The 181,554-nt window shown below is 35.2% G+C and carries 160 protein-coding genes, 5 tRNA genes and 3 pseudogenes (1 of these 168 cut by a window edge); 116 read left to right on the top strand and 52 right to left on the bottom strand.

The annotated features are described in order from the left end of the window. The 13 genes from secY to ctlX all read left to right on the top strand — a co-directional run. A protein-coding gene (gene secY, locus EKL98_RS04270; protein ID WP_126451844.1) for a preprotein translocase subunit SecY crosses the window boundary here: on the top strand, positions 1-496 show its end. It extends 851 nt beyond the left edge of the window; only the last 496 of its 1,347 coding nucleotides appear in the window; its start codon lies beyond the left edge, outside the window; the stop codon is at positions 494-496. 4 nt (positions 497-500) lie between these two features. Then, positions 501-716: a translation initiation factor IF-1 gene (infA, locus tag EKL98_RS04275; RefSeq protein WP_007136545.1), complete on the top strand. Its 216-nt coding sequence runs from the start codon at positions 501-503 to the stop codon at positions 714-716. A gap of 12 nt (positions 717-728) precedes the next feature. Then, positions 729-845 carry a type B 50S ribosomal protein L36 gene (gene ykgO / locus EKL98_RS04280; RefSeq protein WP_008992256.1) on the top strand — a complete coding sequence of 39 codons (117 nt, stop codon included), beginning with the start codon at positions 729-731 and terminating at the stop codon, positions 843-845. A 2-nt stretch (positions 846-847) separates the two neighbouring features. Continuing rightward, a complete protein-coding gene (gene rpsM / locus EKL98_RS04285; RefSeq protein ID WP_091173715.1) occupies positions 848-1,222 on the top strand; it encodes a 30S ribosomal protein S13 in 375 nt (124 codons plus the stop codon). An 8-nt stretch (positions 1,223-1,230) separates the two neighbouring features. Further along, positions 1,231-1,614, top strand: a complete 384-nt coding sequence (gene rpsK, locus EKL98_RS04290) for a 30S ribosomal protein S11 (RefSeq protein ID WP_024981527.1) — start codon at positions 1,231-1,233, stop codon at positions 1,612-1,614. A gap of 87 nt (positions 1,615-1,701) precedes the next feature. Then, positions 1,702-2,307, top strand: coding sequence for a 30S ribosomal protein S4 (rpsD, locus tag EKL98_RS04295; RefSeq protein WP_073210389.1), 606 nt, complete (start codon positions 1,702-1,704; stop codon positions 2,305-2,307). Between the two features lie 21 nt (positions 2,308-2,328). Next, the gene (locus EKL98_RS04300) at positions 2,329-3,321 is read left to right on the top strand and encodes a DNA-directed RNA polymerase subunit alpha (protein WP_126451845.1); all 993 of its coding nucleotides are present in this window, start codon (positions 2,329-2,331) and stop codon (positions 3,319-3,321) included. A 63-nt stretch (positions 3,322-3,384) separates the two neighbouring features. Continuing rightward, entirely contained in the window at positions 3,385-3,876 is a 492-nt protein-coding gene (gene rplQ / locus EKL98_RS04305; protein WP_126458909.1) for a 50S ribosomal protein L17, read from the top strand. A gap of 328 nt (positions 3,877-4,204) precedes the next feature. Next, positions 4,205-5,305 (top strand): glutamine-hydrolyzing carbamoyl-phosphate synthase small subunit, encoded by a 1,101-nt coding sequence (carA, locus tag EKL98_RS04310; protein WP_126561628.1) that lies wholly within the window; start codon positions 4,205-4,207, stop codon positions 5,303-5,305. 378 nt (positions 5,306-5,683) lie between these two features. Then, complete coding sequence (eno, locus tag EKL98_RS04315; protein ID WP_126458915.1) at positions 5,684-6,976, top strand: phosphopyruvate hydratase; 1,293 nt, start codon at positions 5,684-5,686, stop codon at positions 6,974-6,976. A 154-nt stretch (positions 6,977-7,130) separates the two neighbouring features. Continuing rightward, positions 7,131-8,414, top strand: coding sequence for a citrate synthase (locus EKL98_RS04320; RefSeq protein ID WP_126458918.1), 1,284 nt, complete (start codon positions 7,131-7,133; stop codon positions 8,412-8,414). A 61-nt stretch (positions 8,415-8,475) separates the two neighbouring features. Then, positions 8,476-9,390 (top strand): dimethylarginine dimethylaminohydrolase family protein, encoded by a 915-nt coding sequence (locus EKL98_RS04325; protein WP_126561629.1) that lies wholly within the window; start codon positions 8,476-8,478, stop codon positions 9,388-9,390. A 75-nt stretch (positions 9,391-9,465) separates the two neighbouring features. Next, the gene (ctlX, locus tag EKL98_RS04330) at positions 9,466-10,401 is read left to right on the top strand and encodes a citrulline utilization hydrolase CtlX (RefSeq protein WP_126458924.1); all 936 of its coding nucleotides are present in this window, start codon (positions 9,466-9,468) and stop codon (positions 10,399-10,401) included. Between the two features lie 45 nt (positions 10,402-10,446). Here ctlX and EKL98_RS04335 read toward each other — a convergent pair whose 3' ends face one another. Next, positions 10,447-11,076 carry a MarC family NAAT transporter gene (locus EKL98_RS04335; RefSeq protein WP_126451852.1) on the bottom strand — a complete coding sequence of 210 codons (630 nt, stop codon included), beginning with the start codon at positions 11,074-11,076 and terminating at the stop codon, positions 10,447-10,449. A gap of 142 nt (positions 11,077-11,218) precedes the next feature. On the opposite strand from EKL98_RS04335, the gene EKL98_RS04340 reads away from it, so the two are divergent. Beyond that, a complete protein-coding gene (locus tag EKL98_RS04340; RefSeq protein WP_126458928.1) occupies positions 11,219-11,587 on the top strand; it encodes a CoA-binding protein in 369 nt (122 codons plus the stop codon). Between the two features lie 99 nt (positions 11,588-11,686). Here the strand turns inward: EKL98_RS04340 and EKL98_RS04345 are convergent, their stop codons facing one another. Beyond that, entirely contained in the window at positions 11,687-13,195 is a 1,509-nt protein-coding gene (locus EKL98_RS04345) for a sodium:solute symporter (protein WP_126458931.1), read from the bottom strand. Positions 13,196-13,772: 577 nt separating this feature from the next. Between EKL98_RS04345 and recR the strand changes: the two genes are divergently transcribed. From recR to EKL98_RS04435, 18 genes are all read left to right on the top strand, one after another. Next, complete coding sequence (gene recR / locus EKL98_RS04350) at positions 13,773-14,393, top strand: recombination mediator RecR (RefSeq protein WP_126451855.1); 621 nt, start codon at positions 13,773-13,775, stop codon at positions 14,391-14,393. A 72-nt stretch (positions 14,394-14,465) separates the two neighbouring features. Further along, positions 14,466-15,257 carry a polysaccharide biosynthesis/export family protein gene (locus EKL98_RS04355; protein WP_126561630.1) on the top strand — a complete coding sequence of 264 codons (792 nt, stop codon included), beginning with the start codon at positions 14,466-14,468 and terminating at the stop codon, positions 15,255-15,257. A 15-nt stretch (positions 15,258-15,272) separates the two neighbouring features. After that, positions 15,273-17,723 carry a polysaccharide biosynthesis tyrosine autokinase gene (locus EKL98_RS04360; protein WP_126561631.1) on the top strand — a complete coding sequence of 817 codons (2,451 nt, stop codon included), beginning with the start codon at positions 15,273-15,275 and terminating at the stop codon, positions 17,721-17,723. A 228-nt stretch (positions 17,724-17,951) separates the two neighbouring features. Further along, complete coding sequence (locus EKL98_RS04365) at positions 17,952-18,935, top strand: SDR family oxidoreductase (RefSeq protein WP_126458940.1); 984 nt, start codon at positions 17,952-17,954, stop codon at positions 18,933-18,935. Between the two features lie 69 nt (positions 18,936-19,004). After that, on the top strand, positions 19,005-20,396 hold the full coding sequence (locus EKL98_RS04370) for a nucleotide sugar dehydrogenase (protein ID WP_126458943.1): 1,392 nt from the start codon (positions 19,005-19,007) through the stop codon (positions 20,394-20,396). A 212-nt stretch (positions 20,397-20,608) separates the two neighbouring features. After that, a complete protein-coding gene (locus EKL98_RS04375; RefSeq protein WP_126561632.1) occupies positions 20,609-21,070 on the top strand; it encodes a UpxY family transcription antiterminator in 462 nt (153 codons plus the stop codon). Between the two features lie 317 nt (positions 21,071-21,387). Further along, the gene (locus EKL98_RS04380) at positions 21,388-22,644 is read left to right on the top strand and encodes an ABC transporter ATP-binding protein (RefSeq protein ID WP_126561633.1); all 1,257 of its coding nucleotides are present in this window, start codon (positions 21,388-21,390) and stop codon (positions 22,642-22,644) included. Positions 22,645-22,707: 63 nt separating this feature from the next. Continuing rightward, entirely contained in the window at positions 22,708-23,496 is a 789-nt protein-coding gene (locus tag EKL98_RS04385; protein ID WP_126561634.1) for an FkbM family methyltransferase, read from the top strand. A 25-nt stretch (positions 23,497-23,521) separates the two neighbouring features. Beyond that, positions 23,522-24,316 carry a methyltransferase domain-containing protein gene (locus EKL98_RS04390; RefSeq protein WP_158614911.1) on the top strand — a complete coding sequence of 265 codons (795 nt, stop codon included), beginning with the start codon at positions 23,522-23,524 and terminating at the stop codon, positions 24,314-24,316. Beyond that, positions 24,313-25,152, top strand: a complete 840-nt coding sequence (locus EKL98_RS04395; RefSeq protein WP_126516607.1) for a glycosyltransferase — start codon at positions 24,313-24,315, stop codon at positions 25,150-25,152. The genes EKL98_RS04390 and EKL98_RS04395 overlap by 4 nt, the downstream gene beginning before the upstream one ends. After that, entirely contained in the window at positions 25,153-26,067 is a 915-nt protein-coding gene (locus EKL98_RS04400; protein ID WP_126554507.1) for a glycosyltransferase family 2 protein, read from the top strand. Continuing rightward, the gene (locus EKL98_RS04405) at positions 26,060-27,205 is read left to right on the top strand and encodes a glycosyltransferase (protein WP_126516605.1); all 1,146 of its coding nucleotides are present in this window, start codon (positions 26,060-26,062) and stop codon (positions 27,203-27,205) included. Before EKL98_RS04400 ends, EKL98_RS04405 begins: the two co-directional genes overlap by 8 nt. Beyond that, entirely contained in the window at positions 27,206-28,042 is an 837-nt protein-coding gene (locus EKL98_RS04410) for a glycosyltransferase family 2 protein (protein WP_126561635.1), read from the top strand. Then, complete coding sequence (locus tag EKL98_RS04415) at positions 28,039-28,983, top strand: glycosyltransferase family 2 protein (RefSeq protein WP_126561636.1); 945 nt, start codon at positions 28,039-28,041, stop codon at positions 28,981-28,983. The genes EKL98_RS04410 and EKL98_RS04415 overlap by 4 nt, the downstream gene beginning before the upstream one ends. A gap of 22 nt (positions 28,984-29,005) precedes the next feature. Then, the gene (locus EKL98_RS04420) at positions 29,006-29,956 is read left to right on the top strand and encodes a glycosyltransferase family 2 protein (protein WP_126561637.1); all 951 of its coding nucleotides are present in this window, start codon (positions 29,006-29,008) and stop codon (positions 29,954-29,956) included. Between the two features lie 2 nt (positions 29,957-29,958). Beyond that, positions 29,959-31,065 (top strand): non-hydrolyzing UDP-N-acetylglucosamine 2-epimerase, encoded by a 1,107-nt coding sequence (wecB, locus tag EKL98_RS04425; protein WP_126561638.1) that lies wholly within the window; start codon positions 29,959-29,961, stop codon positions 31,063-31,065. Between the two features lies 1 nt (position 31,066). Then, positions 31,067-32,299 carry a glycosyltransferase family protein gene (locus EKL98_RS04430; protein WP_126561639.1) on the top strand — a complete coding sequence of 411 codons (1,233 nt, stop codon included), beginning with the start codon at positions 31,067-31,069 and terminating at the stop codon, positions 32,297-32,299. A gap of 53 nt (positions 32,300-32,352) precedes the next feature. After that, positions 32,353-33,666 carry a glycosyltransferase family protein gene (locus EKL98_RS04435; protein ID WP_126561640.1) on the top strand — a complete coding sequence of 438 codons (1,314 nt, stop codon included), beginning with the start codon at positions 32,353-32,355 and terminating at the stop codon, positions 33,664-33,666. A 992-nt stretch (positions 33,667-34,658) separates the two neighbouring features. Here EKL98_RS04435 and EKL98_RS04440 read toward each other — a convergent pair. Further along, positions 34,659-35,042, bottom strand: coding sequence for an HU family DNA-binding protein (locus EKL98_RS04440; RefSeq protein WP_126561641.1), 384 nt, complete (start codon positions 35,040-35,042; stop codon positions 34,659-34,661). 547 nt (positions 35,043-35,589) lie between these two features. Between EKL98_RS04440 and EKL98_RS04445 the strand changes: the two genes are divergently transcribed. From EKL98_RS04445 to EKL98_RS04545, 21 genes are all read left to right on the top strand, one after another. Beyond that, on the top strand, positions 35,590-36,276 hold the full coding sequence (locus tag EKL98_RS04445) for an acylneuraminate cytidylyltransferase family protein (protein WP_126561642.1): 687 nt from the start codon (positions 35,590-35,592) through the stop codon (positions 36,274-36,276). A gap of 228 nt (positions 36,277-36,504) precedes the next feature. Continuing rightward, positions 36,505-37,545, top strand: coding sequence for an N-acetylneuraminate synthase family protein (locus EKL98_RS04450; protein ID WP_126561643.1), 1,041 nt, complete (start codon positions 36,505-36,507; stop codon positions 37,543-37,545). Between the two features lie 43 nt (positions 37,546-37,588). After that, positions 37,589-38,575: a glycosyltransferase family A protein gene (locus EKL98_RS04455; RefSeq protein ID WP_126561644.1), complete on the top strand. Its 987-nt coding sequence runs from the start codon at positions 37,589-37,591 to the stop codon at positions 38,573-38,575. Continuing rightward, the gene (gene neuC, locus EKL98_RS04460) at positions 38,572-39,693 is read left to right on the top strand and encodes a UDP-N-acetylglucosamine 2-epimerase (protein WP_126561645.1); all 1,122 of its coding nucleotides are present in this window, start codon (positions 38,572-38,574) and stop codon (positions 39,691-39,693) included. Before EKL98_RS04455 ends, neuC begins: the two co-directional genes overlap by 4 nt. After that, positions 39,693-41,096 (top strand): hypothetical protein, encoded by a 1,404-nt coding sequence (locus EKL98_RS04465; protein ID WP_126561646.1) that lies wholly within the window; start codon positions 39,693-39,695, stop codon positions 41,094-41,096. The genes neuC and EKL98_RS04465 overlap by 1 nt, the downstream gene beginning before the upstream one ends. Then, a complete protein-coding gene (locus tag EKL98_RS04470) occupies positions 41,083-42,174 on the top strand; it encodes a glycosyltransferase family 4 protein (RefSeq protein WP_233589359.1) in 1,092 nt (363 codons plus the stop codon). The genes EKL98_RS04465 and EKL98_RS04470 overlap by 14 nt, the downstream gene beginning before the upstream one ends. Positions 42,175-42,204: 30 nt before the next feature. Continuing rightward, complete coding sequence (locus EKL98_RS04475; protein WP_126561647.1) at positions 42,205-43,638, top strand: MBOAT family O-acyltransferase; 1,434 nt, start codon at positions 42,205-42,207, stop codon at positions 43,636-43,638. A gap of 150 nt (positions 43,639-43,788) precedes the next feature. After that, positions 43,789-44,121: a GIY-YIG nuclease family protein gene (locus EKL98_RS04480; RefSeq protein WP_126463101.1), complete on the top strand. Its 333-nt coding sequence runs from the start codon at positions 43,789-43,791 to the stop codon at positions 44,119-44,121. A gap of 273 nt (positions 44,122-44,394) precedes the next feature. After that, complete coding sequence (locus EKL98_RS04485; protein ID WP_126561648.1) at positions 44,395-45,270, top strand: hypothetical protein; 876 nt, start codon at positions 44,395-44,397, stop codon at positions 45,268-45,270. Position 45,271: 1 nt separating this feature from the next. Beyond that, on the top strand, positions 45,272-46,489 hold the full coding sequence (locus EKL98_RS04490) for a glycosyltransferase family 4 protein (RefSeq protein ID WP_126561649.1): 1,218 nt from the start codon (positions 45,272-45,274) through the stop codon (positions 46,487-46,489). A 192-nt stretch (positions 46,490-46,681) separates the two neighbouring features. Further along, positions 46,682-48,229 carry a glycosyltransferase family 2 protein gene (locus EKL98_RS04495; RefSeq protein ID WP_199740679.1) on the top strand — a complete coding sequence of 516 codons (1,548 nt, stop codon included), beginning with the start codon at positions 46,682-46,684 and terminating at the stop codon, positions 48,227-48,229. A gap of 2 nt (positions 48,230-48,231) precedes the next feature. Next, a complete protein-coding gene (locus EKL98_RS04500) occupies positions 48,232-49,224 on the top strand; it encodes a glycosyltransferase family 2 protein (RefSeq protein WP_126561650.1) in 993 nt (330 codons plus the stop codon). Between the two features lie 21 nt (positions 49,225-49,245). Beyond that, positions 49,246-50,364, top strand: a complete 1,119-nt coding sequence (locus EKL98_RS04505) for a glycosyltransferase (RefSeq protein WP_126463108.1) — start codon at positions 49,246-49,248, stop codon at positions 50,362-50,364. Positions 50,365-50,445: 81 nt separating this feature from the next. After that, entirely contained in the window at positions 50,446-51,531 is a 1,086-nt protein-coding gene (locus EKL98_RS04510) for a glycosyltransferase (protein ID WP_126561651.1), read from the top strand. Between the two features lie 6 nt (positions 51,532-51,537). Beyond that, the gene (locus tag EKL98_RS04515) at positions 51,538-52,890 is read left to right on the top strand and encodes an O-antigen ligase family protein (protein ID WP_126561652.1); all 1,353 of its coding nucleotides are present in this window, start codon (positions 51,538-51,540) and stop codon (positions 52,888-52,890) included. Positions 52,891-53,074: 184 nt separating this feature from the next. Next, complete coding sequence (locus EKL98_RS04520) at positions 53,075-54,469, top strand: exopolysaccharide biosynthesis polyprenyl glycosylphosphotransferase (RefSeq protein ID WP_126561653.1); 1,395 nt, start codon at positions 53,075-53,077, stop codon at positions 54,467-54,469. Between the two features lie 258 nt (positions 54,470-54,727). Then, positions 54,728-56,686, top strand: coding sequence for a putative porin (locus tag EKL98_RS04525; protein ID WP_126561654.1), 1,959 nt, complete (start codon positions 54,728-54,730; stop codon positions 56,684-56,686). A 208-nt stretch (positions 56,687-56,894) separates the two neighbouring features. Beyond that, positions 56,895-58,256 (top strand): pyridoxal-phosphate dependent enzyme, encoded by a 1,362-nt coding sequence (locus EKL98_RS04530; RefSeq protein WP_126561655.1) that lies wholly within the window; start codon positions 56,895-56,897, stop codon positions 58,254-58,256. A gap of 218 nt (positions 58,257-58,474) precedes the next feature. Continuing rightward, positions 58,475-58,957, top strand: a complete 483-nt coding sequence (locus EKL98_RS04535; protein WP_126451891.1) for a 3'-5' exonuclease — start codon at positions 58,475-58,477, stop codon at positions 58,955-58,957. 118 nt (positions 58,958-59,075) lie between these two features. Then, positions 59,076-60,347, top strand: coding sequence for a DUF2851 family protein (locus EKL98_RS04540; RefSeq protein ID WP_126561656.1), 1,272 nt, complete (start codon positions 59,076-59,078; stop codon positions 60,345-60,347). 89 nt (positions 60,348-60,436) lie between these two features. Then, positions 60,437-60,664: a PspC domain-containing protein gene (locus tag EKL98_RS04545; RefSeq protein WP_126451893.1), complete on the top strand. Its 228-nt coding sequence runs from the start codon at positions 60,437-60,439 to the stop codon at positions 60,662-60,664. 73 nt (positions 60,665-60,737) lie between these two features. On the opposite strand, the gene EKL98_RS04550 is transcribed toward EKL98_RS04545, so the two are convergent. Beyond that, the gene (locus EKL98_RS04550) at positions 60,738-62,216 is read right to left on the bottom strand and encodes an amino acid permease (RefSeq protein WP_126554471.1); all 1,479 of its coding nucleotides are present in this window, start codon (positions 62,214-62,216) and stop codon (positions 60,738-60,740) included. Positions 62,217-62,385: 169 nt separating this feature from the next. On the opposite strand from EKL98_RS04550, the gene EKL98_RS04555 reads away from it, so the two are divergent. The 20 genes from EKL98_RS04555 to EKL98_RS04650 all read left to right on the top strand — a co-directional run bounded on the left by EKL98_RS04555 (position 62,386) and on the right by EKL98_RS04650 (position 80,977). After that, positions 62,386-63,372 (top strand): ComEA family DNA-binding protein, encoded by a 987-nt coding sequence (locus EKL98_RS04555; RefSeq protein ID WP_394343471.1) that lies wholly within the window; start codon positions 62,386-62,388, stop codon positions 63,370-63,372. A 165-nt stretch (positions 63,373-63,537) separates the two neighbouring features. Further along, on the top strand, positions 63,538-64,707 hold the full coding sequence (locus EKL98_RS04560; protein WP_126561657.1) for an acyl-CoA dehydrogenase family protein: 1,170 nt from the start codon (positions 63,538-63,540) through the stop codon (positions 64,705-64,707). A 322-nt stretch (positions 64,708-65,029) separates the two neighbouring features. Then, on the top strand, positions 65,030-65,224 hold the full coding sequence (rpsU, locus tag EKL98_RS04565) for a 30S ribosomal protein S21 (RefSeq protein WP_035670421.1): 195 nt from the start codon (positions 65,030-65,032) through the stop codon (positions 65,222-65,224). Positions 65,225-65,292: 68 nt separating this feature from the next. Continuing rightward, positions 65,293-66,189: a tyrosine-type recombinase/integrase gene (locus tag EKL98_RS04570; protein WP_126561658.1), complete on the top strand. Its 897-nt coding sequence runs from the start codon at positions 65,293-65,295 to the stop codon at positions 66,187-66,189. A gap of 31 nt (positions 66,190-66,220) precedes the next feature. Further along, positions 66,221-66,523 (top strand): ribosome hibernation-promoting factor, HPF/YfiA family, encoded by a 303-nt coding sequence (gene hpf, locus EKL98_RS04575; RefSeq protein WP_126455885.1) that lies wholly within the window; start codon positions 66,221-66,223, stop codon positions 66,521-66,523. A gap of 90 nt (positions 66,524-66,613) precedes the next feature. Further along, a tRNA-Thr gene (locus EKL98_RS04580) sits at positions 66,614-66,687 on the top strand. 33 nt (positions 66,688-66,720) lie between these two features. Next, positions 66,721-66,801: transfer RNA gene (locus EKL98_RS04585), tRNA-Tyr, on the top strand. A gap of 51 nt (positions 66,802-66,852) precedes the next feature. Further along, positions 66,853-66,924 (top strand) — tRNA-Thr (locus EKL98_RS04590). Between the two features lie 53 nt (positions 66,925-66,977). Next, entirely contained in the window at positions 66,978-68,165 is a 1,188-nt protein-coding gene (tuf, locus tag EKL98_RS04595) for an elongation factor Tu (protein WP_126455883.1), read from the top strand. A 66-nt stretch (positions 68,166-68,231) separates the two neighbouring features. After that, positions 68,232-68,302 (top strand) — tRNA-Trp (locus EKL98_RS04600). A 17-nt stretch (positions 68,303-68,319) separates the two neighbouring features. Beyond that, the gene (gene secE / locus EKL98_RS04605) at positions 68,320-68,517 is read left to right on the top strand and encodes a preprotein translocase subunit SecE (protein ID WP_126455881.1); all 198 of its coding nucleotides are present in this window, start codon (positions 68,320-68,322) and stop codon (positions 68,515-68,517) included. A 10-nt stretch (positions 68,518-68,527) separates the two neighbouring features. Continuing rightward, positions 68,528-69,079 (top strand): transcription termination/antitermination protein NusG, encoded by a 552-nt coding sequence (nusG, locus tag EKL98_RS04610; RefSeq protein ID WP_126455879.1) that lies wholly within the window; start codon positions 68,528-68,530, stop codon positions 69,077-69,079. Between the two features lie 65 nt (positions 69,080-69,144). Next, the gene (gene rplK / locus EKL98_RS04615; protein WP_126455877.1) at positions 69,145-69,591 is read left to right on the top strand and encodes a 50S ribosomal protein L11; all 447 of its coding nucleotides are present in this window, start codon (positions 69,145-69,147) and stop codon (positions 69,589-69,591) included. Between the two features lie 3 nt (positions 69,592-69,594). Beyond that, positions 69,595-70,284 (top strand): 50S ribosomal protein L1, encoded by a 690-nt coding sequence (rplA, locus tag EKL98_RS04620; protein ID WP_126455876.1) that lies wholly within the window; start codon positions 69,595-69,597, stop codon positions 70,282-70,284. Between the two features lie 22 nt (positions 70,285-70,306). Continuing rightward, positions 70,307-70,819: a 50S ribosomal protein L10 gene (gene rplJ / locus EKL98_RS04625; RefSeq protein WP_126455874.1), complete on the top strand. Its 513-nt coding sequence runs from the start codon at positions 70,307-70,309 to the stop codon at positions 70,817-70,819. 92 nt (positions 70,820-70,911) lie between these two features. Continuing rightward, entirely contained in the window at positions 70,912-71,280 is a 369-nt protein-coding gene (rplL, locus tag EKL98_RS04630) for a 50S ribosomal protein L7/L12 (RefSeq protein ID WP_126561659.1), read from the top strand. A 273-nt stretch (positions 71,281-71,553) separates the two neighbouring features. Next, positions 71,554-75,366, top strand: a complete 3,813-nt coding sequence (gene rpoB / locus EKL98_RS04635; RefSeq protein WP_126463126.1) for a DNA-directed RNA polymerase subunit beta — start codon at positions 71,554-71,556, stop codon at positions 75,364-75,366. 326 nt (positions 75,367-75,692) lie between these two features. Beyond that, on the top strand, positions 75,693-80,006 hold the full coding sequence (gene rpoC, locus EKL98_RS04640; protein WP_126561660.1) for a DNA-directed RNA polymerase subunit beta': 4,314 nt from the start codon (positions 75,693-75,695) through the stop codon (positions 80,004-80,006). Positions 80,007-80,008: 2 nt separating this feature from the next. Further along, a complete protein-coding gene (locus EKL98_RS04645) occupies positions 80,009-80,320 on the top strand; it encodes a DUF3467 domain-containing protein (RefSeq protein WP_126561661.1) in 312 nt (103 codons plus the stop codon). A gap of 291 nt (positions 80,321-80,611) precedes the next feature. Continuing rightward, entirely contained in the window at positions 80,612-80,977 is a 366-nt protein-coding gene (locus EKL98_RS04650; protein WP_126561662.1) for a hypothetical protein, read from the top strand. A 137-nt stretch (positions 80,978-81,114) separates the two neighbouring features. Here EKL98_RS04650 and EKL98_RS04655 read toward each other — a convergent pair whose 3' ends face one another. After that, entirely contained in the window at positions 81,115-82,704 is a 1,590-nt protein-coding gene (locus tag EKL98_RS04655) for a peptide chain release factor 3 (RefSeq protein ID WP_126463130.1), read from the bottom strand. A 186-nt stretch (positions 82,705-82,890) separates the two neighbouring features. After that, positions 82,891-84,333 (bottom strand): alpha-amylase, encoded by a 1,443-nt coding sequence (locus EKL98_RS04660; RefSeq protein ID WP_126561663.1) that lies wholly within the window; start codon positions 84,331-84,333, stop codon positions 82,891-82,893. 794 nt (positions 84,334-85,127) lie between these two features. Between EKL98_RS04660 and EKL98_RS04665 the strand changes: the two genes are divergently transcribed. From EKL98_RS04665 to EKL98_RS04685, 5 genes are all read left to right on the top strand, one after another. Further along, a complete protein-coding gene (locus tag EKL98_RS04665) occupies positions 85,128-86,534 on the top strand; it encodes a peptidylprolyl isomerase (protein WP_370272947.1) in 1,407 nt (468 codons plus the stop codon). A gap of 250 nt (positions 86,535-86,784) precedes the next feature. Continuing rightward, positions 86,785-87,738: an AAA family ATPase gene (locus EKL98_RS04670; protein ID WP_126561665.1), complete on the top strand. Its 954-nt coding sequence runs from the start codon at positions 86,785-86,787 to the stop codon at positions 87,736-87,738. A gap of 328 nt (positions 87,739-88,066) precedes the next feature. Beyond that, positions 88,067-90,838, top strand: coding sequence for a bifunctional aconitate hydratase 2/2-methylisocitrate dehydratase (locus EKL98_RS04675; protein WP_126555933.1), 2,772 nt, complete (start codon positions 88,067-88,069; stop codon positions 90,836-90,838). Positions 90,839-90,968: 130 nt separating this feature from the next. Further along, the gene (locus tag EKL98_RS04680) at positions 90,969-93,236 is read left to right on the top strand and encodes an aconitate hydratase (protein WP_126561666.1); all 2,268 of its coding nucleotides are present in this window, start codon (positions 90,969-90,971) and stop codon (positions 93,234-93,236) included. A 660-nt stretch (positions 93,237-93,896) separates the two neighbouring features. After that, on the top strand, positions 93,897-95,357 hold the full coding sequence (locus EKL98_RS04685) for a peptidoglycan endopeptidase (protein WP_126561667.1): 1,461 nt from the start codon (positions 93,897-93,899) through the stop codon (positions 95,355-95,357). Between the two features lie 77 nt (positions 95,358-95,434). On the opposite strand, the gene EKL98_RS04690 is transcribed toward EKL98_RS04685, so the two are convergent. Together EKL98_RS04690 and EKL98_RS04695 are read right to left on the bottom strand one after the other, a co-directional pair. Next, positions 95,435-95,902 (bottom strand): VOC family protein, encoded by a 468-nt coding sequence (locus EKL98_RS04690; RefSeq protein ID WP_126561668.1) that lies wholly within the window; start codon positions 95,900-95,902, stop codon positions 95,435-95,437. Between the two features lie 135 nt (positions 95,903-96,037). Beyond that, positions 96,038-97,114, bottom strand: coding sequence for a glycosyltransferase family 9 protein (locus EKL98_RS04695; RefSeq protein WP_126561669.1), 1,077 nt, complete (start codon positions 97,112-97,114; stop codon positions 96,038-96,040). A gap of 685 nt (positions 97,115-97,799) precedes the next feature. On the opposite strand from EKL98_RS04695, the gene EKL98_RS04700 reads away from it, so the two are divergent. Both EKL98_RS04700 and EKL98_RS04705 read left to right on the top strand, forming a co-directional pair. Further along, complete coding sequence (locus EKL98_RS04700; protein WP_126463148.1) at positions 97,800-99,212, top strand: carbon starvation CstA family protein; 1,413 nt, start codon at positions 97,800-97,802, stop codon at positions 99,210-99,212. A 305-nt stretch (positions 99,213-99,517) separates the two neighbouring features. After that, positions 99,518-99,745: a CDGSH iron-sulfur domain-containing protein gene (locus EKL98_RS04705; protein WP_126463150.1), complete on the top strand. Its 228-nt coding sequence runs from the start codon at positions 99,518-99,520 to the stop codon at positions 99,743-99,745. A gap of 110 nt (positions 99,746-99,855) precedes the next feature. Here the strand turns inward: EKL98_RS04705 and EKL98_RS04710 are convergent, their stop codons facing one another. Beyond that, entirely contained in the window at positions 99,856-100,722 is an 867-nt protein-coding gene (locus EKL98_RS04710) for an NAD(P)-dependent oxidoreductase (RefSeq protein ID WP_126555915.1), read from the bottom strand. Positions 100,723-100,980: 258 nt separating this feature from the next. On the opposite strand from EKL98_RS04710, the pseudogene rhuM reads away from it, so the two are divergent. Beyond that, positions 100,981-101,210 (top strand): annotated as a pseudogene (gene rhuM / locus EKL98_RS04715) (RhuM family protein); the annotation flags it as partial. 416 nt (positions 101,211-101,626) lie between these two features. Here the strand turns inward: rhuM and EKL98_RS18470 are convergent. The 3 genes from EKL98_RS18470 to EKL98_RS04725 all read right to left on the bottom strand — a co-directional run bounded on the left by EKL98_RS18470 (position 101,627) and on the right by EKL98_RS04725 (position 102,225). Next, entirely contained in the window at positions 101,627-101,800 is a 174-nt protein-coding gene (locus EKL98_RS18470; RefSeq protein WP_317125376.1) for a DUF6804 family protein, read from the bottom strand. Then, positions 101,772-101,873, bottom strand: a complete 102-nt coding sequence (locus EKL98_RS18475; protein ID WP_317125377.1) for a hypothetical protein — start codon at positions 101,871-101,873, stop codon at positions 101,772-101,774. The genes EKL98_RS18470 and EKL98_RS18475 overlap by 29 nt, the downstream gene beginning before the upstream one ends. A 275-nt stretch (positions 101,874-102,148) precedes the next feature. Then, a tRNA-Met gene (locus EKL98_RS04725) sits at positions 102,149-102,225 on the bottom strand. 152 nt (positions 102,226-102,377) lie between these two features. On the opposite strand from EKL98_RS04725, the gene EKL98_RS04730 reads away from it, so the two are divergent. Continuing rightward, positions 102,378-102,770 carry an START-like domain-containing protein gene (locus EKL98_RS04730; protein ID WP_126463160.1) on the top strand — a complete coding sequence of 131 codons (393 nt, stop codon included), beginning with the start codon at positions 102,378-102,380 and terminating at the stop codon, positions 102,768-102,770. A gap of 54 nt (positions 102,771-102,824) precedes the next feature. Then, positions 102,825-103,664 (top strand): aminotransferase class IV, encoded by an 840-nt coding sequence (locus EKL98_RS04735; protein WP_126463162.1) that lies wholly within the window; start codon positions 102,825-102,827, stop codon positions 103,662-103,664. Here EKL98_RS04735 and EKL98_RS04740 read toward each other — a convergent pair. From EKL98_RS04740 to EKL98_RS04760, 5 genes are all read right to left on the bottom strand, one after another. After that, positions 103,661-104,221 carry a YqgE/AlgH family protein gene (locus EKL98_RS04740; protein ID WP_126454436.1) on the bottom strand — a complete coding sequence of 187 codons (561 nt, stop codon included), beginning with the start codon at positions 104,219-104,221 and terminating at the stop codon, positions 103,661-103,663. The genes EKL98_RS04735 and EKL98_RS04740 overlap by 4 nt on opposite strands. Positions 104,222-104,340: 119 nt before the next feature. Continuing rightward, a complete protein-coding gene (locus tag EKL98_RS04745) occupies positions 104,341-104,613 on the bottom strand; it encodes an HU family DNA-binding protein (protein ID WP_073017033.1) in 273 nt (90 codons plus the stop codon). 179 nt (positions 104,614-104,792) lie between these two features. Continuing rightward, positions 104,793-105,740, bottom strand: a complete 948-nt coding sequence (gene fmt / locus EKL98_RS04750) for a methionyl-tRNA formyltransferase (protein ID WP_126561670.1) — start codon at positions 105,738-105,740, stop codon at positions 104,793-104,795. Continuing rightward, complete coding sequence (locus tag EKL98_RS04755; protein ID WP_126463167.1) at positions 105,740-107,635, bottom strand: RecQ family ATP-dependent DNA helicase; 1,896 nt, start codon at positions 107,633-107,635, stop codon at positions 105,740-105,742. Before EKL98_RS04755 ends, fmt begins: the two co-directional genes overlap by 1 nt. Positions 107,636-107,694: 59 nt before the next feature. Beyond that, positions 107,695-108,234: an AAA family ATPase gene (locus tag EKL98_RS04760; protein ID WP_126463169.1), complete on the bottom strand. Its 540-nt coding sequence runs from the start codon at positions 108,232-108,234 to the stop codon at positions 107,695-107,697. Positions 108,235-108,381: 147 nt separating this feature from the next. Here EKL98_RS04760 and EKL98_RS04765 point away from each other — a divergent pair, with 147 nt between their 5' ends. From EKL98_RS04765 to EKL98_RS04780, 4 genes are all read left to right on the top strand, one after another. Then, the gene (locus EKL98_RS04765) at positions 108,382-108,666 is read left to right on the top strand and encodes a DUF493 family protein (protein ID WP_126463171.1); all 285 of its coding nucleotides are present in this window, start codon (positions 108,382-108,384) and stop codon (positions 108,664-108,666) included. Between the two features lie 84 nt (positions 108,667-108,750). Beyond that, on the top strand, positions 108,751-109,476 hold the full coding sequence (locus EKL98_RS04770; RefSeq protein ID WP_126463173.1) for a DUF4290 domain-containing protein: 726 nt from the start codon (positions 108,751-108,753) through the stop codon (positions 109,474-109,476). A gap of 104 nt (positions 109,477-109,580) precedes the next feature. Further along, a complete protein-coding gene (murA, locus tag EKL98_RS04775; RefSeq protein WP_126463175.1) occupies positions 109,581-110,891 on the top strand; it encodes a UDP-N-acetylglucosamine 1-carboxyvinyltransferase in 1,311 nt (436 codons plus the stop codon). Between the two features lie 113 nt (positions 110,892-111,004). Further along, entirely contained in the window at positions 111,005-111,874 is an 870-nt protein-coding gene (locus EKL98_RS04780) for a cation diffusion facilitator family transporter (protein ID WP_126555878.1), read from the top strand. Between the two features lie 146 nt (positions 111,875-112,020). On the opposite strand, the gene EKL98_RS04785 is transcribed toward EKL98_RS04780, so the two are convergent. The 3 genes from EKL98_RS04785 to EKL98_RS04795 form a co-directional block, all read right to left on the bottom strand. Further along, positions 112,021-114,507: a DUF5686 and carboxypeptidase regulatory-like domain-containing protein gene (locus tag EKL98_RS04785; RefSeq protein WP_126561671.1), complete on the bottom strand. Its 2,487-nt coding sequence runs from the start codon at positions 114,505-114,507 to the stop codon at positions 112,021-112,023. A 94-nt stretch (positions 114,508-114,601) separates the two neighbouring features. Further along, positions 114,602-115,015: a type II 3-dehydroquinate dehydratase gene (gene aroQ / locus EKL98_RS04790; RefSeq protein WP_126561672.1), complete on the bottom strand. Its 414-nt coding sequence runs from the start codon at positions 115,013-115,015 to the stop codon at positions 114,602-114,604. Positions 115,016-115,179: 164 nt separating this feature from the next. After that, positions 115,180-115,743 carry a porin family protein gene (locus EKL98_RS04795; RefSeq protein ID WP_126561673.1) on the bottom strand — a complete coding sequence of 188 codons (564 nt, stop codon included), beginning with the start codon at positions 115,741-115,743 and terminating at the stop codon, positions 115,180-115,182. Positions 115,744-116,055: 312 nt separating this feature from the next. Between EKL98_RS04795 and EKL98_RS04800 the strand changes: the two genes are divergently transcribed. The 3 genes from EKL98_RS04800 to EKL98_RS04810 all read left to right on the top strand — a co-directional run bounded on the left by EKL98_RS04800 (position 116,056) and on the right by EKL98_RS04810 (position 117,563). Then, the gene (locus tag EKL98_RS04800) at positions 116,056-116,280 is read left to right on the top strand and encodes a hypothetical protein (protein ID WP_126561674.1); all 225 of its coding nucleotides are present in this window, start codon (positions 116,056-116,058) and stop codon (positions 116,278-116,280) included. Between the two features lie 84 nt (positions 116,281-116,364). After that, the gene (locus EKL98_RS04805; RefSeq protein WP_126561675.1) at positions 116,365-116,592 is read left to right on the top strand and encodes a hypothetical protein; all 228 of its coding nucleotides are present in this window, start codon (positions 116,365-116,367) and stop codon (positions 116,590-116,592) included. Positions 116,593-116,666: 74 nt separating this feature from the next. Then, complete coding sequence (locus EKL98_RS04810; RefSeq protein ID WP_126561676.1) at positions 116,667-117,563, top strand: site-specific tyrosine recombinase; 897 nt, start codon at positions 116,667-116,669, stop codon at positions 117,561-117,563. A 459-nt stretch (positions 117,564-118,022) separates the two neighbouring features. Here the strand turns inward: EKL98_RS04810 and rny are convergent, their stop codons facing one another. The 3 genes from rny to EKL98_RS04825 form a co-directional block, all read right to left on the bottom strand. Beyond that, entirely contained in the window at positions 118,023-119,588 is a 1,566-nt protein-coding gene (gene rny / locus EKL98_RS04815) for a ribonuclease Y (RefSeq protein WP_126561677.1), read from the bottom strand. Positions 119,589-119,796: 208 nt separating this feature from the next. Next, complete coding sequence (locus EKL98_RS04820) at positions 119,797-120,090, bottom strand: cell division protein ZapA (protein WP_126463188.1); 294 nt, start codon at positions 120,088-120,090, stop codon at positions 119,797-119,799. An 8-nt stretch (positions 120,091-120,098) separates the two neighbouring features. Further along, positions 120,099-120,389, bottom strand: coding sequence for a hypothetical protein (locus tag EKL98_RS04825; protein ID WP_126463190.1), 291 nt, complete (start codon positions 120,387-120,389; stop codon positions 120,099-120,101). 179 nt (positions 120,390-120,568) lie between these two features. On the opposite strand from EKL98_RS04825, the gene EKL98_RS04830 reads away from it, so the two are divergent. From EKL98_RS04830 to EKL98_RS04840, 3 genes are all read left to right on the top strand, one after another. Then, a complete protein-coding gene (locus tag EKL98_RS04830; RefSeq protein ID WP_126561678.1) occupies positions 120,569-122,263 on the top strand; it encodes a M23 family metallopeptidase in 1,695 nt (564 codons plus the stop codon). 15 nt (positions 122,264-122,278) lie between these two features. After that, positions 122,279-124,747, top strand: coding sequence for a TonB-dependent receptor (locus EKL98_RS04835; protein ID WP_233589361.1), 2,469 nt, complete (start codon positions 122,279-122,281; stop codon positions 124,745-124,747). 122 nt (positions 124,748-124,869) lie between these two features. Further along, entirely contained in the window at positions 124,870-125,592 is a 723-nt protein-coding gene (locus EKL98_RS04840; RefSeq protein ID WP_126463194.1) for a hypothetical protein, read from the top strand. Positions 125,593-125,603: 11 nt separating this feature from the next. Here the strand turns inward: EKL98_RS04840 and EKL98_RS04845 are convergent, their stop codons facing one another. From EKL98_RS04845 to EKL98_RS04865, 5 genes are all read right to left on the bottom strand, one after another. Next, positions 125,604-126,305 (bottom strand): hypothetical protein, encoded by a 702-nt coding sequence (locus EKL98_RS04845; RefSeq protein ID WP_126555863.1) that lies wholly within the window; start codon positions 126,303-126,305, stop codon positions 125,604-125,606. Between the two features lie 86 nt (positions 126,306-126,391). Then, positions 126,392-128,221, bottom strand: coding sequence for an ABC transporter ATP-binding protein (locus tag EKL98_RS04850; RefSeq protein ID WP_126561679.1), 1,830 nt, complete (start codon positions 128,219-128,221; stop codon positions 126,392-126,394). Continuing rightward, entirely contained in the window at positions 128,221-129,948 is a 1,728-nt protein-coding gene (locus tag EKL98_RS04855) for a phospho-sugar mutase (RefSeq protein WP_126561680.1), read from the bottom strand. Before EKL98_RS04855 ends, EKL98_RS04850 begins: the two co-directional genes overlap by 1 nt. A 611-nt stretch (positions 129,949-130,559) precedes the next feature. Next, positions 130,560-131,513 carry a glycosyltransferase family 2 protein gene (locus tag EKL98_RS04860; protein ID WP_126463202.1) on the bottom strand — a complete coding sequence of 318 codons (954 nt, stop codon included), beginning with the start codon at positions 131,511-131,513 and terminating at the stop codon, positions 130,560-130,562. 5 nt (positions 131,514-131,518) lie between these two features. After that, on the bottom strand, positions 131,519-132,049 hold the full coding sequence (locus EKL98_RS04865) for a DUF4199 domain-containing protein (RefSeq protein WP_126463204.1): 531 nt from the start codon (positions 132,047-132,049) through the stop codon (positions 131,519-131,521). 243 nt (positions 132,050-132,292) lie between these two features. Between EKL98_RS04865 and EKL98_RS04870 the strand changes: the two genes are divergently transcribed. From EKL98_RS04870 to EKL98_RS04880, 3 genes are all read left to right on the top strand, one after another. Continuing rightward, a complete protein-coding gene (locus tag EKL98_RS04870; RefSeq protein WP_126454388.1) occupies positions 132,293-132,544 on the top strand; it encodes a type B 50S ribosomal protein L31 in 252 nt (83 codons plus the stop codon). Between the two features lie 161 nt (positions 132,545-132,705). Continuing rightward, positions 132,706-133,881: a GlmU family protein gene (locus tag EKL98_RS04875; RefSeq protein ID WP_126561681.1), complete on the top strand. Its 1,176-nt coding sequence runs from the start codon at positions 132,706-132,708 to the stop codon at positions 133,879-133,881. 284 nt (positions 133,882-134,165) lie between these two features. After that, complete coding sequence (locus EKL98_RS04880; protein ID WP_126463208.1) at positions 134,166-135,800, top strand: ABC-F family ATP-binding cassette domain-containing protein; 1,635 nt, start codon at positions 134,166-134,168, stop codon at positions 135,798-135,800. A gap of 57 nt (positions 135,801-135,857) precedes the next feature. On the opposite strand, the gene EKL98_RS04885 is transcribed toward EKL98_RS04880, so the two are convergent. Further along, positions 135,858-136,142, bottom strand: a complete 285-nt coding sequence (locus tag EKL98_RS04885; RefSeq protein WP_126463288.1) for a GNAT family N-acetyltransferase — start codon at positions 136,140-136,142, stop codon at positions 135,858-135,860. A 29-nt stretch (positions 136,143-136,171) separates the two neighbouring features. Then, positions 136,172-136,888, bottom strand: coding sequence for a pirin family protein (locus EKL98_RS04890; protein WP_126561682.1), 717 nt, complete (start codon positions 136,886-136,888; stop codon positions 136,172-136,174). A gap of 240 nt (positions 136,889-137,128) precedes the next feature. Here EKL98_RS04890 and EKL98_RS04895 point away from each other — a divergent pair, with 240 nt between their 5' ends. Further along, complete coding sequence (locus EKL98_RS04895) at positions 137,129-137,821, top strand: alpha/beta hydrolase (RefSeq protein ID WP_126561683.1); 693 nt, start codon at positions 137,129-137,131, stop codon at positions 137,819-137,821. Between the two features lie 19 nt (positions 137,822-137,840). Further along, complete coding sequence (locus tag EKL98_RS04900) at positions 137,841-138,734, top strand: lytic transglycosylase domain-containing protein (protein WP_126561684.1); 894 nt, start codon at positions 137,841-137,843, stop codon at positions 138,732-138,734. A 284-nt stretch (positions 138,735-139,018) separates the two neighbouring features. Here EKL98_RS04900 and EKL98_RS04905 read toward each other — a convergent pair whose 3' ends face one another. Next, positions 139,019-139,534, bottom strand: a complete 516-nt coding sequence (locus tag EKL98_RS04905; RefSeq protein ID WP_126561685.1) for a DUF2892 domain-containing protein — start codon at positions 139,532-139,534, stop codon at positions 139,019-139,021. Positions 139,535-139,698: 164 nt separating this feature from the next. Here EKL98_RS04905 and rpmH point away from each other — a divergent pair, with 164 nt between their 5' ends. Next, positions 139,699-139,860 (top strand): 50S ribosomal protein L34, encoded by a 162-nt coding sequence (rpmH, locus tag EKL98_RS04910; RefSeq protein ID WP_007136275.1) that lies wholly within the window; start codon positions 139,699-139,701, stop codon positions 139,858-139,860. Between the two features lie 157 nt (positions 139,861-140,017). Next, complete coding sequence (gene carB / locus EKL98_RS04915) at positions 140,018-142,870, top strand: carbamoyl-phosphate synthase large subunit (RefSeq protein ID WP_126561686.1); 2,853 nt, start codon at positions 140,018-140,020, stop codon at positions 142,868-142,870. 235 nt (positions 142,871-143,105) lie between these two features. Here the strand turns inward: carB and EKL98_RS04920 are convergent, their stop codons facing one another. The 4 genes from EKL98_RS04920 to EKL98_RS04935 form a co-directional block, all read right to left on the bottom strand. Then, positions 143,106-144,272, bottom strand: coding sequence for an ATP-grasp domain-containing protein (locus tag EKL98_RS04920; protein WP_126561687.1), 1,167 nt, complete (start codon positions 144,270-144,272; stop codon positions 143,106-143,108). A gap of 16 nt (positions 144,273-144,288) precedes the next feature. Continuing rightward, positions 144,289-145,746 (bottom strand): M28 family peptidase, encoded by a 1,458-nt coding sequence (locus EKL98_RS04925; RefSeq protein WP_126561688.1) that lies wholly within the window; start codon positions 145,744-145,746, stop codon positions 144,289-144,291. A 550-nt stretch (positions 145,747-146,296) separates the two neighbouring features. Next, positions 146,297-146,653, bottom strand: coding sequence for a helix-turn-helix domain-containing protein (locus tag EKL98_RS04930; protein ID WP_126456257.1), 357 nt, complete (start codon positions 146,651-146,653; stop codon positions 146,297-146,299). A 5-nt stretch (positions 146,654-146,658) separates the two neighbouring features. Next, positions 146,659-146,952, bottom strand: coding sequence for a type II toxin-antitoxin system HigB family toxin (locus EKL98_RS04935; RefSeq protein WP_126463225.1), 294 nt, complete (start codon positions 146,950-146,952; stop codon positions 146,659-146,661). Positions 146,953-147,491: 539 nt separating this feature from the next. Here EKL98_RS04935 and EKL98_RS18665 point away from each other — a divergent pair. Beyond that, positions 147,492-147,656 (top strand): annotated as a pseudogene (locus EKL98_RS18665) (IS91 family transposase); the annotation flags it as partial. A gap of 293 nt (positions 147,657-147,949) precedes the next feature. On the opposite strand, the gene EKL98_RS17830 reads toward EKL98_RS18665, so the two are convergent. The 7 genes and pseudogenes from EKL98_RS17830 to EKL98_RS04970 form a co-directional block, all read right to left on the bottom strand. Then, positions 147,950-148,096, bottom strand: coding sequence for a hypothetical protein (locus EKL98_RS17830; protein ID WP_197037221.1), 147 nt, complete (start codon positions 148,094-148,096; stop codon positions 147,950-147,952). Further along, positions 148,083-148,667 carry a zeta toxin family protein gene (locus EKL98_RS04945; protein ID WP_197037222.1) on the bottom strand — a complete coding sequence of 195 codons (585 nt, stop codon included), beginning with the start codon at positions 148,665-148,667 and terminating at the stop codon, positions 148,083-148,085. Before EKL98_RS04945 ends, EKL98_RS17830 begins: the two co-directional genes overlap by 14 nt. Before the next feature lie 574 nt (positions 148,668-149,241). Further along, positions 149,242-149,931 (bottom strand): hypothetical protein, encoded by a 690-nt coding sequence (locus EKL98_RS04950; RefSeq protein WP_158614829.1) that lies wholly within the window; start codon positions 149,929-149,931, stop codon positions 149,242-149,244. 183 nt (positions 149,932-150,114) lie between these two features. Beyond that, complete coding sequence (locus EKL98_RS04955) at positions 150,115-152,751, bottom strand: carboxypeptidase-like regulatory domain-containing protein (RefSeq protein WP_126463229.1); 2,637 nt, start codon at positions 152,749-152,751, stop codon at positions 150,115-150,117. 26 nt (positions 152,752-152,777) lie between these two features. Beyond that, a complete protein-coding gene (locus EKL98_RS04960; protein ID WP_126463231.1) occupies positions 152,778-153,548 on the bottom strand; it encodes a GLPGLI family protein in 771 nt (256 codons plus the stop codon). Positions 153,549-153,885: 337 nt separating this feature from the next. Continuing rightward, positions 153,886-154,065, bottom strand: coding sequence for a hypothetical protein (locus EKL98_RS04965; protein ID WP_126463233.1), 180 nt, complete (start codon positions 154,063-154,065; stop codon positions 153,886-153,888). A gap of 311 nt (positions 154,066-154,376) precedes the next feature. Further along, positions 154,377-155,462 (bottom strand): annotated as a pseudogene (locus EKL98_RS04970) (tyrosine-type recombinase/integrase). Positions 155,463-156,035: 573 nt separating this feature from the next. Here EKL98_RS04970 and EKL98_RS04975 point away from each other — a divergent pair. Beyond that, a complete protein-coding gene (locus tag EKL98_RS04975; RefSeq protein WP_126463235.1) occupies positions 156,036-156,476 on the top strand; it encodes a hypothetical protein in 441 nt (146 codons plus the stop codon). 199 nt (positions 156,477-156,675) lie between these two features. On the opposite strand, the gene EKL98_RS04980 is transcribed toward EKL98_RS04975, so the two are convergent. The 6 genes from EKL98_RS04980 to EKL98_RS05005 form a co-directional block, all read right to left on the bottom strand. Continuing rightward, positions 156,676-157,950, bottom strand: coding sequence for a peptidylprolyl isomerase (locus EKL98_RS04980; RefSeq protein WP_126463237.1), 1,275 nt, complete (start codon positions 157,948-157,950; stop codon positions 156,676-156,678). Positions 157,951-157,983: 33 nt separating this feature from the next. Next, on the bottom strand, positions 157,984-159,108 hold the full coding sequence (locus EKL98_RS04985) for a peptidylprolyl isomerase (RefSeq protein ID WP_126561689.1): 1,125 nt from the start codon (positions 159,106-159,108) through the stop codon (positions 157,984-157,986). A 14-nt stretch (positions 159,109-159,122) separates the two neighbouring features. Further along, on the bottom strand, positions 159,123-159,782 hold the full coding sequence (gene gldI, locus EKL98_RS04990; RefSeq protein WP_126561690.1) for a gliding motility-associated peptidyl-prolyl isomerase GldI: 660 nt from the start codon (positions 159,780-159,782) through the stop codon (positions 159,123-159,125). A 3-nt stretch (positions 159,783-159,785) separates the two neighbouring features. After that, positions 159,786-160,790 (bottom strand): DHH family phosphoesterase, encoded by a 1,005-nt coding sequence (locus EKL98_RS04995; RefSeq protein WP_126561691.1) that lies wholly within the window; start codon positions 160,788-160,790, stop codon positions 159,786-159,788. A 69-nt stretch (positions 160,791-160,859) separates the two neighbouring features. Continuing rightward, positions 160,860-162,116 carry a voltage-gated chloride channel family protein gene (locus EKL98_RS05000; RefSeq protein WP_126561692.1) on the bottom strand — a complete coding sequence of 419 codons (1,257 nt, stop codon included), beginning with the start codon at positions 162,114-162,116 and terminating at the stop codon, positions 160,860-160,862. 35 nt (positions 162,117-162,151) lie between these two features. Continuing rightward, complete coding sequence (locus EKL98_RS05005) at positions 162,152-162,562, bottom strand: RidA family protein (protein WP_126463247.1); 411 nt, start codon at positions 162,560-162,562, stop codon at positions 162,152-162,154. Positions 162,563-162,845: 283 nt separating this feature from the next. Between EKL98_RS05005 and EKL98_RS05010 the strand changes: the two genes are divergently transcribed. Next, positions 162,846-163,514, top strand: coding sequence for a hypothetical protein (locus tag EKL98_RS05010; protein WP_126561693.1), 669 nt, complete (start codon positions 162,846-162,848; stop codon positions 163,512-163,514). A 132-nt stretch (positions 163,515-163,646) separates the two neighbouring features. On the opposite strand, the gene EKL98_RS05015 is transcribed toward EKL98_RS05010, so the two are convergent. Further along, a complete protein-coding gene (locus EKL98_RS05015) occupies positions 163,647-164,174 on the bottom strand; it encodes a hypothetical protein (RefSeq protein ID WP_126561694.1) in 528 nt (175 codons plus the stop codon). A gap of 198 nt (positions 164,175-164,372) precedes the next feature. Between EKL98_RS05015 and guaA the strand changes: the two genes are divergently transcribed. From guaA to EKL98_RS05070, 11 genes are all read left to right on the top strand, one after another. Further along, complete coding sequence (gene guaA / locus EKL98_RS05020) at positions 164,373-165,902, top strand: glutamine-hydrolyzing GMP synthase (RefSeq protein ID WP_126456084.1); 1,530 nt, start codon at positions 164,373-164,375, stop codon at positions 165,900-165,902. A 130-nt stretch (positions 165,903-166,032) separates the two neighbouring features. After that, the gene (locus EKL98_RS05025) at positions 166,033-167,985 is read left to right on the top strand and encodes a PBP1 and LysM peptidoglycan-binding domain-containing protein (RefSeq protein ID WP_126561695.1); all 1,953 of its coding nucleotides are present in this window, start codon (positions 166,033-166,035) and stop codon (positions 167,983-167,985) included. Then, positions 167,985-168,386, top strand: a complete 402-nt coding sequence (locus EKL98_RS05030; RefSeq protein WP_126561696.1) for an OsmC family protein — start codon at positions 167,985-167,987, stop codon at positions 168,384-168,386. The genes EKL98_RS05025 and EKL98_RS05030 overlap by 1 nt, the downstream gene beginning before the upstream one ends. Before the next feature lie 83 nt (positions 168,387-168,469). Next, positions 168,470-168,703, top strand: coding sequence for a DUF3820 family protein (locus EKL98_RS05035; RefSeq protein WP_066082415.1), 234 nt, complete (start codon positions 168,470-168,472; stop codon positions 168,701-168,703). Between the two features lie 72 nt (positions 168,704-168,775). Beyond that, positions 168,776-170,389 carry a CTP synthase gene (locus EKL98_RS05040; protein WP_126561697.1) on the top strand — a complete coding sequence of 538 codons (1,614 nt, stop codon included), beginning with the start codon at positions 168,776-168,778 and terminating at the stop codon, positions 170,387-170,389. Between the two features lie 54 nt (positions 170,390-170,443). Continuing rightward, complete coding sequence (yidC, locus tag EKL98_RS05045; protein WP_126463262.1) at positions 170,444-172,348, top strand: membrane protein insertase YidC; 1,905 nt, start codon at positions 170,444-170,446, stop codon at positions 172,346-172,348. Positions 172,349-172,432: 84 nt separating this feature from the next. Continuing rightward, a complete protein-coding gene (locus tag EKL98_RS05050; protein ID WP_233589363.1) occupies positions 172,433-173,146 on the top strand; it encodes a toxin-antitoxin system YwqK family antitoxin in 714 nt (237 codons plus the stop codon). A gap of 73 nt (positions 173,147-173,219) precedes the next feature. Then, the gene (gene mnmA, locus EKL98_RS05055; protein ID WP_126561698.1) at positions 173,220-174,407 is read left to right on the top strand and encodes a tRNA 2-thiouridine(34) synthase MnmA; all 1,188 of its coding nucleotides are present in this window, start codon (positions 173,220-173,222) and stop codon (positions 174,405-174,407) included. 103 nt (positions 174,408-174,510) lie between these two features. Next, entirely contained in the window at positions 174,511-176,124 is a 1,614-nt protein-coding gene (locus tag EKL98_RS05060; protein WP_126561699.1) for a S8 family peptidase, read from the top strand. A gap of 14 nt (positions 176,125-176,138) precedes the next feature. Further along, positions 176,139-177,083 (top strand): NAD(P)H-dependent flavin oxidoreductase, encoded by a 945-nt coding sequence (locus EKL98_RS05065; RefSeq protein ID WP_126561700.1) that lies wholly within the window; start codon positions 176,139-176,141, stop codon positions 177,081-177,083. A 3-nt stretch (positions 177,084-177,086) separates the two neighbouring features. Then, a complete protein-coding gene (locus EKL98_RS05070) occupies positions 177,087-177,491 on the top strand; it encodes a hypothetical protein (protein ID WP_126556195.1) in 405 nt (134 codons plus the stop codon). A gap of 31 nt (positions 177,492-177,522) precedes the next feature. Here the strand turns inward: EKL98_RS05070 and EKL98_RS05075 are convergent, their stop codons facing one another. Beyond that, on the bottom strand, positions 177,523-177,963 hold the full coding sequence (locus tag EKL98_RS05075; protein ID WP_126456341.1) for a DUF4268 domain-containing protein: 441 nt from the start codon (positions 177,961-177,963) through the stop codon (positions 177,523-177,525). Positions 177,964-178,056: 93 nt separating this feature from the next. Here EKL98_RS05075 and EKL98_RS05080 point away from each other — a divergent pair, with 93 nt between their 5' ends. Further along, entirely contained in the window at positions 178,057-178,698 is a 642-nt protein-coding gene (locus EKL98_RS05080; protein WP_126463272.1) for an NUDIX hydrolase, read from the top strand. 139 nt (positions 178,699-178,837) lie between these two features. Further along, positions 178,838-179,647, top strand: a complete 810-nt coding sequence (locus tag EKL98_RS05085; RefSeq protein WP_126463274.1) for a lysophospholipid acyltransferase family protein — start codon at positions 178,838-178,840, stop codon at positions 179,645-179,647. 24 nt (positions 179,648-179,671) lie between these two features. Here the strand turns inward: EKL98_RS05085 and EKL98_RS05090 are convergent, their stop codons facing one another. Together EKL98_RS05090 and EKL98_RS05095 are read right to left on the bottom strand one after the other, a co-directional pair. Then, positions 179,672-180,277 (bottom strand): hypothetical protein, encoded by a 606-nt coding sequence (locus EKL98_RS05090; protein WP_126463276.1) that lies wholly within the window; start codon positions 180,275-180,277, stop codon positions 179,672-179,674. A gap of 5 nt (positions 180,278-180,282) precedes the next feature. Then, positions 180,283-180,777, bottom strand: coding sequence for an RNA polymerase sigma factor (locus EKL98_RS05095; RefSeq protein ID WP_126463278.1), 495 nt, complete (start codon positions 180,775-180,777; stop codon positions 180,283-180,285). Between the last annotated feature and the right edge of the window lie 777 nt (positions 180,778-181,554).

Below are 181,554 nucleotides of genomic sequence, written 5' to 3' on the forward strand. Positions count from 1 at the left end.
TCAAGCAATTATGTTCATTCCAGCTGCTTTGGCAGGGCTGTCTAAATCAGATGCTTCGCAGTCAATCGTTGGCGCTTTTAGTAATATGTTTGGTTTCTGGTATAATTTAGTTTTTGCAACGTTAATAATTGTATTTACTTTCTTTTATACTGCAATCACAGTTCCTACTAACAAGATGTCTGATGATTTAAAGAGAAGCGGTGGTTTTATACCGGGTATCAGACCAGGAGTTGAAACTTCTGATTATCTTGATAAGGTGATGTCTTTAATAACTTTTCCAGGATCTTTATTTCTTGCTTTGATTGCCGTGTTCCCGGCGATAATTGTAAGTGTTATGGATGTTCAACAATCCTGGGCAATGTTTTTCGGAGGTACTTCATTGATAATTATGGTAGGTGTTGCCATTGACACAATGCAGCAAATCAATTCATATTTGCTAAATAAGCATTATGATGGTTTAATGAAAAGTGGTAAAAATAGAAAAGCAGTAGCTTAACTTTATGGCAAAACAATCAGCAATAGAACAAGACGGATCGATCATTGAAGCATTATCAAATGCAATGTTTCGTGTAGAGTTAGAGAATGGACATATAGTAATTGCACATATATCTGGAAAAATGCGTATGCATTATATCAAATTATTACCTGGTGATAAAGTGAAACTAGAAATGAGCCCTTACGATTTGTCAAAAGCAAGAATTACTTATAGATATTAAAGGATATTCAAAATGAAAGTTAGAGCTTCAGTAAAAAAGAGAAGTCCCGAGTGCAAAATTGTGCGAAGAAAAGGGAGATTGTACGTAATAAACAAAAAGAATCCTAGATTTAAACAAAGACAAGGATAATTATGGCAAGAATAGCAGGGGTAGATATCCCAAAAAATAAGAGAGGTGTTATAGCACTTACCTACATCTTCGGATTAGGAAATAGTAGAGCTATTGAGATTTTAGAAAAAGCTCAAGTAAGCCAAGATAAAAAGGTTCAAGACTGGAATGATGATGAGATCGGAGCGATTCGTGAAGCAGTGTCCACTTTCAAAATTGAAGGAGAATTGCGTTCAGAAGTTTCTTTAAACATCAAACGTCTAATGGATATTGGGTGTTACAGAGGTATTCGTCACAGAACTGGTCTTCCATTAAGAGGACAAAGAACTAAGAATAACTCCAGAACAAGAAAAGGTAAAAGAAAAACTGTTGCCAACAAGAAAAAAGCAACTAAATAATAAGTAATATGGCTAAAGCAACTGCAAAAAAACGTAAAGTTATCGTTGAATCAACGGGAGAAGCTCATATTTCTGCTACCTTCAATAATATCATCATTTCTTTGACTAACAAAAAAGGTGAAGTTATTTCTTGGTCTTCAGCTGGTAAAATGGGTTTTAGAGGTTCTAAAAAGAATACTCCATACGCAGCCCAAATGGCAGCAGAAGATTGTAGTAAAGTAGCTCTTGAAGCAGGACTTAAAAAAGTTAAAGTGTATGTTAAAGGACCAGGAAACGGACGTGAGTCTGCGATCCGTTCTTTGCATAACGGTGGAATTGAAGTGACTGAGATTATCGATGTTACTCCAATGCCTCACAACGGATGTCGTCCTCCAAAAAGACGTAGAGTTTAATAATATTTTTTTAGTATAACCTAGATAGAATACCGATTATCGAAGGATAAGACCTGAATTCATAATCTCTATCTTAAACAATTTAAAATGGCAAGATATACTGGTCCAAGTACAAGAATCGCCCGTAAATTCGGCGAGGCAATTTTCGGAGACGATAAAGCGTTCGAAAAAAGAAATTATCCACCCGGACAACACGGGATGGCTAAAAAAAGAGGAAAAAAATCTGAATTTGCTATCCAGTTAATGGAAAAACAAAAAGCTAAATATTCTTACGGAATTTTAGAAAAACAATTCAGAGGTTTATTCAAAAAAGCATCAGCAACTAAAGGTGTTACTGGTGAAGTTCTTTTACAATTATGTGAAGCACGATTAGATAACGTTGTTTTTAGAATGGGTATTGCCCCTTCAAGAAGAGGAGCTAGACAACTTGTTTCTCATAGACATGTCACTGTTAATGGTGACGTTGTAAATATAGCTTCTTACCACCTTAAACCTGGTGATAAAGTTGCAGTTCGTGAAAAATCTAAATCTTTAGAAGCAATCGAACGTTCTTTGTCTAATTCAAGTCATGTTTATGAATGGATTACTTGGAATAATGATATCAAAGAAGGTACTTTCGTTTCTGTACCAGCTAGACTTCAAATCCCAGAAAACATTAAAGAACAATTAATCGTAGAGTTGTACAACAAATAATAATTGACTTAGTCGAAATTTATGGCAATATTTAATTTTCAGAAGCCCGATAAAGTTATCATGATCGATTCAACCGATTTTGAAGGTAAATTTGAATTTAGACCTTTAGAACCGGGTTACGGATTGACCGTTGGTAATGCACTTAGAAGAGTTTTGCTTTCAGCATTAGAAGGTTATGCTATTACATCTGTTCGTATTGAAGGTGTAGATCATGAGTTTTCTACTATTTCAGGAGTTGTTGAGGACGTTACCGAAATTATCCTTAATCTTAAACAAGTACGTTTCAAACGACAAATTGAAGATATTGATAATGAATCAGTTACTATTTCTGTTTCCGGTAAAGATCAATTAACAGCTGGTGATTTTCAAAAATTTATTTCAGGTTTCCAAGTTTTGAATCCAGAACTAGTTATCTGTAATTTAGATCCTAAAATTAAACTTAATTTCGATTTAACGATCGAAAAAGGTAGAGGATATGTTCCTGCTGAAGAGAACAAAAAACAGAATGCTGCAATTGGAACTATTTTTACAGATTCAATTTTTACTCCGGTAAAAAATGTAAAGTATGCAATTGAAAACTTCCGTGTAGAGCAAAAAACAGATTATGAAAAATTAGTTTTTGAAATTAAAACTGATGGTTCTATCAATCCAAAAGATGCCCTTACTGAAGCTGCTAAAGTTTTGATTCACCATTTCATGTTGTTCTCTGACGAAAGAATTACACTCGAGGCTGACGAAATTGCACAAACAGAATCGTATGATGAAGAGTCATTACACATGAGACAATTGCTTAAAACTAAGCTTGTTGATATGGATCTTTCTGTAAGAGCATTAAATTGTTTGAAAGCGGCTGAAGTTGATACACTTGGTGATTTAGTATCGTTCAACAAAAATGACCTAATGAAATTCCGTAATTTTGGTAAAAAATCTTTAACTGAACTTGATGAACTTGTTGCAGTTAAAAATTTGAACTTCGGTATGGATTTAGCAAAATACAAACTAGATAAAGAATAAATTACTTCATATTTTGATCTCCAAAATGGATAGCATCAAGATGAAAGTATAAAAAAACACGTCATGAGACACGGAAAAAAATTCAATCACTTAAGCAGACAGACTGCACATAGAAAATCTATGTTAGCTAATATGGCTTGTTCTCTTATAGAGCACAAACGTATTAACACTACTGTTGCTAAAGCAAAAGCGCTTAAACAATTCGTTGAGCCTTTAATAACAAAATCAAAACAAGATACGACTCACAATCGTCGTATCGTTTTTGCTTACTTACGTAGCAAATATGCGGTAACTGACTTGTTCAGAGACGTAGCTGCTAAAGTAGGAGACCGTCCAGGTGGATACACGCGTATCATTAAAGTTGGGAATCGTTTAGGAGATAATGCTGATATGGCAATGATCGAGTTAGTAGATTTCAATGAACTTTACAATGGGGGTAAAAAAGAAGTTAAAAAAGCAAAAAGCCGTCGTGGTGGGAAAGCTAAAAAAGCAGATGAGGCTACTGAAGCTCCAGCTGCTGAAAGTGAACCAACTGCAGAGACAGCTGCTGAGTAATTATGAAAATAATCATTCAATAAAAATTAAGGATAAGCTATTTATAGTTTATCCTTTTTTTTTGATTTTTTCGGAACAAAAAACGTATTATTTAATAGTGAATTGTCTTGCTGTTCACTGTATCTTTTGCTTTTAAAGAAAAATCAAAAAGATGCCTCCAGACGCTCCAAGATCATCAGGGCTCTAGGGTAGAATTTTTATTATACAATAAATTTCAAAAACTTGCATCCATTGCTTTAAACAATTAAATTTGCACAATATTTAACTATATATGAAACCCGCTTTGCGAGTTCCATGAGACTATTAAAATAACATTAGATAGCAACGAATGAAATATACAACAAGACAAAGCGCCATTCTTTTATTGAGTGACGGAACCATATTCCATGGTAAATCTATTGGAATCAGCGGAACTACCTTTGGGGAAGTTTGTTTTAACACCGGAATGACAGGTTATCAGGAAATATTCACTGACCCTTCTTATTTTGGACAATTAATGGTTGCCACGAACGCTCATATTGGAAATTATGGAGTAAACGATTCAGAAATAGAATCAGGTAGTGTCAAAATTGCCGGGTTGGTTTGTAAAAATTTTAGCTTTAATTATTCTCGTTCCGATGCTTCAGGGAGTCTAGAAGATTATTTTATTAAACAAAACTTGATCTGTATATCTGATGTAGATACGCGTGCCCTGGTTAGTTATATTCGTGACAACGGTGCTATGAATGCTGTAATTTGTACAGATGATACCTCAGTAGAAGAACTAAAAATGGCTTTATCAAAAGTCCCTGATATGAAGGGTTTAGAATTAGCATCTAAAGTTTCTACTACGGAACCTTATTTTTTTGGCGAGGAGAAGGCAACGTATAAAATCGCAGCACTTGATTTAGGAATAAAAATGAATATCCTTCGTAATCTGGCTAAAAGAGATTGTTATATCAAAGTATTTCCTTTTGATTCTTCGTATCAAGATTTAGCTGCATTTAATCCGGATGGATACTTCTTATCTAATGGTCCCGGGGATCCTGAGCCTCTTTCGGGTGCGATTCAAGTGGCTAAAGAAATTCTTGACAATGATAAACCTTTATTTGGAATCTGTCTTGGACACCAAATAATTGGTCTTGCTAATGGAATTTCTACTTATAAAATGTTTAATGGGCACAGAGGAATAAATCATCCTGTAAAAAATATCATCACTGGAAAAGGGGAAATAACTTCTCAAAATCATGGTTTTGCGGTTAATAAAGAGGAATTGGACAATCATCCAAATCTTGAAATTACGCATCTTCATCTTAATGATGGAACTGTTGCAGGGATGCGCATGAAAAACAAAAATTGTTTTTCTGTTCAATACCACCCTGAAGCAAGTCCTGGGCCCCATGATTCGTCGTATTTATTTGATCAGTTTATTGAAAATATTAAAGGATAAAGACAGTTATTTAATTGTCAAAATTTTAAAACAGAAGGGTTTGACTTTAATCATAAAGTCAGGCCTTTTTTTATGCGAAAAATAATTTTTATACTACTATCTATGATATTTTAGTCCTATTTTGCGCTGTCTCGATGCAATACGCATCTTGACTGTAAATTTTAAAGAAAAAAAGCACTTTCAAAAGTGAATATAATTTCACGAATATATAATGAAAAAAGTAAAATTAATTTGATACTGCAAAATAAAATTTTAATAAAGTAGAAAAGTGTTATTTCTAAAATAATTATAACGTTTTCGTTAATAACATTCATTATTTTCATAATGTCATTACAAAAGATAGAATATATTTGTATTACTAAATAAAAATTAGAAAATATGAGTATAATTATCAAAATTCACGCAAGACAAATTTTTGATTCAAGAGGAAATCCTACAATTGAAGTAGATGTAATTACAGACAATGGTGTTTTAGGAAGAGCAGCAGTTCCATCTGGAGCTTCTACCGGTAAACATGAAGCAGTGGAGTTACGTGACGGAGGAAAAGCTTTTCTTGGTAAAGGAGTTTTGAATGCGGTGAAAAATGTGAATACCCTTATTTCGGAAGAACTTCTTGGAGTTTCCGTTTTTGAACAAAATGTTATTGATCAAATGATGATTGATTTAGATGGCACGCCTAATAAATCAAACTTGGGAGCAAATGCAATTTTGGGTGTGTCTTTGGCTGTTGCCAAAGCGGCAGCAAATGAATTAGGATTGCCTTTGTATAGATATGTAGGCGGTGTTTCTGCGAATACATTGCCCGTTCCTATGATGAATATCATCAATGGAGGTTCACATTCTGATGCGCCAATTTCGTTTCAGGAATTCATGATCATACCAGTTAAAGCAACTTCTTTTACGCATGCAATGCAAATGGGGACTGAGATTTTTCATAGCCTTAAAAAAGTATTACATGATAGAGGTTTAAGTACAGCTGTTGGTGATGAAGGTGGTTTTGCGCCAAACCTTGCCGGTGGTACAGAGGATGCATTGGACACGATCAAAAAAGCAGTTGAGGCTGCTGGTTATACTTTTGGTGACGAAATCATGGTGGCTTTAGACTGTGCGGCTTCTGAATTTTTTGTAAACGGAAAATACGATTATACGAAATTTGAAGGCGAAACGGGTAAAATTAGAACTTCAGAGGAGCAAGCTGATTATTTAGCTGAATTAGCAGCTAATTACCCTATTATCTCTATCGAAGACGGAATGGATGAAAATGACTGGGATGGTTGGAAATACCTGACGGATAAAATTGGTAATAAAGTACAATTAGTAGGGGATGATTTATTTGTTACTAATGTGGAACGATTGTCAACAGGAATCGAAAAAGGAATTGCAAATTCAATTTTGGTTAAAGTAAACCAAATAGGTACTTTGACTGAAACTATTGCAGCGGTCAATATGGCTAAAAACGCAGGCTTTACCTCGGTAATGTCGCACCGTTCCGGAGAGACGGAGGACAATACTATTGCAGATCTAGCAGTAGCATTGAATTGTGGACAAATCAAGACCGGTTCTGCTTCTCGTTCAGACCGTATGGCTAAATACAATCAATTATTGCGAATTGAAGAAGAATTAGGCGATACCGCTTATTTTCCGGGAAAAAACGCTTTTAAAATAAAATAAGTTCTAACACTATCTTTTTTAGCCATTCACTTCGTGTGAATGGCTTTTTTTTGGTAATATTTAACATTTTCATTGTATTATTCTCTTTTTAATTAGTGTTTAATTCCCTAGATTTGATAAATTATTATTTTAAAAGTTTATTTTCAAATATATTATGTCAAAAACAGCAACATTAGAAATCGACGGAAAAAAAATTGAACTGCCTATAGTAGTAGGTAGCGAAAATGAAGTTGCCATCGATATTAACAAATTACGTGATTTATCCGGTATAATTACTCTTGATCCGGGCTATAAAAATTCAGGTTCTTGTAAGAGTGATATTACTTTTCTGGACGGAGAATTAGGAATTCTTCGCTACAGAGGATACGCTATTGAAGATTTAGCAGAAAAAGCTGATTTTCTTGAAGTGTCTTATCTTTTAATTTTTGGAGAATTGCCTACTACTAAACAGTTGGCGCAATTTGAAACGGATATCAGAAAATACACGCTGGTCAATGAAGAAATGAAAAACATCATTGATGGTTTTCCAAAAACAGCCCATCCAATGGGTGTTTTAGCTGCTTTGACGAGTGCATTGACTGCGTTCAACCCTAAATCGGTTAATGTAGAGAATGAAAAAGAAATGTATGAAGCAGTTTGTAAAACCATGGGGAAATTCCTGGTTATTGCCACTTGGACCTACAGAAAAAGTATGGGTTATCCTTTGAATTATTATGATAACACTAAAGGGTATGTGGAGAATTTCATGCATTTGATGTTTGAATTGCCTACAGAGCCGTATACGCCAAACCCTGTGGTAGTAGATGCATTAGACAAGTTGTTTATACTTCATGGCGATCATGAGCAAAACTGTTCCACTTCTACCGTTAGAATGGTGGGTTCCTCACATGCGGGATTGTTTGCATCAATATCTGCCGGAGTTTCAGCTCTTTGGGGTCCTTTGCACGGAGGTGCCAATCAGGCAGTTCTTGAAATGCTGGAAGAAATCCATAGAAATGGCGGTGATGCAGATAAATATATGGCTAAAGCCAAAGATAAAAATGATCCTTTTAGATTGATGGGTTTTGGACATAGAGTCTATAAAAACTTTGATCCAAGAGCAAAAATCATCAAAAAAGCAGCAAATGAAGTTTTAGCAACTTTAGGAGTTGAAGACCCAATTCTTGCTATTGCTAAAAAGTTAGAAGCAGCGGCTTTGGAAGATGAGTATTTCAAATCAAGAAATTTATATCCTAATGTAGACTTCTACTCTGGAATTATTTACAGAGCGCTAGGAATTCCTACCGATATGTTTACGGTTATGTTTGCCATAGGGCGTTTGCCGGGTTGGATTGCACAATGGAAAGAAATGCGAGAAAATAAAGAGCCTATCGGAAGACCAAGACAAATTTACACAGGACATCCTTTGCGAGAATTCAAGACCTCTGATAAAAGATAAAAGATAAAAAGCTTCACAAATTTGTGAAGCTTTTTTTATATTTGCTAAAAGTTAAAGATACATGTTAGAATTAAATGTAAATAATGAAACTTCAAGACTAAGGGCAGTTGTTTTGGGTTCTGCAGTACATAACGGGCCAACGCCAAAACGAGAAGAGGCCTATGATCCAAAATCGTTAGAGCATATATTGGCAGGGACTTATCCGATCGAGATAGATATGGTTCGAGAAATGGAAGCCTTCAATCGGGTTTTTGAAAAATATGATGTAACGGTGTTTCGTCCTGAAATGATTGAAAATTACAATCAAATATTTACCAGAGATATTGGCTTTGTAATTGGAGATGTTTTTGTAAAATCGAATATATTGCCGGATCGCGAGCGGGAATTAGACGCGATTCAGTACGTAATAGACCAAATTGATTCTCAAAAAGTAGTGCGCCCCCCAGAAGAAGTACACATAGAAGGAGGGGATGTGATGTTGTGGAATGACTATATCTTCGTTGGTACATATAAAGGAAGTGATTACCAGGATTATATTACAGCACGGACGAATCTTCAGGGTGTGCAGTACATCAAAGACCTGTTTCCTACTAAAATTGTAAAGGGGTTTGACCTAGTAAAGTCTAAAATTGAAGCGAGGGATAATGCCTTGCATTTAGACTGTTGTTTTCAGCCTGTTGGAATTAATAAAGGGATTATATACAAAAATGGATTTCGAGAAGAAGCCGATTATTTATTTCTGGTTAATCTTTTTGGGAAAGAAAATTTATTTCACGTCACTAGAGACGAAATGTATCACATGAATTCTAATATTTTTTCTATCGATACCACTGTTGTGGTTTCCGAAAGAAATTTCACCCGACTGAACAATTGGTTGCGAGCAAACGGTTTTCTGGTAGAAGAAATTCCTTATGCCGAAATTGCAAAACAAGAAGGGCTATTGCGCTGTTCGACCTTGCCTTTGATTCGAGATTAATTCAATTTTAAAAACGTATTGTGGTAGAGACGCACTGCAGTGCGTCTCTACTATAAAAATAAAACACAAAAAACCATGAAACAAACAACAAATTCGATATTGATGATTCGCCCAGTAGCGTTTAGAATGAACGAACAAACGGCAGTAAATAATTATTACCAAAAAGTAGTAGACGGTCTTTTGCCTGCAACGGTAAACGCTAAAGCACAACAAGAATTTGATGCTTTTGTCGAAAAACTAACAGCAGTCGGGGTTGATGTTACGGTTGTTGATGATACCCTGAATCCAGATACACCAGATAGTGTTTTTCCAAACAACTGGATTTCTTTTCACGAGAATGGAGATGTGGCTTTATATCCTATGTTTGCTGAAAATCGCCGTCACGAGCGCCGCGAAGATATTTTAGATGTTCTGGAAGACAAAGGATTTGTGATTCATAATATTGTTGATTATACATCGGCAGAGGAAGATGGATTCTATTTGGAAGGAACAGGAAGTTTGCTTTTGGATAGAACTAATGCTAAAGCATATTGCGCTTTGTCACCAAGGGCTGATGAAGAGTTGTTTATCGAATTCTGTGAGGATTTTGACTATGCTCCAGTTATTTTTGAAGCATTTCAAACCGTCGGTTCGGAACGAAAATTGATCTACCATACCAATGTGATGATGTGTCTGGGGGACACTTTTGCTGTGATTTGTTCGGAGTGTATTGATGATAAAAAAGAACGTAAAATGGTCCTGGATAGCCTAAAAGAAAACGGGAAAGAAATCATTTTAATTACGGAAGCCCAAATGAATACTTTTGCAGGAAACATGCTTGAAATTCGTGGGGCAAAGGACAAACGATATTTAGTGATGAGTGCTGCTGCACATCAGAGTTTGACTTCAAAACAAATTGAACAACTGGAGCGACATGCTGAAATTTTGAGTTCGAGCCTGGATACTATTGAAGCATGTGGGGGTGGCAGTGCCAGATGTATGATGGCTGAGATCTTTTTGCCAAGAAAATAATTGTACAATTCAGGCAAATACACTGCGTTTTGCCTGAATTTAATCTTAGATCAAATTGCCTTTAATAATATTGATAATCGCACTTACAATATATTGGATTCCTATAGCAATTACAATAAAACCAATGATTCTGGAGATCGCTACAATTCCGGATTCTCCAAGTATTTTTGCTAAATAATGAGCACTTTTCAAGATGATGAAAATAGCAACTGCGATAGCAAGAATGGCAAAGGATGAAATGATAATTTCGCTAGTTGTATTGTGTTCCTGATAAAAAGCAATCAGCAGCGAAATAGATCCAGGTCCGGCTAGCATAGGGATAGCTAGTGGAGTCAGAGCGATGTCATTTCTTTTTTGAGCATCGTTTTCTGCTTTTTTGGTGATCCCCCTCTTTTTGTTAAATTGTCCCGAGAGCAATGAAAATCCCGAGTTTACTATGATAAGTCCTCCGGCAATTCGAAGCGCATCGATGCTAATGCCAAAAAAAATCAGCATATATTGCCCAATAAAAAAAGAGACAATTAAGATGATAAACACATTTATCGCTGTCCACAATGAAATCCTGGAACGTTCTTTTTTTGTGTCATGTTGTGTAAGTCCTACAAAAATAGGAACAGTACCAATAGGGTTCAACACGGAGAAAAGTGCGACAAACAGATAAATAAAAAGATCCATATTTTATATTTAAGGGTGTAAAAATACTCTTTTTTTACTTTTTAATGTTAGGGAAATGTTTTTATTGCATTGATAACTAAACTTGAAAATTCCGAAACGGACAAACCTTTTTGATTACTTTTGCTGCATATACTTATAGAAAATGACAAAGAATAAAAAAACACTAGTTCTGGGAGCAACTACTAAACCAGAGAAATACGCCTTCAAAGCGATCACTATGTTGGTAGACAAAGGACATTCGGTGCTTGCTTTAGGACAAAATGCTGGTGAAGTGGCCGGTGTGAAAATCCAGACCAAAGCCATTCCCATAAAAAATATAGATACCGTTACCCTTTATTTGAACCCTGCACGTCAGCGCGATTATTACAATTATATCGTCGAGGCTAAACCTAAACGTGTTATTTTTAATCCGGGAACTGAAAATCCAGAATTGTACCAATTGCTGAAGCTGAATGATATCAAAGTAGAAATAGCCTGTACCTTAGTATTATTGACTACTAACCAGTATTAATATTTTTTTTGGAGCTACCTCCAGCTGTTCGCTATATCTTTTCTTGTCCCGTTTTTAAAACGGGACAAGAAAAGGATGCCGCTGCCATCTGGGCTAAAACTAAAATCGTGTTTCTGAAGCCGCTTTTTTGCTAATCAACCACAATCCAAGAAAAGTAATAAGCCCGTTTACAATGATCAGCTCATTGTCAAAGACGTATCCAAAAAACAATGTTTTTGAATGTTCGCTGATAAGGTATGTGAGTGCAGGAGACAACAAACAAATTATCGGGACCAGTTTGTCTTTGACCGTTTTTGACTGTGCAAACAGCCCGAAACAATACAATCCTAAAAGTGGTCCATACGTGTAGGAGGCCACCCTGAAAATCATTCCTACTACGGAACTGTCATTTATGGAATTAAAGAAAATAATGACCAGAAACATCAAAAAGGAAAACGCAACATGAACCAGATGTCTGTCTCGGACTACATTAGGTTTGTTCAGATTCTCCGCTTTGTCCATTCCTAAAAAATCCACACAAAACGAAGTCGTAAGCGCTGTTAATGCAGAGTCAGTCGTAGCAAAAGTTGCGGCCGTCAATCCCAATAAGAATATAACTGAAGGTATCAGAGCCAGGTGATTAAAAGCAATTTCCGGGAAAAGCAAATCGGTTCTGGGCTTTCCGGTGTTTAAATCGGTGGGGATTTCAACCCCGTTTTTAGCGGCATAAACATACAGTAGCGCACCTACGCTCAGGAAAAATATATTGATAAGTACAAATATTCCGGTAAATGTGAACATGTTTTTTTGAGCTTCACCAATGGTGGCACAACTCAGGTTTTTTTGCATTAAATCCTGATCCAGACCTACCATGGCAATGGTTACAAAAATCCCTCCCAGAATTTGTTTGATAAAATGGAACTTACTCGACACGAAATCCTCAAAGAAAAATACTTTCGAATAGTTACTGTTTTTTACGGTTTCAAAAGCTTCAAAAGCATTTAAATTCAAGCTTCTGCAAATAAAGAAAAGAGTCATAAAAACAGAGGTCACTAAGAAAAAAGTTTGTAAGGTATCCGTAATGATAATGGTTTTGAGTCCGCCACGATAGGTATATGCAAAAATTAAAGCCAGCGAAATCAGCACGGTAAAGGCAAAGGGAATGTTGTAAAAGTCAAAAACGTAGCGTTGTAAAACGATCACCACAAGATACAATCGAAACGCAGAGCCTATTGTTCGGCTGATCAGGAAAATTGTTGCGGCAGTTTTATAGGAATACAACCCCAATCGCTGCTCGATATAGCCGTAAATCGAAGTCAGATTCATCCGGTAGTACAGAGGCAACAGCACTTTTGCAATAACTATAAAGCCAATGGCATTTCCCAGAACAAACTGAAAATACTTGAATTGTTCTCCGTTTGGCGCACCCACTTCTCCCGGCACCGAAATAAAAGTTACCCCGGAAAGCGCAGTCCCAATCATCCCGAAAGCCACTAAATACCATTTTGAGTTTTTATTGGCTTTGAAAAAAGCCTCATTGCCACTGTCTTTTCTACTTACAAAATGGGAAATCAAAAATAAAATCCCGAAGTAGATTACAATTAACGATAGAATGGTGAATGGTGTCATTTTTTTGAGTTTACAGGCAGCAAAATACGATTTTTTGTTTAATGAGTCATTTCTGGATCCGGATTCCCTTTGGCATATCACGAATAGCTACTGCTTAATTGGTTTGTATGCAACATTATAAACGATTTTATTTTAATATCGCCTACTAAAAGTATTGCTTTACGTCCAAAGCATTTCTGTTGAAAAAGGATTCTTTTTTATATAATGGCTTTTGCAAGCGACTCCATTTGTCAGTTTGGGTGTAGCCGAGAACCCTTGTTGCCTATCGACTGCACTCGATAAAAAGGGCATTAAGTTTTTTTCATCAGTTCGAGGTGAGAAAAATTTGTGACAGGAAAAATTTCTACCGGGCATCAAGAATCCTAACGTTTTGATAGCTTCTCGACACAATTTTAATCAGTAACGCTTTCGCATTACTATTCAAAAGTACTCGAAGTGAGGGCGGAAACAGCGCAGCCTTAATGACATTGCGCCCAATAGTAGAAAAAACGGCGGACTAAAATCGAATAACTAAAGTATACAATCGATTCAAGAAATAACCGATTAAACAAATAAACAAATTGCTACATTTGCAGTTATGGAATTTTCTTCAAAATTAATAGAAAGGGCAGTCAATGAAATGTCTCAGTTGCCAGGAATTGGTAAGCGAACTGCACTGCGACTGGTGTTGCATTTATTAAAACAGCCCAAAGAGCAAACAGGATTTCTAGCGCAAGCCTTGGTGGCAATGCGGGAGGATATAAAGTATTGTGCGAGTTGCCATAATATATCGGACAGTGCGTTGTGTGAAATTTGTGCCAACAAAAACAGAAATCATCAAATTGTTTGTATTGTGGAGGATATCCGGGATGTTATGGCGATCGAGAATACAGGACAATTCAGAGGAATTTATCATGTTTTGGGCGGTAAAATTTCACCTATTGACGGCGTGGGCCCCAGTCAGTTGAACATCAATACTGTAGTTGAAAAAGTAAAATCCGGTAGTGTCAATGAGATTATATTTGCGTTAAGCTCCACAATGGAGGGAGATACTACCAATTTTTATATTTACAAACAAATTGGGGATTGCGGGATTATTATATCAACAATCGCCAGAGGAATTTCAGTAGGTGATGAGCTGGAATATGCGGATGAAGTTACCCTGGGCAGGAGTATTTTGCAAAGAGTTCCTTTTGAAAAGACTTTTAAAAATAATTAATTTGTTTAATGAATAATGTTGCTTTTTAAATCGTAAATGAAAAGTTATATTTGTCGCTTAAAAATATTGTAAATGAGCAAGTCGGTACTCTGTTTGTTGTTAGTTATAAGTGTGTTGCTTTTTTCCTGCATCCCTACTAAAGATTTAATTTATCTTCAGAAAAAGGATACCTCAGTACAAGAATCTACTATTGCTGTGGTAGGATCTAAGCCTTATCGGTTGCAAACAAATGATGTGTTGAGTATTACTATAAAAGCGATAGATCCTAAATTAGTTGCTATTTTTAGTCCTACAAGCGAAGTCGGTTCGGTAGGAAAATCAGAATCCGCATTGTATTTTGATGGATTTACAGTAGACGATCATGGAAATATAAGGGTTCCGGTCTTAGGAGAATTAAATGTTATTGGTTACACGCTGGATGAAATCAGAGTGAGAATCGAAAAGCAATTGTTAGCGGAGTATTTTAATGCCGAAGCTAATATTTTTGTAACCGTAAAATTATCGGGGTTTAGATATACGATCAACGGGGAAATTGGCAGCACGGGAACAAAAACATTATTTCAAGAGCAAGTAAATATAATGGAAGCCATAGCAAATGCCGGAGATATCTCTATAATAGGAGACCGAAAAGCAGTTACCATCATACGAAAAACACCAACAGGAGTTCAAATGCATGATCTGGACTTGACGGACATCAATGTGATGCAATCTCCTTATTATTACTTACAACCTAATGATTATGTTTATATCAAACCGCTCAAGCAAAAAACCTGGGGAACCGGGAAAACAGGAATTGAATCCTTAGGGACTATTATTACGTTGCTGTCTTTGGCCACAACGACCTTTCTACTATTAAGAAATTAAAACAGCATTCAGAAAATGTTAGATATAAAAGATTTTTCGATTTTTGAAAATCAAGTCAGTTTTGATTTTAAGGGATTTTTAATGAAAATCGGAAGTTATTGGAAGTGGTTTTTACTGAGTTTAATAATCACTTTTACTATTGCCTATCAGGTCAACATCCGTAAAGAAAAAATATATGGCATGGAGACCCTCATTGCCGTAAAGGAGGAAAGTAACCCTCTTTTTACTTCTAATACCAGTTTGGTTTTTAATTGGGGCGGTACCTCTGATCAGGTTCAATCCATCTCTACAACACTGCAATCCAGATCACACAATGAGTTAGTGGTAGATAAACTGCAGTATTATATTGATTACTTAGTTCAGGGCGAATACAATATGGTAGATGCCTACGGAGCAGTTCCATTCTATGTAAATATTGATAAATCGAAAGGGCAGTTAGCAGGAAATTTAATTGGAATTACGTTTCTAAGCGAAAATGAATATGAAATCAGAATTCCATTTGGGAATCAAAACGTCTCGGTCGTCACGTACTCCAATAATTCCTATGGCAATACAGCAGTCGAAATTGGTGATTTTGTAAAAAGATACAAAGTAGGAGAGTCTGTTTCATTACCCTTTTTGAATTGGAAATTACAAATAAAAGACAATCCCGGTTTTTACAAAGGAAATGAATATTTTGTGCGTTTTAATGATTTTGACGGAACAGTAGCCGAATATAAAGGGATCAGTTTGCGCTCAGATGATAAAGGCGGTTCTATAATTACCCTGGGAATGCAGGGTACTAATAAAGCCAGAATGGTCGAATATTTGAATTCGACTGTTGAAATGCTGATCAAAAGACAGTTAGATAGTAAAAACCAGTTTGCTACCAATACGATTGCTTTTATAGACAGTACACTTATTGCCATGGAATCCCAGCTCAAAGAAACCGGGAATGAGCTAAAAACATTTAGAAAAGATAAAAATATTTATGATATTGAAGCGGGTGGTGCTAAATTCTCGGATAAGATTCTGGAATTTGATGTAGTCAAAGATGAAGTGACCCGTAAACTGTCCTATTACAATTCGTTAAAGACTTATTTGAAAAACAGCACCAACTATGCAAAACTTCCAGCGCCATCTGTAGCGGGAATAGAAGATCCTAATATTGTAGTTAATGTTTCAAAATTGATCGCCTTGTCTACCCAAAGATCCGAAATGGCCTATGCCGTAAAAAGCGAGAAGATATTTAAGGATTTTGACAATCAAATGGAGGCGGTCAAAAATGTACTGTTAGAAAATATAGCTACTGCAAAAGCTTCGCTGCAATATGATTTAGCGATGGTGATCAGTAAAATTAATGAAGCCGAAAGTACCATAAAACAACTCCCGGAAGACCAGCAAGAGCTCGTTAAAATCAAAAGAAAATATGATTTGAGTGATAATATTTACAGCACCTTTCTTCAAAAAAGAAGTGAAGCAGATATTGTCAAAGCAGCGAATCTATCGGATGTTCAGTTTATAGATCCCGCAAAGGATATTGGCGGCGGATTAATAGGCCCTAAAACATCCGTCAATTATATATTGGCCTTATTTCTGGGAATACTTGTTCCGTTGATTTTTGTATTTGGCATTTTTTTTGTCAATAATTCGATTCAAAATACGGAGGACATCAGTAAGTTGACAAAAATTCCTTTGATAGGCGTAGTCGGTGTCAATAAAGAAAATACAAATTTAGCAGTGTTTGACAGGCCTAAATCATCGTTGTCGGAATCTTTTAGAGCCATTCGGTCCTCGCTCCAGTTTTTGTACAAACAACAAAATGTAGACGGTGCCAAAACACTGATGATAACCTCCTCCGTTAGTGGTGAAGGAAAAACATTTTGTTCCATAAATATCGCTACTGTATTTGCCCTGAGCGAGAAAAAAACAGTTGTTATTGGCCTTGATTTAAGAAAACCAAAACTGGCTACTGAATTTAATTTATCTAATGAAGCCGGGATTGTAAATTACCTGATCAAGCAAAAAACGGTTGACGAAATTATAAATCACACCCACATTCCTTTTCTGGATGTGATTCTCTCCGGACCGGTTCCTCCCAATCCATCGGAGATGATCATGAGTGACGGAATGGGAGAGCTGATTGAAGAATTAAAGAAAAAATACGATTATATAATATTAGATACACCTCCGGTAGGGTTAGTGTCAGATGCACTAGAATTAGCACAATATTGTGATGTTACCCTTTATATTGTGAGGCAGAATTTCACTAAAAAAGACATGATTACCTTGTTGAATAATCGTATAAAACGAGGGGAATTAAATAATGCCAGTATAATTTTGAATGGTCTGGAGAATAAAGCTAAATACGGAACGGGGTATGGCTACGGATATGGTACCTATACTAATGACTATTACGAAGAAGACAAACCCAAAAGTATGTATGAAAGAGTGGCTCAGAAAATACTTAATAGACCCAGAAAGTAATTTATTGATTACAGATATAGTTAAAAAGATGCATTTTAGGGCATTTACTTTTTAGATTCAAAAACTTTTACCACGAATTTCACAAATTTTCACAAATTAATTCGTGATAATTTGTGAAATTCGTGGCAAATAAATAAGGGATACCACCGTGTAGACTTTAAGTCTGCCAACAAAAACTATGAACTTTTAATTTATAGTGGTTTATTTTTTTTAATACAGAAAAATCAAATGAAAGAAGATATAAAAAAAACAGTGTTAATCACTGGAGGAGCGGGATTTATAGGCTCTAATCTGTGTGCCCATTTTTTGTCTAAAGGCTATAAGGTGGTTTGCCTGGATAATTTTGCCACCGGGCACCTGCATAATTTAAAAGACTGCATAAACCATCCTGATTTTCGTTTGATAGAAGGCGATATTCGGAATCCGGAAGAGTGTCAAAAAGCAGTCAAAGGCGCAGATTATGTGTTGCACCAGGCGGCTTTGGGATCTGTTCCCCGTTCTATCAATGATCCGGTGACCACGAATGACGTGAATGTATCCGGATTTTTGAATATGCTGGTGGCAGCAAGAGACGAAAAAGTGAAGCGATTTGTGTATGCGGCAAGTTCCTCTACCTACGGCGATTCAGAAGCGTTGCCCAAAGTAGAAAATACTATTGGGAAGCCTCTTTCTCCGTATGCAATAACAAAATATGTAAATGAATTGTATGCCGAAATTTTTAGCACAACCTATGGTTTAGAGACCATAGGACTGCGTTATTTCAATGTTTTTGGACGGAAGCAAGATCCCAATGGCGCTTATGCAGCCGTTATCCCGAAATTTGTGATGCAATTCATGCAACACGAAAGCCCAAAAATAAATGGTGACGGGAATTATTCCCGCGATTTTACTTATATTGACAATGTTATTCAAATGAATGAGTTGGCGATGTTAACTCAAAATCCAGAAGCGATCAATACGGTGTATAACACGGCGTGTGGCGATAGGAATACGTTGAATGATTTAGTGGGCTATTTGAAAGATTTTTTAACAAAATACGATTCTGAAATTGCAAACGTTACTGTAGTGTATGGTCCTAACAGAGCGGGTGATATTCCACATTCCCTGGCTAGTATTGATAAAGCAAAAGCCCTACTGGGATACAATCCAAAATTTGGCATGCAAGAAGGATTGAAAGAGGCGGTGCACTGGTATTGGGATAATTTATCGTAATACCGTATGCCGTAGAGAGGCGATAAATCGCGTTTGTACTGGGATTAAAAAAAATAAAAAAATATATAGATGAAAATCACAAAAATTTGTTGCATTGGAGCTGGCTATGTTGGTGGTCCGACGATGGCGGTTATTGCTCAAAAATGTCCGGAGATACAAGTTACAGTAGTCGATTTGAACGAAGAGCGCATTGCGGCTTGGAATGATACCGACACGGCCAATATTCCTATATATGAACCCGGATTGGACGTTATTGTTGCCGAGGCCCGGGGAAGGAATTTGTTTTTTTCTACGAATGTTGATAAAGCCATAGACGAAGCCCAGATTATATTTATCTCCGTGAATACCCCCACTAAAACGTATGGTAAGGGAAAAGGGATGGCGGCTGATTTAAAATACATAGAGCTTTGTGCCAGACAAATTGCACGTGTAGCCAAAGATAATAAAATAGTAGTTGAGAAATCGACACTACCGGTGCGAACTGCAGAAGCAATAAAGAGTATACTTGATAATACCGGGAATGGAGTACAGTTTCAAATCCTGTCAAATCCTGAGTTTTTAGCAGAGGGAACAGCTGTTACTGATTTGTTGCATCCGGATCGGATTCTTATTGGAGGCGATCCTTCGGAGGAAGGTAAAAAAGCGATTCAGGCCTTAGTCGATGTCTATTCGAATTGGGTGCCTGCCGCTAAAATATTGACCACTAATGTTTGGTCTTCTGAATTGTCTAAGCTTACCGCCAATGCTTTTTTGGCACAACGTATTTCTTCCATCAATGCCATGTCAGAACTGTGTGAAAAAACGGGAGCCGATGTCAATGAAGTCGCTAAAGCGATTGGAATGGACAGCAGGATTGGATCTAAATTTCTAAAAGCCTCCGTTGGTTTTGGAGGTTCTTGCTTTCAAAAGGACATTTTAAATTTAGTGTACATTGCAAAATCCTATGGTTTGAATGCCGTTGCAGATTATTGGGAGCAAGTTATTATCATGAATGACCATCAAAAAAGACGTTTCTCCAATTCTATTGTTCAAACGCTTTACAATACGGTTTCCGATAAGAAAATTACTTTTTTGGGTTGGGCATTCAAGAAAGATACGAATGATACCAGAGAATCAGCAGCAATTTATGTAGCTGATGATTTGATCAATGAACACGCAAAAATTGCGGTGTATGATCCTAAAGTTTCTAACAAGAAGATCTTGGGGGATTTAAATTATTTGGAAACCAGAAATGCAGAGGCGAATGCGAACAGTGTGCGTTCCTTTTTGGACCCGTACGAAGCCTGTCAGCAGGCACACGCTATTGCGATACTGACAGAGTGGGATGAATTTATCCACTACGACTGGCAAAAAATATATGATTCGATGCAAAAACCCGCTTTTATTTTTGATGGTAGAAATTTGCTGAACGGCCCGGAATTAAAAGCGATTGGTTTTGTGTATCAGGCGATAGGTTCGTAAGCGGTTAAACAATTAAACGGTTAAACATTTAAAAGCTAATTGTGCTCAGCGGGTTGCTAGTAGTTTTCAAGTAATGAAATAGAACAAAACGTCTCGCTACGCTTCGCACTCGAAGTGTCGTGTATTGAGAACCGTTTTTAAATAAATAATTCAAAAAGTGTATTCTGAATTCGGATAGGGAGAATTAATTTTATGGCAATACAAGATAAAAGATGAATTGGTATGTAGTGTATACAAAACCCAAATGGGAAAAAAAAGTGGCAGAACAATTACAAAAGATAGGTGTGGAATGCTACTGTCCTTTGGTAACCCAAATGCGACAATGGTCTGACCGCAAGAAAAAAGTGGAAGTACCTCTTTTTAATTCCTATGTTTTTGTACAATTAGAAGATTCGAAACGGAATTTGGTGTTTCAATCCGTTGGCGCAGTCCGCTATTTGTATTGGTTAGGAAAACCAGCAATTGTGCGTGATGAAGAAATTGAAGTCATCAAGAAATGGCTCAACACTTCGGATTGTGTTGATCTCACTGTGGCCTCATATCAAATTGGGGAAAAGATTCAATTAGAATCGGGACCTTTTGCCGACCAAAAAGCCACAGTTCAGGAAATGACCAATACCCATTATGTGCTGGTTTTGGAATCTTTAGGATGTGTGTTGAAAATGAAACGATGAGTTTTTAGTGTGCGAAGTGAGGAGAAGAAAATAGAGAAAAGGGGATAGCGAATAGAAAAGAATAAGCTGTTTCGTCCGTCACTTCGAGTAATTTAGAATAGTAATGCGAATGCTTTACTATTCTAAATTGTATCGAGAAGCCTGAAAAACGGAAGAGTTCTCGATACTTCGCCGCAATTTCTATCGCAAATTGCTGCTCCACTCGAACTGACGAATCTTTATAGTAATTAATTGCGGCAATTAGTGAGTGGTGAAGTTCGTTTATAGTACAACCTAATGCTCATTAAAAGGCCCATTTAAAAAAAAGATTCCAAAAAATGAAAGACATTATATTAAAAGCCGAAAACATCTCCAAGCAATACCGACTGGGCCAGGTAGGAACGGGTACTATGGCGCATGATTTGAACCGCTGGTGGCATCAAGTGCGTGGTAAGGAAAATCCGTATCTCAAAATTGGCGACACCAATGACCGCAGTACCAAAGGTACGAGTGATTATGTCTGGGCATTGCAGGATATTAATTTTGAAGTAGAACGGGGAGAGATTCTTGGGATTATTGGCAAGAATGGCGCAGGAAAGTCTACTTTGCTCAAAATATTATCCCGTGTTACAGCACCTACAACGGGAAGCATTAAGTTTGGAGGCCGTGTGGCTTCCTTGCTTGAAGTAGGAACCGGATTTAATGGCGAAATGACCGGCAGGGAAAATATTTATCTCAATGGGGCTATTTTAGGGATGACCAAAAAAGAAATAACCTCCAAGATTGATGAAATTATTGATTTCTCCGGTTGCGAACGCTACATTGATACCCCCGTAAAACGCTATAGCAGCGGAATGTATGTGCGACTGGCTTTTGCCGTAGCCGCATTTCTGGAGCCTGAAATTTTGATTGTAGATGAGGTTTTGGCCGTAGGCGATGCCGAGTTCCAAAAGAAAGCGATTGGCAAGATGCAGGATATTTCCAGAACTGGAGGCAGAACAGTTTTGTTTGTGAGCCATAATATGGCGGCGGTGCGGAGCTTGTGTACTAGGGGAATTGTGTTAGAGAATGGGAAGGTAGTGTTTGATGGGGGGATTGAGGAGAGTGTTGATTTATATCATAATGCTTCTTCAAATTTTGAATCTTTTTATAAAAGAGATATTTCGAAAGACTTTAGCGAAATTGTAATAGATGAAATAAATATCAATAATGAGGGAGGAAACTTAGAAAGCCGTTTTTATTATGATCAAAATATTGTAATTGATTTTAAATTGAATTCAAAATTTGAAATAAAAGATAATAATCGTTACAAAATGTTTTGTACAATTGTCAGCAAGAATGGTCAAAGAGTATGTTCATATGAAACCAATCTGATTAAATCTGAAAAAATACGATTAACTATTGAAGCAGAATTTTTGGTAAGAGGTGAGTATTTTTTAAATGCGTTTATACATGTCCCTCAACAATTAAGAATTGATGAAGTAAATGAAGTTTGTCTGTTTGAGATTTTAGATGAAAAATCTAGTTTGAGCATTCATGGATTATACAATTACGGACAAGTATTTGGAAAAGGGAAATGGGATTCTATTTTTTAGATGAAAAATTTTTATAAATTGTAATTGTATTTTTTGTAATAAACATTTAGTAATATTAGATAAATGATTAAAATTTTAAAAAAATATTTTAAACCACCTTATTATTTCTTAATTGGAAAAAAACAGGGTACAAATGCAATAGCGCGATTTGTGCCTACTGAAAAAGAATTTTTAGGAAAAAAATTATATATCCATGATATCGCATCATTTAATTTGTGTAACGAGGAATTGTTTCAACTTGAAATGTATAAGTTTAAGGCTAGTCGTCCTAATCCTTGTATAATAGATTGTGGGGCAAATTTAGGGATGAGTATCATTTATTTTAAGCAATTATATCCCAATGCTTCTATAATTGCTTTTGAAGCAGATGAGCATATTTTTGGTTTTTTGGAAAAAAACGTTGAATCATTTGGATATAATGATGTAGAGTTAATCAATAAGGCAGTTTGGAATTGCGATGACACCTTGTCATTTATTGTTGAAGGAGGTGCAGGAGGAAGAATAGAAGAAGAAACTTCAAAAGGGAAATACAAAAAAGTAGTTTGTACCAGTTTAAAAAAATATTTGAAAGGACGAAAGGTTGATTTTTTAAAAATTGACATAGAAGGAGCGGAATTCGAAGTGATAAAAGACTGTGAGGATGAATTGAAAAATATTGATTATCTCTTTATTGAATACCACAGCATGCCAGATCGAGAGCAAAATTTGCATAAAATTTTGAAAATTGTACAAAAAGCAGGTTTTAGTTATCATATTAAAGAAGCTTATACTGCAAAATACCCATTTATAGAAAGAAATTTAAACTTCGGAATGGATTTACAGCTAAATATTTTTTGCTACAAAACAAAATAATTGCAATTCAATGTATACTATTATAATGTCAAAAATTCAAACATTACTGAAAACATATGTAACAACTGGGTATTATGGTATAAAGTGTCTTGTTAAAGATAAATTTTTTCCATACAAAGGGAGGACTATTAAAAGAATGGATCTTTTTTTAAAATATTTTAATGGAAAAATAGGGATAGAAATAGGAGGGCCTAGTGCTATTTTTTCAAAAGAAATTCCAATTTATCAGGTTATAGATAGTTTAGACGGATGTAATTTCAGTTCTCAAACCATTTGGGAAGGTACTATTGTTGAAGGCCAAAATTTTAATTATTTAGGAAGTAAAAAAGGACACCAATACATTTGTGAAGCGAGTAACCTTAAAGAAATACCTGATAACAAATATGATTTCCTTATTGCAAGCCATTGTTTAGAACATTGTGCCAACACGTTAAAAACAGTTAAAGAATGGGTGAGAGTTATTAAAAAAGGCGGTGCTATTTTACTTATTTTACCGGATAAAAGATATACATTTGATCATAATCGTCCTATCTCTACTTTTGGTCATTTTGAAAATGATTTAAATAATGGGATTAATGAAACCGATTTGACACACCTAACCGAAATTTTAGAGTTACATGATTTGAATATGGATTTAGCTGCCGGAACTAAAGAACAATTTAAAAAAAGGTCTTTTGCTAATCACGAAAATAGATGCTTGCACCATCATGTTTTTGACTTCAAATTACTGCAAAATGTCTATAAGTATTTTGATATTAAGGTAGTTAATTTGACTTTTGTAAAACCTTATCATCAAATAATTTTAGGTATTAAGCGATGATTTCAATAATTATTTGTTCTCGAACCCAAAACATTTCTTTTAATTTATCTGAGAATATAAAAAACACGATTGGTTGTGATTATGAATTAATTGTCATTGATAATTCAAACAATAAATATTCTATTTTTGAGGCCTATAATTTAGGGATAGAAAAAAGTAGGAATGATTATTTGTGCTTTATGCATGATGATGTCTTATTGCATACTCAAAATTGGGGTCTACTAGTGAAGAATTTATTCGACCAAAATGAAGAATTTGGGTTGCTGGGGGTTGCCGGTGCTAAATCCAAAACAAAGATGCCATCGGCTTGGTGGGATTGTCCAGAAGAGGATAAATTTCTTTATTTAAAACAACATTTAAGAAATGGCAATGTTGAAGATTGGGACCAAGGTTTTAAGAATAAAAATATAGAAAAAGTGGTTGCAATAGATGGATTTTTTATGATTGCTCGAAGAGATAAACAGTTTCGTTTTCAGGAATCTACCAAGGGTTTTCATTGTTATGATTTGAACATATCATTCGAGTACATCAAGCTGGGTTATAGTATTATAGTGGTTAATTCAATAGTAGTGGAACATTTTTCTTTGGGAAAGTTAGATAAAAATTGGTATTTGACCTCTATAATAATGCACAAAATATACTCGAATTTGCTCCCTTTAAAAGTTGAAGAAGGAATAGTCTGCAAGGATTTTGAGTTTAAAAACGGAACAAATTTCATAAAAGGTTTGCTTTACTACAGGTTAAAAAAACAAGCCTTCTTACTTTGGATACAATTAATTATTTTAAAGCCTATTACAGGATACCATTTTAAATTTTTGAAACAAATGCTAAAATAAATGCTAGCAATAGTCATTCCATATTATAAAATTACTTTTTTTGAGGCAACCATTGAGTCTTTAGCCGATCAAACAGACAAACGATTCAAAGTTTATATTGGTGATGATGCCAGTACTGAAAATCCAGGTGATTTATTAGAAAAGTACAAAGGTAAATTTGAATTTGTTTATCATCGATTTGAACGTAATCTTGGAGGAACATCATTGGTTCTTCAATGGGAACGCTGCATTGCTTTGTCTAATAAAGAGGAATGGATTATGATATTGGGGGACGATGATTATTTGAGTAAAAATGTTGTATTTGAATTTTATGAGAACTATAATTTATTTCACGAAAACTGTAATGTTCTGAGGTATTCTACTAGGGTAATTGATCAGATTAATGGTGAAGAGTCTAAGTTATGTACAAATCTATTATTTGAAACAGGAATTCAATACATTTCAAGAAAAATTAAAGGTAAAGCAAGAGGCTCTTTGTCAGAATTTGTTTTTAACAAAAATGAATTTTTAAAACATAAATTTACAAATTATCCATCCGCTTTTTATAGTGATGATAAAATAGTTTTAGACTTAACAAAAGTGAAAAATATTTTCAGTACAAATTCCGCTGTTGTATTTGTTAGAATTTCATCTGAAAGTTTATCCGGTAAAGCTGAGATACATAAAAATGATTTGTTTTTAGCACGGTTTGAATTTTTCGAATATTTAATAAAAATAAAGTATTATTTATTTGATGTTTATACAAGAAAAATTATTGTTGAGAGGTTCTTAAGTTATACCTACCAACATAAAAAGCAAAATGTGTTTCTGTTTTTAAATTTGTATTTGAAGAGTGTATTGTTTTTAGATTTTAATTTTTTTATGAAGATAAATAAGAAGTTTATCAAGATAATTTTAGGACAATCAATTGATTAAGAAAAGTAAGAATATTATTGTATGTACCCCGTTTTTAGATAATATTGGAGGGACAGAAATTGAAGCTGTTTTAACGGCAATACATTTTTATGATTCGAATCAATATAAAAGAGTTGCGATTTTTTCTCCTAGAAAAAGTAGTTCCAGTTTTTTTAAAGAAATAATTGAAGAACGAAATATCAGCTTTGTACATTATCCTACTTTTTTTGATTTCAAGACTATCCTTTTTCTTAATAAAATACTTAAGAAGTTTGGTTTAGAAAAACCAATATTAGAATCTGCATATTGGTTTTTAATTTCTTTACAATACACTAGTTTTTTTATATTAACTTATCCAGGATGTACTTATTTTTTTTCAGTATTTCAATTTCAATTTCAAAACAAAAAATATATTGCCAAGATTACCATGTGGCATTTTAATTTGTTATCAAAGCTTCATCAAATTGTTTACAATAAGTTTACTAATATTATAGTTTTTAATGAAGAACAAAAAATGTTTTGGGAACGAAATAATTTTTTAAAAAATACAGTAGCTTTAGATATTGCAATCTTAAACGAGACTAATCTTCTTAGTTTGTCACAAAGAACTTATGAACAGGATGTTCTTGTTTTTGGCTATTTGGGAAGAATATCAAGAGAAAAAAATCTCGAAGACATGATACTTTTACTCGATTTTTTAAATAACAAAAATCAAAAAAAATGTAAATTAGTCATTCAAGGAAAAGGAGATTTACTATATCTACAGGAGCTTGAATTATTGGTTGTAAAATGTAACCTATTCAATTTCGTGACTTTTAAAAAAGAATTTATTAGTCCGCTACAAACTCATACTTTTTATCAATATATTGATGTTTTTCTAGTTACTTCAAAAATCGAAGGTGGTCCAATGACATCTCTGGAGGCGGCAGCTGCAGGATGTTATGTAATGGGATATAAAATTGGCGCCATGCAAGATCGTTTTGGGCAATTCCCTAACGTAGTAAATCAAAATTACAAATCCTTGTGCGATTCTGCCTTAGCTTTTTTGAATTTGACTACTTTTGAAAAAAATACTATTTTAAACAAGTTTAGGAAATTTTATGTTTCTAAATTAAGTAATTCAACCAAAGGCCGCAAATTCAACCAATTTTTTAAATAAATGCATTCTGATACTCTAGTTTCTATTATAATTCCTTGCTACAACGATGCACAATACATTCTGCAATCGGTAAATTCGGCATTAAATCAAACCTACCCAAATAAAGAAGTAATTGTTGTAGATGATGGTTCTAATGCTGAAACTAAAGCGGTATTAAAAAAGTTAGCGCCAAAAATCACAAAATTAATTACCCAAGAGAATCAAGGACAAAGTACGGCGCGTAATGTTGGAATTAAAGAAGCAAAAGGGGAGTATATATTGGTTTTAGACAGCGATGATTATTTTGAACCCACTTTTTGTGAAAAGGCAGTCGCCATTTTTGAAAGTAGAAAAGAAGTTAAAATAATATCGTCGTTTGTAAATAGAGTAATCGACGATAAAATTGCTCATGTTTTTAAGCCTTATGGAGGAAATATAAAGCCATTTCTTTCTAATAATCAAGCAACAGGAAGTTGCATGATTTTAAAATCGGATTTCTTAAACGTAAATGGTTATGATGAAAAAATGAGAAAAGGTTTTGAAGATTGGGAGTTTTATATCCGATTGTTGAAAGACGGAGGAGAGGCATTTGTGATACAAGAGCCATTGTTCAATTACAGATTAAGAAATGACTCAACAACTTCAAAAGCAAATAAAATTAAATATGATTTGTTAAAATATATTTATATGAAACACCAAGATTTATATAAGGCAAATTACGAATTATTTATTTCACATCTTTTAAATAGAATTGAAAGGGAAGAAACAGAAAAGATTAAAAACACGCATCGCTTAGAATTTAAAATTGGAAAGACAATTTTGAAACCTTTCCGATGGGTTAAATCAGTAGTAAAATGAGTGTATTTCCAAAAGTAACGATCATTATGGCTACCTACAATCGGGCACATTTTATTTTAGAAACATTGCAATCGATACAAACGCAAACTTTTGATAATTGGGAATGCTTGATTATAGATGATGGAGGATCTGACAATACCAGAGAAGTAATTGCGCCAATATTGGTGCAGGATGACAGGTTTCAATTTTTAAAACGCCCTGAACCCTATGAAAAAGGACTGCCGGGCTGCCGTAATTATGGATTAGATATTGCGAAAGGGGCTTTTATTCAGTTTTTTGATGATGATGATTTAATGCACCCCAGAAAATTAGAATTGCAATTAGCGCCTTTTTTTAAAAATGATAAATTGAATTTTACGGCATGTAAATTTGAAACATTATTTGAAAGTGAAAGTGGTAGTAAAAAAATAATGAGACCTGATTTTAATTTTGAACATCCTCATTTAGGAGATGCCATTTTATTAGGTGATTTAAGGATTAATAGTTTAAGTACTCTTTGGAATATAAAAATTTTAAATCAATTTAGATTTGATGAAACGTTGATGTATGCTGAAGAGTGGGAACTTTTCACAAGGATTGGGTATCAATATCCAAATAATTATTGTGCGGTGGATGAGTATCTGTTTTCTTATAGAAAACATTCAACTACACTAACACAGGGTGAAGATTTATATTTTGAAAAGAGGAAGACGTCTTCAATTATTAGAATAAAAATTCTTAATTATTTATCGGAAAACAAATTGCACACAAAAAAAAGCATCTTGTTTCTTGCAAAAACTTTTTTCGTAATCACCTATAATCCAATCTATATTCATCAGCTTATTGACTATATAGAGGTGAATAAAGGATTTACATTCAAATTACTATGGTTCTTAAAATCAGGTTTGATTTTCGCAAAGTTTTATAGTAAATTTATAGGTAAATTGGCCAGTTGGGTTTAAATATGGTTAATAAAATAAATTTATGAATAATTTACCTTCTGTTTCTGTAATAATCCCGACTTATAATAGAAGTAAACTATTGTTAGAAACATTGTATTCAGTTAAAAATCAAACATTAAAAAATTGGGAATGTATTATAGTTGATGACGGCAGCAATGATAATACTGAGGATATAATTAATAATTTTATTAGAGATGATATTCGCTTTAAATTTTTTAAAAGACCGGTTTATTATCCTAAAGGTGCCTGCAGTTGCAGAAATTATGGCTTTGAAATTAGCAAAGGAAAGTTCATTCAATGGTTAGATGATGATGATTTACTCTCGACAAATAAATTGGAATTACAAGTTAAAAAACTAGAAATTTTAGATAATCCTAAAATTTTTACGACTTGTGATTGGGATTTGTTTTGGCCAAATAAAAAATTTCAAAATAATAATTTATTGCAATTTAAAAAAGTAATAAAAGCTGATAGTTTTTTTCATGAACTAAAAAATCAATTAACTTTTTGTCCAGTACATACTTTCCTTATACATAGAGATTTGGTAATAAAGGCAGGAAATTGGAATATTCAATTAACAGTAAATGATGATGCAGAGTTTATTGCAAGAATTTTATTAGAAAGTGAAATATTAATAAACACCGATGGATGTTATGTTTTATATTGTGATCACAAAGAATCTAGAATAAGTAAAAAAAATAACATTAAGGGTTTAGTGTCCTTTCTTTTGAGTTTGAGGTTAATGCACGCAAATTTGAAAGCTTATGATATTACATGTAAACCATATTTTAAGTGGAAACTCTTTAATATTTTTTATAATAATTGGAAAACTAATAAGGATGTTTTAATAAACCATAAATTTTTTTTTAAAGAAAATGGTATTGACTTTAGATACTCAAGATATTATATGATAAAATATTCAATCTATAAAATAGTGTATCCTTGGTATAAAAATAAATTTAAAAACAAATAAAATTGAAAATCTTACTTTGTTTTGGAACCCGTCCTGAAGCCATAAAAATGGCTCCACTTTTTCATGAGCTACAAAAAAATAATGTCGATGTACAAGTCTGTGTAACGGCACAACATCGGGAAATGCTGGATCAGGTTTTGGATTTTTTTGCCATTGTTCCCGATTATGATTTAGATTTGATGCAACCCAATCAAAGCTTGAACGGATTAAGTGCCACTATTTTGTCAAAGATGGATGGTGTATTTGCTGTTGCAAAACCTGATTTGATATTGGTACACGGAGATACTACCACCTCATCGATGGTGGCGTTGGCAGCCTTTCATAACGGTATAACTGTAGGGCATATAGAAGCTGGCTTGCGTACGTATAATAAAAACGCTCCCTTTCCGGAGGAAGTGAACCGGCAGTTGACCAGCAGAATAGCTGATATTCATTTTACCCCTACTGCTGCTGCAACCCAAAATCTATTGAATGAAGGCATCCTTCCGGCAGCTATCATACAAACCGGAAATACAGTTATTGATGCACTATTATTGGCCCTTGTAAAAATTGGAAAGGTAGATTATCAGCATCCTGAAATTGAGCAATTGAAGCGTCTTATCCCAACCCATAAAAAAATGGTTCTGGTCACAGGGCATCGCAGAGAAAATTTTGGTGCCGGTTTTGAGCACCTTTGTGAGGCACTTTTATCAGTTTCAGAACGGGAGGATGTTACGATAGTTTATCCCGTACATTTAAATCCCAATGTAAAATATATTGTATATGAGAAATTGTCCCATAACGAAAATATTTATTTGATTCCACCGGTTTCCTATCCTGTTTTTGTGTGGTTGATGCAACAATCCTTTTTGATTGTGACCGATTCCGGAGGCATTCAGGAAGAGGCTCCATCCTTAGGGAAGCCTGTTTTGGTTACCCGAACGGTTTCAGAGCGACCTGAGGGTGTTACTGCCGGATTTTCTATTTTGGTAGGTACCGATCAGCAAAAAATCAGTACCACCATTTGTTCTTTTTTAGACGGATTCTCAGGATTTGGACCTTCCATCAATCCTTACGGAACGGGTGATGCTTCTCGAAAAATTGCCGATTATTTATTAAAACACTATTAAAATGAAAATCCTTGTTGTAGTAGATTCCATTAATATTGAAGACAGCAGTGGTTCAAAAGCTAATGTGGCGCTCATCGCTAATTTGGCAGCAGCGGGATTTGATGTTTTAGTATATCATTATACCCAAAAGTTCATTTCGTTGGAAGGTGTTTCCTGTTATGCGATTCCTGAAATAAAATACAGTCCCCTGTATTTTTTAAGTCGGATGCAACGAATTATAAGTCGGAATTTCAAGGTTAATCCGGCTCCTTTTCTGGAGCAATTGTTTGGTTTTTCTTTTACTTTTTATAATGATACCCGCAGTATTACTGCCGCGTTGAAGCAGCAAAAGTTTCAGCCTGATTTAGTGTTGACTCTAAGTAAGGGAGGTAGTTTTAGGCCTCATTATTCCGTTCTTCAACTTCCAGAATTATACGATAAATGGATGGCGTATGTACATGATCCGTATCCGGCGCATTATTATCCACGACCATATAATTGGGTAGAATCCAGTCATAAAGCCAGAGAAGCCTTTTTTTTGGCAGTTTCTACAAAAGCCAAATATAGCGCTTTTCCGAGCTTATTGTTGCATGAATGGATGTCGAGCTATTTCCCTGATTTCATCAAAACAGGAGTTGTTATACCACATCAAAACGCGCAATACGTCGTTCAGGATACTTCTTTCCCTTCCTATTTTGATGTGTCAAAATTCAACGTCATGCATGCCGGTAATTTGATGAGACAACGTTCTCCGGAAGGTTTGATTGCAGGGTTTGAACTATTTTTGCTACACAATCCAGAAGCTTTAAAAGAATCGCGGTTACTGTTGCTTGGGCCTGCTAGCTATCATGCCGAATTATTGGAGAAACACCAAAAAATTTGTCCAGAACTCTATTTTTACAATGGCATGATTCCTTTTGACACGGTTTATTTTCTTCAGCAAAACGTATCGGTTAATGTTATTTTGGAGTCAAAAGCGGAAATTAGTCCGTTTTTGCCCGCTAAGTTTCCGCACTGTGTTGAAGCTAATAAACCTATTTTAGCTTTAGCGCCTTATTACAGTGAAACAAAGCGGTTGTTAGGAATAGACTATGCCTATTGGGCTGAAGTGGATGATGTACCACGAATAGCTGTATTACTGGGACAATTGTATCGCTTGTGGAAACAAAACCCAGAGCAACTACTTTTAAGCAGAAGTGATTTAGCAGAATATCTTTCAGTAGGATATTTAAAGAAAAGAATTAATGAGTTGTAAATAATTAAGTAACGATCAGGCTTGAAAGAGCCATAAATCAGACAAATTTATAAATGGGAAACGTAAATAAAATTATTGTTTGTGCTCATTGTGTTTATCCACAAATTATATCAAGTGAGGGGATTGTTAATAGGAATTGGTTTGATATTTTAAATCAAAGATATTCTAATTTAGAGCTTTTGTCTTCAGAAAAAAGCGTCAAGATTATCAAGAACAAATACTTTATTAGTGTTGATGATAATAGATTAAAAGCACTTTATTATTGGTCAAAATTACCCAAAAGAAGTCCCCTTGGTTTATTATACCGAATATTGAATAAGTTATATTTAAAGATTTTTAATTTCTCAAAAGAAAGGTCATTATATCAAACAATTTGGGTTAAAATACAGACGAAGAATATTTTAAAAATCAGTGATGCTAGTTTAGAAAATATAGTCTATTGGTCAAGAATTTTACCAACTTTTTCCGTTTTACCAATACTTTATGTTTGGAAAGAAAAACGAATACCTTTTGTCGTAAACATTAATGATCCATTTCAAAATAATTTAGATGGTGGATTAAATTATGATGAGAACATATTGATAGAAACCGTTGAGAAAGCACAGTGTTGGACCTTTCCTTCTCAAAGATTAGCCGCTTCTATGGCTAATAAATACAATTTGGATATAACTAGGTGCTTTGTTATTCCACATGCTATGAGAAAGCAAGAAAAAATATATGATTGCAAAAAAAATATTAAGAGGAAACTGAAATTTGTTTATACAGGGACATTTTACAAAAGTGCTTTTACAAATACTTTTGGAAACGAATTGAGAAAATTTTCAATGACCGAGGAAATGAAAAAAGTTGAATTCATATTTATACTTTCTCAATATGATGATTTTGCACTGCAATGGATTAATGAAAATATTCCAAATGTGACTATTCATTTAAAACTAGATCGAGATCGAGTATTGAAAATAACTTCTAATGCAGATTGTATGCTTGTTATAGATTCTATTACGCATCAAGAACTTTTAAAAGGGAAGTTAGTTGAAGCTATTTCACAAGGATTACCAATTTTAGCAATTACATATGAAAATTCAGTTATGGATAGTGTTGTCAAAGAGTATGGCGGTATTTCTTCTTATCAAAATATAGAAAGTGATATTTCAGTAAAATTAAATAATATGGTACGAAATTTAGAAGATTATATATGGCGTTTTGATTTTTGTAAAAAAAGGAGGGTGGTGATGGAAAAAATATCTGAGGAAAATATTATAAAAGCTACAATAGAAATTACTCAATTTGCATTGGAAAGGTTTTTATGGAAGGAAGGGAGAATTATAAAGGAACCGAAGGCCCCCACTAATTATAACTGGCCATAAGGCTGATCAAATTTGAAGTAGTGAGTGATAGTGTTAGTGAAAAAATAAGTTTTTTTATAAAAACATGAAATCAATAACGGTGTAAACAAAAATATCTCCACAGGTTATTTCCGAAATTGGCTAGGTACTCGAAGGTGGTTTGAGTATTTATATTCGAGTAGTAATGCAATTATATTTTGGGGAGTTGCTCTCGTCAAGTTTCAGCTGTAACAAATGCCAATATTTTTTTTCTTAAGTATTTTGGTTTTCGGGGTATTCCTAAAATATTACTGTATAGAAAATTAGTGAAAGTACTTGTGCTTGATAAAATGATAAGACCAAAAGGGTTGCGATTTTGCAACCCAAAAGGATTGTTTCCTTTTATAGTGAGAATATTTTTTATCAGTATGTTTTTATGATTTTTCACGTTTTACTTGGAATTACAGTAGAAAAGTCAGGCTTTCTATTAAAAAAATGATTTCTGACGTAATTTAATTAATTGTAGTAAAGGAGAGGGACTAAAAATAGCAGTAAATCGATATTTTTCAAAGAAATAGTTATCAACAATACCACAACATATTTAAAGATTTTACTACTTTTGATTTATAATACGACGAATAACTGGAATTATTCGAGGTCTTACACTAATTAATTTGCTCAAAAAAACGGGGTTCTAGCCGGTATTTTTGAGCTTTTTTTATGTAAAAAAAGCACTAAAGGAGATTTATAGGACCAGAGAAACTACTTTTTTGAATTAAAATAATTGAATTTTTTAGCTTTTATGGCGGTAAGAAGAGATGGTTTTAAGGGAAATTATTTTAAATCCAATGTAATTTGTTTTTCAAGAAGCTATTTTAATCTTGGCCTGATGTTGTTTTTGTAGCGCCTTGACGAAACAAAAATCCAGTCAAGACGAAATAAACCAAATTTTTGATTCGAATAAGCCCAAAAAAACCTCGAGTACTGGAATACTCGAGGTCTTACACTAATCAGGTGCTTCTGATTACGGGGTTCTAGCCGGCTTTTCTAAATGATAAATCATTCAGCATACTGCGTAATTTTTTTCCGGGTCGGAAAAGAATACGACTTTTTTTAATCGCGGCAGCGGATACATCAGAGGCCATTTCCTTGCCTTCGGAACTGATACCTACTTGGAAATTACCCAGTCTGCCCAGTTTAACAATTCGGCCTTGCCCTAATTCTCCGATGATGTTGTGTTCTAAAGACAACAGAACGGCATAACAGTCTGAGGCCGTAACCGTACATTGGTAAGAGATCAACTCCGCTAGTCGGTCTAAATCTACATCGCCGTCTGCAATCGCAGCAGCATAAAATTTTTCAGGCGCCAATAGGTCCCGTGGGTTCTTTCTTGGAAGAACTTTGTATTTAATAGCCATTGTTTATTGGTATTAAATGAATAAAAATATTTGGTCTTAGTATACTTGTTAATTGTATCTAACTGACATTTCAAAGATACAGTAGTCTTCCGTGTAATAAAAGCCAAAGTTATTCACAATCGGTTATGGTTTTTAACAAATAAAAAAATTAAGACTTTTTTCTTACATTAAATAATGTGCTTATAGTCAGTAAATTATGTTTCTTGAGCAACGTTAAATGCCGTAAAATATAGGATTTTTACAAGTAAAAAATAGAGAAATACACAAGTAATTGTATAGTGTTATTTAGTCATTAGATTTTAGTTGAGAAAGGAGTATTGTAGCCTATTTTTTTACCATTATCAATTGAATTTGAAACACTATTTTATAAGATTTAAAGGATTATATGCCCTTTTGAGTGTCCTGTATATTCGAAATTGAGGTCTGTTTTAATTGTTTAACGCTAAAAAGCAAATTGATAAGACTTTATATCTAGAAGAGTAATAAATCTCAGAGCGCATTTGAAATTCAAAAAAATAAGTATTTTTACAAGGATATAATTTTACTAATGAAAACGATTGCTATTATTCCTGCTCGTGGAAACTCTAAACGGTTGCCAAATAAGAATTTATTACTTTTAGGAGGAATTCCTTTATTGGTGCACAGTATTTTATTTGCCCAAAAAAATCCATCTATTATTGATGAAATCTATGTAACGACCGATAACGCAGCCATAAAAAACATTGCGCTGCAGTATGGAGTTACAGTAATTGACAGACCAGATGCCTTTTCAGGAGACTTGGAACCAACGATTAGTAGTGTCCAACATGTTTTAGAGACTATTACTCATGCAGTTGACACGGTTGTTTTGTTACAACCCACTAATCCGTTGCGACCAGAAAATTTGCTTCAGGAAGCCTATGTACGGTTTTGCATGAATGATGCTGACAGTCTTGTCACCGTAACCAGGAATCATCAAAAATTGGGAAAAATAATCAACAACAGTTTTGAACCTTATAATTACACAATAGGGCAACGCAGTCAGGATTTAGAGCCTCTTTATTTTGAAAATGGGTTGTTGTACATTACCAAAGCTAAAGTGATACTGGAGGGTAAAATAGTTTCTGAAAATAGTATTCCTTATGAAGTAAATCATATTTTTGCCAATGTTGATATCGATACGCTGGATGATTTTGATTATGCGGAGTATTTAATCAATAAAGCGTCTCGACTGCGCTCGACGAGACAGTTGTAATGATTTGATTATTTAGTTGTACTATGAATTTGAAATAAATCGTCTCGGCTTTACTCCGACTACGCTCAGTACAAACTTTCGACGTGACAGTTGTAGTGACTTCAGGATTTTATTGTCAAATCGAGCGCAGTCGAGATTGTCTTCATTGACTCTCGCTCAACGCAGGCTCGGTCGAGATTGAGTCTTGGAGTTATTATAAAATTTAATTTGTAACCATTCATTAAAAAAATGAACCCATATATTGAAATTGCAGGAAGAAAAATAGGTCTTGATTATCCCCCTTTGGTTATTGCTGAAATCGGTATTAATCATGAAGGTTCTTTGCAAATAGCCAAAGAGATGGTAGATGCTGCTCACAGAGCCGGTGCTGAGGTGGTCAAGCATCAAACGCATATTGTGGAAGACGAGATGAGTGGGGCAGCCAAAAAAGTAATTCCGGGCAATGCTACAGTTTCGATTTATGAAATTATGGAACGTTGTTCTTTGAACGAAGTCGATGAATTAGAACTAAAAAATTATGTAGAAAGCAAAGGAATGATTTTCATTTCTACCCCTTTTTCTCGTGCTGCTGCTGATCGGTTGGAGAAATTCAATGTGTCCGCCTATAAAATAGGATCTGGAGAATGTAATAATTATCCTTTGCTGGAGCATATTGCAGCTTTTGGTAAGCCCGTTATTTTGAGTACCGGAATGAATACTATTGAAAGCATTACTAAAGCGGTGGCAATTTTTGATAAGTACAACGTACCCGTAGCGCTATTGCATACTACAAATTTATATCCAACTCCAATTCATCTCGTGCGTTTCGGCGCAATGATGGAAATGCATCAAGCTTTTCCGGATAAAGTTTTCGGCTTGTCCGATCATACTTTGAATAACAATGCGTGTTTAGGAGCTGTAGCTTTAGGAGCCAGTATTTTGGAACGTCATTTTACGGATCATACACATCGTACCGGTCCAGATATTGTGTGCAGCATGGATGAGCAGACATGTGGGGAACTTATCGTTTCTTCTCATGAAATGTGGCACATGCGTGGTGGAAAAAAAGAGCCAACTAAAGAAGAACAAATAACTATTGATTTTGCATTTGCAACGGTTTGTACGATTGCTCCAATAAAAAAAGGAGCGTTATTTACTACGGATAATATATGGGTAAAACGTCCGGGAACTGGAGCTATATTGGCTGAACATTTTAATGATTTGATTGGGAAAATCGCTACTCGAGATATTGGGAATGATAGACAGTTAACTTGTGCCGATTGTGAATAAAGGCATTATGTAATTAATTCTAAAGGTTAAATAATTATTAAAAATGAGAGAAGGACAAAATCCTGAAAAAAGTAAGGGAGTAAGAATTTCTTTAAAGAAACATAGAGTTATTATGGTTTTTTATATTCCACATGACTATACTTTAAATGATTACTATGAACAAGCGATAGAAATATTAGACATAAGTTTAAACTCATTAATAAATACAGTTAATTTAGAATGTACAGCTATTACTTTAATAAATAATAATAGTAGTAAGGATTCAGAAGTAATAGTTTCAAAACATATGAAATATATAGATAAATATATTTATTATTCATGTAACAAAGGAAAAGTTAATCCTGTGTTAAACGAGGCTAGGTCCGCATATGAAGAATTTATTACTATTACAGATGCTGATATATTATTTTATCCTGGCTGGGAAATTGCGACATTTAATTTGTTCAAAAACTTTAAAAATGTAGGAGCTGTTTCCCCTTATCCATCTCCTTACACCTCTTTTTATGTTAATAAATCATCATTTGGTTTTAATTACCTTTTTAGGAGAGTTAAATATTGTAGTATGGTTGCTGAAAAGGATATAGATTTTTATTGTAAAGGTGTTGATTTGCCTTTTTTATACAGAAGAGAGGAAAGTGAGTTTAACTGGAAAGAAAAACAATACATATTAAAATCTAATAATGAATTTGCTGTGATAGGTTCGTTCCATGTAGTAGGTACATATAGAACGCAAATTTTTAGAAATGAATATGAAGTTCCAGATTTAGTGTTTAAGAATTCTTACGAAGAAAAATTTATAGACTTTATGTCAGATAAAAGTGGTTTAATTAAATTATCAACCCTAAAGTCGTATATATATCATATTGGTAATAAATTAGATTATGTGGTTAAAGATTATAAAGATGACATGACTTTAAATAAGATAGATTTAAATTTTTTTAATGAAATAAAACCGCAAAAAAGGAAAAGTAAGATTTATATTTTTATTAATAGACTTCTAGGATTTATCATCATTAAATACATTAAATGAAAAAAATCGTATTCCTGACGGGTACCCGAGCTGATTTTGGGAAAATAAAATCGTTGATTGCTGTTCTGGATCGTCATCCGGATTTTGAAATTTTTGTTTTTGTTACCGGGATGCACATGCTGGAACTATACGGCTATACGATATTGGAGATTGAACGCTGTGGCTTCAAAAACATCCATACTTTTATCAATCATACCCATGAAACAACGATGGATTTGACCTTGGCCAAAACCATAGAAGGGCTCTCTGCCTTTATCAAGACCGTACCTCCTGATATGATTATAGTTCATGGAGATCGCGTAGAAACACTTGCCGGTGCTATAGTAGGATCGCTTAATAATATTTTAGTGGCGCATATCGAGGGAGGCGAGTTATCCGGAACGGTAGATGAATTAATTCGGCATAGCGTCAGTAAATTAAGTCATATCCATTTTGTTTCTAATGTTGATGCGGCCAAACGATTGATTCAAATGGGAGAAAAAAAGTCTTCTATATTTACCATTGGATCTCCTGATATTGATGTTATGTTTTCAGATGCGTTACCAAATTTGAGCGTTGCCCAATCTTATTATCAAATTCCTTTTGATACGTATGCCATTGCCATGTTTCATCCTGTTACCACAGAAGCTGCCGAAATGCAGCATCATGCGAATCATTTTGTTGCCGCTTTACTGGAAGATACACATAATTATGTTGTTGTTTTCCCTAATAATGATTTGGGAACTAACACTATTTTGGAAGTCTATAAAAGACTGGAAAACAATACCCGTTTTCGAATATTTCCTTCTTTGCGATTTGAATATTTTCTGACCTTGCTCAAAAACGCACAATACATCATAGGGAATAGTAGTGCTGGAATTCGGGAAGCGCCTTGCTATGGTATTCCTATTATTAATATTGGAACACGACAGCAAAACAGAGCGGTTCACGCGCACATTATTAACGTGGATTATGAACAAAAAAATATAACAGCCGCACTAGCGCTAATAGATATTCAAAAAACCATTCCAACGGCTACTGATTTTGGGAAAGGGAACAGTGTGCAGTTGTTTCTGGAGTCTATAGAAATGGATGCAATTTGGGCAATCAATCATCAAAAACAATTTAGAGATATTTAATGAAGAAACTAGGTATAGTAATCACTGATGGCGTTGGATTCCGGAATTTTGTAATGAGTGACTTTTTAACAGAAGCCAGACTCCAATTTGATGCTATTATCATTTATTCGGGGTTGCCTATCAGTGCTTATCCTGCGGATTTACAGTCTACAAGTACTATAAAAGAATTGGACGTTTTTGTAGAAGACAAATGGACCTGGTTTTTCAGGAAATGGAAAGAGCTAGCTCATCTACAACACTATAAGTCTTTTTATGGTATGAAAGACAACCTGAAATCTGGGTATCCCAAAACAATCTCTGCCCGGTCTCTTTTAGTCAAAATTATTTATTTTTTTACGCAGAGAGTGCACTCTTCTGCCAGTATTCTGTTTGTAGAAAAATTACAGTTTTTGTCTTTTTCTAAACATAGAATAGCAAAAGGGTATCTTCGATTATTGCAAGAAGACCAACCGACTCATGTTTTTTTTACCCATCAAAGACCCTCGTATTTAGCCCCTTTTTTATATGCAGCTATCCAATCTCAAATACCAGTCAGCAGTTTTATTTTCAGTTGGGATAATTTAGCCTCCAAAGGAAGGATGTTAGGGACTTTTGATTATTTTTTGGTTTGGAGTGATTTAATGAAAAAGGAGCTGTTGTATTTTTATCCGAATGTAAAAGAGGAACAGGTAAGAGTGGTGGGGACACCTCAATTTGAGCCTTATGTGATGGACAAATACAAAACAGAAAAACAAGATTTTTATGCTAAATTTAATTTAAAGGAGAGTCAGAAAATAATTTGTTTCAGTTGTGCTGATGCCAGTATCGGAGCGAATGATCCTGTTGTGATTCGGACTATTGCCAATGCCATGCGAGAAAATAAAATAGGAATTCCATGTCAACTTGTTGTACGGACTTCTCCAGCAGAAGAATCAGAGCGTTTTGCTGCGATACAAAAAGAGTTTCCTGAAATTATCTGGAATACGCCCAAATGGATTTTGACTCGGGAGAATCATGCTGAAAGCTGGTCGCAACGCATTCCTAGTGAGGAGGATATCATGGATTTACGTTCTTTGTTGGAATATGTTGATTTGAATATTAACATGTGCTCTACAATGAGTTTAGATTTTATGTTATTTGACAAACCGGTAATTAATACTGTTTTTGGAAATCCTGAAAATGGTTTGTATGATGACCAACGTTTTTTAGGATATGATCATTTCAAAAAAGTAGTCGAGAGCCAATCCGTGACCATCGCCAAAAATCCAACCGAATTAATTGACCAAATCAAGGAGGCTTTAATCAATCCTTTGGCACGAACTAAAGAAAGAAAGGCTATGATTGACTTACAAATAAGCAAAAAATTAAACAGAACCAGTCAGCGTATTGCCACAACTTTATCACAATGGAATGACCGAAAATAAAAAAATAGCAGTGCTTTGTAATTATGAACTATTACCCGAAAGAGTAGGCGGAATGGATTACTTTTTTTGGGCGTTTGACAAGAAATGTGCAGCAAATAATATTCAGGTGGATTGGTTTTTTCCGAATCAGTCCGATCATGGCGAATATGTTACTTTAACGATTTTTGAGAGTGGATATCAATCCGTAGAAAATCATTTTCTTAGTTTTTGTACCACCAATGCAACAGCGTACACGCATATCATTACCCATTTTGTCGAATTATGTACTCCTTTTTTTTATAAAATAAAGCAGTTGAGCGTCGCTAAAATAATTGCCGTGGATCATAATCCAAGACCTCTTTCCGGCTATCCTTTAAAAAAGAGAATCGAGAAAAGAATCAAAGGAGTTTTATTTTCCAGATATATTGCTGTTTTTGTAGGGGTTTCTGATTATACCGTCAAAGAAATTATTCATGATTTTGGTTCTCATTTGAAAAAGAAGACATTGACTATTTATAACGGGGTTGTGCTAGAAAATATTTTACAAAGAATGAATCGAAACACATTGCATCCGATCTTTTTGACAGCATCTCACCTACGTGAATCTAAAGGGATTCAGGATTTAATTGCTGCTGTCGCACTGCTTCCTACGTCGATACAGAAGGAAATTAAAATTGATCTTTACGGAGATGGGCCTTATAAAAGTATTTTGGTTGAAAAGATGAAATACTATGATGTAGCCCATTGTTTTGCTTTTATGGGCAGCATTTCTAACCTGAAAGCGTTATTTTCGGAATATGATTATATGCTGCAACCTACCCACATGGAGTGTTTCAGTTTATCGATATTAGAGAGTTTAGCTGCCAATGTTCCTGTAATCACAACAAATGTTGGTGGTAATGAGGAGGTTATTGTTTCCGGGAAAAATGGGTTTATTTATAAAGCAAAAGATGTTATGGCTCTAAAGAATATTCTTGAAGCCGTTTATTTGGGTCATAAAAGAATTGAAACGAATACCAGAACCCTCATTGAAAACCGTTTTTCACTGGCAAGAATGGTCGAGTACCATTTAGCATTGGTATTAGAGAATAAATCTTAATTTTACACCGTCAAATCCGTTCCCGTACGTATGTTTTTTAATTCCTTATCCTTTGCCGTTTTCCTACCTATTGTATTTGTGTTGTATTGGTTTGTTTGTAATAAAACCAAAAGTGCTCAAAATGCAGTGCTCATTATAGCCAGCTATTATTTTTACTCCTGTTGGGATTGGCGTTTTCTGTTCCTGTTGGTGTTCTCGACGTTTTTAGATTATTATACCGGTATTCGGATAGAAAAGGCCAAGACGGTACGGAGTCGAAAATTTTGGTTTTGGCTGAGTATCAGTGTGAATCTGGGCTTCCTGGGGATTTTTAAATACTATAATTTTTTTGCAGATTCTTTCTCGGAGTTGTTGAATGGGTTTGGGTTACAAACGAGTCCTTTACTGCTCAACGTGATCTTGCCGGTGGGTATTTCCTTCTATACGTTTCACGGATTATCATACGTCATTGATATTTATTTAAAAAGAATAAAGGCAGAATATAATTTTGTGGATTACTCGTTGTTTGTCAGTTATTTTCCACTGCTTGTGGCGGGACCCATTGAAAGAGCCACACATTTATTACCACAAGTGAAAGTGAAACGCAGTTTTGACTATCAAAAAGCCAAAGAAGGAATCTTTCAGTTTGTCTGGGGATTGGTCAAAAAAGTGGTAATTGCGGATACCTGCGCTACATACGCCAATGCGATTTTTGATAATTATGAATCCATGAATTCTTTGTCGTTGGTTCTTGGTGCCGTTTATTTTGCTTTCCAGATTTATGGGGATTTTTCGGGTTATTCTGACATGGCTTTGGGAATGTCAAAATTGTTTGGAATCGATTTGCTGCGCAATTTTAACTACCCCTATTTTTCTCGTGATATCGCCGAGTTCTGGCGGCGCTGGCACATTTCTCTTTCGTCGTGGTTTCGGGATTACGTATATATTCCTTTGGGAGGCAGCAGTGGAGGTATGGGAATGAAAATCCGCAATACCTTTATTATTTTTTTAATCAGTGGTTTTTGGCATGGTGCCAATTGGACTTTTATTGCCTGGGGTTTTATTAATGCCCTGTATTTTTTGCCATTGTTGCTCTTGAAGCGGAATCGATCTAATATGGAAACAGTGTCCTTGCATTGGGATTTTGCCTCCGTCACAGTTTTCTTTAGCATTATCAGTACATTCGCATTAACTTGCCTGGCATGGATTTTCTTCCGGGTAAAATCGATAGGAGATGCTTTTGAATATATTGGGCGTATTTTTACCAATGGAAATTTTGCATCACAGTATTTGGATAACGAGCGATACAATTATGAAATCATCATTTTAATACTTGCTTTTATTGTTGTGGAATGGAATAGCCGAACGCAAGTGGAACCTATTTCTGGGCGCTACAGTTATTTAAAGTTGGGATTATGCCTTGCAGCAATTGTGGCATTAGGAACGTATTCCGATTATAAAGAATTTATTTATTTTCAGTTTTGATATAAATAAGGAAATTGATTGTAATTTTTTTCTGCTTAGTATAAACGTTTGAGGTGATAAAAAGAGTAGTTTAATTGTCAAATCGAGTCCTTCGTCTACGCTCAGGACAAGCTATAGTCGAGATTCGTTTAATTTAAAATAAAACAGTATATGAAATTCTACTATGTGTATATTCTTCGTTGTATTGACGATTCACTATACGTAGGTGTGACTTCTGATATTGAGAGAAGAGTTATGGAACATAATATGGGTAAATATTCGGAAGCCTACACGCACAGTAGAAGACCGGTTTTGTTAGTTTTTTATCAAGATTTTACAGATCCTAATCAGGCTATCGAATTTGAAAAAAAAATAAAAAAATGGAGTAGGATAAAAAAACAAGCGCTAATTGATGGGAATTTCGAAAAATTACAAGATTTATCAGAATGTAGAAATGCAACGCATCATAAATACAAATCGGATGTTGAAGATATAGAAGAATAGTTTGACTAAGCGTCTCGACTGTACTTCGACTCCGCTCAGTATAAACTTTCGACGTGACAAAGAGAGTAGTTTAATTGTCAAATCGAGCGCAGTCGAGATTCATTAAGACATAAAAGCGTCTCGACTGCGCTCGACGTGACAAAGAGAGTAGTTTAATTGTCAAATCGAGTATCCGTCTAAGCTCAGTTTTAAACTTATGACATTACAAAATATCGAGCTGTCAAATATTATACATTTGAATACTAGAATAATACTATACAATACAAAACAACCATGAAACGTTTTTTAATTTTTGCAGTCAAAACCCTCGTGCTACTATTTTTACTGTTAGTAGTATTGGATTTTCTATACACAACAGTTTATGTACAGTCGTCGAATAGAGGGAAAATTGATTATGTTTACAATTCAGCAGCGCGCGAGTATGATGTGGTAATTTTAGGATCTTCCAGAGCCAACAATCATTTTGTGGCTCCCATGTTTGAAGAAAAAGGATTGAAAACATTTAATTTTGGGATGAGCGGAGGACATTTGTTTGAAGCATCCCTACTGTTAAAATTAATGGTGGAACGAAAGTATACTATAAAAAATGTGATACTCGAGGCCGATTTGAATTTATCAAATGAAAAGCGAGATGAGGGTGTTTCTTCTCGTTTTCTTCCCTTTATCCATGATTCTAAAACAATCAGAAATCATTTTTTAAAAGAGGCCGATTTTAAAGAATTGTATTACATTCCTTTTTACAGGTATGTTGCATTTGATTCCAAGATTGGGTTTAGAGAACTCTATAAAACGGTATCGAAAGAGCCTACTACAAATTTGGCTCATTTAGGATATTATCCGTTAGTCAAAAAAAAGGGTAACATGAAAAACAATCTGACTAATTTAAAACCGTTACGGAACAAATATTATGAAGAAATTAAACAGCTTTGCAAGGACAACAACATCAATTTGATAGCTGTCATGACCCCGATGTGCACCAATACTAAAGGATTAAATTATTTTGAAAAAGTGCAACAATGCTATCCTGAAATTTACAATTATGAAAAAGCGGTAGAAGGAGATCAGTATTTTTCGTCTTGCGGGCATCTGAATGATACCGGAGCACGACGGTTTACCAGTGTAATTATAAAAGATTTTTTTAATAGATAAGATGGGAAACGAATATTCAGCAGTGGCTCCCTTTATTTTGGAGAAGGTTGAGGTGAGGAAAATAGCTTTTTTAAGCCCGGAATATCCACACCCAAAAACAGGAAGCTCCGGCGGGATAGGTACCAGTATTAAAAATCTGGCAATGGGACTTTTGGCAGAAGGCTGTTCCGTACGCGTTTTAGTGTATGCCCAAAAAGAAGAAGCTGTTTTTTATGACAATGGTATTTGTATTCAGCAAATCAGGAATGTCAAATTTAAGGGATTGTCGTGGTATTTGACCCGGAAAAAACTGCAGAATATTATTGATACTTTATACGAGGATAAAAAAATTGATGTGCTAGAAGCTTCGGATTGGACGGGAATCACCTCTTTTATCTCTCCTAAAAAATGTCCGGTTGTGATTCGGTTGCATGGCTCGGATACTTATTTTTGTCACTTGGATCAGCGGCCTGTAAAGTGGATTAATAAATTTCATGAAAAAAGAGCATTGAAAAAGGCAGATGGCTTGCTTTCCGTAAGTCAGTTTACGGCCGATACTACGAATGCGGTCTTTGGTTTAAACAAGCAATTTACGATTATTCCGAATGGTATTGATCTTGATGCGTTTAGTCCGGATGATAAAAACAAAGAAAATACGAACACGATTCTATATTTTGGTAGTTTAATTCGTAAAAAAGGATTGTTAGAGTTGCCGTTTATTTTTAATGCAGTGGTCGCTAAAAATCCAAATGCTAAATTGATTTTATTAGGGAAAGATGTTCCCGATATTATTTCAGGCGATTCTTCCACTTGGCAGATGATGCAAGGAATATTTTCTCCAGCTGCGCTGCTCAATGTGACTTATTATGGGGCTGTGCCATATCAGGATATGAAGCAGCATATTAGTACGGCAACAATTTGCGTGTTTCCTGCTTTTGCAGAGGCTTTGCCCGTGTCTTGGATTGAGGCCATGGCGCTGCAAAAACCTATTGTAGCCTCAAATATTGGCTGGGCACAAGAAGTGATTGATGCCGGTGTCAATGGGTTTTTAGTACATCCTAAAAATCATTTGGAATACGCAACAAAAATTATTCAACTGTTAGATGATGCTGTTTTGCAAAAAGCGTTTGGTTTAGCGGCAGAAAAGAAAGTGAAAGAAAAATTTAGTAAGGAGAAAGTGGCACAACAGAGTGTAGTGTTTTATAAAAAAGTTTGTGTTAGGTTAGAATCAGATAGCTAAGTTAAAAAAGCATGACTTCGACTACAATTCGTCTACGCTCAATATGTACTTCCGACCTGATAGAAAGGATTATTAAAACGTAGGATGCTAACAGAGATTAACGGGTGGAAGTGTGGTTCAATTTTTTTATTTAAGATTAATTGAAATTTTTATTAATTACACCCAACGGGTAGATTTAAGTTTAAACGATAAATGGGAAGAATACAATTAAAAGAATATACAACGACGTCAGGTGAAGTACTATTGTATGCCGGTACTCCTGATTTTTCACAATTGGAGCTATTGTCTACTGGAGCAGGCGATATTTGGCATAGTTCTTTTGAGCAGGGCTATAAAAATGCTTTCCCTGAATTGGTCTATCAGACTGCTGTATTCTTTTGGTATTTGAATGATTTTGATGGATTAGATCAATGTGTCAGTTGGAGGATTAATCCCAATGCTTTTGCAGTTCGTAAATCAGTTTGGGACCTCACAAAAGGTTTTGATACCGATTTTGAAAATATTCAAATGCAGGCTTTAGATTTTGGATTTCGATGCAACCGTTTTTTGGGAGGAGTTCCATTATATGTAAAAAATTTATTTACAAATGCGGCTATAGAAAAGGTGATAGTTTCAAGAAGAGATCGTCATCTTTTTTTTAGGAAAAATTATAAAATAAGCCATGCCATTTTTATGATTTACAGATTAGGTTTCTTGAAAATTTCAGAATGGATTACTTTGTTCAGAGTCAAGAATACCTATAAAAAAAGGGACATAACGGCTAGAATTCCTTCTCGGGTGCTTCTTGCTATTCAAGGTAATCCTACAGTAAGTTATATTATACCTACGATGTTCCGTCAAGAATACACTTTACAACTGTTAGATGATTTGTCTAATCAAAACTATAAACCGACCCAGGTTATTGTTGTAGATGCCACTCCCTTGAGCGACAGAGATGAAACGGCCTACGAACAAAAGCAGTATCCCTTTGAATTAAAAGTGATTTGGCAACAGACAAAGGGTAGTTGTAGGGCCAGAAATGAGGGGATTGCTCTATGCACGGGGGATTATATTGTTTTTGGGGATGATGATATTCGGATCCCTGCGGATTTCATCGAAAACCACATTCGGTTCTTACAAACCTATTCGGTTGGAGCCTGCAACGGACTGGATATCCGTGCGGATCACCACCAACAGAATTTAGAGGATTTGGCTCTTAAGTTGGAACAATTGAGTCGACCCCCATTTATTGCGGGCTGTACTCAAATGTTTAGCAATGCGAATTCTTCTGTCAAACGGGAGTTTGTAAATCAGTTGGTCGGTAATGATGTCAATTTTGATGGCGGTTATGGCGAAGACAGTGATTTTGGAATGTCGTTAAGTAAAATCGGAGTAACTGTTTTAGCTAATCCATTTGCTGCTAATTTACATTTAAAACCACCCAGCGGAGGCTATCGTTTTTGGGGAACTCAAGCTAAGATTGTTGGAAAAAAAAGGAAAGCACAGCCCTGGGAACTGGATGCTCCTGTGAAAAACATAAAACCGGTTCCTAGTCCAACAATTATGTATGGGATAATGAAGCATTACAGTCCTAAACAATTGAGAGAGTATAAGTATAAACATTTTACCTATTATCTATTTACGGGTTCTAAAGTTGCTTTTTTGTATCGTTTATTTCGATTTCCTTACAAGAATATTCAATTTAAGAAGTCGGTTTTTTATGCACAAAAATTGCAGAATTTAGGAATTAGACACCAATAACAATGAAATTTTCATTACTAATTTGTACCTACATGCGTGCCGAAGCTTTATTACAGCTATTAGAGTCTGTGAAAGAGCAAACAAAGTATCCTGATGAAATTATGATCATCGATGGGTCAACTAATCAAGATACATCGGTAATGATAAAGAATAATCGATTTGATCATTTAAAATATTTCGCCGTTCCACCACAACATCGTGGTCTGACTAAGCAACGCAACTACGGAATTGAAAGAGTAGCAGTTGATATAGAAATAATCTGTTTTTTAGACGATGACATTGTTTTGACGGCTACTTATTTTGAAGAACTGTTACAAACGTATAAGGTTTATCCGCAGGCTTTAGGTGTTGGCGGGTACATTATTGATGAAACTAAAACGGAATTTGTTGGTGAAAAGTATCACTCCAAAAGTGATGAATTTTATTTTGATGGATGGAAAAGAAAAGATGGCAGCCGATTCGTGTTAAGAAAAAAATTAGGATTAGACAGTGATTGTCCACCGGGTTATTCTTCCTTATATTCACACGGTCGTAGTGTGGGATTTTTGCCTCCGAGTGGTAAAACGTATGAAGTTGAAATGTTGATGGGAGGTGTTTCCTCTTTCAGAAAAAAGGTGTTTGATACGTTGCATTTTTCTACTTATTTTGAAGGTTATGGATTGTATGAGGATGCCGATTTTTCTTTACGAGTGTCTAAGATAGGGGCATTGTACTTGAACACTGCTGCAAGATTGTATCATTATCACGATACCGCAGGAAGACCCAATCAATATCAATATGGTAAAATGGTCGTGCGAAATGGTTGGTATGTCTGGAGAACGAAAAATCCTAAGCCAACATTAGAACATCAATTAAAATGGCACACAATTACATTACTTTTGACTGGTATTCGGTTTAGCAATACCTTTACCAGCAGTAGTAAAAAAGAAGCTTTTACAGAGGCAGTAGGCAGAACCGTTGGTTGGTGGAGTTTGTGGATAAGAAAACCAAAATAAGATATAAACAGTATTTTAAATATGAAGTTCGTAATCATTACCCATGTGCCGCATTCGAAAGTGAATAATTTATATTATGCGTACGCTCCCTACGTAAGAGAAATGAATGTTTGGGGCAACCATGTAACACAAGTAGTGATTGTGGCTCCCTTTTTTTCAGGGAAAGCAACAGCCATTGACAGTTCTTACCAACATCAAAACATACACTTTATTCCTGTTCCAAGTTTTGATTTATTATCGATACAAGCTATTTTACTTACTTTATTTAAACTTCCCGGCTTGCTTTGGGTTTTATTTAAAGCCATGAAATCTGCTGATCACATTCATTTACGGTGTCCCGGAAATATTGGATTATTGGGTTGTTTTGTTCAAATTTTATTTCCGAATACTCCAAAAACAGCTAAATATGCCGGAAATTGGGATCCTGAATCCAAGCACCCTTGGACCTACGAACTGCAACGATGGATTTTAAGCAACACTTTTTTGACCCGAAACATGCAGGTTTTAGTGTATGGCGAGTGGAAGGGCAGTTCTGGAAATATTAAACCTTTTTTTACGGCTACCTATTCTGAAAAAGATAAATTGGCAGTGGTTCCAAAAGTGTTACAGGGTGTGGTCGATTTTGTTTTTGCAGGTACATTAGTCCATGGGAAGCATCCGCTGTATGCTGTTCAATTGATCGAAAATTTGCATCAAAAAGGGTATTTAGTGCGTTTGCGGCTGTATGGAGAAGGAGTACAACGTAAAGTCTTAGAGGAGTATGTTGTAGCGCATCAGCTCGAGTCCATTGTTTTTTTGAAAGGAAATCAATCCAAAGAAACCCTGCAAAAAGCCTATCAGGACAGTCATTTTATAGTGTTGCCTTCAGAGAGTGAAGGGTGGCCAAAAGTGATTGCCGAGGGTCTGTTTTGGGGTTGTGTTCCTCTGGCAACAGCTGTTTCATGTGTGCCTTTTATGCTAGATTATGGGGACAGAGGGATTTTGCTGGAAATGGATCTTGAAAAAGATATTTTGCAAATCGAATCGGTTTTGAGTAACCAAAGCCTTTTTGATTACAAACAAACCAGAGGAGCAGAATGGTCCAGGGGCTATACGATGGATTTTTTCGAAGCGGAAATCAAAAAATTACTGGCACGTTGATGCTGAGTTTAACTCGTCTCTTTGAGTGGGTTTGCTACTATTGGGCGTAGATTAATATGTAACATAAGTGATAACAACAACATGAGAATCATTCAAATTATAGATTCACTCGAGGCAGGTGGAGCGGAGCGTATGGCGATCAGTTATGCCAATGCGCTAGCGAAAAAAATTGAATTTGCAGGTTTGATCGTCACCCGAAATGAAGGGCCACTGCTCCATCAAATTGATGCGGATGTTTCTTATTTGTATTTAAATAAAAAACACACTTTCGACTTAAGGTCAGTTTTAAAGTTGAAATCATTTGTAAAACAGAATAAAATTACAATCGCACATGCACACGGGACATCATTTTTTACTGCGGTATTACTTAAATTGACGTATCCTAAGATTAAGTTAATTTGGCACGATCATTATGGAGCAAGGGCAAATGAATCAATATGGAATAATTTGATATTATCTTTTTGTTCCTGTTTTTTCTCTTGCACATTTGTAGTAAATCATCAATTAGAAGTTTGGGCTAATAAAAATCTATTAACTAAAAAAAATTATTTTTTACCAAATTTCGCTACGTTTGATGACAACGTTTTAAAAGAAACTATTCTGAAAAGTGAAGAAGGGAAGCGAATAGTATGTATCGCAAATCTAAAACAACCTAAAAATCACATAACAATATTGCGTGCTTTTGCGGAAATGAATTTAATGGAATTGGGTTGGAGTTTGCATTTAATCGGAAAAGATTACAAGGACGACTATTCAGCTATTTTAAAGGAATTTATAAGTAAAAATAATTTAGAAAATTATGTTTTTATTTATGGTTCTAAGACTGACATCAAATACATACTATCTCAAGCAACAATTGGTGTTTTAGCCTCTACAGCAGAGGGGTTTCCTGTAACATTATTAGAATATGGTTTGGCAAAATTATCAGTAATATCAACAAATACCGGGCATTGTCCAATGATTATCCAAGATAATTTTAGCGGTTTGTTGTTTACTCCACTAGATAGTTTTCAGCTTCAAGTTCAATTAGACAAAATGATTTCTAAGGAATCTTTAAGAATTAGTTTTGCACTACATTTGCATCAATTAGTTGTAGATAATTATTCAAAAGAAAAAGTGATCGATATTTTAATTAAGAACTATGAAAAACTATCCGATTCTAAATAGTTACAAATGAAAAACGAAGATCGATCCTATCTCTATTTAATTCTTTTCCATGTGGTGGTGGGTGCATTGGGGTATTTGTTGCCTTTTACAGCAAAAATATACGGCTATTCTATTTTTATTTTTGGAATTTATTATATCGTAAAAAAACAAAACAGAAATAACGAAGCACTGATTGCTGCGGCTTATGTGGTAGGGAGCGAAGTCTTTTTGCGAATGACCGGTGGAAATCCACTCTATGAAATTTCCAAATACGGGGTTGTACTCTTTGTTCTTATCGGGATGTATTACAGCGGTTTTTCTAAAGGAGCCATTCCGTATTGGATCTTTCTATTGTTACTAATCCCCGGTGTTATTATTTCGACTTTTGTATTGAATTTTGACACGAATTTTCGCAAAGCGATTGCCTTTAATCTTTCTGGTCCCGTTTGTTTGGGACTGGCTTCTTTGTACACCTTTCGGCGAAAGATTGGATTGGATCAGATGAATACAATCTTGCTGAGCATGGGTCTTCCTATTATTAGTTGTGTGGCATATCTGATTTTTTATACACCAGATTTACAGGAAGTCATAACGGGAACCGAATCTAATTTTCAAACTTCTGGAGGGTATGGCCCCAATCAGGTGGCTACGGTTTTAGGACTGGGGATGTTTATTTTTTTTTCCAGAGTAATATTGGATTCTAAAACAAAATTCCAAATTATAATCAACCTGATCCTTGCGTTAAATATCACTTATCGAGGAATCATTACTTTCTCCCGAGGAGGAATGATTACCGGATTCTTGATGATTGTTTTGTTGCTGGCGTTCTTGTATTTTAAATCTAATTTTGGCGGAAGGGCAAAATTGAATTATATTATCGTATTCTTAGTGTTTGCAATGTTTGTCACTTGGACCTTCACCTCCTTTCAGACGGGCGGCCTTATTGACAAGCGCTATGCCAATCAAGATGCCGCAGGAAGGGCTAAAGAGAGCCAGTTTACCGGCAGGGAGGATGTGGCACTAAATGAGATCAATACGTTTTTGAAGAACCCTATTTTTGGAGTAGGGGTTGGGAAAGGGGTGGAAGTCCGGGAGGATGAAACGGGGATCAAAGTGTTGTCCCACGACGAAATTACCCGGATGCTGGCCGAGCATGGGTCTTTAGGGATAATAGCATTGCTGATTTTGTTTTTTACACCCTTGGTTTTGTACTTGGAAAACAAGTTCAATATGTTTTTATTGTGTTTTGTTGCCTTCTGGTTTTTAACCATTAATCATGCCGCCATGCGTACCGCCGCACCGGCCTTTGTATACTCGTTGTCCTTACTCAATGTGCAGTTGGGATCGCCCAGAAGAACGAGTGTTGTAAAAGAAGAGTAGAGAAGAACCATAAAGAAAGTGGTGCGTATTCGTTTCAATATTTTTCATGGTTTTTTTAGGGAATTCGCAGCTCTTAAAAAAATCACTTTGTTAAAAGTGGATGTTCTTAAAAAAAAGAGGTGCTACTATAAGTTTAATTTGGAACAAAAAAATTAAATTTGCACCCGTACCATAAATACCTATCATGTTTTCAGTTGACAAAATGCATTTTGAAATATCAGAACGAAAGATGATTCTTCGACTTTTTGATGTTCTCTTTGTTTTGACGGCTTTATATGCAACTGGAAAGGTATTTGCTTTTGATTATTTTGAAGTTTCAGCTACTAATTATTACTGGACAATCGTTTTGGCAGTTTACCTAAATGTATTTGGAGCTATTTTTGAAATGTATAATCTTCAGGTGGCTAGCAACGAGTTTCAGGTGTTAAAAAGTACTCTTATTACCGTTTCAACAACTGTTTTAGTCTATTTACTGACGCCGTTTTTTTCTCCGGAACTGCCCTCAAACCGCCTTCAAATTCTATTGTTTTTTCTGGTCGTATTCTTATCGTTGTTTTTCTGGAGGATGTTGTATGTAACCTTTTTGGCCTCTAATCGATTTTTTCAGAAAGCAATCTTGATTTGTGATCAGGAGCAGGTACAGGAGTTGATTTTAGGACTTGAAAATATTGATCCGCATTATAAAATAATTGGGTTTGTTAATCTAGATTCCAGTGAACAACAAATGGAAGAATACCATTATGTGCAGCACATCAAAAGAGAGGATTTGTTCTCTTTTGTGAATGAAAACGGAGTTTCTGAAATTGTGATTGCTTCCCAAAAAACGGGAGGTATTACAGCAGATTTGTACCAACAATTGCTTCATTTATTAGAGGCTGGGAATATTATACGGGAATATACACAGGTATATGAAAGTAAAACCCAGCGCATACCAGTGCAGTACATGTCACGGGATTTTTATCGTTTTTTTCCTTTTAGCCGAAGCAATCAGAATAAATTGTATTTGATTGTTATGCGAATATTTGAAATAACCGTTTCCTTGTCTGGACTTGTTGTAGGCGTGTTCTTGTGTCCGCTTATTTTGTTTGGAAATGCAATAGGAAATAAAGGGTCGTTGTTTTATTCACAAGAACGGATAGGCAAAGATGGGGCGGTATTTAAAATTTTAAAGTTCCGGACAATGGTTAAAAATGCCGAATCGAACGGTGCCGTTTTTACCGCTACGAATGACTCCCGAGTGACGCTTTTTGGGAAATTTCTGCGTAAAACCAGAATCGATGAGTTTCCTCAGGTTATCAATATACTAAAAGGAGATATGGCTGTTATAGGTCCGCGTCCCGAGCGTCCTATTTTTGTAAAAGAAATTGCAGAAATAATGCCTTTTTATGAAACCAGACACATCATCAAGCCGGGGCTTACTGGCTGGGCACAGGTCAATTATACGTATGGGGAAACCATTGATGATAGTCTGATCAAGCTGCAGTATGACTTGTATTATATCAAGCACCGCAGCATTTACCTAGATTTGAACATTGCTTTCAAGACCATCACTACGGTGTTGTTTTATAGAGGACAGTAGCTATTATTATTATTATTATTATTAGACAGTTGTTTAATGTATCGTTTTGTAGTGCAAAATGCTACGAAAAAGGAGTGTTTCCTGAAAATTTGTTGCTTGCAGGTCCCTTTAAAACTGTCCCGAAAGAGTAAATTGACAGCGAGTAATTTTCTTGTATAACACATACTTCCGTCAGATGTTTTTTTATTTATAGGTTTTTATCATTTATCTTTGCCGAGTTAAAACTGTATACGTAACCGACTAATTAGATCCTGTCAAATGAGAATATTATTTTTATTTTGTTTTTTAGCAGTGCCCATGCTGCTGTTTTCTCAAAAAAATATTACTAATACAGATACTGCCAGTAAATACCAAAGTGCGTCAGATACGGTCAATAAACAAAAAGAACAAAAAGTGGCTACTGTTGATATGTATCGGTTCATCACTTTAGAACGGGATACCACTTACATTGACACGTCTCTCAATATTCAAAAAGAATACAGCCACAACTATTTGCGAAAAGACATTTTTGGACTTTTACCTTTTGCAAATGATGGACAAACATACAATACCTTACAATACGGTTTGACGGATGTAGTTGTATTTCCGGAATTTGGTTTTAAAGCAAAGCATTTTAATTTTTTGGAGGCAAACCAAATCCGTTACAGCTCTGTAGCAACTCCTGTTACCGAATTATATTTTAAAACAACCGTACAAAAGGGGCAGTCAGTAGATGCCTTTATTACCCTGAACACCTCAAAAAATTTAAATTTTTCGATCGCCTACAGAGGACTACGTTCAGAAGGAGAATACATCAATCAGCTCTCAAGTACAGGAAATTTCAGGTTTACCACCAGTTACAACACTAAAAATAAACGGTATTTTGCTAATGCACATTATACCTATCAAGATATTTTAAATGAAGAAAACGGTGGAATTACGACTATTAATGATTTTGAAAGTGGTGATCCAAACTACGATAACAGACAAAGATTTGAAGTGTATCTTAATGACGCCAAATCATTTCTGAAAGGAAAAAGAATTTTTGTGGATCACAATTTTAGAATTAACACAAAAAAAGGAGACAATAACGCGTATCTCGCGCATCAGTTTAATTACGAAAATAAGTTCTTTGAATACAATCAGGCCACAGTGCCATCTGCCGTAGGAGGGGCAATAGTAGACCGGTTTGGGGACTCTTTTGCAAACAGCGGGATCAATGATCAAACGCGTTACAACAAGATGTACAATAGAATTGGTTTGATTTATGAAAATACAACATTGGGTAAATTTCAGTTTTTTGCTGACGATTTCAGATCTAATTATTATTACAATCAGATCCTAATATTTGATGCGAAAACAGTCCCAAGTTTCTTGAGCCAGAACATTAATAGTGCCGGAGGTCAATATGAATACCGAAAAAACAATTGGAACGGTATTTTTTCTTATTCCAGATCCATTACCAACCAGTCGCTTTCAAATTTAGATGCTAAATTGAAGTATGAGCTCACTGATGAAATTCAATTTGCATTTCAGTATCAAAACATAAACAAACTACCCAATAACAATTACAATCTGCACCAGAGCAGTTACGTGCAGTACAACTGGTCTAATGATTTTAAGAATGAAAAAATAAACACAATAAAAGCTAATGCCATTTCTCCTTGGCTAGATGCAGAATTGCAGTTTTCAGTGTTGAATGATCATTTGTATTTTACCGAAGCATCAACTGCGCAGCAAAAAACAGTTAACACACAAATTGTTGCGCCGGCACAATACAATAGCACAATAAATTATGTATCGATCAAAATCAGCAGAGAATTAAAACTTGGAAAATTTGCGTTAGATAATACAGTTTTATATCAAAAAACAGAACAACAAGATGCCATCTTGAACGTGCCTGAAATTGTAACGCGAAATACGTTTTACTACTCGAATTTTTTGTTTAAAAAAGCCTTATTTCTGCAAACAGGGATTTCTCTCAATTACTTTTCCAGTTATTATGCCAATGAATACAATCCGGTCATAGGAGAGTTTTTTGTGCAAAAAGACAAACAAATTGGCAATCATCCTAACCTTGATTTTTTTATCAATGCAAAAATTCAAAGAACAAGGATCTATTTGAAAGCGGAACATTTTAATTCGGCACTCACCGGCAATGATTTTTATGCCTCCCCCAATAATCCATCGCGTGATTTTACGATCCGATTTGGTTTAATTTGGAACTTCTTTAATTAATAGCTCTTTAAAATTTCAATTTTTTAAGTCATTTTTTTTGGGCGTTTTATCGCGCTATCCGCTATATCTTTCCTTGCTTGGCGGCAAGCAAGGAAAGGATGTCGCTATTATCACGAACGCAAAATTCCGTAAACAAGATTAATTTATAACAAAATACTATCTTTGTAGCAGTATTTACAACAAATTACAATCTTAAATTTATTATACAATGCGCTACGCAGAAAATATATTAGGTACCATAGGCAACACCCCATTAGTGAAACTCAATAAAGTAACTGCCGAAGTAGAGGCCTTAGTACTTGCTAAGGTGGAAACGTTCAATCCAGGAAATTCCGTAAAAGACAGAATGGCTGTAAAAATGATTGCAGATGCGGAGGCTGATGGCCGTTTACAGCCAGGCGGAACTATTATTGAAGGAACTTCCGGGAATACAGGAATGGGATTGGCATTAGTCGCCATTATAAAAGGATACAAACTAATTTGTGTAATTTCAGACAAACAGTCCAAAGAAAAAATGGATATTCTTCGTGCCGTAGGCGCTAAAGTTGTGGTGTGTCCTACGGATGTAGAACCTACGGATCCAAGGTCGTATTATTCGGTTTCTAAACGATTGGCCAAAGAAACGCCTAATTCCTGGTATGTGAATCAATACGACAACCCTTCAAACGCTATCGCGCATTACGAGCAAACGGGACCGGAAATTTGGGAGCAAACAAGTGGTAAAATTACTCATTTTGTATCGGGGGTAGGCACTGGAGGAACTATTTCCGGAGTTGGGAAATATTTGAAAGAGAAAAATCCAAACATTAAAATTTGGGGAATCGATACCTATGGTTCTGTATTTAAAAAATACCATGAAACAGGAATTTTTGACGAAAATGAAATCTATTCGTATATCACAGAAGGGATTGGTGAGGACATATTACCCATGAATGTAGACTTTTCTTTGATTGACGGATTTACAAAAGTAACGGATAAAGATGCGGCGGTTTATACCCGTAAAATTGCACTTGAAGAAGGAATATTTGTAGGGAATTCTGCTGGTGCGGCGATCAAAGGATTGTTGCAACTCAAAGAACATTTTAAACCGGAAGATGTAGTTGTGGTTCTTTTTCATGATTCAGGAAGCCGTTATGTAGGTAAAATGTTCAATGACGACTGGATGCGGGAACGCGGTTTTCTAGAAGAAGAAATCACTAAGGCGGAGGATGTAATCAAAGATCATATCGACAAACCATTGATTGTGGTGCGTACCGAAGAATTAGTTTCGCACGCCATAGAAAGAATGCGTAAATACAAGATATCTCAAATTCCTGTCATTGATATCACCGGATTTGTAGGTTCTGTTGATGAAAGTGATTTGTTTCAAAGTTACGTAGCCGACAAAAATGTAGCTGATAAACCGATTAAAGATGTAATGGGAAAACCTTTTCCAATAGTGAAACACGGAACTCCTATTGAAGAAGTTTCTCGATTATTCACGAAAGAGAATGAAGCCGTTTTGATTGAATTAGAGAATGGAAATCACCATATTATAACTAAATATGATATTATTGGGTCGATAAAATAAGATTAAAACTGGATTTTATTTCCTAATTATACTCCAACAAGAATCAAAAAACCTGCAAGGTTTTTTGGTTTAATTACTTTGTTGCTGTAAAATTTTTGGAATCTAAAAGTTTGCAAGAACATCTAAAAAAAAGGTAACAAATACATTGAACTTCTATAATTGACAGTATTTTTGTAAATCTGAAATCAAATATCGTTAACCCTAAATCTGAAATCAAATTGACCTTCACCGCTATAGACTTTGAAACAGCAACCGCATACCATCCGTGTTCTGTAGGAATTGTAACCGTAGAAAATGGAATAATTACAGATGAGTTTGTTAGTTTAATCAAACCACCAAATAATTTATATTCTCCTTTTACCATTCAAGTGCATGGGATTTATCCGCGGGATACCATGAATGCTAAGTCATTTGCCCAGGTATATCCTGAAATTAAAAAACGGTTGCAAAACAGGATGGTTGTAGCTCACAATGAAAGTTTTGACCGGAATGTTTTGGCAAAATCAATGGCTCTTTATAATTTAGAGTATGCGGATTTGAATATTGCCTCTCGTTGGGAATGTACCGTAAAAATATACAAAGCCAAAGGATTAAAACCAACTAAATTGAGCGATTGTTGCCGGGAAATGAATATCGCTTTGAATCATCACGAAGCGTTATCTGATGCTCGGGCTTGTGCCAAATTGTATTTGTTGAAATAAAAACATCCTATTTTACTAAAATAGCATTCGGTATTTTAGGGAAATTTCTGATTTTTTTTGTTTTAGATAATTTGCTATTTTTTTTTACTACATTAGTCTTCAATCTAATATTTTCAATATGAAAGAAGATTTCCTCCATTACCTGTGGAAATTCAAGAAATTTGATACTTTGAATTTGAAAACTTTCAATGGAGAGGAAATCACAATTGTTACTGTGGGCCAATATCTTGAACTGGCCGGTCCTGATTTTTTTAATGCACAAATAACGATTGCAAATCAAAAATGGGCAGGAAATGTCGAAATTCATCTTAAATCGTCAGACTGGTATGTGCATCATCATGAACAGGATTCAGGATATGAAAACGTTATTTTACATGTGGTTTGGGAGCATGATACGGAAGTGTTTAGAAGCAATAACAGCGAAATTCCGGTTTTGGAACTCAAAAAATATGTAGATAAGGCCACCCTTGAAAATTACCAATCTTTAATGGCACCCAAATCATGGATTTTTTGCGAAAAGCAAATTAATAAAATTGATGGGTTTGTCTTTAAAAATTGGCAGGAACGTCTGTTTTTTGAACGTCTGGAAAGAAAAGCAAAATCTATATTTGATTTGTTAGAACAAACTAATCACGATTGGGAAGCAGTGTTGTTTTGCCTTTTGGCTAAAAATTTTGGATTAAATACCAATGGAGAACTCTTTTTTAAAATGGCAGTAAACATTCCTTTTTCGGTGCTTAGAAAGGAAAGTTTTGAAATTGAGAATCTGGAAGCATTAATTTTTGGAACCGCAGGGTTATTGGATTCTGATAAGGAGGATACTTATTTCAAAGATTTAAAGTTTAGGTATTTTTACTTGATACATAAATACCAATTGGAGCAAGGTGGCCAGGCACCAGTCCAGTTTTTTAAGCATCGCCCGGATAATTTTCCTACGATACGTCTTTCTCAATTGGCGAATTTATACCACAGTCAGGTACATTTATTTTCAAAAATAAGTGTTTTAAATTCATTAAAAAGTAGTTACGACCTGTTTCAGGTTTCGGCTTCTGAATATTGGTTGAATCATTACCAATTTGATAAAGAAAGTCCAAAGAAAAGGAAATCGCTTTCAAAATCTTTCATTGACTTAATTGTCATAAATACCATACTTCCGCTACAATTTGCTTTTGCTAAAAGTAAGGGAGAAGAAATTTCAGAGGATTTAATTCGTCTGTTAGAAGAAGTTTCTCCGGAGAAAAATGCCATTATAGATAAATTCAAGTCTTTTGGGGTTCTCGCTGCAAGTGCTTTTGATACCCAATCATTACTGCAACTAAAAATGGAGTATTGCAACGCAGGTAAATGCTTAGAATGTGCCGTGGGAATGGAATTGTTGAAAAAAAATTAATTCAATTATTTTTGGATTTGTTTACTGGAGAATGTTGTAAATTTGTTTTTTAAATATGCGATTGACGAATTTAATACACTAACTGAAAAATGTCAGCAGTAATTAAGCTTAAGTTCTTTTTTGAGAAACACGGTTTTCATGTTTCCTCCCGCTTAGCAGATACCTTAGGAATGCGTGCCAGTAGCGTCCGACTATTTTTTATTTACTTGTCATTTGTTACAGCTGGCTTGTGGTTTGCCGTGTATTTAACTTTGGCTTTTTGGATGCGGTTGAAAGATTTAATTCGTGCAAAACGCACTTCGGTTTTTGATTTGTAAAAAGAGTTAAATAAAAAAAGGGATTCTAAAATAGTTAAACTATTCTAGAATCCCTTTTTTGTATGCTGTAAATTTATTTATCCGGATTGTTTAGTTTACTTTTTTTCTTACCGTAGGCAAAATAGATAGCAACTCCAATAATCATCCAAATGGCAAGTCTTTCCCAACTTTCAATAGGTAATCCAGCCATCAAGATTAGACAGATGATAACTCCTAGAATTGGAAATACTGGTACAAATGGCACTCTAAAACCTCTTACTGCATCGGGATTAGTTTTTCTCATTACAACAACTCCAATACATACAAGAGCAAACGCAAATAATGTTCCTATACTTACCATATGACCTAAGTCTGACACAGGAACAAATCCTGCAAACATACTAACAAAAACCATGAAAAGTAGGTTTGTTTTGTATGGTGTTCTATTTGTAGCATGTAATGTACTAAAAAATTTAGGTAATAATCCGTCGATACTCATACTGTAGAAAACCCTACTTTGCCCCATCAACATCACTAACATTACAGAGGTATATCCTGCAATAATCGCAATTGTTAATGCTGAATTTAAGAATGTATAACCTGTCTTAGCAAACGCTGTAGTGACAGGGCTTGCGTCACCTTTAAAGTTAAGGTAGTTTTCTAAACCAGTTAAAACAAAAGCAAATAGAACATATAAAACGGTACAAATTATGAGCGACCCTAATATACCAATTGGCATACCTTTTTGTGGATCTTTTGCCTCTTGTGCAGCTGTAGAAACAGCGTCAAATCCTATAAATGCAAAAAACACAACTCCTGCACCTCTTAGAATACCACTCCAACCGTAATGACCAAAGTAATCGCTACTAAAGAAATTTAAAAATGTCATCTTTCCTGAGCTTAAAAGGGCTTCGCCTTCATTTACAGGGATAAATGGAGTATGATTCGCTCCGTCAATAAAACCCCATCCGATACCTATGAATACAATAACAACAGTTACTTTTAAAATAACCAAAATATTGTTTAATAAAGCTGATTCTTTTGTACCTCTAATCAATAGTAGAGAAAGGGCACATATAATTAATATGGCGGGTAAATTAATGAATCCTGGTTTCTCATCCCATGGTCCATGGAGTATCTCTTGGGGAATATTGAGTCCATAATTGGCGAGGAATTTATCTACGTATTGAGACCAACTCACTGCTACTGTTGCGGCTCCAAGAGCATATTCAAGCACTAAATCCCATCCAATAATCCAAGCAACAAATTCTCCCATTGTGGCATAAGAATAGGTGTAAGCACTTCCTGCGACTGGGATCATAGAGGCAAATTCAGCGTAGCACAATCCAGCAAAGGCACAGCCTATCCCTGCTAAGACGAAGGATAGCGTTACTGCGGGTCCTGCATTATCTGCGGCTGCGATTCCTGTTAAAGAAAATAATCCTGCTCCGATAATTGCTCCAACTCCTAGCGCTACTAATGAACGTGAAGACAAAGTTCTTTTTAATCCTTTTTCAGATTCTGATGCTTCATTTAGCAATACCGAAAGGGGTTTAGTTTTCCAAATTGACATGGGTTATATGGTTTTGTTTGTTATTAAGCTCCAAATGTATTGTTTTTTATAAAAAATAAAAACAATAATTGAATTTTAAGTTGTAAAAAATGATTTGTCGTCTTTTTTAATATTGATTCCCGGTGAAATTATTTTGTCAAATAGGCTTGTAGCGGGTATTAATTTGTTTTTGAAAAAAAATCTACAGAAAGCGAACGGTCTTGATTTAATTTATAAATTTAGAATTATTTTTAATGCTAGCAAATCGATACGTACCCCCATGAGTTTTAAAACGATTCTAACTTATTTTAAGTTCACTAAGGAGCAACGAACCGGTATTTTCTTTTTGTTTGTAATTAGTGTAGTCCTGCAGCTGGTTTATTTTTTTGTTGATTTTAGAGCGGTATCTAAAGTGTATCCTGAAAAACAAAAATGGCTTTCTCTTCAAACTGCAATGGATTCCCTTACTATGGAAGCTGCAAATAAAAAGCCCAATGTGTATCTTTTTAATCCCAATTTTATCACAGATTATAAAGGATATAGATTAGGAATGTCTCTTCAGGAAATTGATCGTTTGCTCGCTTTTAGAAAACAAAACAAATATGTAAATTCTCCTGAGGAGTTTCAAAACGTGACTAAAGTTTCAGACTCATTGTTAAATGTGCTAGCGCCTTATTTTAAATTCCCGGATTGGGTGCTTTCTAAAAGCCAGAAAACTAAATTTATAACTTATAAAAAGTATTCAAATCCAGCTTTCGCCAAAAAAGAAAAAATAGTAGTCATTGATATCAATAGGGCAACAAAAGAAGATTTGGTAAAAATTTATGGAATAGGTGAGGCCATTTCTATTCGCATTTTAAAACAAAAAGAAACGTTGGGCGGATTTGTTTCTATGGATCAAATGCAGGATATTTGGGGGTTGTCACCAGAAGTAATTGAGAATTTGAATACTCATTTTGAAGTTTTGGCGCTGCCTCAATTTAAAAAAATCAAGGTCAATACTGCTTCTTTAAAGGAGCTTTCTCAGTTTTATTATTTTAGGTATGCACTGGCCAGAGAAATTATAACCTATAGAAGCATGAAGGGGGATTTTAATAATATTGAGGATTTAATAAAAATTAAGGGATTTCCTGTTGATAAAGCAAAAATAATTGACTTATATTTGGACTTTAATTAGAAGTGTCAGATTTTAAGCCCCGGACAAGAGAATTGTATTGCCTTTTAAAATAGAGGTGTTACTTTTTTATTAGCGGATTATTTTTAATCGTTTAAAAACGAAATTTGAAATAGTACTGCTTTATTATGCTTCAATTAATACTATTTGTTAAGAAAAATATACTATATGAATTCAATTTATTTTACGGAAGAACACCATGCATTTAGAGAAAGTTTAAAAGATTTTCTGCAGAAAGAAGTTGTTCCGCATATCGAAAAGTGGGAAAAAACGGGTACAATAGAACGTTTTATTTGGGAAAAATTTGGCGAGATGGGGTACTTTGGTATTGCCTACCCAGAGGCTTATGGCGGTCTGAATCTCGATTTATTTTATACTGTTATTTTTCTCGAAGAATTGCAAAAAATTAAGTCATCAGGTTTTGCTGCTGCCATGTGGGCTCATGGGTATTTAGCGATGACCCATTTGAATGCTGAGGGTGACGAAAGGATAAAGCAAGATTACTTAGTGCCAAGTATCGCCGGAAAGAAAATAGGAGCTTTATGTATTTCAGAGCCTTTTGGGGGTAGTGATGTTGCGGGGATGCGCACTAATGCCGTAAAAAAAGGAGATAAATATATTATTAATGGTTCCAAAACATTTATTACAAACGGTGTTTATGCAGACTATTATATTGTTGCAGCAAAAACTAATCCTGAACTTGGAAACAAAGGGATTAGCATCTTTTTGATGGATACTGGTTTAAAAGGGATATCGGCTGTCAAACTAGATAAATTAGGTTGGAGAGCATCTGATACTGCTGAAATCGCCTTTGACAACGTAGAGATCCCAGCAGAAAACTTAATGGGTGAAGAAGGGAAAGGATTTCCTTACATCATGCAGCATTTTGCTTTGGAGCGTTTAATCATGGCGGTAAATGCACATGCTAGAGCTGAATATGCAATAGATTATACAATAGATTATATGTCGCATAGAGAGGCATTTGGAAAAAAAATAAGTAAGTTTCAAGCATTAAGACATACGCTTGTTGAGCATGCAACAGAGGTAGAACACTGTAAGGTGTTTAACTATGCTGCTGTCGCTCGTTTAGACAAAGGGGAATACGTCGTAAAAGAGTCCACTATGGCTAAGCTGAAATCTACAAAAGTTGCAGATGATACTATTTATAGTTGTTTACAAATGTTAGGTGGTTATGGGTATATGGAGGAGTATCCATTGGCACGTTTGTTTAGGGACAGTCGTTTAGGGCCAATAGGCGGAGGAACTTCAGAAATTCTTAAAGAGATTTTAGGAAAATTAATTATTGATAATCAAAATTATGTGCCAGCGGTAAAGTAGTTTAGACTTTGATTAGGTAGTTTCTGGAGCGAATAAGTTTTGCTTAACGGGATGCTTTAGATTCAATAAAGTGAGTATTTTGTAAAAAGAAGAGTCAATTTGTGTATTGACTCTTCTTTTTATGTCAAGGATAGTACTGCGAATTTTACCCCGATACCTCGCAATGAATAAGATTATAGCGAATAGCTGGCAGCACATGATAGCCTATTCGTGAAACGGAATTTGTTTTTTGCAAGCATGCTCAAATAAATTCACAATTAATGACTTCCAATTCAAAATAATGTTTACTTTTGCACACTTAAAGAAAGGGGGTGTCTATATTATGTTAATTATACCAATTAAAGACGGAGAAAATATCGATAGAGCATTAAAACGCTACAAAAGAAAATTTGATAAAACAGGAACTGTTCGTCAACTAAGAGCACGTACTGCTTTTATTAAGCCTTCAGTTACAAATAGAATCAAAATTCAAAAAGCGGCTTATATCCAAAATATGAGAGATAACTTAGAGAGTTAGTCAATATCTATTAAATAAAATACCGTTAGTCATCAAAATTGTATAACTTTGATGCTAACGGTTTTTTTATGACTACTAATAAAGACGCTTTTCGGGATTATCTACAGTTGGAGAAAAAATATTCTCCTCATACCCTAACGGCATATTGTGCGGATATTGTTTCTTTTGAATCATTCAACAAAATTCACTTTGAGGAGCAAGGCATAGAGCAGGCAGGGTATAGTCAAATCAGGAGTTGGATTGTAGTACTTGTGGATGATGGGGTCTCAAATGGCTCCGTTAATAGAAAAATAGCGTCTTTAAAAGCATTTTACAAATTCCTGTTGAAAACAAAGCAAATTCGGGTTAGTCCATTGTCAGGGCATAAAGCATTGAAGGCTTCGAGGGTTTTGCAGGTTCCTTTTTCTGAAAAGGAAGTTTTGAATGTTTTAGATCAAATGCAAAATACAATTGGATTTGAAGAAGTGAGGAATAAACTCATAATCGATTTGTTGTATACTACCGGAATGCGACGCGCAGAGCTGATTCAGCTTCAAATAGCAAATATTGACTTATCCAATAGTACAATTAAAGTATTGGGCAAGCGAAGTAAAGAACGAATCCTTCCTGTTTTGCCGGTACTGGCGGCTCAGTTTTGTTTGTACCTAAAGGAAAGAGCTTTGTTGGCAATAGTCGTTGATAATGCTTATTTTTTTCTCACAAAAAAAGGATTAAAATTAAATGATTCTTTTGTGTATCGGCTAATAAATTCTTACTTTAGTGGTGTGTCTGAGAAAGTAAAAAAAAGTCCACATATCCTGCGGCATACTTTTGCAACACATCTATTAAATAATGGTGCGGATTTAAATTCAGTAAAGGAATTGTTAGGGCATTCTAGTTTGGCTTCAACTCAAATTTATACCCATAGCAGTTTGTCAGAAATTAAAAATATTTATAAAGAGGCGCATCCTCGAGGACGTAAATGATTCGTAAAATGTTTAACTAAAAAAAATGATTATGAAGGTAAGTGTTCATGCAGTTAACTTTACTGTTGACAAAAAGCTAGTAGATTTTGTTCAAGAAAGAATGGACAAGTTAGAGAAATATTATGACAAGGTGGTGTCCGCCGATGTTTTTTTGAAAGTGGAGAAGACTAGTGATAAAGAAAATAAAATTGCTGAGGTAAAAATGAATGTTCCTGGGGATGATTTTTTAGTTAAAAAGCAATGTAAAACTTTTGAAGAAGCCTTAGAACTTTCTGCTGAATCTTTAGAACGATTATTGGTAAAAAGGAAAGAAAAAATAAGTTCGCATATTTAATATGATTTTTTTTTAAAAAAAGTTTTGATTGAGAGATAAAATCTATACATTTGCAGTCCGTTAGAAATAGCGGACTTTTTTTATTGATTCGCCAGCGTAGCTCAGTTGGCTAGAGCAGCTGATTTGTAATCAGCAGGTCGTGGGTTCGAGTCCCTCCGCCGGCTCAAGACTGTAAAGGTCTGGCAATATAAAAAGTAGGGGAGATACTCAAGCGGCCAACGAGGGCAGACTGTAAATCTGCTGTGTAAACTTCGCAGGTTCGAATCCTGCTCTCCCCACGATGAAAGTTTTAAATTAATTTAAAATGCAACATTTAAAATTAATTCTCTGCCGGTGTAGCTCAGGGGTAGAGTGCTTCCTTGGTAAGGAAGAGGTCTCGGGTTCAATTCCCGACATTGGCTCAAGTAAGTAGGAAATAGAAATTAATATATAACAAGATTTAAAATTAAGTAAAATGGCAAAGGAAAATTTTAACCGTAACAAGCCCCATTTAAACATTGGAACAATTGGGCATGTGGATCACGGAAAAACGACATTAACTGCGGCAATTACAAAAGTATTGTCTGATGCAGGGTATTGTCAAGCAAAATCATTTGATCAAATTGATAATGCTCCAGAAGAAAAAGAAAGAGGTATTACAATTAATACATCTCACGTTGAGTATGAAACTGCTAATCGTCACTACGCTCACGTTGACTGTCCAGGTCACGCGGATTACGTAAAGAACATGGTTACAGGTGCTGCTCAAATGGATGGTGCTATTCTTGTTGTAGCTGCTACTGATGGGCCAATGCCACAAACACGTGAGCATATCCTTTTAGGTCGCCAGGTAGGTATTCCTAGAATGGTTGTATTCATGAATAAAGTGGATATGGTTGATGATGAGGAATTACTTGAATTAGTTGAGATGGAAATCAGAGACTTGTTATCTTTCTATGAATATGATGGAGATAATGGTCCTGTTGTTCAGGGTTCAGCTTTAGGTGGATTGAATAATGATCCAGCTTGGGTACCAAAAATTCTTGAATTGATGGCAGCTGTAGATTCTTGGATCGAAGAGCCGGTAAGAGATGTTGCAAAACCTTTCTTGATGCCTGTTGAAGATGTGTTCTCAATCACTGGTCGTGGAACTGTTGCTACAGGTCGTATCGAAACAGGTGTTGCTAATACAGGAGATCCAGTTGAAATCATTGGTATGGGAGCTGAAAAATTGACTTCTACTATTACAGGAGTTGAGATGTTCCGTAAAATCCTTGATAGAGGTGAAGCTGGAGACAACGTAGGTATTCTTTTAAGAGGTATTCAAAAAGAAGACATCAAAAGAGGAATGGTTATCTGTAAGCCAGGTTCAGTTAAACCACATGCTACTTTTAAAGCTGAGGTTTATATCTTGAAAAAAGAAGAAGGTGGTCGTCACACACCATTTCACAATAACTACCGTCCACAGTTTTATGTACGTACAACGGATGTAACAGGGATCATTACTTTGCCTACAGGTGTAGAAATGGTTATGCCTGGGGATAACTTAACTATTGATGTTGTGTTGCTTAGTGCAATTGCATTAAGTGTTGGTTTACGTTTTGCTATCCGTGAAGGTGGTAGAACTGTAGGTGCAGGTCAGGTAACTGAAATTGTAGCATAATCCAAATAGGATAAAAAAGTATAAAGCCAGTAACTCCGTAAAGTTGTTACTGGCTTTTATTAACGAACGGGCGTAGTTCAAGGGTAGAATAGCGGTCTCCAAAACCGTTGATGGGGGTTCGAATCCCTCCGCCCGTGCAAAAAAATAAATCATAATGACAAAAGTTGTTAATTACATATCAGAGGCATTTGAGGAATTAAAGTCAAATGTAACTTGGCCGGTTTGGGCTGAGGTTCAGCGTCTAACGATTGTTGTGGCTGTTTTTTCAGTATTATTCGCTTTGGCAACTTGGGGAGTAGATGAAATTTTCGCAAAAGCTTTGGCTGGTTTTTTTAACTGGATAAAAGCATAATTTTTTTGTTATGGCAGATAATAATATTAAAAAGTGGTATGTCGTTAGGGCGGTAAGTGGTCAAGAAAATAAAGTGAAAGCTTATATCGAAACCGAAATCGCACGACTTGGGATGGGTGATTATGTGTCACAGGTTTTGGTTCCTACTGAAAAAGTAGTTACTGTAAAAGAGGGAAAAAAGATAATTAAAGATAAGGTTTATTTTCCAGGATACGTCATGATAGAGGCTAATCTGATTGGTGAAATACCTCATATTATTAAATCAATAACAAGTGTTATTGGTTTTTTAGGAGAGATTAAAGGAGGGGAACCTGTTCCTTTGAGAATTTCCGAAGTGAATCGAATGTTAGGTAAAGTAGATGAATTAGCGGTTAATACCGATACACGTTCTATTCCTTTCAATATTGGTGAGACGATTAAGGTTGTTGATGGTCCTTTTAATGGTTTTAACGGAACTGTGGAGAAAATTAATGAAGAAAAGCGTAAACTGGAAGTAATGGTGAAAATTTTCGGAAGAAAAACACCATTAGAATTGAGTTTTATGCAAGTTGAAAAAGTATAATTTTGTTACATCTATAATATCCATTGCAATCGCTTCCAAAGATTGTAGTGTTAAATTTTTAAAAAATGGCTAAAGAAATTAGTAAAGTAGTTAAACTACAAGTTAAGGGAGGTGCTGCGAATCCATCGCCACCGGTTGGACCTGCTTTAGGTGCTGCTGGTGTTAATATCATGGAGTTCTGTAAGCAATTTAATGCAAGAACTCAAGATAAAGCCGGCAAAGTTTGCCCTGTGCAAATTACAGTGTATAAAGACAAATCTTTTGATTTTGTTGTAAAAACACCACCTGCTGCTGTCCAATTATTGGAAGCTGCAAAGCTAAAATCTGGTTCAGGTGAACCTAATCGTAAAAAAGTAGCTAACGTTACTTGGGACGTAATTAGAACAATCGCCGAAGATAAAATGGTGGATTTGAATGCATTTACTATCGAATCTGCTATGAGCATGATCGCAGGAACGGCTAGATCTATGGGTATAACTGTAACTGGAGATTCTCCTCTAAAACAAGGGTAAGACATGGCAAAATTGACAAAAAAGCAAAAAGAGGCTGCTTCAAAAATTGAAAAGAACAAATTATATTCTCTTAAAGATGCTGCGGCATTAATAAAAGTTGTTGCTTCTGCAAAATTTGATGAGTCTATTGATATCGCAGTTCGTTTGGGTGTAGATCCAAGAAAAGCGAATCAAATGGTAAGAGGTGTAGTAACATTGCCTCATGGTACTGGTAAAGATGTTAAAGTATTAGCATTGGTTACTCCGGACAAAGAAGCGGAAGCTTTGGCAGCTGGTGCTGACTATGTAGGTCTTGATGACTATTTACAAAAGATAAAAGACGGTTGGACAGATGTTGATGTAATTATCACAATGCCTTCTGTTATGGGTAAATTAGGTCCATTAGGTCGTATTTTAGGACCTAGAGGTTTAATGCCTAACCCTAAAACAGGTACTGTAACTATGGATGTTGCAAAAGCTGTTCAAGAGGTAAAAGCTGGTAAAATTGACTTTAAAGTTGACAAAACTGGTATAGTGCATGCAGGAATTGGTAAAGTCTCTTTTGGAGCTGAACAAATTGTTGACAATGCTCACGAAATTATTCAAACATTAATCAAACTTAAACCAACTGCGGCTAAAGGAACTTACATCAAAAGTATTTACCTAACTAGCACTATGAGTCCTGCAATTGCATTGGATCCTAAGGCAGTATAATTGGTAGTTAAAAATTTTTAGTATGACTAGAGAAGAAAAATCAATCGCGATTGAAGTTTTAACTGCACAGTTAGCTGGTACAAATATTATTTATGTATCTGATATTTCTGGAATGAATGCAGAAGCAACTACGAACTTAAGAAGAGCTTGTTATAAAGCAGGTATAAAATTAGAAGTAGTTAAAAATACATTGCTTGCAAAAGCAATGGAAGCATCAGCTAATGATTATGGAGATTTACCTTCAGTTTTGACTGGTAATAGTGCTATATTCATTTCTGAGATAGCAAACGCTCCGGGTAAGATAATAAAAGATTTCAGAAAAAAATCAGCTAAACCGGTATTAAAGGGAGCTTATATCAACTCTGAAATTTATATTGGAGACGATCAATTAGATGCATTAGCAACTATTAAATCTAAAGAAGAGCTTATCGGCGAACTTATTGGATTATTGCAGTCACCAGCACAAAGAGTTATTTCTGCTCTTCAAAACCAATTTGCCAAAAGCGAAGAGGCAACAGAGGAAGTGGAGGCATAATGAAAGAAGAGTTTTACTCTAATTTTATTACATAAAACGCGCACAATAAATAAATTATATTTTTTACAAATCATTTTAAAACGATAGAAAAAATGGCAGATTTGAAACAATTCGCAGAACAATTGGTTAGCCTAACGGTAAAAGAAGTTAACGAATTAGCAACAATATTAAAAGATGAGTACGGAATCGAACCAGCTGCTGCAGCTGTAGTAGTTTCAGGTGGTGGCGAAGCTGCTGCTGAAGATGTTCAAACAGAATTTACAGTGGTTTTGAAAGCAGCAGGTGCTTCTAAATTAGCAGTTGTAAAATTAGTTAAAGAACTTACTGGTTTAGGTTTGAAAGAAGCTAAAGATGTAGTAGACAGCGCACCAAGCAATGTTAAAGAAGGTGTAACTAAAGATGAAGCAGAAGCGCTTAAAAAATCTTTGGAAGAAGCTGGAGCTGAGGTTGAACTTAAATAGTTCACTCTAGTTTTGAAAATAAGGTTTAGGTCTTGGAGTCATCCAAAGACCTAAACCATTTTTCGTATAACAAAAGGCTACGTTGTATTAGTACATACTAGTCTTTTAAAATAGATTCATTTTATCCATTACGAGGAAAAAAAATTAACAGATAATAAGAAAGTAGTTATCTTAAATTGGTTTTTAAAGATGTAATGGTTTAAAAAAAAAAGGTATAAATAAATTACTATTTATACAAAAAAATTACTTTTCTAATCAAAATTTTGTCCATTGATGATAACAAATCAAACTGAAAGATTGAATTTTGCCTCTACAAAAAATATTCCTGATTATCCAGATTTTCTAGATGTTCAGGTTAAATCGTTTAAGGATTTTTTTCAATTAGAAACTAAATCTGACGAAAGAGGCGACGAAGGGCTTTACAATACCTTCATGGAAAACTTCCCAATTACTGATACAAGAAATAACTTTGTATTAGAATTCCTTGATTATTTTGTAGATCCGCCACGTTACACAATTCAAGAATGTATAGAAAGAGGTCTTACGCATAGTGTACCCCTAAAAGCTAGGTTAAAACTATATTGTACAGATCCAGAACATGAAGATTTTGAGACTATTGTTCAGGATGTTTATCTTGGGACAATTCCATATATGACGCCAAGCGGTACTTTTGTTATTAATGGTGCTGAGCGTGTAGTTGTTTCTCAATTACACCGTTCTCCTGGTGTTTTCTTCGGGCAGTCATTTCATGCAAATGGAACAAAATTGTACTCTGCCAGAGTAATTCCTTTTAAGGGTTCTTGGATAGAATTTTCTACAGATATAAACAGCGTAATGTATGCTTATATTGACAGAAAGAAAAAATTACCTGTAACGACTTTATTCCGTGCAATTGGATTCGAAAGAGATAAGGATATCCTAGAGATTTTCGATCTTGCTGAGGAAATTAAAGTTTCTAAAACAGGACTTAAAAAATATATCGGTAGAAAATTAGCTGCTCGTGTATTGAATACATGGCATGAGGATTTTGTAGATGAGGATACTGGTGAAGTAGTTTCTATTGAACGTAACGAAATAATTCTTGATAGAGACACTATTATCGACAAAGATAATGTGGAAGAAATCATTGATTCTAACGTTAAATCTATTTTGCTTCACAAAGAAGATGCTAATCAAGGAGATTATGCGATTATTCATAACACGTTGCAAAAAGATCCAACAAACTCTGAAAAAGAGGCTGTTGAGCATATCTATAGACAATTGCGTAATGCTGAACCGCCTGATGAAGAAACGGCTCGTGGTATTATCGATAAATTATTCTTTTCTGATCAACGGTACAACTTAGGTGAAGTAGGTCGTTATAGAATAAATAAAAAATTAGGGTTGGATACTCCAATGGAAAAGCAAGTCTTGACCAAAGAAGATATCATAACGATTGTTAAATATTTGATTGAATTAATTAACTCTAAAGCAGAGATTGATGATATTGATCACTTATCAAACCGTCGTGTACGAACAGTTGGAGAACAAATGTCACAACAGTTTGGTGTTGGTTTGGCGCGTATGGCCAGAACCATTAGAGAGCGAATGAACGTTAGGGATAACGAGGTGTTTACACCGATAGATTTGATTAATGCTAAAACATTATCCTCTGTTATCAACTCTTTCTTTGGTACAAACCAGTTGTCTCAGTTTATGGATCAAACGAATCCATTAGCCGAGATTACGCACAAAAGAAGATTATCTGCACTTGGACCAGGTGGACTTTCGAGAGAAAGAGCCGGATTTGAGGTACGTGATGTTCACTATACGCATTATGGACGTTTATGTCCAATTGAAACTCCTGAGGGACCAAACATTGGTTTGATATCTTCTCTTGGTGTTTATGCTAAAGTAAACGGAATGGGTTTCATTGAGACTCCATACCGTAAAGTAACTAACGGAGTCGTAGATCTAGTGTCTACTCCTGTTTACTTGAGTGCAGAAGAAGAAGAAGGAATGATGATTGCTCAGGCAAACATAGAAATGGATGCAGTAGGTAAGATTATCGCTGAAAATGTAATTGCCCGTCAGGAAGGTGATTTTCCAGTAATTGAGCCTTCAAAAGTGGATTATACGGATGTTGCTCCAAATCAAATTGCTTCTATTTCAGCCTCTTTGATTCCTTTCTTAGAACATGATGATGCGAATAGAGCCTTGATGGGATCTAACATGATGCGTCAGGCCGTACCATTAATTCGTCCTGAAGCTCCTATTGTTGGAACTGGTTTAGAGCGTCAAGTTGCTTCGGATTCCAGAGTTTTAATTAACGCTGAAGGAGATGGAACTGTTGAATATGTGGATGCTAATATTATCACAATCAAATACGATCGTTCTGAAGAAGAAAGAATGGTGAGTTTTGAGTCAGATGAGAAAACATACAATCTAATTAAATTTAGAAAAACCAATCAAGGTACTAGTATCAACTTGAAACCTATCGTAAGAAGAGGCGACAGAGTTGTTCTTGGTCAAGTATTGTCAGAAGGTTATGCCACTCAAAATGGAGAACTTGCTTTAGGTCGTAACCTAAAAGTAGCGTTTATGCCATGGAAAGGGTACAACTTTGAGGATGCGATTGTAATTTCTGAAAAAGTAGTTCGTGACGATATTTTTACCTCTATTCACGTGGATGATTATTCATTAGAAGTTAGAGATACTAAATTAGGTAACGAAGAATTGACGAACGATATACCGAACGTTTCTGAAGAAGCTACTAAAGATTTAGATGAAAATGGTATGATCAGAATTGGAGCCGAGGTTAAACCTGGTGACATTCTTATCGGAAAAATTACTCCAAAAGGAGAATCAGATCCTACTCCGGAAGAGAAATTGCTTCGTGCAATCTTTGGGGATAAAGCAGGGGATGTAAAAGATGCTTCATTAAAAGCCTCTCCTTCTTTACATGGTGTTGTTTTAGACAAAAAACTGTTTGCAAGAGCAGTAAAAGATAAACGTAAACGTACGCAAGATAAAGATGCTTTAGGAGCACTTGAAATGGAGTTTGAAGTTAAATTTGTTGAATTAAAAGACAAATTAGTGGAAAAACTTTTCTTGATCGTAAACGGAAAAACATCTCAAGGGGTAATGAATGATTTGGGTGAAGAAGTTTTACCAAAAGGTAAAAAATACACTCAAAAAATGCTTTATGCTGTTGAAGATTTTGCTCACTTAAGTAAAGGTCAATGGGTTGCTGATGATGCAACTAATAAAATGGTGAATGATTTAATTCATAACTATAAAATTAAGTTGAACGATTTACAAGGTGCTTTACGTAGAGAGAAATTTACTATTACTGTTGGAGATGAATTGCCAGCAGGAATCTTGAAATTAGCGAAAGTATATATTGCCAAAAAACGTAAGTTGAAAGTTGGGGATAAAATGGCGGGACGTCACGGTAACAAAGGTATTGTTGCTCGTATCGTTCGTCATGAAGACATGCCTTTCCTTGAAGATGGAACGCCAGTTGATATCGTGTTGAACCCACTTGGTGTACCTTCACGTATGAACATTGGTCAAATTTATGAAACAGTTCTTGGTTGGGCGGGACAAAACTTGGGTAGAAAATTTGCTACACCAATTTTTGACGGAGCAACCCTTGATCAAATCAATGAATTGACGGATGAAGCTGGAATACCACGTTTTGGACATACATATTTATATGATGGTGGTACAGGAGAACGTTTCCATCAAGCTGCAACAGTAGGAGTTATCTACATGTTGAAACTTGGACACATGGTTGACGATAAAATGCACGCACGTTCTATAGGTCCGTACTCATTGATTACGCAACAACCACTTGGAGGTAAAGCTCAATTTGGAGGACAGCGTTTTGGAGAGATGGAAGTTTGGGCACTTGAGGCTTATGGAGCATCAAGTACACTTAGAGAAATCTTGACTGTGAAGTCTGATGATGTTATCGGTAGAGCAAAAACGTATGAAGCAATCGTAAAAGGTGAATCTATGCCAGAACCAGGATTACCGGAATCATTCAATGTATTGATGCATGAATTGAAAGGTCTTGGACTTGACATTCGTCTAGAAGAATAGAAGTTTAGTATTCAGTGTTCAGTATTTAGTAATCAGTGATAAACTGAACACTAAATTCTGAATACTGAACACTTTTTTAAAAGAGTTTTTAGGATTTATACCCGTAACCCGTTCCGATTTTTTATTTAAACCCAATTGGTTTTATAAATAGCACTTCAAAATTTTTATTTGAAGTTTAGAGAAGTAATTCGAGGTAATGTTTAAGTCTAAAGTTTGAAAGTCTAAAAGTCTAAAGTCATCCGTGGCTTTAAAAACTTTATGACATTTGACTTTAAGACTGAAATAAAATTAATTTTTTAATTGCAAATAAATCAATAGTAAAAACTATGATGAATAATAGAAATAATAACAATAAAGATAAAAACCCTGTAAAAAGGTTTAATAAAATCTCCATAGGACTTGCTTCTCCTGAATCGATCTTGAAAGAATCAAGAGGTGAAGTATTGAAACCTGAAACTATCAATTATAGAACGCACAAACCGGAGCGTGATGGTCTTTTCTGTGAACGTATTTTTGGACCAGTAAAAGATTTTGAATGTGCTTGTGGTAAGTATAAAAGAATTCGCTACAAAGGAATCATCTGTGACCGTTGTGGTGTAGAAGTAACGGAGAAAAAAGTACGTAGAGACAGAGTAGGTCACATCAATCTGGTTGTGCCTATTGCTCATATCTGGTATTTCCGTTCTCTTCCAAACAAAATTGGTTATATCCTTGGACTTCCATCTAAGAAATTAGATATGATTATTTACTACGAAAGATACGTAGTAATCCAAGCAGGTATCGCTAAAAATGCAGAAGGTGAATCAGTACAAAGATTAGACTTTTTGACAGAAGAAGAATATTTAAATATTTTAGATACGCTTCCTGCTGACAACCAATATCTTGATGATTTTGATCCTAATAAATTTGTTGCCAAAATGGGAGCAGAATGTATTATGGACTTATTGGCAAGAATTGATTTAGATCAATTGTCTTACCAATTAAGACACAATGCTAACAATGAAACGTCTAAACAACGTAAAACAGAAGCATTAAAAAGATTACAAGTTGTGGAATCTTTCCGTGAGTCTAACTTGAACCGTGAGAACCGTCCGGAATGGATGATTATGAAAGTGGTACCCGTTATTCCACCAGAATTACGTCCGCTTGTGCCACTTGATGGAGGTCGTTTTGCAACTTCAGATTTGAATGATTTATACCGTCGTGTAATTATACGTAACAACCGTTTGAAAAGATTAATGGAGATTAAAGCTCCAGAAGTTATTTTAAGAAACGAGAAACGTATGTTGCAGGAATCGGTAGATTCACTTTTTGACAATACGCGTAAAGCATCTGCAGTAAAAACAGAATCAAACCGTCCATTGAAATCACTTTCGGATTCCCTAAAAGGAAAACAAGGTCGTTTCCGTCAAAACTTACTAGGTAAACGTGTGGATTATTCTGCTCGTTCTGTAATTGTTGTTGGACCAGAATTGAAATTGTCTGAATGTGGTATCCCTAAAGATATGGCAGCTGAATTATACAAACCTTTCGTTATCCGTAAATTGATAGAAAGAGGAATTGTAAAAACGGTTAAATCAGCTAAGAAAATAATAGATAAGAAAGAGCCTGTAGTTTGGGATATCCTTGAAAATGTGATCAAAGGGCACCCAATATTACTGAATCGTGCTCCTACTTTGCACCGTTTAGGTATCCAAGCATTCCAACCAAAATTAATTGAAGGAAAAGCAATCCAATTGCACCCTTTAGTATGTACTGCATTTAATGCGGATTTTGATGGGGATCAAATGGCAGTTCACTTGCCATTAGGACCTGAAGCTATTTTGGAAGCGCAACTATTAATGTTGGGTTCTCACAATATCTTGAATCCTGCAAATGGTGCTCCAATTACGGTACCTTCTCAGGATATGGTTTTGGGTCTGTATTATATGACCAAAGAACGTTTATCTACTCCTGAGCTTAAAATTTTAGGTGAAGGGATCACTTTTTATTCTGCGGAAGAAGTAAATATTGCTTTGAATGAAGGCAGATTAGAATTGAATGCTTCAGTGAAAATTAGAGCAAAACATTTTAATGAAGCAGGAGAATTAGTTTTCCAAATTATTAAAACTACTGCAGGCCGTGTATTATTTAATGAAGTAGTACCAGAAGCTGCAGGATATATCAATGATGTATTGACTAAGAAAAACCTTAGAGATATTATCGGACACGTTTTAAGCGCTACCGATGTACCTACAACTGCGGTCTTCTTAGATAATATGAAAGACATGGGATACAAATTTGCCTTCAAAGGTGGTTTGTCATTCTCTCTTGGTGATATTAGAATTCCGGATCAAAAACCTAAATTAATTGCAGATGCCAGAGAACAAGTTCAAGGTATTTCTGCTAATTATAATATGGGTTTGATTACTAATAACGAACGGTACAACCAAGTTATTGATGTATGGACTTCTGCGAATGCACAATTGACAGAGCTTGCAATGAAAAACATTAGAGAAGACCAACAAGGTTTCAACTCGGTGTATATGATGCTTGATTCTGGAGCAAGGGGTTCCAAAGAACAAATTCGTCAGTTAACCGGTATGCGTGGTTTGATGGCTAAGCCAAAAAAATCTACTGCTGGTGGTGGTGAAATTATTGAAAACCCTATTCTTTCTAACTTTAAAGAAGGTCTTTCGATCCTTGAGTATTTTATTTCTACTCACGGTGCGCGTAAAGGTCTTGCGGATACGGCTTTGAAAACAGCCGATGCAGGATATTTAACAAGAAGATTGCATGATGTATCCCAAGATGTTATTGTAAACATCGAAGACTGTGGTACATTAAGAGGTGTTGAAGTTTCAGCATTGAAGAAAAATGAAGAAATTGTAGAATCACTTGGAGAAAGAATTTTAGGGCGTGTCGCTTTACAAGACTTAATCAACCCTTTGACCAGTGAGATTTTAGTTCATTCTGGGGAGCAAATCACAGAGGTTATCATGAAAGCAATTGATGCTTCTCCTATCGAGAAAGTAGAAGTGCGTTCTCCGTTAACTTGTGAAGCGCTAAAAGGTATTTGTGCCAAATGTTACGGTAGAAATCTTGCTACCGGAAAAATGACACAAAGAGGGGAAGCTGTTGGTGTAATTGCAGCACAATCTATTGGAGAACCTGGAACACAGTTAACATTACGTACTTTCCACGTTGGAGGGGTTGCGGGTGGTATTTCTGAAGAGTCTAGTATCGTTACTAAATTTAACGGTAAACTGGAAATTGAAGATTTAAAAACTGTTAAAGGAGAAGATAGTGAAGGTAATGCAGTGGATATTGTAGTATCTCGTTCTTCTGAATTGAAATTAATCGATGAAAGAACAGGTATTTTATTAAGTACAAATAATATTCCTTACGGTTCAAGTATTTTCGTTAAAGACGGCCAGTCTGTTGTTAAAGGAGATGTGATCTGTAAATGGGATCCTTATAATGGGGTTATCGTATCTGAGTTTACCGGTAAGATTGCTTATGAAGAATTAGAGCAAGGTCAATCATTTATGGTTGAAATTGATGAGCAAACTGGTTTCCAAGAAAAGGTAATTTCTGAATCCAGAGCTAAAAAATTAATTCCTACTTTATTGGTTTACGGTAAAGACAATGAATTGATTCGTTCGTATAACTTACCTGTTGGAGCCCACTTGATGGTTGAAAATGGTGAGAAAATTAAAGCCGGTAAAGTGTTGGTGAAAATTCCGCGTCGTTCTTCTAAATCAGGAGATATTACAGGAGGTTTGCCTAGAATTACTGAGTTGTTAGAAGCTCGTAATCCTTCAAACCCAGCAGTTGTTTCTGAAATTGATGGTGTTGTTTCTTTTGGAAAAATCAAAAGAGGAAACCGTGAGGTAGTTATCGAATCTAAATTTGGTGACATTAGAAAATACTTGGTTAAATTATCAAGCCAAATTCTAGTTCAGGAAAATGACTTTGTAAGAGCAGGTGTACCGTTGTCAGATGGTGCTATTACTCCGGATGATATTTTAAGAATCCAAGGGCCAGCCGCTGTTCAACAGTATTTGGTTAACGAAATTCAAGAAGTATACCGTTTGCAAGGGGTGAAAATTAACGACAAGCACTTTGAAGTAGTAATACGTCAGATGATGCGTAAGGTAAGAGTGCAAGATCCAGGTGACACGTTGTTCTTAGAAGATCAATTAATTCATACAAAAGACTTTATCTTTCAAAATGATAAATTATATGGTATGAAAGTCGTGGAAGATGCTGGCGATTCTGGCGCTTTGAAAGAAGGACAAATTATTACGCCTCGTGAGTTGCGCGATGAAAATTCTCTTTTGAAACGTACCGATAAAAATCTTGTTGTGGCTCGTGATGTCGTTACTGCAACTGCAACACCAGTCTTACAAGGTATTACAAGAGCCTCTCTTCAAACCAAATCATTTATATCAGCGGCTTCTTTCCAAGAAACGACTAAAGTATTGAACGAAGCTGCTGTTGCAGGTAAAATCGATTACTTAGAAGGATTGAAAGAAAATGTAATTGTTGGACATAGAATCCCTGCCGGAACGGGTATGAGAGAATATGACAATACAATTGTAGGTTCAAAAGAAGATTACAACGATATGATGGCTAATAAAGAAGAATATATTTATTAAGTATGAGTAATTCAAATCAACAACAAGAACAAATCAACATTGAGTTGGATGAGAAAATTGCCGAAGGAATTTATTCCAATTTGGCTATAATCAATCATTCGTCTTCTGAATTTGTTTTAGATTTTGTAAGCATCATGCCCGGCATACCTAAGGCTAAGGTAAAAGCAAGAATTGTCTTGACACCACAGCATACTAAAAGATTGTTGAAAGCAATCGGAGAAAACATTCATCGTTTTGAAGTCGCTCATGGCGAAATAAAAGATACTGAACAAGCCCCGATTCCGCTTAATTTTGGTCCTGCGGGACAAGCATAATATCTTTAAAGGCTCCAGAAATGGAGCCTTTTTTATTTAAGGCTATTTTCTCAGTCTAGAATTATTGATTTCATTTCTGATTCGTGGTGTTAATTAGCTGTTTTTGTATGTAGGTTTTATGAATAAATTAGTATATCCAACCATCAAATCTTTGTTATACAGAACCTATTTGTACTTTGAACGGGTATAATGGCACTTCATCGAAAATATTTCCGACTCATTTATAAATGATATACTTTCGTGTTCGAGATGGAAAAAACACATTCTGTCTATTGTAAAATTGTAAGAGATATGAACTATTTATCTTTAAAAACAACTAAAAATGCAGGAAGTAATCGTTTCCTTTTGCTTGTTTTTATTCTAGTAACAAATATTTCTGTTTTTGCACAAACTGAGAAAAATTTAGTTGATGTGAATACAGTAGTAGTTGGTACAACTACAAAACAAGAGAATGTTTCAACAGTTTCTGCTTCAAATTCTAACAGTATGCATTTTATATTGTGGTTTATGGGTTCAAAACAAGATCCTAATAGCACAATTTCTATAGAAGGAATAAACGCTAAAAAACAAATAATCACATCAGGAGTTGCTCCAAATAGGCTGCTAATCAAGGCTTTCTTGAAAAAAGCGGTAAATTTAGAAAACATGATTGCTTGAGTATAATGCGATTTTAAAACATAAAAAAAACGCTAATTTCTAAAATTAGCGTTTTTTTATGCCTTTATTTTTTATGTCTGTGCTATTCAAGACCACCATTTAATTCCAGTAGGCAGGTGTTTACTTTATATTAAGAATTACTCAAATTCAGAAGTAAAGAATAACTTAACATTTGGATATTTATTTTGTGTCATTTGAATTGTGAAATCAGAATCAGCCAGAAATACTAATTGTCCGTATTTATCATGTGCCAAGAATTTTTGTTTGATTCTTCTGAATTCTTTGAACTCTTCGCTTTTTGGATCGTTTGGTTTTACCCAACATGCTTTGTGTACGGGGAAATTTTCATAGGTACATTTTGCTCCATATTCGTGTTCTAAACGGTATTGGATCACCTCGTATTGTAGGGCTCCAACCGTTCCAATGATTTTTCTGTTGTTCATTTCCAAAGTAAATAACTGCGCCACACCTTCATCCATTAACTGATCGATTCCTTTGTCCAGTTGTTTGGCTTTCATAGGATCAGCATTATTAATATATCGGAAATGTTCCGGGGAGAAACTCGGTATTCCTTTGAAACTCATAATTTCTCCTTCGGTCAATGTATCTCCAATTTTGAAATTTCCTGTATCATGTAAGCCAACAATATCACCTGGATAGGAAATGTCTACAATTTCTTTCTTTTCGGCAAAAAAAGCATTTGGACTCGAAAATTTTAAGTTTTTCTTCTGACGCACGTGGTAATACGGTTTGTTTCTTTCGAAAGTTCCGGATACTATTTTTATAAAGGCCAGACGATCTCTGTGTTTTGGATCCATATTGGCATGGATTTTAAACACAAATCCTGTCATTTTTTCCTCTTTGGGATCTACTAATCGGGTTTCCGAATCTTTTGGTCTTGGTGATGGGGCAATTTGAACAAAACAGTCCAATAATTCTCTAACTCCAAAATTATTCAATGCCGAACCAAAAAATACAGGTTGTAGTTTTCCGTCTAAATAATCCTGACGATCAAATTTAGGATAAACTTCATCAATCAACTCTAGTTCTTCCCGCAAGCTGTCAGCTGGTTTTTGACCGATAATTTTCTCTAATTCCGGATTTTTAACATCGGAAAAAGCAATTGTTTCTTCAATATTTTTACGGCTGTCACCGCTAAATAAGTTGATGTTTTGTTCCCAAAGGTTGTAGATTCCTTGAAAATCATAGCCCATTCCTATTGGGAAACTTAATGGCGTAACTGTTAAACCTAGCTTTTGTTCCACTTCATCCATCAAGTCAAAAGCGTCTTTTCCTTCTCGGTCTAATTTATTGATGAATACGATAATTGGAATTTTTCGCATTCTACAAACGGCCACTAATTTCTCTGTTTGTTCTTCAACACCTTTGGCAACATCAATTACAACAATAACGCTGTCAACAGCTGTTAAGGTTCTAAAAGTGTCCTCCGCAAAATCCTTGTGACCTGGCGTATCGAGAATGTTTATCTTTTTGTCTTTATAATTGAAAGCCAAAACCGAAGTAGAAACCGAAATTCCTCTCTGGCGTTCAATTTCCATAAAGTCACTGGTAGCTCCTTTTTTGATTTTATTGTTTTTTACAGCACCAGCCTCTTGAATCGCACCACCAAAAAGGAGGAGTTTTTCTGTAAGTGTTGTTTTTCCGGCATCAGGATGTGAGATAATCCCAAAAGTTCTTCTGCGTTGTATTTCTTCTAAAAAGCCCATATTTATATCAATAGTGTGCAAAAGTACTATTTATAAATGCCAATTAAAAAAATGTATCCTCTTAATTAATGATGTGGGTTTTGAAAATGGATTTCAGTCGATTTTTTTAAATTTTATTAGATAGCTTATGACGCTATTAGGTATAAAAAAGGCTGTCAAAATAGACAGCCTTTAAAATAGTTTGGGTTACATGTTTGTCGACCAGATGGAATATCCATTTGGGGGACACTGTATTTTGACCCATTTGTCTGCTTGAGTAGTCGGCTGCCAAGTTGAATTACCTGTAAAATCTTTGATTTGAGCATTAGTCCAGTTGGTCTGAATCCATCGTTCTTGCCAAGTGGATGAATTATTGATGTAAACCACTAATCCGGGATTGCCGTTATATCCGTTTCTACGGGCGATGTATTCATCAGTATCAGTATATAAAATAGAGGTGTTGCCAGTAGCTTTATTGTTATGAATCCAAATTAAGTTATTCATTTTCGTTTTATTAAGCCATTCTTCGTAATCTCGGTAAAAAATAGTTGGGTATCCTTCATGCGTTAAGATGTAGGCATACGCTAGCTCTTTTTTCCAAATTTCATCAGTGTCATGGTTGGTGACAAAAGTAACCGCTTTGTGCGGGTTTCTTTTCCACATCATGTCGTCATTCAAAATATTTAGGTTGTTTCCGTCGAAAGCATCGTTCATTTTATAATAGCACGCAAAATCAAAAACGGAACTGTTGGCATTATTCGCCCAATCATTCAGTATGTTTACGTTAGAATCCCATAATTCACCAACGGAGAAACCACCAACGTTTGCATTCCAATCTTTTATGACCCACGGAGCAAAACCTTTTACGTAATCAAATCTCCATCCATCAAATTTCATTGTGTTTTTATAGTATTTCCCTACTCCGTCTGCTCTTTTCCAAAGCCAGTCTTGTACATTTGGTACTACATGGGCTAAATCTGGAAATCCCCCAAAGGAACCTTCGTCATTATTACCGTACGCATTTTTATAGAAATCAGCACTGGTTCTTGGAAATTTTCCAGAAGCAACACCGGTAAAGTTTGTGTAGGTTTGTGTTCCTGTAAAAGGGTTGTTTTCTAATTGTCCGCCACTGTTGTGATTCAGTACCATATCCGCATAAACCTGCATGTTTTCAGAATGTACTTTTGTAATCAGGCTTTCTAATTCAGCACGGGAACCAAATCTGGTTTCTACCGTACCATTTTGATTGAAATTCCCAAAATCAAAATAGTCAGTAGGATCGTAGCCCATAGAAAACGGTCCGTTTTGAGCTTTTGATACCGGAGGAAGCCAGATAGAGCCAATGCCGGCATTTGACCAATCTGTTATTTTTGTATTTACAGTATTCCACCAGTTTCCACCGGCAGGTACATCCCAGTAGAAAGCTTGTATCATTACACCACCTCCGGGATTTGCAACATATCTTCCAGTTGGTATATTAGTTGATGCTCCAGTGCTGAATGGCCGTCCGTCGTGATTAGTGACATTAACCACTTTGAATTGTGTTGCCGTTTCAGTTGGATTGTCTGCCAGATCATCATTTGAATTACAGGAGTACAAGCCAGCAAGTAAAGCGGTCAATAAATAAATTTTGAAATTTGGTTTTTTCATAAAACGATAAATTAAGGTAGTTAATAAATTTGGGACATTTTAATTAAAATCGATTAGGATGCGTATTAAGTCTATAAGATTCATTATGAAAGAATAGATTGCGATTTAAATCATAATTTTATTTAAATCAAAACAAAAAGCATTAAATAATAGTGATAATATATTTTTTAAGTTTATTTTTTAAATAAATATCATTTTTAGCTAATTTATAAAAATTATCAAAGGACTCGTAAAGCAGTGCTTTTAATTTGTAGCGATAACGTTGTAGTGTTGAGAACTTTTTAAATAAGGATCCTTATAATGAGGTTTTTAAAGCTGGATTTTTGTTTTTGAAGTAAAAAGGTTAAAGTTTTATCTTTTAGATTGTTTGAACGGAACAGCAGATGCGCGAGTAAAGAGGTTTCATAATTAGTAAGAGCTGGGAAAAAGAAGAAAATAATTGATTGCCGTTTCGATAGCATAAATGTAAGGAATAGGGAGTCCTTTATTTAGGTCTTTAAAAGTCTCTTTTTTAGGATTTAGAAGCGGAAACAAACAGGGAATAATTGGGTGTATAAATTTTTGTTAATAGTAGTACGGAAACTTGTATTATATAATTGAATTGTTATTTTTGTCTCTTTTAAATTTAAAAAAAAGGAAGTAATTTGGAATGCAAATGCAATTCATTTCCTGAAGCTTAAAAGTGTATATTTGGCAAAAATTAATATTGCTTTTACAAGCCATACTTTAAAGTCGGGAATATAAATCCTTCATTATAAAAATAAACTAGAAAAATGCCAATAAAACACATACAAATGAAATTTATTAATAAAATTGTTCTTCCTTTTTTTCTTTTGCTATTTTCCAGTGGCCTTTTACAGGCACAAGAAATCATTAAGGATACTGTAATCGTTCCTATTAAAAAAACGCAATCTACTGGGAAGCAAAAAATTGATGGGGTTATTGGTACCGTAGGAGATTATATTATATTAGATTCGGATATTGACAAGTCATATCTTGAAATTTCTAGTCAGGGAGGTTCTGTAAAAGACATTACAAGATGCCAAATGTTAGGGAAGTTATTAGAAGATAAATTGTATGCGCACCAAGCCATTCAGGATAGTATCGTAGTGACTGATGCCGAAGTAAAAGGTATGATGGAAGAACGATTGAGCTATATGACAGAGCAAATCGGGTCGCTGGAAAAAGTGGTGGAGTATTATAAAAAAGATTCGGAAGAAGAATTCAGAACCTATTTCTCAGATATTCTAAAAGAGAATAAGCTCACGTCAGAAATGCAGAAGAAAATTATTGAAGCAGTAGAAATTACACCGGAAGAAGTTCGTAATTTCTTTAAAAAGATACCTGCCGCTGATCTTCCTTTTTTTGGAGCAGAAATGGAAGTGTCACAAATTATAATTACTCCCAAAGTTTCAGCTGCCGATAAACAAAAGGTAATTGATCGATTGAATTTGTTTAAAAAAGAAATATTAGAAGGATCTAGCTTTTCAACTAAAGCCGTATTGTATTCTCAAGATCCCGGTTCAAGAGCAAATGGAGGCTATTATAAAATGAACAGGAAGACCCCTTTTGTAAAAGAGTTTAAAGAAGTAGCTTTCAGTCTGGCTGAGGGAGAGATATCCGCTCCTTTTGAAACTGATTTTGGGTTTCACATTATTTACATAGAAAAGATAAAAGGACAAGAAGTAGAATTGCGTCACATATTATTGAGTCCAACTGTAACAGAGGAAGCTTTGAATGAAGCTAAAGAAAAAATCACTTTGATCAGAAAAAGAATCGAAGATAAAGAAATTACTTTTGAGGAAGCAGCAAGAACTTTATCTGACGAGAAAGAAACAAGAGCTAATGGAGGCGCATTGATTAATCCAAAAACGCAGGATACCCGTTTTGAATTGACGAAAATGGACCCCGCTTTTTACAGTCAAGTGTCAAATTTGAAAGAAGGCGAGATTTCACTTCCCATTTTAGACCAAGGTGAAGAAGGTAAAAAGAAATTCAAATTGATTACCGTGACCAATAGAATAGAAGAGCATACTGCTGATTACGCAAATGATTACATCAAAATTAAAGATTTAGCTTTGAAAGACAAGCAAATTACAGCTATTGGAAAATGGTTTGGAGATAAAATTAAAGAAACGTATATCAAAATCATTGGAGAATACAGAGATTGTGCTTTTACAAACAACTGGATAAAGAAATAATTTACCACAAGAACACATTAAGTAATAACCATGGTATAATGTCGTATTTTAAAATCAGGATAAAATCATGTAAAAATCTGATTTAAAGCTGTTTTTCTTAAAGTTAATTCTTTTGACTTTACGACTTTTAAACTTTCGACTTACTTATGTGAGAGGAATCGCAAACATTTTTTTTTCAATAAAATAAATAAAAAGAGTTAGTTTTATGATTTCATAACGCTAACTCTTTTTTAATTTTAAATTTTTATAAATGTCAGACGTAGCAGCAATACACAACCTAGTTCAAAAAAGGAATGAGCTGAAAAAGGAAATCGCAAAAATCATAGTGGGACAGGATGCTGTAGTAGATCAAATTTTGCTTTGTATTTTTTCTGGGGGACATGCTTTGTTAGTAGGAGTGCCTGGATTAGCTAAAACATTAATGGTAAATACGCTGGCACAAGCATTAGGTCTTGATTTTAAAAGAATTCAGTTTACACCGGATTTGATGCCCTCTGATATTTTGGGCAGTGAAATATTAGAGGAGAACCGCCAATTTAAATTTATAAAAGGGCCTATTTTTTCTAATATTGTTCTGGCAGATGAGATAAACCGAACACCACCCAAAACGCAGGCAGCCTTGCTGGAAGCCATGCAGGAGCGCGCTGTTACTATTGCTGGGGAGAATTACAAGTTAGCCTTGCCTTATTTTGTTTTGGCCACGCAAAACCCAATAGAACAAGAAGGAACATATCCTTTGCCTGAAGCTCAATTGGATCGGTTTATGTTTGCTATAAAGCTGGAATATCCTTCTTTTGCAGAGGAAGTTCAAGTAGTAAAACGCACGACATCAGACATGAAAAACACGATCAATCCATTATTTACTGCACAAGAAATTATTGATTTTCAACATTTGATTCGCAGAATTCCCGTGGCTGATAATGTAATTGAATATGCCGTGACATTAGTGAGTAAAACTCGTCCTGAAAATCCATTATCAAATGAGTTTGTAAAAAACTATCTCGATTGGGGAGCGGGGCCCCGAGCATCTCAAAATTTGATTTTGGCAGCCAAAGCCAACGCTGCTTTCAATGGAAAATTTTCGCCGGATATTGAAGATGTGAAAGCGGTAGCCACCGGGATTTTACGCCATCGAATTATTAAAAATTACAAAGCAGATGCCGAAGGAATTACCGAAGAAATGATAATTGCTAAGTTGGTTTGACTTTTTTTTGGTACTCGGTTCTTATTTTTAGACAGGAACTACAACGTTTTCTTAGTTATAATGGTTTTTATGATCTGATACTAGTTAGAATGTAATTAATTCTTTAGGGATTAATCAGTTTATAGTTAAATTTTTTAAAATTATTTAATTATAAAGGGTAAAAATCAGTATTTAGTAATAATATCATTTGAAAAAACCACATCTATTAATTTTTTTTAAATATCATCTTAAAGAGCTAAATTTGCGACGCGAATAAAAACTACGCATCATGGCTTTTAATTTTGAGTACATTAAAATAAATAGCTTTTAACATTGAAAACAATTTACTATGAACATTTATAACGATTATCTGAAAGAAATCGAAGACAGAAAAACTCAGGGACTTAATCCAAAGCCAATTGATAGCGCTGATTTAGTAAGCGAAATCATTATGCAAATTAAAGATTCAAATAACGCAAATCGCAAGGATTCAATTTCGTTTTTTATTTATAATACGGTTCCTGGGACAACACCTGCAGCTGGCGTAAAAGCGTCTTTTTTGAAGGAGATTGTTCTTGGTGAATCAGTAGTGGATGAAATAACACCAGCTTTTGCATTAGAGTTATTATCACAGATGAAAGGTGGTCCTTCAATCAAAGTTTTGCTTGACTTAGCTTTAGGAAATGAAATCACAATTGCAAAAGTGGCGGCAGAAGTTCTAAAGACACAAGTATTTCTTTATGAAGCTGATACCGATCGCTTAGAGGCGGCATTTAAAAACGGTAGTGCGTTTGCAAAGGAAATTTTAGTGAGTTACGCTAAGGCGGAATTCTTTACGAAGCTGCCAGAGGTGGTTGAGGAAATTCAGGTTGTTACCTATGTTGCTGGTGAAGGAGATATTTCGACAGATTTACTTTCTCCGGGTAACCAAGCACATTCACGCTCTGATCGTGAGCTACATGGGAAATGTTTGATTTCGCCTGAAGCTCAAGGTGAAATTAAAGCGCTTCAAGCGCAACACCCAGACAAAAGTGTTATGTTGATTGCCGAAAAAGGAACTATGGGTGTAGGCTCTTCAAGGATGTCAGGAGTGAATAATGTGGCTCTTTGGACAGGTAAAAAAGCAAGTCCTTATGTCCCATTCATAAACATAGCTCCAATTGTTGCTGGAACTAACGGTATTTCCCCAATTTTCCTTACTACTGTTGATGTGACGGGTGGTATTGGTCTGGATCTTCAAAACTGGGTTAAGAAAACAGATGCAAATGGAACGGTAGTCCGCAATGAAAATGGTGAGCCTATTTTGGAAGAAGTTTATTCTGTTGCAACAGGAACAGTGCTGACCATAAATACAAAAACTAAGAAGCTCTATAACGGCGATAAAGAATTAATTGATATTTCTAAGGCATTTACGCCTCAGAAAATGGAATTTATTAAAGCGGGTGGATCTTACGCTATTGTATTTGGAAAAAAACTACAAACTTTTGCATCAAAGACTTTAGGAATTGATATCGTATCGGTATTTGCTCCGTCAAAAGAAATTTCTATTGAAGGACAAGGTCTTACCGCTGTAGAAAAAATATTTAATAAAAATGCAGTTGGTTCAACACCAGGTAAAGTTTTACATGCAGGTTCTGATGTGCGCGTTACAGTAAACATAGTAGGTTCGCAAGATACTACAGGCTTAATGACTTCTCAGGAATTAGAGTCTATGGCTGCTACTGTGATTTCTCCAATTGTTGATGGTGCATACCAATCCGGTTGTCATACAGCATCAGTTTGGGATAATAAATCCAAAGCAAACATTCCAAGATTGATGAAGTTTATGAATGATTTTGGTTTGATTACAGCTCGTGACCCTAAAGGGAACTATCACGCAATGACTGATGTGATTCACAAGGTTCTTAATGACATTACTGTTGATGAGTGGGCGATTATTATTGGGGGTGACTCTCATACGAGAATGTCTAAAGGGGTTGCCTTTGGAGCTGATTCAGGAACAGTTGCACTCGCGCTAGCTACGGGTGAGGCTTCAATGCCAATTCCGGAATCAGTAAAAGTTACCTTTAAAGGGGATATGAAAGAATATATGGATTTCCGTGATGTTGTTCATGCTACCCAATCTCAAATGCTGAAGCAATTTGGTGGAGAGAATGTATTTCAAGGACGAATTATTGAGGTTCATTTAGGAACACTCACTGCCGATCAGGCCTTTACTTTTACAGATTGGACTGCAGAAATGAAGGCGAAAGCTTCTATTTGTATTTCTGAGGATGATACTTTGATCGAATCATTAGAGATTGCCAAAGGCAGAATCCAGATCATGATTGACAAAGGAATGGATAACGAGAACCAAGTTCTTAAAGGATTAATTGCTATCGCTAATAATAGAATCGCAGCCATCAGATCAGGTGATAAACCAGCTTTGATACCGGATGCTAATGCAAAATATTTTGCGGAAGTTGTAATCGATTTAGATATCGTTGCTGAGCCTATGATTGCAGATCCAGACGTAAATAACGCGGATGTTTCTAAGCGTTATACGCACGATACCATTAGGCCACTTTCTTTTTACGGTGGTGTAAAAAAAGTAGATCTTGGTTTTGTAGGATCTTGTATGGTACACAAAGGCGATTTAAAGATTCTTTCTCAAATGCTAAAAAATATAGATGAGCAACACGGTAAAGTAGAGTTTAAAGCACCGCTTGTTGTTGCGCCTCCTACTTATAATATTGTAGATGAACTTAAAGCTGAAGGAGACTGGGAAGTTTTACAAAAGTATTCTGGTTTTGAATTTGATGATAATGCTCCTAAAGGCGAGGCACGTACAGGATATGAAAATATTCTATACCTAGAGCGTCCAGGCTGTAATTTATGTATGGGTAACCAAGAAAAAGCAGCAAAAGGAGATACTGTAATGGCAACATCTACTCGCCTTTTCCAAGGAAGAGTTGTTGAAGATACGGAAGGTAAAAAAGGAGAATCGTTACTTTCATCAACACCGGTTGTTGTGTTGTCTACAATTTTAGGCAGAACCCCAACTCTTGAGGAATACAAAGCTGCAGTAAAAGGTATAAATCTAACGCAGTTTGCACCATCTCATAAGTTATTGGTTAGGTAATAATTAATTTTTGTTAATACTATTAAAAAGCTTGGGTCTTTCGACAGACTCAGGCTTTTTTTATTTTAATAGGTCTTCATTTTTTTTGTACCTTGTGGTTCTAAAATATAATAACAGAAAATAATTAGATATGGCTTTTGATATTGAAATGATTAAAAAAGTGTATGACAACATGACTACTCGTGTTGATAAAGCACGCGAAATAGTTGGCCATCCGCTTACATTAACGGAGAAAATATTGTACAATCACCTTTGGGATGGAATGCCTTCACAAGCTTTTACCCGAGGTGCTGATTATGTTGATTTTGCTCCAGACAGAGTAGCTTGTCAAGATGCAACCGCTCAAATGGCATTATTGCAGTTCATGCATGCCGGTAAAACTAAAGTAGCGGTTCCTACAACAGTGCATTGTGATCACTTGATCCAGGCAAAAGTGGATGCAGTAACTGATTTGGCCAGAGCAAAAACACAAAGTAATGAAGTGTTTGAATTTCTTTCTTCAGTATCTAATAAATACGGAATTGGTTTCTGGAAACCAGGAGCCGGAATTATTCACCAGGTAGTGCTTGAAAATTATGCATTCCCAGGCGGAATGATGATTGGTACCGATTCACACACTGTTAATGCAGGCGGTTTAGGAATGGTAGCCATTGGTGTTGGTGGTGCTGATGCGGTTGATGTGATGTCAGGAATGGCTTGGGAATTAAAATTTCCTAAATTAATTGGAGTAAAATTAACTGGAAAACTTTCCGGTTGGACAGCGCCAAAAGACGTAATCCTTAAAGTAGCCGGTATTCTTACTGTAAAAGGTGGGACAGGTGCTATCGTGGAGTATTTTGGTGAAGGTGCTACTTCTATGTCTTGTACTGGAAAAGGAACTATCTGTAATATGGGTGCCGAAATTGGTGCTACTACTTCTACATTTGGTTATGACGCTTCCATGGGGCGTTATTTGCGTTCTACTAATAGAGCTGATGTAGCAGATGCAGCGGATAAAATTGCACCGTACTTAACAGGTGATGCTGAAGTTTATGCAAATCCAGAATTGTATTTTGACCAAGTAATCGAAATCAACTTAGACGAATTAGAACCCCATTTAAACGGTCCTTATACCCCTGATTTAGCTACTCCAATTTCTAAAATGAAAGAAGAAGCAATCAAAAATAACTGGCCTTTGAAAATTGAAGTAGGTTTGATAGGTTCTTGTACCAACTCTTCCTACGAAGATATCGCTCGTGCTGCTTCATTGGCAAAACAAGTTACAGATAAAAATTTAAAAATAAAATCTGAATTTACCATTACTCCAGGATCTGAAGTAGTTCGTTATACCATAGAACGTGACGGATTTATCGATATTTTCGATAAAATGGGAGCAACAGTTTTTGCGAACGCTTGCGGACCGTGTATCGGAATGTGGGATAGAGAAGGAGCTGAAAAAGAAGAGCGCAACACAATTGTTCACTCTTTCAATCGTAACTTCTCCAAACGTGCCGATGGAAATCCAAACACTTTGGCATTTGTAGGCTCTCCTGAATTGGTAACCGCTTTGGCGATTGCCGGAGATCTGGGTTTCAACCCATTGACGGATACCTTAATTAATGAAAATGGGGAAGAAGTAATGCTGGATGCGCCAACAGGAAATGAATTACCTCCAAAAGGCTTTGATGCCGAAGATCCAGGTTTTCAAGCGCCAGCTGTTGATGGTTCAGGAGTTCAGGTTTCTGTTAGTGAAACTTCAGAGCGCTTGCAATTGTTAGCTCCGTTTTTGCCTTGGGATGGAAAAAATATTACAGGGGCTAAATTATTGATCAAAGCTTTCGGAAAATGTACTACAGATCACATTTCTATGGCTGGGCCATGGTTGCGTTTCCGTGGGCATTTAGATAACATCTCTAATAATATGTTGATTGGTGCCATCAATGCATTCAACCAAAAACCCAATACCGTTAAAAATCAGTTGACTGGTACTTACGATGCAGTTCCGGCTGTAGCGCGTGCTTACAAAGCGGCAGGTGTTCCTTCGATTGTTGTGGGCGATCACAACTATGGGGAAGGATCTTCTCGTGAACATGCAGCAATGGAGCCGCGTTTCTTAGGTGTGAAAGCTGTATTGGTAAAATCATTTGCTCGTATTCATGAAACAAACCTTAAAAAACAAGGCCTTTTAGGATTGACATTTGCTACTGAAGCGGATTACGATAAAATCCAGGAAGATGACACCATCAACTTCACAGACTTAATTGATTTTGCTCCGGGAAAACCATTAACATTAGAATTTGTTCACGCTGATGGAACTAAAGATATTATCTTGGCAAACCACACGTACAACGCAGGACAAATTGGTTGGTTCATTGCAGGTTCAGCCTTAAACTTGATTGCTGCTGCCGGAAAAGCATAAGCATTCAAATAATTTATTTCAAAACTCTCAAGGAAACTTGGGAGTTTTTTTTTGGAGCTATTTCCTGCTCTCCGTTTCAAGCTTTTTCGTGAAATTACATTTTTTTTAGATAAAAAGGAGCTTCCTTTGGTCGCTCTTTTTTATCTAAAAAAAATGTAATTTCACTTCAAAAGGCTTTCCACTTCCATCAGGGCTATGACAAACTAACAGTGTTATTATTTTGAATAAAGAATAGATTTTACTCAAAAAAATATTAAAAAATTACAAAAAAGGTATGAAATGTTCTTTTTGGACGTTAAAAGTTAAAAAAAAGAGAAGTCCTTAAGTTATAAGACTTATATTAGCTTTTTTGTAAAATAAAATTCATCGATTTTTTTCGGCTAGTAATACTGATTCGCACTCCATTAAGTGGCTTGTTTTTTAGATCAGTAGTACCATAGTATTGTAAGATTCCTTTTTGAGTTCTTGCGATGAATTAGAATAAGATCATTCAAAATTTTACAAACACAGAATCAGGTTTTTTTATAAAAAAGGTGTTTTTCCACCCTTTTTTTATAAATAGAAAAAATATAAGCAAATAAACCAAAGCGAAATTTAATAATTATATCCCGAAATCGCTTTTGAGGAATACATAGGATAAGTAATTTGAAAGAGAAGAGTATGAGTGTAAGAGTAATTGTAGCGTTTTTTTTATTTAATAGTATAGTTCTTTTTTCACAGGAAAAAATTATAAAACATACCATCGTAAAAGGGGAAACAATATCGAGTATTGCTGAGCGCTATGAAGTGAAACAAAACGCCATTTACAAACTAAATCCTAAAGCCAAAAATCTTTTAAAGCTTAATTCAGTATTGTTAATTCCAATTATAGATCTGAAAAAAACCACTACAAAAACGAATACTCCCTTAAAATATGCTACTAAAGAGCACGAAGTACTCGCTAAACAGACTCCGTACGGAATTGCAAAGGAATACGGAATATCTCTGGCAGAATTAAACCAATCCAATCCTGAACTAGAAGCTAAAGGACTCCAAATAGGACAAAAAATCACCATTCCGGGAACCGCAGTTACAACCTCAAAAGTGGTTGTTTCTCCATCTAAAAAAGCAACTTTTACACCAGAAATAGTCCTAGACACTGAAGCAACTAATAAACAAATTTCTGAAATTTTGATACGGGAAGTTTTATCAAAAGAAACCAAATATTCCATTGCAAAACAGTACGGAATCACCATTGGTGAATTAGACAAAGCCAATCCTGCAATAGGCGTTAAACCACTTCGGGTAGGACAAAAAATCAATATTCCCGGGACTCAGTTACCCGTTACTCAAACAGCTGTAGTATTGCAGGAAGAGATTAAGGTACAAACAGCAGCACCTAAAGCCAGTTTATCTGTTGATCCTGTTGGGCCGGAAATCACAACAACCGTAGTTTTACAGTCAAAAAATGATGTACCCGTACTATCAACGGAGGGCGAAGAGAAGGAAGATTTTCAACGTATTGTGCGGGAAGTAATGCCTAAAGAGACTAAGTATTCCATTGCAAAACAGTATGGGATTACGGTTAAGGAATTAGAGAAACAAAATCCAGATGTGAAAAGAAAACTTCCCATAGGGTACAAGTTAATGATTCAGTCTCCTCGTGTACTATTAGAGAATAATAATGCTGAGGGTAATGGTATTATTGCGCAAACTAAACCGGAATTACACCCGTTTACCAAGCCTGTTTTTAATCATGATTTTCTAGATCAATTGATTGAGCATGCCTCCGAAAATATAGGAACCAGATACCGGATGGGCGGAACCACAAAATCTGGGTTTGACTGTTCTGGCTTGATGTGTACTACTTTTGAGGCATTTGATATTAAGTTGCCAAGAACATCAATAGCTCAATCCAGTTTTGGAACAAAGATTAATACGGAAGAAGCTAAAAAAGGGGATTTGATTTTCTTTAAGACAAATGGAAGGCGCCAAATTAATCATGTAGGGATGGTTGTAGAAGTTTGTGAAGGAGAGATAAAATTTATTCACGCCTCAGTGAGCAGTGGTGTTATCATTTCCTCTACAAAAGAAAAATATTATGAAAAAAACTTTACTCAAATAAATCGAGTGTTGCAGTAAAGCGCTTTTTAAAAAAATTATAAAATACCAAAGCTTTTTCAGGTAACTGAAAAGGCTTTGGTGTTTTTAGGGCTTAATTATTTAGGAAGTGCTTCACTATTTATTTCAATCCAATATCCATCAGGATCCTGAATGTAGATTTGTCTGATACCATCAGCTCGAACAGTAATTTTATCAAGTGTGCCCGGCCAATCTGAATAGGTAATGTTTAGGGTTTTTAATGCCGAAATCAATGCGTCAAAGTTGGCAGATTTAAAGGCTAAGTGGACTGCTTTATTGATTTTTACAGGTTCTTTAATCGTAGATACGAGATGTAATTCTTTTCCGTCACCTAAAGAAACCCAACGAATGCCTTCTTTTTTTGTAAGGTTTGTGATTTCTGAAAGATGTAAAATATTCTTGTAGAAATCAACCGATCGGTCTAGGTCTTTTACGGAAAGGGCAATATGATCTAATTTCAGGGAAAAGGAATTAGTGTTTTGCGCATAAATACTTGATGTACAGGCAAAAGTGAATAATAGTGTGGCTAAAAATGTGGTTTTCATAGTGTTAAATAGAATTAAGCGGTTTTAGTTTTAGGTGACTGTCCACAAAGTAGACTAAGTTTACTGCCTGCAATGGCTTCAAAAAAGGGAATCAGGCCGTTTTATATTCAATTGATGTATCTTGAAGCAATTGTTTTATAATTTTGATTTTGTGGAATAATTTGGTTTAAGCAAGATACTATTTATCACGTTGATTAATTCCTGCGTGCTGCTGGTATTCGTATTTACTGCACTACTGTTAGTACCATAAGGCGCATATATGTTTTGATTTTCTCGTGAAAAAAGTCCAATTGTTGGTGTTAGGGCTGAACTGGCTAAATGCATGATCCCACTATCAGCTCCAATAAAAAGTTTAGTATTTGCAATTACGGAGGCAATTTCTCGAATGTCTTTACTGTAAAATGTAGTTGCTTTAAAACCTATTTGGGAAATATTCTCAACGGGTAAAACCTCAATGATGTTATACTCTTGGTATTCTGTTTTTAACCTTTCATAGCATTCTTCCCACCAGGTTTCTGAATAGCATTTGTCATCTGTTGCATAGGTAAAGATGCAAATCGTCTCTTTGTCATTTTTGACTAGTTCTTGGACTATTTTTTGACCTTCAGCATGCTCAGCAAGACTCAATTTAAGATCTAACGGTGGTACTGTATTTTTATTTTCCGGGAATCCCAGAGTGGTCAAAAAGTTTCTGAATTCATATACCGGGTATTTTGCAATATGCTTGTAATCGGGATGATTTAACGATATGTCTTTATCAAGCGCTCCAAAAAATTTATATTTGGCATCTGCAAATTGAGCGGATAATCGTCCAGAAGAGGAGTTTTTATCCACATTGATGACAATGTCATATTTTTGTTTTTTAATTCGTATCCAAACCTTAAAATATTCAACAAGATTTTTGAATGGTTTTTTGGGAAGTTCAATTACGGTATCGATATTGGTATATTTTTCAAATACAATTGGTGCTAAACCACCTTTTACAAACAAATCAATCTTGCAGTCCGGAAAAGTAGCTATTACATCTTGAACAAGTGGGGTAATGAGCAACAGATTTCCCAATCTGTGGTTGGGTCTGGAAATTAAAACTCTTTTGATCTCTACTTTTTGAGTCCAATCAACTTTTTGATTCTTTTGTGAATTACCAATATTTTTAGTTAGGCCTTGTGTTGCAATTCTTCGGAATGCATTTATTTTTTTTAAGATACTCATGCGTTTAAAATAGAATTTAGAATTGAACTTTACTATTATTTATCAAAGGAATCAAGTGGTGCATAGTACGGTTCCGGAATGTAAACAATCGGAACACCTCAAAAGGTACTCGGTACGCAACAAATGTACAATTTAGATCGAAACAATGCTGTTTCTAGTCTTTATTATAATAGATTGGTTCAGTGAATTTATGAGCTATGAGCCAAGTGTATGTGTGAAGCGGTACTCAAATGAGTTTTGAATTCAAAAGTATTTTTATATATGGGTTCCAGCAGAAATACAGATTGGCCAAAGTCTGCCAGCTAAACTATATTACACACGATTTTTGTCTGGGTTCTGTTGTAATGAAGATTGTTGTAAAAATAGAACAATAAGTATCACCTCGGTATTTTATAAATTGGCACACCACATCAATTCGTACAAAGAGTGGCAAGTGTATTTTAATTTTGTGAAATGGTAGGGATATATGTAGGATATAGAAAGTCCTTATTTCTCTTTTGAATAAAAATAATTGAGCTATTCTTAAAAAAGCGTAATAAGAGCTATTATAATTGCATTTTTCGTAAAAAAACTGAATAAGTATGTAAATAGGTTTGTTTTAGTTAAAAAAATCTAAATTATTGGTGCGTTACCTTGGATACCAAGTTTGATGTCATATATTTAAAAGATCTAAACTATTTAAACTATGATTACTTTTATTATTGCAATTTTTTTATTGATTTTTGGTTACATCATCTACGGTAAATTTGTAGAGAGAAATTTCAAGATCGACGAGAACAAAACGACGCCGGCAAATGCACTTACTGATGGGGTCGATTTTGTTCCCATGAGTAGTAACAAAAACTCATTCATACAAATATTAAATATTGCGGGAGTGGGGCCTATTTTCGGTCCTATTTTAGGAGCTCTATATGGACCATCAGCTTTTATCTGGATCGTTTTAGGATCCATTTTTGCAGGGGGTGTGCATGATTACTTGACGGGAATGATTTCTATGCGGTACGGTGGTGCACATTTACCGGAATTAGCGTCTCGGTTTTTGGGCAAGTATTTTAGTCACGTTGTTAACTTTTTTGCCCTTCTTTTACTGGTTTTAGTTGGTACCGTATTTGTTTCGGCACCTGCCAAAATGATTAATGAATTAGTGGGAAATGATGCAGACATTTATCTAATTATTGTGTTCTTAATCTTCCTGTACTATATTATTGCGACCGTTTTGCCTATTGATAAAGTGATCGGTAAGATATATCCGATTTTAGGTTTTTTGCTATTGATAAGTGCCTTGGGTATTTGTATCGGGATGTTTATGTTTGGGAATCCAATCCCTGAACTAACCTTAGAAAATCTGCATCCAAAAGGAATTCCTTACTATCCGGTAATATTTTTGACTATATCCTGTGGTGCTTTATCCGGATTTCATGCCACGCAGTCCCCTATAATTTCTAGGACGATAAACAACGAAAAAGACGGTAGAAAAATTTTCTACGGAATGATGATTGTTGAGGCGGTTATTGCAATGATTTGGGCTGCAGCAGCAATGAGTTTGTTTCATGGAAACGATCTTAGTTTGTTGCTTGAAAACGGTGGTCCAGCTGCTGTTGTAAATAAAATTTCGGTAACGTTCTTAGGGACTATTGCTGGGACAATCGCAGTTTTAGGGGTGATTGTTTTACCAATTACTTCCGGTGATACATCGTTTAGAGCCGCAAGAATGATTATTGCTGATTATTTCAAAATTGATCAAAAGCTGTTGAAAAACCGTTTTATGGTTGCTACTCCACTTTTTGTAATCTCCTTTATTTTAACCAAAATGGATTTTGAATTGTTGTGGAGGTATTTTTCTTGGGCCAATCAAGTAACTGCAGGGATTGCTCTATGGATTGGTGCGGTGTATTTGTACCAAAGAAAAACTAACTATATGGTAGCTCTAGTGCCTGCTTTTTTCATCAGCTCTGTCATTGGTTCTTACCTTTGTTATGATCCTACTATAGGTTTTGGATTAGATATCAGTATTTCTAACACAGTAGGAATTTTATTCTCAATTGCTTTGACGGTATTGTTTTTTAGTGTGTTGACAAAAAGGAAATCAACATTATAGTTGCCTTAAAGTCTGCTGTATGATGTATGAAAGCAGTGTAAATCCAGGCATGATGCTAATTATAACAGGATAGGTATAATTTAATATTGAATGGGTATGGACAGAGAGCGAGTTATACTAAGCAAATGCTGTTTGTGTAGCAGTAAAACGATTTTTATACCTTTCAGTTAGCACGTATTGGACCTTAGATTTTTATAATATAGAACTAATGTAAATTAGTCTTTTGGTTGAGAAAAGAGAGATAATTTGTACTCCGTTAGCATATATTTTGCAATCTTTGGCCTCAAAAAAAATCAAACTGCATTATGAGCAAGACAAAATTAACAATCAATCGCAATGGTTCTATAAAAATAGAAGGCGATTTTGAAATAACAGACTGCGAAGGAAAAACATACGGATTAGAGGGAAGAACGGCGTTGAGTCTTTGCCGTTGCGGACTATCGGTAAACAAGCCTTTTTGTGATGGTTCTCACCGCAATGGTTTTGAACATGAATCAGCTGCATTCGACTTGCCTCCGGTGAAGATTAAGTAATATCATTTTTACAATTAAATAATAAAAGCTACATCTTATGGGTGTAGCTTTTTTTGGTTTTATTTAAACGAATTATACACAATGATTTATTCGCTGAGTTTACTACTGTTTTAAAATGATTTACTTTTTAAACTACTGATAATTGCCATCACATCTAAATCACCTAATCCTTCTTGCTCTGCGGCGGCATAACTGTCGTACAAAGGATGAATCAACGGAGAATCGAGTCCGGCTTCTTTGGCAAGTCTTAAATCTTTGACCAGATGTTTCAACGCAAATGCAGCAGGATAGGAATCGTTCAGAATGGAAGGTGTTTTAATATTCGTAATTCCGTTGCCGCAAGCACCTTGATTGATGATGTTGAGCATGTCTTCTTTGCTTACGCCGTTTTTCTCGGCAAATAAAACCGTTTCGGCTACTCCTTGAAGATTTAATCCTAATAGGTAATTGATGGCTAATTTAGCAGAACTTGCTACGCCAGGTTCCCCTACGTGAATCGCAATTTTACCCAAAACCTCAAATATGGGTTTGGCTATTTCGAAATCTTCAGCCGAAGCCCCAACAAGAATGACTAACGTTCCGTCTTGTGCTGGTTTCACACTGCCAGAAACGGGAGCATCTATAAAATGTACCTGATGTTGGTTGCAAATGGTGTTCAAATAACGCGAGGTTTCTGGGGCAACCGTACTCATATTGATGATGGTTTTGCCAGGATGTGCTTTAGATAATAAACCTGTTGGTCCTTCAAAAACTTCTTTTACCGCCGCGTCGTTGGACAGCATTGTCAAAACTACGTCGCATGTTTGCAGTAGTTCGTGCAAACTGCTTGCTGATTTTGCTCCTGAGGCCAGTAACGGTGCTTCTTTCTCTTTGGTACGATTGAAAACGGATACTTCAAAACCGGCTTTGAGTAGGTTCATAACCATTGGATTTCCCATGTTGCCAAGGCCTATCCATCCTAATTGTATTTTATTCATGTTTATTAGTGCTAAATGATATCTTTCTTTATAGATGTGACTTTATTGTTGGGTGTATACGCTTAGAAAAGTGACCCTAAAGTACCGTTTATTTTTGGAAAGAAACATAAAATAACAGTTGGAACGGTAATAATTATAAACATTCAAGTGAACGGGTTTTATAAATTCAGGTACTCCAATGTAAAAATCAGTAGTTTATAGCGTGTAATTCCGGATGTTGCTTTGGTTAGCGTCCAAAAAAGTTTTTGTTTTTTATTTGTTTTTAAAGAAGGGGAACTAGGCGAAAAAGTGGTATGTCGGAATTTCCGACTAACCATTTTACATGGTGCTATTGAAGGAAAACACAAGAAAACAGCGTCAAACATTACAACCTTGATATTATCATATCAGTTGGTTACCGTGTGAAATTGTTGCAAGGAATCCAATTTCGTATTTGGATAACCCAACGTTTAAAAGATTATCTTGTTAAAGGATGCATCTTAAACGAAAACGATTAAACGAACTCAATTATAAATATTCAGAAATACAAAATGCAATTAAACTAGCTTCAACTGCTGGAAATATTAAAAATTTATCATCGCATTCATTTAAATGGTACACTTTATACCGGAATAGGTGGTACAGTTTCACTGGAATACTTACTAACTTCTGCTTCCAAAAACAGGAAAAATCTTTGTGCTTTCCATAAGCGAATACATTAATACAAGGAAAACATCCTTACTTTTTTATTCCATGAAGGAGTGCCTCCAGACAAGAATGCTTACGAAAGAGTTATCCGAAATGTGAAAGTAAAACAAAAGTATCCGGACAATTCAAAAATGAAAATTTGGCGCAATACTTTGTAGTCATTCGTTCGGTAATGGATACTTTTATTAAAAACTGATAAAATGTTTCACTTGTTTTTTTAACTATTGCTATGTATCAACCTGAATAGTTGTGAAATTAGTAACCCTAAGGTAACAATAAAACCCACAATATTCCAAATTGTTCTGCCCAAAGCTATTTTGAAAAAGAACTGAAATAAAATAAAAAGACTAATACGATATAGGTTAATACTTCGTTCTTGTTGCTTTTTCATTGGTAGAAAAAGCTAAATAGGCAAAACCAACTATTGCAGCAAAAACGCACGAACTGTAATATCCGTATGGCATATTAATAACGCATAATAACAATGAATAATAATATTGCGAAACCTTTCATCTGTGATCGCAAAAGGGACTTTGGAAATTAAGATATTTGGCTAAACAGAAAAGGTACACATGAAAACTACATTGCATGTTTGCCGTGTCTGTATCATACTTAAAGAATTATCAGCTCAATTCATAAAATTCGTCACTTCGGTGCTCACTGGAGTAATCAGAGGGCGATGTTTTTTGAATTATTTCCAATAAAAAACCCTAACATATTGATGTTAGGGTTTTTGCTTTGGTAGCGAGACCGAGATTTGAACTCGGGACCTCAGGGTTATGAATCCTGCGCTCTAACCGACTGAGCTATCTCGCCATAATTAGGGAAAAACCTTCCCTGAATGCGGGTGCAAATATAAAAATAAAAATATTGGATGCAACTATATTTTTAATAAAAAAATATATTTTTAAAAACACTTTTTTTATGTAGTTATATTCTATATATTTCCGAAAAATTAAATGTAGGTCATGGATCAAAAAGTACGTTACGAAATCGAGTTTCCCATAAATTCTTCTCCACAATTATTGTATCAGTATATCTCTACTCCATCAGGTTTGTCTGAATGGTTTGCAGATAATGTAAACTCTCGTGGTGAATTTTTTACTTTTATTTGGAAGGATTCCGAAGAAAAAGCAAGGCTTGCCTCTAAGAAAGCAGGTGAGAAAGTAAAATTCAAGTGGGTCGACGAGAATAGTAAAGACACGGAGTACTTTTTTGAATTGCATATTTTAGTAGATGAACTCACTAAAGACGTTTCTTTAATGGTAGTAGATTTTGCTGAAAAAGACGAGGTAGACGAGGCCACATTACTGTGGGAAAATCAAATATCGGATCTTAAACATCTAATAGGATCTGTATAGTAAAATCATATTTTATGACTTATATTTGCCTTGAATAAAATTTAGGGCTTCTTTATGATTAATTTTAATGGAACTATTGTGTCTCAGGACACCAATGTATTGTTTCAAAACCGTGCTTTTCTATATGGTGACGGTGTTTTTGAAACAGTTAAAATAGTAAATAATACAATTCTTTTTCTAGAAGATCATTATTTCAGGTTAATGTCTTCTATGCGGGTGGTGCGTATGGAAATCCCAATGAATTTCACCATGGAATACCTGGAGGAACAAATTCTCTCTTTAGTAAAAAAAACGGGTCTCTCTCTTTCCTCCCGAGCCAGAATTACAGTATATAGAAACGATGGCGGGTATTATTTGCCGCAAAATAATACGGTTTCTTTTTTGATCCATTCAATAGCGCTTGAGAACACTTTGTATTCAATTGAAAAGAAAGAATATGAAGTAGATTTATACAAAGACTTCTATATCACAAAACAATTGCTGTCGTCTATCAAAACGACTAATAAAATTATCAATATAACAGGAAGTATTTTCGCTAATGAAAATGGCTTGGACAATTGCTTAGTACTCAATGATAGCAAGAATGTAGTAGAAGCATTGCAGGGGAATATCTTTATGCTAATGGGTGATAAATTGATTACGCCTCCGGTTTCTGAGGGGTGTTTAAACGGCGTCATGAGAAAACAGATTTTAAGTCTGGCTAAAAAAATAGAAACTTTAGAGGTTGTCGAGGAAGTGATCTCTCCGTTTGACCTGCAAAAAGCGGATGAATTATTTATAACGAACGTAATAAAAGGCATTCAACCCGTAACGCGATACCGCAAAAAAATATTTACAACTCACGTATCGACTCAATTATTAGAAAAACTCAACGAAATAGTCCGAAATGCTTAATTTAGGTATGGATTTTCTGGAGCATTAGACCAGATGAGGTATTCGCCGCCTAATTCCATAATCTGTTCTTTCCAGAAATGAGTGGCTGATGTTCCAATTATTTTGTTTTCATAACTGTTTGCCGTTATAATCCACGAGCGACTTTCCATTTCGCTCTCTAGTTGGTTTTCATGCCAGCCGGTATATCCTAAAAAGAATCGGATATTGTCTTTGCTTATTTCTCCTTTATTGATGAGCTCTTTAGTTGCTTCAAAGTCACCACCCCAATATATTCCGTTAGATATTTCAATGCTATTTGGAATTAATTCAGGGATATTATGAATGAAATACAAGTTGTCTTGTTCTACTGGACCACCATTATAAATCTTAAATCGTGCCGCTATCTCCGGAATTAAATCGTGGATAGTGTACTTTAAAGGTTTATTAATTATGAACCCTACGGATCCTTCTTCATTATAATCAGCTAATAAAATTACCGATCTATTGAATGATAAATCCCCAATTATCTTAGGCTCTGCTATAAGCAAATATCCTTTTTTTATCTTATCTGTTATCATCGGATTAGATTTTTCATTAAATTTAGGTTTTTTATTTTAAGGGCGCCATATAAAATCGTTGAAACGTATAAAAAAACCTTCCAGATGGAAGGTTTTATTATATTTAGGAAGGATAAAAATTAGTTTACTGCACCTTCTAATTCTGCTCCAGCTTTAAATTTCACTACATTCTTAGCAGCGATTTGAATAGTTTTTCCTGTTTGAGGATTTCTACCGTCTCTTGCAGCTCTGGCAGATACTGACCATGATCCGAAACCTACTAAAGATACTCTTCCACCTTTTTTCAAAGTTCCGCCTACGTTACCTAAAAATGACTCTAAAGCTAATTTTGCTGCAGCTTTTGTAATTCCTGCATCAGCAGCGATAGCATCGATTAATTCTGATTTGTTCATAATAATTAGTTATTAATTGTTGGTTAAAAAAAATTGTTAATACACAAATTTAGTAGGAAATACGTTCCTTGCAAGCGTTTTGTGTTAATTTAGAGTATTTTGTTGATAACTTATTTTTTTTGTTGATAAAGTAAAGATTGTTTCTTGTTAAAGTGTATGAGGTGCCCTTTTTGTTGGTGTTAATAGACTTTTGCGTCAACAGAAAATACAATCCCGTTCAGAAATTCAGAAGTATTCATTTTCTTTTTGCCTGGAAACTGTAGAGTAAGTATTTGGATAAATCCTTTTTTTACAGCTACCCTCATTTCTTTTTTGGTGCAAATTAAACTCCCGACAGCATAATTATGTTCCTCAGTGATTATTTTGGCTTCGTATAGCTTTACATTCCACTCTTCACTCTTGTCGCCAAAGTAACTCCAAGCCGCTGGGTACGGACTCAAACCTCGGATCAGATTGTTTATTTCCTGCGCTGATTTTGTCCAGTCTATTTTGCAATTCTCTTTGTTGAGTTTGTAGGCTGTTTTGATATCGTTGGTGTCTTTTTGAATCACTGTCGATACACTTCCTTTTTCGATCAGTGCCAAAGTGTCAATAACGGCCTTGCTTCCTAATTCCATTAATCGGTCATGCAAATGTCCCGCATTTTCGGTTTCATCAATTGGAATTTCCGAACTTAAAATCATTGCGCCTGTATCAATTTTATCATCGATAAAAAAAGTGGTGACACCAGTTTTAGTTTCTCCATTAATGATTGCCCAGTTTATGGGTGCCGCGCCGCGATAATTCGGTAGGAGCGAAGCATGAAGATTAAAAGTGCCTAAAGAGGGCATTTCCCAAACTACTTTTGGCAGCATTCTAAACGCAACTACAGTTTGCAAATTAGCATTCAACGCTTTTAATTCAGCTAAAAAAGTTTCGTCTTTTAAGTTTAAAGGCTGCAATAAAGTTAGATTATTGGCTAGTGCGTATTCCTTTACTGCTGAGTATTTTAATTTTTGTCCGCGACCTGCAGGTTTGTCTGCAGCAGTAATGACACCTACGACTTCGTAGTTGTTTTTAAGTATCGTGTCTAATATTCCCACGGCAAATTCAGGCGTACCCATAAAAACTATTCGTAATTTTTCCATTATGATCGTAAAGTATATTTATTATTTGGTTTAACCAAAATTGTGTTGTTTTCTAGTAAATCCTGAAGTACAAAGATAACTTCGTCTGGACTATTTTTAGTTTTATTTTGAATGTCTCTTGAGTTTAAATCTTCTGCTTGTAATAACGCAATTATTTCTTTGGAAAGCACCGATACCTCTTTTTTCTTTATTTTTTTAGTAATGCAAAAGGAGCAAACACCGCAATCAACGGTTGTTTTTTCGCCAAAATAATTTAGAATCAACTTATTTTTGCATACTTTTTTCTCACTTATATACTGAATTACGGATTGAAGCTGTTCTTTTTTTAATTGATTTTGATTTTCTAAATGCTTCGAAACTCGATTGATGGTTCTGTCATCTTCCCGAACTTCATTGAAAATTAATGTGGCGTCATTATTTTTCGAATGGTACTCTATAATTTTCTTTTCTTTTAATTTATGTAAAACAGCCTGAATTTCAGTTTCCTTATGGTTTGATTTTTTAGCAATCAGTTGCAGGTTGAATGCCGTTTGCATTTCGTAAATTCCCGGATACGTGCGCAAAATGGCTAAAATAATTTCCTCGTCATTTGGATTTAAACTCATATACCGAATCACTTCTTTGGAGGGAATAAGAAACTGCAGGGTGATTTTTTCTGAAAATTCTTGAGACAGGCTAATAATTCCTTGTCGGTCCAGGAATTGCATTGCATGGTACGTTTTTAAGGTTGGGAATTCATATTTTAAACAAAAATGATGCAAATTGAAGGTAAACTGTTCATTGATTCCTTCTCCGTAAGCGATTTGAAAATAGTTGCAAAGCTTGACATACATGAGATTCAAAAACTTTTTATCAGGAAGAATAGTGATAAATTGGCTTTGAGCCTGAATGATGTCAGAGGGACTGGTTAATAAAACCGCAAAAGCTCTTTCTCCGTTTCTACCCGCACGTCCGGCTTCCTGATAATAATTTTCCATATTTTCCGGAAGCTGAATGTGAATGACCGTTTTTACATTGGCTTTGTCAATTCCCATTCCAAAAGCATTGGTTGCCACAATTACCTGTACATCCTCATTCATCCAGGATTCCATGTTTTTATCTTTTTCTTTGGACGAAAGTCCGCCGTGATAATACGTAGCTTTAAATCCTAATGAATTCAATTGAGAGGAAATATCCAGACACGATTTCCTGTTTCGTACATATATTATGGAAGGTTGTGGATTTTTCTTCAGGATTTGTTCGATTCGGAACAGTTTATCCTCGACCTCAAAAATCATATAAGCAATATTTTCTCTGGCAAATGATTTTTCAAAAATCTGTGGTTTATGTAGTCCCAGTTCTGCGATGATATCTTTTTTGACTCTTGGCGTTGCAGTAGCGGTTAAGGCTAAAAATGGGACTGTTGGAAAATGCTTTTTTAGTTCTGAAATTTTTAAATAAGCTGGTCGGAAATCATGTCCCCATTGGGAAACGCAATGCGCTTCATCGATTGTGATTAAATGGATGGGAAGATTTTTTATTCGTTCTAAAATCCAATCGGATTGAAGACGCTCTGGCGATAAATAAAGGAATTTGTAATTTCCGAATTGGCAATTGTCCAATAAATCAATCATTTCTTCGGATCGAATTCCGCCTGTCAGGGCTATGGCTTTGATGTTTCGCTGTTGCAAATTGGCGACTTGATCTTTCATGAGCGCTACCAATGGCGAGATAACCAGGCAAATGCCTTCTTTCATCATTGCCGGAATCTGGAAACAAATTGATTTTCCACCGCCGGTTGGCATCAATGCAAAAGTATCTTGACCACTTAAAACGGAATCGATGATTTCCTTTTGCAGTGACCTGAATTTGTTGTGCTTCCAATATTTTTGAAGAATAGCTTCTGCTTCTTGCATAGAGTATAGATTTCATTTCATTGAAAAACAGTCCAAAGCATAGATCCTAAACCTGCAGACTATCTGGAAATTTCATCTAAGATAAAAAGAATTCGGTTATCCATCGTATCTTTTGGAACTTCTATGAGTTTGTACCCATAATTTTCATAGGTTTCAGTGAGATGATTGTAGATGAGTTTCGCTTGTTCGAAGTTTTCATAACGTTCGTGGTCGCTGATATAAATTTCTTCCCAAGGTGGGAGTATGAATATTTTTGAGTAGGTGTGTTCGCGGCAAGCCGTATCAAAAGTAGCAGGATAACTATCGCCTATGTAATGCATATAGGCCAAAACATCCGGAATTCCTCTGTCTATAAATACAATATCGTGGATTTCTTTAGAAGCATTTTGAAATTGTTTTTTTCTTCCTTCAAGAAGCAATTCGCTGAATAACAGTGGTTTTTCTAGGAATAATTGCTCGATTCCTTGTTTTTTTGCTTCCAATGTTACTTCCCGGGAAATTTCGGGATAACAACAATGTCCCTGAGCTATCAATCCATCGATGATAGTAGTTTTACCGGTTCCTGGACCGCCAATGATAACTATAATTTCTTTCTGCACTTTTAAAAAATAAGGGGCAAATTTACTTAAACTTATTGGGATTTGAAAAAATCATTGCGGTTAAAGTGCGATTAGACAAAAAATCATATTTCAAAATTCATAATTCACGTTTGAAACCGTATATTTGCCTTTATTTTTAAATAAAAAATGGATAAGAAGACGGAAGAATTTTACGATAGATTAAAAGTAGAGTTGGATATGAGCAATACATGGCCAGCAGAATATTTATTTAAATTTATTGTGCCAACAGAAAGTGATAATGTAGAACGCGTTGAGTTGGCTTTTGATTGCATGGGAGCGGTTATCAAAACCACAAAATCCAAGACTGGCAAATTTACCAGTATATCTGTTGATGTGACTGTGAAAGATGCACAAGAAATAGTAGATAAATACCTAGAAGTCTCTACAATAAAAGGCATTGTTTCTCTTTAGATATAAAAAAATTGGGATGGGTGTTCGAATGATTCCACTATTCGAAAAAGAAAACACGTAAATCAAAAAAATATACATTCAAATATGAATTCAAAATATAGTAAAGAAAATGCGAACGATGTAGTGCATCATTTGGAATACAATGCAGAGCGATCGCATTTGATTATTCCGGAGTACGGGCGTCATTTGCAAAAATTAATTGATCAGGCAACTAAAATTGAAGATGATGTAGAACGCAATAAAGCGGCAAAATACATTATTCAGGTCATGGGTAGCTTGAATCCGCATTTGCGTGATGTTCCTGATTTTCAGCACAAATTATGGGATCAAATTTTCATAATGTCTGATTTTAAACTAGTGGCGGATTCGCCCTACCCAACTCCATCTCGCGAAGTCTTGCAGCTGAAACCGGATGTGTTGAGTTATCCTCAGAATTTTCCTAAATACAGGTATTACGGCAACAACATAAAATACATGATTGACGTGGCCAATAAATGGGAAGATGGCGATATGAAAAGTGCCTTGGTGAAAGTAATTGCCAATCACATGAAAAAATCATATTTGAGTTGGAACAAAGACACAGTAAAAGATGATGTCATTTTTGAACATTTATTTGAACTCTCCGATGGCAAGTTGAATTTGATTCAAAGTTCAGAGGAATTATTAAATACCACTGATTTATTACGAACCAATAAGCGGGTTTCGAATAAAATATTGCCGGTAGGACAACCCAAAATTCTTAGCAATAAGAATACAAAAACAGGAAAACCAAATCCGATTCACAAGAACCAAAATAGGAAACCTTTGTAAGTCAGTTATAAATTGGAGTTATAAGTTTTGAATTTTGTTCTATTACTTTTAGCTCGTAACTTTTTAACTCATAACTAATAATTTATAACTCATAACTGTAAAAAATGGGAATTTTCAAAATAGAAGGTGGCATCAGTCTAAAAGGAGAAATCACGCCACAAGGGGCAAAAAATGAAGCGTTGCAAATTTTATGTGCCGTTCTTTTAACACCTGAAAAAGTAATTATCAATAATATTCCTGATATTATTGACATCAATAAACTAATTACGCTTCTAGGAAATTTAGGAGTAAAAATTCAAAAAAATGGATCAGGCTCGTATACTTTTCAAGCTGATGAAGTGAATATAGAGTATCTGGAAACCGAAGCATTCAAGAAAGAAGGCGGTTCTTTAAGAGGTTCTATTATGATTGTTGGACCACTTTTGGCACGATTTGGAAAAGGATATATCCCAAAACCAGGTGGTGATAAAATAGGCCGCCGAAGATTGGATACGCATTTTGAAGGATTCATCAATCTGGGCGCTAAATTTCGTTACAACAGAGAAGATCATTTTTATGGCGTTGAAGCACCAAAAGGATTAAAAGGGGCCGATATGTTATTAGACGAAGCCTCCGTAACCGGAACCGCAAATATTGTTATGGCTGCCGTTTTGGCCAAAGGAAAAACAACAGTGTATAATGCAGCTTGTGAACCTTACTTGCAACAATTGTGTAAGATGTTGAACTCTATGGGAGCTAAAATAACTGGAGTTGGGTCTAACTTATTGACTATTGAAGGAGTTGAAAGTTTAGGTGGTTGCGAGCATAGAATTCTTCCAGATATGATTGAAATTGGGAGCTGGATTGGCCTGGCTGCAATGACAAAATCAGAGATTACAATAAAAAATGTCAGCTGGGACAACCTTGGTGTTATTCCTACGACCTTTAGAAAACTTGGAATTACGCTGGAACGTCGTGGCGATGATATATACATTCCTGCTCACGTAGATGGATATGAAGTAAAAACAGATATTGACGGTTCTATTTTGACAATTGCTGATGCACCTTGGCCCGGATTTACTCCGGATTTATTGAGTATCGTGCTTGTAGTTGCCACTCAGGCAAGAGGTGATGTTTTGATTCACCAAAAAATGTTTGAAAGCAGATTGTTCTTTGTGGATAAACTGATTGATATGGGAGCAAAAATTATGTTGTGCGATCCGCATAGAGCAGTTGTGATGGGACATGATTTCAAATCGCAGCTCAAAGCCACCACAATGTCATCACCGGATATTCGTGCGGGAATTTCATTATTGATTGCTGCGCTTTCCGCAAAAGGAACGAGTACAATTCAAAACATTGAACAAATCGACAGAGGATACGAACGTATTGACGAACGATTGAGAGCTATTGGTGCAAATATTGTACGTGCATAAATAACATAAATCATAAAAATTTTCGTTTAAGTAAGCCAGAAAGAATTTAAATCTAAAATTCAATTCGGTTTACTTAAACGATTTTACTTTTATTTCATCTTTAAACAAAGCGCATGTCAAGCGAACAAACAGCGATCAAGGCGACTTATTTTAGCATTATAGGGAATACTTGCCTGGCTATTATTAAAGGGTTGGCCGGTTTTTTCGGAAATTCGTATGCACTAATTGCAGACGCAATTGAATCAACGACTGATATTTTTGCTTCTTTTTTGGTGTTGTTCGGAATTAAATATTCCAACAGGCCAGCGGATAAAAATCATCCGTACGGACATGGTAGAGCAGAACCTTTGATTACTTTTCTGGTGGTAGGTTTTTTGATTACTTCGGCCACAATTATTGCCTATGAAAGTATTGTAAATATTGGAACGCCACATCAATTACCAAAACCATGGACATTACTCGTTCTGGCTGCAATTATTATTTGGAAAGAATATTCGTTTCGACTGGTGATGAAAAGAAGCATTCAAACCAATAGTTCCTCACTACGAGCTGATGCTTGGCACCATCGCAGTGATGCCATAACTTCTGTGGCGGCATTTGTTGGAATTTCGATTGCCTTGATTTTAGGGGATGGTTACGAATCTGCGGATGATTGGGCTGCACTTTTTGCTTCGGGATTCATACTTTATAACAGTTACCTTATTTTTAGACCCGCTTTGGGCGAAATAATGGACGAACATTTATACGACGATTTAATAGCTCAAATCCGAATGGTTTCCATTCAGGTTGACGGAATTATCGATACCGAGAAATGTTTTATTCGAAAAGCCGGCATGCAATATCATGTAGATTTGCATGCTACTGTCGATTCAAATATTACCGTGAAAGAAGGACACGATCTGGCTCATAAACTAAAGGATACTTTGCTAGAGGAAATTCCGGAATTGGGACAGGTGTTGATTCATGTGGAACCAAATGATTAATATTGTGGTGTATGATAAAACTAAAAAAGACACCAAAACTATTTTCGAGTGCCTTTTTTTAATTCGTTATGTTTTTGTCACATCGAGCGCAGTCGAGATGCCGTTATATTTTCCGACTGTACTGCAACTGACAAATAGATTCTTTTTTACTCCAATATATTCAAAAATTTGAGCCCAAATACTACGCCGTCTCCTTGAAATCCATTTTGGTACGAACGAACATAATCGATACGGAGCATTTTAAATTTACCAAAACCTAAATTGTCTAACCCAACTGTAATTTCAGTATAAGGTTTGTTGTTTGGCGTAGACAGCGCGTGAGCACCCAGTGTCAAAGTTGATTTTAGTTTGTTCAATAAAGGTATTTTATTCATGATATAGCCTTTGTCGTTGTATTCCGTATGCACTTCAAAATAGCTGTCATTCGTACTGTTAGAGTAATACGGCAGTAAGTTAAATACATTCAAATAGCGCGCTGACTGCCCAATGTGGGTTTGATTGCCATTAAAATGCTTGTAATCTATAAAAGCAATGTTATCTGCATTCAGAAACTTTCCCGCTTTTAGATTCAACCCTAAAACACCTTTATTTTTCAATGTCAAATCATACGTTAATCGGCTATTGAAATGGTCAAACTCATACTTCTTTTCATTAGCCGCAATTGCTTTTTCATAGCCTAAATAAAGAGTTGGATATTTTTCATTTCGGATGTTAAATTTTCCATCGGGACGGGAGGAATATTTGTTTCCAAAATTGATTTTTGCAAGTAAATTAATTTTCGTTAAATGATGTTTTTCAAAATTGGGAGTGGTGAAATCATTTGGTGCCAACGGATTATTCGAAGTGTATAAATCGTCCTTGTTAAAAAAAGAAAAATCCGTATTGTTGAATACTGGTTTGCGTTGCTGGTATTCTATCTTTCCATTGAGATTCACGCCATTTGCAACATCTTGGCTGTAGCCAATTGCCGCTGATTCCAGATTATACAACTTCATAAAATTGTTCTTGAATGCTAGGGAACTGATCGTGTTTATTATTTTACTGATGGGTTCATTCGGATTAAATTGCTTTACAGAACTGCCTCCTGTCATATATAAAGTGGCATAATTCTGATTGTTGAACCGGTGGATAAATTGTCCAGTGACACGCAAACGATCTTCGGCAAAACCGTAATTGAGTTTTGTACTTATGGAAGTATAGATTCCTTTACTTTCCTGATTTTTCCAGTTGGTGTATTTAAATCCTGAGTCAAAATTATATCCTTGCACCGTATTGAAACTCAATGAACCAAGATTTAATAATCCTTCATAACTAAAACTGTGTTTTTTGCCACTGTTTTTATAGGTGTAGCCGCTCAGTAGCTTCAAGATTTTGAACTTGTTCTCTTTTGTGTCTACTGAATCCAGGTATTTTTCGGAATTTCGGACCTTGTAAATGCTGTCTTTTCTAAAATAATCCATGCTTTCTTCATTTGTTAACGGAATGGGTCTGTTGGTATTCCAGAATAAGCTGTCTTTTTTATTGGCATTTATTTCGATTCTCGTAATTTCATTTGTAAATGTTTTGGGTGCAAAAGCATTTATGAATTCATAATTGCTATACACGTAATTGTATTTTCCGGTAAATTTTATCCCAAAAGCACCTGCTGTGATTTCGAGACTTTGGGTATTTTTGGCCCAGATTTTATTGCTGTTGTTGTAACTGAAATTTTGTTTTAAGGTCATCACATCCAGAAATTCTTCTTTTATTCGGTAGCCTTTTATATCCAGATCAACGGCGTAAATCGCCCAGGAGTCTTCCACTATATAAATGTACCCTTCAAAAACGGGTTCACTGTCGCGCTTTGCAATCACTTTTATTTTGTTGATCATGTTTGTATTCTCGTCAAAAAAAGTGCTTTCTAAGGTGTAATTATAGTAGTTGAACGCGTTGTTCGCTATTGGAGAAATCATTTGGACACTAAAATCGATGGTGTTGTCATAAAAATCGTAGAATGAAGATGTAGCCGTATTGTAGCTGTAGCCATTGTCTCTGCCACTTACTTTTGAGGCAGTAACTACTTCTTTTAAGTTATTGGGTTTCTCAAATGCTATTTTTGAAAACGTTTCAGATAAGGAAATAATTCCGGTTCCGGTAGAATCCAGTGCGCCATCAAGATCACCAATTTTTTGGCCTAATATTTTTTTTGGGGCATTTTTCAGTTTAAAAATACCGCGAGAATAAAAATCAGCATTGAATCGATTTGTTTTTTTGGTGTTTTGTTTTCTGCTGGCAATGGCACTTTTTATTATCGCTAAAGCTGGATTGTTTTTTTTGTTGATGATTACTTCGTTCAGCGAGAAACTTTCTTCGATCATTTTGATGTGCAACGAATAAGGGAGTTTGTCTGTTTGTATAAGTACTTTCTGGGTTTTAAAACCTAAAAATTGAAAGACAACTGTTTGTTTTTCCTTTTTCTTTAAGTTGAATTCATAGTTTCCTTGCTCGTTTGAAGTGGTTCCATTATAGGTGTCCTCCTGAAAAATAGTCACAAAAGGCAAGGGATTTCCTTTTTCGTCCGAAACGGTTCCTTTAATTTGTGCAGTACTGACAAATGAAACTAATAAAAGCAGTAGAAAGTAGTATTTTTTCATGAAGGTTTTTTCTTTCACAAAAATAGAAGAAGTTACAAAAGAGCGTATTAATTATTTGTTAAAGATTTATCTAATGGCTTATTTTATTTTGATACTACAAAAATGACTGAATCGCCAGCTCATAACTCTTTAAACCAAAACCCAGAATAACACCTTTGGCATTTCCAGAAATATAGGATTGATGTCTAAAACTTTCACGGGAAAACGTATTCGAAATATGAACTTCAACCACTGGAGTGGTAACGGCTTTTACAGCATCGCCAATTCCTATAGAAGTATGCGTATACGCTCCGGCATTTAGGATTATGCCATCAAATGAAAAACCAAATTCCTGAATTTTATCAATTAATTCCCCTTCAATGTTACTTTGGAAATAAGTAAATGCTATTGCTGGGTATTTAATTTGTAAAGTAGTGAAATATTCTTCAAAAGTTTGATTTCCGTAAACTGAAGGCTCGCGTTGACCCAGAAGATTGAGGTTCGGTCCATTGATGATACTAATTTTCATAAGTAGTTGCTATTTGTTTTTTATTTGAATATCGAATTCCCATGTGGCTTATCTGGTTTTCATTACATTTCCGATACGCTCATTTTATAATTCCTGATTCTGTAAAAATAAAAAAACCGTTCCACTTTATAGAACGGTTTTAATAAATTTAATTTTTTATTTTTTTAGAATGTGAATCCTGCGGAAATTTGAAGAACAGAGTTCTTAACTTCTGCTTGTTTTGAAGCTTCAGTTAATCCTAACACATAACGACCTTGAAGGAAAATGTGTTTAGTGACATTTAGAGTTAAACCACCGGCTACTCCAAATTCAAAAGTTTCTGCATTTTTTACATCAAATTCATTTCTTTCACTCAATAGGAATGAAGCTTGTGGTCCAAGATCTAAACTTACTGTTTTGTTGAAATGAAATTTAGCCATGACAGGAATAGATAAATACCCTAATTCATTTTTGAACTCATCGACAGCATTTTTATACGTTGCTCCCTGAGTGGAATACAATAATTCGGGTTGTATCGAAAAACCATCTGTCAATTTAAGTTCAGCTACTAAACCCCCATGATAACTGGTAATCGCATCAGTGTTGTAATTATTACTGTTTACTGTGATATCAGTTCCTGATTGATTGGCGTAATTTAAACCCCCTTTAAACCCAAACTTGATCAATTGTGCTTGCATGTCTACTGACGCGGCAAGAAGAACTACTGCAACTAGAATTATTTTTTTCATAATTTTTTTTTAAATTAATTTAATGAGAGCATGTATTATAAACTGTTTTGTTTGATTATTATTGTTGTCTTATCTCTAATCAAAAATTAGTCCACATTTTGTTAATAGGAATAATAGTTATTTTTTTTTAATTATTATTCTTGGTTAGTTTGGATTAAAATGTTACAATTGAGTGCGTTGTGTATTTATAAATTTATAATTATATTTTTTATGTGAAGAAAAATACTGTCAATTTTAAAAGTTAATTTTTTCATAAAAATCGTACAAATTATTTAGCGTTATCTACTTTCGTTCCAATAAAAACAAATCAACATGAAAAAAAATATGCTGTGCGGTATTGTCTTTTTTGCTTTTTTAGTTGCTCAAGCTCAAGAAAATGAAGTACAAATACAAGGAAATCAAGTTTCTAAAGGAAAATGGTTAATTGAAGCAAATACAGGTTTTGGGCAAAATGTAGGCAATACTTCTTTGTACTTTAAAACATCTGATGGTGTTACCGCCTATAATATAGGGGTTGAAGGGGGGTTATTTTATTAAAGATAACTTAGCAATTAAAGTGGGATAGGCTATGGCGACGATGGTGTCAGTACTCTCACGGACCCAATTGCGTATAAATTAGGATTGAAGTATTATTTTAAAAGTAAAATTCCGGTCGAGATTTCCTATAATGGTGTAGGCTTTGGCGATACAGATGCAAATCCTGCCTACATTGGTTTTCAAGCAGGATACGCTTTTTTTCTTGGCAAAAATGTAAGTATGGAACCAGGTATTCGCTACAATAATGCGGTTAACAAGTCGTTTTATGATTCAAATTTTCAATTTAATATGGGTTTTGCATTGCATTTCTAAAGTTTGCATAGTTACATTCAAAAGCCTCTCAATTTGGAAGGTTTTTTAATGAATAAAAGTGTTACTTTGTGTTTATGAATTGGACTGCTTACATAAAAAGGTATCAATCGTACTTAAAAATTGAGCGCGGTTTGTCTCACAACACAATAGAAAATTATTCGTTTGATGTACAACGATTGTGTCTTTTTTTGACTGAAAATAAAATGGAAGTTTCACCCATTCAAATTGATGAAGAAATACTTCAACAGTTTATTTACAGTGTTTCAAAAGAAGTGAATCCCCGTTCACAAGCCCGAATTATCTCTGGTCTTAAAAGTTTTTTTGGTTATTTAATGTTTGAGGACTATCGAACAGATAATCCATTAGAACTTATAGAAACACCCAAAACGGGCAGGAAACTTCCAGATATTTTATCTGTTGATGAGATCGATACTCTTATTGCAGCCATTGATTTGACCTCTAATGAAGGGGAACGCAATCGCGCTTTGATGGAAACCCTTTATGGTTGTGGGCTTCGGGTTTCGGAATTAGTGGCATTAAAAATGTCCGACTTGTTTTTTGAAGAGGGTTTTATAAAAGTTACCGGAAAAGGAAACAAACAGCGCTTTGTACCTGTAGGGGATTATACTCAAAAATTCATCATTATCTACAGGGATACAAAACGAAATCAACTGAATATAAAAAAAGGTTTTGAAGATACGTTGTTTTTAAATAGAAGGGGAAGCCAATTGACAAGAGCCATGATTTTTACGATAATCAAAAATTTAGCGTCAGTCATAGCGTTGCACAAAACAATTAGTCCACATACCCTGCGGCATTCTTTTGCCACACACCTTTTAGAAAACGGGGCTGATTTGCGTGCAATACAATTGATGCTTGGTCATGAATCAATCACCACAACGGAAATATACGTACACCTTGAAAGAACATTTCTTACTCAGGTTCTAAATACTTTTCACCCAAGAAAGTAATATTTTTATTAGCTTAACCTGTTGGTTGTAATTAGATTTTGATGAAAATTTTCGTCAGTTCGAGTGATCCCGCTTTTAGGCGGGATTATATCGAGAACTAGAAAATTAGTATTAATAACGATTCTCGATACACGTCACTTCGAGTGCGAAGCGTATCGAGAAGTTTTGTTCCGTTTTACTCTACAAAAAACACTCGAACTGACGTTTTGAACAATTGTACCCAACGGGTTAGTTTAGTTTAGTTGAAATTTTATAAAATTGATACTTTTTTTATGTTTGAATAAAAATAAAATCTAAATTATAATCGCATTTAAATGATATAAAAAGTAATTATGGTTTTTGATGTTCCCTAAAACGAAAATTACCAAGAGATAAATAATTTTTAAAAACCGTATTTTCAGTGCAAAAAAAAACTTCTCCATACGGAGAAGTTTTTTTGTTTCTTATAATGGGAATAAATTATTTAGCAATATTCACAGCTCTTGTTTCCCGTATTACGGTTACTTTAACTTGGCCCGGATAGGTCATTTCTGTTTGAATTTTTTGTGAAATATCAAAAGATAAGGTAGCCGCATTTTCATCCGAAACCTTTTCGCTCTCTACGATAACCCGAAGTTCTCTACCAGCTTGAATGGCATAAGCATTTTTCACACCGCTAAAGCCGTACGCTACTTCCTCAAGATCTTTTAGACGTTGTATATAAGAATCCAAGACTTGTCTTCTTGCTCCTGGTCTTGCACCTGAAATAGCATCACAAACCTGAATGATCGGGGATAGTAATGATTTCATCTCTATCTCGTCATGGTGAGCACCAATCGCATTACAAACCTCTTCTTTTTCACCGTATTTTTCAGCCCATTGCATTCCTAATAAAGCGTGTGGTAAATCACTTTCAGCATCTGGAACTTTACCAATATCGTGCAATAAACCAGCTCTTTTAGCCAGTTTTACGTTTAAGCCAAGTTCAGCTGCCATGATTCCACATAGTTTAGAAACTTCCCGGGAGTGTTGCAATAAATTTTGTCCGTAAGAAGAACGGTATTTCATGCGTCCTACTACTTTAATCAATTCAGGATGTAATCCGTGAATTCCTAAATCTATAACGGTACGTTTACCCACTTCTATAATTTCATCGTCAATTTGTTTGGCAGTTTTTGCTACTACTTCTTCAATACGAGCGGGGTGAATTCTTCCGTCAGTCACTAATTTATGTAGTGCCAAACGTGCAATTTCTCTTCGAACCGGATCAAAACAGGAAAGGATAATCGCCTCCGGGGTGTCATCTACAATGATTTCTACTCCTGTAGCTGCTTCCAGTGCACGGATATTTCTACCTTCACGGCCTATGATTCGTCCTTTTACATCATCAGATTCAATGTTGAATACTGAAACGCAATTTTCTACTGCTTCTTCGGTTCCAACTCTTTGAATGGTGTTGATGATTATTTTCTTAGCCTCTTGTTGTGCTGTAAGTTTCGCCTCTTCAATCGTGTCTTGTATGTGAGACATTGCTTTGCTTTTAGCCTCGGCTTTAAGTCCTTCAATCAATTGATTTTTTGCTTCCTCTGCGGATAAGCCGGAGATTACTTCCAATTGTTGCAATTGACTCTTATGAAGTTTGTCCACTTCAGCCTGTCTTTTGTCTAAAACGTCTATTTTAGAGTTGTATTCTACCGTTTTTGCTTCAAAATCATCATTTACTTTTTTAGCTTTTGATAATTCATTTGAAATTTGAGATTCTTTGTCCCGAACTCTTTTTTCTATTTCAGCGACTTTTTTATCACGAGAAAGGATCACTTGCTCATGTTCTGATTTTAATTCAATAAATTTTTCTTTCGCTTGAAGAATTTTATCCTTCTTTATATTTTCAGCTTCAAGATTGGCATCTTTAAGAATCGATGCGGCTTCTTTTTTTGAATTCTTAATCAAGTTAGAGATATTGCTTTTTTCTATCATTTTTGCGATGGCAAAACCGCCTGCAATACCTATAATTCCCGTAATAATAATCGTTAATATGTTGTCCATGTTTGTTAAAATTTATAAATAAAAAAGCCTACATTAGTTGTGTTGAATAAACTCGGAAAGACAAGTTTTGAGCTAACTCACTGTTCAAGTTTCCTCGCCGGGGCGTGGCATGCTTTAGTAGTGATGATTTGCTCATTCTAAATTGTTAGTGTTGAGTTTACCAAATGTGAACTAATGTAGGCAGTATCTTAGTTTTTGTAAAGAACGTTTATTTGTCGAGATATTGATCTAAAACCGCATTGATTTTTTTAATTCTTTCAATGGTTTCTTCTCCATCAATTGCATTATCAATTTGTTTTTGTTCCGTTTGTGAGGCAAATTGCAGGGCACACATTGCTAAAACATCCTGCTTATCACGAACGGCATAGTTTTCTTCAAATTGCTTTATCATTTTATCAATTTTTTTTGAAGCACTTCTCAGTCCTTCTTCCTGTGAAAGATCAACCGTTAACGGGTAGACTCTGTCTGCAATTGATATTTTAATTTTAAGCTTTTCGTCCATATCTTTTATTAGTCTGATAGCTGGGCTATACAATAATCAATTTCGCGAATTAATGAATTTATTTTAAACTTGGTATCTCTTTTATTATCGTCACTGCCTAGTAATGCATTCGCTACTTTGAGTGTTTCATACTGCGTTTTTAAGGCCTCAATCTGTTGTGATTGAGTTAGTATTATAGATGCAGTTTTTGTTAATTCGTTTCTTAAATCTTGATTGTTTTGTTCCAAACTTTTCATTTTTATGAAAAGTTTTTCAACTTTATTTTCAAGAGTATCAATAATTTCTGCAATTGCACTCATTATATATTCTAATTCATTACATAATCATACAAAGTTAGTATTCCTTTTTAATTTTGCAATATTTTATTATTTTTTTTGCATTTATTTAGTTAAATAACAGTTAAACAATTGATTAGGAACTGTTTTTTTTTAGAACTGTTTTTGCATACTTTTTTTTTACCTTAGCAAAAATGTAAACAATGAAATTTTCTCTTTATTTAGTATTTTTTTGCAACTTTGTTTTTGCGCAAGCGGAGTATCCAAAAGATTATTTTAGGTCTCCATTAGACATCCCGATGCAATTGTCAGGGAATTTTGGAGAATTGCGACCCAACCATTTTCATGCAGGATTTGATTTAAGAACCCAGCAAAAGGAGGGTTTCAAGGTGTATGCAGTAGCCGATGGGTATGTGTCCAGAATAAAAATTTCTACTTTTGGTAATGGAAAAACAATTTATATCAATCATCCTAATGGTTTTACATCCGTTTATGGGCATTTAAAAATGGCCAATGGTGCTATTGAAAGCTACATCAAAAACAGCCATTATAAAGAGGAATCCTTTGAAATTGAAATGTTTTTTAAACCCGATGAAATGCAGGTTCAAAACGGGGATGTTATCGCTTTTTCTGGTAATACAGGATCTTCTCAAGGTCCTCATCTGCATTTTGAATTTCGAGATTCCAAAACGGAGTTCATAATCAATCCCATGCTTTTTGGCTACGATACATATTTAAAAGACACTAAAAAACCAATTGTTTCAGCCGTTTACGTGTACCCTTTAGATTCAAAAACAACAGTTAACCATTCCAAACGACCAATAGCTCTCAATGTTTCGTTACAAAAAGATGGGACTTACCTGTCTGATAAAGTAACCGCAAATGGCGTGATTGGTTTTGGTATTTCCGCTTCTGATAGTGATGATGTCTCGTTTAATGTTAACGGAGTGTACAAGGTGCACTCCTTTTATAATGGGAAGCCAAATTTTGGGTATGAATTCAATACCTATTCCTTTGATGAGATGCGTTACATTAATGCTTTGATTGATTATCCCAGATATAAAAAAACGCAACAACGGGTTCAGAAACTTTTTATGAAAACTCCGTATAATTTGAGCATTATTCAAGCCGATGAAAATAAAGGTGTGTTGCAAATAACGCCAAATTTAGCTTCGTTGTATCGCATTGAAGTGTCGGATTTCTTTGGAAACAAAAAAATAATAGCGATTCCTATTCAATATGATTTATTGCCAACGGTTATAAGCCCGGAACCTGCGGTGTCAAATTATTTTGTGAACGCTAACGTAGATAGCAATTTTGCTTTAGAGAACATGTCAGTTTTCTTTCCTGCGGGAACATTTTACGATGATTTTAATATGAATTTTGATGTAAAAAACGACATTTTATGGTTGCATGATGACACCGTTCCTGCCCATAGTAATTTTACTGTTTCTATTGAAGACACAAAAGCTACGGAACTGCAAAGAGAGAAAATGTTTATTGGCAGAATCGACGGAAAAGCTACAAATTACAATCCAACATACATAAAAGACAACGTATTTAGCACCAAAGTCAAAATTTTGGGCAAATATGCTTTGGTTTCTGATACCGTTGCTCCTAAAATCACCATGAATGCACCTGTAGAAGGAAAATGGATCAGTGCACAAAAAACGATTCAGCTTTCTATATCCGATGATTTGTCAGGCATCAAATCATACAATGGGTATTTGAACGGAAAATGGGTATTGTTTGAATATGATAATAAAACCAGAAAAATTACTCATTATTTTAGTGATGGGATTGTTGCTGAAGGCGCCAATGATTTAAAAGTGGTAGTGACGGATAATGTAGGAAATTCAACTACCTTTGAAACGCATTTTTTTAGAAGTCAAAAATAATAAAAGCCAAACCATTTGAGCACGAATCGATTATTACCTGTATTCTTTTTTTTTCTTCTGAGCCTTACTGCAGCAGCCCAAACGGCTAGGATCAAAGGGGTGATTTTGGATGAAAACAACCAGCCTGTGGCAAGCGTAAATGTTTCGTATTCCGGTAGTGGAACAAGCTCCAATCAAAATGGATTTTATGTGCTAAAAGTTCCTGCGAATAAACAAGTTACGCTTGTTTTTACACATGTTTCGCTGAAGAAAATAACGGTAACTTTTGTATTGGAACCAAAAGAGGAAAGGGAGTTCAACCCTGTAATGACGAATCGGAAGGAGCAAATGGGAGAAGTTATTATAAAGGCAAATAACAGAAAACAGATCCAGGGAATTAGTACAATTGAACCAGAAATGATCCGAAAAATTCCTGGGACTAACGCCGGTGTCGAGAATATTTTGAAAACATTGCCGGGAGTAAACTCAAATAACGAATTGAGTACGCAATACGCCGTGCGTGGGGGAAATTACGATGAGAATTTAGTTTATGTGAATGAAATTGAAGTCTATCGTCCGTTTCTAATTCGGTCGGGGCAACAAGAAGGGTTGAGTTTTACCAATACGGATTTAGTGCAAAATGTTGATTTTTCAGCGGGTGGTTTTCAAGCGAAGTTTGGAGATAAATTATCCTCGGTTTTAGATATTACGTATCGAAAACCGATTAAATTTGGCGCAAGCCTTGAAGCGAGTCTTCTTGGCGGAAGCCTTTCTGTAGATTTGGTTTCCAAAGATAAAAAATGGTCTGCGGTTACGGGAGTCCGCTACCGCAACAACAGTCTTCTGGTGAATAGCCAGGAAACACAAACAAATTTCACGCCTTCCTTTGCAGATATTCAAACCAATATAAATTATAATGCTTCGGCGAAATGGCAATGGAGTTTTTTAGGTAATATTTCCCAAAACAAATACCAGTATCAACCATTAACCAGACAAACTAATTTTGGAACTATAGATAATCCAATGCGTCTTTCTGTTTTCTATGAAGGACAGGAAAAGGATCAGTACGACACGTATTTTGGCGCGGTGAAAACAACCTTTAACGTTTCGGATAATTTTACGTTGAAATTTATTGGTTCTGTTTTTCATACTTTAGAACAAGAATATTTTGATATTTTTGCCCAATATCGCTTAGGCGAAGTGGATTCCAGTATTGGTTCTGAAACCTATGGCGAAGTCGCTTTTACAAGAGGAATTGGCTCCCAGCTCAATCATGCCAGAAATGACTTAGATGCACTGATTGTTAATACGGAAATAAAAGGATTTCAGGATTGGAAAGAAAGCCAATTTGAATGGGGAATAAAGTATACACGAGAATCCATCCGGGATCGAATTATAGAGTGGGAGGTAATCGATTCAGCCGGTTTCTCGTTGAATCCACCTGTTATTGATTTGCCTAAAAACGACCAGCCCTACTCGCCTTACAAAGGACCGTTAGTGCCCTACCAAGACATTCGTGCGACTAATTTTAATTCGATCAATAGATTTTCAGGCTATGGCCAATGGAGTTTGAAAAGTACTATTGGCAGGAGTGAAGTTTGGTATAATGCCGGAGTCCGGATGCATCAATGGGAAGTATCAGGTGCTACTATAATTGGTAAATCCCAAATAACGATTAGTCCCAGAGCACAATTTGCCATAAAGCCGGATTGGCAGCTCGATATGATCTTTAGACTTTCCGGAGGTTTATACCATCAACCTCCGTTTTACAGGGAACTGAGAAATGCAGATGCACTGGTGCAGCCCAATACCAAGGCGCAACAATCCATTCATTTTGTGATTGGGAATGATTTTAGTTTCACGATGTGGAATCGCCCTTTCAAACTAATATCTGAGTTGTATTACAAATCACTGTCGGATGTAAATACCTATACGATTGACAATGTGCGCATTAGGTATGCCACTAATAATAATGCTACAGCGTACGCGCAAGGAGTAGACATTCGGTTAAACGGGGAATTTGTTCCCGGAACCGAATCATGGTTTAGTTTTGGGTATTTGAAAACAGAGGAAAATAGCAATAACCAGGGTTTTATCGCAAGACCAACAGACCAGAGATTAAAATTTGGTCTGTTGTTTCAGGATTATATGCCCAATATTCCAAGTATTAAATTGTATTTGAATTTAGTGTATAATACGGGACTGCCGGGAGGTTCGCCGTCTTATGCAGATCCTTATGCATACCAAAACCGATTGAATGATTACCGCCGTGTGGATGTAGGTTTTTCTAAAGTTTTTATAGATAACACAACAGTAAAAAAGAATACGGGTTGGTTTAAAGATTTTAAAGAGTTGGCGGTAGGATTGGAAATTTTTAATCTTTTTGACAATCAAAATGCCATTACGAATACTTGGGTTCGCGATGTATATTCTAAAAATCAGTATGCAATTCCTAATTACATGACTACCAGAGTTTTTAACGTGAAATTGAGTGCTAAATTATAGTAGTATGCGATATGTCGTATTTTAGATAAAAGTCGGACTCTATTTTAATTAGATAAATCGACAACGGAATACGATTGTCATTTTTTAAAAATGATTATATTTGAATTTTAAAGCACAGCATCATGAAAAAAATACAGATCACTCTTATAGGAATAGCCGTTCTGCTTTTGACCAGTTGTAAAGAAGAGGTTGAAAAACCTAAAGTAACTTACGATGGAACGAGCAAAGCAAAGGTAATTGCCCGAGTGGATTCTACTCAAATACAAATTGCTGACTTACCATTGCAAATGGAAGGGACGGATTATTTGATTCATCCTGTGGCCGATTTAAGTATCCGTGAAAGAGGAACTAAAGCGCGATATGGATCTTCGAGTGTAAATGATTTAAGTTTTACGATTTCTAATTATGGTGAATTTGAAATCACCGGTTTTTTGCAAAATTTAAAATTTCAAAAAGTAGATTCGGATTCCATCAGGAAATTGACAGACAAACCTGTTTTGATTCAAACAGCGACGTATTTGAAGTCCGTTGCTGACAAAACCAATAACCAGATTATGGTCTATACGATGGTCGATGTGGATACTAATAAAGATGGAAAACTAGACACAAGCGATATTAAGGCCTTGTATTTAAGTGAGATTAGCGGCAAGAAGTTCACAAAGATGTCACCTGATTTTCAGGAATTGATCGATTGGAAATTGATCGGTTCCAAAAATCGTTTGTATTTTAGGACCGTTGAAGACACTAATAAAAATGGTGAATTTGATAAAAAAGATGTCGTGAATTATTACTATATCGATTTGTCCAATAAAGAGTGGAAAATAATTGGGTATGAGCCCGTTTAGAAGCACTGATTTTAGATCAAAATATCACTTTCCAAGTCTGATTTTTCAATGGTAAAATTAAATCCCAGTTGTTTCACTAACTGAATGACCAGGTTTTTATACCAGTTTTCGGATTTGGGATGGATGTATATTTTTTCAATTAACTGATTGATGTCTACATTGATTTTTAAACCATCATTAATTTTTATATCGCTTTCTCCAATGTCCGTGATGATGCGCACTTCACCTTCATATTGAAAACTTTTTCGCTTGAACAAAAAAGGAAAAAATAGATCATCAAACGGGATGTGTTCTTTTTTGTAATCAATATAATTTACTTCCCCAATGTATTGATTAAAATTTGTTTCCGGACCAAGTGCTTGCTGTAAACGCCCAATCGTAGATTGAATGGCTAAACCTTCACTGTTTTGCGTGAAAATTTGCCACATAGCAAATGATTCATATTCGTTGATGTGCCAGCTGCTAATCGCTACTTTTTCCCGATGTGTTTTATAGTAGTTTAAAAAGTCAGGATTGTCAATAGAAAGTTTTTTTATTTCCTCAAAAGTAGGCTCGCTAAAAGTGCCTTCGTATTGATCTTCAAATTTATCGGATCGGGACATAAATAGCTTTTGTGACAACAACAAGTCCAGAAACTTAGACAAATCGAGGTATTTCCAAACAACAGTATTGGGGTCCTCGGGAAGATTTATGTTTGGATTATTAATGTACATTTTTAATTTAAAGATTTAAAAATCTGTCAAAATCATGTTTTTACTGTCGCAAATTCATTTCATCAGCGTATCATAAGACGCAAGTGTTATTCGAATGACTGCATCGTCACTAATTTATGATAGGTTCCATCAAGAGTAATTAATTCGTCATGTGTTCCTTGTTCTACTATTTTTCCTTTTTGCATCACCACAATTTTATCCGCTTTTTGAATGGTTGATAGTCGGTGCGCAATCACAATCGAAGTTCGGTTTTGCATCATGTTCTCTAAAGCGACTTGAACGAATTTTTCGCTTTCGGTGTCCAATGCTGATGTGGCCTCATCCAGAATCATAATTGGTGGATTTTTCAAAACGGCTCTGGCAATCGATAAACGTTGTTTTTGACCTCCGGAAAGTTTGTTTCCGCTGTCGCCAATGTTCGTGTGAATCCCTAACGGTAAATCTTTTACAAATTCATAGGCATTGGCAATTTTCAACGCTTCGATAATTTCCTCATCGGTTGCGTCTAATTTTCCCAGGGCAACATTGGCTTTGATCGTATCATTAAACAAGATGCTGTCCTGCGTAACCAAGCCCATCAAGTCCCGAAGCGATTTTAAACTAAAATCTTTTATGTTAACTCCATCAATGGTGATTTCGCCTTCACTGGTGTCATAAAAACGGGTGAGCAAATTGGCAATGGTGCTTTTTCCGCTTCCAGATTGCCCAACAAGAGCCACCGTTTGTCCCTTTTTTACTTCAAGAGTAAAGTCTTTCAACACATTCTCTTTTTCGTATTTAAAGTTAATGTTTTTGATTGTGATATTGGAATCGAAAGTGTTTTTTTCGATTGCATTTTCTTTTGAAGTGATTTCGTTTTCGACTTCTAAAACTTCAAAAACTCGTTCTGCAGCGGCTAAACCATTTTTCACGGCATACGATGCTTTCGAAATAGCTTTGGCAGGAGTAAGAATGTTGAAGGCCAGCGTAAGAAAAACAATAAAAGCGGCACCTTCAAGGGTTTTGTCAATTAAGACTAAGTTTCCACCATACCATAGCAAGGCAGCAATAGTCGTAATTCCTAAAAATTCGCTCAATGGCGTTGCCAAATTATTTTTGTCGCCTATACTATTGGATAAATTCAATAATCGGGTTACCGAATCGTTGAATCGGTTTTTAAAATTAGGTTCGGCATTATAGCTTTTAATCACTTTTAAACCACCTAGGCTTTCATCAACTATTGAAATCAGAAAACCACTTTCTTTTTGTGCCTGTAAAGATTGTGCTCTCAAGTTTTTAGCGATTTTTGAAATGATAAATCCCGAAATCGGAATAAAGATCAAAACGAAAAACGTTAGTTCAACGCTTATGAAAAACATGGTGACTATTGCAAAAACAATCGTTAATGGTTCTTTTACGATAAGTTCCAGTATTGAGAAAAAAGAGTTTTGAACCTCATTGACATCGCCCAGCATTCGCGCCATAATATCTCCTTTTCTTTTCTCTGAATAGTAGGATATGGGCAATTCAACTATTTTGTCATACATTGTTTTTCGTAAATCGCGTAACACACCATTTTTCAGGTGCATGATGTGATGCGAAGCGAGGTAATTGAATAGATTTTTGAATAAAAATGTAATAATTACTAATGAAACGACTAATAAAAGCGCAAACTGAGCACTATTGTCTTTTGTTAATTCGGTTATTTTAAAATACAAAAGATCAGTCCCGTAGTCTTTTATATTCCCTATTCCGGTATATATTGGCTCTTTTTCTACTGTTTTGACTTTGCCAAAAAGCACCTGAAGTACTGGAAGCAGCGTCAACATTGAAATGGTACTAAATAAAGCATACAAAATATTGTACACCACATTCCAGATAATATGTGTTTTGTATGGTTTTGTAAAGGGAATTAATTTGATTAAATTTTTGTCCATTAGTTCAATTGCATTGCAATAATAATATTTTTAATTTTCTCGTTCAATACGGTTTCTACTTCCTGAAAATCTTCTACTGAATATAGTTCAGCATTTACACTGATGTAGAATTTTATTTTTGGTTCCGTACCGCTTGGTCTGGCACAAATTTTAGACCCGTCTTCCGTGTAATAAATCAACACGTTCGATTTTGGAATGGTCATTGTAGACTCGGATCCGTCCAAAAGGTTTTTAGCGATTGATGATTGGTAATCTTCCAGAATAATCACGCGTTGTCCGTTGATCTCTTTCAGTGGGTTCTCCCTCATGTCAACCATCATCTGATTGATTTCCTGTAAACCATCCATTCCTTTTTTAGTCAACGAGACCAAGTGTTCTTTATAAAATCCGTTATCAACATAGAGTGTTAATAATTCTTTGTACACCGCACTTCCTTTGGCTTTAGCCTGAGCTGCAAGTTCGCAAATCAATAAAGTAGCTGCAACAGCATCTTTATCCCGTACCGCATCGCCCACCATATAGCCAAAACTTTCTTCACCACCACCTATGAATTCCAATTCAGGAAAGTCTTTAATCATTTTGGCAATCCATTTAAAACCAGTCAAACCCACTTTGCATTCTACATCGTAGTTTGTCGCTAATTCCATCATCATAGGTGTGGAAACGATCGTAGAGCCCACAAATTGTTTGCCGTTAATTTTACCTGCTTTTTTCCATTGTTCCAATAAAAATGCAGTCATCAAAATCATGGTTTGATTCCCGTTTAGCAACGTCATTTTACCTTCATTGTCTCTAACAGCAACTCCCAAACGATCACAATCAGGATCCGTCCCAATAACAATATCCGCATTTACTTTATCGGCAAGTGCTAACGCCATGGTCAAGGCTTCCGGTTCCTCCGGATTTGGCGATTTCACAGTAGGGAAATCACCATTGGGTACTCGTTGTTCTTCCACGATATTCACATTTGGATACCCCGCTTGCGCCAAAGTATCAGGAACTAGTTTTATAGAGGTTCCGTGCAAGGAAGTAAATACAATATTCAGCTTTTCTTTGGCTACAGCCGAAGTTCCAAAACTAGCATTTTCGATCGTCGATTGAATAAAAGCCGTATCAATTTCCGTATCTATATAATGAATCAAATCTTCATTGGCAGTAAACTTGATCTGATTGTAATTTAAATTTTCAATGACAGTAATAATTCCTTCATCTTCCGGTGGCACAATTTGTCCACCATCTTGCCAGTACACTTTGTATCCGTTATATTCCGGCGGATTGTGTGATGCCGTAAGCACAATGCCACACTGGCAACCTAAATGTTTCACCGCAAAGGACAATTCTGGTGTAGGTCTCATCTCCGAGAACAAGTACACTTCAATCCCATTGGCACTGAAAACATCCGCAACTAACTTAGCCAACGTATCGCTATTATGACGGCAATCATAAGCAATAACCGCTTTCAAAGGCTGGTTTGGAAAGACAGTGTGCATATAATCCGAAAGACCTTGCGTGCTTTTCCCAAGCGTATATTTATTGATCCGATTGTTTCCTACGCCCATGACACCGCGCATTCCGCCGGTTCCAAATTCCAGGTTTTTATAAAAACTTTCCTCCAGCTCTTTTGGTGATGTAGTCATCAATTCAGTAATTGCTTCCTGAGTCGCAGCATCAAATGTTGGCGTAAGCCATTCATTTACGGCGTCTAAAATGTGTCGTTTAATTTCCATTTTTATAAATTTTTCGGAGCTTTTTCCTGCTATTCATTTCAATCTTTTTTTCGGTAAAAACCTCAAAAAAGGATTTCCATTGCTATCAGGGCTAGTACTCGTTTTTTCAAAAATTATTTTTTGTACCCAATTCTATTTCGTTCAGAATCCTTTTGAGCCGCATTACCTTTATTTACCAAATAATTTAATACGTTGTAAATATCCAGACTCGAGCCTGAAAGACGAACAGGCGAAAGCAAATTGATTTTCTATTGCTTTTTTTAGACAATCAAGAGCATTGCGATCCCTTGTTCTGTAAACGCAAAAGGCAAAGCAACACTAATATTGCTTTTTTAGGGTGTCACAGCTTGTGATACCAGTTAGTTTGTCTCAGTTGCGGTCAGCATAAACATAAAATTTTTGGGGAATCGAGAGCGGTTTCTTCGTACGACTTGCTATAAAATGCGTGTTTCAACATTGTATAACAAGGCTAAACCAAAATCAAGCATCACGTTGAATTCTCTTATCTCCACTATTTTTTTGTGTATAATTTTTAATTCTATAACTTCTAAATGTTTGAGGTCACAATTTGGGACCTTAAAAAAAATAATTATACAAAAAGATTGATCTCGTTAATTCAGTTCTTTCGAAATTTTATAGCGTTCCTCATTGTTTTTTGTTCGCAAAATAATTTCGCCCAGAAAGCCAGCTAAAAACAATTGTGTTCCCAAAACCATTGTCGTTAGCGCAATATAAAACCAAGGATTATTCGTTACCAGGCTATAGCGCATGTCATTGTACATGTGGTATAATTTGGAAACACCAATATATCCGGCAAGCATAAACCCAATGATAAACATCAACGATCCCATGGCGCCAAATAAATGCATCGGTCTTTTTCCAAAACGAGAAAGAAACCAAATGGTAATTAAATCCAGGAAACCATTGATGAAACGTTCCATTCCAAATTTTGTTTGTCCGTATTTTCTAGCTTGATGTTGCACTACTTTTTCACCAATTTTTCCAAAACCGGCATTTTTTGCCAAAACCGGAATGTAGCGGTGCATTTCACCCGAAACTTCGATATTTTTTACCACAACATTTTTATAAGCTTTCAATCCGCAATTGAAATCATTCAATGCTACACCAGAGGTTTTTCTGGCAGCCCAATTGAATAATTTAGACGGAAGGTTTTTTGCCACTACGGAGTCGTAGCGTTTCTTTTTCCATCCGGAAACCAAATCATATTTGCCATTGGTGATCATATCGTACAAACCTGGAATTTCCTCCGGGCTATCTTGTAAATCGGCGTCCATGGTGATAATTACATCACCCTGCGCTTTTGCAAAACCAGCATGCAACGCTTGTGATTTTCCAAAATTTTTCATGAAACGAACTCCCTTTACATGAGGGTTCTCTTGGGCAAATCCTTCGATAAGTGTCCAGGAATTATCCGTGCTTCCATCATCCAGAAAAAGGATTTCATAAGAATAATTATGAGATTGCATCACTTTGATAATCCAGCGGTAGAGTTCATTAAGGGATTCCTCTTCATTAAGAAGCGGTATGAGTATAGATAAATTCATTACTTTTATTCTTGTGTAGTGTTACTTTTAAAGAATGCTGCCATGATTAATCCTAATATGGCACAAAAAAAGAGTACGAAAACAGATCCTTTTAATTGTTCAACGATCGAATACGGATCCGTTTCTCTTAATTTTGAAACGGTTTCATTCAATGAGGATGCCGGAACCCCAAACTGTTCAGACGTACTAATTAAATATTTTATGGTTAAGTCTAAAAGAGTCTCCTTTACGGAAGGATCAATAAAATTAAATAAAATGATTTTAAAAACAACAGAAATAAGAACGGCAACCACTGCTGATATAAAATAGGTAGTAAAGGCCTCTTTAAAAGAAAGAATGCCATTTAATTCCTTTTTTGTTTTTGACAGCATTATGATAGGAACGATTATAAAAACAGAGAAGCTTAAAAGGGTAGTCCACCATGCGATGAATAATTTGATATCTATAGCGTACATAACAGCAGTTATCAATGATAATAGTACTCCTGCAATTACACCGTAGGTTACACCGTTTTTTTTAATTATTTCGTTGATCATTATGTGTTGTTTTAGAATTAATCTACAAATATAGCAATTCCCAATATATTCGGGACTAAAAATCACTTTTTACGATTATATAAAAAAAGTGAGACAAAGATTTGTTTATTGGAAAAAAATTGTAAATTTGCAGACTCAAAATAATAGTGTAAAAACAAAAAGTTATAATACATTTATACCTTTTCTGTCAGAAGAAAAGCTTCAAAATGACTTATAGCCAAACAAATAAAAAAGAATAACAAGATGAAAAAAGGTGTACACCCAGAAAATTACAGATTAGTTGCTTTTAAAGACATGTCAAATGAAGATGTTTTTATCACTAAATCTACTGCAGATACAAGAGAAACGTTAACAGTTGACGGAGTTGAATATCCAGTTGTAAAAATGGAGATCTCCAGAACTTCTCACCCTTTTTACACCGGTAAATCTAAACTTATCGATACTGCAGGACGTATTGATAAATTTAAAACGAAATATGCTAAACACGCTAAATAATAAAAGCTTGTTTTTAATTATAGTAAAGCCTTCCTCCCGATACTTCGAGATGGAAGGCTTTTTTTATTTTTATCTATTTGAAAACTTTGTAACTTTGGCACTGCTTAAAAGTACGGACAAGTCACGACTTGTCCGTACGGATACATTTTAAAAAAAAATATATGAATTACATACTTTTTGACGGTCCCGCTCGAAACGCCTTACTGCCTTTTACGTTTACACGTCCTGTTGCGGATATTCTTATTGGGATTATGACCATTCGTCAAAAATGGGAAATGCATTTAGGCTCTACCACAACTACTTTGACGGAGGACTATTTGTCTGAAAAATTCCCTATGGTGGAACTAGAAGAAAATGTGATGATCAATGCTTCTTTTCTGCCCAATGCTATTTTGGTAGAGATGATTAGTAATCTGGAACCCAATCAGGCTATTTTTAGAGCAGATGAAGTGATTGCTTTTTACACCACTGAAGAACAAGAAGAAGTAGATTTTGATTCCTATGAAATTATAGAATTTCAGGACGATTGTTTGACGGTTCAAAATACATGGGATATTTTTTCGAAAAATGATGCCGCCATTCGGGAAGATTTCGAAATCTTAACCGAAGACCGCAGGTCACAGCCCATCCCAAAAAGTGTCAACGTCATCGCTTCCGAAAATATATTTATCGAGGAAGGCGCAAAGTTAGAGTTTGTTACTTTAAATGCTTCAACAGGTCCAATATATATAGGTAAGGATTCTGAAATTATGGAAGGTTCTGTCATCAGAGGTCCTTTTGCCTTGTGCGAAAACGCAACCGTAAAAATGGCTGCCAAAGTCTACGGAGCTACAACCGTAGGTCCGCATTCCAGAATTGGAGGCGAAGTTAATAATTCGGTATTGTTTGGGTATTCGAATAAAGGACATGATGGTTTTTTAGGGAATTCTGTTCTTGGCGAATGGTGTAATATTGGCGCGGATAGTAACAATTCAAACTTAAAAAATAATTATGAAGAAGTAAAATTATGGAGTTACGAAACCGAAGGTTTTGCTAAAACCGGACTTCAGTTTTGTGGATTGATGATGGGAGATCATAGTAAATGCGGAATTAATACGATGTTTAATACCGGAACGGTAGTAGGCGTAAGTGCTAATATTTTTGGCAGCGGCTTTCCACGCAATTTTGTACCGAGTTTTTCTTGGGGCGGGGCTTCCGGTTTTACGACCTATATTACCAAGAAAGCATTTGAAACAGCTCGACTGGTAATGAGTCGCCGAAACGTAGCTTTTGATGAAAGAGAAGCGGCTATTCTTGAACATGTTTTTGAAGAAACTAAAAAGTGGAGGAAGGAGTGATGGGATTAGTTAAATAGGTAGATTTTTAGACTTCTTAGATTGAATCTATATTTTAAAAATTCGATAATTCACATAGTAATCTATGTGAATTATCGAATTTTTAATTTTAAACAAAATGTATTTTTTTTTGGATTGTCTAACCGTTAAAAATTTGCAATAGATTCTAAAAATCTAATTGTGTTGTCCAATTCTTTAATTAATCTATCTTTGCAACTTCAAAAAAAAAGGTTTAATCGGGAAATGACAACTTTAAATTTTTGAACATTAAACTTTAAACAAAAATAATGATTACAGTTAACGATATTTCCGTACAATTTGGTGGAACGACACTTTTTAGTGATGTTTCTTTTGCCATAAATGAAAATGATAAAATTGCCCTAATGGGTAAAAATGGAGCAGGAAAATCGACACTGCTTAAAATTATTGCGGGTCAAAGTAAGCCTTCAACTGGGAATATTTCAGCGCCAAAAGACGCCGTAGTAGCGTATTTGCCTCAGCATTTATTGACTACAGATGGCGCAACAGTGATGGAAGAAACTTCGAAAGCCTTTGGTGAAATCTTTGGTATGAAAGCCGAAATCGATGAAATCAATGAACAATTGACGATTCGCACCGATTATGAAAGTGATGCTTATATGAAATTGATCGAAAGAGTTTCTGACTTAAGCGAGAAATTTTATGCTATTGAAGAAGTAAATTATGAAGCCGAAGTGGAGAAAATTCTACTTGGTCTGGGATTTGTTCGCGAAGATTTTAACCGTCAAACTACGGAATTTTCTGGTGGTTGGAGAATGCGAATTGAACTTGCCAAAATCCTTTTGCAAAAACCAGATTTAATTTTGCTGGATGAGCCTACCAATCATATGGATATTGAAAGTATTCAATGGTTAGAGGATTTTTTGATTAATTCCGCCAAAGCGGTTGTGGTTATTTCGCACGATAAAGCTTTTGTCGATAATATTACGAATCGCACCATCGAAGTTACAATGGGACGTATTTATGATTATAAAGCCAAATATTCTCATTATTTAGAACTCAGAAAAGACAGACGTGTGCATCAGCAAAAAGCGTATGACGAGCAACAGCGCATGATTGCGGATAACAGGACTTTTATTGATCGTTTTAAAGGAACTTTTTCTAAAACGGATGCTGTACAGTCCCGTGTAAAAATGTTAGAGAAACTCGTTATCGTTCAGGTAGATGAGGTAGATACTTCTGCTTTGAAACTAAAATTTCCACCAGCTGCTCGCTCCGGTCAATATCCCGTAATTGTAAAAGATTTATCAAAATCGTATGGAGAGCATGTGGTTTTTTCGAATGCAAATATGGTGATCGAAAGAGGCGAAAAAGTGGCTTTTGTAGGGAAAAATGGAGAAGGAAAATCGACGATGATCAAAGCCATTATGAAACAAATCGAAATCAATGGTGGTAGTTTAGAAATTGGCCATAACGCCCAAATTGGTTATTTTGCTCAAAATCAAGCCTCTTTATTAAATGAAAATGCGACTATTTTTGAAACCATCGATGACATTGCCGTGGGGGATGTTCGAACTAAAATAAAAGATATTTTGGGGGCTTTTATGTTTCAGGGCGATGATGTAACCAAAAAAGTGAAAGTGCTTTCCGGAGGAGAGAAAACCCGTTTGGCAATGATTAAATTATTATTGGAACCGGTGAATTTATTGATTCTGGATGAGCCATCGAATCATTTGGACATGAAAACCAAAGACATCATCAAAGAGGCTTTGCGCGATTTTGATGGTACATTGATTATCGTTTCTCACGATAGGGATTTCTTAGACGGATTAGCCACTAAGGTTTTTGAGTTTGGAAACAAAAGAGTAGTGGAACATTTTGAGGATATTGCGGGTTTCCTAGCGCACAAAAAAATGGACAGTATGCGAGAGATAGAGAAGTAATCGCTTGAAAATCTACATAAAAAAAGAGGCTGTATTCAAGAATATAGCCTCTTTTTTTTAGAGTCTGATTCCCGGAGGAAGCAACTCTTTGTAAATAGGGTTCTTTTTAAAAAAAACAACTATTTTTGGAAGGATAGGAACAACTTTAAATTTTCGTTCTATCGCAATTTCCATAATGTTTTTTAGAAATTTAGAAATGAATTCCTCATCTTCAAAGGATTCCGGTACATTTATTTTTGTCAAAAATATTTTTTTCTCCTGAAACGAATATTCAACAGAAACTAATCCTTCGTCGACCATAGTTTCAAATTGTCTTGCAAAAGTGTTGTCTTTGATTTCCATAGTGATTGCTGCCTCCATAATAATTAACGCTAATTCATTGGTACCTCTACCAAAAGTATTTTTGATTTGGTAATAATCTTGATTTCAAATGCCTCAAAATCGGTTATTCCCATGGCATCTCTTGCCTTCAAAACATGGTTGTTAACTTCTATTTCGCCTTCGATTAAAAATAAGTATACACCGTTATTAGGAATTCGAACCTGATAGGTCGAACGAGTGTTGCTGTCAAAAATTCCTAAATAAAAAAAGGTTTTCTGGTAAACCCAAAGTGCATTGCCATCATTCATATCATTTGGCGAAACGATATTTACAAAGGTATTAATTTGATTCTCAATATCAAATGATTTTTGGTCGTATCTTGGTGTAACTTCTTCTTTGTCAGGAAAGACCCAAAGCTGTAGCGTTTTGGCTTCGTCTATGTGGCTTGCGTTCATTTCAGAATGTTCTACTCCAGTCCCGGCACTCATTACCTGAACTTCTCCAAAACCAATGACACCTATGTTTCCCATGCTGTCACGATGTTTCAAGCCGCCTTCAAGAGGAATGGTGATAATTTCCATGTTGGCATGACCGTGAGTCCCAAAACCCATTCCGCCCTTGATGATATCATCATTTAAAACACGTAACATTCCAAATTGCAAACGTTCCGGATTGAAATAATTTCCAAAAGAAAAAGAAAAATTGGCTTTTAGCCAGCCAAAATCAGCTTTGCCCCTAGTGTTTGATTCAAATAGTTGTGTAGTCATAAATTATTAATAATATAAGATGATAAGTAATAACCATGGTATAATGTCATATTTTAAAATCAGGATAAAATTATGTAACAATCTGATTTAAAGCTATTTTGCTTAAAGTTAATTCTTTTGACTTTACGACTTTTAAACTTTCGACTTACTTAGTTACAGCAGGTTCCAATAAAAAAATTAATTTTATACAAAATTCGCTATAAAAAAGGGGAATGTTGTTATAAAATCGTTAAAACAATTATGAGTAAAATTCCAGTTTATTTAATGCCAGGATTAGCGGCAAGTACCGCTATTTTTGAACGAATTGCACTTCCGGAAGATCGTTTTGAGATCCATTTATTAGAGTGGGAGATTCCGTTGGAAAATGAAGCGCTGATGGATTATGCCAATAGGATAGCTAAGAAAATCAAGCATAAAAATCCCGTTTTGATAGGCGTTTCATTTGGAGGTATTTTGGTTCAGGAAATCGCCAGATGTATAGCTGTCTCAAAAGTGATTATCATTTCGAGTGTCAAAAGTAATTTAGAATTTCCACGCCGATTAAAAATTGCTAAAACAACGAAGGCTTATAAGCTGATTCCTATGAGTTTGATTTTGAATCTGGAAAACCTGGCTAAATTTTCGTTTGGAGAAAAAGTGAATCAAAGATTAAAATTGTATAAAAAATTCCTTTCGGTTCGGGATATTCGCTATTTGAATTGGGCAGTAGAGCAGGTTGTTCTTTGGGACAGAACAGTTGCAGACCCAGACGTGATTCATATTCATGGAGATATGGATGATGTGTTTCCTATAAAATATATTAAGAATTGTATCGTTGTAAAAGGAGGAACACATATTATGATTTTGAATAAATACAAATGGTTGAATGAAAATTTGCCTTCCATTATATTGGAAACCAAAAAAGAAACAAACGCACTTTCGCAACTACTCTAAAGGTATAAAAAAAGAAAAGATGAAAGTAATGAATAAAGTGATTCTAGTGCTTACCGTAGTTTTTGCGAGTGGGATATTAGTTTTTGCCACTACAAATCCGGACGTTGAAAAAGTGTTAAAAAGAGAATCGGCATCTTTTTTTTCTGAAAAACTGAATTTTTCAGGGGAAGCAACTCCGTTGAAAATAGCAGATGTCAAGGAACGATTTGACCGGGAATTACAGGTGAATGTCAATTTACATGCTTCTACAATTTTGGCAATAAAAAGAGCCAGTCGTGCTTTTTTAGTAATTGAGCCTATTCTAAAAAAGAACGGTATTCCGGATGATTTCAAATATTTGGCCGTTATTGAAAGTGGATTAGTGAATGTAGTTTCTCCGGCAGGGGCAAGGGGAATCTGGCAATTTATGCCGGAAACGGCCAAAGAACGCGGCATGGAAGTCAATGAAAATGTGGATGAGCGTTATGATCTTGAGAAATCAACCCAGGCAGCGTGCAGTTATTTTTTGAGTGCCAAAGGTAAATTTGGCAGTTGGACTTTGGCAGCAGCCTCGTATAATGGCGGAATGACAGGAGTAAACAAACAAATTGAGATTCAAAAAGTATCGAATTATTATGATTTGTTGCTTACCGAAGAAACGTCCCGCTATGTTTTCAGAATTTTAGCCTTGAAAGAAATTATGGAAAATCCAGAAAAATACAATTTTAGGATTGCTCCCGAAGAATTATACGCAACGCTGCCCACTCGGAAAATAGAAATTGACAGTTCGATTGCAGATTTAGCTGATTTTGCAAAAGGCCAAGGGATTAACTATAAGATTTTGAAAATTCATAATCCTTGGCTTAGAGAAACAAAATTAATAAATGATACCGGTAAGAAATACCAAATCGAAATTCCGTTAAAAGGATATTAACTGATTTTTTTGAACTATATAAGGCATTTAAGAAAATAGGAATGTCCGCAAAGTGTGCCAAGCATTTTTTTGACACGGATTTCAAAGATTCGCACAGATTTTATTTTGTATTTAAGAAATCAGTTGAATCTTTTTAATCTGTGGCTAATTTTATCAATTTAGTATTAATAACGGATATTGATATAAGAAAACATGAAGCAGTTTTATTCCAAAAATTAGGATATATACCAAAGAAAAAGGGTCAAATGTGTATCATTTGACCCTTTTTTCGATAATTATAAAAACTATATTTTCTTCATTTGTTGTTTCATCATAGTAATCTGCTCTTTCAGCATATTCTGTTTGTCTAATTTTTTGGCTTCGTTCAATAGGGAAGTGGCTTCAAGTTTACGACGACGTGTCATGGCAACTCCGGCCAGATTCAATTTGGCTACAGCCAAGTCCATGTCCATTGATAATCCGAGTTCAATGGCTTTCTTAAAATATTTCTCTGCTTGATTGATATTCGTTTGCGAAAGCATGATCCCGTGCAGGTAATTAAAATAGCCTTGCTGTTTTTGTATCAAAGCCGTTTCCGGATTTTTGATGTACGCCAACCATTTTTTGGCACCTTCAAAATCTTGTTTTCGTAGTTTTAAGAAGGCTAATAGGATGAATTCGTTTTTGAAGTAAAGGAAAATAGGGATTACAGTTAATAATATAAGGAATATTCCATTCCCAATATTACTTTCTTTAAATTGCCAAATGCCAGTAGCTATAATAAGTCCGGCGATAATAAGTTTAATATTTCTGTGAAACATAGTGTGATTATTTTAAGATGACAAATATAGTAAAATGAATTGAAAATATTTTTACAAAACTACTTGTGAGAAAAAAAAGTCTTTGTATATTTGCACTCGGTTTTAGAATAACAGTTATTCAAAAATAGGAAGACATATAAATAAGATTTTAAAGATACAAAGCAATGAGCAAAAGAACGTTTCAACCATCGAAAAGAAAAAGAAGAAATAAGCACGGATTTATGGACAGAATGGCTTCTGCTAATGGAAGAAAAGTTCTTGCGCGTAGAAGAGCTAAAGGAAGACATAAATTGACTGTTTCTTGCGAACCAAGACACAAGAAATAATGTTTGTATAAACATAAATAAGGCGTTACTTTTTTTAGTATCGCCTTTTTTTATACCTAATCGTTAAAAAATGTTTAAGATTTACAGTTAAAAGATTTGAGTTCAGTAATTTTAATCTTTTCAAAACAACAACTACACAACACTATAATTACACACAATGCCAAAAGATACATCCATAAAATCAGTTTTAATAATAGGTTCAGGTCCTATTGTTATTGGTCAAGCATGCGAATTTGATTATGCGGGATCGCAATCTGCACGTTCTATTCGTGAAGAAGGAATCGAAGTTATTTTGATCAACTCGAATCCGGCAACAATCATGACCGATCCTTCAATGGCGGATCACATTTATTTATTGCCTTTAACGACAAAATCGATTATTCAAATTTTAAAAGAACATCCTCAGATTGATGCAGTCCTACCTACAATGGGAGGGCAAACGGCTTTAAATCTCTGTTTAGAAGCCGATGAAAAAGGGATTTGGCAGGATTTTGGCGTGAAATTAATTGGGGTGGATGTTAACGCCATTAACATTACTGAAGACAGAGAACAGTTCAAACAGCTTTTGAAAAAAATCGGAGTGCCATCTGCTCCCGCAGAAATATGTACGTCTTATCTTAGAGGAAAAGAAATTGCGCAAGAATTTGGTTTTCCATTAGTAATTCGTCCTTCGTTTACTTTAGGTGGAACAGGAGCGGCTATTGTTTATAAAAAAGAAGATTTTAACGAACTTCTAACCCGAGGTTTAGAAGCATCTCCTATTCATGAAGTCTTAATTGACAAGGCTTTAATGGGTTGGAAAGAATACGAATTGGAGCTTTTGAGAGATAAAAACGATAATGTTGTGATTATCTGTTCGATCGAAAATATGGATCCAATGGGAATCCACACCGGTGATTCCATCACTGTGGCGCCAGCAATGACATTATCTGACACGACTTTTCAAAGAATGCGTGATTATGCAATCTTGATGATGAGAAGTATCGGAAACTTTGCCGGAGGTTGTAACGTGCAGTTTGCCGTTTCTCCTGACGATAAGGAAGACATCGTAGCGATTGAAATCAATCCTCGTGTATCTCGTTCCTCTGCTTTGGCATCAAAAGCAACGGGATATCCTATTGCAAAAATCGCTTCCAAACTAGCTTTGGGGTACAACTTAGATGAACTGCAAAATCAAATTACCAAATCGACTTCGGCATTATTCGAACCAACTTTGGATTATGTGATTGTAAAAATTCCACGTTGGAACTTTGATAAATTCGAAGGAGCTGACAGAACGTTAGGACTTCAAATGAAATCTGTTGGGGAAGTAATGGGAATTGGACGTTCGTTCCAAGAAGCATTGCACAAAGCGACTCAATCATTAGAAATCAAAAGAAATGGTCTGGGTGCTGACGGAAAAGGATATACTAACTACGAACAGATTATCGAGAAACTGACTTTTGCGAGTTGGGATCGTGTTTTTGTGATTTATGATGCTATCGCGATGGGAATTCCATTGAGCCGCATTCATGAAATCACTAAAATCGATATGTGGTTCTTGAAACAATACGAAGAGCTTTATACGTTAGAGAAAGAAGTCTCTACTTATAAAGTGGATTCTTTACCCAGAGAATTGCTATTAGAAGCCAAACAAAAAGGTTTCGCCGACAGACAAATTGCTCACATGGTAGGTTGCTTGGAAAGCCAGGTACATACGCTGCGAACTACAATGAACATCAATCGTGTATTCAAATTGGTGGATACGTGTGCGGCGGAATTCAAAGCAAAAACGCCTTATTATTACTCGACTTTTGAAGCCGAAATAGAAAAAGCGGACGGAACCCGTTACGTTGACAATGAAAGTATTGTTACCGATAAAAAGAAAATAATCGTTCTTGGGTCAGGCCCAAATAGAATTGGACAAGGAATCGAATTTGATTATTCTTGTGTGCATGGTGTGTTAGCGGCTAAAGAATGTGGCTACGAAACGATTATGATCAACTGTAATCCGGAAACAGTTTCGACGGATTTTGATACAGCAGATAAATTGTATTTTGAACCGGTTTTCTGGGAGCATATTTACGATATTATTCAACATGAGAAACCAGAAGGGGTAATTGTGCAGTTAGGAGGTCAAACGGCCCTGAAACTAGCCGAAAAACTGTCTAAATACGGTATTAAAATTATAGGAACGAGTTTTGATGCATTGGATTTAGCCGAAGACAGAGGTCGTTTCTCAGAATTGTTGACCGATTTAAAAATTCCTTTTCCACAATTTGGAATCGCTGAAACAGCGGATGAAGCTTCAGCTTTGGCGGATACTTTAGATTTTCCATTATTGATTCGTCCTTCGTATGTGTTGGGTGGTCAAGGAATGAAAATTGTAATCAACAAACAAGAACTGGAAGAGCACGTAATCAATTTATTGAAAACGATTCCAGGAAATAAATTGCTTTTAGACCATTATTTAGATGGTGCAATTGAAGCGGAAGCTGATGCGATTTGCGATGGCGAAAATGTGTACATCATAGGAATTATGGAGCACATCGAACCTTGCGGAGTGCACTCTGGAGATAGTAACGCGACTTTGCCACCGTTTAACTTAGGTGAATTTGTAATGCAACAAATAAAAGACCACACTAAAAATATTGCGTTGGCTTTGAGAACCGTTGGTTTAATCAACATTCAGTTTGCAATCAAAGATGATATCGTTTACATCATTGAAGCAAATCCTAGAGCGTCTCGTACGGTGCCGTTTATTGCAAAAGCTTACGGAGAACCGTATGTGAACTATGCGACCAAAGTAATGTTAGGGCATAATAAAGTAACCGATTTTAAATTTAATCCGCAATTGAAAGGATATGCCATCAAGCAACCGGTTTTCTCTTTCAGCAAGTTCCATAATGTGAACAAAGCATTAGGACCAGAAATGAAATCAACAGGAGAAAGCATCTTGTTTATTGATGACTTGAAAGACGATCAATTCTACGAATTGTACTCCAGAAGAAAAATGTATTTGAGTAAGTAGAAACTTGAATTTATTATATGTAAAAAGCCCCGATTGGGGCTTTTTTAGTAGAATTTGCTGAAAGGTAAAATAGCGCAGATGCTTTTATTGTGCCACGCAACCAAGTCTAGCTTTGGATAGCTTTTTCTTTGAAAGCTTTTTCGTAAATTTTGCGCACTTGTTTCATAGATTAAAATTAAGATTATTTCTTAACTTTCTATGATGGCTAAGTTAGCATGTTACTTTAAAATTTTCCTTATTTCGATACTATATATTTTCTTAAATCAGAGGTTAGGATGTCATTTAATTCCTTTTGATTACTGGCAGCACTTTCAATAAAGGCAAATCCAAAAACAGGATATTTATTTATATCTAATTCTCTAATTACTATCGGTTTTTCAAAATCTTTAGCAAGACCTGAATAGTTAAATCCTAAAATATCCGAAGGGATTATTCCCGAATTATTATCCAAAATAATGACACTAAATGTTTTATTCTCTTTTCCTTTAAATATAGTATCCCAGTCTGGTTTTTTGTTTTCACAAAAGCATTTGTATTCATTAAATCCTAAAGTTACTCCTAGAAGATCGGCCGTGGTGCAAAATCCACCAAAGCGTAAAGGGTTTACTTCGATGGGGATTATTTTTCCATTTTCATCTATGCGGACTTCTGCATGAGCCGGGAAATTTTTTAAATGTAACTCTTTACCAATTTTACTTAAAAAATATTCAAGATCAATTTTATACTTTTCAATGATTGCTTTGGATGTTGAATAAACCCGATCACTTGTGTCTGTACCGGATGAAAAGAGGTGGTGTAAAACGTTTAACAAAACAGCATCTCCATTATTGTCGTAATAATAATCGATTGCATATTCTTCTCCACGAATAAATTCTTCAATAATAAAATTACTTGTGTTTAATACATTTTCAGGAAATATACTTTTAAGTTTATCAGGTTGTAACTCACTTTTAGCTTTTACCCAGTCTTTCTCATTTTCTACTATATGAACTCCTATGCTAAAGAAACCAACAGCAGGTTTAATTACAAATGGGAACCGAATCTCATCATCGGACAATCGTTGGATTTCTTCAATACTTATTTGCTTGAAATAAAAGTCGGGAAACAACTCTTTTATAAGTTCTCTAAACTTTACTTTATTTTTTAAAACTTGTAATTGACTTGATAATTCACTTTCTCCATAGTATTGGTCGATCCAAGCTAATGCGTTCTCTGAATTGCTATAAAGAGAAATTTCTGGATTATTTTTTAGTAAAGTGATTGCTTCCTCTTCGGCTATCCATGCCAAAGAATCATCTTTTACCAATTCTTTTGCTACTTTGGTTGCAATTATTTTATAATTATTATCTTTTATTGTTTTGATAAGAAAATCGGAAACAAATGGCTTGTCTATTAAGAACATAATAAGTAGTTATTTTTTATTTTTTTATTTCAATAGTTAAAGCAGGACGTTTGGCACTTTCAGCAACTCTCCATCCGGTTTCATAGATCCACTTTGCCATCTTAGTAAGTTTTACGTAGTCAATTTTATCTGGGCTATCGAAGGGGGTATGGTAGTCAGGGTGTAATAAGGTGGTAAAAAATATTGCTGGAACATTAGCTTGAGCATAGGGAAGATGATCGCTTCGGAAGTACCAATTCTCTGGGTGATCTGCAGCATCCCAAGAAGTATCTACTTTGAAGTTGGCAATACTTTTATTAGCTGCTAAAGTGATAGCTACAAGGTCAGAAGAATTAAGATGAGGTTCTGTTACGCCCAATAGTGCAGCAGAATCAGGTGCATTGCGTCCTATCATATCGCCATTTAAAACAGCAACTATGGAGGGCAGTTTAACGGTGGGATGGCTAACAAAATAGCGAGAACCCAATAAACCCCTTTCCTCAGATCCGTGCCATACAAATAAAGCCGATCGCTTAGCGGGTTGTGTACTCCACGCACTCCCTATTGCAAGCATCGCTACCGTTACTGATGCATTATCATCAGCACCGTTCCAGATAGGATCACCGTTAACAGCTGGTCCTACTCCGTCATGGTCCTGGTGACCGCTGAATAAAACATATTCCTCTTTCAGTTTAGGATCAGTTCCATCAACCTTAGCAACAACATTAATAGAGGGATAGTCAAAATTCTCTACCTTCAAAGTAGTTTTTAAATAAGCGCCTTGTTTAGAAAACATATTCTTTAACTGTTTACTTGCCAATATAATTGGTACCGTAGCTGCAGTAGAGGATTGGGCACCTTCTATTCCATAACTTCCTTCTTGATAATGAAATCCCGTAAATGAGATAAGTGATTCTACAGTGTCATCAGCAACAAAAATTATAGCAGTAACACCGCGGCTGAGGAGTTCTTTTCCCTGCTGGTTCATGGCAGAAGCGGTATAACGATATTGCCAGAGGCTCACCCAGTCTTGAATAATGGGGGTTGGAGGCATAATATTCATAGCTACAATTTTGCCTTTCAGATCGACAGTATTATCCGGTATTTTGTCCAGCCAAACTACGGAGCCTTCTAGGGTAGTGTCAACCAAATTAGTTGGCCAAATCTCTTTCCAAAGATCAAGTGCTTTACCATTTACACTAACAGTACTACTATTGGCCACACGGCTGCGTTTCAGATTAAAGAATTGGAAGTAGGTTCCATCTTCGCCTGCAGGTTTAAGGCCAGCTTCACGGGCCTTTTGAGCCACCCAAACAGAAGCTCGCATTTCGCCAAGTTCTCCTCCTCTTCGTCCCCGAAAGGCGTCACCCGCCAGTTCATATAAATCATCTTTTAGATCTTGCTGCTTAATTTTATCTAATTGTGGTGCTGTGCTTTGCGCAAAAAGCGAAGTGGAAATAAATAATATTAAAAGAAGAATTTGTTTGGATTTCATAAGATTTATTTTTAAAAATTGAAAAGTTTAAAATCGTAAAGGATCTATGAGTATTGGCAGCCTGTCTGTAATCGCTGTTGAATAGCCTAGTCTTTCCAAATGTATAGATAATCTTTTATTACAAATCATCAAAATGACTTTTTTTTTGCTGAATACTTTTGGTACTTCATTGACTATGAGTTTTTCTACTATTTCGCTCTAATAATTCCCGAATATAGCGTAAATCCGTTTCGTTTACTAAGAAATGTGTCGCATAGGGATTCTATTTGGGACTTTATTTGGTATCCTGGTTTCTTAACTTTTTATGCTGGTGAAGTTAGCATGTCCACGCTACAAAAAAAGAGGCTCGCTTGCCTCTTGTAATTCTCTCTAAAAACTTTACGACAACTCCATAGTGTTAACGGACGTACAATCGGTTCTCCCGTAAAAACGGGACAGGCTGTTCAACCCGGGTTTACCTCATTGAATTTATTTTTGTTGGATTCGGTGATTATAATTCATTGTTGGTGCTGCGCACGCAACGAAACCCTAGCTGTTGGCAGTCGTACTTTTAATAAGTTTGAATTAAAACGTCAGTTGGTATATGAAGCCTTTCGTGTAATTGTCTTATCATTTCCAAAGAAAGCTTTCTTTTTCGGTTTAAAATTTCGCTTGCACGACTTTTCAGACCTATAATATTTGCTAAATCATTTTGGTTGTAACCCATTTGCTCCATTCTAAATTTAATTGCTTCAATGGGGTCTGGTAAGCTGATAGGAAATTTTTCATTTTCATATTTGTCAATTAAAATACCGAGCACCTCAAGTTCGTCTCCTTCAGGAGAGCCATTTTTTGCATCAAAGATTATTTCAAGTCTTTGTAAAGCTTGATTGTAATCGTTTTCTGTTTTTATAGGTTTAATTTCCATAATATTTAAATTTCATTTGCATTAATCTTGTCATATTCTGCATGCGTTCCAATAAATCGAATCCAAATCATTTGATATTCATAAGTTAGTTTAACTATCAATCTGTAATTATTTCCTTTAATATTGAAAACTATTCTATTGTCATTTAAAATACTAGCACTAGGATAATCTAACTTTATTTCGTTTGGGTTTTTCCATTCAGCTGTACTTGCTTCTTGAAACCATGATTTTAATTGTTGTTCACAATCACCATGTATCTCCCAAAAGTCTTTTAATATTTTTTTAGCTACTACTCTCAAATGTATTAATTTTTTTCAAAGATAATAAAAAAAAGTTCCCGAAATGGGATTTCTATTTTTTCCGTCGCAAGTGTGTATGACTGCCAACGTCAGTTCGTCTAAAAATCTCTAAACGAACTGTATTTTGTTACTCATTGAGTAAATACCTGTGATTTAAACTACAATTAAAATTCGTTCTGGCAAAATTCGCTTATGAATATTAAAATATAACAGTCCGTAAAAAGGGTTAAAAATTGTTTTTAGAGTCCCAAAATATAAAGCCATCTTTTTTAGGAGATTGCACTGAATACGAACAAATCCGGAGCAAAGTGAACACCTCATTCCGGTTCAAACTGGACAGTTTTGATGATAATTTTTAGCTTCGATAGCGCGGATTTGCAATCCGTGCCCGTAAACAATATCGAAATAATTCTAATAAAACCACTTCTATTTCACACTCTAAACGGGCACAATTTCTTGCTGAATCATTCTCTTTGTGGGCACGGATTGCAAATCCGCGCTATCGTTGTCCGAAAAATCAGATATCCGCGCGATCGGGGCTGCAAGTGAAGGTGTTAGAAAAAGTAGAAAAGAAGCCTTTTTTACCCAAGTGTCCGTGTTGTAAAACAGGAAATTTACACCGGATAGCAGTCTTTGACCAGCGTGGTCCACCTGCTTGGTATCTTGGCGGTAGCCAAAGTTCAAATTCCTGTCCCGCTAATTAGCGGGATGGGTAAGGGAACTTGTGCTCAAAAGTGATGAAAAACACGAAAAAAAACAAGCTGAAACCACGCTACAAAAAAAGAGGCTCGCTTGCCTCTTATAATTCTCTCTAATTTTTTTTCGATAAGAGCATAGCGTTGACGGACGTACAATCGGTTCTCCCGTAAAAACGGGACAGGCAGTTCAACCCGGATTTACCTCATTGAATTTATTTTTGTTGGTATTCGGTGATTATAATTGATTTTTCGTGCTGCGCACGCAACGAAACCCTAGCTGCTGGCAGAAGTGCAAATATTTACGGTTTTAGTCTTACGATTTGGTTATCTTTCAATATTATCAATTCGCTATTCATTTTCTTTTTGAATTCGATTAGTTTTTCATAAACTTTATCCATTCCTTCTAAAATCTTGGTTTGATTTAATGTTCTTTTATGCTTTTTCATTGTAATATTTTTTAAGTTTATCGAATTTCATTTCATTTAAAATGTTTATTTCTGTTTCTAAAGTTTTTTCAGCAATCAATTCAGGTTTCCCTCCTGAATTATCAAAAATCATAACTTCATCAACTATTGAAAGATAAATTTCAAATAAGTTTTTAATCCCGTTTTTATATCTACGTCGAATAACTTCTGTCTCTATATTATGTCCACCTTCCAATACTCGTGTTTTTACTCTTTCAATTGCCAAATCTACGTTTTGCAACCAAAAAAAAAGTAAAGTAACAGTATAATTTTTACTCTGAGCTTTTATTACTTTTGACTTATAACTTTTGGTAGCTAAAGTAGTTTCAAAAGCAAAATTTTCATTAATTTCAAGAAGTTCATTAACTCTCTTTATCATTATTCTTCCAGCTTCAAATGAAACTTTTTCGGGCTGAAATGGCGATAATCCTTTCGCTATTTCGTCAGCATTTACAAATTCTTTACAGTCTAAAATATCAGGTAAAATAGTAAAAGAAGCGGTTGTTTTCCCTGCTCCGTTGCAACCTGCAATTATGTAAAGGTTTTTATTCATAATTGCAAATATAATCAAATTCAAAATTGGAAACTATTCTTTTTCGATTTCTGGATTTTTTTGAGATTACTGCCAACGTCAGTTCGTCTAAAAATCTCTAAACGAACTGTATTTTGTTACTCATTGAGTAAATACCTGTGATTTAAACTACAATTAAAATTCGTTCTGGCAAAAGTTGCTTTATAGATATTCCGGGTCAAACTGGACCGGTGATTCCGGAGCAAAGTGAACACCTCATTCCGGTTCAAATTGGACAGTTTTGATGATAATTTTTAGCTTCGATAGCGCGGATTTGCAATCCGTGCCCGTAAACAATATCGAAATAATTCTAATAAAACCACTTCTATTTCACACTCTAAACGGGCACAATTTCTTGCTGAATCATTCTCTTTGTGGGCACGGATTGCAAATCCGCGCTATCGTTGTCCGAAAAATCAGATATCCGCGCGATCGGGGTTTTTTTGGTTTAAAATATCATATAACGTCCCGCTACTACAGCGGGTTTGTGACTAAATTAAGTCCTATTTTCGGATTTGCCAAATATTCACAAATACAAAACCATTTTCCCATTCAGCTAAATGCCCAAATCCGTTTTAGTAGCTGTTATGCCTAGTTTTTTATCGTCAACAATCCTCTCAACCAAATCTCGGAATGTTTGAATATTTCCAGTCTTTATACTTCTTTTGTATATCCAGTTCGGAAATATTTTGTCAATCCAATATTTAAATCGTCTTTCATTTTCTAATTTCCCATATTCAAGCTTGTCAAAAGTCTTTAAACCAGTTAAAGTTACTTCTTCCAATAGTGGAGAAAAATTCTTGTTTACGTTTAGAAACTCTTCAATTTTTGTAGAAGGTTTCAAGTTGGAAACATCAACACCTTTGTTTTTTAGATTTCTCTTTAATGTTATAAAAATTGCTGTTGTTAAACATTCCGCACCTAAAATTTTAATAGGTTTGATTATTTCTTTTTCAGCAATAGTTGATAAAAAGATACAAAGTTCTCCCAGAGTTTTTTTGTCATCAGGATTTAAGATTCTGTCCCAAGTTTTTAATGGCACATTAATTCTGAATTCTTGATTTAAAAATTCAGCAAGTTCATCCCAAGGCAATAAATCTTGAGCATCACGCCATTCATAAATTAAGGTCTCCTTTGTTAATACAAAAGTTTCATTGGCCATTATGTCAAGTGGACTGCAAAGTCTATGCTGTTCTTTAAATATTTCAAAAAGTTCGTCAGGTGTATATGTTGTATTATCGTTCATTTCTTTTGTCCTAAAATTAGGCATAACGTTATGCCACTTTGAGATGGCTGGAAATTCGTAACCGCTCCATTTTCGACTTAACGAAAACATGATGCGAAACGTTAATTCCACTAAATCACAGACTAAATCAAAACGGCTGTTGCAAGATGCCTTTCTTGTTTACTTTGTTACGATTGTTTATTTTCAAAACCTATATTCCATTTTTAATAGCATATATCTTGGCATTAATCTATATTCGGTTTGTGAAATATTAATGTCAGAAATACTGTAATTCCGAAATGTTTCTGTATTGAAAAGATTATTACCAGATAGAAAAAACGTAAGTTTATTTTCTTTAACCACATAACGCGCTTCTAAATCTAAAAAATAATATTTGTTATTGTCTTTATCTAAATTTCCAAAAAAATAGCGTTCAGATTGTAACTGAATATTAAATTTATCACTAAACATAAACGATAAATCTAAAAAACTCATATTATCTGTAAATGAATTTTTTATGGTAGTTTCTACTTGGTTGTAATTCCATTTTGAGCCAATGTGGTAATTAAAAAAACCTCTAAAACCAGAACGCAATTCAAAACCATAATCCGCATTGAAGTTTTTAACTTCTCTTAAATTTGAATTGTTTACGATATTTTTAAAATTAGTTTTGTTTGCTCCTAAATTGATTTTTAAGTTGGACTTTATAGGTTTAAAATAACGGTCGATGCTTGAAGAAATAGACAAAAATTCACGGTCTTTGATGATGATTTTTTCGGATTGTGAATAATTTTGAGCAATGATAGAATTATTGCTAAAAAAATCATTGTTTGTAGAGTATAGAATAAACGTATTGGCAAAAAACTTGTCGCCCCAACTGCCATAAGTATAATTTAAAACGGCACTTGATGAATTCAACTGATTAAATTCCTCTAGACCTTTTGAAAAAGAACGAAAACCTGTTTGTACAAATCCAGAATATACATCTAAAACGCCTGCATTTGTAGTGTTGTAAGAATAGGATGTTAAGATTTTGTTTTTGTCGTTAATTTTCCAATCTAACCCAATTTTTGGCATAATGTAAAAAGGATTTTGAGTGGTTTTTTCTTCAAAATTTGCTAATTGATTGAATAATTGATGAAAATCTGATTGGGTTAATAAAGTGAAATTTTTTAATTTAAAATCATATTTAGCGGATAAATACAAATCGTTTGTGGTATAAGTTAAGTTATTTTGATACCCATTTGGAAAAGCGAGATTGTTTTCATTTTGCAACAACTCAAAACTAGTGTTTAAATCATCAATTCGTACCTGATTGCCGATTTTTAGTTCTAACAAATCGCCATTTCTCTTTTTGTCTAACAAATGAGCTTCCAACCCTGCAAACTGCATTTTGTTTTTGCTGAATTGTTTGGTGTTATTTGCGTTTTCTGTAAACAAATCATTAAAAATAAACTGATTAACTGAGTAATTTTGTAGCGTTTTCTCGTTGATGTATCGGCTTGAAAGTAAAAAAACTTTATTCTCTTTGAATTTGTTAGTAAAAACTATTTTTTGGTCAAAAAGTTGGTTGTTTGCATTTAAACGTTCGTTTAGTAAATCATTGTTGAATAACAAATCGCTTCTGTTTTTTTCGTTGGTTTTATTGAATTTTCCTGTATATGCAAAAGTTTTAGTTTTGGTAATATCGTAGGTTAAATCTACTTTTCCAAAGCCTGTGAGTTGTGTTTTTCTGCCCACAAAATTTTCGGTATTTGTAAATGTTGTATTTTCAACAGAAAATTGCTGCAAACTATTTCTGAAAAAATCAATTTCATCAGTATTAAGAAAACCTAAAATTTTGAGTTTAATTTTATCAGAAAGTGTAAAAATACTATTTAAAGATAGCATTTCGGCATTGTTGAGATTCACTCTTTTTTGTTTTAAGTTTGGCGTATCAATACCTAAACCTAACAATGTATTTGCTGTTTGGTCATCGCCAATACTTGCAGGTTCATCAAAACGATAAGGTCTTATTAAATTGTTAATTTCGCCTGTGGCATCCTCGCCAATATTATTGATATTTGTTAAAAAATAATATTTATTTTTTTTTCCAAAGTTCATTAAATTACTTCTAACTTCATAACGATTTTCTGACCCCAAACCATAACCAGCTGAAATATTGCCAAACCAAACACGCTTTGCATCTTCTTTTAGGGTTAAATTTAGTGCTACTTTATTGCTATTCTCTATTCCTTTTAGATGTTTGTTATTTGAATAATGCTGATAGATTTCTACTTTCTCTACTGGGTTTACAGGCATGTTTTTAGTCAAAATTTTATAACCTCTTTCGAACATATCATCACCATCAATCATTACTTTTTCCACTTCTTGATTGCCTACTTTGATAGTTCCATCTGATGTAATATTAAGGCCTGGAATTTTTTTTAGTAAATCCTCAATCACTTGCTCATTGCCTTGAATAAATGACTTTGCAAGAAACGAAATCGTGTCTTTTTTGATAGTAATTGGTTTTTCGGAAGTGATAATTACTTCATCTAAAATGGTAACTTCATCAACAAGATTTATGTTATAAACGATTGATTCATTGTTAATAAGTAGAGGAATTGTTTTTCTTTCATAATTAATACTCGAAAATTCAAGAAAATACTCTCCATTTGGAATGTTGTGAATTTCGTAATCACCATTTTCATTGGTGAATGTATAATTTATAATACTTAAATCAGTTGATTTCTTTAAGACTACATTTATTAAAAAGGCAGGTTTTTTTTTATTGTCTCCTACCTTTCCAATTATATTCCATTGAGAATAACAATTTATACTGATTGTAATTAAAAACATTAATATACAATTTTTAGAGTTCATTGCTATTCAATTTTCTTTTCTATTTCATTATTGTCATCTTCTGTCATTTCAATAGATGCACCTCGTGGAAGTTTTGCTAATAATTTTGTTCTAAATATTTTTTCTGATTTTTTATCATAATCATCTCGTAATGTGGAATAAGTATTAATTGTTATATTGTTTGTATAAATAGTTTTAGGTATTTTCAAAGTAGTTTTATGAGGTATTTTAATATTTTCTGCTATAAAACTAACCTCCCCTTTATCATCTTGCACTTTTAAAATTAGCCCAGGTAAACCTGAGAATTTCCACGGACCAACAGGTAGCGGAATTTGTTCAGTGTACCACGCTGTATAGACTCGTCCTCTAAATTTAGTGGTAGCTTTCTTGCAATTATAATTTTTTATTTGGGATGTTTCTTGATGCAAAACCCACTTTATGCTAAAAGGTTCTATAATATTGTATTCTTTAAAGCTTTCTCCATCGTTTTCAGTTAGATAAACTTTAGAAATAATTTCTTTTTTTTTATAATTTACAAGAATAAATGGATGTATGCTATCTGGCCATTTTCTATTTAAAGTCGTAATTCCAGTTTCTTCATTTGCAATAGCACTTTCAGGTTTTATCTTTTTTATCAAACTATATGTTGATTGATTTCCGTTAATTATGAGTTCTTCATAAATTGGAGCATAACTGTTTTTTAAAAGTAAAGATTTATAAGTTATTTTTGCATTGGTTTGACAATATGAAGTAAACGCAATCAAAAAATTTATAAACAGTATGTATTTTTTCATCTTTTTAAATGTTTTTGTAAAAAAAAGATTGCCTAAAAGTTTTTTTGTTAAATAATTTAACAGTAAGCCATTTAGACAATCTGTTTTAGTAATTAAAATTAATTTTCATTATTATTTATTGAAACCAACTCCCTATTTTAAACTTAGCGCAAGTCCATAATGATTGATCGTGCAAGGTGATTGTGTAAGACTTTCCGTCAATCATGAAATTCCCTTAACAGTCCATAACTTCCATAGACTCTTTAATATTATGTTCTCTATTATTTGCATATGACTCTGCAAATAAACAATTACAAAATAGGACTAAAATTATAAATTTATTTCTCATAATATAAAATTATTGAATCATTGCTTTTATTAGGGCTGCACAGCTAGTTCCGTGAACTGTAATAGTATAACTTTTCCCTGTTGTATTGTCTTTAATAGTCATTTTACAATCTTCTACAAGTTTTTGTTGTGCTACTACCGAAGAAAATAAAGCGATAGTCAAAATTGATGTTAAAAATAATTTTTTCATTTTAAAAAGTATTGTGCTTCAATCTTTGCAAGTTCTTCTGGAATGTTAAGGCAGTCAAAGATTTTCTACTATTGTTTTCCCTTATGGGTTTCTGCCCGCTACAAGTAATTTATTTTCTTCCGTTAGGTGTTATTTCGTCTTTTATAAGAGCCATTTCGTAGGCTGAACGTTGAAATTTTACACGAACGTTGTTCATAAGGTTTCTTGCAACTTGTCTATACTCGCTATAAAGTAGCGACTATACACCCTGTTTTGGGTAGATTGTCGCTATTGAGCAGCGCATTGCGATTCAAATATAATAAATTAATTTCTTACAAATCATCAAATGGGCTTTTTATTTGTTGCAAACTTTTCGTACTTACGTGAGTATAAATTTCGGTGGTTTTGCTGCTGCTGTGTCCCAATAATTCTTGTATATATCTTAAATCGGTGCCACTTTCTAATAAGTGCGTTGCGTAGCTGTGTCTGAGCCAATGTAAGGTGGCTGGTTTTGTGATCCCAGCTTTTTGAAGCGCTTGTTTCAACACCTATTGCAAACTTCTATCATCGTAGGGTTGTCCTTTGATTTGTCCTTCAAATAAATAAGATATAGGTCTATAAACTTTATAATACTCACGAAGCATTTCTAATATTTTTAGACTTAATGGCACAATCCTGTCTTTTTGACCTTTGGCGTTTTTTAGCAAAACTATGTTTCGGTTAGCATCGATATGAACGGGTCGAAGTGCTAATAATTCACCACAGCGTAACCCACAACTATAAATCAGACTCAACATCATTTTGTGCTTAATGTTGCTGTGTGCATTCAAAATCAATTTTATCTCTTCTTTGCTCAATACATTTGGCAAAACCTTAGCCCGTTTTGGTCGGTGAATTTTGTCAATTTCGATTTTGGTGTTTTGTATAGTTTTAAAATATAGCTTAAGGGCGTTTGTAATTTGGTTTTGATACGAAGCCGAAAGATTGTTTTTCAAAATGTATTCATTATTGTACACAATTACATCTTCATTGGTAATTTCAGCAATAGGTTTTTGGTTATAAAAAACCAAGAAGCATTTCAAAGCTTCACTATAGGTAACAACCGTACTTTGGCTATACCGCTTGGAACGCATCCATTGCTTGAGTTTCTCGATTTGAGCAATGCCTTCAGGTGACGGAAAGGAGTAGGTAAGTGCTGGGATTTTAAACCGAATTCTATTTTCTTCCGTATCTGGAATGTGCCAAGCGACTAAAGATTGGCTCCATCTGGAACCGGCTACTGTTTTTATTCGAGTAATTAATTCTTGATTTTTTTCGAAATAGACCGCGATTCTTTTCTCTTTTTTATGTGTAATAATTTTAGCATTCCAGCTCATACTATTTCTTTTGGTGGTACTAAAGTAGCCATTTATTGTCATCTTTCCAAAATAGTGAACTGGCTTCGATGCTAGTTAAAACAATGTGCTTCAATGTGTTTTGCTTCTGGATTCTAAAAATAATATAGGATTATCATTTAGAATGGTATCCGTACAGACTTTAATACTGCCGTCAAATCTATTACATTTTTAGTCCAGCATTAATGATTAAGCAGCAAGAAAAGGATATAGATACAAGTATTAAAAAAAGTGCTGCCACAGCATAGGCTGATAAAAGATTTTTAAAGATGCCTGATGAATTAATCGGTGTAAATGGGTGAAATCTCAGGAAAGAAATCCAGCGCTGGATTAAAACAAAACCTTAAATTGTAGTTTTAACGATGGGGATTAAAAAAAATTGAGCACTTTGCCGCCCCGAAAACCGATCCTACTCTGTAGTTTGGCAGCTGGTTTTTTTATACTCGGCTAGATTACTAAAAAGTCTTCAGTTTTTAATGATAAAAAGGGCAAACATTATAAAAACTTTGCGAACTTTGCGTTCCATAATCAGGATTGGAAAAGGAGCTGTTGCAATACACATTGATTTTTCTATTCACTAAAAAAAACAGACTACGTATGAAAATAAATCCAAAACACGGCATCGATAAGCTTCTTTTCGGGATGAAACAAAATGATGTTACGGCGCTTTACGGGAAACCAGACCGCAATTATAAGGATGAGGATGATAATGTAATTTTTGCTTACAACAAACTCAAAATGCGCTTGACATTCTATAAGGAAGAAGAGCTGAAATTGGGGTACATTGTCGCATCAAGTCCGGAGTTGGAATTATTTGGATACAAATTGATCAACAGAAAAATTAGTGAGGTCAAAAAAGATTTGGTTACCAAAGGAATCACTAAATTTACTCAGGAAGAGTTTGATACGTTCGAAAATTACTTCAACGAGGAAAACTGGATCATTTTTCAAACAGAATTTGATGAGGTGGTGAAATTTGAAATTGGTGCAATTATCAATCAGAAAGATGAATTTGACTGGAAATTTACAAAGAAATAATAGTGTTGGTTTACGTCTGATAGCACACAGATGGCACGGTTGCGACAGAAGAAAAACGAATTTTAAGTATTTTTTAATCAGTGTAACCCAGTTTAAATCCGCATACTGAATAAGATTTATCTAAATGGATTAAATAATAAACCCGACAGTTTTCCTTTGATGAGAATTGTCGGGTTTTATAATTGTCAAATATTTTATTTTATTGTTTTGGAGTTGGCTGTTTTTCTAGCATTTCTAATTCGAACACAAGCATTGTATTAGGCGGAATAACGCCTCCGGCACCTCGCTCGCCATACGCCAGATTGGATGGAATAAAAATGACTGCTTTATCGCCAAAAGCCATATTGTCAAGTCCTTCAATAAATCCGGGTATCATGCCGTCTTTTTTTCCGGCTTCAAACGGGAAGGCTCGGTATCCGTTTTGGGCGGCACGATTGGCATCAAATTTCCCGTAGACTTGATTGACTTCTTCATAGCTACTGTCAAATAGGGTTCCGTCCTCAAAATAGCCTGCGTAATGAAAATAAAATGTTGCTCCGTTAGCAGGTTTTACTCCGGTTCCTTTCTCTGTTATCTTGTACGCTAATCCGGAAGGTGTGATGGTTGCTGTCGCTTTAGCAGCGGCTAAATAGGTTTTTTTAGCGGTTACTACAGCACCGTATTTTTCCATGTATACTCGTTTAGCTTCCGCTTCCAGCGCTTCTCTTTTTACTTTGTTTTCCGCTTCAAAAACAGCTTGTTTTGCTTTATTTTCAGCGTTTGCCAGGTCTTGTTTTTTCTGGTCTTCGGATTTATTGTTGAAATAATCAGCGAATACTTTTGGCGCATCAAATTTTTTGGCCAAAGCGCCTTTTCTCACAATAGTAATCTTTGTAATTACATCGCTTTGCGCAATAGCGTTCACGATGGCCATTCCTTGGGTTACATGCCCAAAAACGGAGTGCTTACCATCTAACCATGGCGTTGCTTTATGGGTGATAAAAAACTGGCTTCCATTAGTTGCAGGTCCAGAATTAGCCATAGAAAGAATACCGGCTTTGTTGTGTCTCAAGTCCGTAAATTCATCTTTGAAACTATAACCTGGGCCACCGGAACCATTGCCGGAAGGATCTCCAGTCTGTATCATAAAATCTTGTATGACACGGTGAAATTTCAGAGCGTCAAAGAACGGTTTTCCTTTTAGTTTGTCATCAGTGACAAAAGTGTTTTTACCTTCTGCCAATGCAATGAAGTTCGCAACGGTAACCGGTGCTTTTTGGTAGGCTAGTTCCACTACAATGTCTCCTTTGTTGGTAGCAATTGTTGCAAAAATTCCCTCGATAACTACCGGAGCTTTTACCGCAGGTTTCACCGGTTTTTTTACAATTGCTTTTGCTGTTGTCACCGGTTTTTTGGCAGGAATAGATTTCTTGACCGTTTGGGAATGTACATTGACCATTCCCAGAAACAATAAAACCAGAATTTTAAATTTCATAGTGTACTAATTTAAAGGCTTATTTTCTTACTATTATTGAGGCATTTTTTCTAATAATTCAATTTCAAAAATGATGTTGGCATTAGGCGGAATCACACCTCCGGCTCCAGCTGCCCCATATCCCAATTGGGATGGAATAAAAATCACGGCTTTGTCTCCAAATGATAATTTTTCGATGCCTTCAATGAAACCAGGAATCATGCCATCTTTTTTACCAGCTTGGAAAGGGATGGGTTGGTAGCCGTTTTGAGCGGCTCTGTTTTCATCGTATTTTCCAAAAGTTTGGGCAATACTTTCGATACTAGCATCAAATAATTCAGCATTTTCAAGAAAACCGGCGTAATGAATGAAGATGCCAGTACCAATAGCAGGTTTTTTACCCCCGCTTTTTTTGGTGATCACGTATTGCAGTCCTGTTTTGGTTTTTGTTGCTTTGGCTTTTAATTCGGCAAAATAAGCTACTTTTTGTTCGCGGACTTCTTTGTATTTCTCGTTGTAAACTCGCTTGTTTTCAGTATCTACAGCTGCTTTTTCCTTTTGATTTTTATTTTCTACAGCAAAATAATCATTGAATATTTTTACTGCGTTAAATTTTTTAGCCGCTTCTCCATTTCTGATAATGGTAACTGTATTGATGTAATCGTTTTGTTGAATTTTGTTCACGACCTCCATCCCTTTTTCGACTACATGACCAAAAATAGTGTGTTTGCCATCTAGCCAAGGTGTAGCAAGATGCGTGATAAAAAACTGACTGCTGTTGGTGGCCGGGCCGTTATTGGCCATAGCCAGAACACCTCCTTTATCAAATTGCAAATCAGTAAATTCATCTTTGAACTTGTAGCCGGTATCACCAGAACCCGTTCCTAGCGGATCTCCGGTTTGTATCATGAAGTCATTGATGACACGATGGAATTTTAAACCATCAAAAAAAGGTCTTTTTTTAAGATTTTCATTGGTCACATAATCATTTTTCCCTTCTGCTAATGCCACATAATTTGCTACTGTAATAGGGGCCTTTTCAAAATTTAATTGTACGATGATGTCCCCTTTATTGGTTTCAATTTTAGCGTATAAACCGTCTGGAAGATCGCTGTGTTCTTCTTTACAGGAGTAAAATGAGGCAATTGCCAGGAATGCGAGTACGATCTTTTTTTTCATTTCTAACTTTATTTTTATTGGTTTATAGTGTCTTTAGGTGTACTGGTGGGCGGTACTTGTTGTTTGCTGGGAGCTGGGGGTACAACTGTTTTTACTGGTGTTTCGTTCTCTTTTTTATAAGTTGCTTCCGATTTAAAGTCACGCAGCGTAACCGTGCAGATTAAGGGCTGGTTGGTGCCAATTTTTTTGTCATCACCATGGTAACCGTACCCCATATTTGATGGAAAAAGAAAGGTAACTTTCTCGTTTTTACGCATTAGTTTGATGCCGTCTCGCAATCCCATCATAATGTTTTGTTTGTCAACATAATAGATTTGAGGTCTTAGCTCTACTTCAGAATAAATGATGGCTCCCTTTAAATCTTTTATCTCGTAATCAAAAAAGGCTACATCTCCTTTTTTTGGCGTAAGCGTATCCGTTTCATTCCGGGTTTGATAGGTGTACCAATATCCTTTTTTTGAGGCAAGGTATTTTATCTTTGGGTCGCTTTTGATTAAAGCCTCAATTTTATCTTCTTCGGTGGCCACCAGTTTTTTGTTGCGTTGAATTGATTTTTTCATGAAACTTCCCGAAGCTTGCGAAAGGGGTCTGCGCGCCTCCTGATGCTGCTTGCAGCTTGACATAACCAGAATCAAAAAAAAGACCAGTGCAATAGGCGTACTGAATTTTAACATGGATTATACTTTTAGCGTTGTTACTAAATCTTCGAATTTTTTGATAGTTTCTGTCATTGATGTTTCTGATTTCCCTCCGGCTGCATTGCGATGTCCGCCACCATTAAAATGGTCTCTTGCAAATTGATTCACATCAAAATCGCCTTGGGAACGGAATGAAATTTTGATGATTTTTTCTTCTCTATTTTCTATAAAGATAGCTGTGAAAACGATTCCCTTGATGCTTAATCCGTAGTTTACAATACCTTCTGTATCGCCTTTTACATAATCAAACGAATTTAATTCGTCCTGGCTAAGAGTCGTGTAGGCTGTTTTATGTTCCGGAAGTACTTTCATGTTTTGGAGCGCTCTTCCTAGTATTTGCAAACGCCCAAAGGAGCTGTTGTCAAATAATAAGCTTGGGATTTCTGTGTTCTCAACGCCTAAATCGATTAATTCAGCCACAATCCTATGGGTTGTTCCAGTTGTTTTTGGAAAACGAAAGGAACCGGAATCGGTTAGGATTCCAGTATAAATGCAGGTTCCGATAGTCTTGTCGATATCTTGCTTTTTTCCAAGGAATAAAATGAAGTTGTACACCATTTCACAAGTTGATCCAAAGGCCGTATCAGAGTAGGTGATCGCGGCATAATCATCCGGTTTTTGATGGTGGTCAATCATGATGAAGGGCGCCTTTAGCTGGGATAAAACCTGCTCCATATCGCCGGTGCGGTGCAAGGCATTAAAATCTAAGGTAAAAATCAGATCGGCTTCTTCAAGGATTTTTGTGCAATTTTGTTTGTCTTTTTCAAATATTTTAATCGTTTCAGAGCCCGGCATCCAAGCCAGAAAATCTGGAAATTCATTGGGAGAAACAACAACGGGCTGGTGTTTGTTTTTTAATAAAAAATGATATAAAGCCAGGGTAGAACCCATGGCATCGCCATCAGGGCCTCGGTGTGGGATTATGGCAATCTTTTTAGGAGTTGCTAATAACAACTGTATCGCTTGAATGTCTTGTATTTTCATAGATTGCGAAATTACATTTTTTTACTGTAATGTTGAAATGAATTATACAATTAACAAACTTTTAGAGGGTTATAAAAAGTCGGTGTTTCTTCTTTTTAATTTTTGGTACAAATGGTATTTTGCTCCTTTTACAATTTGGGCGTTGTAAATTCCCACGGAACCGGATGTAAAGTAAGCGATGCAGCACGCTAGACCAATAAAAATACCGCTTTCAACACCAAAAATTTCCATTCCCATGACCGTGCAAGCAATAGGTGTATGGGTGGCTCCGGAAAAAACAGCCACAAACCCCATGCCTGCCAAAAGGGCAATTGGCAATGGCACAACCAGCGATAAGGCACTTCCTAAAGTAGCGCCAACAAAAAATAGCGGGGTTACCTCGCCCCCTTTAAATCCTGCTCCCAGCGTAAATCCCGTAAAGAGTATTTTTAGTAGGAAATCATAAGAAGCATTTGGACTCGAAAATGCCTCAATAATCATAGGAACTCCAAGTCCAATGTATTTTGTAGTTCCAATAAAATAGACGGCTAATGCAATGAAACATCCTCCCACAAAAGGGCGAAGAGGCGGAAACGATATGGTTTTAGAAAATAACCGACCCCAAAAGTGTGTGCTTCTGGAGAAAAGCATGGCGACCAAGCCAAACAAAATACTTACGAGAACTACCCAGAATAAGGTAATGAAAGTAATTGAAGGGACAAAAGGAATAGCATAATGCGTGTGTTGTACCTGCCAAAGTTCCACGGTGAAATAAGCGATATAGGCAACAAAAAACGATAATAGGATGCTTTTTAAATTGATTTTACTAAAAAAAACAACTTCCAAAGCAAATAAGGCTCCGGCTAAAGGGGTGCCAAAAATGGAAGCAAATCCTGCGCTGATTCCCAGAATGAGGATTGTTTTTCTTTCGGAAACGTCAAGCTGAAATAGTTTTGTGAACTGATCCGCAATAGCACCGCCCATTTGTACTGCTGTTCCTTCACGACCGGCTGAACCGCCAAAAAGATGGGTGATCAAGGTGCCAAAAAGTACCAAAGGCGCCATTTTGAATGGAATAATTTGCTGCGGATTTTCGTATTCTTTTAACAATAAATTATTCCCCTTGACGACTGATTCCCCCCAATAGTAATATCCCAGTCCTATTGCCAAGCCACCTATTGGCAAAAGCCAGATGATCCAGTTGTTGTTGTCTCGGGTTTGGGTTACCCATTCTAATGCTACCAGAAAAAAAGCAGATGCCGATCCGGAAAAAATACCTATTAAAATGCAAATGAAAATCCATTTGAGCAGGAGTGTCGTAATTTTTTTAGTTTTTTCTAAACGCATTAGTGGAAAGGGGGCAAAGTGTTTGTGCAAAAGTATTATAATCCGTCTTGAATTAATGATTTTTCAGGGGCTATTGCTGTAAATTCTATTTCAACTAGATATTCAGGACCGACTAATTTGCTGATTTCATAAAAACCAGTGACAGGTTTTATATCTTTAAAAAATTGAGCATGAGCCTTAGCAACGTATTCAAAAGTAGTAATGTCAGTAGTGAAAATTCGGGTTCTGATAACATCTTTCATACTTGCATCCAAGTCTTCAAGAACTTTTTCGACACGTTCTAAAATATTAAGCGTTTGCGCATAGGCGTCATTAGCTTTTACTTTTTTGCCGTCAACTAGTGCGACAGTTCCGGAAACCTCAATAGAGTTGCCAATGCGTACGGCGCGGCAATATCCCATTTTGTCTTCCCATGGCGAGCCTGTCAGTATGTTTTCTCTTTTCATTGTAGTAGTGTTTAAAGGTTGTTTAGTGTTATGGAAGGCGATGCTTTGGTATGGCATACTATTTGCAAGTTATAAAAAAAAGCGAAATAAAATCACCCGTTTTGTAATTAAAATATTCCTTTTATGTACCGGTTTTTTATGGTGTTTGGGTATCCAAAATATAATAAAATCGGAAATTATAAGTTATAAATGAAAGTTAAATTAGTGCTTCGTTCTTGATTAAGTACAATAGGTTTTTTATTTTTAAATTTTTACAGGTACAAAAAACCTAATTTTGAAAGTTATGAAAAGGATTTTATTTTTAATGATTACCATCAGCATGTCTCTAAGCGGATATGCCCAAAACGAATTTAGCTCAAAATTTAAAGCCATTCCCCCTAAAAATATAGCACCAAAAATTAAAAAACCAATTCCTCCAAAAGCGAGTGTTCCACCTGTTAAGACACCTAATGTGTTTAAAAATCCGGAGTTATTAAATCCAAAACCAAATGCTTCAGCTCCTGTAGCGCCGGCAAATAATTTTTCGATGATTCCTAAAAATGAGTTTATTAATCCGGGAGATGTGTATAGAGACAAATGGAATAAAAAAGAAGAAAAAACAGAAGGTTTGGTGTATCGAAAAAACCAAGATTTAGGCAATTTTACCACGGGATCTGTCACAGCAAAAGTAATGTATCGCGATGCGGCCTACGTTGATGGGGATCAGATCAGGGTGTATCTGAACGATAAAGTGATCCAGTACCAAGTGAATCTTGAAAGTAATTTTCAAGGATTTGAAATCGTCTTAGAAAAAGGATTTAACAAGATTGAATTTGAAGCGTTGAACCAGGGATCTTCAGGACCCAATACTGCTGAATTCAAAGTGTATAATGATAAAGGAGGTTTGATATCAGGAAGTCAATGGAATCTGGGAACAGGTTTTAAAGCAACCATTATTTTGGTCAAAGAATAGTTGACATAAATCCTGTATTGTAAAAACAAAAAGACCTTTGAAATGAGATTCCAAAGGTCTTTTTTTGTCTTATTTGAAATTTCAGGGTACAATCACTTTGGATTTCGTCAGCCACTAGTTTGATAGCTTTTTCTAAAAAGGATCTGCAGTAACTTGAAATTTCATGTCCGCTTTTATGGAAATATCTTGAGGAATCGCCTCTTTGGTTATCGCTTTTGTTCGTAGTTTAAAACTGGAAGCTTTAACGTATTTGTCTAATTTTGCTGTGGTACAGGTTAAATTCAACGTGTTTGATGTTGCGTTTATATCGTCTAAAAAAGCCAGTTCAATCTCGTCGCTGTCATTTGTTGAAATATAAATATGTATCGATTTTAAAAATGAAAATGATTTGTTAGCGGGATTTGTTACCGTCAACTTCATCTCTTTCAATTTTACATCTTTGACTAATTCGGCATTTGTATTGTTATTTTCAAATGCGGTACTAGAATTAGACGGAACATCTGGAGTAACTAATTCTAAAGAGGTGTTCACTGGAAATCCAGAAGGAATGGTAACGGTCGTTTGATTGTCTATCGAAAAGGTCAATAAATCATCAATTACATTGCATGAAATGATAATAAAGCCAAAAAAGGCAACGGCTATAAAATTTTTTGCTTTCATTTTTGCTGTTTTAAGTAGATTATTAGGGCTGCAAATGTACTCTTTTATCTTCTAAACTTAATTTCAGGATAATTCCAAAATGGACTAAAAGGCTAATTCTCTTTTAAAAGATAGGAGAAATTATTTTGGCGATCCAAAATAAAATAAATATTTTAAAATTCGATTTTTCAATTCAAAATATAAAAAGTATTTTTGCACATGCAACACAACGTACTTATTTTAGATTTCGGATCGCAATACACACAACTTATTGCGCGTAGAGTTCGCGAATTAAATATATTCTGCGAAATCTTCCCTTACAATCATTTTCCGAGTGATTTATCTTCTTACAAAGCCGTAATCCTTGGTGGTAGCCCTTTTTCTGTTCGAGGAGAAGATGCGCCACATCCTGATTTATCTCAAATTAGAGGAAAATTACCTTTATTAGCCGTTTGTTACGGAGCCCAATATTTATCTCATTTTAGTGGAGGTGAAGTGGCAGCTTCAAATACAAGAGAATATGGTAGAGCTAATTTATCTTTTATAAAAGAGAATGAAGTGTTCTTCGAGGGTGTTTCTGAAAACAGCCAAGTTTGGATGAGCCATAGCGATAGTATCAAAGCATTGCCCACTAATGGAGTAAAACTTGCCAGTACCCACGATGTGGAATTTGCAGCTTACAAAATAGAGGGTGAAACCACGTACGCCATTCAGTACCATCCGGAAGTTTTTCACTCAACCGACGGATCTAAAATGTTGGAGAACTTTTTGGTGAAAATTGCGGAAGTGCCTCAAAATTTTACGCCAAATGCTTTTGTTGAAGAAATGGTGGCTGAATTAAAAGAAAAACTACAAGACGATAAAGTGGTTCTCGGACTTTCTGGAGGAGTAGATTCTACCGTGGCAGCAGTTTTATTACATCAAGCGATTGGTAAAAACCTGTATTGTATTTTTGTGAATAATGGTTTGCTTCGTAAAAATGAGTTCCAGAACGTACTGGATCAGTACAAAGGAATGGGTTTGAACGTAAAAGGAGTCGATGCCGGTGATCGTTTTTTATCTGAATTAGCAGGTGTCAGCGACCCGGAGACCAAACGTAAAATTATAGGACGTGTCTTTATCGAAGTTTTTGATGATGAATCGCACCTTATACAAGATGTAAAATGGTTGGCACAAGGTACTATTTACCCGGATGTTATTGAATCCGTTTCTGTAAAAGGACCATCGGCAACCATAAAATCACACCATAATGTTGGCGGTTTGCCGGATTACATGAAACTAAAAATAGTAGAGCCATTGCGCATGCTTTTTAAAGATGAGGTACGCAGAGTAGGTGCTTCTTTAGGAATAGACCCTGAATTATTAGGTAGACATCCTTTTCCAGGACCAGGACTGTCCATCCGAATTTTAGGAGACATTACCCCGGAAAAAGTACAGATTTTACAGGACGTTGATGCTGTTTTTATTGACGGATTAAAATCTTGGGGACTGTACGATAAAGTATGGCAAGCCGGAGCCATTTTACTTCCCGTTAATAGTGTAGGAGTAATGGGAGATGAGCGTACCTATGAGAAAGTAATTGCATTACGTGCTGTAGAATCTACAGATGGTATGACAGCAGATTGGGTACATCTTCCCTATGATTTCCTGATGAAAGTCTCGAATGACATAATCAACAAAGTAAAAGGGGTTAATAGAGTGGTGTATGATATCAGTTCAAAACCGCCGGCAACTATTGAATGGGAATAATACTTTACTATTTAGTCCTTTCTAAGAACAGCTTTTTTTAATGTTCCCATATAAACGGTATCAAATTTTTTAGAATAAAATTTGGTACCGTTCTTGTATTACTAATTTGAATAATTTATAAATGAAAACGATGAAATATTTTTTTGTAATTTGTATGGTGCTGTTGTTGTTCAATCATGATAGTGTTTTTGCACAAGAAAAAAATACAACGCACAAAGTGGCGAAAGGGGAAACAATTAACGAAATTGCTCAAAAATACAAGGTCACTCCATTTGATATATATCAACTAAATCCGGATGCTCAAAGTGGATTGAAACCAAACAGTATTTTGCTGATTCCTAAAAAAGGGGGCAACCAAAAACCGTTGACTGCGACTATACCAGGTGCGAAGGCTATAATTCACGAAGTGACACCAAAAGAAACGCTCTATGGTATCGAAAAAAAATATGAGGTAACGGATGAAGCTTTAAAAGAAGCGAACCCTTTTCTTGAAAACGAGGGCCTCCAAATAGGGCAGACGCTTATTATTCCATCTAAAAATGGGTTAAAAAAAACAGTATCAAATCAGGATAAAGTAGTGTATCACGATGTGCTTCCAAAAGAGACTAAATACTCAATCGCGAAATACTATGGAATTACCATTGCAGAATTAGAGCAGAAAAATCCTGAAATAGTTTCCGGTTTACCCATTGGATATAAATTGCGTATCAAAGGGAATCCCGAAACTTTGGGGCCAAAAGCAGATAAAACGGAAGCAGCGTTTGCGTCCAAAGAAGAAATGGGTGAAAATAATGCACAACCAGCCAAAGTACTCTTTAGTTCCCGTTCCTATGTTATAAAACCGAAAGAAACACTGTATAGTTTGTCCCGAATGTTTAATTTGAGTCAGGAGGAATTAATTGCTTTAAACCCCGCTTTATCTCAGGGCGTGACAGAAGGTATGATTTTGAAAGTCCCGTCAGCGACTCCTGTTTTGCAAGAAATTAAAAAAGAATATACCGTATTGTCAAATAATAGCGCGAACAGGAAAAAACTAGTGCTTATTTTGCCCTTTAATATTGCAAAAATGGAGGTGGATACTGCAAATTCAATCATCACCCGCTTGAAAAACGACAAGTTTTTGAATATGACTTTAGATTTTTATGCAGGTGCATTAATGGCCATAGATTCTGCCAAACAATTGGGTCTTTCTCTTGATGTGAGTATCTATGATTCTCAGGAAACTAAGGATTATTCTAATATAGTAGCATTAATTAAGCGAAATAATTTGGAAGATTCAGATGCTATAATTGGACCATTTTATCAAAGTAACGTCGAGATAACGGCTGAATTACTTCATAAACACCAGGTTCCGGTAATCTCCCCTTTATCAAAAGATGTTGGTAACTCCCTTAGTAATTTATATCAAACCATTCCAACGACCACTGAGGTTAAAAATGCGATGTTCAATTATATGCGAGCCAGAGGAGGCGTTATTATAGCAGTAGTCGATAGGAAAAAAGAATCTGTAATTCAGTTTATAAAAGAAAATCATAAAGACGTTAAATTTGCAACTCTTAATCCAAATGGCAGTGTGTCTCCAGAAAATCTACAGCGTTTATTTGTAAAAGGCAAAATGAATTACGTGGTGATGGAAACCGAAAACACGAGTATGATCAAGGCAACTATGGCCACTATGTTGAGTGCTATGTCTGCGTATCAAGTGCAGTTAGTAATTCTGGAACCAAATGAAACATTAGACACGGACGAAATTAATTTTGTGAATTTGACAAAATTGAAATTAATGTATCCGTCAGTTGCTCGTGAAAATGAAACACCTGAAGCATTAATTTTTGAGAAAGAGTTTAAAAACAGGAATAAAATTACTCCAAGTGCTTATGCAATTCGTGGTTTTGATGTTACTTTTGACACGATGATGCGTTTGTCACAAGATAAGAAATATCAGGAAACAGTAGCCTTTACGGCAACGGAACAAATAGATAATAAGTTTGAATTCTATAAAAAAGAAGATGGTGGGTATACCAATAAAGGAATTTATATTTTATATTATGATACCGATTTAACCATAAAAGAAGCAAAATAATGACATCAATAGTAACGTATTTAGGGGATTTAAGAACCTCTTCTATTCATTTGCAATCCGGGACTGAAATTTTTTCGGATGCTCCTTTAGATAATAATGGGAAAGGAGAAGCTTTTTCTCCAACGGATGCGGTTGCCAATGCTCTGGCAACTTGTATGATGACCATTATGGGAATAAAAGCACGAGATCTCGAAGTGGATTTAAAAGGATCTACCGCTGAGGTGGTCAAAATAATGAAAATGGAACCCAGACGTATTGATGTGATAGCGATTAATTTTGAGATGTACGGAACTGCTGATGTAAAGAATATAACAATACTGGAAAGTGCAGCAATGACCTGTCCTGTATTCCTGAGTCTGCATCCCGAAATCGAGAAACGAATTATTTTTAACTGGAATTAAATAGTCTTTGGAAGCAAGAGACAGGAAACAAAAATGATTATTTCTTCTTGTTTTCCTGTCTCTTGCTTCTTTTTTATTATAAAATGGATCAAAACCAAAAACAACTCATCAAGCTAGCCCATACTAAAATGCCTTTTGGTAAATACGAAGGCTGGTTTCTTATCGATATCCCGGAATACTATATTGTTTGGTATAGCAATAAAGGGTTTCCTAAAGGGGAACTAGGGGAACAACTGAAATTAATTTATGAATTGAAACTCAATGGTCTGGAAGAGTTAATTCGAAATATAAAAAAACGGTACCCAAAACCGATTTAATTTTCAATTTGACAATTTATAATTGTACTTTTGCCACGTTTTTTACACAACTACAATACAAATAACAACAGAATGAATCAAACGAAATATATTTTTGTTACTGGCGGTGTGACTTCTTCTTTAGGGAAAGGAATCATTGCAGCATCTTTGGCAAAATTGTTACAAGCTAGAGGATACCGTACAACCATCCAAAAGTTTGACCCATACATTAATGTAGATCCAGGGACATTAAATCCTTATGAACATGGAGAATGTTATGTGACTGATGATGGTGCCGAAACGGATTTGGATTTAGGGCATTACGAGCGTTTTTTGAATGTTCCTACTTCTCAGGCGAATAATGTGACTACAGGAAGAATTTATCTTTCGGTTATTGAAAAGGAAAGAAGAGGTGAGTTTTTAGGAAAAACAGTACAAGTAGTTCCTCATATCACCAATGAAATCAAGGAAAGAATGCAGTTGCTTGGAAATTCCGGCGATTATGATATTGTCATCACTGAAATTGGGGGTACAGTAGGAGACATTGAATCCTTACCTTACATAGAATCTGTTCGTCAATTAGTTTGGGAATTAGGAGAGCATAATGGGATTGTAATTCACCTTACTCTGGTTCCTTATTTAGCTGCCGCGGGAGAGTTGAAAACAAAACCAACCCAGCATTCCGTAAAAACCTTGATGGAAAGCGGAATAAAAGCAGATATTTTAGTGTGCAGAACGGAACACGAAATTTCTGAAGAATTACGCAATAAACTGGCTTTGTTTTGTAATGTAAAAAGAGAAGCTGTTATTCAGTCTATTGATGCTTCCACGATTTATGAAGTGCCGAATCTAATGCTGGAAGAAGGACTTGATGTTGTGGCGTTAAAAAAATTAGATTTACCTAAAAAAGCGGCTCCGGATTTAAAAAACTGGAATACTTTTTTACGCCGATTAAAAAATCCAAAGCATACCGTGAATATAGGTTTGATAGGAAAATATGTAGAAATGCAGGATTGCTACAAATCTATTTTGGAAGCATTTATCCATGCCGGTGCAGCTAATGAAACAAAGGTAAATGTGATTTCGATTCATTCAGAACACATTGATGCAAATAATATACAGGAAAAATTCTCAGGTTTAGACGGAATTCTGGTTGCTCCAGGTTTTGGAGAAAGAGGAATTGAAGGAAAAATTGCAGCAGTGCAATATGCCCGTGAGAATAAAGTGCCGTTTTTCGGAATTTGTTTGGGGATGCAAATGGGCATCATAGAATATTCAAGAAATATGTTGGGTTATAAAGATGCTAATTCAACTGAAATGAATGAACACACCGCTTATCCGGTAGTAAACCTCATGGAAGAGCAAAAAACTATCACGGATAAGGGCGGAACAATGCGTCTTGGTGCATGGAAATGCGACATCAAAAAAGATACATTAGCCTATAAAATTTACGGAAAAGAAACCATTTCAGAACGCCACCGTCACCGCTATGAGTACAACAGTAAATACGTTGCTCCATTAGAAAATGCCGGATTGATGGCTTCAGGCGTAAACCCTGATACGGGATTGGTAGAAATTATAGAAATAGAAGATCATCCGTTTTTTATTGGCGTGCAATACCATCCGGAATACAAGAGTACGGTTGCAAATCCGCATCCTATTTTTGTGAATTTTGTGGCAGCAGCCGTTCAGGCAAAGAAAAAATAACTGAAAACGATTGGGTTTCAGTAAACCTAAAATTTATAACTTTTTTTAATTATAATGGAACAAAAAAAATTTGACCTCAATTCGATCATAGGTTTTGTATTAATTTTTGGTATTTTGATTTTTATCATGTATCAAAATCAACCTGATGAGAAAGTAATTGCCGCTGAAAAAGCACAAAAAGAATTGGTGATTCAGGAAGCTAAAGCGAAAGAGTTAGAAGCTAAAACGGTTGCAAAAGCAACAATTGAGGTTGCTGCAACCGGAGATTCAACTCAACTGGCGCAGTTGCAAAAAACCTTAGGGAATTTTGCCTATTCTGCAACATTACCTTCAGCAAAAGCAGGCTTTACAACTATTGAAAACGAATTGGTTATGCTAAAAATAGCCAATAAAGGAGGCTATATTGTGGAGGCTACTTTGAAAAAATTTGAAAAATTCAAGAAAGGTTCAGGACAATTAGTGCAATTGATCAAAGACAATAATGCCAATTTAAATGTACAATTGCTGACTAGTGATAACCGTACTTTAAATTCAAAAGACTTGTATTTTGAACCGACCTTGACAAAAGTTGGAGCAGATCAAATATTATCCATGAAATTGAAAGCGGGAGCTAATGAATTCTTGGAATACAAATACGTGTTGAAACCAAACGAATATATGATTGGTTTTGACATTCGTTCCCAAGGATTGAATAAAGTCTTGAATACCGCCAAACCAGTAGATTTAGAGTGGGATTTAAAAACCTACCGAAACGAGAAAAGTGTTTCGTATGAAAACCGGTATACTGAAATCTATTTTGAACATGAAGACGGAAAAATAGATTACGCAGGATTGGGTCAGACGGAAGAATCTGACTTAGATAAAGCCACTTTTGTAGCTTTCAAACAGCATTTTTTCTCAACGATTCTTTTAACGCAAACCCCTTTCGAAACGGCTAAATTAAAATCAACAAATTTAGTGCTGGATGACAAAGTGGATACTACTTTTACAAAACAATTTAATGCTAACATCCCATTAGCATTTACCAATGGTGAATTAGATCACAAAATGAGTTGGTATTTTGGTCCAACAGATTATAAGACATTACACTCATACGATCAAAATCTGGAAAAAATTATTTCACTGGGTTGGGGAATTTTTGGGTGGATCAATAAGTTTATCTTTATTCCATTATTTGCCTTTTTAAGTTCTTATATTTCTTATGGAATTGCGATAATTATTTTTACAATTTTGATAAAAATAGCAATGTCGCCGATTACTTTTAAATCGTTCTTGTCACAGGCTAAGATGAAAGTATTGCGTCCTGAAATAACAGAATTGGGTGAAAAATTCAAAAAAGACCCTATGAAGAAACAACAGGAAACAATGAAGTTGTATAACAAAGCGGGAGTAAATCCTATGGCAGGTTGTATTCCAGCATTGATTCAGCTGCCATTTATGTATGCTTCGTTTCAGTTTTTCCCATCGGCATTTGAGTTAAGACAAAAAAGTTTCCTTTGGGCGGATGATTTATCGTCTTTTGATGAAGTAATCCGTTTGCCTTTCTATATTCCGTTTTACGGAAATCACATCAGTTTGTTTCCTATTCTGGCTTCGATTGCTATTTTCTTTTACATGAAAATGACTTCTGGAGACCAGCAAATGGCTGCTCCACAACAAGAAGGAATGCCGGATATGGCAAAAATGATGAAAATTATGATATACGTGTCGCCAATCATGATGTTGTTTTTTTTTAATAGTTATGGTGCGGGATTGAGTTTGTATAACTTTATTTCGAATTTGATTACCATTGGAATTATGATTGTCATCAAACGATACTTTATCGATAGTGATAAGATTCATACTCAAATTCAAGAGAATAAATTGAAAGAGCCCAAAAAGCAAGGTAAATTCCAGAAAAAACTGCAAGAAGTGATGGAACAAGCCGAAGCTCAAAAAGCACAACAAAAGAAAAAATAATGCATAAAAAAAGCTCTCAAATATTGAGAGCTTTTTTATTAGATTAATTTAAGTGACCTGAATTCGGTACTAAAAAAAGTAATTATGAAAACATATTACAAAAAAAGAATATTGGTTTTGATGTTTTTGAATGTGTTTTTTCTTTATGCACAAACTGATTTTAATGTATTAGATGCAAAAGGGAAAAAACACGGAGTGTGGAAAGGTGTATATGAAACCTCAAAACGACCTAGATATGAAGGAACTTTTGAGCACGGAAAAGAAATTGGTATTTTTAATTTTTTTGATGATACCAGAGCAAAATCGCTAATTGCAACTCGAGAATTTAATCCAAAAGACAATGCAGCGTTTACTATTTTTTACGACCAAAACAAGAATAAAGTAAGTGAAGGAAAAGTGATCAATAAAGTATTTGAGGGTCAATGGAACTATTACCATTTGGCCTCAAAAAATATAATGACAACGGAACACTATAGTAAAGGAAAACTTGAAGGTTTGCGTACCGTATTTTATTTAAGTGGAAAAATTGCCGAAGAAATCAATTATATAAATAATTTAAAAAATGGCTTTTATAAAAAATATACTGAAAAAGGAATCGTGTTGGAAGAGTCTGCTTTCAAGAACGACCTTTATAACGGTTTAGCAATCTTTAGAGATTCCAACGGGAATACAGTCTCTAAAGGACACTTTGTAAATGGAAAGAAAGCGGGTATATGGCAGTTTTTTGAAAAAGGAAAAGTAGTCAAAGAAATCAATATGAGCTTTACAGAAAATGCCACAAAATCAAAAAACAATTAACGGTATCGTTAGCCATTACTGTTGTAAATCTTTTTGTAACTTTGCACCCTTATAAAATTTTAATTTTTTGAAGATGAAGCGTGTAGTTGTAGGACTTTCCGGAGGAGTAGATTCAAGTGTTGCTGCTTATTTGTTGCAGCAACAAGGGTATGAAGTTATTGGTCTTTTTATGAAGAATTGGCATGACGATTCAGTCACTATTTCTAATGAATGCCCATGGCTGGAGGACAGTAATGATGCATTGTTAGTTGCCGAAAAACTTGGAATTCCATTTCAAACAGTAGATTTAAGTGTTGAATACCAAGAAAAAATCGTAGACTACATGTTCAATGAATATGAAAAAGGACGTACTCCAAATCCCGATGTGCTTTGTAATCGGGAAATAAAATTTGAAGTTTTCATGAAAATTGCTTTGAGTCTTGGTGCTGATTATGTTGCAACGGGGCATTATTGTCAAAAAAGTGAAATCAAAGTGAATGGCGAAACCGTGTATCAACTGAAAGCCGGTGCTGATACCAATAAAGATCAATCCTATTTCTTGTGTCAATTATCCCAAGAGCAATTGGCAAAATCCTTATTTCCCATTGGCGAATTAACTAAACCGGAAGTACGTGAAATTGCTGCCCAAATGGAATTGATAACTGCCGAAAAGAAAGACTCACAAGGCTTGTGTTTTATTGGAAAAGTGCGTTTGCCTGAATTTTTACAACAAAAATTGCAACCCAAAGACGGAATTATTATCCAAATAGATAAAAATGATCCTGTTTACAGTGCTGAAAATCATGTAGGCCTAAGTGTAGAAGCGGATTTAAAATCAGCAGCAAGAAAAATTCCGTACACGCCACAAATGGGGAAAATAGTGGGGAAACATCAAGGGGCTCATTATTTTACTATTGGACAACGAAAAGGATTAAATGTAGGAGGCACAACGGATCCCTTGTTTATTATAGCCACGAATGTAGAAACCAATACGATATATACCGGATTATCAAGTCAACATCCCGGATTATTCAAGAAAGCATTGCGTATTGAAAAAGAAGAAGTACATTGGATTCGTAAAGATTTGGCTTTGGCCAATGGAGGAACGATGGAGGTGATGGCAAGAATACGCTACAGGCAACCGTTGCAAAGGGCTACTTTGTATCAGTTTGAAAATGAAATGTACGTGGACTTTAACGAACCGCAGTCGGCAATAACCGAAGGACAATTTGCCGCGTGGTATTTAGGGGATGAATTAGTTGGTTCAGGAGTTATTTCTTAGTTTAGTACTTTATTTTAGTATGATTTCAAGAAAAACCGTAGTTTCAATTGCCATTTAATTTCATTGGAAGCTATATCTTTATATCTTAGCAATATAGTTACCTATGAGAAAATTCTATTTATTCTTTTTTCTATTCATTACTACTGTGGGTTTTTCACAACAGGATGCTTGGGTGTATTTTAATGCGAAGCCCAATTCTCAATTCTATGTTGATTCACCACTGAAAATGCTTTCTCAAAGAGCATTGGACAGAAGATCCAATCAAAATATTGCCTTAGATTTTAAAGATATTCCGGTAGAAGCTTCCTATGTTAATCAAGTAAAATCTACATCTGGAATTACTGTTATGGCAAAATCTAAATGGATGAATGCCATTCATGTTAGAGGAGAACAGGTAGCGATACAGTCATTAGCCCTATTTTCTTTTGTAGATAAAGTTGATTTTGCAGACAAATCGTTAAATCAAAAAGGTAAAACCGCAAAATCAATTAAGGTAAAAAAAGAGGAGAAGACTAGTAAAACCAAAATTGATTACGCTTACGGATCTTCTTCAACTCAAATACAGATGCTCAATGGGCACCTGTTGCACCAGCAGAATTATACTGGATCAGGAAAAATAATTGCCGTTATGGATGCCGGATTTCCGGGTGTAAATACGACACCACCCTTTCAACGATTGAGAGTAAATAACCAAATTTTGGGTGGGTATAATTATGTTTTGAGAGATCCTGAATTTTATACCGGTTCTTTTCATGGAACTTCTGTGCTTTCTACAATGGGCGGTTATAAAGAAAATGCTCTTGTAGGAACGGCACCTGACGCCTCTTATTATTTATTTATTACGGAAGATAATACTTTTGAAAATCCTGTGGAAGAATCACTTTGGGTTGAAGCAACAGAAAATGCAGATAGTTTAGGGGTCGATATTATTAATACCTCTTTGGGTTATTTTGATTTTGATAATCAGGCCTACAATCATACGTATGCCGAAATGAATGGCAAAACTGCATTTATGTCTCGCGGAGCTGAAATTGCATTTAGCCGAGGAATGGTTTTAGTGACATCGGCCGGTAATTCAGGAAGTTCCTCAAATCCTCATATTGCTGTTCCGGCAGATGCTGTTTCAGTAATTGCAGTTGGTGCAGTAAATTCCTCTGAAGTAATAACTTCTTTCAGTTCAATAGGTCCTTCTTTTGACGAAAGAATAAAACCGGATGTAATGGCACAAGGACAAGCAGCAGTAGTTTCAGATGAAGCTGGAAATATTGTAACGGCAAGCGGAACTTCTTTTTCCAGTCCAATTATGGCAGGAATGGTAGCGTGTTTGTGGCAGGCATTTCCTAAAAAAACTAATAGGGAAATTAGAGAATTAGTACTCAAATCATCCGATAAATTTTCAGTACCAAATAATCAGTACGGATATGGAATCCCCGATTTTAATTTGGCGCTAAGCAATCAATTGTCCATAGCTTCTTTTTCGAAAGATGATTTTATTATTTATCCCAATCCGACAAGCGATTTTGTTTCGGTTTCTTTACCTTCAAAATTTGAAATGGGTACCGTTTTTATTTATACTCTTTTAGGCCAAAAAATTTTAGAACAAAAAGTAACTCCTCAATCCGCAACTATTTCCTTAAAAACATTGGAGAAAGGAATGTACTTTTATAAAATGGAATCCGTTGGTTTTTCTAAAACGGGAAAAATAATGAAACAATAATACAGTAGGAGCACATGAACAAAATTACAGCCCTTTTCAAAATAAAATACCCAATCATTCAAGGTGGAATGATTTGGAACAGCGGATATAAATTAGCAAGTGCCGTCAGTAATGCCGGAGGTTTAGGATTAATTGGAGCAGGCTCCATGTATCCTGAAGTTTTGAGAGAACACATTCAGAAATGTAAAAAAGCGACTTCAAAACCTTTTGGAGTAAATGTTCCTATGTTGTATCCAAACATTGAAGAAATAATGAAAATTATTGTTGAAGAAGAAGTAAAAATTGTTTTTACATCAGCAGGAAACCCTAAAACGTGGACTTCATATTTAAAAAAAAATGGCATAACGGTAGTGCATGTAGTCAGCAGTTCTGTATTTGCGTTAAAAGCACAAGATGCGGGTGTCGATGCCGTTGTTGCCGAAGGTTTTGAAGCTGGAGGACATAATGGGAGAGAAGAAACTACGACCCTTGCGTTGATCCCTATGGTTAAAGAAAAAATAAAGATTCCGTTGATTGCTGCCGGCGGAATTGCCACAGGCCATACAATGTTAGCCGTAATGGTTCTTGGTGCAGATGGCGTTCAGGTTGGAAGCAGATTTGCAGCGTCTATCGAATCATCCGCTCATGATAATTTTAAGGAAATCATCGTAAAGGTGAAGGAAGGCGATACACAATTGACTTTAAAAGAACTGGCTCCGGTACGATTGATTAAAAATAAATTCTATCAAGACGTACAGCATTTGTATGAAAGTGGCCCTACAAAAGAGGAAATTGTTACCTTATTAGGAAGAGCTAGAGCAAAACGCGGGATGTTTGAGGGTGATGTAATTGAAGGAGAATTAGAAATTGGTCAAATAGCAGGTATTATTCACGCAATAAAGCCAGCGGGAGAAATTGTTCAGGAAATGATATCCGATTTTGAATTGGCAAAAATGGAAGTGTTGAATTTCAATTTTTAAACAATGACAAAGACAAAAATATACAAGATATTGTTTTTTTTGGTCATAGGGTTGCATACTTCTTATGGACAAAGCTATACGTTTAAAACATCAGGATTTAGTGTTTTAGAAAAAAAAGAAAAAGGGGATAAGTGGTCAGATTTACAGCTGGTCAATCTCCGTGTTACTTTGGATACGGATAAAAACAGGATTGTAGTTTATTCTCAAATCATTCAATTATTTGAAATAATCGAGTATCAACCCATCGAAGAAAATGAGACTGATATTGTGTATTCATTTACCTGTAAAGACAATGAAGGGGTCGATTGTACCGTCTCAATCATAACCAGAAAAAAACAAAATAACAGGAAACAGCTCTATATCAATTATGACAATCGGATAATAGTTTATAATATTTTCAATATGTAAATAGTGAATTATCGTATTAGATTTTGTTCCTTTAAAGCTTTTCGATGTCTTTGATGAAACCATCATATTCTAAATAAAATAATTCTACAGCATTCATCTTTTCGTTGTAAAAATCAAAGATTTCATTCCAATAGTTTTTATTGCTAACTCCCACACCCAGTTTTTCAACCCAAATGCGGCTAATTGTTTTTCCGCTTTCCAGAGTGTAGTCTTTTTCAAAAATCAAATCTTTGATAAATTCTTCTTCAAGAATGTTTTTTAACGCTTCGAATTTTTCAAAATAAGCCATTCTTTTTTCGTCACTTCGATGTTCAATATCTATTAAAACTTGCGCTTTTTTATTGTCTACGTAAAATTTAAAGGAGAAATCTTTAATCTTAGTATCATATAAGACCCATTTTCTGGGATATTTTTCTGCAAATGCAATCCAGAATTCTCTCTTTAATCTTTGGGTCTCTTCTTTACTGTACATTTTAGGGGCTTTTTGATCCTGGAAAATTTGCTCAAGCACATTTTCTAAACTATATTTATATTAAATTTCAGTGTACAAAAATAGACTTTGATTATGGATTTTCAAGAATTTTTACGGTTTGTTCCTAAATTAATTAATGCTGGGCTTCCTGCATTTGACGCACATATCAAAATGGCGCCACTAGAGCGATTGGAAAGCTTGAAAAAGAGTACTATAGAGGCTAAAAATCCAAGAATAGCAGCAGTGATGATGCTTTTTTATCCTAAAAAAGACAGTGCTCATTTCGTTTTAATTGTGAGAAACTCGTATAAAGGAGTTCATTCAGCACAAATTGCATTTCCAGGAGGCAAGTATGAATTACAGGATGGGAATTATGCAATTACAGCCTTACGTGAAACACATGAAGAAGTAGGGATCCATCCAGATAAAATTGAAATTATTAAACCATTTACTCAAATTTATATTCCTCCAAGTAATTTTATGGTGTATCCTTTTTTGGGAATTAGTAAAGAAGAACTTGTATTTGTACTGGAACCTGCTGAAGTAGCCAGTATTATCGAAATACCGTTGTCAACTTTTTTAAGCGATGCAATTGTAATTGAAGCAAAATTGTCAACTTCTTATGCGAATGATATAAATGTACCGGCTTTCAAAATTGAAGAACACATTATTTGGGGAGCTACAGCGATGATGTTGAGCGAATTGAAAGATGTGTTAAAGGAAGTTTTACGCTAAAATAGTTTTGTTTAGGAATTGAAAAGAGCAATTAATTGGCTGTCATGTTCAATTTTTTTCTGTGTACTTCAGTACTCAACTTCAAATATAATTTTCGTAAGTTTGTATTTAGAATTTAAAAAAAAACACACACAATTTTATGGGATTATTTAAGAGAAATCCTTTTGGTCATGTATTATTTATAAAAAAATGGTTAATTCGGATTTTTGGCGTCGTGACTCACAGACGCTATAGAGGATTCAATGAATTGCAAATTGAAGGGTCAGAAATTATCAGAAATTTACCGGACACTAACGTGCTGTTTATTTCCAATCATCAAACTTATTTTGCAGATGTAGTAGCTATGTTTCATGTTTTTAACGCAAGTTTGAGCGGACGAGAAGATACTATCAAGAATGTTTGCTATCTGTGGCAACCCAAAATGAATATTTATTATGTTGCTGCCAAAGAAACCATGCAGGCGGGATTGTTACCAAGAATTATGGCGTATGCCGGAGCAATTTCTGTAGAGCGGACTTGGCGTGCTAAAGGAGTTGATGTCCAAGAGAAAAAAGAAATTAACCCAGATGATACTGAAAACATAAAAACAGCCTTAAATGACGGATGGGTAATTACTTTTCCGCAAGGAACAACAAAATCTTTTAAACCAGTTCGTAAAGGAACGGCTCATATTATCAAACAACACAGGCCTATTGTGGTGCCTATTGTTATAGATGGGTTTCGTCGTTCATTTGATAAAAAAGGGTTTCGGATGAAAAAGAAAGGAATTCTGCAATCGTTCATTATCAAAGAGCCTTTAGATATTGATTATGATAATGATACAGTTGATGAGATAGTCAAAAAAGTAGAATTTGCTATTGAGCAGCATCCTTCGTTCCTTAAAGTTATTCCTGCTGAAGATATTAGAGAGCAAGAAGAGTTGAATAAATTTAGAAAATGGGAATATTAAAAAAAGAGGCAAAAGCCTCTTTTTTTATAAATCAATTTTCTTTAATTCTGCATAATTTCTATTCAATTTTTTTAGTAAAATTCCATAAATCAATTGATAAAACAGCCATACCATACCTACTAAAATAAGGATAAACAATAGCATAATAATACAAGTAAAAAATATTCTTACTCCATCGTCATTGGTCGTTGCAGACTTAATTTGAATTTCATAGGATAGTAAAAGTACAGCAACAAAAAACACAAGTAACAAATTATATCCTATGTAGTATCGGACAGTTTTCCGGGTATTTAAAATGCATTCCATCAGTTTTTTAGTATTCGAAGTGACTGAAATAGAACGATAATTTTTATAGAATAAGTACATGAAGAATAATGCTACACTGTAACTTAAATAATCTAATACAGTTATGAAAATTTCAATGGATTCAGATTTACTTATTTTATCATCAGGCAGCAAAAAACTTAAAGTGTTTAACACTATAAATTCAATGATGCTAATAATAAATATCCATTTCACAATCGAAGACGATTTTCTATGAATCATTTTGTAAATCTCGGTTTCGGATACTTGCGCAAAAGAATTATCATTCTTCTGCCAGTCTTTTTTTAATAAATCCAGCTCTTTCATATTCCTTACGGATTTAATATTTTTTTTAATTTCCCTTTTATTCTATTCATTTTTACCCGGGCATTTACCTCGCTAATTCCTAATGTTTCTGATATTTCCTGATAATCCTTATCTTCCAGATACATAAATATCAATGCTTTTTCAATATCATTCAGCTGGTAAACCGCTTTGTACATTAATTTTAATTGCTCCTCTTCTTCATAATCATATTCCACGTCATTCAGGAAATGTTGTCGTCCTTCAAATTCTATGGTGTTTATGGATCGTTTTGTTTTTCGGTATAAAGTAATTGCTGTATTTAAAGCAACTCGATACGCCCAAGTAGAAAATTTGCTGTCACCTCTGAATTTTGGAAAAGCCTTCCATAACTGAATCGTAATTTCCTGAAACAAATCCTTGTGTGCATCATCGCCATTAGTATACAACCTACAAATCTTGTGGATTATATTCTGATTTTCTTGCAACTGCATTACAAAAGAATGTTCTAAATTATCACTCATATATACGTTAGTAAGTCAATAGTGGTTTTTGTTACAAAGTAGTGCTTTTTTTTTGAAGCACAACAGTGTTCCTTTTTTGATACTATTCGTTTTGCAGTGCTTTTGCGTCATTTATCTTCTAAAAGTATGGAGAGAATATATTGATAGGTACTCCTTATATATAAGGTATCGTGCAAATAGTTCTTTTTGATGATGTTTACCGAAATGATTTAGCATGATTTCTGTTTGAAAAGAAAGAGTTAAACGGGATTTTTTGTTCGAATGCTAGTTAGGGATGCTATCTTGAATACGCAAAGTGAATTGCTGAGTGCAATAAAGCATGAATTTTTAAAGATTTAATAAACAGGAAAGGCAATTTTACACTAGTTAAGGCTGCAGAACCCCTAAAATTTGTAGATAAAGTCATCCTTTCTTTTGAATCTAGATGTGGAGAAGAAAAAACTTTGATCTTCAAAAAACGTGATATCAGCTAGTTAAAGAAAAAGTTAAGAAAAGGATAAAAAAAAGGGATTAAAAAGCTTGTAAAAGCGAATAAAGGGTGTAATTTTGCACCCGCAAACAAGTTTACCGAACACCAATTAGAATATAATTATAGTGAGGTAATGGTTTAGAAGTTCTTTAAAATACTGGCAAGTTACTTAGATCAAAAGGAAAATTTATTTTCAAAAAAAGATTCGATAAAGCTTGTGAGAATAGAAAAGGATGTTACCTTTGCACCCCGCAAAACGCGCAATGTTCCTTGACAGATTGATAAGAAAAGCAGAAGAAAGGGATAAG

The organism is Flavobacterium bomense (genome assembly GCF_003970355.1).

Coding starts and splice junctions, on each gene's coding strand:
- EKL98_RS04510 (WP_126561651.1), top strand. CDS start 50,446: ATGAGAATCATTCAAATTATAGATTCACTCGAGGCAGGTGGAGCGGAG.
- EKL98_RS04355 (WP_126561630.1), top strand. CDS start 14,466: ATGAGCAAGTCGGTACTCTGTTTGTTGTTAGTTATAAGTGTGTTGCTT.
- EKL98_RS05095 (WP_126463278.1), bottom strand. CDS start 180,777: ATGAGTGATAATTTAGAACATTCTTTTGTAATGCAGTTGCAAGAAAAT.
- EKL98_RS04560 (WP_126561657.1), top strand. CDS start 63,538: ATGAATTCAATTTATTTTACGGAAGAACACCATGCATTTAGAGAAAGT.
- EKL98_RS05050 (WP_233589363.1), top strand. CDS start 172,433: ATGAAAACATATTACAAAAAAAGAATATTGGTTTTGATGTTTTTGAAT.
- rpsU (WP_035670421.1), top strand. CDS start 65,030: ATGTTAATTATACCAATTAAAGACGGAGAAAATATCGATAGAGCATTA.
- EKL98_RS05015 (WP_126561694.1), bottom strand. CDS start 164,174: ATGAAAGCAAAAAATTTTATAGCCGTTGCCTTTTTTGGCTTTATTATC.
- EKL98_RS04825 (WP_126463190.1), bottom strand. CDS start 120,389: ATGAGTGCAATTGCAGAAATTATTGATACTCTTGAAAATAAAGTTGAA.
- EKL98_RS04925 (WP_126561688.1), bottom strand. CDS start 145,746: ATGAAATCCAAACAAATTCTTCTTTTAATATTATTTATTTCCACTTCG.
- yidC (WP_126463262.1), top strand. CDS start 170,444: ATGGAACAAAAAAAATTTGACCTCAATTCGATCATAGGTTTTGTATTA.
- EKL98_RS17830 (WP_197037221.1), bottom strand. CDS start 148,096: ATGAAAAAGCATAAAAGAACATTAAATCAAACCAAGATTTTAGAAGGA.
- EKL98_RS04845 (WP_126555863.1), bottom strand. CDS start 126,305: ATGTACATTAATAATCCAAACATAAATCTTCCCGAGGACCCCAATACT.
- EKL98_RS04895 (WP_126561683.1), top strand. CDS start 137,129: ATGAGTAAAATTCCAGTTTATTTAATGCCAGGATTAGCGGCAAGTACC.
- EKL98_RS04430 (WP_126561639.1), top strand. CDS start 31,067: ATGAAAATCCTTGTTGTAGTAGATTCCATTAATATTGAAGACAGCAGT.
- carA (WP_126561628.1), top strand. CDS start 4,205: ATGAAATATACAACAAGACAAAGCGCCATTCTTTTATTGAGTGACGGA.
- EKL98_RS04500 (WP_126561650.1), top strand. CDS start 48,232: ATGAAATTTTCATTACTAATTTGTACCTACATGCGTGCCGAAGCTTTA.
- EKL98_RS04550 (WP_126554471.1), bottom strand. CDS start 62,216: ATGTCAATTTGGAAAACTAAACCCCTTTCGGTATTGCTAAATGAAGCA.
- ctlX (WP_126458924.1), top strand. CDS start 9,466: ATGAAACAAACAACAAATTCGATATTGATGATTCGCCCAGTAGCGTTT.
- EKL98_RS04525 (WP_126561654.1), top strand. CDS start 54,728: ATGAGAATATTATTTTTATTTTGTTTTTTAGCAGTGCCCATGCTGCTG.
- rplA (WP_126455876.1), top strand. CDS start 69,595: ATGGCAAAATTGACAAAAAAGCAAAAAGAGGCTGCTTCAAAAATTGAA.
- EKL98_RS05010 (WP_126561693.1), top strand. CDS start 162,846: ATGAAAAGGATTTTATTTTTAATGATTACCATCAGCATGTCTCTAAGC.
- rpsK (WP_024981527.1), top strand. CDS start 1,231: ATGGCTAAAGCAACTGCAAAAAAACGTAAAGTTATCGTTGAATCAACG.
- EKL98_RS04735 (WP_126463162.1), top strand. CDS start 102,825: ATGATTAATTTTAATGGAACTATTGTGTCTCAGGACACCAATGTATTG.
- rplQ (WP_126458909.1), top strand. CDS start 3,385: ATGAGACACGGAAAAAAATTCAATCACTTAAGCAGACAGACTGCACAT.
- EKL98_RS04475 (WP_126561647.1), top strand. CDS start 42,205: ATGTTTTTTAATTCCTTATCCTTTGCCGTTTTCCTACCTATTGTATTT.
- EKL98_RS04325 (WP_126561629.1), top strand. CDS start 8,476: ATGTTAGAATTAAATGTAAATAATGAAACTTCAAGACTAAGGGCAGTT.
- EKL98_RS04800 (WP_126561674.1), top strand. CDS start 116,056: ATGAAAAAAAATATGCTGTGCGGTATTGTCTTTTTTGCTTTTTTAGTT.
- EKL98_RS04680 (WP_126561666.1), top strand. CDS start 90,969: ATGGCTTTTGATATTGAAATGATTAAAAAAGTGTATGACAACATGACT.
- guaA (WP_126456084.1), top strand. CDS start 164,373: ATGCAACACAACGTACTTATTTTAGATTTCGGATCGCAATACACACAA.
- EKL98_RS04480 (WP_126463101.1), top strand. CDS start 43,789: ATGAAATTCTACTATGTGTATATTCTTCGTTGTATTGACGATTCACTA.
- EKL98_RS04360 (WP_126561631.1), top strand. CDS start 15,273: ATGTTAGATATAAAAGATTTTTCGATTTTTGAAAATCAAGTCAGTTTT.
- EKL98_RS04950 (WP_158614829.1), bottom strand. CDS start 149,931: ATGAACGATAATACAACATATACACCTGACGAACTTTTTGAAATATTT.
- EKL98_RS05060 (WP_126561699.1), top strand. CDS start 174,511: ATGAGAAAATTCTATTTATTCTTTTTTCTATTCATTACTACTGTGGGT.
- rpoC (WP_126561660.1), top strand. CDS start 75,693: ATGATGAATAATAGAAATAATAACAATAAAGATAAAAACCCTGTAAAA.
- nusG (WP_126455879.1), top strand. CDS start 68,528: ATGGCAGATAATAATATTAAAAAGTGGTATGTCGTTAGGGCGGTAAGT.
- rplJ (WP_126455874.1), top strand. CDS start 70,307: ATGACTAGAGAAGAAAAATCAATCGCGATTGAAGTTTTAACTGCACAG.
- EKL98_RS04810 (WP_126561676.1), top strand. CDS start 116,667: ATGAATTGGACTGCTTACATAAAAAGGTATCAATCGTACTTAAAAATT.
- EKL98_RS04885 (WP_126463288.1), bottom strand. CDS start 136,142: ATGGAAATCAAAGACAACACTTTTGCAAGACAATTTGAAACTATGGTC.
- EKL98_RS04655 (WP_126463130.1), bottom strand. CDS start 82,704: ATGGGCTTTTTAGAAGAAATACAACGCAGAAGAACTTTTGGGATTATC.
- EKL98_RS05000 (WP_126561692.1), bottom strand. CDS start 162,116: ATGCGTTTAGAAAAAACTAAAAAAATTACGACACTCCTGCTCAAATGG.
- EKL98_RS04780 (WP_126555878.1), top strand. CDS start 111,005: ATGTCAAGCGAACAAACAGCGATCAAGGCGACTTATTTTAGCATTATA.
- eno (WP_126458915.1), top strand. CDS start 5,684: ATGAGTATAATTATCAAAATTCACGCAAGACAAATTTTTGATTCAAGA.
- EKL98_RS04385 (WP_126561634.1), top strand. CDS start 22,708: ATGATTAAAATTTTAAAAAAATATTTTAAACCACCTTATTATTTCTTA.
- EKL98_RS04465 (WP_126561646.1), top strand. CDS start 39,693: ATGAAGAAACTAGGTATAGTAATCACTGATGGCGTTGGATTCCGGAAT.
- EKL98_RS04570 (WP_126561658.1), top strand. CDS start 65,293: ATGACTACTAATAAAGACGCTTTTCGGGATTATCTACAGTTGGAGAAA.
- EKL98_RS04340 (WP_126458928.1), top strand. CDS start 11,219: ATGACAAAGAATAAAAAAACACTAGTTCTGGGAGCAACTACTAAACCA.
- rplK (WP_126455877.1), top strand. CDS start 69,145: ATGGCTAAAGAAATTAGTAAAGTAGTTAAACTACAAGTTAAGGGAGGT.
- EKL98_RS04740 (WP_126454436.1), bottom strand. CDS start 104,221: ATGATAACAGATAAGATAAAAAAAGGATATTTGCTTATAGCAGAGCCT.
- aroQ (WP_126561672.1), bottom strand. CDS start 115,015: ATGAAAATTAGTATCATCAATGGACCGAACCTCAATCTTCTGGGTCAA.
- EKL98_RS04410 (WP_126561635.1), top strand. CDS start 27,206: ATGCATTCTGATACTCTAGTTTCTATTATAATTCCTTGCTACAACGAT.
- EKL98_RS04975 (WP_126463235.1), top strand. CDS start 156,036: ATGAAAATAAATCCAAAACACGGCATCGATAAGCTTCTTTTCGGGATG.
- fmt (WP_126561670.1), bottom strand. CDS start 105,740: ATGGAAAAATTACGAATAGTTTTTATGGGTACGCCTGAATTTGCCGTG.
- EKL98_RS04840 (WP_126463194.1), top strand. CDS start 124,870: ATGAAAAAAATACAGATCACTCTTATAGGAATAGCCGTTCTGCTTTTG.
- EKL98_RS05075 (WP_126456341.1), bottom strand. CDS start 177,963: ATGTACAGTAAAGAAGAGACCCAAAGATTAAAGAGAGAATTCTGGATT.
- EKL98_RS04730 (WP_126463160.1), top strand. CDS start 102,378: ATGGATCAAAAAGTACGTTACGAAATCGAGTTTCCCATAAATTCTTCT.
- EKL98_RS04515 (WP_126561652.1), top strand. CDS start 51,538: ATGAAAAACGAAGATCGATCCTATCTCTATTTAATTCTTTTCCATGTG.
- EKL98_RS04905 (WP_126561685.1), bottom strand. CDS start 139,534: ATGTTTCACAGAAATATTAAACTTATTATCGCCGGACTTATTATAGCT.
- EKL98_RS04435 (WP_126561640.1), top strand. CDS start 32,353: ATGGGAAACGTAAATAAAATTATTGTTTGTGCTCATTGTGTTTATCCA.
- EKL98_RS04670 (WP_126561665.1), top strand. CDS start 86,785: ATGTCAGACGTAGCAGCAATACACAACCTAGTTCAAAAAAGGAATGAG.
- EKL98_RS04695 (WP_126561669.1), bottom strand. CDS start 97,114: ATGAGTATCTTAAAAAAAATAAATGCATTCCGAAGAATTGCAACACAA.
- EKL98_RS04860 (WP_126463202.1), bottom strand. CDS start 131,513: ATGAATTTATCTATACTCATACCGCTTCTTAATGAAGAGGAATCCCTT.
- EKL98_RS04785 (WP_126561671.1), bottom strand. CDS start 114,507: ATGAAAAAATACTACTTTCTACTGCTTTTATTAGTTTCATTTGTCAGT.
- EKL98_RS04985 (WP_126561689.1), bottom strand. CDS start 159,108: ATGAAAAAAAAGATCGTACTCGCATTCCTGGCAATTGCCTCATTTTAC.
- EKL98_RS04890 (WP_126561682.1), bottom strand. CDS start 136,888: ATGACTACACAACTATTTGAATCAAACACTAGGGGCAAAGCTGATTTT.
- EKL98_RS04995 (WP_126561691.1), bottom strand. CDS start 160,790: ATGAAAATACAAGACATTCAAGCGATACAGTTGTTATTAGCAACTCCT.
- EKL98_RS04770 (WP_126463173.1), top strand. CDS start 108,751: ATGAATTCAAAATATAGTAAAGAAAATGCGAACGATGTAGTGCATCAT.
- EKL98_RS04375 (WP_126561632.1), top strand. CDS start 20,609: ATGAATTGGTATGTAGTGTATACAAAACCCAAATGGGAAAAAAAAGTG.
- mnmA (WP_126561698.1), top strand. CDS start 173,220: ATGAAGCGTGTAGTTGTAGGACTTTCCGGAGGAGTAGATTCAAGTGTT.
- EKL98_RS04900 (WP_126561684.1), top strand. CDS start 137,841: ATGAAAGTAATGAATAAAGTGATTCTAGTGCTTACCGTAGTTTTTGCG.
- EKL98_RS04485 (WP_126561648.1), top strand. CDS start 44,395: ATGAAACGTTTTTTAATTTTTGCAGTCAAAACCCTCGTGCTACTATTT.
- EKL98_RS05065 (WP_126561700.1), top strand. CDS start 176,139: ATGAACAAAATTACAGCCCTTTTCAAAATAAAATACCCAATCATTCAA.
- rpsM (WP_091173715.1), top strand. CDS start 848: ATGGCAAGAATAGCAGGGGTAGATATCCCAAAAAATAAGAGAGGTGTT.
- EKL98_RS05090 (WP_126463276.1), bottom strand. CDS start 180,277: ATGAAAGAGCTGGATTTATTAAAAAAAGACTGGCAGAAGAATGATAAT.
- rpmH (WP_007136275.1), top strand. CDS start 139,699: ATGAGCAAAAGAACGTTTCAACCATCGAAAAGAAAAAGAAGAAATAAG.
- ykgO (WP_008992256.1), top strand. CDS start 729: ATGAAAGTTAGAGCTTCAGTAAAAAAGAGAAGTCCCGAGTGCAAAATT.
- EKL98_RS05005 (WP_126463247.1), bottom strand. CDS start 162,562: ATGAAAAGAGAAAACATACTGACAGGCTCGCCATGGGAAGACAAAATG.
- secE (WP_126455881.1), top strand. CDS start 68,320: ATGACAAAAGTTGTTAATTACATATCAGAGGCATTTGAGGAATTAAAG.
- recR (WP_126451855.1), top strand. CDS start 13,773: ATGGAATTTTCTTCAAAATTAATAGAAAGGGCAGTCAATGAAATGTCT.
- EKL98_RS05035 (WP_066082415.1), top strand. CDS start 168,470: ATGGATCAAAACCAAAAACAACTCATCAAGCTAGCCCATACTAAAATG.
- EKL98_RS04540 (WP_126561656.1), top strand. CDS start 59,076: ATGAAAGAAGATTTCCTCCATTACCTGTGGAAATTCAAGAAATTTGAT.
- EKL98_RS04300 (WP_126451845.1), top strand. CDS start 2,329: ATGGCAATATTTAATTTTCAGAAGCCCGATAAAGTTATCATGATCGAT.
- tuf (WP_126455883.1), top strand. CDS start 66,978: ATGGCAAAGGAAAATTTTAACCGTAACAAGCCCCATTTAAACATTGGA.
- EKL98_RS04700 (WP_126463148.1), top strand. CDS start 97,800: ATGATTACTTTTATTATTGCAATTTTTTTATTGATTTTTGGTTACATC.
- EKL98_RS04380 (WP_126561633.1), top strand. CDS start 21,388: ATGAAAGACATTATATTAAAAGCCGAAAACATCTCCAAGCAATACCGA.
- EKL98_RS04705 (WP_126463150.1), top strand. CDS start 99,518: ATGAGCAAGACAAAATTAACAATCAATCGCAATGGTTCTATAAAAATA.
- EKL98_RS04755 (WP_126463167.1), bottom strand. CDS start 107,635: ATGCAAGAAGCAGAAGCTATTCTTCAAAAATATTGGAAGCACAACAAA.
- EKL98_RS04855 (WP_126561680.1), bottom strand. CDS start 129,948: ATGGAAATTAAACGACACATTTTAGACGCCGTAAATGAATGGCTTACG.
- EKL98_RS04865 (WP_126463204.1), bottom strand. CDS start 132,049: ATGATCAACGAAATAATTAAAAAAAACGGTGTAACCTACGGTGTAATT.
- EKL98_RS04660 (WP_126561663.1), bottom strand. CDS start 84,333: ATGAAAAAACCAAATTTCAAAATTTATTTATTGACCGCTTTACTTGCT.
- EKL98_RS05040 (WP_126561697.1), top strand. CDS start 168,776: ATGAATCAAACGAAATATATTTTTGTTACTGGCGGTGTGACTTCTTCT.
- EKL98_RS04745 (WP_073017033.1), bottom strand. CDS start 104,613: ATGAACAAATCAGAATTAATCGATGCTATCGCTGCTGATGCAGGAATT.
- EKL98_RS04930 (WP_126456257.1), bottom strand. CDS start 146,653: ATGGAAATTAAACCTATAAAAACAGAAAACGATTACAATCAAGCTTTA.
- EKL98_RS04395 (WP_126516607.1), top strand. CDS start 24,313: ATGATTTCAATAATTATTTGTTCTCGAACCCAAAACATTTCTTTTAAT.
- EKL98_RS04850 (WP_126561679.1), bottom strand. CDS start 128,221: ATGGACAAAAATTTAATCAAATTAATTCCCTTTACAAAACCATACAAA.
- EKL98_RS04470 (WP_233589359.1), top strand. CDS start 41,083: ATGACCGAAAATAAAAAAATAGCAGTGCTTTGTAATTATGAACTATTA.
- EKL98_RS04345 (WP_126458931.1), bottom strand. CDS start 13,195: ATGACACCATTCACCATTCTATCGTTAATTGTAATCTACTTCGGGATT.
- EKL98_RS04365 (WP_126458940.1), top strand. CDS start 17,952: ATGAAAGAAGATATAAAAAAAACAGTGTTAATCACTGGAGGAGCGGGA.
- infA (WP_007136545.1), top strand. CDS start 501: ATGGCAAAACAATCAGCAATAGAACAAGACGGATCGATCATTGAAGCA.
- EKL98_RS04675 (WP_126555933.1), top strand. CDS start 88,067: ATGAACATTTATAACGATTATCTGAAAGAAATCGAAGACAGAAAAACT.
- EKL98_RS04370 (WP_126458943.1), top strand. CDS start 19,005: ATGAAAATCACAAAAATTTGTTGCATTGGAGCTGGCTATGTTGGTGGT.
- rny (WP_126561677.1), bottom strand. CDS start 119,588: ATGGACAACATATTAACGATTATTATTACGGGAATTATAGGTATTGCA.
- EKL98_RS04390 (WP_158614911.1), top strand. CDS start 23,522: ATGTCAAAAATTCAAACATTACTGAAAACATATGTAACAACTGGGTAT.
- EKL98_RS04490 (WP_126561649.1), top strand. CDS start 45,272: ATGGGAAACGAATATTCAGCAGTGGCTCCCTTTATTTTGGAGAAGGTT.
- EKL98_RS04415 (WP_126561636.1), top strand. CDS start 28,039: ATGAGTGTATTTCCAAAAGTAACGATCATTATGGCTACCTACAATCGG.
- EKL98_RS04665 (WP_370272947.1), top strand. CDS start 85,128: ATGAAATTTATTAATAAAATTGTTCTTCCTTTTTTTCTTTTGCTATTT.
- EKL98_RS04920 (WP_126561687.1), bottom strand. CDS start 144,272: ATGTTCTTAATAGACAAGCCATTTGTTTCCGATTTTCTTATCAAAACA.
- EKL98_RS04650 (WP_126561662.1), top strand. CDS start 80,612: ATGAACTATTTATCTTTAAAAACAACTAAAAATGCAGGAAGTAATCGT.
- gldI (WP_126561690.1), bottom strand. CDS start 159,782: ATGTTAAAATTCAGTACGCCTATTGCACTGGTCTTTTTTTTGATTCTG.
- EKL98_RS04320 (WP_126458918.1), top strand. CDS start 7,131: ATGTCAAAAACAGCAACATTAGAAATCGACGGAAAAAAAATTGAACTG.
- EKL98_RS04685 (WP_126561667.1), top strand. CDS start 93,897: ATGAGTGTAAGAGTAATTGTAGCGTTTTTTTTATTTAATAGTATAGTT.
- EKL98_RS05030 (WP_126561696.1), top strand. CDS start 167,985: ATGACATCAATAGTAACGTATTTAGGGGATTTAAGAACCTCTTCTATT.
- EKL98_RS04795 (WP_126561673.1), bottom strand. CDS start 115,743: ATGAAAAAAATAATTCTAGTTGCAGTAGTTCTTCTTGCCGCGTCAGTA.
- EKL98_RS04710 (WP_126555915.1), bottom strand. CDS start 100,722: ATGAATAAAATACAATTAGGATGGATAGGCCTTGGCAACATGGGAAAT.
- rpoB (WP_126463126.1), top strand. CDS start 71,554: ATGATAACAAATCAAACTGAAAGATTGAATTTTGCCTCTACAAAAAAT.
- EKL98_RS04960 (WP_126463231.1), bottom strand. CDS start 153,548: ATGAAAAAATACATACTGTTTATAAATTTTTTGATTGCGTTTACTTCA.
- carB (WP_126561686.1), top strand. CDS start 140,018: ATGCCAAAAGATACATCCATAAAATCAGTTTTAATAATAGGTTCAGGT.
- EKL98_RS04530 (WP_126561655.1), top strand. CDS start 56,895: ATGCGCTACGCAGAAAATATATTAGGTACCATAGGCAACACCCCATTA.
- EKL98_RS04450 (WP_126561643.1), top strand. CDS start 36,505: ATGAACCCATATATTGAAATTGCAGGAAGAAAAATAGGTCTTGATTAT.
- EKL98_RS04965 (WP_126463233.1), bottom strand. CDS start 154,065: ATGAAAAAATTATTTTTAACATCAATTTTGACTATCGCTTTATTTTCT.
- EKL98_RS04875 (WP_126561681.1), top strand. CDS start 132,706: ATGAATTACATACTTTTTGACGGTCCCGCTCGAAACGCCTTACTGCCT.
- neuC (WP_126561645.1), top strand. CDS start 38,572: ATGAAAAAAATCGTATTCCTGACGGGTACCCGAGCTGATTTTGGGAAA.
- EKL98_RS04335 (WP_126451852.1), bottom strand. CDS start 11,076: ATGGATCTTTTTATTTATCTGTTTGTCGCACTTTTCTCCGTGTTGAAC.
- EKL98_RS04955 (WP_126463229.1), bottom strand. CDS start 152,751: ATGTTTTTAATTACAATCAGTATAAATTGTTATTCTCAATGGAATATA.
- EKL98_RS04520 (WP_126561653.1), top strand. CDS start 53,075: ATGTTTTCAGTTGACAAAATGCATTTTGAAATATCAGAACGAAAGATG.
- EKL98_RS04440 (WP_126561641.1), bottom strand. CDS start 35,042: ATGGCTATTAAATACAAAGTTCTTCCAAGAAAGAACCCACGGGACCTA.
- EKL98_RS04400 (WP_126554507.1), top strand. CDS start 25,153: ATGCTAGCAATAGTCATTCCATATTATAAAATTACTTTTTTTGAGGCA.
- EKL98_RS04830 (WP_126561678.1), top strand. CDS start 120,569: ATGAAATTTTCTCTTTATTTAGTATTTTTTTGCAACTTTGTTTTTGCG.
- EKL98_RS04505 (WP_126463108.1), top strand. CDS start 49,246: ATGAAGTTCGTAATCATTACCCATGTGCCGCATTCGAAAGTGAATAAT.
- EKL98_RS04645 (WP_126561661.1), top strand. CDS start 80,009: ATGAGTAATTCAAATCAACAACAAGAACAAATCAACATTGAGTTGGAT.
- EKL98_RS04445 (WP_126561642.1), top strand. CDS start 35,590: ATGAAAACGATTGCTATTATTCCTGCTCGTGGAAACTCTAAACGGTTG.
- EKL98_RS04455 (WP_126561644.1), top strand. CDS start 37,589: ATGAGAGAAGGACAAAATCCTGAAAAAAGTAAGGGAGTAAGAATTTCT.
- murA (WP_126463175.1), top strand. CDS start 109,581: ATGGGAATTTTCAAAATAGAAGGTGGCATCAGTCTAAAAGGAGAAATC.
- EKL98_RS05070 (WP_126556195.1), top strand. CDS start 177,087: ATGACAAAGACAAAAATATACAAGATATTGTTTTTTTTGGTCATAGGG.
- EKL98_RS05085 (WP_126463274.1), top strand. CDS start 178,838: ATGGGATTATTTAAGAGAAATCCTTTTGGTCATGTATTATTTATAAAA.
- EKL98_RS04880 (WP_126463208.1), top strand. CDS start 134,166: ATGATTACAGTTAACGATATTTCCGTACAATTTGGTGGAACGACACTT.
- EKL98_RS04980 (WP_126463237.1), bottom strand. CDS start 157,950: ATGAAATTTAAAATTCTGGTTTTATTGTTTCTGGGAATGGTCAATGTA.
- EKL98_RS04495 (WP_199740679.1), top strand. CDS start 46,682: ATGGGAAGAATACAATTAAAAGAATATACAACGACGTCAGGTGAAGTA.
- EKL98_RS18475 (WP_317125377.1), bottom strand. CDS start 101,873: ATGCCATACGGATATTACAGTTCGTGCGTTTTTGCTGCAATAGTTGGT.
- EKL98_RS05080 (WP_126463272.1), top strand. CDS start 178,057: ATGGATTTTCAAGAATTTTTACGGTTTGTTCCTAAATTAATTAATGCT.
- EKL98_RS04545 (WP_126451893.1), top strand. CDS start 60,437: ATGTCAGCAGTAATTAAGCTTAAGTTCTTTTTTGAGAAACACGGTTTT.
- EKL98_RS05025 (WP_126561695.1), top strand. CDS start 166,033: ATGAAATATTTTTTTGTAATTTGTATGGTGCTGTTGTTGTTCAATCAT.
- EKL98_RS04945 (WP_197037222.1), bottom strand. CDS start 148,667: ATGAATAAAAACCTTTACATAATTGCAGGTTGCAACGGAGCAGGGAAA.
- EKL98_RS04820 (WP_126463188.1), bottom strand. CDS start 120,090: ATGGACGAAAAGCTTAAAATTAAAATATCAATTGCAGACAGAGTCTAC.
- EKL98_RS04690 (WP_126561668.1), bottom strand. CDS start 95,902: ATGAAAACCACATTTTTAGCCACACTATTATTCACTTTTGCCTGTACA.
- rpsD (WP_073210389.1), top strand. CDS start 1,702: ATGGCAAGATATACTGGTCCAAGTACAAGAATCGCCCGTAAATTCGGC.
- EKL98_RS04765 (WP_126463171.1), top strand. CDS start 108,382: ATGGATAAGAAGACGGAAGAATTTTACGATAGATTAAAAGTAGAGTTG.
- rplL (WP_126561659.1), top strand. CDS start 70,912: ATGGCAGATTTGAAACAATTCGCAGAACAATTGGTTAGCCTAACGGTA.
- hpf (WP_126455885.1), top strand. CDS start 66,221: ATGAAGGTAAGTGTTCATGCAGTTAACTTTACTGTTGACAAAAAGCTA.
- EKL98_RS18470 (WP_317125376.1), bottom strand. CDS start 101,800: ATGAAAAAGCAACAAGAACGAAGTATTAACCTATATCGTATTAGTCTT.
- EKL98_RS04420 (WP_126561637.1), top strand. CDS start 29,006: ATGAATAATTTACCTTCTGTTTCTGTAATAATCCCGACTTATAATAGA.
- EKL98_RS04870 (WP_126454388.1), top strand. CDS start 132,293: ATGAAAAAAGGTGTACACCCAGAAAATTACAGATTAGTTGCTTTTAAA.